The following is a 229,768-nucleotide window of genomic DNA, read 5'->3' on the forward strand; positions in this document are numbered from 1 at the left end:
ATGAGGCACCTCACTCACCCTCGATGACAACCCGTTGCCACCACAGTGCCACCGCCAGGCCCCAACACCCCAAAAATCATTCACGGATCACCAGGCCCGGCGAACGTTCGTGGACAACGCACTAGCGTGACTGCCATGGACATCACGATTCACTCGAGCTTCCTCCCGCACGTCGACCCGGAGGCGTCCCTGGCGTTCTACCGCGACGTCCTCGGCTTCGAGGTCCGCAACGACGTCGGGTACAACGGACTGCGCTGGATCACCGTCGGCCCCGCCGGCCAGCCCGGGGTGTCCATCGTCCTGCACCCGCCGGCCGCCGACCCGGGAAACACCGACGCCGAGCGCCGCACCGTCACCGAGATGATGGCCAAGGGCACCTACGCCATCGTCACCCTGGCCACGCCCGACCTCGACGCCACCTTCGAGCGGCTGCAGGCCGGCGCGGAGATCGTCCAGGAGCCGACCGACCAGCCGTACGGCATCCGGGACTGCGCCGTCCGCGATCCCGCGGGCAACCTGATCCGCATCAACGAGATCCGCTGAGCCGCCCCGCCGGCCGCTCCCGCTCCCGATGTCCGGCCGGTCCTCCGGCAACGTAACGTCACCGATGCCTCTGATGTTTCTGCTGTCTCCGATGGGGAGCCCGTCATGACCACTCCGCGGGACTTGTTGATCACCACCATGGACGTCACGTCCAGCCGCCCGGTCGAGCAGGGCGAGCTGTCGCTGGCCCTCGCGGGGGCCGAACTGATCGACCTCATCGCCGCCCGGGCCCTCTCCCTGGACGGCGAGCGCCTGCTGCCCGGACCGCAGCAGGGCCTGGGTGACCGCCTGTTGGACGAGGCGGCGGCGGCGCTCGTCCGCGAGGAGCCGTACGAGTCCGCCGAGGACTGGCTGTGGCGCCGGGGCCGCGACCTGTCCACGGCCTACCACGCCGCTCTGGAGGCGGACGGCGACATCGCACGACCGCGTCACCCGTGGATCCCGCTCAGAACCGGGCCGGCCGAGCTGACCGACTCGCCCGCCCGTCGCCACGCAGCCGAGCGCTGGACGTCGGGCGAGCCCGTCCTGGCGGGCCTCGCGGCCGCTGTGGGCCTCCACGACAAGCCGACCGAAGAGCTCGCGGACCTCGGCGACGACGCCGTCGTGACCGTCCTGGCCGCCGTCCACGAGGCGGTCACGGAGCTGGAAGGCGTGCGGCAGCGGCGGCGGATCGAGGAGGCGGCCTTCGACAACATCTGGCGCGGCCAGTAACGAGGGAACTACCCGGTCCCGCCCGCGCGCAGCGCACCGACGGCCGCCTCCACCTGCCGCAGCGGCTCGGGTCCCACCGCCCGCAGCACCACGGTGTCGGCCCCCGCCGCCCACAGCTCGCGCACCCGCGCGGCGGCCGCGTCGGCGGGGCCGGTCGCGGCGAACACCTGCTCGACCGGTCGGCCCAGCCACTCGCCGTGACCCGCCAGCGCGGGCCCGACCGTGGCCTCGAGCCGTGCCGGGTCGACCTCGACGCAGAGGAACGCGAACACGGTCAGGCTGTGCTCGGCGCCGGTCCGCCCGCCCTTCTCCATGTGCCCCCGTGCGGCCGCCAGATCGGCGGGACCGTGTCCCTCCGCGATGATCGCGCCGTCCGCGACCCGCCCCGCCAACTCCAGCGAACGGGGTCTGACCACCCCGGCCACCACCGGCGGAACGACCGTGGGCGGATGCACCAGCCGCACCCCGTCCAGCTGGACCTCCCGTCCGTCGATGCTCACCTGCTCGCCGCGCAGCAGACCACGCACCGCCGTCACCGTCTCCTCCAGCAGCGCCAGCGGACTGCGCGGCGCGACCCCGGCCTTCACCATCCACTCGCGCACCCCGTGGCCGACGCCCGCCGTCAGACGTCCGGGGAACATCCTCGCCAGCGCCGCCAGTTCCATCGCGAGCAGTGCCGGATTCCGCAGCGGTGCGGGCGCGATGCCGATCCCCACCCGCAGTTCCCGGGTCGCCGCCAGCGCGGTGGCGGCGGACGCGATGGATCCGGCCCACTCCAGGTCCTCCACCACCCAGAGGTCGTCGACGCCCAGCCCCTCCATCGCCCGCGCGAAGTCCGGCAGCCCCTCCGGGGCCCAGTCGCGGTCGTACATCACACCGACGCGCTTCCCAAGATCAGTCATGGCCCGAACGCTACGCAGCGCAGCGGCGGCCGCGCAACGGCCCCGACGAGGCGCCGTCGGCGCTGGTCCTCACCCGGATTCCGATCCGTCACCCGGACGGAGTCGCCCGCTGCGCGGGCGCGGGGGCCGCCGCGCAGACTGGACGGACGGCCCGGTGCCGGGCCCGGGAGGATTCGCCGCCGGCTCGGCGGAGGAGACGCCGGGGTGAGCGCATGGGGCGTGACGAAGGGGGCAACGGCGTGGAGCCGACCGCAGGCCACCACAGCAGCACCGGAGACGAGCGGGAGACCGCGACCCGCTCGCGGATCACCCTGCGCGTCAACGGAGTCGCGCACGCGCTGGAGCTCGACCACCGCACCACCGTGCTCGACGCGCTGCGCGAGCACCTGGACCTCACCGGTGCGAAGAAGGGCTGCGATCACGGGCAGTGCGGTGCGTGCACGGTGCTGGTCGACGGCGCGCGGGCCAACAGCTGCCTGCTGCTGGCGGTCGCCGCCGACGGTGTGCCCATCACCACCGTCGAAGGACTGTCCGACGGTGACCGGCTCCATCCGGTGCAGGAGTCGTTCCTCGCGCGGGACGCGTTGCAGTGCGGGTACTGCACGCCCGGCCAGGTCTGCTCGGCGGTGGGTGTCCTGGCCGAGGCGGCCGCGGGCCACCCCTCCCTCGTCACCGCGCCCGTTGCGGCACCCGAGGGGCCGGTGCACCTGACCGGCGAGGAGATCCGGGAGCGGATGAGCGGCAACCTGTGCCGCTGCGGCGCCTACCCCAACATCGTCGACGCGATCGAGGACATGAACCGGTGAAGCCCTTCGCGTACCACCGTCCCGCGGACGCCGACGGAGCCGTCGCCGCCTACGCCGCGAACCCCGGAGCCCGCTACCTCGCGGGCGGGACCAACCTCGTCGACCTGATGAAGCGCGGTGTCGAGAGCCCGGGCAGCCTCATCGACGTCGGCAGGCTGCCGCTGGACCGGATCGAAGAGGTGGCGGAAGGCGGCCTGCGGATCGGGGCGACCGTGCGCAACAGCGATCTCGCCGCGCACCCGGTGATCCGCAGCCGCTACCCGGTGCTGTCGCAGGCGATCCTCGCCGGTGCCTCCGGGCAGTTGCGCAACACGGCGACCACCGGCGGGAACCTGCTGCAGCGCACCCGGTGCACGTACTTCCAGGACACGTCCAAGCCCTGCAACAAGCGCACGCCGGGCACCGGGTGCCCAGCCCGCGAAGGCGTCCACCGCGACCTGGCCGTCCTCGGGCACTCGGAAGCCTGTGTGGCCACCAACCCGTCGGACATGGCGGTGGCGCTGAGCGCCCTGGACGCCGTCGTCCTGCTGCTCGGTCCGGACGGGGAGCGCGCCGTCCCGGTCACCGGCTTCCACCGGCTGCCCGGCGACCGGCCCGACAGCGACAGCGAGATCCGCCCGGGAGAGCTGATCACCGGGGTGGAACTCCCCCCGCCCCCCGCCGGGCACTCCGCGTACCGCAAGGTCCGCGACCGGGCCTCGTACGCCTTCGCGCTGGTCTCCATCGCCGCGGTGCTCGACGTACGGGACGGCACGATCACCGAGGCGGCCCTGGCCTTCGGCGGCCTGGCCCACAAACCGTGGCGCGCGCGAGCGGCCGAGGAGGCGCTGCGCGGGGCACCCGCCACCGAGGTGACCTTCGCCCGGGCCGCCGACGCCGAACTCGCCGCCGCCCGGCCGCTGCGCGACAACGGCTTCAAGGTGCCACTCGCCCGCAACCTCACGGTGAGTCTGCTGGCCGAGCTCGCCACCCGCTCATGAGCACCCGCCAGGACATGAGGAGCCGACCATGAGCCACTCGATCCCCCCGCTGGGCACGCCCGCGGCGCGCCGCGAGGGCCGCGACAAAGTCATGGGCGCCGCTCGGTACGCGGCCGAGCACACGCCGCCGGGCTGTGCCTACGCCTGGCCGGTTCCCGCCACGGTCCCGTGCGGCAGCGTCGTCGCCGTCCACACCGCTGAGGCGCTGGCGCTGCCCGGGGTCCTCGCCGTCCTCACCCACGAGAGCGCACCGCGCCTGGAGAAGCCCGACGACGCGACCCTGTCGGTCCTTCAGGACGCCCACGTCCCGCACCGCGGCTGGTACGTCGCGCTGGCCGTCGCGGAGACCATCGAGGAGGCCCGCGCGGCTGCAGGCGCGGTACGCGTCGAGTACGCCCCCACCGCGCACGACGTGGTGCTCACGGCGGACCATCGCGGCCTGTACACCCCGGACACGGCCAACGGCGGTGAACCGTCCACCACCGAACGGGGCGACTTCGACGCCTCGTTCGACGCGGCACCGGTGCGCGTCGACGCGACCTACACGATGAGCGCGCTGCACAACCACCCCATGGAACCGCACGCGTCCACCGCGCACTGGCACGACGGGCACCTGACGGTGCACGACGCGAGCCAGGGGTCCACGACCGTCCGGAACACCCTGGCGGCGATGTTCTCGCTCGATGCCGACCAGATTACCGTGTACTCCGAGCACGTGGGAGGGGGCTTCGGCTCCAAGGGCACACCACGCCCGCATGTGGTGCTGGCCACGATGGCGACCCTGCACACCGGACGGCCGGTCAAGCTCTCCCTGCCGCGCCACCACCTGCCGGCCGTGGTGGGCCACCGGGCCCCGACCATCCAACGGGTCCGGCTGGGAGCCGGCCAGGACGGAGTGATCGCCGCCCTCGCCCATGACGTGATCACCCAGACCTCCACCATCAAGGAGTTCGTGGAGCAGGCCGCCGTCCCCGCCCGCATCATGTACGCCTCCCCGAACAGCCGGACCACCCACCGGGTGACCGCCCTGGACGTGCCGACCCCGTCCTGGATGCGGGGGCCGGGCGAAACCCCGGGCATGTACGCCCTGGAGTCGGCGATGGACGAACTCGCCGTCGCCACGGGCGTGGACCCCGTCGAACTGCGCCTGCGCAACGAGCCGTCGATCGATCCCGACAGCGGACACCCCTTCAGCAGCCGTGGCCTCGTCGCCTGTCTGCGGGAGGGAGCGGTCCGCTTCGACTGGGCCCGCCGCGACCCGCGACCGGGCATCCGCCGCGAAGGGAACCTGCTCCTGGGCACGGGTGTCGCGTCCGCCACGTACCCGGTCCTCGTCTCGGCCAGCAGCAGCACCGCGCAGGCGGCACCCGACGGTTCCTACCTGATCCGCGTCAACGCCACCGACATCGGCACCGGTGCCCGCACCGTCCTGGCGCAGATCGCCGCCACCGCGCTGGAGGTCCCGCTCGAAGTGGTGACCATCGAGGTGGGCAGCAGCGACCTGCCCTCCGCCCCGCTGGCCGGCGGCTCGTCGGGCACCGCCTCCTGGGGGTGGGCGGTCCACAAGGCCTGCCGCACCCTCGTCGACCAACTGCGCGGCCTGAGCGGGGACCTCCCGGCGGCCGGGGTGACCGTCCGGGTGGACACCGAGCAGGAGACGGAGTCCGAGCCGCCGTACGCGCGGCACGCCTTCGGCGCGCACTTCGCCGAGGTCCAGGTCGACACCACGTCGGGTGAGGTGCGCGTGCGCCGCCTGCTGGGCGTCTACGCGGCCGGCCGGATCCTCAACCCGCGTACCGCGCGGTCCCAGTTCATCGGCGGGATGACCATGGGCCTGGGCATGGCCCTGATGGAGGGCAGCACCCTCGACCCGCTCTTCGGGGACTTCGCCGAGAACGACCTGGCCTCCTACCACGTACCGGCCTGCGCGGACGTCCCCGCCATCGAGGCGCACTGGATCGAGGAGGAGGACGCCCACCTCAACCCCATGGGCAGCAAGGGCATCGGCGAGATCGGCACCGTCGGCACGGCGGCCGCCATCGGAAACGCCCTGCACCACGCGACAGGGGCCCGGTTGCGGGAACTGCCCATGACGCCGGACCGCGTCCTCCCGCACCTGCCCGCTACCGGCTGAACGCCTTCGGCCGCTTTCGGTCGCCCTCGGCCCGCGAAGCCCTACCGGACCGCCGCGGACTGGCGGCCGACGCCGCCGAGGCGCTCGTCCATCCGCGTCAGCCGACGCAGGACGCGACGGTTCATCCACACCAGCCAGACGAAGAACACCACTCCGAAGACCGCGGCCACGGCACCGCTGGTAGTGCGTCCCCTCACGAACCAGAGCACCGCCGGTGCGCAGCAGAAGATCGCCATCAGCGGGAGCGCCCACTTCTGATTGCGCTGGATCTTCCCCAGCCGCCGCCGCACCAAACGGCCCATCGCCTCGCGCTCGGCGGGGTCGTCGGGCAGTTCCTCCTTCATGATGCGGCGGTCCAGCGACGGTACGGTGCCGGCCTCGGCGCCGATCGCGGTGGCGTCCCTCCGGCGGCGCCGGATCGCCCGCCAGGTCACCACCCCGCAGACCCCCACGCCGCCCGCGACGGCACTGGGCCAGCCGTCGAGCCCGTTCAGGGCCAGCCGCGCGCCGACCCACATGATCAGGACGAGGCCGGCCATCATCCACCAGCGGTCCCGGATCGCGGGCTTCGGTCTCTGCTGTGTCGTCACCGGACTCACCTTTCGACGTCGAGAGCGGATGCCGCACCCGCCTCCCCAGCGGATACCCCCGAACCCCGGACCGACGCGCGGCGGAAGACGCCGCACAGCTCGGTACGGGGCGCCATAGGCCCCTGACCACAGTGGAGTTGACCGCTTCCGGATCGCCGCCGGGTGACACTCCGGCCGCCCCGCCCGCGGACACTTCGGTGAGCACCCCGCGGTCGCCTTGTGCGGGACGGACAGTCCCCGGCCCGTCAACTGTGAGTTCGCGGACTACCCTCTCCACCCGCCACCTTCGTACCGTCACCGCGTTCGCTCCACGAGCCCGATGCATGCGAAGGGACCGCACCATGGCGAGAACGACCACGAGGCGCCTGGCCCTGTGCGCCACGACCGCAGTACTGAGCGCCGCCCTGTCACTGCCCGCTCTGCCCGCCGGGGCCGTCACCGCGGGAGCGGAGACGGCCGGGGGCACCCCGACCGCGACGACGTGCACCGCCGCCGACGGCGAGATCTACACGCCGCCGGAAGAGGCGCCTGCCACCCCGGGAACCGTCGTCGCGTGCCGCCGCGTCACGCTGACCCAGGTACCCGGCAACATCGCGATGACCGCCTGGAAAGTGCAGTACAGCTCCACCGACAACACCGGCGCGCCGGTGGCCGTCTCCGGCACCGTGGCCGTCCCGTCGAAGGCGTGGACGGGTCCCGGCGCCCGTCCGATCGTCGCCTTCAACCCCGGCACGCTGGGCCTGGGTCCGCAGTGCGCCTTCTCCAAGCAGCTCGCGGGCGCCTTCCAGGACGAGTACGAGGGCGACAACATAGCCGCGCTGCTCAAGGCCGGTTACGCGGTCGCCGCGACCGACGGCGCGGGCTACCTGGACGGGCAGGTGCACCCGTACGTGTCCGGAGCCGACGCCGGCCACGCCCTGCTGGACATCGCGCGGGCAGCCCCCTCCGTACCCGGCAGTGGTCTCTCGGCCCGGGCCGGCGTCGCGCTGTGGGGGTACTCCGAAGGGGGCGCCGCCAGTCTCTGGGCCGCCCAGCTCGCCCACGGCTACGCCCCGGAGCTGAAGGTCGTCGGCGTCGCCTCCGGCGGCGTGCCGGGCGACCTGAAGGTCGTCGCGCCGGCTCTCAACGGCGGCGCCTTCGCCGGCTTCCTCGCCGACGCGGCGATCGGGATGGCCACCAGCCACCCCCAACTGCCGTTCACCGAACTCCTCAACAGCACCGGCGAGGACGTCATCGCCCGCGCGGAGACGGTGTGCCTGGTCGGCACCGTCGCCGGGTTCGCCGGCGCGCGGATCGAGAGCTACACCACCAACGGCTACACGCTGGAACAGCTCTACACGCTGGCCGGGCCCGACGGCACGACCTGGGGCGAGGTGCTGGACGCGCAGAAGCTGGGTGTGGGCGTCGGGCCTTCCCGGTCCTCGGCCACCTACCCGATCGGGTTCCCGGTGCTGCAGTACAAGGGGCTGGTGGACGAGGTCATCCCCGGCGCCACCGAGGACGCCACCCGGGCCGCGTACTGCCGGTCCGGGATCACCACGACCTGGAAGACCTACCCGGGCGACCATCTCCTCGCCGACCAGCAGGCCGTCGGCGACGTGGTGGCATGGCTGGGCGACCGCTTCCAGGGCAAGTGGGACCTGGGCAACTGCCTGCTCCCCTGAACGGACCGCCGGTGTGCGCGTAGGCCCCCTGACGTGCGCGTCGGACCGCCGACCGGACCCCCGCGGAAGCACACGGGTGACCTGCGCAAGCTGCCCGTCGTCACTCAGGTGATGACGGGCAGCCGCGGCACACGAGCGCCCGCTCCTTCGGGACGCGGGTCGCCGTTCAGCTCTCCGCGAGCACGATCACCCAGTCCTCCGCCGTGAGACGCACCGCGTGCCGCTTGTCGGGGTTGATCCGCACCCCGTACGCCGGGCCTGTCGCGGCCTGTGCGCGCAGCCGGTACCCGAGGGCGCACTCGTGGCGCTGACGTGCTGAGGCGACGACGGTGGCGAACGTGACCTCCTCCCCCGCGCGCACGTAGTCGGCCGCGGGTTTGAGGTACAGCTCGCTCCCCCGCGGGGTGAACAGCTCGTCGAAGAGACCGGCCAGGTAGGGGCTCTCCGAGATCTGGGTCATCAGCAGGCTGATGAGCCGACCGCTGACGATGAAGTCGACTCCCGCACGCACCGGCGCGAGCAGCCGGTTGCGGTCGTCGGTCATCTCCGTGGTGAGGGGGATCTCCCGGCCCGCGGCTTCCTCGACCGCCCGCAGGTGCAGGAGCGTGACCAGCGTCCTGTCGTCCGCCTCCGCCGCCCGGGTGGTCGTGGAGGTGGCGGCGGGTGCGTGAGGGCCGGTGTCTCCGACGACGATGACGCTGTCGTACGCGAGGATGTTCAGCCCGTCCAGCACGCGCGGATCCGTGGTGTCCGCACGGTGGAACACCACGTCGAGGTGTCGGCCGGCGCCCGGTGCCGCCGGGGTGCCGGCCGGCGTCGGTCCGTCCCCGAGCGCCACGACGTCGAGGGTGGTGGGGGCGCTCCGGTGGAGGGCGAGTTGATCGAGGATGAGGGGGCCGCGGCGGTTCCAGCCGAGCATCAGGAGCCGTTGTGCGGTCGGGGGCCGGGCGGTGGCCGGGACGATCGCCCCGGTGTCGACGTCGCGGGTCGCGTCCGCCACGACGGCGTTGTCGTCGTCCGCTGCGATGACGATGATCCGGTCGCTCGCGTTGATGGTCGTGCCGGGGTTCGGGTTCAGTGCGATGCCGTCGGCCCGCAGCAGACCGACCACCGAGGCGTTGGAGAAGGCGAGAAGGGCCTCGCCGAAGGAGCGTCCGATGAGTACGGGGGTGGCCACCGTGTAGAACTCGTCCCCCGCGAAGTCGAGCAGTTCCTCGTAGACGAGCGAGAGTCCGGGCTGGCGGGCGGTCTGCACGACGAGGCGGGCGACGATGTCGTCGATGGCCAGGACCCGTCCGCGGGATCCGGCGGCCAGCGTGGCGGTGAGGTGGTTCTGAACGTCCTGGACGGCGGCGACCACGATCGCGTCGCCCGTCTCGGGTGTGAGCGCGTTGAGGGCGAGGAGGGTCTTCACCACGCGGGCATCGCCGTCGTCCCCGTCCGGAGGCAGCACCAGGATGGCCTTCGCGGTCTGCGGACTGACTCTGGCCAGAACGGCGGGATCGGTGGTGCATCCGGTACGGCAGACGATGGAGGTGGTGCCGGTGTCCCCCAGACGGGCGGCGATCTCCTCCTCCATCTCCACCTTGTCCCTGGCGGCCAGGACCGTGACGATGGACCGGCGCTGGTTGGTGTTGGCGGTGACCAGCTCCGCGAGCACGGAGAAGATGGCATCGGACCAGCCCAGTACGACGGTGTGCCGCGCTTCGAGCACCGCGGAGTGGCCCATGCGCAGCTCCAGGATGCGCTGGTTGATGCCCGTGGTGATCAGGCTGACCAGAGCCGAGACGAACAGCAGGGCGACCAGCGCGAGCAGGATGGATGCCAGCACGTACAGGGGTGAGCCGACCGCACCCCCGATCTTCAGCGTCTGCCCGACGCTGACCCAGACGGCCGCGAGCCGGCCGGAGAAGGTGGCCGGGGGCCGGCGATCGGTCCACACGAGCACCACGCTCACCGGGACGACGGCGCCCAGGCAGGCGAGGGTGAGCCAGCCGATGAGAGCGGGGGTGCTGCGCGACACGAGATTGTCGAAGCGATACTGCAGGCGCCGCCAGAGCGACGCGACGTGCTGCACCATGCACCCCCTGCATGAGGCGCCGCGGCCGTCCGCCGACGACCCGCCATCGTGCACGTCACGTTAGGGAAGTTCCGACGGCACGCGGCCCGAAGTCGATACCGCTCACCCGGAGGTATGAATCGGGGACGCGAACACGGCCCGACGTTTAAGTGGACCGAGCGGGGTACCCGGTCTACAGGGGGCAACGCGGCGGCCGGCAAGGTGCGGCCGCGGCCCGACATTCATCCTGGGGAAGAGGAAACTCGCATGTACATAGGTCTCGGTACCGTCGTCCTCATCGTGATCATCATCGCTGTCGTGATGTTCCTGCGGCGCGGCTGATCGCACCGCGCGGAACGTGCGCACTCGCCCGCGTGGCAGTGCTCCACCGGGATCGTGGTCACTCGCCCGCCGACGCGGCGGGCGGGTTCCACGGCGCCCCGCGGAACCCGGCGGGCCGCTCGACGCGACGGCTGCCAGAATCGACATGTTGGCCTTCGGTGCCGCCCTGTGCGGGTGACCGGAGGCTGTTTTCATGCCCTTCTTCCCCCGGAAGGGTGAGCGGCCCGGGGGACCGCCCGCCCTCCCCCGGGCTGCGGGGACGGCTGCGACGAGGAAAAATGGGAGGTCCCGCCGCCAGGAGACGTCATGGGACGCACCACCATCCGACGATCCGGCCTCCGTGCGCCCGCGCCGGAACACCTGTCCGGGCTCGTGTCCGCGCTCGTGTGCGTACCCGTGGCCGTGTGCGTACCCGTGGCCGTGTCGCGGCCGTGAGTTCCCCCCGCGGCGGCGTGGACGTCGTCACCGAGGCGCTGGCGGAGCTGCACGGCCGCTACGGAGCGCTGTCCGACGGCCGGGTCGCCGATTACATCCCGCAGCTGGCCTTCGCGGACCGTGACTGTTTCGGCCTGGCGCTGATGAGCCTGGACGGTCACGGCTACCGCGCCGGGCGGTGCGGAGTGTCCTTCACGCTCCAGTCCCTGACCAAGCCGTTCGTCCTGGCCCTCGTACTGGCGGAACTCGGCGCCGACGAGGTGGGGCGCAGTGTCGGAGCCGAGCCCAGTGGTGAGGCGTTCAACGCCATCAGCCTCGACGCGGCGACGGGCCGGCCCGCGAACCCGATGATCAACGCCGGCGCCATCGCGGTCACGGCCCTGGTCCCGGCCACCGGGCCCGCCGAGCGGTTCGCCCGGATCCTGGACTGCCTCGGGCGGTTCGCCGGCCGCACCCTGTACGTGGACGAGGACGTCTACCGTTCCGAGGTCGCGACGGGCGACCGCAACCGGGCTCTGGCGTATCTGATGCGCGGAACCGGCGTCCTGCGGAGCGATCCGGGCGAAGCGGTCGACATGTACTTCCGGCAGTGCGCCGTACGGGCCACGGTGACCGATCTGGCGGTGATGGGGGCCACGCTGGCCAACGGCGGGATCAACCCGGTGACGGGAGAACGCGTCGTTCCCGAACCGGTGGCGATGCGGGTGCTGTCGGTGATGGCCATGTGCGGGATGTACGACGCCGCCGGAAGCTGGATGCTGAACGTGGGGCTGCCGGCGAAGAGCGGCGTGTCCGGCGGCCTGGTCGCCGTCAGCCCGGCCCGCTTCGGGATCGCCGTCCACAGCCCGCCCCTGGACGCGGTCGGCAACCCCGTCCGGGGTGTCGCGGCCCTGCGGGAGCTGTCCGAGCGCTTCGGGCTGCACCTGATGCACAACGCCGCGCCGGGCGCGCCGACCGTGCCGCTGTCGACGACCACGAGCGGCGGACGGATCGCGCTCATCGTGGCCCAGGGCCGGCTCGACTTCACCGCGGCCGAGCGTGTGCTGTTCGCGCTGGAACAGCGGCGGGCGGGCGCGCCGGGCGGGCTCGTCCTCGACCTGGGCCGCGTGTCCGGCATGGAGCCCGCCGCCAAAGCGATGCTGGAGCGCGCGCTGACCCTGCTCATGGAGGGCGGCCACGACGTGACCGTGGTCGGGGACCTCCCCTTCCGGACCCACGGTGCGTGGCGGCGCTCGACGGACCGCGCCCAGGCGCTGGCAGCCGCCGAGCAGACCCTGACCACCGCCCGCGACCACCCCCCGGACACCGACCGGGACCGCTGACCGGCAGTGCTCCGCGGGCCGGCCCCGGCGCCCCGGCCCCGGCACCACCCTTACGGGGAACAACCTGCGCCGACCGGGCAGTCACCCTGCTGGGGCCGCTCAGACCGTCTCGAGGGTCCGCTCCGGCGTCGTGGGCCAGGACTGGGACGGGCAGTCGACGACCCGGTCCGGGCGGGTCACGGTGTGCCCCAGACGTGCCACCAGTTCGCCACCCGTCTCCGGCTCCGGCACGTCGTGCGGCACGAAGAGCACCGACACCTGCAGATGCGGCGGCTCGGCGAACCAGCGCCGTCGGCCCGCCCAGACGAAGGGCGACAGGAGGTGGTTGGTGGTGGCCAGACCGAGGCGGGCCGCGTTCTTGGCGCGGGGCACCACGCCGTGCAGGTCCTTCGGCGCTTCCAGGCCCACCCCGTGCGCGGTACCGCCCGCGACGACCACCAGGCAGCCGTCGGAGGGCGCCCTGCCCTGCCGGTTGCCGAACCGTTCCCCCTTCACGACGCGCCTGACCTCCAGGACCGTCGCGCGAAATTGAGTGGCCTCCAGGTCGCCCAGCCACAACCGGGTCTCTATGCGGGCGCGGAAGCGCGTGTGGGGAAACCGTTCCTGCACCGCGTCGAGTTCAGCCGCCTCCAGATGGCTGACGAACATCGTGTGCACGGGCAGATCCGCGGCACGCAGGCGCTCCACGCACGCGATGACCTCACCGACGGCGTCCAGGCCGCCGGCCCGGTTCAGCGGCAGGTGGATGGCGAACCCCTCCAGGCTGACGTCCTCGACACCGGAGCGCAGCAGGTGCAGATCGCGCTCGCCGACGCCCGGCGACCTCATGCTGCTCATCACCTCGACCACGACCCGGGCTCCTCGCAGGCCGCGCAGGCTCTCGACGCACGCCACCGACCGGATCACCCGCCCCGGCAGCGCCGGCGCTTCCTCGCCGCGCCAGTAGGGCGAGAGGACCAGCACCTTGCCGCTGTACACATCCTTCATCCGGGCTGCCTCGTAGGTCGTTCCGACCGCGATGACATCCGCCTCCAGGCGCCGGGACTCCTCGGCCAGAACCTCGTGGCCGAAGCCGAAGCCGTTGCCCCTCACCACCGGGACCATCCCGGGGAACTGCCGGGTCACCGAGTCCTGATGCGCTCTCCAGCGCACGGGGTCGACGTAGAGCGTGAGCGCCATGACCGGTGACCTCCTTCTCGCAACTGCGCGACGCGCAAGGGTGAAACTGTCGGCAAGTACGGGCACCGTCAAGCGTCCGTTCACTGCCGGCCGCAATGCAGCGCAGAGCCACATGACCTGCGCGATCCATGGGGCGAGCCGCGAAGGAACGCTCCGACGGAACTCCCGGCGACCCGCGACCGGCGGCCCTAAGGGGCGATCGGGCGGTCGGAGAGGTGGGCGAGTTCGGTGAAGAACGCGCGGTAGAGCGGCTCGTCGGCGGTGGGGATCTCGACGGTGGCGAGCAGATGTCGCGAACTCGCCGTACTGGCGTAGATCGGTGCGCCGAGCTCCTCGACGTTGCCGAAGTGCAGTCGGGTCACGCCGCCCTTGCGCGCCTCGGCGCGTACCTTCACCCAGTGCAGCGGGGTCCGGTACGACCCGATGATGCGGTTGCGCCGGAACAGCTCGAAGATTCCGTGGTCGACCCGCAGGTGCACGTCACCGTGCTCGAAGACCTTCGGTTCCACGTCAGGCCACCCGTCGGTCGGCGGTGACCAGGCCGCAGAGCCCGAACACCCCCCGGTCCACGCGCAGGTGTAAGTCCCCGTAATCGAACGTGAGCGGATCCATGCCGCAGAAGGTACCGCGATTTCGCGTTGGTGATCACGTGGATCCCGAGGAATCAGGGCGCTCGAAGCGGCCCGCGGCCCGCCGCCCGTCGGGGGACGCAAGGGGCCCGGATCGACCGAACCCGGGGCGGCGGGCCTGCTGTCGGTTCTGCTATCCGACGGGAAGGTGCTTGCGTACCGTGTGCGCCGCGGATCCGAGGTCGCCGACCGAGCGGGCCGCCGCGGCCTGGGCCTTGCGCCCGGCACGTCGCGCGCCGCGCCGGCCGCGGCCGGCGGCCTGCTGGGAGCGGTACGCCAGCGAGGGCTTTCCGTGGGTGTCGGCGGCGGCGATCGCCAGGCCGCCCAGCAGGGAGAGGTTCTTGTAGAAGTGGATCTTCTGCTGGGACCGCTCGTCCGGGTCGTCGACCGTCCAGTAGGCGTGCGCGGCCAGGGTCGTGGGCACCAGCGTCGCGGCGAGCGCGAGGGAGGCCAGCCGGGGGAAGCGCCCCAGTGCCAGCAGAACGCCGGCGCCGATCTGCACGCCCGCGTTGATCCGTACGAATTGTTCGGGGTCCTTCTCCAGCGACGGGACCTGCTCGGTGATGCGCCGGACGACCGGCTCGGCGGCCGGCGCCAGCGCCTCGGAGTTCCGCAGCGCGGAATAGCCGCCTGTGATGAAGGTCGAGGCCAGCAGGGGCCGGGCGCATTTCCTCAGAACTGTCATGGGATGCGGGTGCCCGGCCCGGCGACGTGCATTCCTGGGCCGGGGCAGCCGTTGGGCGCCACCGGATCTTCCTACCCGGGTGGCCCATGGCGGGGCCACCCGGCGCGCCGGATCACCCCCACCGCGGGCAGCGGGCCGCCGGAGCTGTGCGGGGCGCCGGCCCCGGCTCCCCGCACACCTCCGGCGGAAGCAGTCCGCCGCCGTCCGGCGTCATGCCGCACCGCTCAGTACTGCTCGGTCTCCTGGTACCCGGTGTTCCCGTCGTCCTCGGCGTTGAACGCCTCGACGGCGGTGGTCGGGTCGAACCCGGGCGGGCTGTCCCTGAGGGTCAGGCCCATGCCGGCCAGCTTCATCTTGACCTCGACGATCGACTTGCCGCCGAAGTTGCGGATGTCGAGGAGGTCCGCCTCGGACCGCGCCGTGAGTTCGCCCACCGAGTGGACGCCCTCGCGCTTGAGACAGTTGTACGAACGGACGGTGAGGTCCAGCTCCTCGATCGGCAGCGCCAGATCAGCGGCCAGCGCGGCCACCGTCGGGGACGGGCCCATGTCGATGCCCTCGGCGTCGATATTGAGCTCGCTGGCCAGGCCGAACAGCTCGACCAGGGTCTTGCCGGCCGACGCCAGGGCATCGCGCGGCAGCACCGCCTGCTTGGTCTCGATGTCGACAATCAGCTTGTCGAAGTCGGTGCGCTGCTCGACTCGGGTCGCTTCCACCGTGCAGGTGGCCTTGAGGACCGGGCTGTAGATCGAGTCGACCGGGATCCGGCCGATCTCCTGGCCCTGCTGCTTGTTCTGAACAGCGGAGACGTAGCCGCGGCCGCGCTCGACGGTCAGTTCCACCTCCAGCTTGCCCTGGCCGTTCAAGGTGGCCAGCACCAGGTCGGGGTTGTGCACGGTGACACCGGCCGGGGGCGTGATGTCGGCGGCGGTGACGACTCCCGGCCCCTGCTTGCGCAGGTACATCACCACCGGCTCGTCCTCCTCCGAGGACACCACGAGCTGCTTGATGTTCAGGACGATGTCGGTCACGTCCTCCTTGACGCCCGGCACGGTGGTGAACTCGTGCAGAACGCCGTCGATGCGAATGCTGGTGACGGCCGCACCAGGAATCGACGACAACAGCGCCCGACGCAGCGAGTTTCCCAGGGTGTAGCCGAATCCCGGCTCCAGCGGTTCGATCACGAACCGTGAACGCCACACCTCGACGACCTCTTCGGTCAACGACGGACGCTGAGCGATCAGCACAGGAAAAATCCTCCATACTCCGGCGCCCTGACGCGGCGCCACCACCCGTGACTTTACTGGCGTCGGACGTCCTCCGAGCCGCGCCGTGCTGGCGCGGACGGCTCCGACAGGTTTACGCCTCGCTTCCGAGAGTACGGCCGACCGGCGGATGCCCTGGACTGCATCGATCATTCGCACGAATTCGACGAGGGCGGCCACGCCGCCGGCCACGTCACCCGGATGGTGGAATCCCGCGTGCCGCCGCGCGGGGGACGCGTGGACCTGGCGGTGCCGGGCACCCGTCCCTGTGGTCTGGTGGAGTTCCGAGGATCCGGCAAGGAGTGACGCATGGCTGAGGCGTTCGATGCGGTGGTGATCGGTGCGGGTCCCAACGGGCTGGTGGCCGCGAATGTCCTGGCCGACGCGGGATGGCACGTTCTGGTCCTGGAGGAGCAGCCGGTTCCCGGCGGGGCGGTGCGCAGCGACCGGGAGGTGCATCCGGACTACATCAGCGACGTTTTCAGTTCCTTCCACCCTCTGGCTGCGGCCTCACCCGCTGTCACCGCGCTCGAGCTGGACCGCTGGGGCCTGGCCTGGAGTCACGCACCGCAGGTCCTGGCCCATCCGCTCGCGGACGGGCGCTGCGCGGTGCTGGACCGGGACCGTTACCGCACCGCGAAGAGCCTGGAGTCGTTCGGGGCGGGCGACGGCGACGCATATCTGCGTCTGGTGGAGGTGTGGGACCGGTTGGGTCCCGATCTCCTCCGGTCCCTGTTCGCACCGTTTCCTCCGGTCCGCTCCGGACTCGCCCTCGCGGCCAGGATGCGTGCCGCCGGCGGCCTGCGGCTGCTGCGCATGCTGGCTCTGCCGGTGCGGCGCCTGGGCGAGGAGGAGTTCTCCGGGCAGGGCGGTCCGCTGCTGTTGGCGGGTTGCGCGCTGCACGCCGACTTCTTCCCCGAGTCCGCTGTCAGCGCCGGCTTCGGCTGGCTGATGGCGATGCTGGGCCAGCAGTTCGGCTGGCCGGTGCCGGTCGGTGGGGCGGGAGCGCTGACGGACGCGCTGGTGCGGCGGCTGGCGGACAAGGGCGGCGAAGTGCGGTGTTCGGCGCGCGTCCGCACCGTCCAGGTGCGTGACGGCCGCGCGGCGGGCGTCGTGACCGCGGACGGACAGCAGATCGGCGCTCTGCGCGCGGTACTGGCCGACGTTCCGGCGCCGACGCTGTACGGGGACCTGGTGAGCTGGGACATCCTGCCGACACGCATGCGGGACGACATGCGGCGCTTCCAGTGGGACCACGCCACGTTCAAGGTCGACTGGGCCCTGTCCGGCCCGATCCCCTGGACCGCGCCCGAGGCGGTCGGCGCGGGCACGGTGCACCTGGCGGAGAGCCTGGACCACTTGACGCGCTTCAGCGCGCAGCTGGCCACCGGGCAGATCCCCGATCGGCCCTTCGCCCTCCTCGGGCAGATGACCACCTCCGATGCCACGCGTTCTCCGAAGGGCACCGAGTCCGCCTGGGCCTACACCCACGTGCCGCAGAAGGTCCGCGGGGACGCGGGAGAGTCCGGCCTCTCCGGCCGATGGGACGCGGGAGAGCGGGAGACGATGGCCGACCGCCTGGAGGGCGAGGTCGAGCTGCTGGCCCCCGGCTTCCGCGACCGGATCACGGCCCGCCGCGTCCTGGCCCCACCGGACCTGCAGGAGCTCAACGCCAGCCTCGTCAACGGCGCTCTGAACGGCGGCACGGCAGCGCTGCACCAGCAGGCCGTGTTCCGTCCGTCTCCCGGCACCGGCCGCCCGGAGACGCCCATCACCGGCCTCTATCTCGCGTCGGCGTCCGCCCACCCGGGAGGCGGGGTCCACGGTGCCTGCGGCGCCAACGCCGCCCGCGCCGCACCGGCAGAGCCAGCATGCGCAGCAGCCGCAGGCCGCCGGCGGCACGCATCCTGGCCGCGAGGGCGAGTCCGGAGCGGACCGGAGGAAACGGTGCGAACAGGGACAACGCCGCCCGCGCCGCGCTGCGCTCGCAGAGTGCCCTGACACGGCACGTCCTGGCCCCGGGCCTCGCGGGAATGCAGCGCGCCCTGGCCGCGCCCCGAAAACTCCGCGGCCGATGACCGGCCCCGCTCCGGCCCCCCACAACGGAAAGGCACTTCGATGGCTGTCCGCCACGTCTTGATCAAACGACCTCCGCACGCCGTATGGTCGGTCCTCAGCGACGGAAGCACCTACGCGGACTGGGTCGTGGGCACGAGCACCACCCACGAGGCCGACGCGAACTGGCCGGCCGTGGGGTCGGCCATCACCTACACCGTCAAGCTCGGTCCGCTCGACCTCCACAACAGGACCGTCGTCCGGGTGAACGAGCTCGAAAGCCGCCTGGAACTGGAGGCGTACGCGGGCGTCCTGGGCACGGCGCGCATCGCCATCGAGATCCGCCCCTGGGGCGACGACTCGCTGGTCGTCGTCGACGAGCACCCCCTCCGGGGGCCCGGCGCCCGGCTGCACAACACGGTCGTGGACGCCGCGATCATGCTGCGCCACCGCAGCATGCTGGACCGGTTCGCGGAAGCCGTGGAACGGCTCACTCCCCCCGCACCCGATTCCACCCCCGCCACCGAAACGGCGCAGCCCACCCCCTCACCCTGAGCCCGCCCCCGGCACCGCCGCACGGCCACCTATGCTCACCCCATGAGCCGGCCGTTGCTGTTCCTCGACGTTGACGGGCCTCTGAATCCGTACGCGGCGCAGCCCGAGAGGCGCCCCGAGGGCTACACCACCCTCCGAGTCCCGCGGGATGGCGGCGCCGATGACTCGGCAGGTCTGCGATCCCGTAGGCGGCCGCTGCGGGTCTGGCTCAACCCCGGTCACGGGCGGGCGCTGCTGGGTCTCGGTTACGAGATCTGCTGGGCGACCACGTGGATGGGCGAGGCGAACCGGTGGATCGGACCGGTGGTGGGACTGCCCGAGCTTCCGTTCGTGGACTTCGGAGGCGCGCTGCTGCGGGAGCGTCCCGACGGGGTCCATTGGAAGTCCGATCCGCTGGTGGAGTACGCGGGCGGACGGCCGTTCGCCTGGGTGGACGATGAGCAGGGCGGGGCGGATCACGCGCACGTGGCGGCCCGGCACCGTGCGCCCGTGCTGCTCCATCACGTCAATCCGCGGATCGGGCTGCGGAGCGAGGACTTCACCGTCCTCGCGGCCTTCGCGGCATCCATCGATATGTCGACAACCGGTTCCTGAGCGGTTCCTTGGGGCGTCGCGGGGCGGCCTCTAGGATGGCGGCATGGCGGATTCTCGGCCGACTTCGGCGTTTCATGTGACCAACATCGGCGTCACGCCCACGGAACGGCTGATCGGTGCGCTGGACGCGCAGGCCGACAGCGAGGGTGTCCGCAGGCTTCGGCAGTGGGCCCACGCGGCGGTGGGCGCACGGCCCGGGGAGCGGGCCGTCGATATCGGCGCGGGCACCGGGTCGGAGACCCAGGTCCTCGCCGCGGCCGTCGGGCCGGCCGGCGACGCGGTCGGGGTCGAACCGCACGACGGGCTGCGGGAGGCCGCGGAACGGCGTGCGGCCGCGGCCGGCAGCACCGCCCGGTTCGTCGCGGGTGACGCGGTGACGCTGCCGCTCGACGATGCCGGCACCGATGTGGTCTGGTGCGAGCGCGTCTTCCAGCATCTCACCGAGCCCGCGAAGGCGGTCGGTGAGATCGTGCGCGTGCTGCGACCGGGCGGGCGCGTCGTGCTGCTCGACACCGACTGGGCGACTTCGCTCCTGTACCCGGGCGACCCCGACATCGTCGCCGCGCTGATGCGCCGCGCGCTGACGGCTTCCGCGAACCCCCAAGCCGGACGGCAACTCGTCGGTCTCCTGGCCACGGCGGGCCTGGAGACCACGGATGTCGGCTCGCAGGCACTGATCCAGAGCAACACCGAAGTCAACTGGCAGCTCATCCGCATGCTCGGCGAGTCCGCGCTGCGCGAGGAGCTGATCTCCGAGCAGCAGCGGGACACCCTGTACGCCGACCTCACCTCCGCCGCCGCCGAGGGCGCCCTCCACATGTCCGTGACCATGTTCGGAGTGGCCGCGCGCCTCCCCTCCTCGTAGCCGACCCGCCTCGAAAATCCTTGTCAGGATGCGGTAGGACGAGGCGACTTGGGGCAGACGACGCACATCACCGATCGAGGAGGCCCACATGCCCATCACTTTTCGCAAGTCGTTCCGGATCTTCCCCGGCGTCCGACTCAATGTGAACCGCAAGTCCCTCTCGTTGACCGTCGGTTCGAAGGGCGGTCATCGCACCTGGTCGACGACCGGCAGAAGGACCACTTCCACCAACCTGCCGGGCCCCTTCGGCTACCGCCACACCGACACCCGCGACTGAACGGCCCGCCGCCCGGCGGTGGGTACACGACGACGTCCGACCACGGCGGCGGGTGCCGTGGTCGGACGTCGGACGGTGCGGGGCGTCAGCAGTTCTTCACGTACCGGACGAGGGCGAAGTTGTACGACGGGACGCCGTAGGGTCGCCGATTGGCCCGGGACCCCGGCGAGCGCCGAAAGGTGCTGGTGGGGTGGATCAGTAGGCGGAGTCGACGTTGTCGATCGAGCCGTACCGGTGGGCCGCGTAGTTGGCAGCGGCGGTGATGTTGGCGACCGGGTCCGTGAGGCTGTTGGCGGTGCCCTTGACGTGGTAGGTGTCGAAGGTCGGCTGGATGACCTGGAGCAGACCCTTGGACGGGATGCCGTTGATCGCGTTGATGTCCCAGTCGTTGACGGCGTTCGGGTTGCCGCTGGACTCGCGAATGATGTTGCGGTGCAGGCCCTCGTAGCTACCGGGGATGCCCTTGCTCTTCATGATGGCCAGCGAGTGCCGGATCCACCCGTCCAGGTTGTTCGCGTACTTCGGGGCCGAAACGGCCACGGGCTTTCGCACCGTCGAGCGGTCCGCGGCCGGCTTGGCCGCGTGCTTCGCGGCGGCGGCCGGCTTGGCAGCCGGCTTCGCCTTCACGGGCGCCTTGGTGAGGTCGCGCGCGGAGTCCTTCGCGGCCGTGGCGGGCTTGCCGACGTAGGCCGGGTAGGTCTTGGGGGCCACGCGCTCGGTGAGCCCCTGGACCTTGGTGCCGGACTTGCCGGCGGCGGAGACCTTCGCGACGCTGTCGGACGGCAGCGCGGAGGTGCTCTGGCCTGTGGTGCCTGCGAGGGCCAGGGCCGTGGTGGCACCGGCGGCGGCCAGCGCGACGGCGGAGACCTGGAGGCGCTTGGTGGGGCGGAAGGTGCGAAGGGCGGAGAGCTGAGTGCGTGCGGACATGCGGGATGTACCTCTTCCGGACGGGATCAGGGGGACGGCCGGCCTTGGCGGCGGCGTGCGGAGCAGGGGGCGGGCTCGTTCTCGCTGATGTGTCGAGAGGCCGTGGCGCTCCGGGTCGTGCTTACTCGAACCATGGTTAACGCGGGCCATCGACGATGGCAAAGACCTCGTCTACTACGCGTCTTAGTAAGAGAAGTCGAAGGGCACCGCATTACGCCGTGCATGGCCTGAGTAATCCAGGCAAAAGCGTCCACTAAGCACCTTCGGACGTGACGTAGGTCCTGTGCCGGGGCTCACGCGATTCGGTCTTTTCAGACATAAAAAGGGTTCGCCCACGAAAGGTATGGAACCGCACAACCAGCTCGTTCCGCTCCTTTTCGCCACGCTCGCACGACCCTGCGTGACGACTACGGGCACCGACGTGACCGTCGGCGCCCGCATGCTCACATCCCGTCCCTGCTCACCAGGGCAGGACGCCCTCCGCGTCGAAATATCCCCCGGTCGGGCCGTCGGAGCCCACCTGCGCCATACGCACGATGATCTCGGCACCCTGCTCGACGCTTTGAATTCCGGTGTTCGCATTCAGGTCGGTCTCCGTGAAACCGGGCTCCACGGCGTTGATCCGCATGTTCGGGAACGCCTTCGCGTACTGCACCGTGACCATGTTGACCGCGGCCTTCGACGCCGGATAGGCCACGCCCGGGTAGGCGTGCGTCGGCGTTCCCACGGCGGTGACCCGGGAAAGCGAGGCCAGACCACTGCTGACATTGACCACGACCGGGGCGGCGGAACGCCGCAGCAGCGGCAGAAACGCGTGGAGGACACGCACCGTGCCAAAAACGTTGGTCTCGAATGTCTTCCGCATCACGTCGGCGGTCAGTTCCGCGGCGTCGATCACGACGACGCCGTCGTCCCGCATCTCCGCCTGGATGCCGGCGTTGTTGATCAGTACGTCCAGCCCTCCGTCGGCCTCGACGGTCTTCACCGCGGCCCGCACGGACGCGTCGTCGGTGATGTCGAGCTGGATCCCGCGCGCGCCGAGCCGCTCGGCGGCCCGCTGTCCCCGGGCGGCGTCCCGGCTTCCGAGGTAGACGGTGTGTCCCGCGGCGATGAGCCGGCGGGCGGTCTCGTGACCGAGACCCTTGTTCGCTCCGGTGATCAGTGTTGTCGTCATGCCTCCACGCTGCGGCACCGTGGTCCGGGTCAGCCAGGGCCCGGATCTTCCTGGGACCGCCAGTACCAGGAAGATCCCGGCCGCCCGGTGCACAGTGGTGTCATGGCGACCACGGAGTTCGGGCACACGGTGCGGCGCTGGCGCGATCGGGTCCGCCCGGAGGCGGCGGGGCTGCCGGACGGTGGCCGTCGGCGCACGACCGGCCTGCGCCGCGAGGAGCTCGCCCTGCTGGCCGGGATCTCCGTCGACTACGTCACCCGCCTCGAACAGGGCCGGGCGACCAACCCCTCGGAACAGGTCGTCGAGGCGTTGGGCCGGGCGCTGCGCCTGTCCGCCGACGAGCGCGAGCACCTGTTCCACGCCGCCGGACTGGTGCCGCCGGGGCAGGGCACGGTGCCCGCCCACATCGCGCCGAGCGTCCAGCGGATGCTCGACCGCCTGAGCGGGACGCCGGTCGCGGTCTCCGACGCCGCCTGGACCCTGCTGCTGGCCAACCCGCTGTACGTGGCGCTGATGGGCGAGCACCACGGCAACGAGCGCAACGCTGTGTGGCGCACCTTCCTCGGCTCGCCCGGTAACGTCCGTCACACCCCGCAGTCCCAGCGCGCGCATGAGATCGCGCAGGTCACCGCGTTGCGTGCGACCGCGAGCAAGTATCCGGCGGACCTGCGGGTACAGCGGCTGATCAAGGAGCTGCGGGCGGGCAGCGAACGGTTCTCCGAACTGTGGGACGGCGGAGCCGTCGGTCGCGTCGAGGGCGGCCACAAGACGATCGACCACCCGCTGGTGGGCGTGGTGACGCTCGACTGCGACATCCTCAACGTCGCGGGCAGCGACTTGCGCATCATGGTCTACACCGCCGAGCCCGGCACCCCCGACGCCGAACGCCTCGCACTCCTCTCCGTACTCGGCACCCAGACACTCACCGGATAGCGGCGCCGCCGACCGGGGGCGGCGCGCGGTGTCAGAAGCGGATGTCCGGGGCCTGGAGCACGATGCGCAGGAGTTCGTCGGCGCGGTCGGCTTCGGTCTCGTGGCGGAGCCAGACGTTCTGCCGGGCGTCGGCGGCCGGATCCTCGCTGACCGTCACCCAGAGCAGCAGGCCCCACAGCACCTTCGGGGCGTGCCCGGCCATCTGGGCGCCGAGCCCGACCGGCACGGCGACGCCGATGCGGGGCGGCGGGACGCCGTCGAAGTCGGGCACGGCGAAATCCGAGGCGTCGTGGCCGGCGAGGACCAGAGGCGCTCCGATGACCTGGAGCCAGTGGACCTCGATGCCCTCGGCGACGCGGTCGAGCGCGACCGACAGCCAGGCCCGCACCGTGGCCTCCGGGTCGGGGAGCCAGCTGAGCGGGCCGTCGGGGTCGGTGGCGCGGCGCAGGTCGTTCTGCGGGGGCCCGAAATTCTCGTTCTCCACGGGCCCTTCGAGCTCGTTGCCGTCGCGATCCACCCGCCATCAGCGGCGGACCGACTCCGGCGGCGCCCAGGTCTCCGAGGAGTACTCCCCCGCGACCTCGTAGATCCATCGGCTCTCGTCGTCGTCACCGCCGGGCAGCGGACGGTCCTGCGGCCCGGCCTGCCGTCGCGTCGTGGTGGGCTGCGCGTCCGGCGACATCGACCGGGGACGCGCGTCCTGCGGCGTCCGCGGCGGCGGTGCGTCCGTCGGTGGTGCGTCCGTCGGTGGTGCGTCCATCGGCGGTGCGTCCGCAGGCCGTCTCCTGCGCCCGAAGATCCCCATGCCCCGTCCTCCCCCTCGCCCGGTGCGGCTGTGCCACATCCTTCCCCGAGTCGAGGGCGGTCAGCCGGGAAACCGGCGTTTCCGGCGACCTCGTTTGCAGGCTCCCCTTACCTGCCCGACGCGAGGTAGTCGTCGATCAGGGCGAGCGTGGCCGCGGACTGCTCGATCTGCGGCAGGTGGCCCGCCTCCGGGATGACCCGCAGTCGTCCGTTGCCCAGCGCCGCGGCGTACGCCGCGCCATAGGCGGGGGTGACGATGCGGTCGCTCTCTCCCCACAGCACGAGGGTGGGGACGTCGACGCGCCCCAGGCGGCGGAGGAGCTTGGGGTCGTGCATATAGGGGTCTCCCGCGAGTTCCCGCATCGCGGCCTGGTTGGCTTCCCGGAGGGCGAGCTGCTCAGTGGGTATGTCCGCGGGGTCGACGTAGAAGCGGGCCGAGTCGTGCCAGGCGTACTCGGCCAGGCCGGCGGCGTCGAGGGCGAAGAAGTCGGTGATCGGCTCGGTCTCGACGTGCACGCCGACCGCGTCGATCAGGACGAGTCCGGTGATGAGTCCCGCGGTGTCCCGTACCGCCATCTCGGCGGCCGCCCAGCCGCCGAGCGAGGAGCCGATGACGAGCACGTCGCGCAGTTCGAGGTCCTGGAGGCAGTGCAGGTAGGCGAGCGCGAGGTCGTCGATACCGGTCAGCCACGTGGGGCGGGGAGCGCCGTTCCAGCCGGGATGGGTCGGTGTGATCGTGTGCAGGGTCCGGGAGAGCTCTCCGGCGAGGCCGGCGACGGTGGCCGGGCCTCCGCCGCCGTGCAGGATCAGGCAGGGCCGGCCGGAGCCGGCTTCGGTCAGGGTGAGGGACAGGTCCGAGTACACGTCAACCGTGCGGTTCGTAGGCATGCCGAGACCTTAACTAAAGATGTTTATATAAACAAGCTTGGCCATGGACTAGGCTGGCTGCATGCCCGATGAACTGCAGGTCCTCGGCAGAGCGGTGAAGCAGGCCCAGTACAAGCAGCACCGGGCGCTCGAAAGCCGCCTCGCCTCCGCCGGAACCACCCTCGCCCAGTGGGACGCCCTGCGGGCCATCGACCGCACGCCCGGAGCGCCGGCCCGCGCACTGGCCGCGGCGACATTCCAGAGCGAGCAGGCGTTCGGGACGCTCGCCGGCCGGCTGGCCGCCCTCGGACTGATCGAGCGCCGGCCGGGCCACGGCCGACGCATCGAGCACTACCTCACCCCCGCCGGCGAGGAGACCCTGGCCGCGGGGCATCGGATCGCCGACGAAGTCCTCACCGCGTGCTTCGCCGCCCTGTCCCCCACCGACCGCTCCACCCTGCTCGAACTGCTCGGCCGCATCGACAACGACCCGGGCGCGTAACCGCGGCCGTCCACTGACGCGGTCACGGGGTACCGCGCATGTCGTCCGGCCCGCGGGAGGAGCCCATCCAGTCGATCAAGGCATGAGCCTTATTCGAAAAGTCGTTCCCTTACCCGGTCTGTCCGGGTTACTGTGCTTCTCTCACCATGATCGCCAGCGAGGGAGGGCGCGCGGAGCATGGACAGCCGCAAGACAGCAGGACGCCCCGGCCGACCGCCGGGTGCGCCGGGCAACTACGACGGGCTCACCAGCCGGCAGGCCGATATCGTCGCCACCATCCGGGACTTCATCGCCAGCACCGGCTACCCGCCGTCGATGCGGGAGATCGGCCTGGCCGTTGGCCTGTCCAGTACGTCCTCGGTCGCCCATCAGTTGATGGTGCTGGAGCGCAAGGGCGCCCTGCGCAGAGACCCCCACACACCGCGCGCCTATGTGCTGCCGGAGGACCCGGGCATCGCGCGGTCGGCCGGCCGCAAGGCGACCACGTCCGTGCCGCTCATCGGCAGGATCGCGGCCGGCATACCGATCACCGCCCAGGAGGACATCCAGGACGTGCTCGAACTGCCGCGGCTCCTGGTCGGCGAGGGGGAACTGTTCGCGCTGGAGGTCGTCGGCGACTCCATGATCGACGCGGCCATCGTCACCGGGGACTGGGTCACCGTCCGCCGGCAGAGCTCGGCCGCCCACGGCGACATCGTCGCCGCGATGATCGAAGGAGAAGCCACCGTCAAACGGTTCAAGCGCGACGCGACCGGACACGCGTGGCTCCACCCCCACAACGACGCCTACTCCCCCATCGCCGGGGACGACGCGACGATCCTCGGCCGTGTGGTGGCCGTGATGCGCCGCATGTAGCCCCCGCGGGGGCAGGGCCGGTCCCGCGTCGCCGGACGGCGCCCGGCGGGCCCTCGTCACGTGCCGTCGGCGCGGGCCTCATAGGCGGTGATCATGTCCTGAACGGCGGCCGGGCCAGGCGCGATACCGACCCAGGCACCGGCGTCGGTCCACATCTGGAGCGGATCGGCGCCGATGGTGTCGCTGGTACCGCTGACGATGACGTACGGCCCGTAGCGCTCGACCGTGTCGGGTTCGATCTCGCGTACCGGGGCCCGCGACAGCACCTCGATGGCTTCCACCCGCAGACGCAGCACACCGTCGGCAGTCCCCCCGGGCAGCATCAGCACGCCCTCGACCCGCAGCAGGTCGCCCTCCTCCAGCTCTTCCAGGGCCGTCCTGACGAGGGCGGGATCCGTCACCAGGCACGGGAGGAGCATCTCGTCCGCCGCGTGGTCGGTGGGCGAATGGATCAGACGGAACGCCGCCGTCACCCCGTCGGCGTCGCCGGGCGCCGGGACGGGGATCTCTTCGATGTAGCCGTCGAGCACCAGGGCGACGGGCTCCAGCGCGCCCATCAGCGGGCGGTGCCGTCGGCGGCGACCGGGGTCGGGGTCGTCATGGTGTCTCCGATGGATCAGTGGCCCGGTCTGGGTCGACGTCAGGCAGTGCGCGAGTACGAGGCCATCAGCCCCCAGTATCTCAGCGAAGCCGGCGTACCTCCGCCAGCCCTGCGCCGCGCAGCCGTTGGCGGCGGTCGTCGGCAGGGCGAACCGTCATACGTGTTCGGGAACGATGCGGTGCAGGCCCTTGCGGTCGTAGTAGCCGGTCATGGCGAAGCCGAAGGCCAGGGCGGCCAGCGTGCCGACCGCGATCATGACCCAGGCACGGGTGAGGCCGGCGTCCGCCTGGGCGCCGAAGTACATGATCGCCCGCACGCCGTCGGCGAGTTGCCGCATCGGTTCGAACTCGGACAGCACGCGGTAGAAGCCGGGCAGCGCCTGCAGCGGAATGGTCGCACCCGAGGACGGCAGGGCCAGCGCGATGAAGACGAACATGCTGATCAGCTGCCCGATTCCGCCGAAGGCCGCCAGCAGGGCCTGCACCCCGAGCCCCACCGCGGCGGTCGCGCAGAACGAGAAGACCCACAGCAACGGCAGATGCGACGCGTCCATCCCGAGGATCGCCACCGTCGCCAGCATGATCAGACTGGACGTCAGCGCGGAGAGCCCCAGCGACATGACGCAGGTGACGATGAACGTCCGGGTCCGGGTGATCGGCACGGTGGGCCGCTGGGTGCGCACGGGGCCCAGCTCGCTGGCCGCGTAACCGAGCGCGACGTCGACGCCGTTGCTGATCACGCTCGCCCCGAGGAAGCCGGACAGGACCAGCAGCAGGGTGTAGTAGAAGGCGGTCAGACCCAGGCCGCTGTGCGACCCGATCGCGTGCCCGACCGACACCTTGACCGCCACCGGGTCCTGCAGCAGCAGCCGTTCGGCGTTGGTCATCGCACCGCCCCCGGGGCGCGGACGCTGGACGAGTGACGCGCCGAGCTGCGCCGACGCACCGTGCGCCGCCTGCTGGGAGATGGAGCTCGCCAGCGACGAGGCCAGGCTGCCCGCCCCCGGATTGGTCAGCACGGACATCGTCGGGCGGGCCGGCTGCCGCCCGGTCGGGGCGCCCAGTGCGCCGACGGCCGCGGTGAAGCCGTCCGGTACCTCGAGGACGCCGTACAGCTTGCCGGAGGCGAGTCCGTGCCGGGCGGCCGCCGCGTCGAGCTGCCGCCAGGACGCCTGCTGCTGCGACGCGGCGCTCGCCGCGATGCCGTCGGTGACCTGCTCTCCCAGGTTCGTCCGCTGCCCCGCCACCACGGCGCCCTTGTCGGCGTTGACCAGGCCGATGGGCATGTGCCGCAGATTCCCGCCAGGGTTGAGGATGCCACCCATGTAGACCAGCGAGAGGAGCAGGGCGACCAGCCCGATGATGGTCGCGGGGAAGGCCCAGATCTTGGGGTTCCCCACCACCTGCCACACGGTCGCGCCGGTGGTGCGCTGGTTCGCTGGCATCGCTCTCCATCGGTAGCCCTGGTGCCGCCCGAGGGGAGAGTATCCGTTTTAGGGTGCTTTGCTGCGCTTTCGCGGTCCGGTGGCAAGGATTCCGTGGCGGCGAGCCGCGAAGGCCGTCCCAGCCGGGCGCGGTGGCGTGCCGTCACAGCCTGGTGGTCACCGCCTCGAGGCCGCCCTCCTGGAGCAGCTGCCACATGTGGCGGCGGCGCAGCTTGCCGCTGGTGGTGCGCTTGAGCAGGCCGCGGCGGCCGGCGACGAGGGTGAGGGCGGGCTCGGGACCGAGTTCGGCACGCAGCAGGTCCGTCACCTTCTCCGTCCAGGGTCCGGGGGCCGCTTCCACGAAGACGGCGACACCGGCCCGGCCGCGGTCGTTCAGGGCCACCACCGCCGCACGGTCCCGGTCCAGCCCGATCACGGCGGCGACCTTCGCGTCGAGGTCGTCGACGTAGACGCTCCGCCCGCGCAGCTTCAGGCTGTCGCCCATCCGGCCCAGGACGAAGAGCTGGCCGTCGTGCAGGAAACCGGCGTCCCCGGTGCGCAGTTCACCCCCGACGAAGCGGGTGGAATCGGGACCGCCCTCGCGGCCCGCGTGATAGCCCGCCGCCACCGAGTCGCCCGACACCGCGATCTCCCCCAGGTGGCAGGCCGGAACAGGGGCGCCGTCCTCGTCCAGGATGCGGACGGCGACCCCGTCCCCGGCCTGGGGGAAGCCATGGCCGACGAGCCAGCCGGAGCCCGCTTCGACGGGCCGGTCGCCCAACCGGGCGGTGTCCTCGACGGTCACCTCCCGGCCGATCCGCAGCGCGGCCCAGTCGGGGCGCAGGATCACCAGCGGCGCGGCGGCGCCCGACACCGCGAGGGTGTTCTCCGCCAGGCCGTAGGAGGGCACATACGCGTCCGGGGAGAACCCGGCCGGCGCGGCGAACCGGGCGAACGCGGAGAGCGCCGCGGGGTCGACCGCCTCCGCGCCGACGCAGACGCTGCGCCACCCGGACAGGTCCAGTTCGTCCAGCCGTCGCGGCCGCACCCGCCGGGCCGCGTAGGCGAACGCGAACGACGGAGCCGCCGAGTGCGCCGCGCGGCCGGGCGCGAAGCAGTCCAGCCAGCGCGCCGGGTCGCGGATGAACTGCTCCGGGCGCATCAGCCACAGGTCGCTCTGCGAGGCGACCGGGAAGAGGCAGCAGCCGATCAGGCCCATGTCGTGGTGGAGCGGCAGCCAGGACGCGAATCCGTCGCCGTCCCGCCACCCGATCAGGCGGCTCTGCAGAACCCGGTTCGCCGCGAGGTTCCGCCAGGAGACCTGGACCCCGCGGGGTCGGCCCGTGGAGCCCGAGGTGAACTGCAGCAGGGCGACGGCCTCCGGGGGCGGAGCCACCGGTCGGGCGCCGTCAGGCACCGACCCCTCGGGTTCGGAGGGCCCGTCCGTGATCTCCTGGGGCGTCCAGGGACGGCCGGGAAGCCCGGCCCGGGTCATCGCGCGGGCCGCCAGCGCGTCGAACTCCCCGCTCGCGACCAGCAGGGCGGGTGCGGCCTGCTCCAGGATGGCGGCGATGTGCTCGACGTACGCGTCATCGGTCTGGAACGCGGGCGGCGGCAGCGGGGAGATCGTCGCGCCGGCCGCCCAGGCCCCGAACAGCGCGGCCAGACAGGGCAGCCCGGTGGGCATCAGCAGGCAGACGACGTCGCCGGGGCGGACTCCGGCCGCCCGCATCGCGGCGCCGGCCCGGTGGGCGGCGGCCGCCAGCTCCGGATAGGGGACGTACGTCCAGCCGCCCGAGTCGTCGGCCAGGCGCACGCCCCGCCCGGGGTGGGGGTCGGTCAGCCAGGCGGTGAGCGGTGGAAGGTCCCGCACGGTCAGCTCCCGACCTTGCTGGTCTCCGCCGGCGCCGCCCGGCCGGGACGGGGTACGAAGCGTCCCGTCCTGTCGACGTACGCCCGGTACTCCGCTCCGAACTCCGATCCGCTCAACCGGCGTTCCTCCTGCGCGGCCGTGGTGTTGAGCGCGGCGAACCCGTAGCAGACCAGAGCCAGTGTGACCGGGTGCGGGAAGAGCGCCGCTCCGCTGAGGAACGCCAGGAGGAAGGCCGCGTAGAACGGGTGGCGGATCAGTCCGTAGGCACCGTGGGTGACGATGTGGCGCGGGTCGTCGTTCTCCTGGTGCCACAGCGCGACGGGGATCCGGTGCGTGCCCAGGGTCAGGAAGATCAGGGCGATGGAGACGGCGTTCAGTGCCACCGCCACCAGATTCAGCCCCGTGCGCCAGGAGTCGGGGACGATCGGCTCCCAGTCCAGGGCCGTGGCCACGGCGATGAACAGCGGACTGAGGCCGAAGGGCAGGGCCGTCAGCCACCACTTCGCGTTGAGGCGGCCGTCGGACCGGAAGAAGACTCTGGGGAGCGCTCCGATGACGGTGAAGTTCAGCAGGAGGAAGAGTGCGGGCTTGTCCACTGGATCAGGGTCCTTTCGCATACGGCACGGGGAGGGGCGTGGGGAGGCACGCGGCGGCGGAGGCGTCGGGCTCACCGCCGACGCGAGGACTCCGAGGGCTCGGAGCGTTCGGAGGCCCTGTCGGACGAGGGGGCCGGGCGGCGACCCGGCAGCCACCAGTTCCAGCGGCCCATCAGCCGCATGGCGGCCGGCACCACGATGAGCCGGATGACGGTGGCGTCCAGGACGATGGCCAGCGCGAGGCCGAGGCCGAGTTGCTGGATCGGCATGATGCCGGTCAGTGCGAAGGCGCCGAACACCGCGACCATCAGCAGCGCGGCTCCGGAGATCAACGGTGCGGTGCGGGCCATCCCGGCGGCCACGGCGGATGTGTTGTCCGCACCGGAGTCGTGCTCCTCGCGGATCCGGCGGAGCAGGAAGACCTCGTAGTCGGTGCTGAGGCTGAACAGGATCGCCAGCAGCAGGATCGGGACGAAGTTCTGCAGGTGGTCGGAGCGCTCGAAGCCGAAGAGGGCGGAGCCCAGGCCGCGTTGGAAGACCAGGACCAGCACTCCGTAGGTCGCGCCGAGCGACAGTAGGTTGATCGCGATGGCCTTCACCGGCAGCAGCAGGGAGCGGAAGGTGACGAGCAGCATCAGGTAGAGGACCGCCAGCATCACGGCGACCACCTCCGGCAGGGCGTCCCCGATCGCGGTGTTGGCGTCGGCGCCCTCGGCGGTCTCACCGCCCACCACCGCGTGCAGGCCAGGGGTGCTGATCCCGGCCGCGACCGTGCGGACGGAATCCAGCAGCGCCCGGGACCGGTCGGACGAGGCGTAGTCGTCCCCGATGACCTCCAGCACGATCGTGCGGCGGTCGGCGGAGACGTAGTGGTCGACGGTGCGGCGGGCGTCCGCGGGGAGCCGCGGGAACACGGCCGGATCCAGCCCCGCCAGCGGCCGGTCGGGACTGACGGCGCGCAGCACGTCCAGCGGGGAGCGGACCGCGGTGACGTGGGGCAGCCGGGCCAGCTGCTGCTGCAGGCCGGCGACCTCCCTGGCGCCGGGTGACACGGACAGCTCCGACCGCGAGGTGACGACGACCTGGTGGGGTGAGGCCGTGCCCGGCCCGAACTGCTCGCGCACGGTGTCGAACCCCTGGCGCACGGGGGACGAGGTGGGCGCGATGCGCGCGTCGGGGGTGAAGGTGTGCAGGTCGAGCGAGGGGGCGGCCAGGGCGAGCAGGGCGGCGCTCGCCAACGTCAGGAACAGCACGGGCCGGCGCATGATCTGCCGCGCCAGCCTCCCCCAGCGGTCTCCCCGCTCCGCCGCCGCCCGGCGTCGTCCGCCCGGCGCCCGGCGCCCGCCCGGCAGGCGTCCCCACAGGATGCGGTCACCGACCAGGTGGAGGACGACGGGCAGGACCACGACGCTCGCCAGGGTGGCGAAGGCGACCACGACGACGATGCCCAGCGCGATGGAGCGTATGACGTTGAGGTCCACGAGGAAGAGGCTGGACATGGCCAGGACGACGATCAGCCCGGAGAAGAGCACGGTTCTCCCGCTGGTGCGCAGGGCTGTCGCCAGCGCCGTGGTGCGATCGTGTCCCGCGGTCAACTCGTCGACGTAGCGGGAGATGATGAAGAGCGAGTAATCGACGCTGACCCCCAGCCCGATCATGGTCGCCGCGTTCTGGACGAAGATCGACAGCTCGATGTGCGCGGCCAGGACGGACATCACCCCGAAGGTGAGGACGATCGCGGTCACCGAGACCACGAACGACACCACGGCGGCGACCACTCCGCGGTAGAGCAGCAGCAGGATGAGCAGCACCAGCGGGAAAGTGATCAGCTCGGCCTTCTGCAGGCCTTCCGCGCTCAGCTTGTTGATCTCGCCCCAGAACGTGCCGGCGCTGACCATCGACACCCGTAACCCCTCGGGCGCGTAGCGGTCGTCGATCTCCCGCTGCACCTCGGGCAGGACGCGACGGGCCGTCCCGTCGTCCAGCGCCGACCCGACCGTGGTGACGGCCGTCCGGCGGTCCTTGCCCACGAACTCCTTCCGGGCGTCGCCGGACACGGTGATCCAGCCGTAACCGCCGGTCGCCTCCAGCCGCTTGTCGCCGGTGACCTCACCCATGACCCGGCTCATCCGCCGGTCGAACTCCGCGCTGCCGGCGAGGTTGCGCTCGTCCGTCACGACCAGCGTGAGGTTGCTGGCGCCCCGGTCGGCGAAGCCCGTCCGCATCGACTGCACCGCCCGCAGCGAGTCCGATCCGGGGACGTACCAGCCGCCGCCGCTCAGCCGGTCGGCCAGCGGCAGGGCCGCGACCGCGGCCGCGACGAGCGCCACCAGCCACACGGCCAGCAGGGGTCCGCGGAACCGGTGCAGGGCTTGGCTCAGACGCTGCGACATTGCGCGCTCCGATGGGTCGGGGACAGGGAGGGTTCGGACAGTGGGAAGGGCCGGCGGGGGCGGCGTGCGGGCCGGCCGGATGCTGGTGCGGTGCTCCGTGTCAGGGCCGCGCGCCCACCAGCCCGGCGAGTTGCCCCAGGGTGGTCACCTCCCGCAGGTCGGCCTGGGTGAACAGCGCGTCGAACTCCTCCTGCAGGTCGACGGCCATCTCGACGAGGAGGAAGCTGTCGGCGGCGAGGTCCCGCAGCTGCGTTTCGGGGGTCAGGGTGTCGACGGGAATCGAGAGCGTCGCGCTGATGCGGTGGGCGACGTCGTCGAAGGTGACGGAGGGCACGGTTGCGGTCCTTACGGGTGCGGTCGGTGAGCGGTGGGCGGAGGCGGCCACGGCCAGCCGGGCGTCGCCGAACCGGGCGGCGGCGTAGCGGAAGGCGGTGCCCTGCGGCGGGCGGCGCCGGGCGGTGCCGGAGTCGGCCGCCGGGTCGTCGGTGGTGTAGTCGCGAAGGACGGTGTGCCGGTTGTCGGGATCGGCCTTGTACAGCGCCTCCTTGACCGTCCACAGCCGTACGTGTTCTGCCGCGCGGGCGCTCTCGGGGACGGTGCCGAGCCAGGAGCGCTCCCGTTCGTCGAGGAAGAAGCGCGCGGTCTCCGCGCGCGCCCCGCGGACGGTTTCGAGATCGACACCGATGCCCGCCACGCTGTCGTCGGGGACCGCCAGGCCCGCGGCGACGGCCGCTCCCCCGACGTGGGAGAGCGACAGCCGGCGGTGCGGAAAGTCGTAGCCGGTCGTGTCGGTGGGCAGCCCCAGAACCCCCAGCAGCGTCCGCAGGGCATGGCGCGCGATCAGCCACTGCTCCCGCTGCACCCGGCTGGTGAGCGCCACGAAGCGCGCTCCCTCCCGCCGGGTCAGCGACGTGGGGTCCAGCGGTCGCCGGGTCCATACGGCGAGCACCGTCGTCCCGCCCCGGGCCGGGGGCGCCACCGGGCCGGTCATGGTGCGTCCCCGTCCCCGTCGCCGGGCGGCTGCCGCGGGGCCCGGATCTGGAGGGTCGGGTCCTCCAGGGACGGGTCGGGGCCGCCGAGGAACGTGATGCGCTCCCCGTACTCCGCGAGGGTCTTCGCGTAGACCTCCTCGTCGGCCGCGGTGAAGCGGGCCAGGGTGGCGTCGATGTACTCCTGGCCGTACCGGCCCGCCATCTCCTCCAGGGCCTCCTTGACGTACTTCACGTGCCAGCGCTCGTCCTCCATGATCGTCTCGATGGTCCGCCGGACCCGCGGATGGGTGTCCCCGGCCCGGAGGTGGCGGTGGTACTGGGCGATGACCCGCTTCTCGAAGACCTGGGTGACCGCCATGACCTCCATGAGGTTGGCGGGCAGCCCGACGGCCTCCAGGTACTGGTCCTGGTAGCCGCCGGACAGCTTCACCGCCTGCTGGCCGAGGTCCTCGATGCAACGGGTCCAGTACTTCGCGTGGTTGGCCTCGTCGGCGAAGTGATGGGTCACGTTCGCCTGCAGCGGGCTGCCGCGCAGGGTGCGGGCGACCCTGCCGAAGAACAGGGCGCCGTTGATCTCGGACGAGCGGTAGTAGCTCAGCAGCCACAGGTCGTTCTCGGACAGGGTCACGATGTCTCCTCGGGCCGGCGGCCCCACTTCGAGGCGACCAGCCGGGTGCAGACGGCTTCGGTCAGCGCGTGGGGATCAGGGGCCGCGTAGCCGGGCCAGGCCGCGCGCAGCGCTTCGTTGCGGAACGTCTTCGGCAGGTAGAGCTGAGCGGCGAAGGGCGACACGGACGCGAGCGACTGGTGCAGCGGCCCGGCGCTCAGCCCGGTGGCGGCCTGCAGCAGGTCGTCGAAGCTCTCCCGGTCGCAGGGGACCGGCCGGAGCAGGCCGCGCCGCCGGAATCCCGCGTCGCGGGCGAAGACGGTGAAGGCGGTGTCGACGAGTTCGCCGAGCGCCGGCGTCCGCTCCGGGCCGGGGCAGACGTGGTAGACGCCGTCGGCCACCGCGGGGTCGAGCAGGCGGGTGACCGCCGAGACGGTGAAGGCGGCCGTCGCGAGGGAGAGCGGCGTCCTCTCGTCCCCCGGGAGCAGCGACAGCAGCCCGTAGTGGAAGAGCTTGAGCGTGTTGTGGAAGACGTTGTACTGCGTCACCCGCCCGCTGTCGTCGTCGGCGATGATCGTGGGCAGCCTCAGGACGGAGACCGGCAACCGGTCCGCCGCGTCCAGGAGGTGTTCCTCGGCCGCCCACTTCGACCACTCGTAGTGGTTGACGAAGCCGGTGGGCACCGACGGCTCCTCCGCGATGTCGCCCTGCCGGCTGCCGGCGGCGTAGAGCGTGGACAGCAGCGCGAAGCGCCGCAGGTGAGCACAGCGGTCGGCGAAGTCCCGCAGCCGGACGGTGCCGGCCACGTTGACGGCGTCGGCGAGGTCGCGCTCGACGTTGAAGCGGGTGACGGCCGCCGCGTGGACGATGCGGGTCACCACACCCGGATCGACGTCGGCCAGCAGGTCGTCGTGGCGGACGTCGACCGCCACACACCGGGTCCGTCCCACGGCGTCCGGGCCCAGCTCCCGGGCCAGCCGCTGCTGCTTGTCGGCGAGTTCGGCCGCGGAGGCGGCGCGGACGGCCAGGATCAGTTCGTCGTCCCCGTCGTCGAGCAGGGCGGCGGCGAGCCGGCGGCCCAGGTAGCCGTCCGCGCCGGTGATGACGGTGGTTCCCCTCACTCCGTGCCTCCCCGCAGCTTCGCCAGGACCGTTGTCGCCGCGTCCTCCAGGCAGGGCCAGGAAGCCGGGTCGGGGCCGTGGCGGTCGGTGAGGGCGAACAGCCAGCGTTCGAGGCCGAAGGCCACGCAGCAGCTGTCGGCGGGCCGGCCCTCGCGGCTCAGGCCGAAGCCGGCCCCGAAGTGGTCGTGGTGCCGGTTGACCGAGGCGATGGCCAGGTCACCGCCGTACGTCGCCTCGTGCTTCACCGGCTGGAGCCGCTGCAGCAGGTGGCGCGGATTGGCCTCGGGCCGGAAGAAGGGGTCGGTCGCGGCGAGCCACTCCACGTCCAGGTCGATCTGCGCGAAGAACAGGTCGAGGGCCGAGCGGGCCCGGCCGAGGAAGTCGACCGTCTCGGCGGTGGTGCCGAGGCAGACGATCTCGCGCATCGTGAAACTGCTGAGCCGGCGCAGCGGCACATGGTGCGTCTCCTGGCGGAAGCAGGTGTTCCGGGTCGTCAGGAACAGCGCCCGGTCGAGAGCTTCACCCTGGTGGGCGCTGTAGAGGTGGTAGCAGGCCGCCGGGGTCAGGACCTCGGTGACCGGCGCGAGCCCGGTCAGTTCGACCCGCCCGTCCCCGTCCGTGACCGGACCGTCGAGGAAGGCGTCGATGTTCTGCTCCTCCGGGTTCAGCCGGGCCACGAACGTCGCCTGGTGCGGGAAGGAGCGCAGGTAGCCGACGTCCTCCAGCCGCTGGGCGGGCAGGGACGCGGGATGCCGCTCCTCCTCCGCGTCCCAGAGGGAGGCCAGCCGCGTGAAAGCGCGGTCGCAGTCCTCGAAGAGCCGCAGCAGCGGGCCGCGCAGGGCCGCCTGTCCGGACGGCTGCCAGGACAGACCGACGCCGCGCAGGGCGGCGAGCCGGTCGGTGGTGGGCCGGTCGCTGGCGGCTGTGCTCGTGGTCGCGCGGGTCACGGCTTCACCTCCGCCCCGCCGAACCGGTCCACCATCGTGCGGATGTCGCGGAAGTCCCCGGGCCGCAGGTCCTCCACGTCGATCGGTGAGGCGCGCAGCCGTTCCAGGAGCAGCAGCAGTTCCGGCAGGTGCACGGACCGGAGGTGCCGCTCCTCGAACAGGGGCGTCCGGTCCGTGAGGTCCGCGGCGGACAGATCGGGGGCCTTGGTGAGGACCCACGCCCGGATCCGGTCCCGGATCTCCTGGTCAGAAGGCATCGGCCGGCTCCTTGTCGAGAATCCCCGCCGCGATGAGGAAGGTCACGACCTTCGTCGACACGTCACGGCGGTGGGCGCGCTGCGCCGGTGCGGACCAGACCTGTTCGGCGACCTCCCAGGGGTCGTCGAGGCCCGCGTCGGCGTAGACGTCGGGGTTGTAGTACTCGCGCCAGCTGGCGACGAAGAACTGCTCCAGCTCGCGGCGCAGGTCCTCCACCGTCTCGGCTCCCCAGGACGGGACGCAGGCCTTCCACAGCGCGGTCACCAGTTGGCGGCCGAACACCAGGTGCCGCGACTCCTCGACGTGGTGGTTGTCGTTGATGAACCGCGCCACCGGATGCAGCCGGGCGTCCCGGGCCTGGATCCAGTTGTAGCGGTCGACGATCTCTTCGAAGATCATGGTCTTGGCGAAGAAGAGGAAGTCCTCGACGCTCTGCGAACGGGCCTCCGGCAGCGCGAACTGGCGGCTCCGGTACACCTTCGCGTACCGGGTGCAGAAGCCGCCGAAGTAGACGCTGTGCTTGTTCTCCTCGTCGAGGAAGTGGTGCAGGTACTCCGAGACGTCCAGCAGGTCCTTGCGGTACAGCCGCTGCGCCAGGCCCTGCATCAGGCCCTTCTCGCCGTGGATGTTGAGACTGTAGAAGTTGACGGCCTCATGGAAGGCCAGCTTCCGCCTGGCGGGCTCGTCCAGGGCCTCCCACAGCGGGGTGCCGTACAGGCTCACGTACTCGGGGGAGCTGAACCACTCCTCCTCGGGCAGGACCTCCGCCGGCCACTGCCGCAAGGTGACGTAGGGGTTCTGGTAGGAGCGCTTCGACAGGTGGCTGAGCCTGCTCACCGTGTCACCGAGCGAGGCGATCGCCTCGGCGAGCCGGGGCTTCGGGGTCTTCTCTGTACTGCTCAAACGATCCTCATCAGTTGTGCCTGGTCGTCGGGCGGGTGTGCCGGTGACCGGCCGTGCGGGCGGAACCGCCCGGTTCACCGTGCGAAGGAATCGGTGGCCTGGAGGATGACGCACTGCCAGTTCAGGCCGAAGCCGGCCATCACGAGGGCGACGTACTGACCGGACCGCACCTGACCGGAGGCGATCAGCTCCGCGAGGTTGATGATGTTGTCGGCGGAGATGACGTGGCCCACGTCCCGCATCGACGAGAAGAAGACCTTCCCGGCGTCCACCCCCAGCAGGCGGGCCAGGATCTGCCACGCCTTGTCATTGGTGTTCTGCGTGACGACCCAGTCGAGGTCCGCGGCCGCCAGGCCGGCCCGGGTCAGCGTCTCGCGCACCAGCCGGTGCGTGTAGGCGAAGTACATGCCGACCGTCTCGTCGTCATCCGCCTGCCCGAGGCCGCCGTTGGTGATCTGGTGCGCGGTCACCAGCCGGAACGCGGCGGGCTCGCGGCTGACGACACAGGCCGCCGCACCGTCGGAGATCAGGTTGTAGGCCTGTTCGTACCGTGCCCCGTCCGGGAAGCGGTCGGCGGTGACGCACAGCACGCGCTCCCAGCCCTCCTCGGCCTGGAGCATCGCCCCGGCCAGCCGCAGGGATCCCAGCATCGCCGTGCACGCCTGCTGGTTGAGTCCGATGACGACGGCCTTGTCCAGCCCGAAGTCGGCCTGCAGCCGGCCGGCGGGAAAGTCCATGAGGTGCTTGACGTCCCGGCTGCGTTCCCAGGCGGCGGGGTCCCCGGCGTTGCCGTTGCCGGGCAGGCACGTCGCGTAGACGATCGCGTCCACCTCGCCCAGCCGGCCGGAGTCGGCGAGCTGCGTGGTGACGTTCCTGGCCAGGTCGTAGGCGCCGGTGGTGGGCTCGCAGACGTGGTGCCAGCGGAACCCCGCCGACTCCAGGTCCCGCGCCGAGGACATCAGGCCCCCCGCGGCACCCGTCTCGCTGACATGTGCTTTGCGTTCGCCCAGTGCGTGGACGAACGAGTCGACGAATACGTCTGTCACAACATCTCTCCCAGCGGGAAGTCGGGGACCATGGCCGTGCCGCGGTCCGTACCGCCTGCCGCGTTGCAGACGGGACCGTCGGCCCGAGAGGGTCAACCGCTCTTCTGGAAGCCGGTCCATGAACCGGTGGTGAAGCCGGCCACGTGTGCGTGTTCCCCCACCTCCAGGGTTCCCCGCGGCGACGCCGGAGTCGATGGCCGCCTGCTGCGGATTGTCGCGACCCGACTGTGCGCCGCGCACAACACGGCAGGTCGGAGGGTTCCGCGCAGCGCAGGGCGCCGGGACGGGTCGGGAAGGTCAGGGGCAGCGCACGGCCACGAGGGCCATGCGGCAGGCCAGTTGGTGCCGGTCGTCGTCGAGCATGCTGCCGGTGAGGGACTCGACACGGCGCAACCGGTTGAGCACGGTGTTGCGGTGGCAGTGCAACTCGTCGGCGGCCCGGGCGGCCGAGCAGCCGCCACGGAACCAGGCGTCCAGGGTCGCGAGCAGCAGGTCCCGCTCCTCCCGGGGGCAGTCGAGCAGCCGCCCGAAGGTGTGGCGGGCCAGCCGTTGGGCGACGTGCGGGCTGGTCACCACGAGGGCTTCCAGCAGGTGGTCGTCGAAGGCCGCGACTCCTCGCGCGGCGGCGGGCAGCGTCTGCAGGGCGGTCTCGGCGCAGTGGTACGCGGTGGCGATGTCGGCGAGGCTGTCGACCTCGCACGAGATCCCCACCCGCCGGGCCATCCCGTCCGAGAGCGTTTCGACGAGCCGTCGCAGCGAGGTGGCGCCCAGTTCCAGCAGTCCGATGTGCCGGTCGGCGCGCCGACGCCAGAGGGCCGTCACCGCATGGGAGGGCAGGGCATGGCGCAGCGCCCGGGGCGTCCCGCTCCCCGGGCCGTCGTGCTCCCCGCTGCCCGTTGTCCCGTCGGCCATGGCGATCACGACGAACCGGCCGCGCGCCGGAAGACCGAGCGTCACCTGTGCCTCGGCCGCCACCAGCGGCTCGACGCCCCGCCCCTCGATCAGCGCGTCGATGACCGTCTCGCGGTGTTCGGTGCTGCGGCGCCGGTGGTCGACCTCCGCCAGGCGGTGCCCGTCGACGAATGCCTGCGAATAGCTGTCGAGCGCGTGCCACACGGGCCCGCTCTCGTCCAGGAGGCGTTGCAGCACCTCCGGGGAGAGCGCCCGGGCCGCGTCGAACAGCTTCTCCCAGAGGAGTTGGGTGGCCAGCCGGTGGACCTGCAGCAGGGATTCGACGGACACGCCCTCCTGTGCGCGGTAGCCTCCCCACGCCCTGGGCACGGCCAGCGGGTCGCTGCCGGTGGGCGGCCTGCCCGCGAGGATCCGCAGGAACCCGAGGACGTTCTCGTGCAGAGAACGGCGTATGTCGGACCCCGGTACGAACTCCAGGTATCCCACTTCCCTGCCCACGGTCAGATCCATGAGCTCGTCGACGAGGTACGGGAGCTGCCGCAGCAGACCCTCGGCGAGGCCGTGCACCACGGGGGTGCGGTCGGTGCCGCCCTCGTTCGGCGAAGGGGGCCGCCGGTGGCCGCCGGCCCCGGGAGCGCCCCGGCCGGGTGCGGGATCCGCGTCGACCGCGGGGTGGGCGCGTCCGGGTAACTCCCCCGGCCGGTCGTCACGTGCTCTGCCGGGGAGTCCTGCCAGGATGCGGGGCTGGGATGCGGCGGACGGCTCGGGCACGGGCGTGTCCGGTGACCCGGGACGTGTCCGGTTTCCCATCGACTGCTTCTCCATCGGCTGCCTCTTCACGGACGCGGTACCTCTGGTGGACATCGGCGATGGTCCTTCCGATCGTTCGGCTGACGGCGGCGACACCTTCGCGCACACGCCACGGACGACTGCCGGGCCCGGTCGGGTGGGGGCCGGACGCGCCCGCCGGGACCGAACCGCCATGTCCGCGGACGGCAACCGGGATCACCGGGCCGCTGACCGCCCCGCGGGCAACGCGACGGGGGAAACCTGCCCGTGCGGCATCCGGCCGGGCGGGTCCCGCCCACGGACGCCCGAGCAGTCTCGCAGCATGTTTATCACCCTCTGGAACAATCAAGTTACCGAACGGTACCGAATCAAGCCGTGCCGGAGCGGGGCCACCGGCCGTCGCGGATGCGGCGGACCATAAGAGTTCCTAAAGCCGACCTCATGTTCCTGTGAAGGTTCTGCCGACCCCGTACCGCCGCCACGCCCCCGACGCGGCGGACTATGAGGTCTATACCTCCAGTGCAATGTCACTGAAATACATGGGCACAGCGGACGCACAGCCTCCATGACCGGGCGTCAGGTCTCCCCCTGGGCGCGCATCGCGAACCTTTGCTCCGCCTGAGGGCGGCGAAACCCGTGTCGATGGACGGGCGTTCGATGTGGCATCGTCCCGCCGCAACGCAGTTCGGACGCGAGGATGGGATGACCTTGTTGCAGCGCAATGATCGAGGCGAGCACCGGCGGGGTTCGCGGGCCAAGAGACGAACCGTCCTCGCGATCGCGCTGGCGTCGGCCACGCTGGTCGCCGGCGGCGTCACCGCACTCGCCACCACGGGCGGCATCGGCACGAACACCCAGCAGGTGGACTCGGCGTCCCCGCAGGCGCTGGACGACGTTCCGCCGGACGAGCCGCGCAAGGGCATGGTCTACAAGGGCCTGGAAGCCGCCCCCGAGGACAGCGCGTGTGTCGGCGGCTTCGAGGTCGAGGGCGTCAAGCAGTGCACCCACGGTCCGGACTCACCGCCCAGGGGCGTGGACATCACCAAGGACACGCCCCCGGCCGTCAAGGCGACCGTCGTGACCTCCATACCCAAGGCCGGCGGCGGCAAGGCCCCCGGCGGCGCCGAGTTGCTCTCGGACGTGCCCGCGACGCTGGACGCCGCCCACCCCGGCAAGGCCGTCGCCTCGGCCCCGCCCGCCGCGACGGGCTCCACGGGCTCCGCCGCCAAGGCCGCCGCGGCCCAGGATACGGCGTCGGCCGTGATCTGTGACGGCGACGGATCGACCGGCAACCGCGTCCAGGTCGTCTACGCACACGGCCCCGGTGCGAACCGGTTCGCCGAGTACCTGCCCTCGTTCAAGAAGTGGGCGCACGACTCCGACGTCATCTACAACGCGAGCGCGACGGAGACCGGCGGTGTACGGCACATCCGCTACGTCACCGAGTCCGACTGCACCGTCGCGGTGCTCAACCTCGAAGTGCCGGCCGCCGCGATGCAGGACTTCAGCGCCACCAACAAGGCCCTGGCGGGCCAGGGGCTGAACCGCAAGGACCGCAAGTACATGATCTTCGCGGACTCCAACGTCTACTGCGGCATCGGCAGCTTCGCCGGCGACGAGCGTCCCGGCCCGGAGAACTCCAGCAACTTCGGTCCCTCCTACGGCCGGACGGACTCCGGCTGCTGGGGAGGTTCGACGCCCGCGCACGAACTCGGCCACAACCTCGGGGCGGTCAACAACAGCGCTCCGAACACCAGCCGTGGCGGCCACTGCGTGGACGAGTGGGACATCATGTGCTACTCGGACACGCCTTACTACCCGCAGATGCAGATCCACTGCCCGAACCGCGCCAGCGACGACCGGCTCGACTGCAACCACGACGACTACTTCAACACCAACCCGCAGCCGGGCAGTTACCTGACGACGCACTGGAACATCGCCAACAACCAGTTCCTGCTCAGCAACGGCGGCAGCAACCCCAACCCCACTCCCAACCCCACCCCCAGTCCGACAACTACTCCGACGCCCTCCCCCACCTCCACCAAGGGACCGACGCCGAACCCGACTCCGACCACGACCTCGACGCCGAACCCGACGACCGCTCCTGACGTCGCGGTGAGCCAGGTGACCCAGAACTCCGCGGTCCTCACGTGGAAGCCGGCCACCGGCGCCACCGGGTACGACCTGCTGCTGGACCAGAAGGCCATCGGCAACGTCAAGGCCACCACCGTGCGCGTGGTCAGCCTGCGGCCCGGCACGCAGTACAAGGTCGCCGTCGCCGTGCACGGCGCGGACGGCAAGGTCTCCGCACCCGGTCGCCAGGCGGCGTTCCGCACCCAGCCGGCCAGCGGAACGGCCGGCCCGGTCGAGCCCGGCAAGCGCTACCTGATGCTGAACAGCTTCACGGGCCAGGCCGCCGACATGTACGGCGCCTCCCGGGCCAACGGCTCGGTGCTCATCGGCTACCAGCGCCACGGTTACACCAACCAGCAGTGGTCGTTCGAGAGCGTCGGCGGCGGCTACGTCCGGGTCAGGTCCGCGGTGTCCGGAAAGTGCCTGCAGCTCGGCGGCAAGCCGGTCGCGGGCCAGTGGATCGCCCAGCAGCCGTGCGGCACCGCCGCATCACAGGCGTGGAAGATCACGGCCAACGCCACCGGCTACACGCTCGGCGCCAAGGGCTCCCCGCTCGTCCTCGGCGTGAGCAACCGCGACTACTACGGCGGGGCGCTGCTGGAGTTGCAGCAGCCCGGCAACCAGGCCTGGCAGCGCTGGACGTTCCAGCAGTCCACGTCCTGACCCGGCGGCCGACCACCGCTCCGGCGGGGTGAGGCCGACACCATGAACCGACGGGCCCGCCCCACCGGGCGGGCCCGTCAGCGCTCCCGCGGGCCGCCCCCACCGGCTCCGCCCCCCTTTCCCGACCCTCGTGAAAGCCGGTCCCAGATGCCCCGCCCTTCCCTCCGCCTGCCGCGGCCGGCCATGGCCGCGCCGCTGATCGCCCTCGTCACCCTGCTGTCCCTGCTGTCCGCGAGGCCGGCGTCCGCGCACGGGGACACCATCCACCTGGAGATCACCGGCAACGCGGAAGGCCGTCTGACGGTCGCGGCCACCTGGGACGAGGACCACCACCCCGTGGAGGAGAAGATCGCCGCGACCCTCCAGGCGACCGCGGCGGACGGCCGGCAGGTCGGCCCGTGGCCCCTCACCGCGCTGGACACGGCGCGGGGCACCTACACCGTCGCCGTGCCGCTGCCGCCCGGCACCTGGCAGATCTCCGCGGAATCCGCGTTCCCGGCCATGGGCGCGGGGAAGACCACCCTCAAGGTCACGGCCGTTCCGGGCCGCCCGGCCCCGACCACCGCCGTCACCACCACGCCCCCTCCCACCACCGCCCCGACCGCCGGCCCCTCCGCGGCGCAGCCGACCGCGGCCGCCGACCCCGGCAAGGACGGATCGTCGTCCACCCTGCTGATAACGGCCATCGCCGCAGCGGTCGTCTCGGCGGCCACCGCCGCCCTCCTGATCATCCGCCGCCGGCGATCGGGTCCGCAGCGGTAACACCGGGAACCTGTCGGGCGACACGAGGCATCCGACGGGTTGCGGCGAAGGCGTTGAAGCGCTTCGACTGAGCTCTGGACAGCAGCTTAGGCCGCGTCTAGTGTCGATACGCGGCAGCTGTCACGGGACAGGGTCGCGAGTGTTATCGAAGCGCTTCAATCGATAGGTTGTCCTCAGCAACCCCTTCGCCCTCGTCGGATGGAGACCCTCTATGGCCACGCTCGCCGAGGTCGCCCGGCACGCCGGTGTCTCCGCCAGCACGGTGTCGTACGTTCTCAGCGGCAAGCGCTCGATCTCGGAGGGGACCCGCGATCGCGTCGAGCGCAGCATCCAGGAGCTCGGCTACCACCCCAACGCCGGGGCCAGGGCGCTCGCCAGCAGCCGGTCGCACATCGTGGCGCTCATGGTGCCGCTGCGGACGGACATGTACGTGCCGGTGATGATGGAGATCGCCATCGCCGTGGCCACCACGGCGCGCCAGTACGGGCATGACGTGCTGCTGCTGACCGGCGAGGAGGGGCCCGCCGCCGTGCGGCGGGTGATCGGCAGCGGGCTGGCCGACGCCATGATCGTGATGGATGTCGAGCTGGAGGACGAACGCGTCCCGCTGCTGCGGGATTCGGTCCACCCGTCCGTCCTGATCGGACTGCCGGCCGATCCGTCCGGACTGACCTGCGTCGACCTGGACTTCACCGCCACCGGGGAACTCTGCGGGGACCACCTCGCCGATCTCGGGCATCGCGACATCGCGGTGATCGGCGAAGCTCCCGCGGTCTACCAGCGGCACACCGGATTCGCCGAACGCACCATGGAGGGGCTGCGCCGGCGCGCCCGCGAGCGGGACCTTCGGCTGATCCACCGCCCCTGCGACGGCAGTTACGAGTCCACCGCCGGGGTCCTGTCGCGCATCTTCGAGGAGCGGCCCCGCACCAGCGCCCTCGTGGTGCAGAACGAGTCGTCCGTCGGCCCCCTGCTCAGCCTGCTCCAGCAGCAGGGCCGGGCGGTCCCCGAGGACGTGTCGGTGATCGCGATCTGTCCCGACCAGGTGGCCGAGCAGGCTTCCGTACGGCTCACGTCGGTGGCCATCCCCGCCCAGGACATGGGGCGCCGGGCCGTCGAGCTGGTGATGGGCAAGCTGGAGGGCCGCGAGCCGCGACCGCTCACGCTGCTTCCGCCGCAGCTCACCGTGCGTGGCAGCACCGGGCCCGCGCCCGCCGTCTGAGACCTTCCGCCTTCCACCCTCCTCCCGGGTCCCGCAGCCCACGGCGCCGGACCGCGATGCCGCACGCCCTGAGATCCCTCGCGCTCTGAAGGAGACCCCACCGTGAGTCAGACTCCGCCCGCCGTGTCACTCGCCCAGTCCTCACCCACGGCCGGCACGTTCAGCGAACGCACGGGCGGCCTGGAGTGGACCGGCCGCCAGGAGACGCTCCGCATCGAAGCCTGGGGCCCGGACGCGATACGAGTACGGGCCCGGCTCGGCGGGCCGCTGCTCGACGATCTGCCCGGCGCCCTCCTGGACGACCCGCCGCCGGCCCCGTCCACGGCCGTCAAGATCGAGGACGGTCACGCGCTGCTGGTCAACGGCGCGATCACCGCGACCGTCGACGCCGAGGGCATGCTGCGCTTCCTGCGCACCGACAGCGGCGAGGAACTCCTCGCCGAGGAGCGGGCGCACTTCTGGTGGCCAGGACCGCGGCTGCGCACCGCGACCGGCAACGGCTACCACCGCATCGAGCAGCGCTTCCGCGCCTACGACGGTGAGCGGTTGTACGGGCTGGGCCAGCACCAGCACGGCCTGCTCGACCAGAAGGGCGCCGTCATCGACCTGGTGCAGCGCAATTCCGAGGTGACGATTCCCGTCCTCACCTCCAGCCGGGGGTACACCTTCCTGTGGAACAACCCGGCGATCGGCCGCGTCGAACTGGCCGCCACCGGCACCCGCTGGGTCGCCGACAGCGCACGGCAGACCGACTACTGGATCACGGCGGGAGATCCGGCCGCCGCGCAGCGCCGCTACACCGCGGTCACCGGACGCACCCCGATGCTCCCCGAGTGGGCCGCCGGATTCTGGCAGTGCAAACTGCGCTACCGCACCCAGGACGAACTGCTCGGCGTCGCCCGCGAATACCGGCGCCGCGGCCTGCCGCTCGCCGTGATCGTCTGCGACTTCTTCCACTGGACGCACCTTGGTGAGTGGAAGTTCGACCCCGCCGAGTGGCCGGACCCGGCCGCGATGACCCGCGAACTCGCCGAGATGGGCGTGCAACTCGCCGTTTCCGTCTGGCCGTCCGTCTCGCCGCTCAGCGAGACGCACCAGCCGATGGAGCAGGCCGGGCACTTCATCGGCACCGAGTACGGTCCGCTGGCGCACGCCGACTGGCCGGACAAGCAGGTCGCGGAACCGGTGCAGGTGGCCTTCTACGACGCCACCAATCCGCAGGCCCGCGCGTACGTCTGGCAGCGGATCAAGGACAACTACCTGACCCCTTACGGCATCAAGGCGTTCTGGCTGGACGCCTGCGAGCCCGAGCTCAAGCCCGGGTACCCCGCCAACCTCCGCTACCACGCCGGGCCCGGCCTGGAGGTCGGCAACCTGTACCCGCGCGAGAACTCCCGTACCTTCCACGAGGGCCTGCTCGCCGCCGGGGACGAGGAGGTGGTGACCCTCAACCGTTCCGCGTGGGCCGGCAGCCAGCGCTACGGCGCCGCCCTGTGGTCGGGCGACATCGGCACGGACTTCGCCACGTTGCGCGACCAGGTGACCGCGGGGCTGCACGTCGCGCTGTCCGGCATCCCCTGGTGGAACACCGACATCGGGGGCTTCCACGGCGGCGACCCGGACGACCCCGCCTACCAGGAGGTGCTGGTCCGCTGGTTCCAGTACGGCGCTTTCAGCCCGCTCTTCCGGCTGCATGGCTTCCGTGACCCCGGCACGCCGCTCGGACCCGACATGACCGGCGGCCCCAACGAGGTCTGGTCGTACGGCGAGGAGGCGTACGGGATCCTCACCGAGTACCTGCGGCTGCGTGAGCGCCTGAAGCCGTATCTGCTGGCGCAGATGCGTACCGCGCACGAGGAGGGCATCCCGCCGATGCGCCCGCTGTTCCTGGAGTTCCCGCAGGACGGGACGGCCTGGGGCGTCGGGGACGCCTTCCTCGTCGGTCCGGACCTGCTGGTCGCCCCCGTGCTGGAGGCGGGGGCCCGTGAGCGCACCGTGTACCTCCCGCGGGGCGCGCGGTGGGCCGATGCCTGGACGGGCGCCGCGTACGAGGGCGGGCAGTCGGTGACGGTGCCCGCACCGCTGGAGCGCATACCGCTCTTCCTGCGGGACGGGGCGGTGCTTCCGATCCGGGCGTAGTGCCCAGCGAGAACGCCCCCGGCCCACGGGCCGGGGGCGTTCTCGCGTCCGAAGGAACAGCAGGATCAGCCGGATCAGCCAAGGCGGCGGATCAGCGGATCAGCCGGAGAAGTCCAGGCGGTCCACGCGCACCGGCCCGCGCAGGGTCAGGTGCAGGTCGTGGACGCCTGCCGGAACGGTGTCGAGCGGCAGCCGCACCTCCGCGTAGGCGTACCGGCTGCCGGTCACCGGCACGTCGACGGCCGCCAGCGACGTGCCGTCGCCCAGGTGCAGCTCGATCGACGCCGTACTCGGACCGGCCTCCTCCAGGGCGGCCCGCACCACCACCGTGTCCGGTCCCTCCCTGCCGAAGTCGCAGCCGCGGAAGAGCAGCCGGCCCGGCTCCGTACCGCCCGGAGTGACCGCGTCGCCGCGCTCCTTCGACCGATCGACCAGCACCACGCCGCTCTGCTCGTCGAAGTCCGCTCCCGCGAGGCCGCGCCCGCGCACCTGGCGCGGGGCGGGCGGCTCGCCGCCGACCGTGAGGGTGCGCGTCAGGCGGATGTCGGCACTGGACGCGCCGGCCTGGATCTCGTACGCGCCCGGGCCGACGGTCCACAGCCCGTGGGCCACGTCCCAGAAGCCGAGCCGGTCGAGCGGCACGGTGAAGGCGACGGTGCCGGACTCACCGGGCGGCAGGGACAGCCGGCCGTGCCCGATGAGGGTGCGGGCGGGCCGCCGCACCCCGGTGTCGGGCACCCCGGCGTACAGCTGGACGGTCTCGGTACCGGCGGTGCGGCCGGTGTTGGTGACCGTGAGCGTGCCGGAGACCGTGTCGCCGTCGCGCGACAGGTCCAGGTCGCGGTAGTCGAAGGACGCGTACGACAGCCCGTGGCCGAAGGGGTAGAGGGGTGTTCCCCGGAAGTAGAGGTAGGTGGAGCCCGCGGTGATGATGTCGTAGTCGAGCAGGTTGGGCAGGTGCTCGTCGGCGGCGTACCAGGTCTGGGGCAGGCGTCCGGACGGGGAGACGTCGCCGAACAGCACGCGTGCGAGGGCGGTGCCGGCCGACTGGCCGCCGTGCGCGGTCCACAGCAGCGCGGGAAGCGCGGCGTCGGCCGCGGTGACCGCGTAGGGGTAGCTGGAGGTCAGGGCCAGCAGCGTGCGCGGGTTGGCGGCGTGGGCGGCGCGCCAGAGGGCTTCCTGCCGCTCCGGCAGGTCCAGCGTCCGCCGGTCCTCGGTCTCCCGGCCGTTGATGTGCGGGTCGTTTCCCGCCACGACGATCACGGTGTCGGCTGCGGCGGCGGCCTGCGCGGCCTCCTCCACGCCGTGCCGGGTGATCTCCACCGTGAACGCGGTGCCCTGGTCGGCAACCTTCAGCCCGTCGGCGGTGACTTGGATGTACCGGCCGGTCCCTGAGTGCCTGAGGAGGTGAGTGTCGCCGTGCTGCTCCAGCCTGAACGTCTCCTGCACGATCCAGCCGCCGGGCTGGTCGGCGGCGGCGCGCACATATCCGTCCCCGGCCACGGTCAGGTGGCGGCCGGAGGGTGCGCGCAGCGTCAGCAGGCCCTCGCCCCACTCCGTCAGGGTCAGTTCGGTGGGCTGCCCGCCGACGCGCACGGGGGGCAGGTCGGTGCGGCCGGAAAGATGTGCCGGATTGAGCGAGGCCTCGTCTGCGGGCGATGCGTCGTCCTCGGCGGGGTCGGTCACCTGCACCCAGCCGTCCTCGGTCCGCAGCCGGACCCGGTCCGCGCCGTCGGCGAAGATCACCCGGTCGGCGCCCAGGCGTTCGCGCAACGCGTCCACCAGCGAGGCGCGCCGGATCAGGCTGCCGCTGTACCAGTCCGTCTTCACCTCGTCGGCGAGCGGGCCGACGACCGCGACCGTCCGCGTACCGCTCTCGTCCAGCGGCAGCAGCCCGTCGTTCCTGAGGAGCACCACGGCGGCCTCCGCCGCCCGCAGCGCGAGCGCGCGATGCGCGGGGGTGTCGTAGGAGCCCAGGTCGGTGGCCCCGTACGGGCCCTGGTCCGGGTCGAACTCACCGAGCCGGACGCGCAGGGCCAGCAGCCGACGTACCGCGGTGTCGACGTCCTTCTGGTCGATCAGGCCGCGCCGCAGCGCGCCGTGCAGCCGGCCGGTGATCTTCGACGAGTCCTGGTCGTGGTCGGTGAAGCTGTCCACCCCGGCGCGCAGCGCGGCGGCCGTGGCCTCCTCGTGCGAGTCGAAGTAGTGCTCGGAGTCGACCAGGTTCGACGGGGCGCCGGCGTCCGAGCAGACGACGAGATCCTGGCCGGTCCACCGGCGCAGTTGCTCGTCGAGCAGCGGGGAGACGTGGTTCGGGCGGCCGTTGACCAGGTTGTACGCGGGCATCACCCCGGCGACGGTGCCCGCCTCGACCGGCCCGCGGAAGGCGGGCAGGTCGTACTCGTGCAGGACCCGGGGGCGCACGGAGGAGGAGGTGGTGTCGCGGGCGGTCTCGTTGTTGTGCGCCAGCCAGTGCTTGAGGACGGGCGCGGTGCGCCAGTGGTCCGGGTGGTCGCCCCGCAGCCCGGAGGTGTAGGCGGTGGCGAGATCGGAGGTGAGGCGCGGGTCCTCGGAGTACCCCTCCTCGTTACGGCCCCACCGCGGGTCCCGCAGCAGGTTGACGGTCGGCGCCCAGACGTTGAGCCCCACGCGGGAGTCGCGCGAGCGCATCGCCCGGACCTCGGTGCCGACGGCCTCGCCGACCGCGCGCACCAACTCCGCGTCCCAGCTCGCGCCGAGACCGACGGCCTGCGGGAACACGGTGGCCGGCCCGCTCCAGGCGACGCCGTGCAGCGCTTCCTGTCCGGTACGGAAGGCGTGCAGGCCCAGCCGCGGCACCGCGGGGGCGAACTGGTGCAGCATCGCGATCCGCTCGTCGGGCGTGAGCCGTCCGATCAGGTCCTCGACCCGGGCGGCCAGGGTGAGTCGCGGATCGCGGAACGGCAGGTCTTCGGTGGTCACACAGGCCCCTTCGAGCGGAACAGGCGAGGAACGACGGCGGGACTACGGGTTTCGAAGCGCTTCGATGCTGGTGCGAGGGGTGGGCGCTGTCAAGGCATGCGACGGCAACGGCCCAAAATTCCCGGCCCTTTGCGGATGCGGTCTGTGATTCGGTGCGCTGCGGACTCTTGCGCGCCCCGCCACGCACACTTAACCTCATCGCAACATCGAAGCGCTTCGACCAATGATGCCAAATCTTCTGCCAGACCCCATTGAGATGCCGGCCGGCGTGCTCCGCCACGTGTCCTGGCGCCGCCACGAAGGGTTGACGCAATGCCGAACTCCCAGGCCCCGGCTCCGGCCGAACCAGCCACTCCCAGCCGGAGAACCTTCCTCACCGGCGCGATAGCCGTAGCCGCGATCACCGCGGGCGGCCCGCTGCTCACCGCCTGCTCGTCGGCGAAGAGCACCAGCAACAAAGGGAGCGTCGCCACCGGTGACGCGCTCAAGAAGGTGCTGCCCACCTACGTGCCCTCGACGCTCGTCGCACCGGACGTTCCCGGCGTGAACGGCTCGAGCCCCGGCTTCATCAAACTCCCCGACCCGCTGGTCGTCTCGGTCAAGGCCAAACCCGGCAAGGGAAGCACCTTCAAGGCGATGACCCCCATCTGGGGAACCGTCCCGAAGAAGGACAACGCCTACTACAAGGCGGTCGACGAGGCGGTCGGCGCCACGATGGAGTTCGACCCGCTGGACGGCACCACCTACCAGGAGAAGATCGGCGCGGTGCTCGCGTCGAGCGGCATCCCCGACCTGGTCACCATCCCCGGCTGGAACATGCAGGGCCAGATCCGCAACGCCATCGAGAACAAGTTCGCCGACCTGGGCCCGTACCTGTCCGGTGACGCCGTCAAGAAGTACCCGAACCTCGCGGCCATCCCCACCGGCGCCTGGCAGATGGCGGTCTTCGGCGGCAAACTGCGCGGCCTGCCCAACTCCGGCGGCGTGCTGGGCAACGCGATCTTCTACCGCAAGGACCTCGTCGACGCGGCCGGCGTCGCGCTGCCGAAGACGGCGGACGAGATCGTCTCCTTCGGCAAGTCCGTCACCGACGCGAAGAACAAGCGGTGGGCCTTCGACGACCTGTGGGTGTGCATCCAGAAGCTCTACGGCGTCCTCCCGGACGCGCCGCACTACTGGCAGCTCAAGGACGGCAAGCTCGTCCACAAGATAGAGACCCAGGAGTACCGCGAAGCGCTCGCCTTCGCCCGCAAGCTCCACGACCAGAAGCTGGTCCACCCCGACGCCGACGCGGGCAAGGACGGCGACGCGAAGATCCGCTTCACCTCCGGCCAGACCGTCATGTACCAGGACGGCACCGGCGGCTGGTACGGCATGGTCTCGGAACAGTCCAAGCAGAACCCGAAGTTCGACATGCAGGCGCTGGACTACTTCGCGGCCGACGGCGGTGCCCCGCTGCTGTGGCAGGACGACCAGGCCGGGATCTTCAGCTTCATCAACAAGAACCTCCCCAAGGAGAAGGTCGAGGAACTGCTCGCGATCGCCGACTACGCGGCCGCCCCGTTCGGCTCGAAGGAGTTCCAGCTCGTCAACTACGGCGTCGAGGGCACGCATTACCACCTCAAGGACGGCGCCCCCGCCTTCACCGACCAGGGCGTCCAGGAGGCCCAGCCGGCCACGCTCTACTTCCTCGCCGCCCCGCCGCCCTCCATCGCGCACCCCGACCAGCCGCAGATGGTCAAGGACTACGCGGGCTGGATGGCCCGCCAGGCACCCCACCTGAAGAAGCCGATGTTCTACGGCATGCAGGTCGTCGAACCCACCCGCTACGCCTCCCTCTACACGGGCTTCGACGACCTGCAGAAGGACATCCGGCGCGGCCGCAAGCCCGTCAGCGCCGTCGAGGACGCCGTCAGCACCTGGAAGAAGAGCGGCGGCGAGCAGTTGCGCGCCTTCTACCAGGACATCCTCGACAAGAACGGCAGCGGGGCGTGAGGACGAGGGTCCGCGTCGCCGCGGCGCTGCCCCGGCAGCCCGGCACCGGCGGCGCGGCCCGGGAGGAGCACGCCGCCCCGGCGGCGGCTCCGTCGCCGAAACCACCCGCACCGGGCATCACCCGCCGGCAGCGCTTCCGGCGCGACCGCACCCTGCTGCTGATGACGGTGCCGGCCGTCGTCCTGCTGCTGATCTTCAACTACGTGCCGCTGCTCGGCAACGTGGTGGCGTTCCAGGAGTACGACGTCTACGGCGCCGGCATCACCGGCAGCCCCTTCGTCGGCTTCGACAACTTCCAGCGGCTCTTCGACGACTACCGCTTCTGGGAAGTGATCGGCAACACCCTCAGCATCACCTTCACCCAGCTGATCCTCTTCTTCCCGATCCCCATCGCGCTGGCCCTGCTGCTGAACAGCGTCTTCAACGACCGCGTCCGCGCCTGGGTGCAGGGGATCGTGTACCTGCCGCACTTCTTCTCCTGGGTGCTGGTCATCACCGTCTTCCAGCAGATGTTCGGCGGTGCGGGGCTCATCGCCCAGCACCTGCGCCAGCACGGCGTGGACGGCTTCGACCTGATGACCAACCCGGCGCTGTTCAAGTTCCTCGTGACCTGGCAGGCGGTCTGGAAGGACGCGGGCTGGGGCGTGATCGTCTTCCTCGCCGCACTGAGCGCCGTCAGCCCGGACCTGTACGAGGCCGCCGCCGTCGACGGCGCGAACCGCTGGCGCCGCATGTGGCACATCACGCTGCCCGCGCTGCGCCCCGTGATCGCCCTGCTGCTGGTGCTGCGCGTCGGCGACTCGCTCAACGCCGGCTTCGAACAGATCCTCCTCCAGCGCGACGCGGTCGGACCCGGCGCGTCGGAGATCCTCGACACCTACGTCTGGTGGACGGGCATCAAGACCGGCGACTTCGGCTACGCGGCCGCCGCCGGAATCTTCAAGGGCGTGTTCAGCGTGCTCCTCGTGCTGCTCGCCAACCGGGCCGCCCACTTGCTGGGCGAGCAGGGGGTGTACTCCAAGAAATGACCGCCATACTCACCGACCCGGACAGCCGGGGCGCCACGCCCCTGGAGAAGATCGACAGGACCGGCGGACGACCGGTGTGGGAGGAGGAACCGAGCGCGATCGGCCAGGGGATCAAGGGACTCTCCCTCGTCGTGGTCTGCCTGGCCATCCTGGCGCCGCTGTGGGTGGTGGTCGTCACGAGCCTGTCCGACAGCAGGACCATCACCGAGGCCGGCGGCCTGGTCATCTGGCCTCGGACGATCACCTTCCGGTCGTACACCGAGCTGCTGAGCGGCGGGATCGTCACCCGCGCCGCCCTGGTCAGCGTCGTGGTCACCCTGGTCGGCACGGTATTCAGCATGGCCGTCTCCGTCCTGTGCGCCTACGGACTGTCCCGCACCGGCTCCTTCGCCCACCGCCCGATCCTCATGACGCTGATGCTGACCATGTTCTTCGGCGCCGGCCTGATCCCCACCTACCTGCTGGTCACCGGCATCGGGCTGCAGGACAGCTACTGGTCGATGATCCTGCCCAGTGCGATCAGCGTCTTCAACATCCTGGTGCTCCGCTCCTTCTTCATGGGCGTGGCACCCGAACTCATCGACAGCGCCCGCATCGACGGGGCCGGCGAGTGGCGGATCCTGTTCCGGATCGTCATGCCGCTGTCCCGCGCCGTGATCGCCGTCGTCTCGCTCTTCTACGCGGTCGGCTACTGGAGCCAGTGGTTCAACGCCAGCATCTACATCAACGACAGCGAGAAGTACCCGTTGCAGATGATCCTGCGGCAGATCGTGCTCAAGCAGGAGGTCCCGCCCGGCGCCATGGGGCAGGCGGTCAGCAGCGGCGCGATCTCCAGCCTGTCGGTGCAGATGGCGGTGATGGTGCTGGCGCTGGTCCCGGTCGCCGTGCTCTCGCCGTTCGTCCAGAAGCACTTCCACAAGGGCATGCTCATCGGCGCCGTCAAGGGCTGACGCCCTGTCCGACCCTCCGCTCACTCCCCCGCACAGTGAGGTCTTCGCCATGCCCCTGCCCAGCCGACGCGGTGTGCTGCTCGGATCGGCCGCCGGTGCGGCCGCCGCCGCCCTGCCCGCGGCCCCGGCCCGCGCCGCCCAGCCCGACGCACCTCGGGCCCGGCCCCACCGCTGGCGCACCGTGGCCATCGGCGGCACCGGCTTCGTGACCGGTGTGCTGTTCCACCCGACCGTGCGCGGCCTCGCCTACGCCCGCACCGACATCGGAGGCGCCTACCGGTGGGAGGAGCGCACCGCGCGGTGGACCCCGCTGACCGACGCACTGGGCTGGGACGACTGGAACCTCCTCGGCGTCGAGGCCATCGCCGTCGACCCCTCCCACCCCGACCGCCTGTACCTCGCGGTCGGCACCTACGCGCAGTCGTGGGCCTCCCCCGGCGCCGTGCTGCGCTCCGACGACCGGGGCGCCAGCTGGTCGCGGACGGATCTCACGGTGCGGCTCGGCGCGAACGAGGACGGACGGGGAACGGGCGAACGCCTCCTCGTCGACCCGCGGGACAGCGGAGTGCTGTGGCTCGGCACCCGGCACGACGGACTGTGGAAGTCGTCCGACCGCGGCGCGAGCTGGGCCCGCGCCGAAGCCTTCCCCGGCGCGCCCTCCGCCACCGGGCAGGGCGTCACCTTCCTCGCCGCGGCCGGACGCGTCCTCTACGCGGGCTGGGGCGACGGGGGCAGCGCGCTGTACCGCACGACCGACGGCGTCACCTGGGAGGCCGTACCCGGACAGCCCACCGGGACGAGCGCGCGGATCCCGCAGCGCGCCGTCCACTCCTGCGGCACGCTGTACGTCACCTACGCCGACGCTCCCGGGCCCAACGGCATGGCCGACGGCTCGGTGTGGAAGCTCGACACCGCCGCGGGCACCTGGAGCGACGTCACTCCGGTGAAGCCCGCCGGGGGAGACCTGTTCGGCTACGCGGGGCTGGCCGCCGACGCCCGGCGCCCCGGCACTCTGATCGTTTCCACCAACAACCGCTGGGGCCCGGTCGACACCCTCTTTCGCACCACCGACGGCGGTCTGACCTGGACCTCGCTCAAGGACACCGCCGTCCTGGACGTGACCGGGACGCCGTACCTGCGATGGGGTGAGGCCGCGCCGAAGTTCGGCTGGTGGATCCAGACCGTCGGCATCGACCCGCACGACTCCCACCACGTCGTCTACGGCACCGGCGCCACCGTGTTCGCGACCCGCGACCTGGTCCACTGGGCCCCGCAGGTCCGCGGACTGGAGGAGACCGCCGTCACCAAACTCATCTCCCCTCCCACCGGGACCGCCCACCTGCTGTCCGCACTCGGCGACGTCGGCGGCTTCCTCCACGACTCCCTCGACTCCTCCCCCGCCGCCGGCATGTACACCGGCCCCGTCTTCGGCTCCACCACCGGCCTGGACCAGGCCGCGCTCAAGCCCTCGTACGTGGTCCGCACCGGCTGGTCCTCGACGCAGAACGGCGCCTACTCCCATGACGGCGGCCGCAGTTGGACGCCCTTCGCCGCCCAGCCCGAGCAGGCCGCGAACGCACCCGGCCCCGTCTGCGTCAGCGCCGACGGCCGGACGCTGCTGTGGTCGCTGATCCACTGGAGCGGCACCACCTACCCGACGCAGCGCTCCACCGACAACGGCGCCCACTGGACCGAGGTGGGCACCTTCCCGCAGGGCGCGACCCCCGTGGCCGACCCCGTCGACCCGGCCCGCTGCTACGCCTACGACACCGGCTCCGGGACGCTGTTCGTCTCCGCGGACGCCGGCGCGGTCTTCACCGCAGCCGCCACCGGGCTGCCCGCCGGCGACACCCAGTACCACATCGGCGCCGCGCCCGGACGCGGCGCCGATCTGTGGCTGTCGGCCAAGGACGGCGGTCTGCTGCGGTCCACCGACGGCGGCGCCACCTTCGCGCGGGTCCCGGGCGTGGAGGCCTCCTACACCCTCGGATTCGGCAGGTCCCGCACCCCGAGGGGATATCCGGCGCTCTTCCACGTCGCCCGGATCAACGGCGTCACGGGTGTCTTCCGCTCCGACGACGCGGGCGCCACCTGGCTGCGGATCAACGACGACGCCCACCAGTGGGGCTGGACCGGACAGACGATCACCGGCGACCCCCGCATCCACGGCCGGGTCTACCTCGGCACCAACGGCCGCGGCATCCAGTACGCGGACGCGCTCTGACACACCGGCGCAGCCCGACGAAGCTCCCGACGAAGCGAGTGTCCCCCATGCCCGATCTGAACGACGCCGCCCGCGGCCGGATCCTCTTCGGCGGCGACTACAACCCCGAGCAGTGGCCCGAGGACGTGTGGCAGGAGGACGTCCGCCTGATGCGCGAGGCGGGCGTCAACACCGCGACCGTCGGGGTCTTCTCCTGGGCACGGCTCGAACCCCGGCCCGGCGCGCGCGACTTCGGCTGGCTCGACCGCGTACTGGATCTGCTGGACACGAACGGCATCGGAGCGGTGCTGGCCACCCCCACCGCCTCACCGCCGCCCTGGATGGGTGCCCGCCACCCCGAGACGCTGCCCCGCTCCGAGGACGGCTCGGTGATCTGGTACGGGTCACGCAACCAGTTCTGCGCGAGCTCGCCGGTCTACCGCGACTACGCCCGCCGGATCACCGAGGACCTCGCCGAGCGCTATCGCGAGCACCCGGCCCTGCGGATGTGGCACATCAACAACGAGTACTGCACCAGCTGCTGGTGCGACGAGACCGCCCGCCACTTCCGCCGCTGGCTGAGCGCCCGCTACGGATCCCTGGACGCCCTCAACGAGGCCTGGGGCACCGCCTTCTGGAGCCAGCGCTACGACGCCTGGGAGGAGATCGTCCCGCCGCGCAAGGTCCAGTACATCGTCAACCCGACCCAGGGACTGGACTTCCGCCGCTTCACCTCCGACGCACTGCTGGAGTGCTTCACCGCCGAACGCGACATCGTCGCCCGGCACAGCCCCGGGATACCGGTCACCACCAACTTCATGCCGCTGTGGATCGGCCAGGACGGCTGGACCTGGGCGGGCCGGGAGGACGTCGTCTCCGTCGACATCTACCCCGACCCCAAGGACCCGCACGGCGGCGCGTACGGCGCGATGGTCCACGACCTGACCCGCTCGCAGGCCGGCGGCCCGTGGATGCTCATGGAACAGGCGGCGGGCCCGGTCAACTGGCGGGGCGTCAACCACCCCAAGCCGCCCGGCCTGATGCGGCTGTGGTCGCTGCAGGCCGTCGCGCGCGGCGCCGACGCCGTGTGCTTCTTCCAGTGGCGGCAGTCCCGCCAGGGCAGCGAGAAGTTCCACTCCGGGATGCTCACCCACACCGGCCAGGGCGGCCGCACCTTCCAGGAGGTCAAGGGCCTCGGTGCGGACCTGGTCCGGCTGGCGGCCGCCGTGGACGGCCGCGTCGAGTCCCAGGCCGCGATCCTGCACGACTGGAACGCCTGGTGGGCCGGACAGCAGCCCGGCCGCCCCTCGACCCTCCTCGACTACGAGCAGGTGCTGCGCGCCTGGCACCAGGCCCTGTGGGAGAGCGGCATCACCACCGACTTCGCGCACCCCGAGGCGGATCTGAGCCGCTACCCGCTCCTGCTCGTCCCCCACCTCTACCTGCTCACCGACGCCGCCCTGGACAACCTGGCCGGCTACGTCCGCGCGGGCGGCACCCTGGTCTGCGGCTTCTTCACCGGAGTCGCCGACGAGGACGACCGCATCCGCGCCGGCGGCGTGGACGTCCGGCTGCGCGAACTCCTCGGCCTGGCGGCGGTCCACGAATGGTGGCCGCTCGACGGCGGGGAGACGGTCACCGTCGAGGACACCGGCCTGGGCACCTTCTCCGGCACGCTCTGGTCCGAGGACCTCGAACCCGCCGGCGCGCACCCGGTGGCCGTCCACAAGGGCGGCGTCCTGGACGGCCGCCCCGCCGTGACCCGCCACCCCTACGGGGACGGCACCGCCTGGTACGTGTCGGTGCTCCCCGAACCCGCGGCACTGCGGGCCCTTCTCGCCCGCGCCGCCGACGAGACCGGTGTACGGCCCCCACTGCCCGGCCTCCCCGCAGCGGTGGAGGCCGTACACCGCGGCAGCCTGCTCTTCCTCCTCAACCACGGGCAGCACCCGGCCACGGTGCCCGTCCCCGGTGCCCACACCGACCTGCTCACCGGCCGCGACGTCACGGACGAAATCCACCTCGACCGTTACGGCGTCGCCGTCCTGCGGCAGGACGGAACGTGAACACGCCCCGCCGGCGCGGCAACTGGGACGCGGCCCCCGCCACCCGCTGGGAGGACGCCTTCCTCGCGGGCAACGGACGGCACGGCGCGATGGTGCACGGCGACCCGGCGGACTGGAGCGGCTGCGCGACGACATCCTGGCGGGACGCGCCGCCGAGGCCGTCCACCGCACCGTCGGCGACGGGCCCCTGCAGTGGGTCCGCCCCTTCCACCCCGCCTTCGCCGTCCGCGTCCGGCGCCCCCGCACACCGGTCACCGACTACCGCCGCACGATCGACTACCGCACCGGCACCGTCCGCACCACCTGGACCCAGGACGGCGGCCGGTGGGCCGGCGAATGCTTCGTCTCCCGCGCCGACGACGTGATCGTCCAGCGCCTCACCCCGCCCCCGTACGGCACCATCACCGCGGAGATCCACCACGACGTGCGGCTGCCGGGAGCCCCTGACGACCTCCGGGTGCTGAGCACCGCCGCCGACGTCGAGGATCAGCCGGCCGAGGCGCTGATCTCCACCTCCGTGCACTACCCGGACAGCGATCTCGGGTACTCCGGCTGGACCCGGGTCATCGCCCGCGCTGGCACGCTGCGCACATCGGGCGGCACGACGTCCGCCGAAGGCTGTACGGAGCTCACCCTCCTCACCCGCGTCGCCCCCTGGAGCGCCCCGGGCGCCCCCGCGCCGCGGCGCTCCTACGAGTCGCTGTTCGCCCGCCACCGCCCCCTGCACCAGGAACCGTACGACCGGGTGGAACTCGACCTCGACGCCCCGGCGGGCCATCGGGCACTCCCCGCCTCGACGCTGCTCGCCGACCCGGGAACCCACCGACTCGCCCTGCTGGAGCGGCTGTTCGACGCCGGCCGGCACCATCTGCTGTCCTCCTCGGGCCTGCTGCCGCCCCGCCTCACCGGGATCTGGACCGGTGACTGGGAAACGGCCTGGCAGGGCGCGTTCACCTGCGACGCCAACCTCAACCTGCAGCTGTCGTCGGCCGCGGTGGCAGCGCTGCCCGAGGTCTCCCTCTCCCTGGCCGCACTCGTCCGCGCCCAGCTCGACGACTGGCGCGACAACGCGGCCCGCCTCTTCGGCACGCGCGGCATCGTCGCCCCCGCCCACAGCGACGGCCTGTCCGGTCGCGCCTACCACTACTCCGACGACTACCCCCTGCATCTGTGGACCGCCGGAGCCGACTGGCTGCTGCACCCGCTCCTCGACCACGCCGCCGTCACCGGCGACCGCTCCTTCGCGCACGAGGTCCTCGCGCCGCTGCTCGCCGAGACCGCCGCGTTCTACGAGGACTTCCTGACCCGTACCGGCCCCGGCGGCACGCTCGTTCTCGTCCCCTCCTACTCCCCGGAGAACACCCCGGCCGGCGCCGGCAGCCCCGTCACGGCCAACGCCACCATGGACATCGCCGCCGCCCGGCACGCCCTGCGCGCCACCGGCGACCCCGGGCACGCCGCGCTCGCCGACCGGTTGCCGCCCTACCGGATCAACCGTGACGGCGCGCTGGCGGAATGGTCCTGGCCGGGCGATCCGGAGCGCGCCCCCGACGCCTACGACCACCGGCACATCAGTCACCTCTACCCCGTGTGGCCGCTCGACGAGATCAACCCGTGCGACACACCCGAACTGGCCCGCGCGGCCCGCCGCGCCCTCGAACTGCGCGGCGCCGAGAACGACTCCGCCCACGGCTTCCTGCACACGGCGCTCGTCGCGGCCCGGCTCGGTGACGCACAGCGCGTGTCGGGCGCCCTGCTCTCCGTACTCGACCAGGACTTCTTCCACTCCGGTCTGATGAGCTCGCACTATCCCACGCGGGAGGTGTACAACGCCGACGCGGCCCACACCCTGCCCGCCGTGCTCATCGAGGCGCTGCTGCACTCGACCCCCGACCGCATCGTGCTCCTTCCCGCGCTGCTGCCCTTCCTCCTCACCGGCACCCTGCGCGGCATCCGCACCCGCTGCGGCGTCACCGTCACCGAACTGTCCTGGTCGGTGCCCGCCCGGCGGCTGCGGGTCGTCCTGCGGTCAGCCACCGGACGCGCGGTGCGCCTGCAGACCGGAGCCGACGGCCGTCCGCGCACCCACCGTCTCCCCGCCGGCCGGGACCTGGTCCTGAACCTTCCCCTCGGCGGGGCTCCCCCCACCAACCCCCCACACAGCAAGGGAGTCCCCCCATGCGCAGAGCCGTACGCCCATTCCTGAGGACGACGCTATTGACGCCGGTCCTGGCGTTCCTCGCCGTCCTCGGCATGCTCGCCGCCCCCGCCCAGGCCGCCACCTGGTCGTCCTCCGACCAGTGGGGCACCTGGTCCAACGGCGGTTACACCCTCTACAACAACGTCTGGGGCAGTGGAGCCGGCACCCAGACCATCTGGGCCAACTCCTCCAGCAACTGGGGCGTGCACGCGAACCACCCCAACACCGGTGGCATCAAGTCCTACCCCAACGTCACCAAGTACGTCGGGAAGCCGCTGTCCTCGCTGGCGGGCGTGAAGAGCACCTTCAACGTCTCTGTGCCGGGCAGCGGTGCGTACGAGACGGCGTACGACGTGTGGGACTCCGCCAACGCCTACGAGATCATGCTGTGGATGAACAAGACCGGCGCGGTCGGCCCGCTGGGGACCTCCCAGGGCACGGTGACTCTCGGCGGCCACAGCTGGACCGTCTACAAGGGCAGTAACGGTGCCAACGCCGTCTTCTCCTTCGTCCGCGTCGGCAACACGAGTTCCGGCACGGTCGACATCCTCGCCATCCTCAACTGGATCAAGAACACCAAGCACTGGTTCTCCGACATCACCCTCGGCAACGTCCAGTTCGGCTACGAGATCACGTCTTCCGCCGGAGGCCTGGACTTCACCACCAACAGCTACGGGGTCACCACCTCCTGAAACCCGCCGCGCGGCGGAGCCCGGTCCGGCTCCGCCGCGTGGGGTGGGCACGCCGTCAGACCTCCAGGTCGGCTTCGATCTTCTTGAGCTGATGCCTGGCCATCGCGAGGTTGGCCCGGCCCTTGTCCAGGGCCAGATAGAGGAAGAGGCCGTTTTTTCCCCGCCCCTTGATCAGCCGGATGAGGTGGTACTGGCCGCCGAGGGTGATGAGGATGTCCTCGATGTCGTCCTTGAGGCCGAGCATCTCCATGGTGCGGACCTTGGCGCGCACCACGTCGGTGTTCCCCGCGGCCGCGACCGTCAGGTCGAGGTCCTTGCCACCGCCCAGCGTGCCCAGGGCCATGCCGCTGGTGTAGTCGACGAGCGCGACGCCCAGCGTGCCCTCGATCGATGTCGTCGCTTCCTTGAGGGAGGTCTCGATGTTCGTCATGAGCGGGTACTTCCTTCCGGTCTGATGCGAGATGGTGCGGTCGGTGATGCGTCGGAACGGTGGTGCGGTCAGGTGGCCTCGGGTCGGATCATTGCCCCGTCGGTCAGTTCGGCGATGCGGGCACTGCACCGGCGGGCCTCCAGGTGGAGCCGGCCCACGTTGGCGTCCGTCCCCGCCCACGCGGTCAGCACGACGGACACTCCCGCCGCGTAGGTCGCGACATAGCCCTGCTCGCCCCGGACCAGCAGTTCCCGGAACGCGCCCCGGTCGGTCCCGTCCGCCAGGCGAAGGGCGACCGAGAGCACGGCCGCGCTGAGCGCGGCGACGGTCTCGGACTCCGGGGTGGGAAAGTCCTGGGCCACCACCAGACCGTCGGTACTCGCCGCGAGAACGCCGGTCAGGTGCGGAACGCGGGCGCGTAACCTGCGGAGCTCTTCCAGGACATCGGCCTCCGTCGCCATCAGCTGTCTCCTTTCGGCGCGCTGTCTCAGTGCGCGTCTCATGACGGCGATGCCGGTGCCTCATGGGGGGTCCGGAAGATCACAGGGTTGCCTCCAATGCGTCACGCAGTCGGCGCAGCAGGGATATGTCGGGGTCGGCGGACAGGTCCGCGACCCAAGCGGGTATGGGGGAGGGCTCGGCCGCCGTCGATCGCCGGGGGGTGCGCAGATGCCCGGCGGCGGCCAGCCGGCGTACGTCGACGAGGGTGTGGAAGGCGGGCCGGCCCAGGAGCCGGGCCATCGTGAAGGGAGTGCGCACACCGTCCGCCAGATCCAGGACGGCGCGCTGGCGCCGGGTGACCGCGGGGTTGTCGTCCGTCTGGTGGCGTACGACGGGCGCGCTGTCGACCTCGGGGTGCGGCCAGAGCTGGTCCAGCAGTTCCTCCCGCCGCCGGGTCTCACGTTCGACGACCTCGGCGGGCAGGGGACGCACGGGCCCGAACCAGTGGGTGGCCCCGTAGCGGAAGCGGGTCGGGCCGGTCCTGGGCGCGAGCGCGAAGAACGCGGCGTCGAAGACCGCGCCGAGATGGCAGATCTCCAGCTCCCCGCTGGTGAGCAGGTTGCTCTCGACGAGACTGCGGCCGACCCGGCAGCGTGCGCCGGACCGGTCGATCGTCTCCTGCCACTCCGCCGCGGAGAGCCGGCGGCGGGCGAGGAGCAGGACGTCGACGCCGGGAGCGGCGGGGCTCTCGGCGTGGACGACCTTGCCGTCGAGCAGGTAGACCGTGCCGGTCTCCCGGAGCAGCGCTCCGGTGGCCCGGTCTCCGGCCATCCGGACCAGCATCGAGGGGTTCAGCGTCCTCATCCGAGCACCAGGCGCTCGGCCAGGTTCTGCAGCCGGAGCCGGGCGAGGGCGAGGTTCCCCTCGTCCCGGTCGAGCCAGAGATGGAAGAACACGCTGCTGTCGAAGGTGGTGTCGACGAAGCACAGCAGGTGGTAGCTGGTGGGGGTGGTGACGAGGACGTCCTCGACCAGGGGCCCTTTGGTGCCGCCGTCGTTGCCGGGCGGCGCGAAGGCGGTGTGTTCGGCGGCCATGCGGGCCAGTTCGGCCGTCTCGACCGCGGTGGTCTCGTGGTCGTTGGTGGGGGAGGCGCCGAGAGTGCCGAGCGCCAGTCCCGTGGTCCACTCGACGACGGAGGCGCCCCGTGCACCGGGCAGACCCATCGCTTCGAGTAAGCACTCATCGATTCCGGGCACGCCAATGACTCCTCGGTTCGCGGCAGTTGACGACCTCAACCGCACTGCGGTGACCGAGAGACTACGCACGGCGACGCACTGGATGCGGACGAAGTATGTTTTCCGGCGAAAACACGGAGCGTTGGGCTATGCTCCGTCCTTGCCAGACGCATAGTCGCCCGCATCCTGGCGTGTTGACGCCGTGCGGCCGGATCAGCGGTGGGCGAACCACTTCGTCGCGGGCAGAGCCTGACGACGGGCGGGTGGGGGCCCTGCCGCCTCAGCCGTCGAGCCGCACCACGCGGACCGCGCCCGCCGGGACGGCGAGGAGGCCCGCGGCACGCTCGCCGGTGAGGAGTTCGGCTCCGGCGGATTCCAGCGGGACCTTGGTCTCCGTGCCGGTGTGGTTGATCGCGAAGAGGTACGAGCCGTGCTCGCCGGTGCGCCGGACCACTTCGACGTCGCGCGGCAGCTCGCCGCGCGGGTCGGTCCCGGCGTCGGCCGACGCGGCGGCCAGCACCGCGTCCAGCGCGTCCGCTCCGAGCCGGGCGGAGACGTACCAGGCGGTGCCCGCGCCCAGCGCGTGCCGGGTGACGGCCGGGTGCCCGGCGGCCGGGCCGTCGACGTAGGTCCACACGGGCTCGGCGCCGCGCGGGACGACGAACTCCGTCCAGACGTCGGCCTCCAGCTCGGTGCCGTCGCCCGCCGCCATCCGCACCCGCTCCCCCGCGAGCAGCGGCGCGTGCTCCTCCACCGTCAGGCCCAGCACCTCGCGCAGCGCGCCCGGGTGGGCGCCGGGGTGCACGCTGTCGTGCTCGTCGACGATGCCGGAGAAGTACGACACGACGAGGGTGCCGCCGCCTTCGACGTAGGCGCGCAGGTTGTCCCCGGCGCGGTCGGTGGTGAGGTAGAGCGCGGGGACCACGACCAGGGGGTAGCCCGACAGGTCGGCCTCGGGGTGCGCGAAGTCGACGGTCAGGTGCCGGTCGTAGAGCGCCTCGTAGAAGGTGTCGGCGCGCTCCCGTGCGTCGTGGTCCTCAGTCGGGCGCCACTCCAGTTTCTGCGCCCACCAGGACTGCCAGTCCCAGACCATCGCGGCGTCCGGGACGGTGCGGGTGCCGGCGATCTCGGCGAGGGCGGCCAGGTCGGCGCCGAGGGCCACGACCTCACGCCAGATCCGGCTGTCGGTGCCGGCGTGCGGCAGCATCGCGGAGTGGAACTTCTCGGCACCGAAGCGGGACTGGCGCCACTGGAAGAACATCGCGCCCTCCGAGCCACGGGCGACATGGGCCAGGCTGTTGCGGGCCATCTCGCCGGGGCGCTTGGCGGGGTTGCGCGTCTGCCAGCTGACGCCGCTGGTGGAGTGCTCCATCAGCAGCCAGGGCGCGCCGCCCGCGACCGAGCGGGTGAGGTCGGCGGCCATGGCGAGGTTGACCTGGGTGCGGCGGCCGTCGGTCATCAGGTAGTGGTCGTTGCTGACCACGTCGGCCTCACGGCCCCACGCCCAGTAGTCCATGGAGTCGCACTGGCTGAGCGCGGTCATGAAGTTGGTCGTGACGGGGATGCCGGGGGCCAGCCGGTGCAGGAGGTCACGCTCGGCGGTGAAGTTGCCGCGGATCGTCTCGTCGGAGAAGCGCGCGTAGTCGAGCTGCTGCGCGGGGTTGGCGACGGTGGGGGTCAGCCGGGGGGCGTCGACATGCGTCCAGTCGCCGTAGCGCTGGCCCCAGAACGTCGTGCCCCACGCGGCGTTCAGGGCGTCCAGCGTGCCGTAGCGGGCGCGCAGCCAGACCCGGAAGTCCTCGACCGAGGTCTCGCAGTAGCAGGCGGAGACGGGGACACCGTACTCGTTGTGGACGTGCCACAGCGCGATCGCGGGGTGCTGCCCGTAGCGCAGGGCGAGCTGCTCGGTGATCCGGGCGGCGGCGCGGCGGTAGTGCGGCGAGCTGTGGCAGATCGCGCCGCGTGAGCCGAAGCCGTAGCGCACGCCGTCCCGTGAGACGGGCAGCGCTTCGGGGTGGGCGGCGTAGAACCAGGCGGGCGGCGCGACGGTCGGGGTGCCGAGGTCGGCGCGGATGCCGTTGGCGTGCAGCAGGTCCAGGAGCCGGTCGAGCCAGCCGAAGTCGTACTCGCCCGGCACGGGCTCGAGCAGTGCCCAGGAGAAGATCCCGACGCTGACCATGCTCACTCCGGCCTCGCGCATCAGCCGGACATCCTCCTGCCAGACCTCCTCGGGCCACTGTTCGGGGTTGTAGTCGCCGCCGTACAGCAAGCCACGGACACGAGGCAGCATGTGAACTCCTGGATCATTTCTGGGAACGTGCACAGTCGCTTGTTCAGCGACTCGGCCTAGATAACCGCATGGCAACAACCATTGACAAGTGTCCTAGAGGTTTCTCTACTGTGAACGCTCACAGTGCATGGTGGCAGCCGTACCGATGCGGCCGCCCTTGTCAGGGAAGCGAGCCCATGCGTACCTCTCTCATTGCCAAGGTCATGGCCGGCGCGGTCGGCGCGGCCCTCCTCGCGGGCTGCGGCGGCAGCTCGGACAGTGCCGGTCAGGCGCAGGACACCGGACCGGTCAGCCTCACCTACTGGGCTTGGGCGCCCGGCCTGGACAAGGTCGTCGACATCTGGAACCAGCAGCACCCGGAGATCAAGGTCACGGTGAAGAAGCAGGCGTCCGGCGACGACCTGGTCACCAAGATCATCACGGCCGCGAAGGCCCACAAGTCCCCCGACCTGGTGCAGGCCGAGTTCCAGGCGCTCCCCACCCTGGTCAGCAATGACGTGCTCGCCGACATCTCGAAGCAGGCCGGCGACACGAAGAAGGACTTCGCGGACGGCGTGTGGCAGCAGGCCACCCTCGGCTCGGACGCGCTGTACGCGATACCGCAGGACACCGGACCGCTGATGTTCTACTACCGCCAGGACCTGTTCCAGCAGTACGGACTGACCGTCCCGACGACCTGGGACGAGTTCGCGGCGACCGCCCGCGCGCTGAAGCAGAAGGACGCCAAGAAGTCCCTGACCACCTTCTCCAGCGGTGACCCCGGCCTGTTCGCGGGCCTGGCCCAGCAGGCCGGCGCCAAGTGGTGGACGACCAGTGGTGAGAAGTGGAGCGTCGGCATCGACGACACCGCCTCCCAGAAGGTCGCCGACTTCTGGGGCGGCCTGGTCAAGGAGGGGGCGATCGACAACCAGCCGATGTACACCCCGGCGTGGAACAAGGCCCTCAACACCGGCAGCCAGATCGCCTGGGTCAGCGCCGTATGGGCGCCGGGCGTTCTCACCTCCGCGGCCCCCGACACCAAGGGCAAGTGGGCGATGGCCCCGCTGCCGCAGTGGAAGAAGGGCGAGAGCACGACCGGCAGCTGGGGCGGCTCGACCACCGGCGTCACCAACGACTCGCAGCACAAGGACGCCGCCGCGAAGTTCGCCAAGTGGCTCAACACCGACCCCGCGGCGGTCGCCGCCCTGGTGAAGGAGGGCGGCATCTACCCCGCCGCCACCGCGGCCCAGACCGGCACCGCCCTGGCCAAGGCCCCTGACTTCTTCGCCAACCAGCCGGACTTCTACACCACCGCCGCCGGGATCGCGAAGAACACCGCCCCCGGCGCCTGGGGACCCAACGTCAACGTCGCCTACAGCGCCTTCAAGGACGCCTTCGGCAAGGCCGCCCAGAACAAGTCGGAGTTCGGCGGCGCCCTGGGCACCGTGCAGAAAACCACGGTCGCCGACATGACGAAGCAAGGTTTCAAGGTCTCCTGAACATGACCCCTCACCGACCGGCCACCACGAAGGCCACCCCCGCGCGCGCGGCACGTGTGCGCAGCGCGGGGCCCCGCATCGCGCCGTACGGGTTCCTCGTCCCCGCGGCCGTCCTGTTCGCGCTGATCTTCGCCCTCCCCATCGGCTACGCGGTCTTCCTCAGCCTGCACAAGGTGGAGGTCAGCGGCCTGGGCCTCGGCAGGAACGCCCGCCACGAGGTGTGGGCGGGCCTGTCGAACTACACCGGCGTGCTGCACGACGGAGAGCTGCTCGACGGCACCCTGCGCATCGCCGGCTACGGGGCGATCGTCGTCCCCACCATGCTGGGGCTCGCGCTGGTCTTCGCGCTGATGCTGGACGCCCAGCGGACCCGGCTGCGCGGCTTCACCCGGCTGGCGATCTTCCTGCCGTACGCGGTTCCCGGCGTCGTCGCGGCGCTGCTCTGGGGCTTCCTGTACCTGCCCACCGTCAGCCCCTTCCACTTCCTGCTCGGGAAGATGGGGCTGCCGGAGCCCGACCTGCTCTCCGGCGGCGCGATGTTCGGCTCGCTCGGCAACATCGCGGTCTGGGGCGGCACCGGCTTCAACATGATCGTGATCTACACGTCGCTGCGCGCGATCCCCCTGGAGATCTACGAGGCGGCCCGTATCGACGGCTGCTCGGAGCTGCAGATCGCGGTACGTATCAAGATCCCGACGGTGGCGCCCGCCCTCGTCCTGACCTTCTTCTTCTCCGTGATCGCCACCCTCCAGGTGTTCAGCGAACCGACCACCCTCAAGCCGCTGACCAACTCCATCTCCACCACCTGGAGCCCGCTGATGAAGGTCTACCAGGACGCGTTCGTCCGCGGGGACATCTACTCGGCGGCCGCGACCTCCGTGGTCATCGCCGTGGTGACCCTCGTCCTGTCCTTCGGCTTCCTCAAGGCCGCCAACTCCCGCACCACCCAGGGAGCGTCACGATGAGCACCACCACCGCCCCCGGCGGCCGCAGCACCGTCCCCGCCGCCGGGACCACCCCCGGCGCCGCGCAGGGCCCGCCGAAGAGCCGGCGCTCGCGCCGTCCCGGGCTGATCCCCACCGTCGTCCTGCTGGCCGGCGCCGGATACTGCCTGCTGCCGGTCGCCTGGGTGCTGATCGCCTCGACCAAGAGCAGCCGCGAGCTCTTCTCGACCTTCACCTTCCTGCCCGGCACCGGGTTCACCCGGAACGTCGCCGGTCTGTCGGCCTACCGCGACGGCGTGTACTGGCAGTGGATGCTCAACTCCCTCTTCTACGCGGGTGTGGGCGCGCTGCTGTCCACGGCGGTCTCTGCGCTCAGCGGCTACGCGCTGGCCAAGTACCGCTTCCGGGGCCGCGAGTCGATCTTCAACGTCCTGCTGACCGGAGTGCTGATGCCGCCGGTCATCCTCGCCATCCCGCAGTACCTGCTGATGGCCAAGGCCGGACTCGCCGACAGCTACACCTCGGTACTGCTGCCGAGCATCCTGTCGCCGTACGGCATCTACCTCGCACGGATCTACGCGGCGGCCGCCGTCCCGGACGACGTGATCGAGGCGGCCCGGATGGACGGGGCGCGCGAGTGGGGGATCTTCACCCGTATCGCACTGCCGGTGATGGTGCCGGGGCTGGTGACGGTCTTCCTGTTCCAGTTCGTCGCCGTGTGGAACAACTTCCTGCTGCCGTACATCATGCTCGGCGACGACGAGAAGTTCCCGGTGACCCTGGGCCTGTACACCCTGCTGCAGCAAGGTGCCTCCGCCCCCGCCCTGTACACCCTCGTGATCACCGGCGCGCTGCTGGCGATCGTCCCGCTGATCGCACTGTTCCTCGTCATTCAGCGGTTCTGGAGCCTGGATCTGCTCTCCGGCGCCGTAAAGTCCTGACCAGTACCGCACCTTCGCGAAGGACAAGTCCGCATGAGCCGTACAGACCGGCGCCGCCCCCCGACCATCCATGACGTGGCACACGAGGCGGGAGTCTCCCGCGGCACGGTCTCACGGGTGCTCAACGGCGGGATCAACGTCAGCCCGGCGGCACTCGAAGCGGTCAACGCGGCCATCCGCAAGACCGGATACGTCGTCAACCGGCACGCCCGCAGCCTGATCACGGGCCGCTCGGACTCGGTCGGGTTCCTGCTCACCGAGCCGCAGGAGAAGTTCTTCGAGGACCCGAACTTCAACGTGCTGCTGCGGGGCTGCACCCAGGCCCTCGCCGCGAACGACATCCCGCTGCTGCTGATGATCGCGGGCACCGAGTCCGAGCGGCGGCGGATAACGCGCTACATCACGGCGGGGCACGTCGACGGGGTCCTCCTCGTCTCCAGCCACTCCGGCAATCCGATGGCCGAGCGGCTGCAGCAGGCGGGCATACCGCTGGTGGCCTGCGGCAAGCCGCTCGGCAACGCGTCGAAGGTCAGCTACGTGGCCGCCGACGACCGGGACGGCGCCCAGGAGATGGTCCGCCACCTCCACCGTTCCGGCCGCCGCCGCATCGCGACGGTCACCGGACCGCTCGACACCCCGGGCGGCGTGGACCGGTTGGCCGGCTACCGCGAGGTGCTCGCCGAAGTCGGGCTCCCCGCGGACGAGCTGCTGATCGCCGAGGGCGACTACAGCCGCGCGAGCGGTGAGTCGGCGATGGACCAGCTGCTGGAGCGGGCGCCGGACCTCGACGCGGTCTTCGTCGCCTCCGACCTGATGGCGCAGGGCGCCATCAACGCCCTGGAGCGGGCCGGGCGCCGCGTACCGCAGGACGTCGCCGTCGGAGGGTTCGACGACTCCCCCGCCGCGCTGGGCACGCGTCCCCCGCTGACCACCGTCCGCCAGCCGTGGGACCGGATCAGCTCGGAGATGGTGCGAGTGCTCCTCTCCCGCATCGCCGGTGAGGAGCCCTCCACCGTCATCCTGCCGACGGAACTCGTCATCCGCTCGTCCGCCTGACCCGCGGGCGGGGAGAACCGCTGACCGCGCGCCTGCCGAGGCGGGCGGTCAGCGGCATTTCTGCCACGGGGCCCAGTCGCCGAACCAGTCCGCCGGGGTCTGCGCGGCCGCTTCACCGGCGGTGAGCTGCGGCCGGCTGGCGGGCACCGGGATCGCCGCACCCGGGCCGGAGTTGCGGTACTCGCGGAAGCGCTGGCTCTGCCAGGGGTACGAGGCCGACATGTTCGCGTACGGCTCGGACGCGTTGATGCCGGGGCCGAGCAGGCTGTCGCGGACGGTGAGCATGGGGACCGCGGTGGTGTCCGAACTGGGCACCCAGGGCCGGGCCAGCCGGTAGAAGCCGTCCGGGGCCGCGCTGGTGATGTGTGAACGGACGACGAGGTAGCCGTACGGGGTGGGGCCGGCGGTGCTGGGCGCGAAGACGAAGCCGTACGGGGCGGATGCCAGGTCGGTGCGGTTCAGCGTGCGGAAGTGGCAGGAGTCGAACACGGCGGTGGCGCGGCCGAAGACGAAGTCGACGTCGCCCTCGGCGTAGCACCGGTGGAAGTACTGCCGGGCGATGGTGGTCCTGGCCGGGGTGTCGGCGTACAGGGTGTCCTGGTGGCCGAGGAACCGGCAGTCGTGGAAGGCCGCGCGGTCGCCCATCGCCTTGAGGGCGACGGCCTGGGTGCCGGTGATCTCCGGGTGGTCCGCGCGCAGCCAGTCGTTGGCGAAGGTGAGGTCGCGGGCGGTGAAGCCGTCGGCCTGCACCGTGGTGGTGGCGGAGCCGGAGGTGCCGTAGGGGCCGGATCCGTCGGGCTTCGGCGTTCCGTTCGCGTGGTCGTACACGATGACGGTGTCCGCCGCGTCGCAGGTCGCGCCGAGCAGGGTGAGTCCGGTCTTGGCGGCGCCGACGGCGACGGTCTCACGGTAGACGGCCGCGGCCAGGACGAGCGTCCACCCCTCGGCGGGGTTGTCCGGCGTGGCCGCCACCGCGGCCTGCACGGTGGTGTGGTCGCCGCGGCCCTGCGGGTCGACGTAGAGGGTGCGGTCGTCGCGGCGCCCGGCGGGCGAACCGTAGCGGCCGAACGGCCGCGCGGGGTGTGCGGCGGGACGGGTGAAGCCGGTGACGGATCCGACGGCCGCTCCGGCGGCGCCCAGGACGGCGGCTCTGCGGGTGAGAGACATGGGGGCCACTCCTTCGCTGGTGGGGAGGGGGCCGGACGGGGCGGGGCGTCCCGGCCCGCCCGGCGGTGTGGTCCGTTCAGAGCCGCCCGGCGCCCGCGCCGCAGTCGACGATGTGCGGAACCGCGCTCGGACGGTCGACGCGGGTGCGCAGCGTGGGGATCCAGCCCGCGTCACCGGCGATGACCGTGGTGGGGTGGGCGGCGTTGAACGCGCCGAGGAGGTCGGTCTCCTTGCCGTTGACGACGTTGTGCTCCTCCGTCATCGCGGTGCCCTTCCAGTACGCGATGACCCGGTCCGCGCCGACCGTCGTGGGCAGGGTGAACGCGTTCGCCTCAGCGACGAGTTGCGACTTGTAGCCGACCCCGAGGCTGTAGACGTACTCCTGGCCCGCGGTCACGACGTAGTGGTTGTTGTACGTGTCGACCTGGCCGAAGCGGACCCGTGGCGCGCGCTCGGTGATGTTCTTGAACAGGTTGTGGTGCAGGGTCACGCGCAGCTTGCCCGTGTCGGTGGCGCCGGCGCCGTCACTGTTGCCGAAGAGCAGGGTCTTGTCGTGGTCGGTGAAGGCGTTCCAGGAGGCGGTGACGAGGTCGGCGCCCCTGACGATATCGAGCTCACCGTCGTGCTGCTGGTAGATCCGCCCGAAGTAGAACGGCTGGGCGGCGTCGGGGCGGCGGCCGTCGGTGAACGTGTTGTGGTCGATCCAGACGTGGGTGGCGCCGTAGACGACGAGGTTGTCGTACTCGGAGTTCCAGTTGCCGGTGGCGCCGTCGGTGGGGTCCCACTGCGGGAAGCAGTCGAAGGCGTCCTCGAAGGTGAGGTTGCGGACGATGACGTTGTCCGCGTTCTTGACCTGGAGGTCGAGGGCGAGCAGTTTCGGGTGCTTGCCGACGCCCACGATGGTGGTGTTGGAGCCGACCAGGAGCTGGACCCGCGCCCCCTGCCGGGCGGCGGACGCGGCGCGGGCGTCCTCCTGCGGGCCGGTGGGCACGGTGGCGGTGCCCCAGGTGGCCGGGTCGTACGCGGCGAGGTAGGCGTCCAGGGCGTAGCCGTCGGTGGCGTAGTCCGCGCAGCTCAGCGGCTGTCCGGCGTCGTCGCTGTTGCCGTCGATGGCGCCCTTGACCTGGATGATCTTGGGGGTGGCGTCGCCGCCGTTGAGGGCGGCGGCGAGCTGGGCGCGGGTACTGACGGTGAAGGTGTGGGCCGCGTCGGCGGCCTGACCGCCGGTGGTCCCGGTACCGGACGAGGCCCAGCCGTCCCCCGCGGGCAGTGCGGCGCGGGCGGGCGAGCGGTGGGCTGCCGGGGCAGCCGGCGAATGGGCCGCCTGGGCGGGCGCGGCCAGCGCCAGGGAAGTGCAGCCGATCAGCGCAGCAATTACATGGGCATGACATGTTCTTCTCATTGCGGCTCCCGCTGAAGCGAAGTGAACGGGTGGAGGGGTGAACGGACGGGTGGAGAGGCCGGGCCGCGGCGGGGCGCCGATGGGGACGGCGCCCCGCCTCCGGAATCAGCTCTTGTGCTGCTTGTAGTCCGCCTGCGCGGCGTTGAGCTTGCCCGCGAGCTTGTCGGCGAAGTCCTTGGCCGTGGTCTTGCCGAGCAGCAGCTTCTGGAAGTCCGGCTCGGAGTCGGCCTTGGTGATGCTGTTCCAGTCCGGCAGGTAGTACGGGAACTGCACGATCTTGGTCTTGGGGTCGTTGAGTGAGTCCATCGCGGCCTTCGTCGGCTTGGCGTCAGTGATCCACGGGTCCCACTCGGTGGCGGTGTTGGCGGGGATCGCGCCGGCCGACTTGTTCCAGAGGCTGTTCATCTCGGGCGAGGCTGCGAACTCGATGAACTTCCACGCGGCGGCCTTGTTGGAGCCGGACTTGAACAACCCGAGTCCGTCGACCGGGTTCGACACGATCGTGCGCACCCCGCCGTCGGTGGACGGCGGCAGGGGGATGCCCTCGATCTTCTCCTTCCCGAACGCCTTGACGTGGTCGTTGTACGAGCCGAGGTTGTGCTGCAGCATCCCGATGTTGCCCTGGTCGAACTCGGCGACCATCTTCACGAAGTCGTTGTTGAGGTCGGCCTCGGGCGTCGCCTTCTTGTACAGCCCGGCGTACTTCTCCAGCGCGGCGATGTTCCTGGGGTCGTTGACCGTGGTCTTCTCGCCGTTCCAGAAGGCGTCGATCCCCGACTGGGCGTACATCATCTCCAGCGCTTGGGCGATCGAGCCCTTTCCGCCGCGCAGGGTGAAGCCGAACCGGTTGTTCTTGACGTCCGTCAGCTTGTCGGCCGCCGCGTACAGGCCCGCCCAGGTGGTGGGCGGCTGCAGGCCCGCGGCGGTGAAGAGGTCCGCGCGGTACCACAGCGTGCCCTGGTTGGCCGAGGTCGGCACCTCGTAGAGCTGCTTGGCGTCACCGCCCGCCGCCAGGACGCTGGTGACCATGCCGGTGACGAGCTTGCCCTTGAGGGCGCTGTCGTTGATCCGGTCGGTCAGCGGCTCCAGGGCGTTCTGGGCGACCATGTTGGCCAGGTACGCCGTGCCGACGCCGCCCACGTCGGGCAGTCCGCCGCCGGCGATGGCGGTGTCGTACTTCTTCTGCACATCGGCGATCGGGATGCCGACGTACTCGACCTGGATGTCGGGGTTCTTCTTCTCGAACGCGGCGATGATCTGCTTCCAGACCGCGGTGCGCACCCCGCCGTTGTTGTCCCAGAAGACGATCTTCCCATGGCCCTTGCCCTCGTCACCGGACGAGTCGCCGGAGTCGCCACAGGCGGTGGCGGTGAGCGCGAGCGAGACGGTGAGCGCCGTGGCGGCGATCAGACGGGTTCTGCGGTGCGGCTTCTTCGGCTGTGACATGGCGGCTCTTTCGGTCGGGGGATCCAGTCGTGCGTTTCATCGGGCGGTGCGGTCGTGGGATGCGGTGGTGCGTTGCGGTGGTGCGCTTCAGGAGGTGATGCGGAAGGTGCCGAACGCGGCCGTTCCCGCCGGGCTCCGGCCCGGGGGCGCGGTGGCGAACAGGCCGATCTGGGCACCGAGCCAACGCCACGGACTCGCGGTGAACACCGGCCCGGAGGCCTGCGGTCCCTCGCCGGTGTCCGCGGAGAAGCGGCAGCGGGCGCCCGGTGCGATCTCGATGCGCAGCCGCGCACGGCCGGCGGGCACCGGGCGGGCGTACTCCGCGTCCCGTTCGGCCGGTGCCGTGGACTCGGCGAAGCGGTGCACGAGACGGATCCCGTCCGCGCCCCGCTCCAGGCCGATCCAGGAGTAGGCGTCCCCGATGACGGCCAGTCCCGCCCTGGCACCCGGGGTCTCGGACCGCAGGGCCAGGTCGACGGTGACCGTGCAGACCTCGGCCGGCAACCGTTGGACCAGGACGCCGGCCACCGTCCGCAGGTCGTCGACGTCGGCGGTGCGCGAGCAGGCCAGACGCAGGCCGTCGCCGCTGTGCGCGGTGGTCCGTCGGGGGCGCGGGTTCGCCGCCCACGACCACTGTCGGCCGAACCGGCCGCCGGGGAAGTCGTCGTCGGTGGCGGGGGCTTCGACCGGCTGCTCCTCGCCCTTCGGCTTGGCGTGGACGGCTACCGGCTGTCCGTCGGCGCCCATTACCGGCCAGCCGTCCGCCGCCCAGCGCATCGGCTGCAGATGCACCACCCGGCCGTAGGCGCCCCGCGCCTGGAAGTGCAGGAACCAGTCCTCGCCGGACGGGGTGTCCACCCAGGCGCCCTGGTGCGGCCCGTTGACCGCGGTGGCGCCCTGTTCGAGCACGACCCGCTCCTCGTACGGTCCGAAGAAGTCACGGGAGCGGAACGCGCCCTGCCAGCCGGTCTCCACCCCGCCCGCGGGGGCGAGGATCCAGAACCAGCCGTCACGCCGGTAGGCCTTGGGCCCTTCGAGGGTGAACCAGCCGGGCAGGGCGTCGGCATCGATGATCACCCGCCCCTCGTCGAGCAGTTCGGTGCCGTCGGAGCTCATCCGGTGGCCGGTGAGCCGGTTGTTCACCCCCGCCCGCGACCTGGCCCAGGCGTGGACGAGGTACGCGCTGCCGTCCGCGTCCCACAGCGGGCAGGGGTCGATCAGGCCGCGGCCCGCCTTGAGCAGGTGCGGGCGGGTCCACGGTCCGCGGACGTCCTCCGCGTTGACCTGGAAGACGCCGGTGTCGGGGTCGCCCCAGAAGATCCAGAAGCGGCCGTGGTGATGGCGGATCGACGGCGCCCACACCCCCCGGTCGTGCCGCGGCACGGCGAAGGCGGCGGCCGGCAGCAGCCGGTCCAGGGCGTGTCCGACGATCCGCCAGTTGACCAGATCGCGCGAGTGCAGGACCGGCAGGCCCGGCGCGCGGCCGAAGCTGGAGGCGGTCAGGTAGTAGTCGTCACCGACGCGGATCACGTCGGGGTCGGGCCAGTCGGCGTTCAGCACGGGATTGCGGTAGGTGCCGTCGCCGAGGTCGGCGGTCCACGCTCGCGTCATCCGGCCGGCCCTCCGCCCGTCGCCCGCGCCAGCGCCGCGGCTTCGTCGCGCCCGAGCCGCCCGTCGGCGATCCCGGTGACGATCCGCCGGGTGACGGTGGCCGCCGGCGGCACCGCCAACCGGTCCCGCGCCGCGAGCGAGGAGCCGACGCCGGGGTACTCGCCGGTGCGCACGAACCACGGGTCCGGTCCGCTGAACACCAGCGTCCAGCGGTCATCGGCGAGGGCGAGCCATGCGGCCGGACGGCCGTGTACCGCGTCCTCACCGTCGGCGTCCGCGGTGAAGACGTCCGGGGGGCTCGCGTGTTTGGGTGCCCGCCAGAAGAAGCCGCCGTATCCCGCGCCGGGCCGGCCGTTGGTGGCCGGGCTGCCGATGCTCAGCGGACGGCCGGTGGTGTTGGTGAGTGCGAAGGTGAAGTCGAGCGCCCAGGCGGTGTCGTCGATCCGCCGGACGTCGACGGTGCGCCGCTCGCGCAGCAGTTCGTGGTCGTCGGCGGTCCAGGACAGCTCCTCGGTGAAGCCGCCGGCCGTCCGCCGCAGCCAACCGCTGTGCCGCTGCACACCGTGGTTGTCCCGCTCGGTGGGCCCCTGGCCGCGCACGAAGGTCCGGCCGCCCCAGAAGTTGCGGCCCTCCACGTCCGGGACCGCGACGCTGACGCCCAGGTGGTGCCGGTGGTCCTCGGGCATCAGCTCGGTGACCGCCACACCGCCCAGGGTGCGGAGCGGGTGCAGCCAGGGGCGCGGCGACAGCTCGCCTGCCAGGTCGGAGGAGTGGACATAGCTGCCGACGACCCGGTCGTCGCAGCGCAGTTCGAGGGGTTCGGTCATCAGCAGCGCACCTCCCGCGCCGGCTGCCGTACGGCCCAGGGCGCGCCGAGTTCGGAGAAGAGCGCGAGCGTCTCCGCGGCGGAGTCGACCAGGCCGTCGACACCCGGCACCACCCGCCGCCGGGAGCGCTCCCCTGCGACGGCACGCCACAGCCGGCCAGGAACCGGCACCGGGTCGGCGGCGGTGCGCACCGCCTCGACGACCTTCATGAAGGCGCCGGTGGAGCGCGGCGGGACGAGCAGTTCCTCGCCGTGCGCGAGATGGGCGAGCAGGTTCTCCAGCAGGTCGGTCCGTGCGAAGACGCGCTCCTCGGGACCGTGGGAAGCACGCTGCAGCAGCACCCGGTCCTGCTTGTACCAGAAGGTGATGCGGCCTTTCGTGCCGTGCACGGCGACGTACGGTTCGGCCGCGGTCTCGGCGCACAGGGTGGCGGCGACGGTGACGCGGGTGCCGCGCGCGGTCCGGATCCGGACGCAGGAGGTGTCGTCGGACTCGATCTCGTTGGCGCGGAAGAGCTCGGTCTCGATGGCGGCCACGTCGGCGGCACGATCACTTCCGTCCAGGCGCAGGGCGGTGGCCACGGCATGCGCGAGGGGGTTGGTGAGCACGCCGTCGACCACGTCGACGCCCCGCAGGGCGCGCCGCCCGGACCAGGCGGCGCGGGTGAAGTACTTCTCGTCCCGTACCCAGTTGCCCGCCGCGCCGATGCCCCGAACCCGGCCGATCGCGTCGTCGGCGATCAGGTCGCGTACCGCGGTCACGGCCTGCGAGCCGAGCGACTGGAAGCCGATCTGGCAGGCGCTGCCGCTCGCCTCGAGACCCGTGACCAGCCGCTCGTACTCGGCGTACGACGGGGTCGGGGGCTTCTCCAGCAGCACGTGCGCGCCATGGGCGGCGGCGGTCAGTGCCAGGTCGGCATGGGTGTGGATCGGTGTGCAGACGATCGCGACGACGGCGCCCGTCCGGTCGATCAGCTCCCCCAGGTCGGTCCCCTGGGCCGGTGTGCCCAGTCCGGCGAGCTGTTCCTCCTCCAGCGGCCGCAGGTCGCACACCCCGGCCAGACGTACGGTTCCGGCGGCGGTGAGCCTGCGCAGGTTCTCCAGGTGCCAGTGCCCGTGGCCGTACGCGCCGGCCAGGACGACGGGTATCGCTCCCATGCCGCTCACCCCTTGACCGCCCCGGCGCTGAAGCCGGTGACCAGCCACTTCTGGATGAACGCGAAGACGATCACGACCGGCACCGCGGCCACGACCCCGCCGGCCGCCAGCGCCCCCAGGTCGACGCTGTCGGCGCCGATCAGGGTGTTGAGGCCGACCGGGATCGTCTGCTTGTCCTGCGAGCTGAGGAACATCAGCGCGAACAGGAAGTGGTTCCAGCTGTGCACGAACGCGAAGGAGCCGACCGCGATCAACCCGGGCCGCAGCATCGGCAGCACGATGGCGCGGAACGCCTGGAGGCGCGAGCAGCCGTCCACCCAGGCGGCCTCCTCCAGCGCCATGGGCACGTTCCTGATGAAGCCGCTGATCAGGATGATGGACAGCGGCAGTTGGAACACCGTCTCCGCGATGACCACGCTCCACAGCGAGTTGATCAGCTGCAGGTTCCTGAAGATCTCGAAGAGCGGGACGAGCATCAGCGCGCCGGGGATGAACTGCGAGCACAGCAGCCCCAGCATGAAGGCGTTCCTGCCCCGGAACGAGAAGCGGGCGAGGGCGTAGCCGCCGCACAGCGCCACCACGGTCGTGGTGATCAGGGTGGCGACGCCGACCAGCATGCTGTTCTGGAAGTACATGCCGAACGAGCGCTCGTTCCAGACCTTCTCGAAGTGCTCGGTCGTGGCGGGCCAGGGCACCAGTGACGTCGACCCCGCCGGGCGCACCGCGAACAGCAGCATCCAGTAGAACGGGACCAGCGTGAACAGCAGGTACAGCCCGAGCGGCAGATAGATCTGCCAGCGCGGCGTGCCGTCGTCCACCGCGCGGCGGCGGCGCCGGGAGGTGCGCGGCGGAGTGGTACCGGCGGGTGGTACCGCTCGGATGTCCTTCTCCGCGAGTGCGGCGGTCATGTGCGGTCGCCTCCGAACTTGCTCAGGCGCAGATAGAGGATCGAGCAGAACAGGAGGATCACGAAGGCGACGGTGGTCAGCGCCGACGCGTAGCCGAAGTCGTGTCCCTCGATCCCGGTGTTGGCGACGTACAGCGGCAGCGTCGTGGTCTGACCGGCGGGTCCCCCGCCGGTGAGGGTGTAGAGCAGGTCGACGTTGTTGAACTCCCACACCCCGCGCAGCAGCGTGGACAGCACGATTGCGTCCCGCAGGTGGGGCAGCGTGATGTGGAAGAGCTGCCGGTACCGGTTCGCGCCGTCGACGGAGGCCGCCTCGTACAGCTCCTTGGGGATGGACTGGAGGTCGGCGAGGATGAGGATCGCGAAGAAGGGCACTCCGCGCCAGAGTTCGGCCAGGACCGCCGCCCAGAACACCGTGCCGGTGTCGGAGAGCACCGAGGTGCCGTAGGTGCCGATGCCGGCGTCCGCGAGGTAGCGGCTGAACCCGGTGGACGGGTTGTACAGCAGCATCCAGATGGTGGTCGTCAGGACACCGGAGACCGCCCAGGGCGAGAAGACCAGCGCGCGGGCGATGCCCCGGCCGATGAAGGTCTGGTTGACCAGCAGCGCCAGCACGAGTCCGAGGGCGAGTTGCAGGCCGACCTCGACGACGACCCACCGGGCGCTGAAGCCCAGGCTCTGCCAGAACAGCGGGTCGTCGGTGAAGATCCTGGTGAAGTTGGAGAACCCGGCGTAGCCGTTCCGCCAGGGCTTGGTGACGTTGTAGTCCTGCAGGCTGTAGTAGAGAACGCTGACCATCGGGTACGCGATGAACCCGAGCATCAGCAGGCCTGCCGGGGCTATCAGCAGATACGGGAGGCGCCGGTCGCGCCGCCGGGATGGTTTCGCCACGGCGATGGCCATGACTGGGACTCCTTTACTACGGGGTAAGCGCTTGCTGAAGGGTGTGCGGCACCCCGGACGCCGAACGCCGGGGGCGGTTGAGGTGCGGAAGGGGACTGCGGCGGGCGCTCAGCCCGCGTAGGGCTCGGGCACTTCGCCGGGCCTGGCCAGGAAACGGAAGTCGCAGCCGGTGTCGGCCTGGGTGATCTGTTCCTGGTAGAGGGCGCCGTAGCCGCGTGAGTAGCGGGGCGGGGGCGGCTGCCACGCGGCGCGCCGGCGCTCCAACTCGGCGTCATCCACTTCGAGGTGCAGCCTCCGGCCCGCCACGTCGAGGGTGATCAGGTCACCGGTGCGGACGAGCGCGAGCGGACCACCGACGTGCGACTCGGGGGCGATGTGCAGGACACAGGCGCCGTAACTCGTGCCGCTCATCCGCGCGTCCGAGATCCGGACCATGTCGCGCACCCCCTGTTTCAGCAGACGGTCGGGGATCGGCAGCATCCCGTACTCGGGCATCCCGGGGCCGCCGAGCGGCCCCGAGCCGCGCAGGACCAGGACGCTGTCGGCCGTGATGCCCAGCTCCGGGTCGTTGATGGTGGCCTGCATCGCCCGGTAGTCGTCGAACACCACGGCCGGGCCGGTGTGCTGGAGCAGGTGCGGTTCGGCGGCGATGTGCTTGATGACGGCACCGTCCGGACACAGGTTGCCGCGCAGTACCGCGAGGCCGCCCTCGGCGGCCAGCGGGTTGCCGCGCGGGCGGATGACGTCCTCGTTGTGGACGAGTACGCCGTGGAGCTGCTCGCGCAGCGTGGTGTGCGCGACCGTCGGGCGGTCCAGGTGCAGGAGGTCCGTCAGCCGCGCGAGGAACCCGGGCAGGCCGCCGGCGAAGTGGAAGTCCTCCATCAGGTACCGGCCGCCCGGACGCAGGTTCGCCAGCACCGGGACCGTGCGGGCGATGCGGTCGAAGTCGTCCAGGGTCAGTTCGACGCCGGAGCGGCCGGCCATCGCGATCAGGTGGATCACCGCATTCGTGGAGCCGCCCAGGGCGAGGACGGTGGCGACCGCGTCCTGGTAGGCGTCAGGGGTCAGGATCCGTGACAGCCGCAGGTCCTGCCACACCAGTTCGACGATGCGCGCCCCCGAGGCGGCGGCCATCCGCTCGTGGGCGGAGTCGACCGCCGGGATCGAGGACGCCCCGGGCATGGTGACCCCCAGCGCCTCGGCGGCGGCGGTCAGCGTCGAGGCGGTGCCCATCGTCATGCAGTGGCCGGGGGAACGCGCGAGCCCGTTCTCCAGCTCGGCCAGCTCGGCGTCGCCGATCAGCCCGGCCCGCTTGTCGTCCCAGTACTTCCACATGTCCGTGCCGGAGCCCAGCACCTCGTTGCGCCAGTGGCCCGGCAGCATGGGCCCGGCCGGCACGAAGACGGCCGGCAGGTCCATGCTGGCCGCGCCCATCAGCAGCGCCGGAGTGGACTTGTCGCAGCCGCCCAGCAGGACGGCGCCGTCCACCGGGTACGACCGCAGCAGTTCCTCGGTCTCCATGGCGAGCAGGTTGCGGTAGAGCATCGGCGTCGGCTTCTGGAAGGTCTCCGAGAGCGTGGACACCGGGAACTCCAGCGGGAAGCCGCCCGCCTGCCACACCCCGCGCTTGACCGCCTGGGCACGTTCGCGCAGGTGGGAGTGGCAGGGGTTGATGTCGGACCAGGTGTTGAGGATCGCGATCACCGGCTTGCCGAGGTGCTCCTCGGGAAGATAGCCGAGCTGCCGCGTACGGGCCCGGTGGCTGAACGAGCGCAGCCCGTCGGTGCCGTACCAGTGGTGGCTGCGCAACTCCTCGGGCGACTTCCTCATAGCGCCCAGCCCTTGATGAGTTCCGCGACCTCGGCGCGCTGGTTGTCGGGCAGTTGGCGGCTCGGCGGCCGCACCTCGCGGCGGCACAGGCCGAGTGCGGCGAGTGCCTCCTTGACGACCGTCACGTTGTTCGCGGACTGCTGTGCGGCACGCAGGTCCTCGAAGGGGCGGATCTGCTCCCAGATCCGCATCGCCTCACGGTGGTCCCCGGTGCGCAACGCCGTCAGCATGCCCAGCGAGACGGACGGAGCGACGTTGACCAGGCCGGAGGTGAAGCCGGTGGCGCCGGACACCCAGTAGGCGGGCGCGTACAGTTCCGCCAGTCCCGCCACCCACACGAACCGGTCGAGGCCGGCGTCGCGTGCGAAGGCCGCGAAGCGGGCGGCGTCCGGCACCGCGTACTTGGCGCCGATCACGTTGGGGCACAGGTCGCCGAGGAGTGCCATGCGGTCGCCGCCGAGGAGCGGGTTGCGGATGTAGGGCACCACGCCCAGTTCGGGGACGGACTCGGCGATGGCCCGGTGGTAGTCGACCCATCCGTCGTGCGAGACGTAGGGGTGCACCGGCTGGTGCACCATCACCATCTGGGCGCCGTGGTCGCGGGCGTGCCGGGCCGCGGCGACGGCGGTGGGCACGTCGTGTCCGACGCCCACCAGGACGACGGCCGGTCGCCCCGCGGTCTCGGCGAGCGTGTCCTCGACGACCGTGAGCCGCTCCTCCGGGGTCAGGGCGTAGAACTCACCGGTGTTCCCGTTGGGCGTCAGCGTGCGGACACCGCCGTCCAGCAGCCTGCGCAGCAGGGAGCGGTACGCGGCGCGGTCGATCGCGCCGTCGGCGTCGAAGGGGGTCACCGGTATCGCGACGACGTCGGCGAGTGCGGCCCGCAGTTCGGCGGGGTGCGTCGGTTCGGGGCGGTCCATCAGGCTCCCGCCTCCTGCTGCTCCGGGTACGCGCGGCGCACGAAGTCGGAGATGTGGGAGTGCAGCAGCCGGGCCGCGCCGTCCGCGTCCCCGGCGAGCGCCGTGCGCAGGATCTCCTGGTGCTCGCGGGCCTCCTGCTCCCAGGAGGGGGAGGCGGCCCAGGCGACGGCCGACACCAGGGCCGCCTGGTCGCGCACCTCGTCGAGCATGCGCGTCAGCAGTGGATTGCCGCAGGGCAGGTACAGCGCCCGGTGGAAGTCACGGTTGGCGAGGCTCCGGTCGGCCCGGTCCTCCGCGCCCTCGGCGCGCACGAGCGCGTCCTGCGCGGCCGCCAGGGACTCCTTCCTGACGATGCTGCGGCGCAGCGCCTCCGGCTCCAGCAGCAGCCGCACGTCATAGATCTCACGCGCCATGGCCGCGTCCACGGCCCGCACCGTGACGCCCTTGTACTGGCTCATCACGACGAGTCCGGTGCCGGCCAGCGTCTTGAGCGCCTCGCGTACCGGAGTCTTCGAGACTCCGAACTGTGCCGCGAGGTCGGCTTCGACAAGTGGCTGTCCCGGTCTCAACTGCCCGGTGAGGATGCCGTGCTTGATCGCCTCCAGCACGAATTGCGTCCGGGAGGGGATCGGGGCGGGAGCAAAGGTCATGTGCGCTCTCAGATCTCACGTATCGCGTCTGATATATGACGTACGAAGTACGACGCGATGAAAGTTAGGGCCGTGCCGAAGGTTCGTCAATGCTTTCGACAGAACTGATCCACCACGGCTCCGGCCCGCTATGGGAGCGCTCCCATAGCGGGCCGGATCAGGGCTGGATCACCGTCGGTCAGGGCCGGCGATCAGCCGGCCTTGCCGGTGCCCGTGCGGACGCCGGCCGCCATGCCGCCTCTCACTTGTAGACGATGTCGGAGGCGGAGTAGAGGCAGTTGACGCCGTCGGGACCGCTGCCGATCTTCGTCGGCTCGCCACTGGTCACGCCCTTGTAGCGGTCACAGGGGCTGATCTTCTTCTGGCTGTCGTTCACGACGGTGATGCCGGAGAGCTTCGCGGTGTCCCCGTAGTTGGAGTTGATGCCGACGATGGACTTGCCGGGCGAGGTGACGGTGACGTTCTGGACGATGACGTGCCGCTCGTACTGCTTCTTGCAGTTGCCGCACGAGCGGTAGAGCTTCCCGAAGTCGTTCACCTGGAAGTTCTTGATGATCATCGTGCCGGGGCCGTTGTGCTGGAAGACCTTGTCCGAGGCCTTGCGGGCACCGCCGCCGTCGATGGTCATCGTCTGCGACGCGGACGTGCCCTTGAAGGTCGCGGCGTCCTCGCCGACGTCCTGCCACCAGACGTTCTTCAGCGTGCAGGTGCCCAGGCAGTGGATGCCGTCGGCCGCGGGGGTGCCGAGGATGACGTTCTGCAGGGTCGCGCCGTTCGCCAGCTCGAAGATCGGGTCCTGGCTCTCACCCTGGTCGTCGGTGCCCAGCGCGCCGCTGCCGATGTACCGGACCATGCCGCCGTCGCGGGTGCCCGTCACCTTGATCGTGCTCGTGACCAGCTTGTCGCTGGACGGTGTCGGCCAACTGGCCGCCGCGGCCGCGATCCCGGGCGCGGTGCCTCCCGCGGATGCGCTGCCCGGGACGGCGACCAGTCCGGTCACCGCCAGGGCGATGGCCGCCAACGGCGCGAGGACGGCGGGGGCGACCCGCCGGGACGATGTACGTGATGTCATGTCGGTCCTCCATGGGGGGATGGTGAAGGATGCGGCTGCTCACCGTCGTTCATGGTTGAAAGTCGAAGTTCACGTCCATGAACGATGGGGCCGGTGATGAAATTAGAGAGCAAGCGCGTACCTGTCAATGACCTGAGCATCCCTGTGTCCAGAGGGAGTTGGCGAGCAAGCGCTTGCCCTCAGCGCCTTCGGGCGCGCGAAGGCGACCGGCCACGCGAAGTGGTCGGCCGCCGCCGCGCGGGACGTGCTTCCGCTCAGCCGATGGTGAGTTGGGTCACCGAGTTGGCCGGGAAGGTGCGGGTGAAGGTGGCTCCCAGGCCGGTCACCGCGGTCGTGACCGGGACGACGTGGTGGGGGTCGGTGATCGTGTTGGTGTCGGAGGGACTGGCGGAGGTCAGGGTGACCGCGGTGCCGGTGGTCGGGACGGCCGCGCCGGCCCCCGTCAGACGAACGGTGATCGCCTGCGCGTTGCCGCCCGGGTTCACGACGGTGACGTAGTACTTCCCGGTGCTGGACGAGCGGCTGACCACGTGGTTGACGGTGCTGGTGCCGGCGTACGAGGCGGACAGGATCTGATCGCCGTGTGCGGCGGCCATCATCTGCTGCACGTAGGCGCTGGGCGAGTTGTAACTGGTCGAGGCGTCGAAGGCGATCAGGTTGGTGTTCCACTGGACGCTGTTGACGTTGGCCAGCAGCGGGGCGTACGCCTCCATCGCCACCACGTCGGAGTTGCGCTGCAGATTGGTGAGCCAGGAGGCGTCACCGATCGCGCCCGCCAGGTTCGGGGTCGGCCGGCCGATCTGGGAGGCCCACTCCCCCTCGAACACCTTCGGGCCGCTGCGCGAATAGGTGTCGTACGCGTGGGAGTTCGCGTTGAACCAGCCGGGCGAACGGTAGTTGTGCAGATCCACCACATCCGGAGTGCGCGCGGAGACGCCCGTCGTGGCGATCAGCTTGAGCGCGGGGTAGGCCGCCCGGATGGCATCGTGGAACTGCGCGTAGCGGCCGTTGCCGCCGTCGTAGCTGCCGGTGGTGTCGAACCAGTCCTCGTTGCCGATCTCGACGTACTTGAGGGGGAACGGCGCGGGGTGCCCGTCGGCGGCGCGCTTCGCCCCCCAGGGGGTCGTGACGGCGCCGGTGACGTACTGGATCTCGTCCAGGGCGTCCTGGACGTACGGTCCGAGCTGGTCCAGCGGGACGACGTCGTGCTGCAGGGAGTACCCGGCGTAGACCCCCAGGAGGGGCTGGGCGCCGAGGTCCTCGCACCACTCGAGGTATTCCAGCAGGCCGAGGCCGTCCGTGGACCAGTAGCCCCAGGGGTCCTGGTGGCCGGGCCGGCTCTCGGTCGCGCCGAGGGTCTTCTTCCAGTCGAAGCGTTCGGCGACCGTGTTGCCCTCGAGGTAGTTGCCGCCCGGCAGCCGGATGAAGGAGGGCTTGAGGGCCTTCATCTTCTCCATCAGATCGACCCGCAGGCCGTTGGGGCGGTTGTTGTAGGTGGGCGGGAAGAGCGAGACGTTGCTCAGCCACAAGGTGGCCCCCGTCGCGCTCTCCGAGGAGAGCACGAAGCGGTTGGTGGAGCTGGTGGGAGCGCCGGCCGCGGTCTTCAGAGTGACGGTGTACTTCTTCCAGCCGCTCGTCAGGGCGGGGATGGTGGCCGTCGCGTACGGCGTGCCCGCGGTGCTCTCCAGGGAGAGCTTGAGCGGACCGGTGAAGCCGGGGGCGGCCTTGGCGTACAGCGACGCGGTGTAGGTGGTGGACGGCTTGACGGGGATGCCCCAGAAGCCGCCGTTGGCGACCCCTGCCCGGTTGCCGGCCGTGGCCTTGGCCAGGGAGACCTTCAGCGAGCGGGTCAGCGCGGTGTTGAGCGGGTTCGCCGTGTCCAGCGCGATGCTCGCCGAGCCGCCGGTGGAGCCGACGGCGGACCACGGGTCCGGGTTGTTGCCGGCCATCAGGGAGCGGTTCTGCAGCAGTTCGCCGTAGAGGCCGCCCTCGCCCGAGTGGTTGATGTCCTCGGTCATCAGGCCGAAGAAGTCACCGGGCAGTGCGTGCGCGGCGGTGCCCGCGTCGACGGAGAGGGTGCCGTTGCCCTGGCCGAGGATCGTCTCCAGCTCGGGCGCGGTGACCGGATGGTCGTGGATCACCACGTCGTCGATGGTGGCGTCGGCGAAGTCGGCCGGGTTGCCGTTGTACTTGCCGCGGCCGACCGCTGTGCCCGCGGACGCCTTCCACGGGGTGGTGTAGGCGACCGTGGACTGCAGGATGCCGTTGACGTACAGCCTCAGCCGGCCGGACGCGTTGTCACTGACGCCGGCGAGGTGGTACCAGGTGCCGGCGACGGGCGCGGCCGTCGCGTCGGCGTGGCGCGCTTCGGCCGATGAGCTGTCGGACGCCAGCCGGGTGAAGGCGAACTTGCCGGTGTCCCCGCGCAGTTGCAGGTAGAAGCCGGAGACGGCGGTCCCGTCCAGGCTCGCGAAGGTCTGGTATCCGGTGAGGGTGTTGAGCTTGACCCAGGCCGAGACCGAGAACGGCTGCGAGGTGTCCGTGGCGGCGGTGGTGGAGGTCGCGGACGAGGCGGCCGTCGCGTTGGACCGCAGCGCGTGGCCGCCGGTCCTGCCGGTGGTCCAGGCTGCCGTCGCGCCCAGGGTGAGGGGGTGGCCGTGGCCGGAGCTGTCCACGGCGGAGGTTCCGCTGCCCGCGTCGAACGCCCACTGCGCGGGCCGGTCCAGTGCGGTCACCGCGGACGCGTCGAGCGCGCCGGTGTGGAACCGCACGTCGTCCACGCCTCCGCTGAGGAAGTCCACCGGATTCCCGGCGTACTTGCCGCGGCCGACCACCGCGTGCCCGGCGGCCTTCCACGGGGTGGTGTAGGGGACGGTCGTCTGCGGCTTGCCGTCGACGTAGAGCGCGAGCGTGCCGGCCGCGGCGTCCTGGACCCCGGTCAGGTGGTACCAGGTCCCGACGGTCGGAGCGTCGGGACCTGGTGGTACCAGGTCCCGACGGTCGGAGCGTCGGCGGCGGCCGCGACGGCCGCCGTCCCGGGGGTGTCGGAGGGCAGCCGGGCGAAGGCGAACGTCCCGGTGTCTCCGCGCAGTCCGAGGTAGAAGCCGCTGACCTGACCGCCGTCGACGCTGACGGCCGTCTGGTAGCCGTCGGTGGTGTTGAGCTTCACCCAGGCGGAGACGCTGAAGGACGCGGAGGTGTCGACGATCGGGGCACCGAGGTCGACGTTGCCGGTGCCGGTGCCGTTCGTCGCGACGCTGCCGGCTCCCACCTGCCCGGCCGCGTGCGTGGCTCCGGCCGCGAGGGTGCCGGGGTGGGCGCCGCCGGAGTCGTCGGCCGCGGTACTGCCGGTGGCCTCGTCCAGGGCCCAGTGCCCGGCGAGGGTGGCGGCCGCCGACGCGGGGGTGGCCGCGAGGGGGACGAAGGCGACGGTGAGCAGCGCCGCGCTCGTGGCGAGGGCGGCAGTGGTACGCAGCCGTCGCCGGTGCTGACGGCGTGGTCGAAGGGACCTGGCGAATTGCATGGGTCTCCCTTGAAAGGTGGGGAAGGGTGGATTCCATGGCGCGAGGGGGGTACGGGTGGTCCGGTGCCCGACGGGGTGGCGGGCGGTCGTTCGCCCCCGTGCCGCACGGCCGCGCGGTCAGGAGCGCGGCCGTGCGGCTGCTGGTCGTCCGGTCGGTCAGGCGTGCTGACGCGAGGTCAGGCCCGCCGGCGGGACGTCATCAGGCGCTGCAGCAGGACGAAGGCGAACAGCAGCGTGCCGACCGCGATCTTCGTCCACCAGGAGCTGAGCGTGCCTTCGAAGGTGATGATGGTCTTGATGACCCCGAGGACGAGGACGCCCAGCAGGGTGCCCAGGACATAGCCGGAGCCGCCGGACAGGATCGTCCCGCCGATCACGACGGCGGCGATCGCGTCGAGTTCCGTGCCGACGAGGTGCAGGCTGTAGCCGGACAGTGTGTAGAGCGTGAACAGCACTCCGCCCAGCGCCGAGCACAGGCCGCTGACCGTGTAGGCGCGGATCACGGTCCGGCCGACCGGGACACCCATCAGCAGTGCCGACTGCGCGTTGCCGCCGACCGCGTACACCGCGCGGCCGAAGCCCGTGTAGTGCAGCGTCAGGAACGCGATGGCGACGGCGGCGAGCGCGATCACCACCGACCAGGAGATGAACACACCGCCGGGGAAGGTGACATGGGACTGCGCCAGGGTGGTGAAGACCGGGTCGTCGATCGGGATCGAGTTGGTGCTGATCAGGTAGCACAGGCCGCGGGCGAAGAACATCCCGGCGAGGGTCGCGATGAAGGGCTGGACCTCGAAGTGGTGGATGGCGTAGCCCATGGCGCCACCGATCAGGGCGCCGACCGCCAGGACCAGCGGGATGACCAGGGCCGGCGGCCATCCGTGCTGCTGGACGAGGGTGGCGCACAGCATCGTGGAGAGCGCGGCGACGGCTCCGACGGAGAGGTCGATGCCGCCGGTGAGGATCACGAACGTCATCCCGACCGCGATGACCAGCAGGAACGCGTTGTCCACGAAGAGGTTGGCGATGGTCTGCCCGGCCAGGAAGTCCAGGTAGCGGTAGTTGCCCGCTTCCAGGGTCAGCGCGAACAGGACTGCGGTGGCCATGACCGGGACGTAGTCGCGGTGCTGGGCCAGGAAGGTGCGCACGCCGCGGCCGGCGGCTGCGCGGGGCTGGGTCGCGCTCATAGGGCGGTCGCCTCCTTCGGGCTCTGGGCGTCGTTGGCCGGTGCGTGGTCCCGGGGGGCGCCGGGGCGTTGCGCGGTGGCGTCCGCACGTGCGCCGCCGGCGGTGCCCGGTCGGCGGGGCGCCTTGCGCGACAGCACTTTGGCGCGGAACGCCGGGGACTGCAGGAGGCAGACCGCCATCACGACCAGCGCCTTGAACACCAGCGTCGTCTCGGGCGGCACTCCGACGGTGTAGACCGTGGTGGAGAGCGTCTGGATGACGAGGGCGCCGATGGCGGTGCCGCCGAGGTGGAAGCGGCCTCCGGTGAGTGACGTGCCGCCGATGACGACGGCGAGAATCGCGTCGAGTTCGATCCACAGGCCGGCGTTGTTCCCGTCGGCGGCGGCCACGTTGGAGCTGATCATCAGTCCGGCGCCCGCCGCGCACAGCGCGCAGAACGCGTAGACCGCGATGGTCAGGCCCCGGGCCCGGATGCCGACGAGCCGGCTGGCCTCCTTGTTGCCGCCGACCGACTCGAGCAGCAGCCCCAGTGCGGTGCGCCGCACGACCAGGCCGGTCAGCACGAGCACCGCCGCGGCGATCAGTACCGAGAGCGGGAGGCCGAGTTCGTAGCCGCCGCCGATCAGGTGGTAGGGCTCGCTGTTGACCGTGATGATCCGGCCGCTGGTGATCATCTGTGCGACGCCGCGCCCCGCGACCATCAGGATCAGGGTGGCGATGATCGGCTGCATGCCGATCCCGGCGACCAGCACACCGTTCCACACGCCCAGGGCGATGCAGACGCCCAGCGCGATCAGGACCGCGACGACGACTCCGCCGGCGCTGTGCTGGTCGGCGAGGTCACTGATGTTCAGGCAGGCGACGGCGCCGGAGATGGCGACGACCGCGCCGACCGACAGGTCGATCCCGCCGATGGCGATGACCAGGGTCATGCCGAGGGCTACCAGCAGCAGCGGGGAGCCGAGCCGCAGGATGTCGATCAGGCTGCCGAAGAGGTGGCCGTCGCGGATCTGGATCGAGAAGAAGTCGGGGGTGTAGACGACGTTGGTGACCAGCAGGGCGGCGAGCAGCGCGAGCGGCCAGAACAGCCGGTGGGCGGCCAGCCTGGTGACGAGGGGCGGCATCAGTGGGTCCCTCCGGTCGCGATGGTCTCCATCAGCCGGTCCAAGGTGAGTTCTTCGGTGTTGGCAAGCGTCGCCACGAGCTCGCGGTCGCGCAGCACCGCGACAGTGTCGGACAGGCTCAGCACCTCTTCGAGTTCGGCGGAGACATAGACCACCGCCATGCCGTCCGCGGCGAGCGAGGCCACCAGCCGCTGGATCTCGGCCTTGGCCCCGATGTCGATGCCGCGGGTCGGCTCGTCCAGGATCAGCAGTTTCGGTTCGGTGATCAGCCAGCGGGCGAGCAGCACCTTCTGCTGGTTGCCGCCGCTCAGGTTCCGGACGACCGCCTCGGGGTCGGCGGGGTGGATGTGCAGGGCGGAGATCCAGTGCGCGACCAGCTCCTCCGTCCGGCGGGCGGGCAGCGCCCTGACCCAGCCGCGGGCGGCCTGCAGGGCGAGGACGATGTTCTCCCGGACCGTCAGATCGGGGATGATCCCCTCGCTCCTGCGGTTCTCCGAACAGAAGGCGATACCGCGCCGGACGGCGGCGCGGGGGCTGCGCAGGGTCACGGACCGCCCGTCGACCGTGAGACTGCCGGAGTCGGCGCGGTCGGCGCCGGCCAGCAGCCGGGCGGTCTCCGAGCGACCCGCGCCGAGCAGCCCGGCCAGGCCCAGCACCTCCCCCGGGCGCACGGCGAGGTCGAACGGCGCGATGGCGCCCTTGCGCCCCAGGGCGTGCGCCTCGGCGAACGGGGTTCCGGCCGGACGCTCCCGGTCGCCCCGTCCCCGCTCGGTGAGCTCACCGAGCTCCTGTCCGAGCATCGCCGACACCAGCTCGATCTGCGGCAGTTGCGCGGTGCGGTACTCACCGACGAGACGGCCGTCGCGGAGCACGGTGATCCGGTCGGACACGTCGTAGACCTGGTCCAGGAAGTGCGTCACGAACAGGATCGCCACGCCCTCACCGCGCAGCCGGCGGATCACCTTGAACAGCTGCGTCACCTCCTCGCGGTCCAGGCTGGAGGTGGGCTCGTCGAGGATCAGCACCTTCGCCCGGATGTCCACGGCGCGGGCGATGGCGACCATCTGCTGCAGGGCGAGCGGAAGGGTGTCCAGCGGCGCGCGGACGTCGATCTGCAGATCGAGACCGGCCAGCAGGTCACGGGCGCGGCGGCGCAGTTCGGACCAGGCGATGCGGCCGAGCCTGCGGGGCTCGCGGCCGAGGAAGATGTTCTCCGCGACCGACAGGTTGGGGCAGAGGTTGACCTCCTGGTACACGGTGCTGACACCGGCCTGCTGCGCCTGCAGCGGGCCGGCGAAACGGACCGGGCGGCCGTCGAGCGTGACCGTCCCGGCCTCCGCCTCGTGCACCCCGGTCAGCACTTTGATCAGGGTGGACTTCCCGGCGCCGTTCTCGCCCATCAGGGCGTGCACCTCGCCGGGGTACAGCTCGAGACCGACGTCGGAGAGCGCCCGGACGCCGGCGAACTCCTTGGTGATGCCGGTCATCCGGAGGACGGGTTGAGCGGGGCTGGGCTGCGGCGTCGACATGGGAGCTCCTCTCCTCGGGCCGCTCAGGCTCCGGCCGGGGCCGGGGCGCCCCCTGGGGCGCACCCGTCCCGGATCACCGGAGCTGTACTGGCATCAGTACTGGCGGTTGGGGAGCTCTGCCGCTGCCTTGTCCTTGGTGAAGACGCTCTCCTTGGACTCCACCCGGGCCGGTACCTCGGCCTTGTCCTTGAGCTTGCGCACGAGGTCCATGACCTGCGGGCCGATCAGCGGGTTGCACTCGACCACGACCTCGATCTTGCCGTCGGCCATCGCCTGGAAGGCGTCCTTGACCCCGTCGATCGAGACGATGCGGATGTCCTTGCCCGGCTTGAGGCCCGCTTCCTCGATCGCCTGGATGGCACCCATCGCCATGTCGTCGTTGTGGGCGAAGAGCACGTCGATGTCCTTGTGCGCCTTCAGGAAGGCCGTCATGACCTCCTTGCCCTTGGCGCGGGTGAAGTCACCGGTCTGGTCCGCGACCAGCTTGAACTTGGGGTCCTTGAGGACCAGGTCCTCGAACCCCTTCTTGCGGTCGATGGCGGGGGCGGAGCCGGTGGTGCCCTCGAGTTCCGCGATGTTCACCGTGCCGGTGTTGCTCTTCTCCGCGTCGACCAGCCACTGGCCCGCGGAGGTCCCCTCCTTGACGAAGTCCGAGCCGATGAAGGTCTTGTAGAGGGACTTGTCCTGCGTGTCGATCGCCCGGTCGGTGAGGATCACCGGGATGCCGGCGGTCTTCGCTTCCTTCAGTACGGTGTCCCAGCCCGTCACAACCACCGGCGAGAAGCCGATGACGTCCACCTTCTGCTGGATGAAGGTGCGGATCGCGGCTATCTGGTTCTCCTGCTTCTGCTGCGCGTCGGAGAACTTGAGCTCGAAGCCGGCGGCCTTCGCCGCGTCCTGGATGGACTTGGTGTTGGCGGCGCGCCAGCCGCTCTCGGAGCCGACCTGGGAGAAGCCGAAGACCAGCTTCTTGGCACCGCTCGCGTCCGTGCCGCTGCCCGCGGCGGCCTTCTTGCCCGCCCCTCCGCAGGCGGCGAGCGACACGCACAGCGCCACGGCCAGAAGGGCCGCGGCGGTGCCGCGCGTACGGGGTCTTGCTGGGGTGGAAGCGGTGAGGGACATCGTGCACTCTCCTTTGAGCCGGGAAAAACCCTGCGATGTGTGACCTGGGTGGTACGACTGCGAATTCGGCCGAAGCCGCTCAGAAACCTCGCGCCAGGCGGTGGTACGCCTGGTTCCAGCGGATCTCCTTGGTGAACTGACGCATCGTGGTCTCCGCGTCGATGACCAGGAGTTCCGCTCCGGCCATCTCCGCGAAGTCCTCGAGCTCCTCCGTGCCGACGGCACTGGAGAGCACGGTGTGGTGCGGGCCGCCGGCCGTGAGCCACGCCTCGGTCGAGGTCCGCAGGTCGGGTCGCGGCTTCCACACCGCGTGCGCCACCGGCAGGTTCGGCAGCGGCTCGGCGGCGGCGACCACGTCGATCTCGTTGGCGACCAGCCGGAACCGGTCCCCCATGTCGGCGAGGCCCACGACCACCGCCGGGCCCGGGGTGGCTTCGAAGACCAGCCGGACGGGGTCCTCCCGGCCGCCGATGCCCAGGGGGTGGATCTCGCACGAGGGGACCTCGGCGGCGATCGACGGGCAGACCTCCAGCATGTGCGCGCCGAGGATGACCTCCTGCCCGGCCTCCAGGTGGTAGGTGTAGTCCTCCATGAACGAGGTCCCGCCGGGCAGACCGGCGGACATCGCCTTCAGCGTGCGCAGCAGCGCGGCGGTCTTCCAGTCCCCCTCGCCACCGAAGCCGTAGCCGTCCGCCATCAGGCGCTGCACGGCCAGACCGGGCAGCTGGCGCAGCCCTCCGAGGTCCTCGAAGTTGGTGGTGAACGCCTGGAAACCACCGTCGGTGAGGAACGCGCGCATGCCGAGTTCGATCCGCGCCGCGTACCGCAGCGCGTCGTGCCGCCCGGCCCCGAGGCGCAGTTCGGGCGTGAGCCGGTAGCTCTCCTGGTACTCCTTGGCCAGCTCGGTGACGTCGGCGTCGGCCACCGCGTCCACCACGGCGACCAGGTCGTTGACCCCGTAGGTGTTGACCGAGACGCCGAACCGCAGCTGCGCCTCGACCTTGTCGCCCTCGGTGACCGCGACATCGCGCATGTTGTCGCCGAAACGCGCCACCCGCAGGGTGCGCAGCGCCGCGTGTCCTGCGGCGGCGCGGGCCCAGGCAGCGATGCGCCGGGTCACCGACGGGTCGCTGACGTGTCCGGCGACCGTCTTGCGGGCCACTCCCAGCCGCGACTGGATGTACCCGAACTCGCGGTCGCCGTGGGCCGCCTGGTTCAGGTTCATGAAGTCCATGTCGATGGAGCCCCACGGCAGTGCCCGGTTGGCCTGGGTGTGCAGGTGCAGCATCGGCTTGCGCAGCGCGTCGAGGCCGGAGATCCACATCTTGGCCGGGGAGAACGTGTGCATCCAGGAGATCACGCCGACGCAGTCGTCCGCGGCGTTGGCGTCGAGACAGACCCGCCGGATCGCCTCCGCGTCGGTGAGGACGGGCAGCCACTTCACCCGGACCGCAACGTCCGCACTGTCGTTGAGCGTCTCGGCGATCTGCCGGGACTGCTCGGCGACCTGCTGGAGCGTGTCCGGTCCGTAGAGCCCCTGGCTTCCGGTGAGGAACCAGACTTCACGGCCTTCGAGCGATTTCATCACTGGGCTCCTTCGCGGCCGGCGGGCTGCTGGCCGTACACGTTCTGATAGCGGTCGTAGAGCGAGTCGATGTCCGGCGCGGCGATGCCGACCGGTTCCCCGAGCTGGCGGGAGATGTGGACGGTGCGGGCGACGTCCTCGCACATCACGGCGGCCTTGACGGCGGCCTTGGCGTCCTTGCCGATGGTGAACACGCCGTGGCTCTGCATCAGCACGGCGGGCGAGCGGTGGCCCTTGAGGGTGGCCACGATGCCCTGGCCGATCGAGTCGTCGCCGATCAGCGCGAACGGGCCGACGGGGATCTCCGCGCCGAACTCGTCCGCCATCGCGGTGACGACGCAGGGCACCGCCTCACCGCGGGCCGCCCAGCCGGTGGCGTAGGTGGAGTGGGTGTGCACCACACCGCCCACTTCGGGCATGTGGCGGTAGACGTAGGCGTGGGCGGCGGTGTCCGAGGAGGGGTTGTGGCTGCCTTCGAGGACCTGGCCGTCCAGGTCGCAGAGGATCATGTTCTCGGGCGTCAGGTCGTCGTAGGAGACGCCGCTGGGCTTGATGACCATCAGGTCGTGGCCCGGTACGCGGGCCGAGACGTTGCCGGCCGTCCACACCACGAGCTGGTAGCGGACGAGCTCCTGGTGCAGATCACTGACCTGCTGCCGGATCAGCTGGATCGCGGCGGCGGTCGCGGGGTCGATCGTGGGGTCGGTCATGAGGGCGGCCTTCCGTGCGGGTCAGTTGGCGACAGGGGTGCCGGTCTCGTTGCGCAGTTCGCGCAACCGGTGCAGCACGCCCTTGTGCTCGCCTCCGAGCAGGTCGTGCAGGGCGCGGTACTCGGCGAACAGCCGGTCGTACGCGTCGGCGCGGGCCGTGTCGGGCAGGTACTGGTCCTCGTGCACCCGGCCCATCACCTCGGCCGCGGCCAGGACGCTCCCATAGGCTCCGGCCGCCACCGCGGCGTGGATGGCCGAGCCCAGCGCCGGTGCCTGCTCGGAGGCCGCGACGCTCAGCGGGCGGCGCAGTACGTCCGCGTAGATCTGCATCAGCAGCGGGTTCTTGGTGAGGCCGCCGGCCGCGGTGAAGCGGGTGACCGGGACTCCGGCGTTCTCGAAGGCCTCGACGATGACCCGGGTGCCGAAGGCGGTCGACTCCAGCAGCGCCCGGTAGATCTCGGGCGGCCGGGTGGACAGCGTGGCACCGACCAGCACTCCGGAGAGCCGGTGGTCGACCAGGACCGAGCGGTTGCCGTTCCACCAGTCGAGCGCCACCAGGCCGTGTCCGCCGACCGGTTGGTCCGCGGCCAGCCGGGACAGCAGCTCGTGCACGCTGATGTCCTCGGCGGCGGCCTGCGCGTGGTAGACGGGCGGTACGCCGTGCTCGACGAACCAGCCGAAGATGTCGCCGACGCCGCTCTGGCCGGCTTCGTAGCCCCACAGCCCGTCGACCACTCCCCCGTCCACCACTCCGCACATGCCGGGGACCTCGGCGACCTTCTCGCCGTTGAGGATGTGGCAGGTGGAGGTGCCCATCACGGCGAGCAGTTCGCCGGCTCCGGCCGAGCGGGCCGCCGGGGCGGTGACGTGCGCGTCCACGTTGCCGACCGCGACGGCGATGCCCTCCGGGAGCCCCGTCCAGGCGGCGGCCGCGGCCGTCAGGCCGCCGGCCCGGCCGCCCAGCGGGGAGAGCGGGTGTTCCAGCCTGGTCTGCGCGAAGTCCGCGAAGCCGGGGTTGAGGGTGGCAAGGTACCCGGTCGCCGGGTAGCCGCCGTTCTGGTGGATCCCCTTGTAGCCGGCCGTACAGGTGTTACGGGTCTCGACCCCGGTGAGCTGCCAGACGATCCAGTCCGCCGCCTCGATCCAGCGGTCGGTGCGCCGGTAGGTGTCCGGGTCCTCCTCCAGCACCTGCAGGGCCTTGGCGTACTGCCACTCGGAGGAGATCAGACCGCCGTAGCGGGCGATCCAGTCCTCACCGCGCTCATGGGCCAGTGCGTTGATCCGGTCGGCCTGGCTCTGGGCCGCGTGGTGCTTCCACAGTTTGGGCCAGGCGTGCGGCCGGGAGGCGAGCTCCGGGAGGAGACAGAGCGGGGTGCCGTCGGCGCGGGCGGGAAGGCAGGTGGAGGCGGTGAAGTCGGTGCCGATGCCGATCACCGCCGCGGGGTCGATCCCGGCGGCGGCGACGGCCTCGGGGACGGCCCGGCGGATCACGTCCAGCCAGTCCCCGGGATGCTGCAGGGCCCAGTCCGGGGGCAGCGGGGCGCCGGTGCCGGGCAACCGGTCGTCGATCACCGCGTGTGTGTAGGCGTGAACGGCGCTGCCCATCTCGGCGCCGTCCGAGACGCGGACGACGACGGCGCGGCCGGAGAGCGTGCCGTAGTCGATGCCCAGGACGTAGCTGGGCCGAGAGGGATTGTTAGCGTTAACACTCATGGATCGCGCTTTCCGTTCAAGGTGATGAAGTCGTGGGGTGCAACGGGTGGGGCTGGTCTCCGACGCGCAGCCGACCACCCCGGAATGTTGCACCGAGGTTACCGACCCCCAGAGTGTGAGCGTTAACAAAGGGTGGCGTCAATGCTCCGCGCTGGTCACAAATCGACAACGTAGGCGGTTCCGCGACGGCTCCGGGTCGGCCATCGGGCGCCCGCGCCGAAGAAATCTCCTGATCGGCGGCAACCTTCCCGGCGGCCGCGGCAACTGAAGAACCGAACCCTCACTTCGCACCGAAGGAACGACATCACGTGTCTGCCCCCTCGCACCGCCGCTCGCCGTCCCGACGCCTGATGGCACTCATCGGCGTCGCCTCCCTGGCGGCCGCCGGCCTCGCCGTCGTGCCCCTGACCATGGGCGCCGGCGCCGCCGCCGTCGACCTCGCGCACGCGGCCCTGCCCGCCAACGACGGCTGGGCCGCAAGCGGCTCGGGCACCACCGGCGGCCAGGCCGCCGACACCGCCCACACCTTCACCGTCTCCACCAGGGCCCAGCTGGCCAAGGCCCTCAAGGCCGGCCCCACCGGCGCGCCGCGGATCATCCAGGTCAAGGGCGTCATCGACGCCAACACCGACGACTCGGGCAAGGCCCTCGGCTGCGCGGACTACGCCGCCGGCACCGGCTACTCGCTCAGCGCCTACCTCAAGGCCTACGACCCGGCGACCTGGGGCCGCGGCAAGCTGCCCACCGGGACGCAGGAGAAGGCGCGGGACGCCGCGCAGGACCGGCAGGCCGCACGCGTGGTCCTGACCGTTCCCTCCCGCACCACGATCGTCGGCGTGCCCGGCTCGGGCGCGGCGATCGTCGGCGGCAGCCTCCAGGTGAAGAACGCGGACAACGTCATCATCCGCAACCTCAGCCTCACCGACACCCGTGACTGTTTCCCCCAGTGGGACCCGACCGACGGCTCGACCGGGAACTGGAACTCCCAGTACGACGCGGTCACGGTCCGCGGCTCCACGCACGTGTGGGCCGACCACAACACCTTCGGCGACGGCCCGCACTACGACCGGGCGAACCCGTCCTACTTCGGGCGCGAGTACCAGGTCCACGACGGCGCCCTGGACATCACCAACGCCTCCGACCTGGTCACCGTCGAGTACAACCGGTTCGCCAACCATGACAAGACCATGCTCATCGGGAGCAGCGACAAGGACACCAAGCTGCGGGTGACGCTCCACCACAACGTCTTCCAGGGCATCGTCCAGCGCGCCCCGCTCGCCAGGGTCGGCCAGATACACCTGTACGACAACTACTACGACACGGCGACGCTCAACAACTACACCCACAGCTACAGCATCAACTCCCGGGCCAAGGCCCAGATCGTCGCCCAGAACAACTACTGGGCCCTGTCCGGCGGCCGGAAGGCCTCGCAACTGCTCAGCGGGGACGGCACCGGCTCGGTGGCGGGCAGCGGCAACCTGGTCAACGGCACCGTGACCGACCTCGTCGCGGCGTACAACGGCGAGCACTCCTCCAAGAAGATCAAGACGTCCGTGAACTGGACACCCAAGCTGACGGCGGGCCTGGAGCCCGCCGCCGGGCTGCCCGCCGCACTCGCCAAGAAGGCCGGCGCGGGCATCCTGACCTCATCGGGAGGCACCTCCTGACACCGGAACGGCTGCCCGGAACCACCCTCGGACCGGTTGCGGGCAGGGGGGTTGCTAAGCTGCCGCCTCCACATATGTGAACGCTCACATTTCCTGGAGAGGTCGCCTTGGACATGCTTCTCGAGGACGCATCCGCCGAGTTCCCCTCCGAGTTCCACGACTTCTTCGAGCGCCACTACGCCGAGCTCGGCCGCCTCGCCCATCTCCTGACGGGCGAGGCGGACGCGGCGGACGACCTCGCCGCGGACGCGCTGACCGCGATCTGGCACCGCTGGGACCGCGTGCGACGAGCCGACCACCCCCTCGCCTACGCCCGGGGCGTGGTGACGAACATGGCCCGCAACCGCATCCGCGGCGCGGTCCGTGAGCGCCGCCGCGTCGCGCTGTTCTGGACCCGGCACAGCGACCGGACGGACGACCCGGATGTCGCGGCCGTCGTGGACGTCCGCGTCGCGCTCGACCGGCTCCCCTTCCGCAAACGCGCGTGCGTCGTGCTGCGGCACGCCTTCGACCTCTCGGAGAAGGACACCGCGCTCGCCCTCGGAATATCGGTCGGTACGGTGAAGAGCCAGACGTCCAAAGCTCTCGCGGAACTCGAACGCACACTCAACGGACGGGCCACCGAAGAACTGGCGGGGAGGAGGAACTGATGGACGAAGTACGCAGTCAGCTGCGGCGGGCCGCCGCCGCCCATCAACCGGACCGGGCGCGCATGCTCGCCCGCGTCCAGCGCGGCATGTTCTCCTCCGCCGCCACCGACACCACTGCCCTCGATCCCGTCGGCTCCCGCACCGCCCGGCACCGCAACCGGATCGCCCTGTCCTGGCCGAAGGTCGCGCTCACCACACTCGCGACCGCCGCGACCCTGGCCGTGGGCGGCTTCGCCGTGGGTGCCGTGGTCCGGAGTCACGAACCGCGGCAGGGATCCGCCGTCGGCGGCCCCGAGACACCCCGGTCCCCCTCCCCCGCCGCCTCCTCGCCCCGCGCCGCCGGGCCCCGGCAGCCGGGCCCCAGCACGCCGCCGCCCACCGGGACCGGCCGACCCTCGGCACCGTCCACCGGCCCCGGATCCGGCCACCCGTCCGCAGCGCCGCCGAGCGGTCCGCGCACCGAGGACGGACCCCTGTGGGCGGACGGATCCGTCGACCCCCACAGCAACAGCTTCTGGGCCCAGAGCAACGTCACCCTCAAGACGCGCACGACCCTGACCGCGCTCAGCGTGGAACTCCGCATCGCCCAGACCGGCGGTGTCCACAACGCCGGTGCCTGGCGGACGCTGCCCGCCGACGACTTCGCCCTCTCCGTGCGGGCGGACGGCGACGTGCTCGTCTACCGCTGGACGCTGAAGGCGGGCAGAACCGTCCCCGCGGGACAGCACGTCTTCGCCGGCCAGTACGACCACACCGCGGGCGGCCGGGACGCCAGGGCCGACAGCTATCGGGTGAACGCCGTCACGGCGGACGGGAAACCCGCGGTCTGGGGTCACTTCGCCCGCAGTTCCTGAGCGACCGGGGCGGGCGGGGGACGGCGGGTCCGTGGGAGGCGCGGCAACCTATTCGCCCGCGGTGGTGACTGGTGGGTGCGACAACCAGTCACCACCCCCAGGCAGATGAGGTCATGGAAACCACTCAGCACAAGGCACGCCACCGCAGGCGCCGGCTCGGCCTGATGATCGGCCTCCCCGTCGCGCTGACCACCGCGGTCGGCGTGACGTACGGCGCGGCCTTCGGGGCGTTCGGCGCGGACGCACAGCAGAAAGCGGCCACCACCACCCCGGCATGGGCCCGCGCCACCGCGGACGGCTTCGCATCGGTCGACGCCCTGGGACAGAACGGCACGTACGGCGGCCGCGGCGGCGCGATCGTCACGGTGCGGACCCTCGCCGACCTGGAGAGGTACGCGACCTCGACGGAGCCGTACGTCATCGTCGTGGCGGGGACGATCGCCATGACGCCCAAGGGCAGGGAGATCAAGGTCGCCTCCCACAAGACGATCGTGGGCTCGGGAACCGCGGGCCAGATAGTCGGTGGAGGGTTCTTCCTCGGCCAGGGCGTGCACAACGTGATCATCAGAAGCCTCACGATCCGTGACGCGTACACCGGCACGTGGAACGACAAGGCGCACGACTGGGACGCCATCCAGATGGACGGTGCCCACCATGTGTGGATCGATCACAACGATCTGCGCAACATGGCCGACGGACTGATCGACAGCCGCAAGGACACCACGTATCTGACGGTGTCCTGGAACCGGTTGACGCACGACAACAAGGCCTTCGGTATCGGCTGGACCGACCACGCCACCGCCGACATCACGATCCACCACAACTGGTTCCACGAGACCCAGCAGCGCAATCCCTCCGTCGACAACGTCGCGCACGCGCACCTCTACAACAACTTCCTGCAGGACGACCCGGGCACGTCCATCACCGCGGCCTACGGCAACTACGCGCGCGGCAGGACGCGGATGGTGCTGGAGAACAGCTACTTCGAAGGCCTCGCCAACCCGGTCACCAAGGACCGCACGGCCGCCCTCGTGCAGCGCGGCAACCTCTTCGCGCACACCACCGGCCGCAACGAGAGCGGCGGGACGGCCTTCGACCCCAAGGCGTACTACCGCTACACCCTCGACCCGGCCGCCACCGTCCCCACGCGGGTGAAATCCGGCGCCGGCCCCCGCTCCACCATCGGCACCGCGCCGGCCACGCCTCCCCCGTCCCCGGCCACGACCGCCTTCACCGTCGCCAAGGACGGATCGGGCCGCTACCGCACGGTGCAGGCGGCCGTCGACGCCGCTCCGGCGAACAGCACCTCGCGCGTCGTCATCCTCATCAAACCCGGCACCTACCGGGAGACGGTCAAGGTCCCGGCGAACAAGCCGCACCTCACCCTCAAGGGCACCGGAAGCAGCCGCAAGGACACCGTCATCGTCCAGAACCACGCCTCCGGCACTCCTGAACCGGGCGGATCGGGCACCTACGGTACGGCCGGCAGCGCCACCGTCGCCGTCGAGGCGGACGACTTCGAGGCCCGCGACCTCACCATTTCCAACGACTTCGACGAGAAGGCGCACCCCGGCGTCAGCGCCCAGGCGGTGGCGCTGCGCACCGCCGCCGACCGGGTCCTGCTCGACTCCGTGAGCATCACGGGCGACCAGGACACCCTGTTGCTGGACGCCGCAGGCAGGAAGCCGGGCCGGGTCTACGTCACGGGATCCGACATCGTGGGCAATGTCGACTTCGTCTTCGGTGGGGCCACCGCCGTGATCGACCAATCGTCGCTCACTCTCAAGAAGCGGTGGGACGGCAGTTCGGGAGGCTGCGTCACGGCGCCCAGCACCGCCGCCGGCCGCAAAGGCTTCCTGATCACCCGCAGCACGGTCGACGGCGCTGTCACGCCCGGGGGCTTCTCCCTGGGCAGGCCCTGGCACGCGGGCGGCGACGCGTCCCTCGACCCGCAGACCACCGTGAGCCTCTCGACGCTCGGCCAGGCCGTCAGTACCTCCCCGTGGGCCGACATGGGCGGCTTCTCCTGGAGGAACGACCGCTTCGCGGAGTACCGGAACACCGGCCCCGGCGCTCGCCCCGCCGGCCGCAACCGCCCGCAGCTGACCGATGCACGGGCCGCCGGCCAGGAGGCCGACGACTGGCTGGGCGACTGGACGCCCGCCGCGTCCTGAAGCGGATCCGCGGGGGCGCCGTCCGCGTGGCGGTCGCCCCCGCGACGTCCTGCGATGCGAAACGGTGACCATCGGGCCCTTGACGCCCATTCTGTTAGCGTTAACACTCTTGTAACGCCAGGCCAGCGACATGGTCGGGCCGGGCACCGGCGGGCTTGCCAACAGCCACCGGGCCCCTGTCGGCCGAGCCCGATCCGTGCGCGACCCCTGCGCCTCATCGCACCCCGCCGGCCACGGGACTCGACCGATTCGAGGACACCGGGGTCGCGCGGAGACCGTATGCGGGTCTCGCCGGCCGCGGCAGATCACTGGAGGAAGTGTGCGGAAGATTTCGACGGGCGTCGCCCTGGTTGCGCTAACAATGGTGTTGGCCGCCTGCGGGCAGGCCGCCAACGGCGTTGGCCCCCATGCGAAACACCCTGATGACAAGGGCGGTCTGGTGGGCATCGCGATGCCCACCAAGTCCTCGGAGCGCTGGATCAACGACGGCGCCAACATGGTCAAGCAGTTCCAGGCCAAGGGGTACAAGACCGATCTCCAGTACGGCGACAACGTCGTGGAGAACCAGGTGTCCCAGATCGAGAACATGATCACCAAGGGCGCCCGGCTGCTGGTCATCGCCGCCGTCGACGGCTCGTCGCTCACCGATGTGCTGGAGAAGGCAGCCGACGCGGACATCCCGGTGATCTCCTACGACCGGCTCATCCTCGGTACCAAGAACGTCGACTACTACGCCACGTTCGACAACTACAAGGTCGGCGTCCTCCAGGGCACCTACATCGCCGACAAGCTCGGCCTCAAGGACGGCAAGGGCCCGTTCAACGTCGAGCTGTTCGGCGGCTCGCCGGACGACAACAACTCGCCGTACTTCTTCCAGGGCGCGATGAGCGTGCTCAAGCCGTACATCGCCGACAAGAAGCTCGTCGTCCGCAGCGGCCAGTCCAACTTCAACCAGGTCGCCACCCTGCGCTGGGACGGCGGACTCGCGCAGTCCCGGATGGACAACCTGCTCAGCAAGTCCTACACGACCGCCCGGGTCGACGCGGTGCTCTCCCCCTACGACGGCATCTCGATCGGCATCCTGTCGTCGCTCAAGGGCGTCGGCTACGGCGGTGCGGGCAAGGAACTGCCCATCGTCACCGGCCAGGACGCCGAACTGGCGTCGGTGAAGTCCATCCTCGCCGGCGAGCAGACCCAGACCGTCTCCAAGGACACCCGCGCCCTCGCCAAGGTGGCCGTGCAGATGGGCGACGCGCTGCTCAGTGGCGGCAAGCCCCAGGTCAACGACACCAAGCAGTACAACAACGGCAAGAAGGTCGTTCCGGCCTTCCTGCTGCAGCCGATCAGTGTCGACAAGGACAACTACCGCAAGGTGCTGGTCGACACCGGGCAGCTCTCCGCCGGTCAGCTCAAGTAGCCCACCGCGGGGCGCTGTTACCCGGCCTGTCCCGACCTGTCCCCGACCTGAGCGGCGGCCCATCGCCGGGCCCCGCAACCCCCTGGTGGGGGCGGCCCTCCACGACCAGGCCGACCGCCCCCACCACCCGACCCGAACGGATGCACATCATGGCCGGACCCGTCCTGGAGATGCGTTCGATCAGCAAGTCCTTCCCCGGCGTCAAAGCGCTGTCCGACGTCAACCTGAGTGTGGCGCCCGGCGAAGTCCACGCCGTCTGCGGCGAGAACGGCGCCGGCAAGTCCACCCTGATGAAGGTGCTCAGCGGGGTCTACCCGCACGGCACGTACGAGGGCGACATCCTCTTCGAGGGCGCGCCGTGCGCGTTCAAGGACATCCGGGCGAGCGAGCAGCACGGCATCGTGATCATCCACCAGGAGCTCGCCCTGGTGCCCTACCTCTCCATCGCCGAGAACATCTTCCTCGGCAACGAGCACGCCTCGCGCGGCATCATCAGCTGGCACCGCACCCTCACCCACGCGCAGAAGCTGCTCCAGCGGGTGGGCCTGCACGAGAACCCGCAGACCCGCGTCGCGGACATCGGGGTGGGCAAACAGCAGTTGGTGGAGATCGCCAAGGCGCTCGCCAAGGAGGTCAAACTCCTGATCCTGGACGAGCCGACGGCCGCGCTGAACGACGAGGACAGCCGCAAACTGCTCGACCTCATCCTCGAACTCAAGGCGCAGGGGATCTCCTGCATCATGATCTCGCACAAGCTCAACGAGATCGCCCGCGTCGCCGACTCCGTCACCATCCTCCGGGACGGCCGGACCATCGAGACCGTCGCCGTGGGCGCCGAGGGCATCTCCGAGGACCGCATCATCCGGGGCATGGTCGGCCGCGACCTCGACCACCGCTACCCCGAGCGCACGCCCGACATCGGCGATGTCGCCTTCGCCATCGAGGACTGGACGGTCCTCCATCCGATCGACCACCAGCGCAAGGTCGTCGACGACGTCTCGGTCCATGTGCGGAGCGGCGAGATCGTCGGCGTCGCCGGCCTGATGGGCGCCGGCCGCACCGAGCTCGCGATGAGCGTCTTCGGCCGCTCCTACGGCCGGTACACCGGCGGCCGGGTGCTGCTGAACGGTACGGAGATCAGGACCCGTACGGTTCCGGAGGCGATCGGGCACGGCCTCGCGTACGTCACCGAGGACCGCAAGCAGCTCGGGCTCAACCTGACCGAGGACATCAGCCGCAACATCTCGCTGAGCGCACTCGGGAAGGTCTCCCGGCGCGGCTGGGTCAACGAGCACGAGGAGACGCGGGTCGCGGAGAAGTTCCGCGCCTCGATGAACATCAAGGCGCCGTCCGTCTTCGCGGAGACCGGCAAGCTCAGCGGCGGCAACCAGCAGAAGGTCGTCCTCAGCAAGTGGATCTTCTCTGAGCCCGACGTGCTGATCCTCGACGAACCCACCCGCGGCATCGACGTCGGCGCCAAGGCCGAGATCTACTCGGTGATCGCCGATCTGGCCGCCCAGGGCAAGGCGGTACTGGTCATCTCCTCGGAACTGCCCGAGCTGCTCGGCCTGTGCGACCGCATCTACACCATGGCCGAGGGCCGGCTCACCGGCGAGGTGGACCGCACCGACGCCACCCAGGAATCACTCATGCGCCTCATGACCGTGAGCGCGGCAACCCAGAACGAGCAGGTGTGACGCATGGCCCAGACACAGACCTCCGGCATCGAGGCGAGCACACCCACCGACGGTAAGCCGAGCGGCCCCAGGGGCGCCGGCGGCGGGGTGGGACAGCAGCTGGTCCAGGCCCTGCGCGGCAACATCCGCCAGTACGGCATGCTGGTCGCGCTGGCGCTGATCATCGTGCTCTTCCAGATCTGGACCGACGGCACGCTCCTCAAGCCGCTCAACGTCACCAACCTGATCCAGCAGAACAGCTATATCCTGATCCTGGCCATCGGCATGATGATCGTCATCATCGCGGGCCACATCGACCTGTCGGTCGGCTCGCTCGCCGCCTTCGTCGGCGCGGCGGCCGCGGTGATGATGGTCAAACACGACGTGCCCTGGCCGGTGGCGCTCGTCGCCGCACTGCTGATCGGCGCGGTCGCCGGTGCCTGGCAGGGGTTCTGGATCGCCTACGTCGGCATCCCGTCCTTCATCGTCACGCTGGCCGGCATGCTGCTGTTCCGCGGCGGCACCCAGATCCTGCTCCAGGGCCAGTCGGTGGCCCCGTTCCCGCGCGGCTTCCAGAAGATCAGCAGCGGCTTCATGCCGGAGGTCGGCCCGTACACCGATTACCACAACCTGACCCTGCTGCTCGGCATCGGAGTCCTCGCGATCGCGGTGCTCCAGGAGTTCCGCGGCCGCCGCCAGGCCGCGAGCTTCGGGCTCGAACTGCTGCCGCTGGGCTTCTTCCTCGCCAAACTGGCGGCCATCGCCGCCGCGGTGACCGTGTTCACCCTGCTGCTCGCCAGCTACCACGGCTTCCCGATCGTGCTGCTCATCCTGGGCGCCCTGCTGGTCGGCTTCGGCTACCTGATGCGCAACTCGATCCTCGGCCGCCACACCTACGCGATCGGCGGGAACGAACCGGCCGCCCGGCTGTCCGGCGTGAAGAGCAAGCGCGTCGTCTTCCTCGCCTTCGTGAACATGGGCGTCCTGGCCGCGCTGGCCGGCATGGTCTTCGCGGCCCGGCTCAACGCCGGTACGCCGCAGGCCGGTATCAACTTCGAACTGGAGGCGATCGCGGCGGCCTTCATCGGCGGCGCCTCGGCCTCCGGCGGCGTCGGCACCGTCCTCGGCGCGATCATCGGTGGCCTGGTGCTCGGGGTGCTCAACAACGGCATGTCGCTGGTGGGCATCGGCACCGACTACCAGCAGGTCATCAAGGGCCTGGTGCTGCTGGCGGCCGTCGGCTTCGACGTCTACAACAAGCGCAAGGTCGGCTCCTGACCCGCCCCGCACCCAGCGATACGCCGCCGGCCCCCGAGCTCTGTTCCCGGGGGCCGGCGGCGTATCGGGGCTGTCCGGTGGCCGGCGGCGTGTCCGGGCTGTCCGGTGGCCGGCGGGTCAGACCACCGGGGTCGTCGTGCTGCCCCGCACGATGAGCTGGGGTTCGATCACGTGGTGCGGGACGACGGTCCGGTCGCCGCCCTCGATCCGGTCCAGGAGCAGCCGGATACTGGCCCGGCCGACGGCGGCGAAATCCTGCCGCACGGTGGTCAGCGGAGGCGCGAAGAACTCCGCCTCGGGGATGTCGTCGAAACCGGCGATCGCCACGTCCACGGGGATGCGCACGCCCGCCTCGCGGAAGGCGCGCATGATGCCCAGTGCCATCTGGTCGTTGGCGGCGAACACCGCCGTCAGATCGGACCCGCCGGCCCCCCGGCGGCCGACGCGGCCGGCGAGCTCCTGCCCGGCGCGGTAGCCGGAGAGCGGGCTCCAGTCCCCGATCAGCGGCGGGGGCACCTCGGCGCCGGCCGCCTTCAGGGCCGCCCGCCACCCCGCCAGACGGGCCGCCGCCTCCAGCCAGTCCTGCGGACCCGCGACGTGCCAGACGGTGCGGTGGCCGCACCCGAGCAGATGGTCGGTGACCAGCCGGGCACCCAGGTTCTGGTCCACCGACACGCTGGGGAGCTCCAGGTCGTGCCCGCCCTCGACGGTCACCACCGGGAAGGGGTGGCGCAGCTCGAAGAGCGCGGCGGCCGCCTCACGCTGCGGGGTGATCACCACAGCGCCCTCCACACCCCACTCACCGAGGTGCTGCAGCGCCTCGGTGAGGCCGAGCCGGCTGAGCGCCCGCCCGCTCACCGTCGAAACCATGTACCCCTCGGCCCGCGCCGACTCCGCCAGTCCCGCGACGGTGCTTGCGGGACCGAACAGCGTGGTGTCCGCCGCGACCACACCCAGCGTGCGGGTGCGCCGGGTGGCCAGGGCCCGCGCGGTGGAGTTGCGGCGGTATCCGAGCTCGTCGATCGCCTTCTGCACCCCCGCCCGTGTCACCTCGCGCACGTTCGGGTGGCCGCTGAGCACCCGGGACACGGTCTGGTGCGAAACCCCTGCCAGTTGGGCGACGTCCGCCATGGTGGGGAGACGGGTGTCTTCGGCAGGCCGTGGCACAGACCCTCCTGGAGCTGACACGATAAGAGCGGATGTAATTGTTAACGATAACAAAGTTGCCGGTCAGGAAGACAAGCGATGACGACAAGCACGCCGACCAACTGGGCCGGCAACGTGACGTTCCGGGCCCGACAGGTCCACACCCCGTCCTCGGTCGAGGAACTGCAGCACCTCGTGGCCTCCGCGGAGAACATCCGCGCGCTCGGGACCGGACACTCCTTCAACCTCGTCGCGGACACCGAGGGCGACCTCGTACGCCTGCACGGCCTGCCGCCCCGGATCGACATCGACCGCCGGGCGTCGACCGTGACCGTCGCCGCCGGACTGCGGTACGCGCAGGTCGCCCAGCGGCTGCACGAGCAGGGTTTCGCCCTGGCGAACATGGCGTCGCTGCCGCAGATCTCCATCGCGGGCGCCGTCGCCACCGGCACCCACGGCTCCGGCGAGGGCCTGCGTGGCCTGGCCTCGGCGGTCGCCGGGCTGCGCCTGGTCGGTGCCGGCGGCCGGCTGACCGAGCTGCGCCGGGAGGATCCGCAGGGCCAGCTGCCCGGTGCCGTGATCGGACTGGGCGCCCTCGGCATCGTCACCGACGTCACCCTGGACATCGAGCCGGCCTACGAGGTCGCGCAATGGGTCTACGACGGTCTCTCCCTCGACCGGCTGTCGGCCGGTTTCGACGAGATCTCCGGCGCCGGCTACAGCGTCAGTGTGTTCACCGACTGGCACGCGGACGCCGCTCAGGTCTGGCTCAAGACGCGGACGGACCAGCCGGGCGCCGGGCATCCCGGCGACTCGTGGCTGGGAGCCCGTCCGGCCGACGGCCCGCGCCACCCGATCCCGACCATGCCCGGCACCTGGTGCACCGTGCAGTCGGGCATCCCCGGGCCCTGGCACGAACGGCTCCCCCACTTCCGTCCCGACTTCACACCGAGCAGCGGCGCGGAACTGCAGTCCGAGCTGCTCCTCCCGCGCGCGGCGGCCCGCGAGGCCTTCGCGGCGCTGCGCGAGCTCGGCGACCGCATACGCCCCTGCCTGCAGATCTCGGAGGTCCGCACCGTCGCGGCGGACGATCTCTGGCTCAGTCCCGCCTACCGGCAGGACTCCGTCGCGCTGCACTTCACCTGGACCGAGGACACGGCGGCGGTCCTGCCGGTCCTCGGCGCCGTCGAGAACCGGCTCGTGCCGCTCGGGGCCCGGCCGCACTGGGGAAAGCTGACCACCATCGCACCGCAGGACGTCATCGGCCGCTACGAACGGGCCCCTGATTTCGAGCGGCTGATGGCCCTGCACGATCCCGCCGGGGTCTTCCGCAACGCCTTCGTGAACGGCCTGTTCCCGCGCCAGGCGTAGCCCGCTCCACCCCTCCCGCCGGGTGCGCCGTGTCGCTTCGGCGGGAGGGCCCCGCACTCAGCGGGACCGGACCGGGCCCGTGCTCCTGCGCAGCACCATTTCCGGGGGCACCAGGATGTGGTGGCGCGAGGGGCCGACGCCGGTCAGCTGCTCCACCAGGAGCTCCAGCGCGCGACGGCCCAGCTCGCCGAAGTCCTGGCGCACGGTGGTCAGGGGCGGGGAGAAGTAGGCGGCCTCGGAGATGTCGTCGAACCCGATGACGCTGATGTCACCGGGGATCGCCCGGCCCGACTCGTGCAGCGCCCGGAGCAGGCCGAGCGCCATGTGGTCGTTGGCGCAGAACACCGCTGTGACCTCGGGGTCCGCCGCGAGACCCAGTCCGGCCTCGTACCCGGAGCGGGCGCTCCAGTCCCCGCTCCGCACGGAGGGCACCGGCGCTCCCGCCTCCTCGAGCGCCCTGCGCCAGCCGTTCTGCCGGGCCGTGGTCTCCAACCAGCCGGGCGGGCCCGCGACATGGTGCACCGTCGGGTGTCCGAGGTCGAGCAGGTGCCGGGTGGCCGCCAGGGCGCCCGACTCGTTGTCGATCGCCACCACCGGCACGTGGGACTCGCTGCCGGAGCCGACCGCGACGACCGGCACCACGGTCGAGAGCTTGCCGATCGCGCTGACCGCCGACGTCTGCGGCGCGATCACCGCGATGCCCTCCACACCCTGGTCGCGAAGCCGGTCCACGGCTTCCTGCACCGATCGGCTGTCCAGCGACCGCAGACTCGCCACGCTGACGAAGTAGCCGGCGCTGCGCGCCGCCTGCTCGATCCCGTCCAGCATCGAGGCGGGCCCGTAGAGCACACTGCCGAAACTCACGACGCCGAGCGTCTGGGAGCGCCGGGTGACCAGGGCCCGCGCCGCCGAGTTGGGCCGGTAGTCCAACTGGCGGATCGCGGCGAGCACCCGGTCCCGGGTCTCCTCGCGCACATGCGAGGCCCCGTTGAGAACCCGCGACACCGTCTGGTGGGACACGCCCGCGACCCGGGCCACGTCCGCCATCACCGGCGGACGCGCTTCGGGATCCATCCGCCCGCTTCCCACGTCTCGGCACCCCTCTTCAGCGATTTCCGGGGGCTGCGCGCCCTGGTGCGACCTTCGCACGGCCACGGACCAAGAGTCTATTTGTTCACGATCACAGAACAAGGAAGGGACGCGGAGGAGGGAGTCCATGCGGTGGGGGCACCCTCCCATCCCGAGGGGGAGTGCCCAAATGCGGGCGGTCCGACCGTGGTTCGGTGGGTGTGCGAGCACGGCGCCGGTGCCATTACCATGATCATCTCGGCGGATCGGCCGAGTTCATTCCTTGGGGGAATCTTGCGTTTCCAGCACACCATCCTGGCCGGCGCCGCGGCGCTCGCCGCCCTGATCGTCCCGCTCGCCGCGACGCCCGCCGCGGCCGCCGTGCCGACCACGTCGGACACCGTGACGGAGAACTCCTTCTCCGGGCACATGGACATCGGATGGAGGATCTCGCCGTACCGGCTGGACCCCATCCACATCACCTTGAAGGACACGGCGGCAGATGGCTACGCCATCGGCACCCGACTGGTCACGTACGGTGAGAACGGCAAGATCGTCTGGAAGATGCGGACCATTCCGACGGGCCAGGACACCGCTGCCTGGACGACGTACGCCGCTCCGGGCGGTTACATCAACTATGCCTACTTCCAGGTTTGCAAGATCAAGGTGAGTACGGGCGTCATCTCGTACTGCCACGACTCGAACGTGATGAACGCACCATTCGACGACTCCTCGATGAGTCGCTTCCAGGGCTGAGCACCACCGCTGCCCTGACCTGCGGAGGGGGCGCCCGCTCGGTCGGGTGCCCCCTCCGCCGTCCGTACGGGCAGCGGGTCACGGTGAAGCTTTGGCCAGCGATCCGACGGCGCCCCGGAGACCGCCCGCCGGGCCCACCCGCAGCGCACGGCCCCCCGCTCGCCGGGATCGGCCGGAAGTGTGACAGTGGAGAGATGAGCTGGGCGTCATGGACAACCACAGGAGTCTTCGCCGGGCGCGGTGGGGTGCGCACCGACGAGGTGGGAATCCTGACGGGCGATCTCTCCGTGCACACCACATGGACCGGTGACGAGGCACGCATCGCCGTTCAGTACAGCGGCTCGTCGGACTGGTTCACCATGACGGGCAGCCCCATCCCCTGCCCGTCCGAGTCGGACAGCCGGAACCTCCACGACGAGGTTGTCGAGGCGGTACGCGCCGGCACCGCCGCCACCGTGCCGCCGCACTGACACCGGGCCGCCATCTCCCGCGCCGAGAGCACCTGCCCTGATCAGCCCCTGCCTCCGGCAGGGGCTGATCATGCTGCCCTGCGGGCCCGGCGTGTCGGGCACCCTGCGGCCTGAGCCCTCCAGCGGCCAGCACCGTGTTCGCGCGCGCGGCGAAACACCGTGAGCGCTTTCGGAGCGCGCTCGCCCGCAGGATTTGAAGGCCCGCACGGTTCGCAAGTCCCAACTCTTGTCCGGGTCCCGTACGGGTCGTGAGGGCGAGAGCAGTCGGGAGAGCGCTCTCTGAGTGGGGCGATGGTTTCCTTCGCGCTTCCGGGGTGTCAAGCGTTGTGACCGGACGGGCGCCACAGCGAAGCTCCGGACTCTTGCTTTGTCATGCTTTCTGGTAGTGCTGCGCTCCGGGCATCGATTTCCTGCTCCGCATCCGCCGCGAACTCTTGACAGCCACGGTCCTTCGGCAGGAATCTACGCCAGCGGGAGAGCGCTCTCCCGGCCGCTTCCACGCCGCTCTCCCTCCCCAGTCATCAAGGACCCACCATGCGCGAGACCCTCACCGGACGCACCACCCGGCTTGCCGCCCTCGGCGCCACGCTCGCGGGCGCGCTGCTCGTCACCGCCTGCGGCGGCGACGCCAAGCCCGCGGCAGACAACGCGGACTCCAAGATCACGCTCACCGTCAACCTCTTCTCCGACTTCGGCTACAAGGACCTCTACGCCCAGTACCACCAGCTGCACCCCAACATCACGATCAAGGAGAACCGCGCCGACATGGGTGCGCACCACCAGAACCTGCACGCGCACCTGATGGCCGGCAGCGGCACCGCCGACATCGAGGCTGTCGAGATCGGGCAGATCGCCGGCTTCCAGGGGCAGTCGGGCAAGTTCGTGAACTTCCTCGACCACGGTGTCGACAAGAACCAGTGGGTGCCGTCCAAGACCAAGCCCGCCAGCAGCAAGGACGGTTCGTCGCTGTACGGCCTCGGCACCGACATGGGCGGCATGGCGCTCTGCTACCGCAGCGACCTCTTCAAGAAGGCGGGCCTGCCCACCGACCGCGACCAGGTCTCAGCGCTGCTCACGGACTGGAACGCCTACTTCGCCGCCGGCAAGCAGTTCCTGGCCAAGAGCCCGGACAAGAAGGCCAAGTGGTTCGACGCGGGCAGCAACGTCTTCTCCGCGATGACCGCGCAGGCGCCGCAGGGCTTCTACGACGAGTCCGGCAAGGTGATCGCCGACTCCAACCCGGCGGTCAAGCAGGCCTTCGACCAGGTCGCCGGTGCCATCAAGGACGGCGAGTCCGCCGGGATCGCGGCGTTCACCCCCGCCTGGGACACCGGCTTCCAGAAGAGCCAGTTCGCCACCGTCACCTGCCCCGCGTGGATGAGCTACGAGTTCAAGGCCAATCCGCCCACCGACGGCGGCACGTGGGACATGGCCAGGATCCCCGGGGGCGGGGGCAACTGGGGCGGCTCCTACCTGACGGTGCCGACCCAGGGCAAGCACCAGGCTGCCGCCGTCGAACTGGCCAAGTGGCTCAGCGCACCCGCCCAGGAGGCGTGGCTGTTCAAGAACAAGGGGTACTTCCCGTCCGACCAGGCGCTGTGGAGCCAGCCGGACATCGCCTCGTTCACCGACCCGCTCTTCAACAACGCCCCCACCGGCAAGATCTTCTCCGAGTCGGCGAAGGCCCTCAACCCGCAGCCGCTGGGCGCGCACGGCGGTGACATCGGCAACGTCTTCGGCAACGGCCTGGTCTCCGTGGAGCAGGGCAAAGCCACCCCGGACAAGGCCTGGAAGAACTCGCTCGCCGAGATCACCAACATCGGCGGCTGAACCGCCCGGCCTCCCGAACCCCGTCCGCAAGGAGTACGCCGCCATGGCCGTGTCGACCGAATCACCACCTACCAGCAGAACGGCCACGGCCCCGGCCGCCCGCGGGCCCTCCCGGTTCGCCTGGCGCCGCCTGGAGCGCACCTCCTCGCCCTACCTCTACATCGCCCCGTTCTTCCTGGTCTTCGCCGTCTTCGGCCTCTTCCCCCTGCTGTACACCGCGTACGTCTCCCTGACCGGATGGCGGGCGGACACCGAAGGCAGCGAGCACACCTTCGTCGGACTGGACAACTACCGGGCACTGCTGCACGACCAGTTCTTCTGGAACGCGCTGAAGAACACCCTGGGCATCGGTGTCCTGTCGACCGTTCCGCAACTGCTGCTCGCGCTCGGCCTGGCCCACCTGCTCAACTACCGGCTGCGCGGCCGCACCTTCATCCGCATGGGAGTGCTGCTGCCGAACGTCACCTCGGTGGCCGCCGTCACCATCATCTTCGTCCAGCTCTTCGGGCGGGACTACGGGCTGGTGAACTGGGTGCTCGGCCTGTTCGGGGTCGGCCACACCGACTGGCAGGCCGGCACCCTGTCCTCCTGGGTCGGCATCTCCTGCATCGTCACCTGGCGCTGGACCGGCTACAACGCCCTGATCTACCTCGCCGCCATGCAGGCCGTGCCGTTCGAGCTCTACGAGGCCGCCGCCATCGACGGGGCGAGCCGGTGGCGGCAGTTCCGCAGCATCACCATCCCGATGCTGCGCCCGACGATCCTGTTCACCGTCATCACCTCCACCATCGGGGCGCTCCAGATGTTCGGCGAACCATTGCTGTTCAGCGCCAGCCAGACACCCATGGCAGGCGGTTCGCAACACCAGTTCCAGACGATGGCGCTCTACACGTACGACCAGTTCTGGGGGAAGTTCAAGTACGGCTACGGGGCCGCGATCTCCTGGGCGATGTTCCTGGTGATCGTCCTCATTGTCGCGCTGAACTTCGTCCTCGCGCGACGCATGAAGGGAGTCGACGCCGCATGAGCGCCCCCGTTCCCCTCACCGGCACCACCCGCCCCACGCATCAGGGCCCCGCCCCCCGGCAGCCGCGCCGGCCGACCCGCCGGCGGGCCCGCAACAGTCAGCTCACCGCCGGGCGGGGCATCTACGCCGTCCTGGCCGTGGTGGTCGCGCTCTCCCTCTTCCCGCTCTACTGGACGGTGGTGGCCGCGTCCCGCGACAACGCCTCGATCACCCGCATGCCACCCGTCCTGCTGCCCGGATCCCGGCTGTGGTCCAACATCGGCCGGGTCTTCAGCCAGTCCGACATGCAACTGGCCCTGCTCAACTCGGTGATCGTCGCCTCATTGGTGACGGTCTCGGTGATCGCCACCTCGACCCTGGCCGGTTTCGCCTTCGCGAAGCTGCGCTTCCGGGGCCGCAACGGCCTGCTCGGTGCCGTCGTGGCGACGATGATGGTGCCCACCCAGCTCGGCATCATCCCGCTCTACATCATGATGGCGAACTGGCTGCACTGGACCGACCATCTGCAGGCCCTGATTGTCCCGTCCATAGCCAATGCCTTCGGCGTCTTCTTCATGCGCCAGTACCTCGTCACCGCCGTCCCCGACGAACTGCTCGACGCCGGACGCATGGACGGCTGCACCACCCGCGGACTGGCCTGGCACGTCGTGGTGCCGGCCGCCCGCCCCGCGATGGCGGTGCTGGGAATGCTGACGTTCATGGCCACCTGGAACGACTTCTACTGGCCCAAGGTCGTCATGACGCAGCAGAACCCCACCGTCCAGCTGTCGCTGTCGGAACTGGCCAGCGGCTACTTCCGGGACAACTCACTCGTACTCGCCGGCACGCTGGTCTCCAGCCTGCCGATCATCGTGGTCTTCCTTCTGATGGGCCGCCAGATCCTCGACGGAATCATGCAGGGAGCGATGAAGGGATGACCGTGACCGCTCAGGACCCCACAGAACCGTCCGTCCCCACCGCCCCCCTACCCCAGGGCGCCGCACTACCGTCCGCCGAGGAGCTGGACCGGCTGATCGCCAAGCTCGACCTGCCCGCGAAGGTGCGGCTGCTCTCCGGCTCCGCGGTCTTCCGCACTCCGGCGGAGCCCGCCGTCGGGCTGCGGGCCATGACGTTCTCCGACGGCCCGGTCGGGGTGCGGGGCGAGCGCTGGGACGAACGCGACGCCGCTCTCACCCTGCCCTCCCCCACGGCGCTCGCCGCCTGCTGGGACGAGCAACTGGTCGAGGAGCTGGGCGGGCTGCTGGCGGGCGAGGCGCGCCGCAAACGGATCGACGTCCTGCTCGCGCCCACCCTCAACCTGCACCGCTCCCCGGTCGGCGGCCGGCACTTCGAGTGTTTCTCCGAGGACCCGCTGCTCACCGGCCGCACCGGCGCCGCATATGTACGCGGGGTGCAGGGCGGCGGGGTGGCGGCCACCGCCAAGCACTACGTGGCCAACGACTCCGAGACCGAACGCCTCACCCTGGACGCGCACATCGACGAGCGCACCCTGCGGGAGGTGTACCTGGCGCCCTTCGAGGCCGCCGTCCGGGCCGGTGCCTGGGTGGTGATGTCGGCGTACAACGCCGTCAACGGTACGGCGATGTCGGAGAGCCCGCTGCTCGACGAGCCGCTGAAGGGCGAGTGGGGCTTCGACGGCCTGGTGGTGTCGGACTGGGGCGCGGTGCGCTCCACCGCCGCCTCGGCCCGCGCGGCGCAGGACCTGTCGATGCCGGGGCCGAACGCCCTGTGGGGCGCGGCGCTGGTGCGGGCGGTCGAGGACGGCACCGTCCCCGAGGCGGCGATCGACGCCAAGATCCGCCGCATCCTGCGGCTCGCCGCCCGCGTCGGCGCGCTGGCCGGCCAACCGCCCCGCCCCGTGCCGCCGCCCGCGCCCTCCCCCGAGGCCGCCCGGACCCTGCTGCGCCGGGCCGTCGCCGCCGGGGCGGTGCTGCTCCGCAACGAGGACGCGCTGCTGCCGCTGGAGCGCGCGCGGCTGCGATCGGTCGCGGTCATCGGGCCGAACGCCGCCGCGGCCCGGATCCAGGGCGGGGGCAGCGCCGGTGTCTTCCCCGTCGCCGCGCTCTCCCCCATGGAGGGCATCCGCGGCGCGCTGGAGGGCATCGCCGAGGTCCGGCACTGCGCGGGCGTCTTCCTCACCGCCCGCCCGACGCCGCTGTCGGCCCGCAACGCCTACAACCCGCGCACCGGTGAGCCCGGAGTCCTGGTGCGCTACCTCAATGACGCGGACGTCGAGGTCCACGTCGAGCAGCGGCTCAGCGGCCGGATCCTGGAACCCACCGACGCCGGCGCCGACATCAGCGCGGCGACGACCGTCGAGGTCAGCGCCGTGCTGCGGCCGGACCGGTCCGGCGCGTGGCAGTTCGCGGTGGTGGGACTCGGCCAGGTGAGCCTGCGGGTCGACGGCCGGACGCTGATCGACGAGTACGTGACACCCGAGTCCCGGGACCCCACCTACCTCCACGTCGCGCCGTCCTTCCGGCAGGTCCCCTGCCAGGTCGAAGCCGGCCAGGACGTACGACTGGTCGCACGGCGCCGGATGGAGGCCGATTCCGGGTACCCGGTGGCGCTGGCCGCCGACCCGCCGCGGCGCGACGAGGACGCGGAGCTGGCCGCGGCCGTGGAGCTCGCGCGCTCCGCGGACCTGGCGATCGTGGTGGTCGGTACCACCGACGAGTTCGAGAGCGAGGGATTCGACCGCCCGGGGCTGGCCCTGCCGGGGCGTCAGGACGAGCTGGTGGCCGCCGTCGCCGCGGCCAATCCGCGGACCGTGGTGATCGTGAACTCCGGCGGACCGGTCGAGCTGCCGTGGCGGGAGGCGGTGCCGGCCATCCTCCTCGGCTGGTTCCCCGGCCAGGAGGCGGGCGACGGGCTGGCCGACGTGCTCTTCGGCGCCGCTGAGCCGGGCGGCCGGCTCCCCACCACCTGGGCGGCCCGCACCGAGGACGTCCCGGTGCTCGACACCGTGCCCGTCGACGGCGTCCTGCGGTACGCGGAAGGCCCCCGCATCGGCTACCAGGCCTGGCTGCACGCGACGAACGAGCCGGCCTTCTGGTTCGGGCACGGCCTCGGCTACACCCGGTGGAGCTACGAGGGCCTCTCGGCCCCCGCGGAGCTCGCGGCGGGGGCCGCCCTGACGGTCCACGTCCGGCTGCGCAACACCGGCGCGCGGGCGGGCCGCGAAGTGGTACAGGTCTACCTCTCCCGCCCGCCGGACGCCTCGTCTCGCGGCCCGGAGCGCCGGCTCGCGGGGTACGCCGCCGTCCGCGCCGAACCGGGCGAGACGGTGACAGCGGCCGTCCGCGTCGATCCGCGCGCCTTCCAGTACTGGTCGCCCGAGCATGCCGGCTGGCGCACCGAACCCGGCGACGTCGCCCTGTTCGCCGGATCCTCGTCGGCCGAACTGCCGCTGCGCGCCGGGCTCACGGTGACGGCGGAGCCAGAACCCCCGTCCTGAGACCGGTCCTCAATCCGCCGCCTGCCCGGCGCCGCCACTTTGAGGACCGGCCCGGGCCGGCACGTTCGTCCGCCCCCGCGCGGACCTTCAGCGGGTGTGCCCTCCGGTCCTGACCCCGGGGGGCACACCAGGCGCCGCACCACGGACCCGGCATCCGTGACTCCGCACGCGGCTCCCCGGACGATCGGTTTACGTGTCGCCTTCCGGCCCGCCCACCGGAACGCCCGCCGGATCGCGCGCCGCCCGCTCGTCCGACCCAGCATGCCCTGAGGTGTGTCCGAGCGAGGCGGAGTGCGACAGAAGATGCGTCGGGGACGGTCACCTGCGCTCGCTCCCGTGCTGAATTTGGTCGTACCTGTCGCCGCTCGGCGTTCGTCCGGGCCGCGCGCGCGGTAGCAAGGACGGGATCACCGGCGACCGCCCGCGCGGCATCCCGGCAGGTCGCGCGTCCGGTGTGCCAACCGTCCGCGCTCGACTTCCACCCAGGGGGCTTCATGACCTTCACCCGTTTACGCGCCTGCGCCACCACCGCGGCCACCCTCGCGGCACTCACCCTCGGCTCGGGCCAGGCGCTCGCCGACCATCCCAGCCCAGTGGCACTCCCGCACCCACCGCCCACGGCTTCGCGTACGACCTCCGCACCGGGGCATGGACCGACCTCGGCGACCGGATGTTCGCCCAGACCCGCGTGAGCGGCGACACCGCTGTCGGTTCGGACGGCCGCAGCGCCTGCACCGTCGATCTCACCACGGGCGTCCGGACGGCACTGGGCTCGAACCAGGGCCGCACCAGGATCGAAGGGATCAGCGGGAAGCTCGTCATCGGCGAGACCTACCCCACCCCCACTCTCGCCTTCGCGTACCGCACCGACACCCGCACGACCACGCTGCTGCCCGCGGCCGGCGGCCTCGTCTCCGTCGCGAACGGCGCCGACCGGAGGGGCTTCGTCACCGGGACCGCGGCGACCACCACCGACCCCGACACCGTCAACTCCACCTATCACGCCGTCCTGTGGACCCCGCACACCGGCTGACCGGCCGAGGCGGCTGAACCGGGCGTCCCCGCGCGTGCCGCTCCTCAGGATTCCTGATCGATGGCGGGCACCGGGTGCTCCGTTGCGGTGAGATGCCATTTATGTCCCGGCAAAGTCGGCGTGTTGGGGCGGTTTTCGAGGTGAATGTGTGGGCTTGATCCTCGGGTCTGTGCCGCAACCGGTGCGGTGCTCACTCGACAAGGAGATTTTGATGTCGCGTTTCGCCAAGGCCACCACGGTGGTCGCGGTCATGGGGTCCGCTCTGTTCGCCGGTGCGGGCATGGCCGCCGCCGACGCGGGTGCGCAGGCAGCAGCCATCGGTTCGCCCGGCGTCCTGTCCGGCAACGTGCTGCAGGTTCCCGTGCACATCCCGATCAACCTCTGCGGCAACTCCGTGAACGTGATCGGCCTGCTGAACCCGGCGTTCGGCAACACCTGCGTGAACGGCTCCGGTCACGACAAGTCCGGCGATGACGGGCGCAACAACGACCACGGTCGCCCGCACGGCTCGCACGGCCCGCAGGCCGGCCAGGAGACCCACGGCCAGCACAGCGAGCACGGCCAGCAGACCGGCCACCAGAGCCACAACCAGCACGGCGACAAGGACGACTGCGAGCACTGATTCGCGGCGTGTCCGACGGTGTGCCGGACCTTCCCGTACAAGGTCCGGCACGCCGCGCGGCACCCTTCGATCCGTGAACGTCGACGGGCCCGGCGGCACGCCCGCCGGGCCCGTCGGCCCTGGGGCCGGTCAGTCCAGCGCGGCCAGCAGTTCGCGCTCGCGTTCGCTGCTCAACCCCGCGCGGCGGGGCCGGTCCAGGCCCTGCTCCCGCTCCCAGCGCAGGATGTCCGCCAGCAGTTCGGCCCGGGGCCGGTGCCGCAGGCCGGCCGCGCCCGCCGCGTCGCCGTTGCGGTCGCTGAAGCCGATCCAGTCCGGGTCCGCCATCCACATCGCGAGCGACTCGGGGCCCATGAACTCGCCCACCTCCTGGGCGAGCAGCCACTCCCGGCCGGCCTCCACGAGCCGTCCGGTGTGGCCGCCGATCTCCCGCGACATCGCGAGCCACTGCCCGAAGGGCACGACCGGCCCGACCGCGTTGTAGGTCCCCGTCGTCCCGTTCTCCGCGCAGAGGACCAGCCACGCCGCGAGGTCCCGGGCATCGACCGCCTGGGTCGGCACGTCGAGGGAGTCGGGCACGAGCAGCGGCGCCAGCGGCTCGCGGGCCGACCGCGCGACCCAGTACCCGGTGCGGCCGGTGTGGTCGCCCGGGCCGCCGATCAGCCCCGCGCGGGCGATGAGCAGCCGGTCCGCCACCACGGCCGTCGAGGCCTGCTCGCACGCCACCTTGGCCTGCCCGTACTCCTCGCGCTCGACCTCGTCCCCCTCCGCCGCCGGGAGCAGTTCGGCGGACTCGTCCGCGTCCGGCTGCCCGTGCGTCGCGTACGCGCTGACCGACGACACGTACGTCCAGTGACCAGCGCGTTCGGCGAGTGCCGCCAGCGCCGCGCGGACGAAGCCGGGCTGCCACGACACCTCGAACACGGCGTCCCAGTCCTGGTCCGCCAGACTCTCGTAGGCCGACGCGTCGCGCCGGTCCGCGGTGACCAGGGTCGCGCCCTCGGCCACTTCGCCGCTCTCCCCGCGGGCCAGGCACGTCACCCGGTGCCCGCGCTCCAGTGCCTGTCGCGAGACCTCGCGACCCAGCCATGCCGTCCCGCCCAACACCAAGATTTTCATCGGGCCACTCAAACACCGGCCGCCGGCCCGCGCGACCGGACTTCGCCGACAGCGCAGAGGTTCACCGAGAGCGAAGCGCTCCGTCCGTCCCGTTGCGGCGTTCCGGTGAAGACCAAGGCCCCTGCGGGGTCGCGAGGGTGACACGCGCCGGAATCCCCGCACGACAACTACCCATAGGGGAGGCTTATCCCGTTCGTCCCCCGCCTGGGGGGTCGTGGCTGTCGGCTTCAGGCGGTACCGACCCGGTACCTGCCCGCTCCGGCAACCTGTCGAGAGGACCGCGGATGTCTGTGTTCAAGCGCCGGATCGCCGCCGGAGTCAGTGCCGTCGCCCTCATCGGGGGCGGGTTGCTCACGCTGGCTCCCGTCGCCGACGCGGCGGCCGGCGCACCGGTGGTGTGCGACACGGGCAGCGCCATGAGCAAGAAGACCGCGCACAACGGGAACATGATCATCGAGCTGCGTTACAACGCGGCCAGCCGGTGCGCCTGGGGCCGGATCAGCAGGGCGCAGGTGAAGAACCAGGTATGGGTGGACCGCTCGTCCAACGGCGGTTCGACGTGGACGGGTCCGATGGGGATGAAGCACCTGGAGTCCGGCACGGGCACGTACACGACCGCCTTCAACGACGCCGGCTACGTCATGCGGGCCTGCGGCTACAACGGCAGGACCGTCTGCACCGGCTGGTACTGACGGGCTCGCGTGCCGGTCCGCGCCCCCGCGTGGACCAGCACGTGTCAGCGACCCGCGGGGTGCTCCGCGGCCGCCCCGTCGAGGAGTTCCCGGTCCCGGCCGGCCCGGGAGCGGTCCTCGTCGGAGGCGTCGGTGATGTCGAGGAAGACATGGTCGGCGGTGGGCCACCTCTCCCGCATCTCGCCCTTGATCCGGCCGGAGATCTCCTCGACCTCCTCACTGTCCAGCCCGCCCACCAGGTCCACCCGTGCGGCGACCAGCGTGGAGTCCATCCCCAGCCGCATCGTCAGCAGCGAGGTGACGGCGTCGACCTCGGGCTGCTCGGCCAGGAAAGCCCGTATCCGCAGTTGCATCCCCGGATCGACGGCCTCGCCGATCAGCTGTCCGCGGGCGTCCTTGCCGAGCCGGTAGGCGACGTAGATGAGCAGGACGCCGATGGCCAGCGACGCGCCGGCCTCCCACTGCACCTGCCCGGTGACCATGTGCAGCGCCATGCCGGCGATGGCCAGCAGCACACCGATCACCGCTGTGCCGTCTTCGGCCAGCACGGTCCGCAGGGCCGGATCCTCGGCCAGCCGGATCTGCTGGAGCAGGCCGCGTCCCGCCTCGCGGGCCTGCCCGCGCAGCTGGAGCAGCGCCTTCGCCAGCGACGCCGCCTCGGCGAGCAGCGCGACGACCAGGACACCCAGCCCCACCAGATAGCCGGAATGGCTCTCCTCGCCGCTCGACCGCAGCGCTTCGACGCCCTGGAAGACCGAGAAGCAGCCGCCCATCGTGAAGATTCCCACCGCGGCGAGCAGCGACCAGAAGAACCGGTCCTTGCCGTAGCCGAAGGGGTGCTCGTTGTCCGGCGCACGCTTGCTGCGCTTGAGGGAGGCGAGCAGGAACACCTCGTTCAGGCTGTCCGCCACGGAGTGGGCGGCCTCGGACAGCAGGGCGGGGGATCCGGCGAAGAGTCCACCGACCGCCTTGGCGACGGCGATGACCAGATTGGCACCGAGCGCCATGAGAATCGTGACCCTGGTCTTGCCGTCCTCCCCGGACGAGCCACCCACGACCGCCTTGCCGGACTGCTCTGTCATCAGCGGACTGTCCTCCCGATCGCTCCTGTCGGCTTCGCCTACCCCTGCCGGACACCCGCACACCCGGCCCGGTGCCGCGCCGTCACGCCTCGGCGATCGGCCCGCGGGCGGCAGGTCAGCGCGGTCCGAGCCAGGTGCGCAGCGCCCACCACCAGTGGAGCGTGTCCAGGACGGCCGTCCGGCCCTGCGTGGTGAGCGCCTCCAGTGAGGTGCCGACGGTCTCCTCGAACCGCGTGAGCCGGTAGCGGATGGTGTTCGGGTGGACGTGCAGGGCCGTCGCGGTGCGGTCGAACCGCTGCCCGTGATCGAGGTAGGCGAGCACGGTGGCCGCGAGTTGCCGGTGGAAGGGATCAGCGGGGTCGAGCGCGCCGAGGAGCGTGCGGCTCAGCAGGTCCGCCATCGCGGGCCGGGTGGACAGTGCGCTCTGCCCGGCGAGGTCGGTGACGTGGTGCGGCCCGCGCAGCCCGAGCTCTTCGGCGGAGCCGAGAGCGTCCAGGCAGAGTGCGTACAGCGCACGGATCCGGTGCAGGGGGGCTGCGGGCGCGACCACCACCAGCGCCTGGACGTCGAGCGGTCCGGGCGGCGGGAGCCGGGTGGTGATCCCGGTCAACTTGCCGTCGACCAGGCCGAAGAGACCGGAGTTGCCGGCGAGCTGCCGCTCCAGGGCGCGGGCGCGTACGGGGTCGGTGACGTCCGACACGACGCAGTGGTACTGCCCCTGCGGTTGCAGCCCCGTGTCGGCCAGTTCGTCGGCGGACAGCGTGCGGGCGTCACCGAGCAGGAGTCGGCGCAACACCTGTGTGCGGACGTCGCGCGCCGTGCGCGCCAGCTCCAACTCGGCCTCGTGGTAGCCGGTGATGACGTGGATCTCCAGCGCGCCGGTGTAGCGGTCCGACTGCAGCAGGACCTCCAGCATGACCTCCGCGGGCACGCCCGCGGCCCGGGCCCGTTCCGTGGCGATCTGCACCGCACGGTTGCGGCCCGCCTGGACTCCGCGCAGCAGGGCGGTGATGGGCACGCCCTGCGCGGCCCGGTCGGCACCCAGCAGGACGGCCGCCTCGAAGTCCGGTTCGACGTCGGGCGCGGGTTCACCCGCTTCCCCGGGCCGGACGAACGCGGCCAGCCCGGCAGCGAGCATCACCTCGACGTGCCGCCGGTTCTCCGCGGGCGGCAGCCTGGCCACCTCGACGGAATCGGCACGCGCCGCCGCGACGACCTCGTCGACGACGGCCGGGTCGGCGGCCATGGCCCGGAACACCGCGGTGAGCGCGCTACGACCCGCTTCAGCCACCACGTTCTACCGCCTTCGCCCGGTGTCCAGGGCTGGTTGGGGCCGAGTCACAACCGAAGGGCACGTCCTTGGGGACCGGTGCCTATCGGTGGTGCGAGCGGCCTTGGTTTCCTGTGGACTACCGAAAAGTAACACCGGCGTGCCGTGCGGGAGACCCCCGTCGCCCGCACGGCGCCGCCCCGTATCCGTCCGAGCCGCGGTGCACTTCCGGTCGGCGGGCCCCCGTTCGACGCCATCGACTCCGGAGTCTCCATGAACGCATTCAAGCGCCCGAGGACCTCTCTCGTCCTGCTCGCCGCGACCCTGGCCCTCACCGCCGTGTGCACCGCCCCGGCCGGCGCCGAGCAGCCCCGGGCCGCCGACCCCCTCCGGGAGGTGCTGTTCGTCGGGAACAACTGGGACGGCACGGCCGACGTGGTCCGCTCCACCGGCACCTTCGCGAAGGTCGGGCACGTCAATGTGATCCCCGACAAGGCGCAGCGGCTCACCGAGATCTACCTCAACCCGATCCGGCTGGCCATCTACCTCGCCATCCAGCAGGGCCCCGGCGAGGGCCACGACCAGTACGTCGACGACATGTACACCACGCCGGACGGACGTTCCGTGGTCGTCTCCCGCCCGAGTTTCGGTGATGTGGTCTCGCTCGACCTCGCGACGGGCAAGGTCAACTGGCGCTATCCGGTGTCGGGTTACCGCTCCGACCACATGGCGCTGTCCCCCGACGGCCGGCGCGTCGTGGTCTCCGCCTCCCTGGCGAACGCGGCCTATGTGATCGACATCGAGACCGGCCGGCAGCTCGGCTCCTTCCCGACGGGCGCCAAGCCGCACGAGAACGTCTTCACCCATGACGGCAGATACCTGTGGAACATGTCGATCGGCGAGGTCCAGACGAACCTCGACGACCCGCTGTGGGACTGGACCAAGGGCGACCGGCACATCACCGTCGTCGACGGCGCCACCTACCAGCCGGTCCGGACCATCGACATGCGGGCCCGCCTCAACGCGTTCGGCCGCTCGGACCTCTCCAACGCCGTGCGGCCGGTGGCGTTCTCCCCGGACTGGTCGAAGCTGTACTTCCAGGTGTCGTTCTTCAACGGCTTCGTCGAGTACTCCGTCGCCACGGACAAGATCACCCGTGTCAAGACCCTGCCGGTGAACCCGGCCACGAATCCGGACCGGACCACCTGGCCCAACGACTCGCGCGACCACGGGCTGTCGATGAGTCCGGACGGTGCCAAACTGTGCGTCGCCGGCACCGTGGACGACTACGCCACGGTCGTCGACCGGGCCACCTTGCAGGAGGGTCCGCTCGTCCCGGCGTCGAAACCGTACTGGGCCACGCTGAGCGGGGACGGCAAGTCCTGCGTCATCTCCGAGAGCGGAGCGAACCAGATCACCGCGATCGACTTCGCCACCGGACAGAAGATCCTCTCCGTCCCCGTCGGCTACCACCCCCAGCGGGTCCGCCTCGGCCACGTGGCCGCCGACTGGACCGGACCGGCCGCCGGCTGACGATCCTCGCCCCGCGGCACTACCGCGGGGCGAGGTTGCCGACGAGGGTCAGGAACAGGTGCAGGTTCGCGATATCGCTGAGCGCGTCGTCGGACCACGGGCTGGACGCGCCGGCCCTCATGACGCGCACCCTGCCCGCGGCGACACGGCACTCCTGGAGGTCGGACCAGGGCAGCTCGCCCTTGCCGCGGGTGTGCAGGCCCGTGCTGGAGAGCGTGTGGGGGCCGAAGTTCACCGTCCGGCCCTCGATGACCGCCTCCAGGGACGTCTGGCCCTGGGCCCGCACCACCGCGTGCTGCATCCACGGTCCCCAAGTCTGGGGGTTGTCGTAGAACTCCGTGATCGTCGCGCTCGTGATGCCCGGGCCCACCACGGAGTAGCGATAGGTGGTGGGGCCGGGCACCCCGTTGACGAACGTCTGGGTGATGTCCTGGAAGAGGCGGACGGACTCCCAGCGCAGGACGGTGGCACCGGCGCCGAACTGCGGGTGCACGATCAGTCCGTGCTCGAACAGGAACAGGCGCTTCGCGGCCTGCTTCCGGCTGAAGTTCGGCAGTCGGCGCAGCCACCAGTAATACAGCAGGCCCGGCAGGACGAGCATCGCCAGAAGGTGGACGGTCAGGAAGATGTGCAGGGCCACGAGGACCCTGCCGATCGGCTTGGGGGCGAACTCGGCCTGCAGAGCGCCGAGCTGGTGCCGGGCCGCCAGTTCACCGGCCTCGGCCGGCAGCCGCTTCGGCGGTGTCACGGGCGCTGTCCTCGATCGGTCGGGGATCATCGCGGGACCCGCGCGATCAGTTCCGCCAGCAGCCGCGTACGGGGAACGATCCGATCGACCACGACGTGTTCGGAATCCGCGTGGGCTCCGCTGCCGACGCCGCCCAGGCCGTCCAGCGTGGGGCAGCCGACGCCCGCGGTGAAGTTGCCGTCCGAGGCACCGCCGACCGCGATCCCCCGCAGCGGCTCCTCACCGAGTTCCGCGGCGATGCCGGCGGCGAGCACGAACAGTTCGGCGGACGACTCCGGTTCCATGGGCGGTCGTCGGCTGCCGCCCAGCACCTCCAGCCGCGCCCCCGGCGTCCGGGCGGTCAACCCGCGCAGCAGAGCGTCCGTCCGGTCCTGCGCCGCCCGACTGGGCACCCGCACGTCCACCGATATCCGCGCGAGCGCGGGCACCGTGTTCACCGTGCTGCCTGCCACCAGGAGGGTGGGCGTGATGGTCACGGCTCCCATGGCGGATCCGGCGCTGTCCGGGTTCACGCCGTCCGCGGTGCCAACAGCTGCCGCGAGGCCGGCGACGGCCAGGACCTGATGAGCCGCCTCGACCGCGGCGTTGACCCCCTTCTCCGGCTCCAGCCCGGCATGCGCGGCCTTGCCGTGCACCACCACCTCGTAGCGCGACGTGCCCTTGCGGGCGGTCTTCAACGCGCCCTGTCCGTTCGCGGAGGCCTCCAGTACGAAGGCGGCCGCGCAACCGCGCGCGGAGTGCTCGATCAACGCCTGGGACGTCGGCGAGCCCACCTCCTCGTCCCCGTTGACCAGCACGCACACACCGTCCAGGGACGGCAGCGACGCCAACGCGTGGAACATCTGCACCAGCCCCGCCTTCATGTCCAGGACCCCCGGACCGCGGGCCACCCCGTCCGCCACCGACCACGGGTGGCTGCGCAGTGACCCCGTCGGCCACACCGTGTCGTGGTGCCCCACCAGCAGCACCCGCGGCGTGCCGAACACCCACCGCAGGTGCGTCACTTCCTCGATCACGATCCTCTCCGGCGCGGCGCCCAGCAGCCTGGCGCCCAGGTCGCCGACCACGTCGGCGCTGCGGGCCAGCGCCTCGTGATCGGCGGAGAAGGACTCGCAGAGCACGAGTTCCTCCAGGTCGGCCAGCATCGCCGCCAACTCGACGGGCGCTCCCGCGGTCACCGGCCCGGCTCCATCTCAACTCGCGGTACCACCAGCACGCTGCCTCCTCGAATGTGAACGCGGGGGCGGCGGTATCACCGCGCGCCGGTCCGACCGGCGCGACCGCGGCCCCGGATGTGACGCTAGGACCGGAGCAGGCATTCCACCAGCGACTAGAATGCATCGCAGCCATGACTGGGGGGAATGTGTTCGAGATCGACGCACTGCGTCTGCTCGTCGCCGTCGCCGACACGGGGTCGTTCACCCGGGCCGCGGCCCGGCTCGACTACACCCAGTCCGCCGTCTCCCGCCGGATCGCCTCCCTCGAACAGCGGTCAGGCGGCCCGCTGTTCGAACGACTCCCCCGCGGCGTACGCCTGAACCCGGCAGGCCATGCCCTGCACCATCACGCCGTGGAGGTGCTCGAGCGCCTGGCCCGGGCGGCCCAGGAGGTCGCCGCCATCCACGCGGGACAGGGCGGAACGCTGCGCGTCGGCGCGTTCGCGACTGCGAACATCTCGCTGGTGCCCGCCGCCCTGCGGGCGTTCCAGCGGTCGCGGCCGGACATCGACGTCATCGCCGTCGAGGGCCGCAGCAACACCCTGACGCAACGCCTCGCCGACGGCGCCCTGGACCTTGCGGTGATCAGTGACTACCCGTCCGGTCTCCCGACGGCCGAGGGCGTCACGACGACCGAACTGCTGCGGGACGAGCTGCGCGTCCTCCTGCCCCGCGAGCACCCGCTGGCCGCGGCCGCGACGGTCGACCTGCGCGACCTGCGCGACGAGGCATGGATCCAGGACTCCCCCGCGGGCCGCCCGGCCATCCTCGACGACGCCTGCGGCCGGGCGGGCTTCACTCCCAGGAAGCTCATCAGGATCGCGGAATGGACCGGGAAGTTCGGCTACGTCGCCGCCGGCCTGGGGGTCGCGCTGGTTCCCGCCCTGGCCGCCCGGGCCGTGCCGGCCGAACTCGTGCTGCGCCCGCTCGACAACCCCCTCCCCCACCGCACCCTGCACACCGCGCTGCCCACCGCACCCCTGCCCGCGGCCCTGATCCTGCGAGACCGGCTGCACGCGATCGCCGACGGCACCACCACCCGCTGACAGCCCCGGCGACCGGACGCCGCGGGCCCCGCGTCAGCGAGCGGCGCGCTGGGTGACCCGGCCCTGAGCGTCCGCGAGCAGGAAGGCGGACCGGTGCGCGTCCGACACGGTCACGCGGATGAGCGGGGCCTTGGTCCCCGGGTCGTGGCCGACGGCGATGCGCCAGGTGCCGGTGTCACCGATACCGGACGTGGCGCGCGCTTCACGCACCAGGCCGGGGAGCCGTTCGTACGGCAGGGTGCGCAGATCGATCGACGGGTTCGAGGCGCTCGCGTCCCGCGGGCCGATGCCGCGGGCCGACATCCGGTGCTCCTCGATGGTGAACTCGACGGCCGTCGGTGAGTGTGCCGCGATCATCGCGGCGGCGGTCCGGCGCATCTGCCCGTCCAGCAGCATCGACTCCGACGTCTCCGTGGTCGTCGCGCTCAGCGAGAAACTGCTCGTCGAGGGCGAGGAGGCTCCCGTGCCTCCGGCCCGCACCCCGCCCTCGTCGTCGAACAGTTCCGCGCGGAAGAGCAGAACGACGACCGCCGCGCCGACGAGCAGTCCCGCGACGCCGATCAGGCAGCACGAGCCCCACGTGTTCGGATCCGTCACCACAGCGGACTCCGGGGCGGAGTCCAGCCGCGCTTCGGCCGCCCTGGCGGCCCACTCCGGATCGGGCTCGGTGATGATCCTGGTGGCCCACGGCTCGTCGGCGGGATACTCGACCACCACGATGCCGCGGGGCCGGTAGTCGGGGACGTCGACCAGGTTGATCGGCTGGGAGAACTCCACCCGGTAGGCCGCACGGTCGTCGGGCGCCACCGTCAGGACGAATCTGATCGGAACGTCCGCCGACTCACCGCTGGTGGCCCGCCGGCTCTCGATCATGGCGAGGGCCCGATGCTTTTCCCGCCGTGGCGTCCGCGCGCGTTTCCGTCGCGCCGCGAGCGTCATCACCACGAGCGTGAGCGCGAAAAGGCCGCCGCCGGCGCACCACAGGGCTACGTCCCGGATCACGATTCCGACGACGACGCACGCCGCGGCGGCACCGGCCATTGCGGCGGCCAGGAATCCACGGGCCAGGACGGCCGGGCCCGCACGACGGGGACCGGGGGTTTCAGTGATGGTCACGGGGCGATTGTCCCGTTAACAGGCCTTCACCGAAAGATCTTTGAGTAAACCGCCGGTGGAACAGCCGGAGTCCTCACGAATGAGTTCGGCATTCATGTCCGGGACACCGGACCTTTCGTCCGGAGGACTTCTGCGGTCGGCATGACCCTCGTAGAGTGCCCCATTCCGGCAAGAAATCCGGGTGAGGATTCTCACCCCAAATGTATTGCTATGGAGTTGATGTGCGCAGCATGCTGTCGTCGACGATGAGCCCCGGGGAAGCGGCGGACCCCCGTCCGCCGCGCAGGGGCAGAATCCGCCGGTCCGCGATCGCGAGTGTCCTCAGCGCGGCGGCTCTCGTGATGGTGCTCCCGACCGACGCGAGCGCCTCCGTCCTCGCGCCGCTGCCCCAGAACGCCGACGGGCTCGAGCAGACCTTCTCCCCGGCCTTCGACTACGACGGGGACGGCTGCTACGCGACCGCCGCCATCGGCGCCGACGGCACCCTCAACCCCGGCCTGAAGCCCGGCGGGGACGTCAACGGGCACTGCCACGACTACCCGCAGCTGGCGAACGCCAACACGTACTCGCGCGAGAAGTGCAACAACGGCTGGTGCGCGGTGGTGTACGCGGGCTACTTCGAGAAGGACCAGGCCACCCTCGGGCCCGCGGCCATCGGGCACCGGCACGACTGGGAACACGTCGTGGTCTGGATCAACGACAACCAGGTCCAGTACGTCTCCACCTCGCAGCACAGCGGATGGAAGGCGTACCCCCGGTCGGCGGTGCGCTTCGACGGGTCCCACCCGAAGGTCGTCTACCACAAGGACGGCGCCTCGACGCACTTCTTCCGCCTCGCGAACTCCAACGACGAACCGCCGGAGAACGTCACCGGTAGCTGGTCCTATCCGCGCCTGGTCGGCTGGAACGGGTACCCGGCAGGTTTGCGCGACAAGCTCATGAACGCGGACTTCGGCTCGGCCACGATCAAGATTTCGGACAGCACCTTCAACGACGCCCTCAACAACTCCAAGCCCGCCGGGATCCCGTTCGACCCCTACGCCTGACATCAACTCAGCACCGTGGGGCCCCCGTTGCGCACGTTCTCGAATGCACACGCGAAGTGCGAGTGTTCGACTCAATACGGTTGATTCTCGGCCAGATTCCCCAGGCGCGGTAGCCGTGCGTAGATCGCTCGCGTACGTTCAGTTCTCGTTGCACATGGCCAGCAGCGACAGCGGAGGTTCGGCCGTCGTCCCGTGGGGGGAACGGCGGCCGGGCTTCCGGCTCGACCCCCGCACCCACCCCAGCCCCTCGCTTGCGGTGCCGGCGACCTCATGTTTTAGTAAATGAACGTGCATTTACTCGCTTCAGGGAGTCGTGGTGACAGGACGTCCTCGGGGAGTGCATGACTCGGCGATCCTGCGGACGACGGCGGAGGTGATCGGCCGCGTCGGTCCCTCGCGGCTGACCTTGGCGGTGGTGGCCCGCGAGGTGGGGATGGTTCCCGCCACCCTCGTGCAGCGGTTCGGATCCAAGCGCGGCCTGCTCCTGGCGCTGGCCGAGCAGTCGGCGAAGGACGCGGACGCGCTGTTCGGGCGCGCGCGACCGGCACACGAGTCGCCCCTGCAGGCGCTCGTGACGCTGACAGTGGAGTCGATGGCTCCCATGTCCTCCCCCGAGGCGTACGCCAACCACCTGGCCTTCCTGTGCGTCGATCTGACCGACCCGCCGTTCCACCAGCACGCCCTGGCCGTGCAGCAGGTCCAACGGCGAGCCGTGGAGAGCCTGCTGGCGGAAGCGGTGTCCACCGGCGCGCTCCGCGCCGGAACCGATGTCGCCGCGCTGACGCGGTCCGTGCAGGCGGCTGCCGCGGGCACAGGTCTGATGTGGGCCCTCGACCGCCAGGGCACCCTGGCGGAGCGGCTCGAGCAGGGGATCGAGACCGCGCTCTCCTCCCACCTCCCACCCCACGACCGGCCGGCCCAGGAGAAACCGTGAGCAACGAGGACACCCGGCCACTGACCGGAAGAGTGGCCCTGGTCGCCGGAGGCACCAGGGGCGGCGGACGGGGTACCGCCGTCGCCCTCGGCGCCGCGGGGGCAACGGTGTACGTCACCGGTCGCAGCACTGCCGCCGGACGCTCCGACCTGGACCGGTCCGAGACCATCGAGGCCACCGCGCAGGCGGTCACCGCCGCCGGAGGGCTGGGAATCCCCGTGCGCACCGACCACAGCCGCCCGGACGAGGTCCGCGCCCTGGTCGAACGCGTCGCCACGGAACAGGACGGCCGGCTGGACATCCTGGTCAACTCCGTGTGGGGCGGCGATCCGCTCACCGACTGGGAGCACCCGCTGTGGGAGCAGAACCTGGACACCGGGATCCGGCTGCTGCGGCAGGCGGTCGAGACCCATGTGATCACCAGCCGCTTCGCGCTTCCGCTGATGATCGCCCGTGAGCGCGGTCTGGTCGTCGAGGTGACCGACGGCAACACCGCCCGCTACCGCGGATCGTTCTTCTACGACCTCGCGAAGGCCTCCGTGATCCGCCTCGCCGTCGCGCAGGCGGCCGAACTGCGACCGCACGGCGTCGCCGCCGTCGCGATCACGCCGGGCTTCCTGCGGTCGGAGGCGCTGCTGGAGCACTTCGGCGTCACCGAGGACAACTGGCGGGACGGCGTGGCCAAGGACCCGAACTTCGCGCACTCCGAGACTCCGGCCTACCTGGGACGGGCGATCGCCGCGCTGGCGGCCGACCCCGACGTCATGGCCAAGAGCGGTCGGGCACTGGCCACCTGGGGCCTGTACGAGGAGTACGGATTCACCGACGCGGACGGCACACAGCCGGACTTCGCCGCCCACTGGGCCGCCTCCCTGGAGGAGGAGTACGGGCCGCTCGGAGAGCCGCTCTGACGTTTACTCAGCAGCGAATTGTTCATGGATATGAACAGAACGTAGTGACCTGAACCGGAGCGAAGAACTCCGCGCGCGGACAGGACCGTTGACGCTGCCATGGAGTCATGCTATTCAGATCTGGCGCACCGTTGGACTAGACCTAGTTCACATCCATGAACACCGCGCTGGAAGGCCCCCCACATGAAATCTCGTTCCAGAATCCTCGTCCTGGCTACCGCCGCCGGCATAGCCGGCACGATCGGCCTGCTGGGCACCACCGCCGAGGCGACGTCCCCCTCCGTCGCGCCCGGTGGCAACTTCAACCTGTCCGTATGGCAGTTGCAGGAGCCGGTCGGCTCCCCCGGCTCGCCCACCACGATCTCCTCGTCCCGGCTCCAGGGCGCGAACGGGTTCCAGGACTCGTACTTCTACACCGACACCCGCGACGGAGCGATGACCTTCTGGGCACCGGAGAAGGGCGTCACCACGCCCAACTCGAACTACGCCCGCTCGGAACTCCGCGAGATGAACTCCAACGGCAGTTCGGCGAACTGGTCACTCGGCGGAGCCCACAAGCTCAACGCGACCCTGCGGGTGGTGTCCGTGACGAAGAACGTCTGCGTCGGACAGATCCACCTCGGCACGGGCGGTTCCTCCACGAAGCCGCTGATCGAGCTCTACTACCGCGCGAACGGCGACATCGTCGCGGGCCTCGAGAACTCGCCCGCCGGCGGCCAGACGACGCACACCGTCGGCCACGTCGCGGTCGGCAAGACGTGGAGCTACACGATCGCCGTCTCAGGCGGTCACACGATCGACCTGACGGTCAACGGCAGCACGACGCACTACACGATCCCGTCGTCCTTCAACCCCTACAAGCAGTACTTCAAGGCCGGCTCGTACAACCAGTCGTCCTCCAGCAGCACGACCCAGGGCGCACGCGTCGCCTTCTACGGGCTGACCGTCTCCCACAGCTGAGCGGCTCCTCGGCCCGGCACGTGAAAGGCCCGGCGCACCGGTGCGCCGGGCCTTTCACGTGCTGCGGCGCGAAGTCCCGTCCGCGTGCGTCCCTCAGCCCAGGAACGCCGCGACGGTCGTCACGAACGCCCGCGGGTCGTCGAGCCACGGGAAGTGGCCCGATCCCGGCTGAACGACGAGTTCGGCGTCCGGGAACAGCGCGGCGACTTCGGTGCCCGCGGCACGTCCTCGCGGAGCCGCGCAGTCTCGCGCCGGGTCTCCCCGGTGATCGCGACGCCGACGGCAGCGGGGCGCCGTCGCCGAACACGTGGTAGGCGAGGTCGTTACCGTCCTGCGCGGAAAAACGGGGCAACATCCGCTCCAGGTCAATCGCGGGTGGGGTCGACAGGCCGTGCGGGCGGGGCGGTGAACGTCACGTCCGCGGCGTGCGCGATGACCTCGGCCCCGCTGCCGAGGGCCCACTCGGCGACCCGTGAGACCGTGGCGGCGGGAATCCCCTCGCTGATCCCGGGTGCCGCCGGGATGTCCTGCGTCGCGTGCGCGTCGTGCGGCAGGACCACCCGGTATCCCCGCGCCAGGGCGGTTCGGGCCGTCGCCTGGACACACATCTCGGACATCACCCCGCAGACGGCGAGGGCGCGCACCCCCGCGTCGGCCAGCAGGACGCCCAGCGACGTCCCGTCGAAGCCGTCGTCCTTCGGCTTGCGGATCACGACCTCCGCCGGGCCGGCCTCAATGGGGTGGTGCAGCTCCCAGCCGGGCGTGTGCGGCTCGTCCTCCGCTCCGTCCGCTCCGTCGTTCTGCAGATGGACGATGAGCGCACCGTCCTTGCGGGCCCGCGCGATCAGATCCGTCGTCCGCTCCACGAGACGTTCCGCCGCCGGCACCGCCCCTTCCCCGGAGACGAAGGCCGACTGGAGGTCCACGACGATCAGGCTCTCCACGGGCAGCACGCTATTGACCATGGCGCCCATCATGACCTGGGCCGTCACACACCTCCACCGAATTACGGCATCAGGGCTTCGCAACGGTCATCCCGCCAGCCTAGGGCTGGTGTCGGCACCAGCGGTGTCGTATGCGGCCAGCGGAAAACCCTGTGCGCACCACGTATCCGGTTGACAAGGTGGGATCATGACGTCTCAGCACGACCCCGGCCCCGGCTCCGCCACCCCGCCCCACGAACCGGAGTTGACCGGCCCGGAGTGGACCACCACGCCCGTCACGGCTGATCTGCTGCGCGGCGCGCTCGACCTGGAGCACACCGAGCGCGGGCTGCTGCCGCACCGGCTGCCCGCGTGGGCCCGCGCCCAGTGCGCCGACGAGCAGCTGGCCTCGGTGGAGGCCCAGCCGTCCGGAGTACGGCTGGTCTTCCGCACCCGGGCCACGGCGGTCGAGCTGGACACCCTCCGGACGAAGACGACGTATGAGGGCGCCCCGCCCCGTCCGGACGGCGTGTACGACCTGCTCGTCGACGGCCGGCTCACCGCGCAGGCCAGGGGGGCGGGCGGCGACACGGTGGTGGTGGACCTGACCACCGGATCGAAGGAGGAGCGGCCGGGGCCGGTCGGCACCGTCCGGTTCCCCGGTCTGCCCGACCGGATGAAGAACGTCGAGATCTGGCTGCCCCACAACGAGCAGACCCGACTGGTGGAGCTGCGCACCGACGCCCCCGTGGAGGCCGTGCCGGACGACGGCCGCAGGGTGTGGCTGCACCACGGCAGTTCGATCAGCCACGGCTCCGACGCCGCGAGCCCCACCACGATCTGGCCGGCAGTCGCCGCCTCCCTCGGCGGCGCGGAACTGATCAACCTCGGTCTGGGCGGCAGCGCGATGCTCGACCCGTCCACCGCGCGCGCGATGCGGGACACCCCTGCGGACCTCATCAGCGTCAAGATCGGCATCAACCTGGTCAACGGCGACGTGATGCGGCTGCGCGCCTTCACCCCGGCGGTGCACGGCTTCCTCGACACCATCCGCGAGGGACATCCCACCCTTCCGCTGCTCGTCGTCTCACCCATCCTGTGCCCCATGCACGAGGACACCCCGGGCCCCACCGCACCCGACCTCAGTGACCTCGGGGAAGGGAAGATCCGGTTCGTGGCCACGGGTGACCCGGCGGAACGGGCCCTCGGGAAGCTGACGCTCAACGTCGTCCGGGAGGAACTGGCCCGCATCGTCAAGCAGCGGGCGACCGACGATCCGAACCTGTACTACCTCGACGGCCGCGACCTCTACGGCGACGCGGACTTCGCCGAGCTGCCGCTGCCCGACCAACTGCACCCGGACGCGCCCGCCCACCGCCGCATCGGCGAACGCTTCGCGGCGCTGGCCTTCGGGACCGGCCGGCCGTTCGCGGACGGGCGGGCCTGAGTCACCCGCACAGCACCGCCACGCCCACGGGAGACCACCGGGCGACGCCGGTGGCCGTGCGAAGATCCCTGAACCGCTCACGACCGCCGAGGAGGACGAGAATGTTCGCGATATCGCTGGGTGACGGAGCCGAACTGCGGCCGCTGGAACCCTGGCATGCCGAGGAGTTCCTCGCCCACATGGACCGCGGCCGCGAATACGTCGGCCAGCACGTCGGGCTGCCCGACGCCACCGCCGACCTCGACTCGACGCGGAACTGGCTCCAGTCCTACGCCGACAAGACCGCCGCCGACGCCGGACGGTTGTACGGCATCTGGCTCGACGGGCTCCTCGTCGGCGGTGTCCTGTTCCGGGTCTTCGACGCGAAGGCCGAGACCTGCGAGGCGGGCTGCTGGCTGGAGCCGGCCGCCGCGGGGCGCGGTCTGGTCACCCGCGCGGCGCGCGTCATCATCGACTGGGCGATCGACGTACGCGGCATCCACCGCGTGGAGTGGCTGGTGTCCTCCAAGAACACCCCGAGCATCAACGTGGCCAAGCGGCTCGGCATGAGCCGCGACGGGGTCCTGCGGGAGAGCTCCCTCTACCGGGGCGTCCGGCAGGACATCGAGGTCTGGGCGGTACTCGCCCCCGAGTGGCGTTCCGCACGCGCCGCCGAGTCGCCCCGGACCGAGCCGTAGCCCGGTGGGGGCGGTCCACCCTCCGTGATCACCGGCCTCCACGACGGTGACGGTCCGCCCCCGCCCGGATGCCGAAGCGGGCCGGGCGGGTCAGGCTGGAGAGGCGGAAGCCGACCCGCGGCCGGCCGCTCCCGGGCAAGGAGGGGACGTGCGGAACGATGCGACCGACCACTTCGTCCAGGTCCGGGGCGCGAGCGAGCACAACCTGAAGAACATCGACGTCGACGTCCCCCGGGACGCGATGGTCGCCTTCACCGGAGTCTCCGGTTCCGGCAAGTCCTCCCTGGCCTTCGGGACGCTCTACGCCGAGGCCCAGCGCCGGTACTTCGAGTCCGTCGCGCCGTACGCCCGCCGCCTGCTCCAGCAGGTCGGCGCACCGCAGGTACGGGAGATCACCGGGCTGCCACCGGCCGTGGCCCTGCAGCAGCGTCGGGGAGCCCCCAGTTCGCGGTCGACGGTCGGCACCCTGACCACGCTCTCCAACCTGCTGCGGATGCTCTACTCGCGCGCCGGTACCTACCCGCCGGAAGCTCCCCGGCTGGAAGCCGAGTCCTTCTCGCCCAATACCGCGGCCGGCGCCTGCCCGCGGTGCCACGGGCTGGGCGAGGTGCACGACGTCGCCGAGGACCTGCTCGTCCCCGACCCGTCGCTGAGCATCCGGGACGGCGCGATAGCGGCCTGGCCCGGTGCCTGGCAGGGCGCCAACCTGCGCAGCATCGTGAGCGGTCTGGGGATCGACATCGACAGGCCCTGGCGCAGACTCACGAAGAAGACCCGCGACTGGCTGCTCTACACCGACGAACAGCCTTCGGTGTACATCGAGCCCGAGCCCGAGCGGATCGACTACGGCTACTTCGGGACGTTCTGGAGTGCCCGCGCACACGTCATGCACGTCCTCGCCGACTCCAAGAGCGAGCGGATGCGCGAGCGGGCGCTGCGCTTCGTCCGGAGCGTGCCCTGCCCCGTGTGCGAGAGCAGCGGGCTGCGGCCGGAGGCGCTCGCGGTGACCGTCGCCGAGCGCTCCATCGCCGAGGTCAACGCGCTGCCGCTCACCGAGGTCGTCGCGGTGCTGGGGCCCATCGCCGCGCTGACCGACGCGGGGGCCACCACGTCGACCGCCCTGTCCGGGGAGACCACCGAGGTCGCGGTCCGGATCTGCGCCGACGTGGTCGCCCGGGTGGAGGTGCTGCTCGACCTCGGCCTGGGCTACCTCAGCCTGGGGCGCAGCTCGACGACCCTGTCGCCGGGCGAGGCACAGCGGCTGCGGATCGCCACCCAGCTGCGTTCAGGGCTGTTCGGCGTGGTCTACGTGCTCGATGAGCCGTCCGCGGGTCTGCACCCGGCCGACGCCGAACCGCTCCTGGACGTGCTCGACCGCCTGAAGGCGTCGGGCAACTCGCTGTTCGTCGTGGAGCACGACATGGATGTCGTACGACGGGCGGACTGGGTGGTCGACATCGGCCCTGGCGCGGGCGAGGGCGGCGGACGGGTCCAGTACTCCGGCCCGGTACCTGGCCTGGAACAGGTCGAGGAGTCGGCCACCAGCCAGTACCTGTTCGGCCGGGCGCGGCGGCTGGAGCACCGCCTCCGCGAGCCGCAGGGCTGGCTGCACCTGCGCGGCGTCTCCCGCCACAACCTGCGCGATGTGTCCGTCGGGATACCGCTGTGCGTGCTGACAGCGGTGACGGGGGTATCCGGCTCCGGCAAGTCGACGCTGGTCACGCAGGTCCTCGCCGAGGTCGTGCGCAACCATCTCGGCGTGGCGCCCGAGGAGGACGAGGAGGCGGATGACGAGATCGACGTGCGGGACGCGACGGGACTCGAGTCGTTCGACCGGCTGGTCCGCGTCGACCAGCGGCCCATCGGCCGCACTCCCCGGTCCAATCTGGCAACGTACACGGGGATGTTCGACGCGGTCCGCAAGCTGTACGCGGCCACGGACGAGGCGAGGGCGCGCCGGTACACCCCCGGGCGCTTCTCCTTCAACGTCCCGGAGGGGCGCTGCGAGTCCTGCCAGGGTGAAGGGTTCGTCGCGGTCGAACTGCTCTTCCTTCCCGGGACGTACGCGGCGTGCCCGGCGTGCCATGGCGCGCGGTACAACGCCGAGACGCTCGAAGTGACCTATCGGGACAGGAACATCGCGGACGTGCTGGCGATGACCGTCGACGAGGCCGCCCCGTTCCTCGCCGACGTCCCGGCCGCCTCCCGGAGCCTGGAAACCCTCCGGGAGGTGGGACTGGGGTACCTCCGGCTGGGCCAGCCGGCGACGGAACTCAGCGGTGGCGAGGCCCAGCGCATCAAACTCGCCACCGAGCTGCAGCGAGCGCGCCGCGGCCACGCCCTCTACCTGCTCGACGAGCCGACCGCGGGACTCCACCCCGCGGACATCGCACTGCTGCTGCGGCAACTGCACCGGCTCGTCGACGCCGGCAACACGGTCGTCCTGGTCGAGCACGACCTGGATGCGATCGCCACCGCCGACTGGGTCATCGACCTGGGGCCCGGCGGCGGGGACGCCGGCGGCCGGGTGGTCACGACGGGCACTCCGGCGAAGGTCGCCACATCCAGGCGCAGCGCCACGGCGCCCTATCTCGCGCGCCGGCTGGTCCGCTCCTGAGTTCACTCCACGCCCTCCCGGGTGTGGAGGGCGTCCAGAACGGCCAGCTCGTCCGCGGACAGGCGCAGGGCGCCGGCGGCCACGTTCTCCACGACGTGCTCCGGGTCCCCGGTGCCGGGGATGGCCAGCACCTGCGGACCGCGGTGCAGCGTCCACGCGATGCGGACCTGCGCCGCGGTCGCCCCGTGGGCGCGCGCCACGGCGAGCACCTCGTCGCTGTCGGCGCCGCTCGCACCGGCCGCGCGTCCCGCGCCGGCGATCGCGTAGAACGGCACGAACGCGACCCCCTGCTCGCCGCAGAGCCGTACGAAGTCGTCCTGATCGGACCGGACGCCGAGGCCGTACAGGTTCTGCACGCACACCACCGGCGCGATGGCCTGGGCCTCGACGAGGTGTTCCGGGCGCACGTTGGACAGGCCGAGGTGGCGGATGAGACCGGCGTCCCGCAGCCGGGCCAGCGCGCCGAAGCGCTCGGCGATCGAGTCCGTTCCGACGATGCGCAGGTTCACCACGTCGAGGTGGTCACGGCCGAGTTGGCGCAGGTTCTCCTCGACCTGGCCGCGCAGTTGCCCGGGGGTGGCGTGGGGCTGCCACTCCCCCGACGTGTTCCGGCTCGGTCCGACCTTGGTGGCGATGACGAGATCGTCCGGGTAGGGGGCCAGCGCCCGGTTGATCAGCTCGTTGGCGGAGCGCAGCGACGAGAAGTAGAACGCGGCGGTGTCGATGTGGTTCACCCCGAGTCCGACCGCGCGGCGCAGGACGCGGATCGCGCGGCCCCGGTCGCTGGGGGTGGCATCGGCCTCGAACGCCGCACCGTGCTGCGTCAGGCGCATCGCGCCGAAGCCGATCCGGTTGACGGTCAGGTCGCCGAGGTTCCACGTGCCCGCGGCCGGGGCGCCGGCGGTGGTGATCGCTGGTGAGGTCATGCCGGAAGGATGGCCAGGCGGATAGGGTGACGACCACTGATTAAGGCATGCCTGAATCCTTGGGGGTCGCCATGCTGGCGGTGCTGGCGTTCTCCGCAAGCGATCTGGCACAGATGCGCTTCTGCGTCTCCCCGATGTGGGAGGCGGGAACGAGCTTCAAGCTGCTCAACTCCGGCTCCGCACATCCGGTGCACCGGCCCTGGATCGAGCAGGTCCGGCCCCGGGTGGCGGCCGCCGGCCTGGACCGGGGGTGGCTCGCCGAACTGATTCCGCCGACGGGCTACGTTCCCGACTTCCTCAACCCGGCACCCGTCGGACCGGCTCCCGCGCTTGCCGAGGAGCTGGCCGGAATCCTGGCCGCACCGGCCGACCGGGTACGCCGGGAGCTCGACCGGGTCGAGCAGGACCAGGGGTTCCTCGGCCCGCGCCTGCGGGCCCTGCACGCCGATCCGCAGGCCCGCATGGTCCGGGTGGCGGAGGAGATCACGACCTACTGGGAGCTGGCGCTCGCCCCGTACTGGGCGCGGATCCGGGCGGTACTCGACGCCGATGTCTTCCACCGGGCCCGGCAGGTGGCCGAACACGGCGTGGGCCGTCTCTTCAACGATCTGCACACGTCGGTGAGTTGGGACGAGAACGCGCTGCGGCTGGCCCGCCGGCAAGGGAGCCTGTCCCGGCAGAACGCCGGGGCGGGACTGCTGCTGATCCCGTCGGCCTTCACCGGGCAGCGCCCGCTCACCCGGGTGACGCCACCGGACCCGCCCCAACTCGCCTACCCTGCGCGCGGCATCGGCGCGCTGTGGGAAAGCCGGCCCGTCCCCCGCACCGATGCCCTGGCCGCCGTACTCGGCCGCTCACGGACGTTGCTGCTGACCGAACTGGCGACCCCCGCCTCCACCACCGAACTGGCCCGCCGCACGGGGCTCACCGCACCCGCGGTGTCCCAGCACCTCACCGCACTGCGCGACGCGGGCCTGCTCAGTGCCCACCGGGCCGGCCGCTCGGTGCTCTACGCCCGCACGTCCGCGGCCGAAGCCGTCCTGGCCGCCCCACGGTAGAGCCGCGACCTTCAGGCGGGCGCGCTCAGCCAGGCGCCGATGCCGGCCATCGCGCGGGGGCCGAGGCCGGAGCCGGCCCGCGGCGCGTCAGGACGGCGCCACGCCCCCGGTTCCGCTCAGGGCCTGTGCGTCCAGCCAGCGGCTGATCGCCTTGCCGATCGCGTCGGGCTGGTCCTCCGGAGCGTGGTGTCCGGCCGGGCCGCAGTGCTCGATGTCCAGGGACGCGATGTTCTCCCGGCTCCAGGCGATCATGTCCTCGCCGATCAGCAGGGTGGGCGAGGAGTCGAAGGTGAGCAGCAGCTTGGGGACGTCGGCACTGGCTGCCAGCCAGGCGTCGTAGGCCGTGATGCGGGCGACGACGTCGGCCGGTTCACCGTCGATCGGCATCATCCGCGGCCAGGCCAGCAGGGGACGGCGACTGCGCGGGGTCGGATAGGGATCGCGGTAGGGCTGGACGTCGGCCGCACCGAGCGGGTTCAGGACTCCCCCGGTGAAGGCGGTCTCGATGAAGATGTTCTCCTCCAGCACCAGCTGCTCGCCGACTCCGGGGGTGCGGAAGGCCTCGAACCGGGACCGGGCGGGAGCGGGCATCTCCGCGGAGGACAGCGGCTTGAGCATGGTCTCCAGCAGGGCGATCCCGCGGACCCGGCCGGGGTGGCGGGCGGCCCAGTCCAGCGCCAGGGCGCCGCCCCAGTCGTGGCCGACCAGGACGACCTCGCCCAGATCCAGCGCCTCGAACCAGGCGTCGAGGTAGCGGGCCTGGTCGGCGAAGCTGTAGTCGATGTCGGGCTTGCCGGAGGCGCCCATGCCTATCAGGTCGGGCGCCAGGGTGCGGGCCTGGCCGGCGACGTGCGGGGTGACGTTCCGCCACAGGTGCGAGGAGGTCGGGTTGCCGTGCAGGAACACCACGGGCAGGGCGCCCGTCCCGGTCTCGGCGTAGGCGATGTGGGAGTCGATGACGCTGACAGCGGCCATGGTCGTGAGGTCCTTTCGTGCGGAGTTCCGCATTCCGTTCATTCGATGAACGTTTATTGCACTAACGGTTGAACGAGGACGACGATATACCGTTAGTGTCACTAACGCAACGGGTAGGATCAGTGCCATGACGACTGAGGACGCCAAGGCCACCGCGGCGAAGAGCGCGCAACCCAGTGACGACGGCATGGACGACCGGGCGACACCGGACCGGCTGCGCACCCTGCCCAGCCGACTGCTGGTCCGGACCGCGTCACACGCCGATCGGCTGGTGAGCGAGGCCCTGGCGACCGAGAGCGCCCGCAAATGGCACTTCGTGGTGCTGGTCGCCCTCACCGAGTCGGGCCCGGCCAGCCAGTCGACCCTCAGCACCCGCACCGGGATCTTCCGCAGCGACATGGTCGCCGTCATCAACGACCTCGCCGACCGGGACCTGGTGGAACGCGCGCCCGACCCCGACGACCGCCGCCGCAATGTCATCACCGCGACCCCGCGGGGCCGCGCGTATCTGCGCCGTCTCGACGACATCATCGACGCGGCCCAGGACGACCTGCTCGCCCCGCTCGACGAGACCGAGCGCCGTCAGCTGACCGGCCTGCTCACCCGCCTGATGAACCACCACTCGAAGGCGGCACCGCACGCCGGCAGGTGAGCGGCCTCCGTCAGGACGCGAACTGGAACCAGTTGAGATTGACAACGTCACCGGAACCGCTGGTGGTGAACGTGACATGGACGGCATGCACCCCTGTCGCCGACCCGGTCAGGGCGGTCGTCCTGCTCGTCCAGTTCTGCCAGCCGCCCGTGGTGCCGACCGGCACGCTCGCGATCACCGGGCCCGTCGTGCTGTCGAGCCGGTACTGCACCGTGCCGGTGATGCCCGCGCCCGAGGCGAACCGTGTGGTGACCGAGGCCGCCCCGGTGGCGCCGAAGTCGAGACTGCCGTAGTTGATCCAGTCGCCGGCCGCGATGTACCCGACATCGGTGCCGCCGCCGGTGTCGGTACAGGCCTCGTTCTGCGTGCCCGACTGGGTTGCGTACGCTTCCGCCTGCGTCAACCGGTACGCACTGGGCACCGATGCCGGACCGTAGGTGAGACCGAAGCCGTACGGGAACAGCGCGGGCTTCCCGTCACCGTCGTTGATCGGCTGCTGGCTCGCGGACTGCATCCACGTGTCGGGCAGCTTGCCGGTGGGCGCGTAGTCGCCGAAGAGCACATCCGAGACACCGTTGCCCTCGGTCCCCGGCAGCCACGCCTCGACGAGCGCGTTCCAGTTCGGCAACTGGCCCGCGAGGTCCATCGGCCGGCCTGAAACGATGACGACCACGACCGGTACCCCCGCCGCCCGCAGTGTGCCGATCGTGTTCAGGTCTGCGGTGCTCAGGCCCATGCCTCCCGGGCGGTCACCCGCTCCCTCGGCATAGGGCGTCTCGCCGACGACGGCGACGGCGACCTTGTACGAGCTGTCGATCCCGGTGCCCGCCGCGTTGTACGTGACGGTGCTGCCGGCGCCCGCCTGGGCCCGGATACCCTGCAGGATCGTCGTGCCCGGCGTCGTGGCCCCGCTCGCTCCCTGCCAGGAGACCGTCCAACCACCGCTCTGGTTACCGATGTTGTCGGCGTTCGAGCCTGCCACGAAGATCTTGTTGTTCGTCTTCGCCAGGGGCAGCACGTTACCGGCGTTCTTCAGGAGCACCTGGGACTCGCGGACGGCCTGCCGGGCGATGGCCCGGTGCGCCGCGCTGCCGACGGTCGAGGTGTAGGCGCGATCGGTCAGCGGGTGCTCGAACAGACCCAGCTCGAACTTCTTCGTCAGGATGCGGCGGTTCGCGTCGTCGATGCGCGACATGGGCACGCGTCCGGCCTGTACCTCGCCGCGCAGCAGGCTGATGAACGACTTCCAGGCGGTGGGCACCATGACCATGTCGATCCCGGCGTTGACCGCCTGCGCGACCTCGGCCGCCGCGAAGCCCGCCTGGCCGTCTATCTGGTCGATGCCGTTCCAGTCCGACACGACGAACCCGGAGAAGCCCAGCTCACCCTTGAGCAAGGTGGTGATCAGGTACTGGTTGCCGTGGTCCTTGACCCCGTTCCAGCTGTTGTACGAGATCATGAACGAGCCGACGCCCTTCTGCACCGCCGCCTGGAACGGCGGCAGGTGGATCGCCCGCAGCTCGGCCTCGGTGATCTGGGCGTTGCCCTGGTCGGTCCCATTGACCGTGCCGCCGTCACCGATGAAGTGCTTCGCCGTCGCGAGCACCGAGGCCGCGCCGCCGAGCGTGCCGCCCTGCAGTCCGGTGACATAGGTGCTCATGGACGTGGCGAGCTCCGGCTTCTCACCGAACGATTCGTAGGTGCGGCCCCACCGGTCGTTGCGGGCCACGCAGAGGCAGGGCGAGAAGTCCCAGTCGATTCCGGTACCCGAGACCTCCTCGGCCGTCGCGCGGCCGATCTGCTGCACCAGCGCCGGGTCGCGGGTCGCACCGAGGCCGATGTTGTGCGGGAAGATCGTGGCGCCGACCACGTTGTTGTGGCCGTGCACCGCGTCCACTCCGTAGATCAGCGGAATGCCGAGGCGGCCGGCCAGCGACGCGTTCTGGAATCCGTCGTACATGGCGGCCCAGCTGGTGGCGTTGTTCGGCGACGGGGCCGAACCACCGCCGGACAGCAGCGAGCCGAGCGCGTAGTTGGTGATGTCGGCGTTGCTGACACTGGCCCGCTCGGCCTGGGTCATCTGGCCGATCTTCTCGTCCAGCGTCATCTTCGCCAGCACCTGACCGACGCGCGTCGCGACGGGCAGCGAGGGGTCCGGATAGGGCTCGTGCGCCGAGGCCCGTTGCGGAACGGCGAGGATGGTGGCCACCAGCGCGAACGTGACCGCGACCGGAACCCGGTGACGCAGCACCGACATCAACCCGGACCCGCGTAACCCGCCCCTTGCGTACGTCAATTCGGATCGTCCTCCAGTGATGACGTGCACCTGACGGATCGTGGCCGCCCGCCCGCCACAGAATCGCGTCTGCGGAGAGCGCGGTCAATGGTTCAGACCTTGAATACCGGTGCTGAATCCAGCCAAAGCACCGGGGGCGCCCTATGGGCCGAACCGGGGACCCGGCCGGACCCCCCGCGTCACGACGCGGCTGAACGGGTACGCCTCCCTACCGCATCACTCCCCGGGAAAAGCCATGGTCACAGGCCCGGGAGTCCACGTGGCGGAGGACAGGTGAGGGACGGACATGGCGAAGGCCTATCTGGTGGGCAGCGGAATCGCTTCGTTGTCGGCGGCGGCGTTCCTGATCCGCGAAGGGGGCTTTTCCGGGGCCGACATCGTGATCCTGGAAGAGCAGGACCGCGAGGGCGGCAGCCTGGACGCGGCCGGATCCCCCGAAACCGGCTACACGATGCGCGGCGGGCGCATGTTCGAAGTCCACTTCGAGTGCACCTACGACCTGCTCTCCTCGATCCCGTCCCTGGACGACCCGTCGAAGTCGGTCACCGAGGACACCTTCGCCTTCCACGAGGACTTCGCCTGGGACGACCACGCCCGGCTGGTGGATGCCGAGGGGAAGGTCATCGACGCGCACTCGATGACCTTCTCCGAGCGTGACCGGCTGGAACTGGTCAAGTGCGTGGCCACGCCCGAGAAGCTGCTGGACGGCAAGCGCATCTCGGACTGCTTCCACGAGGAGTTCTTCACCACCAACTTCTGGGCGATGTGGTGCACCACCTTCGCGTTCGAGCCCTGGCACAGCGCGATCGAGTTCCGCCGCTACCTCAACCGCTTCGTCCACCTGTTCAAGACCTTCGACACCATGTCCGGGATCTACCGCACCAAGTTCAACCAGTTCGACTCGATCGTGCGCCCGCTGCTGAAATGGCTCACCGACCAGGGGGTGACCGTGCAGTTGGACACCCGGGTCACCGACCTCGCCCTCGCACCGGGCAACGCCCTCACCGTCGAGACGATCACCTGGGTCCGGGGCGGGAAGACCGAGGTGACCACTTTGGACACCGGTGACCTGGCGGTGGTCACCAACGGTTCGATGACGGCGAACTCGACCCTCGGCACCACCGACGCGGCACCGGTCCTGGACACCACCACCACGGACGGATCGTGGCAGCTGTGGGAGACGCTGGCGGCCAAGCGTCCGGGGCTGGGCAACCCCTCGGTGTTCGACTCCAGCACCGAGGACTCCACCTGGGAGTCGTTCACCGTCACCACCAAGGACCCGGTCTTCTTCCAGCTCATGGAGAAGTTCAGCGGCAGCGAGGCCGGCAAGGGCGGCCTGATCACGTTCAAGGACTCCAGCTGGCTGCTGACCATCGTCCTCAACCACCAGCCCCACTTCCGCGAGCAGCCCGAGGACACCTTCGTGTGGTGGGGTTACGCGCTGTTCCCCGACAAGCAGGGTGACTTCGTCAGGAAGCCGATGTCCCGGTGCACCGGCCGGGAGATCCTGGACGAGGTGCTGCAGCACCTGCGCTTCGAGCAGCGCCCGCAGATCCTGGACGGCTCGGTCGTGCTCCCGGCGATGATGCCCTACATCACCAGCCAGTTCCTGGTCCGCCAGGCCGGAGACCGCCCCCAGGTCGTCCCCGCGGGATCGACCAACCTGGCCTTCATCGGCCAGTACGCCGAAGTCCCCGACGACGTCGTCTTCACCGTCGAGTACTCCGTCCGCACCGCCTGGACCGCCGTCGCCGGCCTTCTGGGTCTCGACAGGCGGCCGCCCCCCGTCTACAAGGGCCAACACGACCCCAAGGTGCTCGTCGAGGCGCTGCAGACCCTGCACCGGCGCTGACGGGCGTAGCGGTGGAAGCGGTTGCCAGTCGCGTTCGGCACGGCCGGCACCCGCGTGCCGAACCGGCTTCCTACACTGCGTCCACCCTCTTGCAGATCTCCCACGACACCGACGTGGCCACGGTCAGGATGAACGACAGGGACCCCAACGGCGAGACGCCCAGGGGACGGACGGCGCTCAGGCAGCCGGCGTCGAGCTGGTCCTCGTCCATCGGGTCGTCTCCATCACTCAGGATGGCGGCGCGGACTTCCTCCAGCCCTTTCAGGGCATAGCTGCCGATGGGGAGGTCGTCCTCCGTCTCACCGTCCGAGGGCGCGACCAGCCGGCTCGACGGGATCGACAGGATCGCGCGCAACCGGCCGACCGTGGGCTCCTGACAGAGCAGGTGAACCGCGTCCTCGCCAAGTGGCGGCTGCTCGCGGACCAGACGGTCCAGAACCGTGATGCCCAGCACCGCGTACGCACTGCTGTAGCGCCAGCCGATCGCTTCCACCTGGCGCTCGTACTCCAGCGTGGCGTCGCCGAGTTCGCTCAGGGCGCGCGGATGGTGCAGGAAACCGGTGGAGTCGACGTACTCCTCGATGGCGTCGGACGAGTCCGACAGGTGCAGTGCGGTGGACAAAGCCTGACCCCGTGCCTCGTCCACGTCGGCACACGCGTTGTGCAACGAACGCAGCCCCTCCGCCTCGGCCTCGCTCAGCCGTGACGAGTCCGACCCGGTTAATCGCATGAACGAGTAACTCATGGTGCCCCCCTGCTCCTGCGGTCCCGACGACACCACGCTACCCGCGGCCCGGGCAGCGCGGCATCGACGGCCAGATCTTGGGGGGTGGGTATCAACCGGTGGAAATCACCTGGCGGTGATCAGCCGGTGGATGTCAGGCCGCCGGAGTCCACTGGGGGTCACGGCCGGTGAACGCGAGCAGCTTCTGCGCGGCACTCGCCCCCTCGGCGGCCGGCAGGGCGGGACCGAACTTGTGGAAGTTGTCACGGATGAAGTCGACGATCAGGTCGGCGATCACCTGCAGCCCCTCGGCCAGGTCGTCCGTGAGCGGCAGCTCCTGACCCGTGGCCTTGGCGATGTCCCAGGCGTGAACAGCCGCGTCCAGTGCGGCTGTTGCGGTTCCCTGCCAGGCGGGGACCGGACCGAAGGGCGTCGGTACGTTCTCCGCGTCCGGACCGACGGAGTCCCAGGCGGCGGTCGCCGCGGCCAGCACCTCGTCGAGCTGCCCGATCGGATCGGCGTCGAGGGCGTCCGCGGGCTCGAAGGGATCCCCCGGCGGACCCACTTCGGTGATCTGCATGGTGAGTGCCTGCTGGTCGAGCCGCGCGTGATTGAGCACCTGCCGCACCGTCCACTCCGCACACGGAGTCGGATTGGACCAGGCGTCCTGCGGCACGCCCAGCACGGCTGTGCGCAGGTAGCCGTGCGCCTCGGCGAGCAACTTGAATCCGTCGACGGCAGTCATGTCGGGCCCCTTCGCATCAACCAGGATCTGGAAATCGCACCTTAGTCCGCGCCGGATCGACCTGTCAGGGAACTGCGCGGTTGCCGCCTTTGTCCGTTCGGTGATGGACTGGACCGATGGATCACGTGGCGGTGCTCGCCCCGACCGCTCTCAGGGCAAGCCGCACGCGTTCGATCAGAAGGGAACTGATGGTGCGTAGGACCGGGATCATCGGATACGCCGTCGCGTCCGTGGCGGCACTGGTCTTCGGCGGGCTCGCCCCCGTGGCTTCCGCCACGGACGAGGCGACACGGTCGAACCCGTCCGCCGTCCGGCTGGACGCGTACTGGACTCCTGCCCGGATGGCGGACGCGCTGCCCGGCGGGCCGGGTGGCGGGGCCGAGGCCGCGTCATGGGTTCGTGGCGGCTCCCCCGCCGTGGACGGGCCCCGGCCCGGGGAGAGCATTCCGCCCAGCCGCAGCTTCGACGGCATTCCGCAGGCCGGCACCTTCTTCTGGACCGACGCGACCGGCTCCGGGCGGACCTGCAGCGGGTCCGTGGTGCTCGCCCCCGGCCGCGACCTGGTGCTCAGCGCCGGGCACTGCCTGGCGGGCTACTCCGGCACCACCCCCCGGCGCGACCTGGCCTTCGTGCCGCAGTACCACGACGGGCTCAAGCCCTTCGGCATCTTCCCCGTCAGGAACAACGGCGTCTACGTCTCGCAGCAGTACTACGACCTGGGCGAGCACGCGGGAGCCGCGTACGACTTCGCCTTCGCGGTCACCGGCCCCAACCAGGACGGGACACGCCTGCAGGACGCGGTCGGTGGCGTGTGGCTGCTCACCGGGACCGGGTACGACCATGCCCCGGTACGGATGATCGGATATCCGGCGGGTGCGGCGAAACCGCTCGAGTGCTGGAGCCGGACCACCCGATGGGTCAGTGACGATCCGGCCGACCCGGGTACGTTCTCGCGCATCGCCTGCGACGCGTTCGTGGGCGGGACCAGCGGTGGGCCGATGCTGGTGCCGTGGCCGGGCGGCTGGGCGGTGGTCGGGGTCATCGGCGGCTATCACACCGGCGGCAACACCCCCAAGGTCTCCTACAGCGCCTCCTTCGGCGCTGCCGTCCAGAGCCTCTACCGCGCCGCCACCACCGGCGGTCCGCCCGCCGGCCCCGCCTCCTGAGCCCGTCGGACCGGTCGCCGCAAGCGGGCCCCGTACGGGCCGGAGAGGCCGGGGACGAGCCGGGCCGCACCGCCGTCCGGCAGCCGCCTCACGCGCCGCCCGTCGCGGTGGTCAGTGCGGCCGCCGCCCGGGCGAGCGTCTGCGGGTGGCCGTAGAGGCCGGGCAGACCGCCCGAGTGCAGAAAGACCGTGCGCTGTCCGGGAACGATGCCGCCGTCCTCGACCGCCGCGATCAGACCGGCCATCGCCCGTCCCGTGTAGATGGGATCGAGCACCATGCCCTCGGTTCCGGCGGCCAGCAGCAGCGCGGCCATGACCGGTTCGGTCAGGGTGCCGTAGCCCTCACCGACCTGGTCGAGGCGGACCCGCAGGGTCCCCGGCCCGCCGGGTTCCCCGCTCAGTTCCGCGACGAGCCCGGACACGGTGCGGGACGGATCCTCGACGGCGCCGACGTGGATGCCGAGCACGCGCGCGGAGCCCAGGGAGTCGACGAGGCCGGCCATCGTGCCGCCGGAGCCGAGTGCGACGACGACGGTCGACAGGTCGGGGGCCTGCGCGAGGAGTTCACGCCCGCATTCGACGTAGCCGAGCGCTCCCACCGCGCTGGAACCCCCGAAGGGGATGAGCGCCGGGACGGCGCCGCGCTCCCGCAGTTCCCCGGCCACCCGCCCGGCCACGGCCTTGAGTTCCGCCGCACCGACCTCACCGGCCCAGACGACGGTGGCGCCGAACAGCGCGTCGAGTGTGAGGTTGCCGGATCCCGACGCACCGGGCGTGCCACGGAGCACGAGGACGGCGTCGAGCCCCAGCCGGGCGGCGGCGGCCGCGGTCAGCCGCGCGTGGTTGCTCTGCGGAGCCCCGGTGGTCACCAGAACCGTCGCGCCGACGTCGCGGGCGGCGCCGCAGAGCCACTCCAGCTTGCGCACCTTGTTCCCGCCGCCACCCAGACCGATGAGGTCGTCCCGTTTGACCCACAGGTCGTCCGGGCCCAGGCCCAGGGCGCGGGCCAGGCGCGGCATGGGTTCCAGCGGGGTGGGCCACGTCGCCAGCAGGGCTCGCGACGCGTTGCGGCTGTCCGACGTCGTCATCCGGTCCCCCGTTCGCGGCGCCGTCCTGCGCCCGTTGCCGGACATCCTGCCACGTCAGTGATCACGGGCGCCGGGGTGCCGGGCCGGGTGGAGGAGCACGCCGTACGAGGGTCCGGAGAACGCGCCGCGTCAGGGCCCGACGAGTACCGCGACCAGGCGCTCCACCTGCGCACGCGCGTCCGGCGCGTCGACCGGGGTGGTCATCAGGAGGTGGTGGACGGTCCCGACCAGGGCCAGCGCGACTGCCGGCGTGTCGGTGCCGTCCACGAGGCGCCCGAGGCGCTGTTCGGCGTCCAGGTACTCGGCGATCGAGCCCTGGATCGTGGCGAAGCCCGGGGCGCCGGCCTCCAGCGCCTGACGGATCCGCAGGGAGGCGGCGGGGCGGGTGACGGCGAGGCTCGCGACGGTGGGGCCGGCGGAGGTCAGCAGTGCCAGGGCGACGGTGACCAGGTTCCCGGCCACCGTGTCCCGTCCGGCGAGCCGGGGCAGTTCCCGGGCCTGCCGCGCGGTGCGCGCGAACCGGTCCAGGACGAGTTCGGCGACGAACTCGTCCAGGCCGGCGAAGTGGGCGTGCAGCATCCCCTTGGCGCAGTTCGCCTCGCCGGTGATCGCCCGGCTGGTCAGCGCGGCCGGCCCCTCGCGCGCCAGGACCTGCTCGGCGGCGGCGAACAGCCGCCGGCGGACATCCGGTACAGCCACTCCACGCGGTGACATCAGGCTCCTCCTCCGACGCCGCAACTCCCCCTCGTCTATTGGGGGTTGCCAGTATGGGCAAGCGCCCATACTGTTTGGGCGCTTGCCCATACTAGCCCTGGCAAGCCCCGACCCGCCGGAGGTACGCAATGCCGCACGTCGTCAACACCGAGCAGGAGCAGGCATGGAACGGATACGAGGGCGCGCATTGGGCCCGGAACCAAGAGCGTTGGGACGCCGTGAACGAGGGATTCAACGAGCCCCTGCTCACCGCCGCCGCGATCGGCGAGCGGCACCACGTGCTGGACATCGGCTGCGGAGCCGGGTGCACGACGCGGCTGGCGGCCCGCCGGGCGGTCAACGGCCGCGCCCTGGGCCTGGACCTGTCGGCACCGATGCTGGAACGCGCCCGGGAGTCGGCCCGGCACGAGGGTCTGCCCAACGTCGCCTTCGAGCAGGGCGACGCCCAGGTCCATCCCTTCGAGCCGGCCACGTTCGATGCCGTGATCAGCCGCTTCGGGGTGATGTTCTTCGCCGATCCCCACGCCGCCTTCGCCAACATCGCCACGGCCCTGCGGCCGGGCGGCCGCCTGGCGTTCGTCTGCGGCGCGGACGCCGAGCGCAACGAGTGGCTGCAGGCCGTCATGGAACTGCGGGCCTTCCTGCCCCTCGGAACGTTCGGTGCGCCGGAGCGGTCCGGGGCACCGACGGGTCCGGGCATGTTCTCCCTCGCGGACCCGGACGCCACCCGCGCGATGCTCTCCGCCGCCGGCTTCGAGCACATCACCGCGACCCATGTGGAGGCGTACGGAAGCTGGGGGAAGGACGCGGACGAAGCGGCCGGCTTCCTGCTGGGTTCCGGTCCCGGACGGCATCTGACGGAGCAGGTCGGGGCCGAGGAGCGGGACGCCGCCCGCCGGGCCCTCACGGACACCCTGCGCACCCATGAGGAGAACGGCGCGGTACGGCTGCGCGGCACCGGCTGGCTGGTCACCGCCGACCGCCCGCGGTAGCGACGGCCTTCCGGCGCACGTCGCCAACGTCTCCTACGCGTCCGGCAGACGGCGGACGGCATGCCCATCCCATGAAATAGTGGGCGTTTCGGACCCGCCGGCGCGGTCCCGTATCGTGTCGGCCCGAGCGGCGCAGGACGGCACCGGTGGGATGAGGAGGGTGAACGGATGAGCGCGCGTTTCGAGGAGATCGACTGGCAGCCGACGCCGATGGGCGACATCAGTCTGCGACGGCGACGCGACCCCGTGTCCGGCGACGAGGTCTACGAGGTGAAGCTCGGGGACGAGTTCCTGATGTCCAGCCTCTTCACCGCGGGCGAGATCGCACTCACCCGGCTCGGCCTCGCGCAGCTGCCGGACACCGCCCACCTGGATGTCGTCGTGGGCGGACTCGGCCTCGGGTACACCGCGCGAACGGCGTTGGACGACCCGCGAGTGCGCTCGCTGATCGTGGTCGACACGCTGGGCGAGGTGATCGACTGGCACCGGCGCGGCCTGGTCCCCCTGGGTGCCGGACTGGCCTCCGACCCCCGCTGCCGTCTGGTGCAGGGTGACTTCTTCACGATGGTCGGCGACGCCACCGGCCTCGATCCGCAGACACCCGACCGCCGCTTCCACGCCATCCTGCTGGACGTCGACCACTCGCCGCGCCACGTGCTGCACCCGCGCCACGCGGCGCTCTACCAGCCCGCGGGGCTGCGCGCGCTCGCCGACCGCCTGCACCCCGAAGGTGTCTTCGCGCTGTGGTCGAACGACCCGCCGGACGAGGAGTTCTCCTCCGTCCTCGCGGAGGTCTTCGCCCAATCCCAGGCCCACGTCGTCGACTTCGACAATCCCCTGCAGGAGGGGACCGCGACCAACACCGTCTACGTGGCGAGAACAGCGCGGCAGTAGTCCCCGGAGGGCCGGGCGGACGGCGGCCCTCCGGTCGGAAGTGCGTGCGAGGACACTCTTTACAGTCCAGCTCCTTACTGACACGGTCTCTTGGTTACCGCCGGGTTCAATTGGGGGGCGCGGCGGTCACTGACGTGTCTGGGGGGACCGTTGTGCCGTTTCTGTCGTCGCGTTTGCCGTGGCTGCTCCGTCCGCGCTCACGCTGGCTCATAGTGACCTCGCTCGGCGCGGTCGTCGCCGCGTTCGTGCCGTTCCTGGCGGCGGGCGGGCCCGCCGTCGCGGACGGCCGGCCGGCCGTCCCCGTCGTGGGCGGTACGGCCCCACCACCCGCTCCGCACCACGGTGTCGCACCGGCGTCCGCCATGCAGCCGATCGCGCCGGTCCTGTCCAGGGCCGGCTGGACGGCGGCGGCCGGCGACGAGGAGACGGTCGGCGAGAACGGCCGGGCGGCCAACGTCCTGGACGGGAACCCCGCCACGCTGTGGCACAGCAAGTGGACGGCGCCCGCCACCGCGCTGCCGCACAGCCTCACCATCGACATGCACCGCACGGCGGTGGTGTCCGCCTTCGTCTACCGGCCGCGCAGCAACGGACCCAACGGCCGGGTCGGCGTCTACGCCATAGCGCTCAGCGCGGACGGGCTGACGTGGACACCGCCGGTGGCCACCGGCACGCTGCCGGACGACAGCACCGTCAAGACGTTGAACTTCGCGGCCCAGGGCACCAGGTTCGTGCGGCTGACCGCCTCGACGGAGGCCGGAAACCGCGGCCCGTGGACGTCGGCGGCCGAGATCGACCTGCTGGGTGATCCCGGCCTGCCCGCCTCCGTCGTCGAACTCCCCGTCACCGGCTGGACCGCCACCGCCGGCGATGAGGAGACGTCCGCGGAGAACAACCGGGCCGGCAATGTCCTGGACGGTGACGCCACCACCCTGTGGCACAGCAAGTGGTCCGGCACACCCACCGCCCTGCCGCACGCCATCACGCTGGACATGCATACCGACCAGCTCGTATCCGCGCTCAGTTACACCCCCCGCGTCTCGGGGGCCAACGGCCGGATCGGCGCCTACTCCGTGGCCACCAGCCTCGACGGAGTCACCTTCGGGGCCCCGCTGGCCGCCGGGACGTGGAAGGACGACGACACGGTCAAGAGCGCCACGTTCACCGCGCCGACCACGGCCCGGTTCGTGCGCCTGACCGCCACCAGCGAGGCCGGCGGCCGCGGACCGTGGTCCTCCGCGGCCGAGATCCGCCTCAGCGGGCCCGCCGACCCGGCCGTCGCCGGGTCGTGGAGCCCGGTCACCGGCTTCCCGCTCGTACCGGTGGCGACCGCGCTGCTGCCGAACAACAAACTGCTCGCCTGGTCGGCGTACGCCATCGACCGCTTCGGCGGCAGCAACGGCTACACCCAGACCGCCATCATGGATCTCACCACCGGCCAGGTCACCCAGCGGCGCGTCGACAACACCGGTCACGACATGTTCTGCCCCGGCATCGCGATGCTCGCCGACGGCCGTGTGCTGGTCACCGGCGGCAGCAACGCCGCCCGTGCCAGCATCTACGATCCCCGCACCGATGCCTGGTCCGCGGCCGTGGACATGAACATCCCGCGCGGCTACCAGGCCATGACGCTGCTCTCCAACGGCGACGCCTTCGTCCTCGGCGGCTCCTGGAGCGGCGGCCAGGGAGGCAAGGACGGCGAGGTGTGGTCCGCCGCGACCAGCACCTGGCGCAAGCTGCCCGGCGTACCGGCCACCACCACGATGACCGCGGATCCCGCCGGCCCCTACCGGGCCGACAACCACCAGTGGCTCTACGGCACGTCCAACGGCCGGGTACTCCAGTTGGGACCCAGCAAGCAGCTCAACTGGATCGACACCACCGGCGACGGCAGCATCACCCCGGCCGGGGTCCGCGCCGACAGCCCGGACGCGATGAACGGGAACGCCATCGCCTACGACATCGGGAAACTCCTCACGCTCGGCGGCGCCACCGCGTACCAGGACGTCAACGCCACCAACCGCGCATACACCGTCGATCTCACGGCCGGCCCGCAGCCCGTCAGCACCCGCACCGGCGACATGGCCTTCGCCCGCGCCTTCAGCAACAGCGTCGTCATGCCGGACGGCAAGGTCGCCGTCTTCGGCGGCCAGTCCAGGCCCGTCCCCTTCTCCGATGCCACCTCCGCCATGACCCCGGAGATCTGGGATCCGGCCACCGGCGCCTTCACCCGCATGGCCACCATGGCCGTACCCCGCAACTACCACAGTGTCGCCAACCTGCTCCCCGACGGCCGAATATTCTCCGGCGGGGGCGGGCTGTGCGGCGACTGCGCCACCAACCACTTCGACGGAGCGATATTCACCCCGCCGTACCTGCTCAACCCCGACGGCACGCAGCGACCGCGACCCGTCATCACCAGCACACCGCCCGCGACGGCTGGTTACGGCAGCACGCTGACCGTCACGACCGGCACGCCGGTCACCGCCTTCTCCCTCGTCCGCACCGGAGCGGCCACCCACTCCACGGACAACGACCAGCGCCGCGTGCCGCTCGCCTCGCGCCAGGTGTCGGCCGGGGTCCACGAACTGACCATTCCCACCGACCCCGGCACGGCGCTGCCGGGCACCTACCTGCTGTTCGCCCTCAACGCCGCCGGAGTGCCCAGCATCGCGAAGACCATCACCCTCGGATAGGACGGCCTCGCGGTCCCGCTGGTCGCAGCGATCACAACCAGCCGCGTTTGGCCGCCTGCAGGCCGGCCTGGAAGCGGGTCTTCGCGTCCAGCGCCTCCAGCAGGTGGGCCACGCGGCGGGTCATGGTCCGCTGGGTGATGCCGAGCGCGCGCGTGATCGTGGCGTCCTTCATCCCGGCCGCCAGCATGGAGAGCAACTCCTGGTCGGCGGGGGCCAGCGCGCCGGCCGCGCCCTTCTTGTCGACGGCCAGCGGGGTCGCCCGTTCCCACAGCAGGTCGAAGCAGGTGACCAGAGCCGTCAGCAGCGGAGAGGGATGGACGAACAGGGCGGCCATCGACTCGGTCGCCTCGAAGTTCAACGGGATCATCGCGGCCCGCCGGTCCGCGATGAGCATCTTCATCCGCACCGCCGGCAGGCTCCTGGCCTGCTCGCCGGCGTCGATGCAGTCCTGGACGAAGGGCATGCGCCCCTCGAGCGACACCGAGTCGTAGATCACCCGGCAGCTGATCCCGCGGCGCAGCAGCTCGAACTCGATCGGGTTGAACGTCGGACTGCTGAAGTACGGCGGGCAGTCGATGACCTGCATCTCCTCCTCCGAGCCGAGCTGCATCTGCTCGACCCGGTTCAGCTGCGCCTCACGGCCCTCCACCAGCTCGACCAGCTCGCTGGGGTGGCCGGCGCCCTCGCCCTGCAGGCGCAGCGCGAGCGAGCGCACGTGTGCGCGGAGCTCGTCCAGTTCCCGCTCCCGGCGGGAGGCGAGTGAGCCGACGGCCGCTTCGGGAGGCGAGGCGACGTAGCGCACGGGCGAGCCCGTCAGCCGCGTGATGAGGCCGGCGTCCGCCAGGCGGCCCAATGCCGGTCGGAGGCGGGCCGCGGTCGAGCCGTCCCGGACGGCCAACTGGGCCGCGGTGCTGCGCGGTGCGGAGAGAAGATGCAGGTAGAGGGCGCTTTCCACCTCACCGAGCCCCACGGGCGCCAGGAAACCGTCAGACACCGGACCCCCAAATGGGTGCGTCTACTTATGGTCAATGTCTACTATCCGGCATTCCCCTCAGGAAGGGGCCGGTTTACGGTGGGTTTCGGCCAATCCGTTCGAAGTCTCTGGATCGGCCTCCCCCAGCGGCAACACCCCGAAGCGGCCCGCTCGGCCTACGGACACGTTCGACCCGGGTTCGATGCCGCTCCACCGGAAGGATCCGCGCTGTGCCGGTCTCCATCCAGTCCCAGCTCCGCCAACGCATCTTCACGGTGCCCACGGTCGCGATCTCGGTGCCGACCGCCCGGCGCCGCGCGCGAGCGCATCTCGCCGCGTGGGATCTGGACGTGGAGCACCCCGTGGTGGAGACGGCCCTGGTCATCCTGACCGAGTTCCTGACCAACAGTGTCCAGCACACCGCGCACCGCTCTCCGACCGCCGACATCATTCTGGCGCTCGGCCCGCGCTGTCTCATCGTCGCCGTGCACGACCGCCACCCCCACTGCCCCCGCCCGACCCCCGCACCGCATGCGGACGGGAGCGGCGGCTGGGGGCTGCGCCTGGTGGCGGATCTCGCCGCGGAGGCCCGCGGGAGCATCCATACGCACACCGACGCCGACGAGCAGGGGAAGACGCTCCTGGTCCGGCTGCCCCGCCCCGACCGGACTCCGCCGTGCGCGCGGGACGCCTTCCTCTAGCGTTTCCTCCCGCCGGGCGTTCGTCGGCTCATCTCACGCGGCGGAGCGGCGGAACGAGGACCGGTAGGCGTACGGGGTCACTCCGACGACTCGTTTGAAGCGCTCACGGAACGCGGTCGGCGACCCGAAACCCGCCTGCGCCGCGATCCGCTCGATCGCGTGGTCGGTAGTCTCCAGCAGGAACTGCGCTCTCCGTACGCGCGCCCGCAGCAGCCACTGCAGCGGTGTGGTGCCGGTCTGCTCCCGGAACCGCCGGCTGAACGTCCGCTCGCTCATCCCACCGCGCGCGGCCATGGCATCCAGCGTGATGTCCTGGCCGAGGTGGTCCTCGATCCACGACAGCACCGGTTCCAGCAGCGACCCCCGGGCCACCGGCGGTTGCGCGTGGACGATGAACTGCGCCTGGCCACCCTCGCGTTCCAGCGGCACGACCGCCATCCGGGCGGCGTCGGCCGCCACGGCCGAACCCAGGTCACGGCGGATCATGTACAGGCACAGATCCAGGCCGGCCGCCGCACCGGCGGAGGTGAGGAGCTGGCCGTTGTCGACGTACAGGACGTCGGGCTCTACCTCGACCAGGGGGAACCGCGCGGCGAACTGCTCCGCCGCCACCCAGTGGGTCGTCGCCCGCAGCCCGTCCAGCAGGCCCGTCGCCGCCAGGATGAACGCGCCGGTGCAGATCGAGGCGATGCGCGTGCCCGAGGCGGCCGCGGCGCGCAGCGCGTCGAGCACCTCGGGTGCCGGCGGCGGGGCGTCTTCCGCGCACCCCGGAACGATGATCGTGTCCGCCTCCGCCAGCGCCTCGAGACCCCAGGGAACGCGCAGGGCGAACGCCTCACCGGCGACCTCCGGCGCGGCGCCGCACACCCGCACGCGGTAGGGCCGGCGCCCGTCGGGAAGGCGGGTGCGCCCGAACGCGTCGATGGGCGTCGCCATGTCGAAGGGCACCACGTGATCCAGGACGAGGACTGCGACCGTATGCACGCGGTACACGATAGGCGGGTTTCCGCCGCAGGAGGATATGCCTGTTCACCGGGCTGTCGCCTCGGACAGATGCAGGTCGGACATATGGCGGGAACCCGTTGGCATTTGGCGTTCCGGCCCATGGGAGACCTGCGGCGCTCCGCTTAGCGTGTGGTGCGGCCACACCGGCCACCGGTCGATCCGTCCCAACCGAAAGCGCATCCGCAACGTGACGAAATTCCTCCTCGCCGTCCACGTCCTGGCCGCCATCGTCGCGATCGGCCCCGTGACGGTCGCCGCCAGCATGCTGCCGGTCGCAGCCCGCCGCGCCCAGGCGGCGAGTCCGGACGCCTCGTCCCTCGCCACGGTCCGCCTGCTGCACCGCATCTGCCGCGTGTACGCCGTGATCGCCCTGACGGTCCCGGTCTTCGGGTTCGCCACCGCGAGCAGCCTCGGTGTCCTCGGTGACACCTGGCTCATCGTCTCCATCGTGCTCACCGCTGTCGCCGCGGCGGTCCTGGCGCTGCTGGTGCTGCCCCGCCAGGACGCCCTGCTGGCCCAGCTCGACGCCGGATCACCCCCCGTCGAGCGCAGCACGACCGTACGGCTGGCGATGCTCACCGGGGTCTTCAACCTGCTGTGGGCAGCGGTGACCGTCCTGATGATCATTCGGCCCGGATCCACCACAGGAGCCTGACGATGAACCGCACCCGGCAGCCGCTGCGCGTCTCCGCCGCCGTCGAACTGGCCTCCCTCGTGGTCCTGTTGGCCAACGTGTGCACGGTGCACCTGCCCGCGATCTCCTCGCTGGCCGGCCCCGTCCACGGCTGCGCCTACCTGTTCACCGTCATCGCCGGTGCGCGCGATCCGGGCAGGACCCGGCGCACCACCGCCCTGACGCTGATCCCCGGCGTCGGCGGCCTTCTCGCCCTGCGCCGGCTGACAGCGCGGGAAGCGGACGGCGTCACGCCGTGAGAGCGCGCCGGGGTCCTACTCCTCGGCGGCGGCCGCCTGCGCCTTCGTTCGCTTCGTGACCACGGCGGCGGCTGCCAGCGCGCTGCCCACGAAAGCCGCCGCGACCATCCACGGCCGGTCGAACCGGTGGCCGGTGGCGTGGTCCAGGGCGTAGCGTCCCGCGCCCGCGAGACCCACCGTGGCCGCGGCGAAGCCGAGGAACGCGGGGTATTCGAAGCCGCCGCCCTGCGCGAAGAATCCGGCCGGCGCGTGCACCGCCACGGCGCCCGCCATCGCGCCCGCCGCTGCCGCGCCGGCCGCGGGGGTGCCCAGGCCCAGTGCCAGCAGTGCTCCGCCGCCCGCCTCACCGAGACCGGCGGCGAGCGCGCTCTGTCGGCCGGGCGTGAACCCCATGTGCTCCATCGCGTCCGCGGTCCCCTCCAGGCCCCCGCCACCGAACCAGCCGAACAGCTTCTGCGTCCCGTGGGCCATCAGCACCGCGCCGGTGCCGACTCGAAGGGTCAGCAGACCGAGGTCCCGTCGGTTGATGCACGTCATCGCTGTCTCCAGGTGGGTGGCTGCGCACGAACGGCTTCGGGCAGATCTCTCCACTCTCCGTGTCACGAGCCGCGTCCGCGCCCCGGCCGTGGGCCATCCGGGCGTCACGCGCGAGGCTTGGCGCGCACGTGCATGCGCTCCCCCTGCCTGCCGAAGAGGCTGAGGACCTCGACCGGCCGCCCGTCCGCGCTGCCGAACCAGTGCGGCAGCCGGGTGTCCCACTCGGCCACCTCGCCGGCGCCGAGGATCAGGTCGTGTTCGGCGAGGACGAGCCGCAACCGCCCGTCCAGCACGTACAGCCACTCGTAGCCCTCGTGCGTACGGAGATCCGGCTCGGAGCCCCGGTCGGGGATGACCATCTTGTACGCCTGCAGTCGGCCCGGAGTGCGGGACAGCGCTATGGACGTACCGCCGTTCATCATCGGGCGCGGGGTCAGCCGCACCCGTGGATCGCCCACTTCGGGAGCGCCGACCAGTTCGTCGAGGGCGACGTGGTAGGCGGCGGCGAGCGGCAGCAGCAGTTCCAGGCTGGGGCGGCGCTGCCCGGACTCCAGCCGGGACAGGGTGCTCCTGGAGATGCCGGTCGCCTCGGAGAGCGAGGCCAGGGTGAGGCCGTGCTCGGCGCGCAGCCGCCGGAGCCGGGGAGCGACCTCGTCGAGGACCGCTTGGTGGGGCGCTGGGTTGTCCATGCGGGCATTCCACCCTGTCGTCCCGGGATCGGCAACAAGAGTTGCCGCCTCGCCGCACCGGGTCCACGCTCCCCGGCATGAGCACCACGACGACCAGGGAACGGCGCGTCCGTCATGGGCGCCGTGTTCGCCCTCGCGTCGGCGACGAACGACATCACCACGGCGCGCCCCGAGGCCGTGTCGACCGGCATGAGGATCACGTTCGCGGTGGCGGCGGCCCTGATCGTCGTCGCGCTCGTCATCGCGGCGGCCGGGGTCCGCGCACGGGGCGGGGTCAGGTGATCGCCGCGCCGCGGCCCACGAGCAGGGCCACGTCCAGCGCCGCCACCACGACCGCGGCCGCGAAGGCCGCCCGCTGCCGGCGGCGGCCCGCCACCGACCCGGCGACGGCGACGGCGACGGCGGCGAGCAGCGCCACCGCGCTGCGGGTGCCGGGCGGTCCGGCCGGTCCGAGCACCAGGACCGCGGTCGCGGCCACCAGCGGCAGGGGGAGCAGCAGACGGGTTCCGAAGGTGCCGAGTCGCTGCGGCCAGCCCCGCACACCGGCCGCGAGGTCACCGCGGATGTCCGGCAGCACATCGCCCAGGTGGGCGCCGACGCCCAGCAGCGCCCCCGCGCAGACGATCCACCAGGCCGGCCACGGGTGCCCCGGCAGGCTGAGGGCGACGAAGGCCGGCAGGCTCGCGAAGCCCGCCGCGTAGGGCAGCCACGACCAGGCCGTCGCCTTGAGGCGCAGGTCGTACGCCCATGCCGCGGCGACCCCCGCCAGGTGGACGCTCCCCGCGAGCGGACCGCAGGCCAGCGACAGCGGGACGCACAGGGCCAGGGCGCACCCCGCGGCAATCCACACGGTCCCGGTCCGGACGGCGCCCGCGGCGATCGGCTTGTCCCGGCGGCCGGCGGCGAGGTCGCGGCGCGCGTCGAACGCGTCGTTGCACCAGCCCACCGACAACTGGCCGGTCAGTACCGCCGCGGCGATCAGCGCGGTGAGCGCGGCGGTGTGGCCCGCGGCCCCGGCCAGAACGGCGATCAGCACGGTGACGGCCGCCGTCGGGCCGGGGTGGCAGGAGCGCGCCAGAGCCCACGACGAAGCCCACGTCGGGGCACCTGCGGTCCGCTCGGGGATGGCCACGGGCCGATCCTAGGCACATCCGGTCGTGTCGCAGCGTGTCCGGCCGGTCACCAGGTGTTGAATTGCCCGTCCCGGGTGAAGTTCCCGAGCAGGGAGCGCCCCCACGTCGGGAGTCCCATGACCCGTATCGCAGCCGTTCACGGCGCCCTGGCGCCGCACCGTCACGCGCAGGCCGAGATCACGGACATAGTGGCGCGCACGTGTCTGCCCCCGAGCGCCGACCGCCGCCTGTTGGACCGGCTCCACCAGGGATCGCGGGTCCGGTCGCGCCATATGACGCTGCCGCTCGACCAGTACGCGGAGCTCGACGGGTTCGGCGCGGCCAACGACGCCTTCATCACCGGGGCCACCGCCCTCGGCTCACAGGTGATCCGCGGGGCGCTGCGTACCGCGGGGCTGCTCCCCTCCGACGTCGATCTCCTGATGTTCACCTCCGTCACCGGGATCGCCACCCCCTCGATCGACGCGCGGCTCATCGGACGGCTCGGACTGCGTGAGGACGTCAAACGCATGCCGCTGTTCGGCCTCGGCTGCGTGGGGGGAGCCGCCGGACTGGCCCGCGTGCACGACTACCTGCTCGGGCGGCCGGATCACGTGGCGGTGCTGCTGTCGGTCGAGCTGTGCTCACTCACCTTCCAGCGCGACGACGACTCCATGGCCAACCTGGTGGCCTCGGCCCTGTTCGGTGACGGCGCCGCCGCCGTCGTGGTCCACGGCGCGGCGCGCGCCACCGAGCCGTCCGCCGGGGTGCCCGCGCCCTCGGGGCCGGTGATCGTGGCGACGCGCAGCCGGCTCTACCCCGACACCGAACAGGTCATGGGCTGGAACATCACCGACTCCGGTTTCCGGGTCGTCCTGGATCCGGCCGTCCCCGACGTGGTGCGCCGCTACCTCGCCGACGACGTCAAGGACTTCCTGGGCGAGCACGGACTGAAACCGAAGGACGTGGCCTCCTGGGTCTGCCACCCGGGCGGCCCCCGGGTCCTGGAGGCGGTCGCGGAGAGCCTCGAACTGCGCGAGGGCGCCCTGGATGTGACCTGGCGGCACCTGGCCGACGTCGGGAACCTCTCCTCGTCCTCCGTACTGCACGTGCTGCGCGACACCTGGGCGGAGCGCCGCCCACCGGCGGGCGCCCCGGGCCTGCTGTTGGCGATGGGACCCGGATTCTGCTGCGAACTGGTGCTGCTGCGCTGGTAGGTCGGAGGACTTCATGACCTGGTACGCCCTGCTGGTGGCGGCGGTCGCCGCCGAGCGCGTCGCCGAACTCGTCGTCGCCCGGCGCAACGAGCGGTGGAGCCTGTCCCGGGGCGCGGTCGTCGCCGGCCGGCGGCACTATCCGGCCATGGTCGCCCTGCACACCGCACTCCTCGCGGGGTGCCTGCTCGAGGCCGGGCTCGCCGGCCGCGCCTTCGTACCCGCCCTGGGGTGGCCCATGCTGGCCGTCGTGGTGGCGGCGCAAGGCCTCCGATGGTGGTGCATCAGCACCCTGGGGCCGCGCTGGAACACCCGCGTGATCGTCATTCCCGGGATGCCGTTGATCACCGGCGGCCCCTACCGATGGCTCGGCCACCCCAACTACGCCGCCGTCGTCGCCGAAGGCCTGGCACTGCCCCTGGTGCACACCGCCTGGGTCACCGCCACCGTCTTCACCGTCCTGAACGCCGTGCTGCTCACCGTGCGCGTCCGCTGCGAGAACGAGGCCCTGGCCGGCGCCGTCCCCCGGGCCGCACCTGCCGACGCGCCCGGAGCCGCCGTTCCGGACCCGACGACGTGATCGACGTCCTGGTGGCCGGCGGGGGCCCCGCCGGGCTGGCCGCCGCCCTGCACGCCGCCCTCGCCGGGATGCGCGCCGTCGTCGTGGAACCCCGGACCGCTCCCGTGGACAAGGCGTGCGGGGAGGGGGTCATGCCGGGCGGTGTCGCCGCGCTGCGGGCGCTGGGCATCGACCCCGAGGGACGCGAACTGCGCGGCATCCGCTACCTCGACGCCACCCGCAGCGCCGAGGCCCGCTTCCGTGCCGGCCCCGGTCTGGGGGTCCGCCGCACCACCCTCCACGCGGCACTGCACCAGCGCGCCCGGGATCTCGGTGTGGAGATGGTGACCGGCAAGGTGTCCGACGTACGCCAGTCGGCGGACCGGGTGACGGCCGCGGGACTGACGGCACGCTGGCTGATCGCCGCCGACGGACTGCACTCCCCCGTCCGCCGCGGCCTGGGGCTGGCGCTCCCGGACCGCGCGGAAGGGCGGTACGGGCTGCGCCGGCACTACCGGGTGGAGCCGTGGACGGACCTCGTCGAGGTGCACTGGTCCGCCCACGGCGAGGCCTATGTGACGCCGGTCGCCGACGACCTGGTGGGGGTGGCCGTACTGAGCCGTGTCCGGCGCGGGTACGACGACCACCTCGCCGCCTTTCCGGCGCTCGCCGCGCGGCTGGGCGACGCGACGGCGAGCGCGGTGCGCGGCGCCGGGCCGCTGCGCCAGCGGGTACGCCGCCGGGTCGCCGGCCGGATCCTGCTGGTCGGCGACGCCGCGGGATACACCGACGCCCTCACCGGGGAGGGCGTCGCCCACGGCCTGCGCAGCGCCGAGGCCGCGGTGGGGTGTCTGCTCGGCGGATGCCCGGAGCGGTACGAGGCCGAGTGGACGCGGCTGACCCGGCGCCACCGCCTGCTGACCGGAGCGCTGCTGACGGCCGCCCGGCACCCGCACTCCGCCCGGCTCGTCGTCCCGGCCGCGTCACGGCTGCCCGCAGTCTTCACCGCCGCGGTGCACGCGCTGCGCTGACCGGTGGAGGGCCGGGGCGCCGCGCCGTGTGAGAGACGGCACCCTTGGCCGGATGCCCGCTCGGACCGGGTCCTGGATGTCTAGGGTGTGGATCATGAGTACACACTTTGATGTCGTGGTCCTCGGCGCGGGTCCTGGCGGATACACCGCCGCGGTCCGCGCGACCCAGCTCGGTCTGCGAGCGGCGGTCATCGAGGAGAAGTACTGGGGCGGGGTGTGCCTGAACGTCGGCTGCATCCCGTCGAAGGCGCTGCTGCGCAACGCCGAACTGGCCCACATCTTCACCCAGGAGGCGAAGACCTTCGGGATCCGGGTCGAGGGCAAGGTCAGCTTCGACTACCGCGAGGCGTACCTGCGCAGCCGGAAGGTCGCCGACGGCCGCGTCGCCGGCGTGCACTACCTGATGAAGAAGAACAAGATCACCGAGTACGACGGCCGGGGCACCTTCACCGACGACCACACGCTGCGGGTGGCGTTGCGGGACGGTGGGACGGAGACGGTGACGTTCGATCACTGCGTCGTCGCGACCGGGGCCACGACGCGACTGCTGCCGGGCACCTCGCTGAGCGAGCGGGTCGTGACCTACGAGGAGCAGATCCTCACCGACACGCTTCCGGAGAGCATCGTCATCGCCGGGGCCGGCGCGATCGGCGTCGAGTTCGCGTACGTGCTGCACAACTACGGGGTGAAGGTCACGATCGTCGAGTTCCTCGACCGGGTCGTCCCGCTGGAGGACGTCGAGATCTCCGCCGAACTCGCCAAGCGCTACCGGCGGCTGGGCATCGAGATCCTGACCTCCACCCGGGTGGAGTCCATCGACGACAGCGACCCGGCGGGCAAGGTGCGGGTCACCGTCACCCGCGACGGGCAGCAGCGGATCCTGGAGGCCGACAAGGTCCTGCAGGCGATCGGCTTCGCGCCGCGCGTCACCGGCTACGGTCTGGAGGCCACCGGTGTGCGGCTGACCGAGCGCGGCGCGATCGACGTGGACGCCCGCGGGCGTACGAACGTGCCGCACATCTTCGCGATCGGCGACGTCACCGCGAAGCTGATGCTGGCGCACGCGGCGGAGTCGATGGCGGTGATCGCGGTGGAGACCATCGCCGACGCCGAGACCATGGAACTCGACTTCACCATGATTCCGCGCGCCACGTACTGCCAGCCGCAGATCGCCAGCTTCGGCTGGACCGAGGCCCAGGCCCGTGAGAAGGGCTTCGACGTCAACGTGGTGAAGTTCCCCTTCACCGCGAACGGCAAGGCCCACGGCCTCGGCGACCCGGCCGGCTTCGTGAAGGTCATCAGCGACCGGACCCACGGTGAGCTGCTCGGCGCGCACCTGATCGGCCCGGAGGTCACCGAGCTGCTGCCGGAGCTGACCCTGGCCCAGCAGTGGGATCTGACGGTGCACGAGGTGGCGCGCAACGTGCACGCCCACCCGACGCTGGGCGAGGCGGTCAAGGAGGCCGTCCACGGCCTGGCCGGGCACATGATCAACTTCTGACCGCGCTGGTCGCGGAGGGTCCCGGTCCGCGGTACGGGCCCCTTCGCGGCGCGCCGCCCCACTCCGCGCGCTTCGCCGCCGGGTGCCGCACGATGAGATCGTGATGACGGTACTGCTCATGGAGCACGACAGCGACACGTCCAGTGACCTGCGTTCGGCGATCCACGCCAACCGGCACTTCCGCGTCATCGCGCACGGGACCGACGACGCCACCGTGCTGGCGCTGGCCCGGACCCTGTTGACCGACGTCGTGATCATCGACGCCCGGCTCGACGGCATCGACGCGCTCGCCCTCTGCGAGCAGCTCCGTACCCTGACCCCGCCTCCGGCGGTCGTAATCATCGCCGCCCACCTCGCCGGCGCCGACTCCGCCCACCGCCTCGCCGCCCGGGGTTCGGTCCACCTGCTGCGCGGCTCCGAGCCGCGTGACGTCGTGAACGCCCTGCGGGCGATCGGAGTGCGCCGCAGCAGCTCCGATCCCGACGCCCTGTGAAGCGTCCTCCCACTGGCACGAGCAGGGAAAACCCTCGTTCTCCCCCCGGTGCCTCCCCCTGCGGTCCCCGTCCTTGACGCGCGCCGGCCGCGGACCGAGACTGACGCCGCCGCGCACGCATTCCGACCCGTCGAAGAGACCGGCGCGGGGGCCGGGGGCACGGGGGCACGGGGCCGGGAGGAAGGACTGCGGAACATGACGCACCACGGTCCGGTGGGTCTCGGCCCGGTCCTGGCTCAGGTGGGGGCCGGACTGGCAGCGGGGAGTCCCGCCGTCCTGTGGGGCGTCCGGGGATCAGGACGTACGACGTTCCTGGACGCGCTCGCGGACGCCGCCGCCGAACGCGGTGACAGGCCTCTGAGACTGCGCCTGCGGGAGGACGGCGCACCCATCCGGTACGGCGCGCTCACCGACCTCCTGGCCGCGCTGGACCCACTCGACCTCCTCCTCCCCGCCGGGCCGCTCCAATCGGCGGTCGACGTCCTGCTGCGCCGCCGCGCCCTCCCACGGGAGGGCATGGACCCGGTGGCGGTCCGCCTCGCCCTCGGGCGCGTGCTGGCCCGGGCGTCCGGAACGCTCCTGCTGATCGACGACGTCCAGTGGATGGATCACGACAGCGTCCGGGCCCTGGCCCATGTCCTGCACTCGCTGCCGCGCGGGACGGTGCGGGTGGCCGTGACCCGGCGCTGCGCGACACCGCCCGGGACGTCGGAGGTGTGCGGACCGGGGGCCGTCCCGTACGAGCTCGCGCCGCTGGATGTCGACCAGGTGGCGCTCCTTCTCGAACGCCGCGCGCTGCCCGGCCGCTGGGCCGCCCGGGTGCACGCGATGTCCGGCGGAAACCCCGCCCTGACGGTGGCGGTCGCCCGGGAACTGCGGGACGCGCGGCCGGGTCCGGCGCCCGTCGGTGCGTCCTGCCCGTCGCACGCGGCCGCCTCCTGGCCGGCCGCCCTGCCGGCACCGGTCACCGCCACGTTGCTGCTGGCGGCGCTGGCCGTCGATCCCTCGTCCGCGGTCCTGCGCCGGGCCGGGTGCGAGCGGGTGGACGCGGATCTGGCGCTGGCGGCCGAGGCCGGAATCGTGAGCCTGGGGCCGGACGGCTCCATCGCTTTCCGCGGCACCGTGCTGCGTGACGCCGTGCTGGCACAGGCGTGGGACGGCCGGCGATCGGCCGCCCACCGGGCGCTGGCGACGGCGGTCGAGGACCCGGTGGAGGCGGTGTGGCACCGCGCTCTGGCGGCGGACGGCTTCGACGCCGGTCTGGCCGCCGAGATCGAGTCCGCGGCCACCGACGCCCGCCGCGCGGGCCAGCGGTCCTGGGCGGGTGAGCTGGAACTGCTGGCCGCCCGGCGGACCCCGCCGTCCGACCGGGCCCACCGCCTGGCGCGGCTGGCCGCGGCGACGACCGATGCCGCGGCCGCCGGGCGCAGCGATCTGGCCGGGAGAGTGGCCGCGGCGGTCCGGGTGAACCGTGGCAGCCCGGCCGAGTTGATCGCGACGCTGCTGGCGGTGGTGGACTCCGCCGGCCAGGCCATGGAGGAGATGGACCAGGTGCTGACCCAGGCCGCGGGCACCGCGGAAGGGCATCCGTCCCTGATGGCCGCCGTCGAGATGCGCGTCGCGGTGAAGGCGAATGTGTGCGAAGGACGCCCGGACAAGGCCCGCGCCGCCGCCGCGCGCGCCGCGGCACTGGGCCGCCAGGGCCGGGACGCGGCTTCCGAGGCCGCCGCACTGACCATGCGGGCCCGGATGGAGCGCATCCTCGACGATCCGGCCGCCGAGCGCACTTTGCGCGACGCGCTGGCGCTGGACGTGTCCGTCGACCTCCTGGGCGTGCGCTCCAGCCCGCAGTACCTGGCGGCCCGTCATGCGGTCTTCGACGACCGGCTGCCGGAGGCGAGGGCGCAACTGCTGGAACTGCTCGGCGTCGCCGAGCGGCAGGGGGTGGCTGCCGATCTGGAGGAGGTGCTGCGCAGCCTGGCCGAGGTCGACGCCCGGGCCGGTTCCTGCGCGCAGGCGCTGCGGTGGAGCGACCGGGCGAGCGCGGTGTGCGTGGCCTCAGGGCTGTCCCCGGGCCCGGTCTGGTACACCGCCGCCCTCGCGGAGACCGCCGGGGGCAGCTTCACCCGGGCCACCGAGTTCGCGGCCCGCGCGGCACGGACCTCGCACGAGGAACACGACATGATCTTCGCGTCCCGCAGCCTCCTCGCGCTCGGCACGGTTCAGCTGATCACTGGCAGTGCCGTCGAGGCGTCCCGCACTCTGGAGCGGGTGGCCGCGCTGGAGCGGCAGCAGCAGGTGGCCGACCCCCGGATCCTGCGCTGGCGGCCGGAGCTGGTCGAGGCACTGGCGGTCGGCAACCGGCTCGACGAGGCCGAGGAGCAGGCGGCCGAGGCCGCCCGGATCACCGCCGGGTACCCGGACAGCGGGGTCTTCGCGGCCCTGCAGCGCGCCAGGGCCCACTGCGCCGCCCGCCGCGGCGAGTGCGACACCGCGGCGGCGATGCTGCACGAGGCCGCGGAACGGTTCGGGTGCCTGCGACTGCCGATCGAGGAGGGACGGACCCGCGTGGCACTGGGCGTGCTGGAACGCGCTCGGCGTCGGCCGGCTGCGGCGCGCACCGCCTGGAAGGACGCGACGGGACTGTTCCGACAGGCTCAGGCACGCCCCTGGACCACGTTGACCCAGAACCTGCTGGACCGTCTGGAGGGCACCCGCACCGCGCCGGGGGTGGCTTCCCCGCGGCTGACGGAGGCCGAGCACCGGCTCGCTCTCCTCGTCGTCCAGGGGCTGACCAATCACGACGCCGCGGCGACCCTCTTCCTCTCCGTCAAGACCGTCGAGTCGACGCTCAGCCGCGTCTACCGCAAACTCGGCATCCGCTCCCGCACCCAACTGGCCGCGGCCCTGCGCGGCTGACCGGCCGCGTCCGCCGCAGGGTCGGCCCGCCCCCGTCCTCAGCCCGCCCAGCAATGGTGTACGACGCCGTCCCGGACCTCGAGGTTGAGCCTTCCGGACTGCCGCTCCATCGTCACGCTCGCTCCGGCGGGGAGGAGCCGGACGACCGCCCAGCCACGGTCCCGGGCCCGGCGCTCCGCCGTCGCGGCCGGCAGGCCCGCGTACGTGTCGGGAGCGTCCGCCGGTTCGGGCGGCGGGATCGTGCCGGAGTCCTCAGAAGACGGACCAGCCGGCGGCATCGGCGACCTCCTCCACCACGGCCATGCCGGCGACGGAGTTGCCCGCCTCGTCCAGACCCGGCGACCACGCGCACACGGTGCCGTGCCCGGGGAACACCGCCAGGACGCCACCGCCGATGCCGCTCTTGACGGGAGCCCCCACCTGGCAGGCCACGTCCCCCGCCGCCTCGTACGTCCCACACGTCAGCACCACGGCGTTGAGCCGGCTCGCCTCGCGCGCCGACAGCAGGAGCCGGCCGGAGCCGAGCCGGCCACCGCGTGCGAGGAACAGGCCCGCCTGCGCCAGATCGACGCAGGACGCGGCGATGGCGCACTGATCGATGTACTGGTCGAGCACCTCGGCCACCTCGTGCTCCAGCCGGCCGTGCGAGGCCATCAACAGCGCCGCCGCGGCATTGCGATGGCTGGCACCGCGTTCCGATGCGGCGAGCCGCGGATCGATGCGGATCGCGGGGTTGCCGGACTCCGTACGCAGCAGTTCCAGCACGACTGCGGCCGATTCCGTCCGGTGGGCCGCCATCAACCGGTCGACGACGACGAGGGCTCCGGCGTTGACGAACGGGTTGCGGGGCACCCCGTGATCCACGTCGAGTTGCGTCAGCGCGTCGTAACGGAGGCTGGAGGGCTGCCGGCGGACCCGTTTCCACAGGCTCTCACCGTCCTGGGCCAGCGCCAGGGCCAGCGAGAACACCTTGGAAAGGCTCTGCACGGAGAACGGCTCCCGGCAGTCACCGGCGCCGATCACCTCGCCGTCCACCGTGGCCAGCGCGACCCCCAGCCGGTTCAGCGGCACCTCGCCCAGCAGGGGAACACTTCGTGCCTGCCGTCCCGTTCCGACCAGCCGGACACCGGCGTCATGTGCGTCGTCCACCATCTCCCGCAGATCCATCCGCCCCCCTCCGCCCGATCGCCCGCGACCGCGGCGACACCACTCAGCCTGCCGCTCCGGCTCCCGCCGCGCAGCAGTGGAATCCCTCGTCAGGACGCACGACCGGGCCGCGGCCCGACGAGGGATTCCCCCGATGGTCCTGCCCGCACGGAGCCAGCAGCATGGCCGGACCACCCCCACGCGAGAGGCCAACCTCAGTGAAACTCCGTCAACACACCCTGGGCGCAGCAACTTTGGCCGGCGCCCTGCTGGCCGGATCCCTCGTCCTGATCGCCGCCCCCACCGTCTCCGCGGCGCCCGTCGGCCCCCCGGCGCCGCAGCGGTCCGATCAGGTCGCCACTGCCAAGGGCGCACTGGACGCGCTGCCCGCCGTGCCCAACACCTCGTGGGGCATCGACCGTTCGGCCGGGCGGGTCGTCCTCACCGTCAGCGACGCCGCGACCGGCCCCCGGCTGTCGCGACTGCTCGACACGGCGGCCGCCCTCGGCGACCTCGTGCGCGTGGAGCACACGACCGGTCGCATGGTGCAGCAGAGCACCGCGACCGGGGACAAGCTCCAGGTCGTCGGCAACTCCGGAAGCTGGTGCTCCATAGGCTTCAACGTCACCGACGGCGCCGCGAACTTCGTCCTCACCGCGGGGCACTGCAAGGCGGCCAACGGCTGGCAGACCCCCGACGGCCGGTTCATCGGCACCACGTCGAAGGTCGGCCCCAGCGGTACCGATGCCGGCCTGGTGGCCAACGCGCTGACGCCGGAACCCGGCGCCTTCACCAGTGTCGGCACCGCCAGGGTGGGCGAGCAGGTCTGCAAGAAGGGAGCCACCTCCGGCGTCACCTGCGGCACGGTCAAGGCGGTCGACCAGACCGTCACGTACGACAACGGCGTCGTCGTCAACCACCTCATCCAGACCGGGAACCTCACTCAGGCCGGGGACAGCGGCGGCGGCCTGTACGACGGCTCGGCGGCACTGGGACTCGTCAGCGGCGGCAGCGACACCGTCAGCAGTTTCTACCCGGTGTCCCATGCCCTCAGCGACCTCGGAGTCCGCCTCATCGGCGCGAGCGACCCGGGGCACACCGTCACGGTGACCAACCCCGGCAACCAGTCGAGCTGGGCCGGCTTCTGGATCTTCCCGGTCCCGGTCCGGGCCCAGGCGAGTGACGGTCATCCGCTCGCCTTCACCGCGACGGGTCTGCCGACGGGTCTGACGATCGAGGCCGCCACTGGAAGGATCACCGGCACGCCCACCACCGCGGGCACCTACCGCTCCACCGTCACCGCGAGCGAGGCGGGCGGCCCCAGCGGCAGCGCCACCTTCACCTGGACCGTCACCGGCTGGTGATCCCAGCGGCTCGGCCGGCAGCACGCCGGGGCGTCGTCACCCACCCGGTGGCGGCGCCATCGGCGGCTGTCGCACCGGACCACTGAGCCCGTACGGCGATGACGCGGCGACGGCGACGCCCTCCGGTTGTGCGCTGGACGCGCGCCGGCGGCTGTGCGCCACAGGCGGCTGATCGGGCAGAAGTTACCCATAAGTATGTCGTGACTTCACAAGCTGTTAACAGTAGAACTTGTTCCCATTCCGCCGAGAGTGAGGAACGTCACATGAGCGACTCTACCATGAACGGTAACGGTTCTGAGGGTGTTTCACGCCGTCGGTTCATTGCAGGAACAGGTTCTATTCTGGGCGCCGTGGCACTCTCCGCGCAGGTAACCCCGGCCCGCGCGGCCGCCGCCCCGGCGGCCGCCACGATCGACAACGGCGCCCGCGTTCCGGTTCTGGTCATCGGAACCGGGTACGGCGGCTCCGTAGCCGCCCTACGCCTCGCGCAGGCGGGCGTCAGCGTGCAGATGGTCGAGATGGGCATGGCCTGGGACACCCCCGGCTCCGACGGCAAGATCTTCTGCAACACGACAGCACCGGACAACCGGTCCTACTGGCTGCGCACCAAGACCAAGCAGCCCCTCAGCAACTTCTTCGGCATCCCGATCGACAAGAGCATCCCGCGCTACACCGGGATCCTGGACGCCGAGGACTTCAGCGGCATCACCGTCTACCAGGGCCGCGGCGTCGGCGGCGGTTCGCTGGTCAACGGCGGTATGGCCGTCACCCCCAAGCGTGAGAACTTCGGCGCCATCCTCCCGTCGGTCAACGCCGACGAGATGTACAACACCTACTACCCGCGCGCCAACGCGGGGCTCGGCGTCGGCACCATCGACCCGGCCTGGTTCGACACCACGGACTGCTACCAGTACGCCCGGGTCGGCCGCAAGCAGGCCCAGCGATCCGGGTTCCCGTTCGTCTTCGTGCCGGACGTATACGACTGGGACTACATGAAGCAGGAGGCGGCCGGCACCGCCACCAAGTCGGCACTGGCCGGCGAGATCCTCTACGGCAACAACTACGGCAAGAAATCGCTCCAGAAGACCTACATCGCCCAGATCAAGGCGACGGGCAGGGTCACCATCTCACCGCAGCACAAGGTCACTTCGGTCACCCCGGCCTCCGGCGGCGGCTACACGGTCGTCATCGACCAGATCAACACCAGCGGGGACACCACCGCCACCAAGACCGTCACCGCGGACAAGGTGTTCTTCGCGGCCGGCAGCGTCGGCACCAGCAAGCTGCTGACCAAGCTGAAGGCCACCGGCGCGCTGCCCAACCTCAACAGCGAGATCGGCAAGGGCTGGGGCGACAACGGCAACGTCATGTGCGGCCGGGCCAACCACATCTGGGACCCGACCGGCGCGCTCCAGGCGACCATCCCCTGCGGGGGCATCGACAACTGGGCCGCCGGTGGCGCGTTCGCCGAGGTCGCGCCGCTGCCGACCGGGATCGAGACGTTCGCCTCGTTCTACCTGTCGATCACCAAGAACCCGAACCGCGCCACGTTCACCTGGAACGCCGCCGCCGGCCGGGTCGACCTGAACTGGCAGACCGCCTGGAAGCAGCCGTCCATCGACATGGCCAAGACGATCTTCGACAAGATCAACGCGAAGGAGGGGACGATCTACCGGACCGACCTGTTCGGCGTCTACAAGGTCTGGAACGACACCCTCACGTACCACCCGCTCGGCGGCGCGGTGCTGAACAAGGCGACCGACAACTACGGCCGCCTGCACGGCTACTCCGGCCTGTACGTCATCGACGGCGCGCTGATCCCCGGCAACACCAGCGTCAACCCGTTCGTCACCATCACAGCGCTCGCCGAACGGAACATCGAAAAGATCATCGCCACCGACCTGTAGCTCCGGTGGCGCTCGTCCGAGAACAGCAAATCCCCGTGGGAGACGGTAAGTGCCTCCTGCGGGGTGGGCCCCGGGGCCGGCCGGCTGCACCGCACGGCCCCGGAGCGGCTCAGCCGGTGGGCAGCACGCACACCGCGTCGAGGCCCAGCACGTGGTTGAGCCGGCCGAACGCCAGCCAGGAGCCGATGCTCATGCTCAGTTCCACGATCTCGACCTGGCTGTAGTGGGCGGTCATCCGGTCCCAGAACTCGTCGTCGAGGCCGTGGTGGTCCAGTGCGTAGCGCTCGGCGTACTCGGCGGCGAGGCGCGTGCGGTCGTCGAACGCGTCGGTGGTGCGCCACTCGGTCACCGCGTCGGGGAACTCCTCCTCGACCTTCTCCCCCTCCCGGTCGGTACGCCAGTCGAGGCAGAACAGGCACCCGTTGATCTGCGCGATCCGCAGCCTGGCGGCCTCGAACTCGCGCAGGCCCAGGGTGGTGTGGGCGTACACCGACAGCGAGAAGTTCGCGGCGGCCATCCCGATGCCGGGGACCATGTCGCCCCACACGTACCCGATCGGCTCCTGGCCCTCGGGAATGTCGATGTTCATCGTTGCTTCCTTCCGAGCTTGCCGACTGCGGGACGCAGCGGGACGTCTAGTGCGTCGTAGAGACCGGGCGCCGCTTCCACCAGCCAGTCGATGGCGCCCACCAGCCGGCCGACCGCGGTGGCGTTCCCGCCCGCGGACCGGTTCTCGCCCTCGTCGGCCGCCTCGACCGTGACCTCGATGCGCGGCCGGCCCTCGATGATCACCCGGTGGGCGCCGGTGCCGTCGGGCGGCTGCGGCCAGTCCGGTGCGCAGGACGGATGGATCCGGGTGACGTGCTCGATGACGATGCGGGCTTCGCCCTCGACGATGCCCTGCACCTCGAACCGCACCGCACCCTGGGTGCCGGCCTCGAACTCGCCCATCGTCCTGGTGCTCACGGTGGTCTCGAGCGGCCGCCGGTCCATCGTCTCGCGGATCTCGTCGAGCTCGACGCCCAGCGCTCGGGCCATCAGCCGTATCTGGCCGCCCCACACCATGGTGGGGATCGTCTCCATCAGCATCAGCGGCTCGTACTCCATCGGCTGGCCCATCCCGACGAGGTACCGGACCGAGTCGGGCTGCTCGTAGGTGGAGTAGTCGAAGATCTCCTGACAGCGGATCACGTCGATGGTGGTGGCGAGTCCGCTGATCAGCAGGGGCAGCACATCGTTGCCCCAGCCCGGGTCGACGCCGGAGACGAACAGCGACCCGCCGCCCTCCGCGATCGCGGCCAGGACCGGCTCCCGGAACTCCGGCGGGGCGTTGCGCTGGTCGTAGAGCGGGTACAGCGCCGGAGTGACGACGACGGCCCCGGCGCGGAGCGCCCTGACGATGTCCGCGAGGGCGTCGTCGGGACGGATGTCACCGGAGGCCGCATACACCACGGCCTGGGGGCCGGCGGCCAGCACCGCGTCGATGTCGTCGGTGGCCGCGACGCCCAACGGGTAGTCGAGTCCGCCGAGTTCGCCCGCGTCGCGGCCGACCTTCCCGGGGTTGTGGACGAGCACGTTCACGAGTTTCAGCGCCGGGTGGGCCTCGACGGCACGAACCGCCGCACGCCCGACATTCCCGGTGCCCCAGACAACCGTGGAAATCATGCGGCGGAGGGTAGCAAGGGCCGTCAACAGTTCATAGGGTCACGCAATGCCCGTCCCGATCAGTATTCCTCCGCAGGCGGCCGGCGGTGCGCGCCCTCCGGCGTGAAGGTGAAGGTGCCCGCGAACGGGCCCGCGCCGCCGTCGGCGCAGCGCACCGCCATCACGACCGGCTGGCCGTACATCGGCGGACCCGACGGGGGGTTCCCCGGCCGGGTGCCGTTCCAGAGGTGGAAGAAGACCATCGGGTCCTCGGGGCGTGCGGTGGCGTAGCCCAGCGTCTTCGAGAACTGCGGGTTGGTGCCGCCGATGAGCAGCGAGGGCTCCCCGAACGACTCGACTACATCGGTGAACCACTTGTTCTCCGAGCACCAGACGGGCACGTCGTCGCGAAGCGCGCGGTACTCCTCGGGCGTCAGCGCCCGGTCCAGTTCCAGCCAGCCGTTGCGATGGGCGAACTCGGCGTAGACGGACGCGGCGGCCTTCTGGTCGCGGTGGTCCGGCAGCAGCCGGGCGAATCCGCCGATGACACCGGTCGCCTGGAACGCGCCGCTGGCCCGCAGCGCCTGGTTCTCGTCCGCCCAGGCCTGCTCGCGGTGGTCCGCGAAGGCCAGCGGGTCGATCAGCGTCCGCAGGGCGATCTCCCCGCCGAACATCTCCGGCCGGGGCAGAGCGGCGTTCAGCCGCCCGACCAGGTACTCGCGGATCTCGTCCGCGGAGCGCGTGGCCTCGGTCACGGCATCGGTGGGGTTCATACCCGAAGCTTCGCAGATGAACGGGGTGCATGATCACGGCGACGGGGCGCGCCGGCGGGGCCGGAGGCCACCGTTCACGGGCGTGTGGTCCAGTGCGCGGAGCGGCTGCTGGACTGGCGGGAGGCCGATCCGTCAGCGTATTGGTCTAGTCCTATCTTGGTCCAGACCATTGACATGCCTCCTGCTCAGGGAGTCCTATGACTCTCAAAACCGCCCTGCAGCAAGGGACTTGGCGGTCACCCCCTCACAGCTTGGACAAGCATGAGAAGCATGCGCTCCCTCCGCGCGGTCCTCACCGCGACCGTCACCGCTGTGGCGGCCATGGGCCTGGCCACACTCAGCGGTGGCACCGCCCAGGCGGCCACCCCCCTGCCGGCCCACGTCTTCGCCCCCTACTTCGAAGCATGGACCGGCGAGAGCCCGGCCGCGCTGGCCGCCCAGTCCGGTGCGAAGCACCTGACGATGGCGTTCATCCAGACGGCGGCCAAGGGTTCCTGCACGGTGTACTGGAACGGCGACAGCGGCCTGCCGATCGCCGCGTCCTCCTTCGGCAGCGACATCAAGACCATCCAGTCGAGGGGCGGGGACGTCATCCCCTCGTTCGGCGGCTACACCGCGGACACCACCGGCACCGAGATCGCCGACAGCTGCACCGACGTCAACCAGATCGCCGCCGCGTACGAGAAGGTCATCACGACCTACGACATCTCGCGGCTCGACATGGACATCGAGGTCGACTCGCTGGACAACACCGCCGGCATCGACCGGCGGAACAAGGCCATCAAGATCGTCCAGGACTGGGCGGCGGCCAGCGGCCGCAAGGTCGAGATCTCCTACACGCTGCCGACGACCACCCACGGCCTCGCCCCCAGCGGTCTCGCCGTCCTGCAGAACGCGGTCGCCAACGGCGCGCGGGTCGACGTCGCGAACCTCATGACGTTCGACTACTACGACAACGCCGCCCACAACATGGCGAACGACACCCAGACCGCGGCGCAGGGCCTGTACAACCAGCTCGCGCAGCTCTACCCGGGCAAGACCGCCGCCCAGCTCTGGGGCATGATCGGCGTCACCGAGATGGTGGGGGTCGACGACTTCGGTCCGGCCGAGACGTTCACCCTGGCCAACGCCACCCAGGTCTACAACTGGGCGGTCTCCAAGGGCATCAACACCCTCTCGTTCTGGGCGCTGCAGCGTGACAACGGCGGCTGCCCGGGCGGCGCCGCCGCCGACAACTGCTCCGGTATCCAGCAGAACACCTGGGACTTCACCCACATCTTCGCGCCCTTCACCAGCGGCACCACGACCCCGACCAACGACTTCTCGGTGACCGCCACCCCGGCCTCCGGGTCCGTGGTCGCGGGCAGCTCCGCCGGCAGCACGGTGAAGACCGCGGTGACGGCGGGCCAGGCCCAGACGGTCAACCTCACCGTCAGCGGAGCCCCCGCGGGGGTCACCGCCTCACTCAGCCCCACCTCCGTGACGGCCGGCGGCTCCTCGACGCTCACCGTCGCCACGACCGCGGCGACGGTGTCGGGCACCTACACCCTCAGCGTCACCGGCTCGGGCACCTCGGGCAGCCACACGGCGACCTACACCCTCACCGTCACCGGCGGCACGGGCCACCAGTGCACCGCGGCCCCGTGGGCCGGCAGCACCATCTACACCGGTGGGCAGCAGGTCTCCCACAAGGGCCACAACTGGAAGGCCAAGTGGTGGACCACGGGCGAAGAGCCCGGCACCACCGGCCAGTGGGGCGTCTGGCAGGACCTCGGCGCCTGCTGACCCCGTCCCACCCCCACGTGGTGCTGCCCCGGGCGGCGCGCGCCCGCCGGGCCTACAACAGAGACATGAGGACAGACGAGCTACCCGACGGATACGGCAGGGTGAGCATCGAGGCGGCCGACGAAGCCACGGTCGCCGTGATCGAGGAACTGCTGCGCCTGCACTTCCCCGCGGGTCCCGCGGTGCGCTACAGCGAACACCACGCCGTCACGGAGCCGCACCGCACGCTCCACCACCTCACCCTGACCCTGGACATCCGGCCCTCCCCACAGCCCTGACCAGGGGTTCGACGACCAAGGGGGCCCGCACGCCACTCAGCGCCGGAGCCGCCTTCCGGGCGCGGGGCGGCATCGGGCGGGACGGCCGTCCGGACTCCGGGGAGGCTCCGCCAGGATCGGCTGGACGCCGTGTGCGGGTTATGCGGCACATGAGCGCACACTGGGGCTATGTCCCTACCCGCAACGCACCAATGCCGTACGTGTTCCACCGACGCCACCGACGGAACGACGCTGCACGAGGACCTTGTCGTGGGAGCGCCGCTGTCCATGGAAGCACTCGACGAGGCGCAGCGCCTGGATCGGTTCGCCCGCAAGTACGCCCACGACGGCTGCCGGGTGACCGAGGTTCGGCAGGTCCCTTCCAGCAGCACCAGCGGTTACGCGTGGTCCGTCCGCTTTGTCGACCACGCCTGAGAAAAGCTCCGGGTCGGCACCCTGGCACGACCGGCCCCCGCATGGCTTCTTCGACGTCATGCCGGCTGTCGGTCGTGCTGGACGCGGGCGCGCGGGCACCTGTCGTGCCGGCCGCGCGTCCGCCCGCCACCGTCACGGCCAACCGGCCCCCGGCACCTCCACCTCGATGCTGAGCACCTGACCGCTGCCGGGAGCCACCAGCTCGGACATGCCCCGCCACTCCGCCGTCACCACGAACAGCGTCGTGCCGTCCTGCCCGCCGAGCGCGCACGCGAATCCGCCCCGGTCCAGCTCGACGACCCGTGACACCTCGCCGCCTTCGGCGACGCGTACGCATCGCCGGTTGGGCACGTCGGCGTACCAGACGGCGCCCTGGGCGTCGGTGCAGATGCCGTCGGGGGCTCCCTCGCCGAGGCCGGCCCAGACCCGCCGCCCGGACAGCCCCCCGTCCGCGCCGATGTCGAAGGCCACCAGGCTGTGACGGTAGGAGTCCGCGACGATCAGGGTGGAGTTGTCGGGCGTCACCGCCATCCCGTTGGGGAACGTGATGTCGTCGGCCACTTGGCGTACCGACCCGTCCGCCGTCACCAGGAACACGAATCCGGGCCTGACCTCCTCACCGGCCATCGGGTCGAAGCCGGCCCGGTTGACGTAGGCGTTGCCGCGGCCGTCCACCACGATGTCGTTCCATCCCGGCATGCCCAGCTCCGCGTGGACCACCAGGGACCGATCCGGCTCCCGGCGCAGCAACAGCCCGTCGGGGGACGAGACGATCAGCAGCCTCCCGTCCGGGAGCAGGGCGGTGCACAGCGGCAGGGACTTCACCCGCGCGATGACCTCGGTGCCACCCCGGGCGTCCAGAGCGACGACCTCGCCCGCGGTCCAGTCGGAGAAGTACAAGCGGTCACCGTTCCAGCGCGGCGACTCGAGCAGCCCCCGCCCGGTGAGCAGCGTTCGAACCTCGTTCATCCGTCCCACAGCCCTTCTTCCGCGCCGACCATGCCGTCGGCTCCCACCTTGTCCCACCTTCCATACGAACGGGCCCCGGCCATATCGACGCTCCCGGACAAAGTCCGATGCGCTGCCCGCGTCACAGCCCGTAGCGTCGTGGCATGAGCGGTTTCGCGACGCACCGGCGGCGGGTCCTCGACGAGGGCCTGCCCGCGCGCGTCCGGCACACGAACCTGCGCTCGTGCCTGGAGCACTTCGCGCCCTACGGTTTCCGGGCCACCTACCACCACCTGAGCTGGAGCGCGCGGCTGCCGAAGGATCCGGGGCGGGATCCGGGGTCGCTCGTGCGGGCCGTCGAGGAACTGCACCTGGCCCGGCAGCTCTGGCTCGCCGACGAGGCCGCCTACGCTTCCCGGCGGCGGCGCGAGAAGGCGCGGGGCATGCGGCAGCCGGTCGACGACGGCGGCTGGCGGGGTGGCCGGCCCGGGCCGGGGGTCCTCGTCCGGTGCCCCGACCCGACGCGTCATCCCACCGCGCCGCTCCCCGTCGTGGTCGAACGCGTCCTGCGCTCCTCGGTGCCGTCCGACGACGCCCGTGTCCCGGCGTGCCGGGTGTGCGGAGCGGGGAGCGACACCGTCGAGTGGCACGACGGGGGCTACTGGGTGCATCAGCTCTGCGCCGGCTGCGGGGCCGGTCTGGCGGTGGGACGCGCCTCGTAGACCGGCTACGGAGGGTTATCCGAGGTCGGCCGGAGATCGGCCCCGCAGGGCCCTCGCCGGGCCGACCCCCGCCCGCCCGGGTACCTTCGAGATGTGTTCAGCTCCCCTGCAGGACGACACGCGGATGTGTGGCGCCATCCAGCGGGGACGCCATGAGCTGGGACCTCCTGGCGGTCGACCCGACGAGCGGGGCCTCACTGCTCGCGGCCTTCGGCGCGCTGGCCGTCCTGGTGGTGGTCTTCGCCGAATCGGGCCTGCTGGTCGTCGGTTTCTTCCTGCCCGGGGACACCCTCCTCTTCCCCGCCGGAGTGCTCTGCGCCGGCGGCGGCGACTCGGGACCGCACCTGTCCCTGTGGCAGGTGCTCCTCTGCGCCGCCGTCGGGTCGGTCGCCGGCGCGCAGGTCGGCTTTCTCCTGGGGCGGCACGGTGGCCGTGCGGCGCTGGCGCGCAGCCGGAGCGAACGGCTGAAGTCGGCGGTGTCCCGCTCGGACGAGCTGCTGCGCCGCTACGGATACCGCAAGGTGATCGTGATCGGCCGCTTCATCCCCCTGGTCCGGACGGTGCTGAGCCCTCTGGCGGGCGCACTGAAGGTACCGGTGCGCACCTTCACCCTCTGGCAGATCGTCGGGGGCCTGGTCTGGTCGCAGAGCCTCGTGCTGGCCGGGTACTGGCTGGGGAACGCGGTGCCGGGCATCGAGCGCTATCTGCTGCTCATCGTCGCGCTGATCGTCGCCGTCTCGCTCCTCCCCCTGCTGTTCGAGGCCCGAGGACGACGTTCCCGGTCCCGGTAGCGCCGAGGCGCCGAGGGGCGCACGCGGGGTCTGTCCCATCTGTTGACAGTGTTCGGACATTGGAAGAAACTCCCTGCGGGAGAGCGCTCTCCAGCACCTTTGGCGTCACTATCCGAACGCACGAAGCAAGCCGCGCATCACACCCCACCTCACGGAGATGTGCATGAGCCTCCTGTCTCTCCTCCTCCACCACCTCGCCCGGCGCCGACGGCTGATCGCGGTGGTCCTCGCGGCGGTCCTCGCGACCGGCGGCGCACTCGGCGCCATGAACGTCACCGCGAACGCGGCCACCATCCTGCTGTCGCAGGGCAAGCCCGCGACCGCGTCCTCGACGGAGAACGCGGGGAACCCGGCCTCGGCGGCGGTCGACGGCGACGCCGGAACCCGCTGGTCGAGCGCCGCCGCCGACCCGCAGTGGCTCCAGGTCGACCTCGGCTCCCCGCAGGACATCACCCAGGTCTCCCTCACCTGGGAAGCCGCCTACGCCACGGCGTTCACCATCCAGGTCTCCGCCAACGGCACCGCCTGGACCAACGCCTACTCCACCACCACGGGCACCGGCGGCCGTCAGGCGCTCGACGTGACCGCCTCCGGGCGCTACGTCCGGGTGTACGGGACGGCCAGGGCCACCGGCTACGGCTACTCCCTGTGGGAGTTCCAGGTCTACGGGGCCGGCGGTACCCAGCCCCCCGGCACCTGCGGCACCGGCAACGCCGCCCTGAACCGTCCGGTGACCGCCTCCTCGGCCGAGAACGGCGGCACCCCGGCCTCCGCGGCGGTCGACGGAAGCACCGCGACCCGCTGGTCGAGCGCCGCCGCCGACCCGCAGTGGCTCCAGGTCGACCTCGGCTCCGCGCAGGACATCTGCCAGGTCTCCCTGAGCTGGGAGACGGCGTACGCCACCGCCTTCCAGATCCAGGTCTCGCCCACCGGCACCGGCAACTGGACCACCGTCCACACCACCACGGCCGGCGCGGGCGGAACGCAGAACCTCACCGTCAGCGGCAACGGCCGCTACGTCCGGGTGTACGGCACCGCGCGCGCCACCGCGTACGGCTACTCCCTGTGGGAGTTCGCGGTCCACACCGGCGGACCCGGCGACCCCGGCGACCCGGGCGGCGGCGCCGTCATCTCCGCGTACCAGCAGGTCTCGGCCTCCTCATGGGAAGGCGCGAACGCTCCCGCGGCAGCGCTGGACGGGCGCACCAACACCCGCTGGTCGAGCCTGTCCACCGACAACCAGTGGCTGCAGGTGGACCTCGGCGGCCGGGCCACGATCAGCGGCCTGGCGCTGAACTGGGAGTCCGCCTACGCCACGGGCTACCACGTCGACGTGTCCGACGACGCCTCCACCTGGACGCCCCTCCACAGCACCGCCGGCGGCAGGGGCGGCGTCGAGAACCTCACCGTCACCGGCAAGGGCCGCTACGTCCGGCTGACCGGAACCGCCCGCGCCACCGGCTACGGCTACTCGCTGTGGGAGTTCCAGGTCCTCGGTACCCTCGACACGTCCACCGCCACCCCGCCCATGCTCTCCGGACCCACCAGGGCTCCCGCCACGCTGAACCAGTTCGCCCTGGCGGCGCCCGCGGACCGGGCCATGATCACGAACACCCGCCGGCCGGCGCTGTCCTGGGCCGGCGTCGCGGGGACCGCCCGCTACGAGGTCTGGCTCAACATCAGCCGCACCGACTACGACTTCGCGGCCTCCGGCAACCTGCTCGACCTCTACACCAAGGTCGCCGAACCCACCGGCACGGCCTACACCCCGACGTGGGACATCCGCGACCGGTGGACCTACCGGTGGTTCGTCGTCGCGGTGAACGGATCCGGCGCACGCACCACCTCCGACATCCGCACCTTCAGCGTCTACCTGCCCGACATCGAGACGGTGAACGACGGCGTCGCCGTCGTCAACGGCGCCCGGGACCTCAACAAGAACGGCACCATCGAGCCGTACGAGGACTGGCGGCGGCCGATCGAGACCAGGACCGCCGACCTCCTGGGCCGGATGACCCTGGAGGAGAAGGCTTTCCAGATGTTCTACAACGTCCAGTCCTACCCGATGTCGGGCTGGCACTTCGGCCCGGCCCAACCCGCCGACCTGCACAACGTGCTGCTCTCCACGGCGGCCACCCGGCTGGGCATCCCGCCGGTGTCCGCGGGCGACACCACCGCCGGCTACCAGACCACGTACCCGCTGCAGAGCGCGATGGCCGCGAACAGGGACTACCCGCTCGACTACAAGCTGGGCGACATGCAGCGCAAGGAGGAGCTGGAGGTCGGCGCCCGCGGCACCCTCTCACCGCTCGCCGAGGTCGGCACCAAGGTGCTCTACCCGCGCATCCAGGAGGGCGGCGGCGAGAACGCCGACGTCGCGGCGGCGCAACTCCGGGCACAGGTCGCCGGGCTCCAGGGCGGCCCCGAACTCAACCCCGGCTCCGTCCTCGCCACCGTCAAGCACTGGCCCGGCGAAGGCGCCGGCGGCGAGGCCGGCATCGTCTACGACGCGGTGACCATCAAGTACCACATGATCCCGTTCCGGGCCGCGATCGAAGCCGGAGCCGTCAACATCATGCCGGGGTACGCGGGCAGCTCCTACCTCGACCCGGGCGGTCCCGGCGCCGGTGACAGCGCGAAGATCCTCGACTACCTGCGGCAGAACATCGGTTACACCGGTCTGATCACCACGGACTGGCTGCCGTCCGGCGCCTGGGTGAACGCGGCCAACGCCGGTTCCGACGTGATGGGCGGCGCCGACCCGGGCGCCCCCGGGTTCACGATGGCAGGCTTCGAGTCGCAGGTGCCGCTCGCCCGCATCGACGACGCGGTCACCCGCGTCCTGCGGCTGAAGTTCCAACTCGGCATCTTCGACCACCCCTACGGCGACCCGGTCAACGGCCCCTACCGGTTCCACCAGCCCGCCTACACCGCTCTCGCCAACCAGGCGGCGCGCGAATCCAACACCCTGCTCAAGAACAACGGCGTACTCCCGGTCAAGCTCAACGCGGGGGACAACATCGTCGTCGCCGGTGCCCGCGCCACCGACGGCGCGGCGTGCTGCATCTGGTCGAGCTACTTCCACCCGGACTACGGCTCGCTCACTCCGCTGCAAGCCGTCAAGGCCCGCGCCGCCAAGGCAGGAGTCAACGTCTACCAGGACACCGGCCCCTCCCCCAAGCTCGCCGTCGTGGCCGTGGGAGAGCCGTCCTACACCCACGCCACCTCCTGGGTGAACACCCAGCCCTACCTGCCGCCGGACCAACTCGCCATCATCCAGAACTTCAAGAACCAGGGGATTCCGGTGGTGGTCGTCCTGACCCTGCCCCGGCCGATCGTGATCAGCGACTGGAACGGTCTGGCGGACGCCATCGTGGTGACCTACCGCGGTGGTGAGGAGACCGGACCCGCGACGGCCAGTCTGCTCTTCGGGGACTACACCCCCCGGGGCAAGCTGCCGTGGCAACTTCCCCGGAGCCTGGACCAGGTGCTCAAGCCCGGCGGCACCGACACGGTCGCGGACGCGAACGAGAAATGGGACCTGCCCTACGACCTCGGCGCCACGGATGCCCAACGCGCCGAGATCCGCGCGAAGATCGACGCCGGGCAACCGGTACCGACCACGTACGGCAACCCGCTCTACCCCTACGGCGCCGGCCTGACCGGCTGGAACTGACCCGCACGGACCGGTGACGGCCGCACCGCGGCAAGCGGTGCGGCCGTCACCGCCCTACTCCTCGATGGCACCGCCGGTCCGCCGCAGGTGCTGACGGAAGGTGAGTGAGGGATCGGCGGCGCGGCGTGCCAGGTAGTCGTCGAAGGACGTCTGCCGGCGGAGCGTCTCGCCCGCCCGGATCCGGCGGGCTTGCTCCCGTTCGGTCTGCCGGATGGCGTGCGCCGTCGCCAGCACCTCCTCGGCACGGTCGGCGGCGACGAACAGCACGCCGTCGGCGTCGCCGAACACGAGGTCGGCGTCACTGACCACATGCGGCCCGAACCGGGCGGTGGTCAGCGCCTCCGGCTCCCGCTCGTCCAACCGCACCGGTCCGGGCGGGTAGTTGCCGTAGCTGAACACCGGCAGCCCGATCTCGACCAGCTCCGGGGTGTCGCGGTGCAGTCCCCACACCACCAGCCCCGCCAGCCCCGCCGCCCCGGCCTCCAGCACCGCGAGGTCACCGACACACGCCTCGTCCGACCGCCCGCCGTTGTCGATGACCAGCACGTCACCCTCCTCGGCCCGGCCGAACGCCTCCAGGAAGACATCCACACTGCCGTAGTGCCGCACCGGCAGGGCCCGTCCCGCGACCCGGTGACCCGGGACGACGGACCCGATCCCCGGGGGCGCGACACGCAGGGGCACACCGGCCCGGACGCAGGCATCGGCCATCAACGGCGTGGACAGGTCGGCGAAAGCCAGGTTCGCGGTCATACGCCGGACCTTACTGCGGCGCGCTGATGCGGAACAACAACGGTGCGGCGGCGGAACCCGGGTAGGTGCGTGGTGCACCGGATGTCTAAAGTGGAACGTTCGGTGAACGAAGCAGGAGGTAGATCGCGTGCGCGCCACACCACCCAGTGGGCCTCGAAGCACGAGCCGAGGACCCGCCCCCTCCCGGCCCGCGGGCCGGCCCTCTCCGGGACGGCAGCGATGACGGCCGACCGGCGGCGGCTGCGCTCGGGCACGGTGGTGCTGGGCAGCATGGGTCTGCTGGCGGTGAGCCTCGTCTCGTGCTCGTCCTCGTCGGATCCCGACAAGCGGTGTGTGAACCCGACGACGTACAGGACGCTGGACGACAAGGACTGCCGCGACGGCGGTTCGGGCAGGTACTACTACGGCGGCTCCGTCCACAACGGCACCGTCTCCGGGGGCGGCTTCGACAAGTCGTCGGTCAAGCGGGGCGGTATCGGTCATGGCGGCTCCGACTCCGGCGGCGGCTGAGCCGGTGCGCGGCACCATCGCGGGCCGTCGATGAGACGCCACACCGTCGCCCCGCGTCCCGGCTGGCAGGCCATCGTCGAACAGCAGGGTGTCGTCTACCCCCTGACCCGGTACCCGGACGGTTCGCTGCGTCCGTACTGGGACGAGAGCGCCTACTACTCCTTCACGCTGCCCGAGGTCGAAGCGCTCGAGGACGTCGTGGAGGAGCTGCACCGGCTCTGCCTCGACGCGGCGGCATACATCGTCGATCACGACCGCTTCGCCGATCTCGGCATCACCGACCGCCGGCTGTCCGGGCTGATCGCCGAGTCCTGGCGCCGCCGCGCGGAACTGCCCTCTCTGTACGGGCGGTTCGACCTGCGGTACGGCGGGGTGGACGGCGGTCCCGCCAAGCTGCTGGAGTACAACGCCGACACTCCCACCTCGCTGGTCGAGGCGGCGAGCGCCCAGTGGTTCTGGATGGAGGACCGGTTTCCGGCCGCCGACCAGTGGAACTCACTGCACGAACGGCTGATCGCCGCCTGGAAGCGGCAGGCACCGCTCCTCGCGCCCGGCCCGGTGCACTTCGTCCACTCGGAGGCCGACGAGCTGGGCGAGGACCTGATGACGGTCGCCTATCTGCGCGAGACCGCCGAGCAGGCGGGCCTCGCGACCGAGGCGCTGTCCGTCGAGCGGATCGGGTGGGACGAGTTGACGGGACGGTTCGTGGACGAGCGGCTGGGGTTCATCCGCAGCTGCTTCAAGCTCTATCCGTGGGAGTGGCTGGTGGCCGACGACTTCGGCCCGCACGTCCTGGACACGCTGGACAACGGCGGCGGGACCGGCACGACCTGCTGGATCGAACCGGCCTGGAAGATGCTGCTGTCGAACAAGGCGCTGCTGGCGATCCTGTGGGAGCTGAACCCCGGCCATCCGAACCTGCTGCCCGCGTACCTGGACGGGCCACGCGAGCTCGCCGCCGGCCCGGGGTACGTGGTGAAGCCGCTGCTGGGCCGCGAGGGCGCGGGGGTCACGCTGCATGAGCCCGGCGCCCCGCCGGCCGTACCCGTCGAGGCGTCCTGCTACCAGGAGCTGGCGCCGCTGCCCGACTTCGACGGCAACCGCGTCGTGCTGGGCGCGTGGGTGGTGGAGGACGAGGCCGCCGGTCTCGGCATCCGTGAGTCGGCGGGGCCCGTCACGGACGAGTACGCACGCTTCGTACCGCACGTCATCGAGTGAGGGCCGGTACGGCCGCCGCCTCGTTCCAGGGGGTGCGGTCGGGGGTCGGCTCGTAGCGGCGCAGGGGCTGGGTGGCGCGCAGCAGGGAGCGGATGGCCGGGAGGCCGCCGCCGATCACCTTCGCGGCGCGTGCCTGCACCAGGATGTTGCCCAGTGCCGCCGCCTCGGCGGGGCCGGCCACGACCGGCAGGCCGCAGGCGTCCGCGGTCAGTTGGCAGAGCAGTTCGTTGCGGGCGCCGCCGCCGACGATGTGGACGACGTCGACGTGCCGTCCCGACAGGCGTTGGGCGTCCTCGATCGCCGCGCGGTGCGCCAGCGCGAGGGAGTCCAGGACGCAGCGCACCGTCTCCGCGGGTTCGCGCGGGGCGGGGGCGCCGGCCCGGCGGCAGGCTTCGGCGATGCGCGCCGGCATGTCGTGCGGGGCGAGGAAGGCCGGGTCGGCGGCGTCCACGACGGAGCGCAGCGGCGGTGCCTGCGCCGCTCCGGCCAGCAGGCGGCCCAGGTCGTGCTCGAGGCCGGCGGCCTTCCAGGAGCGGAGGCATTCCTGCAGCAGCCACAGGCCCATGATGTTGCGCAGGTAGCGGACGGTGCCGTCCACGCCCAGTTCGTTGGTGAAGTTCGCGGCGCGCGAGTCCTCGGTCAGGACGGGCGCGTCCAGTTCCACGCCGGCCAGGGACCAGGTGCCGCAGGAGATGTACGCGAAGCGATCGGTGTCCGCGGGCACGGCGGCGACCGCCGACGCGGTGTCGTGCGAGCCGACCGTCACCACCGGGACGGGCCCGCGCAGTCCGGTCGCCTCCAGGACCTCCGGCAGCAGCTCCCCCGCCGGGTCCCCGGGCCTGCGCAGGGGCGGGAAGAGCGACAGGTCGATGCCCAGCCGCCCGGCCGGCGCGTGGGCCCAGTCGCCGGTGCGCGGGTCCAGGAGCTGGGTGGTGGAGGCGTTGGTCAGCTCCGTGCCCGCCGTGCCGGTGAGCCAGTACGACATCAGGTCGGGCATCAGCAGCAGTCGGGCGGCGGCGTCCAGTTGGGGTGTCCCCCGGGCCGCCGCCAGCTGGTAGATGGTGTTGAACGGCGCGTGCTGCACACCGGTGGCGGCGTAGAGCTCGGCCGGGGACACGGTCCGCCGGACGCGCTCGGGAACGCCTTCGGTCCGGGCGTCGCGGTAGTGGACGGGGTTTCCGAGCAGCGAACCGTCGGCAGCCAGCAGCCCGTAGTCCACGGCCCAGGTGTCGATGCCGACGGACGTCACCTGACCGGCCGTCCGCAGCCCCTCCAGGATCCCGCGGTACAGCGCCAGCACGTCCCAGTGCAGGGTGCCGCCGACGCGTACCGGGTCGTTGGGGAAGCGGTGCACCTCGTCCAGGCCGACCGACCGCGCGGTCACCCGGCCGACGATGACGCGCCCGCTGGAGGCGCCGAGGTCGACGGCGGCGAAGGCACGGGGGTCGCTCGGTGACATGGAGGGCCTCCCAGGAAGTGGATCGGAACGGGGTCGCTATCGCAGGAACGCGGCCGCCACTCCGGCGTCGACGGGGATGTGCAGTCCGGTCGTGTGGCTGAGGTCCCCGCCGGTCAGGGCGAAGACGGCGTTGGCCACGTGTTCCGGGAGCACCTCGCGCTTGAGGAGGGTGCGCTGGGCGTAGAACGCCCCGAGGTTCTCCTCGCTCACCCCGTACACCGCGGCGCGCTGGGCACCCCAGCCGGCTGCGAAGATCCCCGAGCCCTGGACCACCCCGTCGGGGTTGATGCCGTTGACGCGGATGCCGTGCTCCCCCAGCTCGGCGGCGAGCAGCCGTACCTGGTGGGCCTGGTCGGCCTTGGTGGCACCGTAGGCGATGTTGTTGGGGCCGGCGAAGACGCCGTTCTTGCTGGAGATGTAGACGATGTCACCGCCCAGTCCCTGCTGGATCATGATCCGGGCGGCCTCCCGCGAGGTGAGGAAGGATCCGCGCGCCATGATCGCGTGCTGCAGGTCCCAGTCCGCGGCGGTGGTCTCCAGCAGCGGCTTGGAGATGGAGATGCCGGCGTTGTTGACGACCAGGTCCACTCCGCCGAAGGCGAGGACGGCCGCGTCGAACGCCGCCCGGATCTGCTCCTCGGAGGTGACGTCCGCCGTCACCGCCACCGCGCGGTCCGCCCCGCCGATCTCCTCGACGACCGCGGCGGCGCTCGTCGCGTTGATGTCGGCCACCACCACGCACGCGCCCTCGGACGCGAGCCGGTGGGCGATCGCCCGGCCGATACCGGAGCCTGCGCCGGTCACCAGCGCGACGCGGGTCGCCAGGGGCTGCGCCGGGGGCATCCGGCGCAACTTCGCCTCCTCCAGGTCCCAGTACTCGATGCGGAACTTCTCGGATTCCTCGATCGGCAGGTACGACGAGACCGCCTCGGCGCCGCGCATCACGTTGATCGCGTTGCGGTAGAACTCCCCCGCGACGCGTGCGGTCTGCTTGTCCTTGCCGTAGGAGAACATCCCCACGCCGGGAACCAGGATGATCGCCGGGTCGGCGCCGCGCATCGCGGGCGAGTCGGCCGTGGCATGCCGCGCGTAGTAGGCGGCGTACTGCTCGCGGTACGCGGCGTGCAGCTGCCGCAGCCGCTCCACCGCTTCTTCGAGCGGGGTGTCGCCGGGCAGGTCCAGGACCAGCGGGCGCACCTTGGTGCGCAGGAAGTGGTCCGGACAGGAGGTACCGAGCGCGGCCAGCCGAGGGTGTTCGGCAGAGGCGAGGAAGTCCAGTACCGCCTCGGAGTCGTCGAAGTGGCCGATCTGCGGGCGGTCGGCGGAGGCGAGGGAGCGCAGTACCGGCGCCAGTGCGGCCGCTCTGGCCCCGCGCTCCGCCGGGGGCAGCGGCGCGAAGCCGGGCAGCGGCGGCCCGAACGGTTCGCCGCTGCCGCGCCGGTCGAGGAACGCGGCGGCGGTGCGGATGATGTCGAGCGAGTTCTGCTCGCACTCCTGGGAGGTCGCACCCCAGGCGGTGATGCCGTGGCCGCCGAGTACGCAGCCGATGGCCTGCGGGTTCGCGTCCTTGACGGCGGCAATGTCCAGGCCCAGTTGGAACCCCGGGCGCCGCCACGGCACCCACGCCACCCGGTCGCCGAAGCACTCCTTGGTCAGTGCCTCGCCGTCGGCCGAGCAGGCGAGCGCGATGCCGGAGTCCGGGTGCAGATGATCGACGTGCGCGGCGCCGACCAGGGCGTGCATCGCGGTGTCGATGGACGGCGCCGCCCCGCCCTTGCCGTGCAGGCAGTAGTCGAAGGCGGCCACCATCTCGTCCTCGCGGTCGACGCCCGGGTAGACGTCCACGAGGGCGCGCAGCCGGTCGAGCCGCAGCGCCGCGAGCCCGGACGCCTGCAACGTCCCCAGGTCGCCTCCCGAACCCTTGACCCACAGCAGCTCGGTGTCGTGCCCGCTCACCGGGTCGGTGGCGGTGCCCTTGGCCGACGTGTTGCCGCCGGCGTAGTTGGTGTTGCGGGGGTCGGCGCCCAGTCGGTGGCTGCGGGCCAGCAGCTCCGCCGCCTGCGGGTGCAGTTCTGCGGTCATCGTGGAATCCCTTGCGCATGCGAGTGGGGAGCGGAATTACCTGGGGCCGGGATCAGGGGGGTCGGGTTCCGGGACGGGGTCAGGTTCCGGGACCGGGGTCGGGGCGGGTCACGCGCCCCAGCCCGCCTGTGTCCCGCCGACCCGTTCGGCGACGATGCGGTCGGCCCAGCCGGACCGCTTGTAGGCGGCGATCGGGTCCGGGTCGATGCCCTGCTCCTCGCGGACCTCGCGCAGCAGCGGCCGGACGTCGGTGTTGTACGCGTCCATCAGGACGGCGTTCGCCTCCAGTACCTCTCCGGCCTGCTGGGCGGCGCGCAGCGCGACGGGGTCGACCAACAGCGCCTTGGCGGTGGCTTCCTGCACGTTCATCACCGACCGGATGATCGCCGGGATCTTCGCCTCGATGTTGTGGCACTGGTCGAGCATGAAAGCCACTCCGGTCTCGGCCGCGAGCCCCCGGCCGCGCACCACTTCGTACATGATCCGGAAGAGCTGGAACGGGTCGGCCGCTCCGGCCATCAGGTCGTCGTCGGCGTAGAAACGCGAGTTGAAGTCGAAGCCGCCGAGCTTTCCCTCCCGCAGCAGCGTCGCCACGATGAACTCGATGTTGGTGCCGGGGGCGTGGTGGCCGGTGTCGACGACGACCTGCGCCTTGGGGCCGAGTTTGAGGCAGTGGGCGTACGCAGTGCCCCAGTCCGGCACGTCGGTGGCGTAGAAGGCGGGCTCGAAGAGCTTGTACTCCAGCAGCATCCGCTGGTCGTCGGCGAGTCGCTCGTAGACCTCGGTCAGCGCGTCGCCCAGCCGTCCCTGACGATCGGCGATATCGTCCTGTCCGGGGTAGTTCGTCCCGTCGGAGAACCACAGTTTCAGATCGCGCGAGCCGGTGGCGTCCATGATGTCGACGCATTCCAGCAGATGGTCGGTGGCCTTGCGCCGGATCTTGGGATCGGGGTGGGTGACTGAACCCAGCTTGTAGTCGTCGTCCTGGAAGACATTGGAGTTGATCACCCCGAGGCGCACCCCGCGCCCGGCCGCATGGGCCGCCAGCGCCGGGTAGTCGTCGGTCCTGTCCCATGGGATGTGCAGCGCCACCGAGGGCGCGGCCGCGGTGAACTCGTGGACGCGCGCCGCGTCGTCGATCTTCTCCTGCGGGGTGCGGGGCACGCCCGCTTGCGCGAACACCTTGAAGCGCGTGCCGGAGTTGCCGTACGCCCAGGACGGCGTCTCGATGGACTGGGCCTTCAGCGCGGCCTTCACCGTGGACAGGTCGGTCATGTTCATCGCTCCCGCCATGAATCGTTTCACTGAGGGGAAGCTAAGTGCCCGAAGAGAGAGTGTCAACCTCCTGGTGAGGGGAGTTCACCCCATGAAGGACACCGGACCGGAAATCTTGAAACGAAACCATTGACGCGTCCTGTCGCACTGCCCTAACGTCCGTGCAACTCAGTTGAAACCTTTCATGTGAGGCCTCACCATGGACCAGTCGAAGCCCGCGGAACGGCCCGTGCTCTCGCTCGAGGACGCCAGCAAGTCCTTCGGCGCGGTCCGGGCGCTGCAGGGTGTGTCCCTGGCCCTGTTCGCCGGGGAGGCGCACGCGCTCGCCGGGGAGAACGGGGCCGGGAAGTCGACCCTGATCAAAGTGCTCGCGGGAGTGCACCGGCCCGACGCCGGGCGGGTGCTGGTGGACGGCGAGCCCGTCACCTTCCACGGGCCCTCCGACGCCCGGGACGCCGGCATCGCGGTCATCTACCAGGAACCGACGCTCTTTCCCGATCTCACCGTCGCCGAGAACATCTTCATGGGCCGTCAGCCGCGCCGCTCCCTGGGCCGGGTCGACCACCGGTCGGTACGGGACGCGACCCAGGCCCTCATCGAGCGGCTGGGGGTCGATCTCGACCCCGGGCAGCTCTGCCGCGGCCTGTCCATCGCCGACCAGCAACTCGTCGAGATCGCCAAGGCGCTCTCCTTCGACGCCCGCGTCCTGATCATGGACGAGCCCACCGCGGCCCTGACGGGAGCCGAAGTGGCCCGGCTGTTCGGCGTGGTGCGAACCCTGCGCGAACAGGGCGCGGCCGTGCTGTTCATCTCGCACCGGCTGGAGGAGATCTTCGCCCTCTGCCGGCGCGTCACGACCCTGCGGGACGGAAAGCTGATCTCCAGCGACACGGTGGACGGCCTGACCGAGGACGACCTGGTGCGCCGGATGGTCGGCCGGGACCTCGACGAGCTCTACCCCAAACAGCCCGCCCGGATCGGTGAGACGGCCCTGGCCGTGCGCCGGCTCACCCGGGAGGGCGTCTTCACCGACGTCTCCTTCGACGTCCGCCGGGGAGAGATCGTCGCGCTGGCCGGGCTGGTGGGCGCCGGCCGCAGCGAGGTCGTGCGCGCCGTCTTCGGCGTCGACCGCGCCGACGCCGGCGACGTGCACGTGGCCGGGAACCGGCTCCCGGCCGGATCGCCGACGGCCGCGATGGCCGCCGGTGTCGCCCTGGTCCCCGAGGACCGGCGCCAACAGGGCCTGGTGATGGAGCTGTCCATCGAACGGAACATCGGCCTGACCGGACTCGACCGGCTCGGCCGCGGCGGCCTGGTCCGGAGAACGCTGGAACGCGGCCGGGCCACGGACTGGGCGGTACGGCTGCAGTTGAAGTACAACCGGCTCTCCGATCCTGTCGGCGTGCTCTCCGGCGGCAACCAGCAGAAGGTGGTCCTGGCCAAGTGGCTGGCCACCGAACCCGGTGTGCTGATCGTCGACGAACCGACCCGGGGCATCGACATCGGCACCAAGGCCGAGGTCCACCGACTGCTGTCGTCGCTCGCCGCCGAAGGCCTCGCCGTCCTCATGGTCTCCTCCGACCTGCCGGAGGTCCTGGCCATGGCCGACCGGGTGCTGGTCATGCACGAAGGACGTATCACCGCGGAACTCCCGCGCGCCCTGGCCACCGAGGAATCGGTCATGGCCGCGGCCACGGGCCGCACCGCCGGCGGAGGGAAAGCAGCCTGATGACAGCGACCGTGGAACAACCCGCCGCGCCGCCCGGCGCCCGCCGGACGACGGCCCGCTCACTCACCGAGACCGTCTTCCGGGCCCGCGAGATCAGCATCGCCGGGTGCCTGCTGCTGCTCGTCCTCGGCACCTGGGCGGCCAACCACCGCTTCCTGTCGGAGCAGGGCGTCAAGGACCTGCTCCTCAACGCGTCGATCCTGATCCTGCTGGCCGTCGGCCAGTCGGTGGTGGTCCTCACCCGCAACATCGACCTGTCGGTCGGCTCGGTGGTGGGGCTGTCCGCCTTCGCCTGCGGGAAGTTCGTCTCCGGCACCGACCACAACGCCGCCCTCGCCCTCCTGCTCGGCATCGGCGTCGGCGCGCTCTGCGGCCTCGTCAGCGGAGCGCTGGTCAGCTTCGGGCGGGTGCCGGCGCTCGTGGTCACGCTCGGGATGCTCTACATCATCCAGGGCACCGACTACTGGTGGGCGCACGGCCAGCAGATCAACGCCGCCGACGTCCCCGCCTCCGTCCTCGACCTGGGCAGCGGAAGCGTCCTCGGCGTCCCGTACCTGACGCTCATCGCCGTCGCCGTACTCACCGCCGCCGCCTACTACCTGCGCTCCTACCGCAGCGGCCGGGAGCTGTACGCGATCGGCTCCAGCCCCGAGGCAGCCCGGCTGGCGGGCATCCCCATCCGCCGCAGGATCCTGGCCGCGTACGTCTTCTCCGGCGCCGTCGCGGGATTCGCCGGTGCCCTGTGGCTGGCCCGCTTCGGCACCGTCGTCGCGGACAACGCCCACGGCTGGGAACTGACGGTGGTCAGCGCGGTGGTCGTCGGCGGTGTCGCCATCACCGGCGGCACCGGCAGCGTCTGGGGCGCGGCGCTCGGCGCGCTGCTGCTCACCACCGTCGGAAGCGTCCTGGTCGTCCTGAAGGTCGACTCCTTCTGGCAGAGCGCCATCACCGGGGCGCTGCTGCTCGCGGCCATCAGCGTCGACCGCATCGTGACCCTGCGCATGACCAGCGCCCTGAGGAAGAGGAACGCGCGCCATGTCCACCAAATCTGACCTCAGCCGGTTCCTGCGCTGGGACATCGCGGTCGGCATCCTGCTCGTGGCCGTCTTCGCCACCGGAGCCGGCACCACCGAGGGGTTCGCCACCACCGGCAATCTGTCCTTCGCCCTCAACGACATCGTCGAGGTCGCGATCATCGCGCTGCCGATGACCCTGCTCGTGGTGGCGGGCGAGATCGACCTGTCGGTCGCCTCCATGCTGGGACTGGCCAGCGCGGTCAGCGGCAAGCTGTGGGAAGCGGGCTGGTCGTTCGAGAGCATCGTCCCGGTGGTCCTGGCCATCGGCGTGCTGGGCGGCCTGCTCAACGGCTGGCTGGTCACCCGGGTCGGACTGCCCTCGCTGGCCGTCACCATCGGCACGCTGACGCTCTACCGGGGACTGGCGTCGGTGGCGCTGGGCAGCAACGCGGTCACCGACTTCCCCGAGACGTACGCCCGGTGGACCTCGGACACCCACACCGTGCTGGGGTTCCTGCCCTACCCCTTCGCCCTGTTCATCGTCCTGGCGGCCGTCACCGGCGTCGTGCTGCACGCCACGGGCTTCGGCCGCTCCCTGTTCGCCACCGGCGCCCAGGAGGAGGCCGCCTACTTCTCCGGTATCCGGGTCAAGCGGCTCAAGCTGCTGCTGTTCGTCCTCACCGGTCTGCTGTCGGCCTTCGCTGGAATCGTCTTCACCCTGCGCTACGGCAGCGCCCGGGCCGACAACGGCCAGGGCTTCGAGATGCTCGTCATCGCCTCCGTGCTGCTGGGCGGCGTCGACTTCGACGGCGGCAAGGGCACGCTCGGCGGCGCCATCGCCGGAGTGCTGCTGATCGGACTGCTCAAGAACCTGCTCATCCTCAACGACGTCGCCAACGAGGTCCAGGTCATCGTCACCGGACTGCTGCTGGTGGCCTCGGTACTGACCCCGCGGGTGATCGCCGCGGTACTCGAACGGCGGCACCGGCGCGCAGCCGCGGCTGCCTGACGGCGTGCACCACCGCACCACCGCCACCTCAAGGAAATCCCGACGAAGGGCTTCGCCATGTCCCTCCCTACCCCCGTCACGGTGCGCGCGCTCACCGCGGTGACCGCCGTCTGCGCTCTCGCGCTGACCGCGACCGCCTGCGGTGGCACGACGAAGAAGTCCAGCTCCGACCAGGGTCCCGGCACCGCCTCGACGGCCTCCGCCGACCCGGGCGCCGCGCTCAAGAAGGGGCTGAAGCTCGCGTTCCTGCCCAAGCAGATCAACAACCCGTACGAGACCATCGTCGACAACTCCGGCATCGCGACGGCGAAGGAGATCGGCAGCACCGCCAAGGAGGTCGGGCCCTCCGACGCCAGCGCGTCCTCGCAGGTCTCCTACATCAACACGCTCATCCAGCAGCAGCAGGACGCGATCCTGCTGGCGGCCAACGACCCCAACGCGGTCTGCGGCCCGCTCAAGCAGGCGATGGCCAAGGGCATCAAGGTCGTGGCGTACGACTCCGACACCGCCAAGGACTGCCGCCAGCTGTTCATCAACCAGGCGAGCTCCGAGCAGATCGGCCGCAGCCTGGTGCAGAACCTCGGCAAGCAGCTCAACTACCAGGGCAAGATCGCAGTGCTGTCCGCCACCCAGAACGCCACGAACCAGAACACCTGGATCGAGTTCATGAAGAAGGAGCTGGCGCTGCCGGCGTACAAGGGGATGGAACTGGTCAAGGTCGCCTACGGGGACGACGACGACCAGAAGTCCTTCCAGCAGACCCAGGGCCTGCTGCAGGCCTACCCGGACCTGAAGGGCATCATCGCCCCGACCACCGTCGGCATCGCGGCGTCCGCGCGCTACATCAGCTCCTCGTCCTACAAGGGCAAGGTCGTGGTCAACGGGCTGGGCACCCCCAACCAGATGCGCAAGTACGTCAAGGACGGCACCGTCGCGCAGTTCTCCCTGTGGGACCCCAAGAAGCTCGGCCGGCTCGCCGCGTACGCCGCGTCCGCGCTCTGCTCCGGCCAGATCACCGGCGCGGAGGGGCAGACGTTCAAGGCCGGTGACCTGGGAACCTTCACCGTCGGCAAGGACGGCGAGGTCATCCTGGGCAAGCCGACCGTCTTCGACGCATCCAACATCGATGCCTTCGACTTCTGAGCGAGCCCCGCACCCCGGCCGCGCCGCCTCCGCGCGGCGCGGCCGGCCCCACGAACGGAGACATCCGCCATGACCCGCACCCCCGCCACCGCGCGCAGGCCGAGGATCGGCCTCGTGGCGGGCGGACTGGGCGCCTACTGGCCCCAGTTCCCCGACCTGCTGCCCCAACTGCGCCGCTCCGCCGCCCGCGTCACCGAGCGCATGCGGGACTTCGACGCGGACGTCGTCGACGTCGGCTTCATCTCGGACGCCCAGGAGGGCGCGGCCGCCGCGGAGAAACTGCGCGCCGCCGGATGCGACCTCATCGTCGGATTCCTCACCACCTACATGACCGCCACCATGCTGGCGCCGGTGGCCCAGCGCTCGGGCGCTCCGGTCCTGCTGATCAATCTGCAGCCCACCGAGGCGATGGACCACGCCACGTTCGGCACCGGCCAGTGGCTCGCCTACTGCGGCGCCTGCCCGCTTCCCGAGATGGCCAACTCCTTCGAACGCGCCGGAGTGCCGTTCCGCTCCGTCTCCGGCCACCTCGAGGACGAACGGGCCTGGGCCCGCATCGGGCGGTGGATCCGGGCCGCCGGAGTGCGATCGGTGCTCCGCAACGGCCGGCACGGCCTGATGGGCCACCTCTACCCGGGCATGTACGACGTCTCGACCGACCTGGCCATGGTCTCCGGCAACCTGGGCGGCCATGTGGAGGTGCTGGAGTTCGACGACCTGCGGGTGCGGGTGGAGGCCGTCACCGACGCCGAGGTCACCGGGAAACTCGCCGAGGCCCGTGCGACCTTCGCGTTCGACGACTCCGTCGTCGCGGACGACGTGGAGTGGGCGGCCCGGGTATCGGTCGGCCTGGACCGGCTGGTGGCCGACTTCGACCTCGACAGCCTCGCCTACTACCACCGGGGTCTGGACGGCGAGGTCCACGAGCGGCTGGGCGCCGGCATGATCCTCGGCGCGTCCCTGCTCACCGCCCGGGGCGTACCGATGGCCGGCGAGTACGAGCTGCGTACGTCGCTGGCGATGCTGATCGCCGACCGGCTCGGCGCCGGCGGTTCCTTCACCGAGCTGCAAGCGCTCAACTTCCGGGACGGCGTGGTGGAGATGGGTCACGACGGGCCCGCCCACCTCGGCATCAGCCAGGACCGGCCGCTCCTGCGCGGCCTCGGCGTCTTCCACGGCAAACGCGGTTGGGGCGTCTCCGTCGAGTTCGACGTGCGGCACGGGCCGGTCACCCTGGTGGGTCTCGGCCAGACCCGCGACGGTCGCTACCAGCTGGTCGCCTCGCAGGGCGAGGTGGTCGGCGGGCCCCTGCTGAGGATCGGCAACACCACGTCCCGGGTGGACTTCGGCACCGACCCCGGCGAGTGGACCGACGCCTGGAGTGCCTCGGGCGTCGCCCACCACTGGGCACTGGCCACCGGTCACATCGTGCCCGACCTGCGGGCGGTGGCCGATCTCACGGGCCTGGAACTGGTCGAGGTCTCTTGAGCGGGGACCGGTCGCCCTCCCGCGGCGCGGACGGCACCGGCGGACCCGACCGGTTTCCCGGCGGCACGCCGGGAAACCGCGTGAAGCGCAGCACGGTCGGCATCAAGGACGTCGCCGAGCAGGCGGGCGTCTCGCTCGGCACGGTCTCGAACGTCCTCAACCGCCCCGCCACGGTGGCGGAGCCCACCAGGCGACGGGTGCTCGCGGTCATCGAGCGGCTCGGGTACGTCCGCAGTGAGACGGCCCGCCAGTTGCGGGCCGGCCGCAGCAGGATGCTCGCCCTGCTGGTCCTGGATCTGGCCAACCCCTTCTTCGCGGAGCTGGCCCGGGGAGCCCAGCAGGCCGCCCGCGAGGCGGGGCTGGCCGTCATGGTGTGCACCAGTGCGGGCGACCCCTCGCAGGAGGCCGCGTACCTGGGCATGTTCGCCGAGCAGCGGGTGCGCGGTGTGCTGATCACTCCGACCGACGCCACCCGCGACCATCTGCGGGCGCTGCGGAGCCGGGGCATATCCTTCGTCGTCGCCGACCGGGCCTGGTCCGGCGCCGAGGCCTGCTCGGTCTCCGTCGACGACGTGGCCGGCGGCAGGCTCGCCGTGCGGCACCTGCTCGCCTCGGGCCACCGGCGCATCGCGTACGTCAGCGGTTCCCCGCACCTGGCCCAGTCCCGTGACCGGCACCAAGGCGCACTGGATGCCTTCGACGAGGCGCGGGTCGCCCGGCACTCCCTCACGGTCCTCGAGTCGCGGCGGTTCGACGTCGCCTCCGGGCGGGAGGCAGGGGCCCGTCTGCTGGCCGCCGCAGACCGCCCGACCGCTGTGTTCTGCGCGAACGACCTGCTGGCCCTGGGCGTGCTGCAGACGCTGTTCGCGGCCGGAATCCGGGTTCCGGACGACATCGCGCTCGTCGGATACGACGACATCGAGTTCGCGGCGGGCGCCGCCGTCCCGCTCACCTCGGTGCGCCAGCCCTCGTTCCGCATCGGCCGCACCGCCGCGGAACTGCTGATCGAGGAGACGGCCGGGCGCCCCGGCGCACACGAGCACCGGGAGATCGTGTTCCAGCCGGAGCTGGTCGTCAGAACGTCCTCACTGGGCGCTCGCGCCGGAGGCTGATGTGCGTAGCATGAGACCGCGGCCGCTGAGAGCCGCGGGAGACGGTGGTTCGGAGCACGTGGCGCGCATGATGGGCATCAAGGACGTCGCACGGCAGGCCGGGGTCTCCGTGGGCACCGTGTCGAACGTGATCAACCGGCCGGACATGGTCTCCGAGCAGACCCGCGTCCGGGTGCTCGAGGTCATAGACCAACTCGGTTACGTGCGCAGCGAGTCGGCCCGTCAGCTGCGTGCCGGCCACAGCCGGATCATCGCCCTGCTCGTGCTGGACATGGCCAACCCCTTCTTCGTCGACGTCGCGTCGGGCGCCGAGCGCGCCGCCCGTGAGGCGGGACTGGGAGTGATGCTCTGCAACAGCGCCGGCAGTGCGACCGAGGAGGCCGAGTACCTGGGTCTGTTCGCCGAGCACCGGGTGCGCGGCGTGCTCGTCACGCCCGCTGACACCACAGGGCGCAACCTCGACTCGTTCCGTCGCCATGACATCCCCTTCGTCTTCGTCGACCGGGTGGTGCCCAGCGCGTCGGCGTGCTCGGTGTCGGTCGACGACATCGCCGGCGGGCGGCTGGCCGCGGGCCACCTCCTGGACCAGGGGCACCGGCGGCTGGTCTACGTCAGCGGCCCCATGCACCTGACCCAGTGCCGGGACCGGCGGACCGGGGCGCTCGAGGCGCTGGCCGCGGCGGGGCTGCCCCCGGAGGCGCTGTCCCACATCGAGACGGACCGGCTGGACGTGGGCGCGGGGCGGGACGCGGGCGCCCGGTTGCTGGGCATGGCCGGCCGGCCCACCGCAGTGTTCTGCGCGAACGACCTGCTCGCGCTGGGCGTCCTGCAGGCGCTGTACGCGGCGGGGGTCGCCGTGCCGCAGGAGCTCGCGCTGGTCGGCTATGACGACATCGAGTTCGCGGCGGCGGCCGCGGTCCCGCTGACCTCGGTGCGCCAGCCCGCCCACCGCATGGGCCGGACCGCCGCCGAGCTGCTCATCGCGGAGACCGGCGACCACGCCGACGAGCACCGCCACCAGCAGATCGTGCTGCAGCCGGAACTGGTCGTCCGGGGCTCCACGCTCGGCAGGCAGCGCCCCGCCGCCGGCGCCGCCGATGCGGCTTCCGCGTAGCCACACCCGTGGGAGGGGGGTCTGACAGACCTACCCTGGGGTGCCCGAAAGCGCTCCGACCGCGTCAATACTTGAGTCATGGGCCTGGACCACAATGTCGAACTGGGTGAGTTCCTCCGCTCCCGCAGGGCCCGGCTGGGCCCCGGGGACGCGGGGGTCGCCGTCAATGGATCCGCGCGCCGTGTACCCGGCCTGCGCCGGGAGGAGCTGGCCCGGCTGGCCGGAGTCAGCACCGACTACTACGCGCGACTGGAGCAGGGACGGCACCGCAACGTCTCCGCGAGCGTCCTGGACTCCGTCTCCCGCGCCCTGCGGCTCAACGAGGTGGAGCACCTCTACCTGATACAGCTCGCCCGGCCGCAGCCGCGCGCCGCACGGCGTCCGGCGGCCCGCCCCCAGCGGGTGCGGCCGGGGCTGCACCGGATGCTGGAGACGCTGGACGGAATGACGCCGGCCTTCATCGTCGGTCGCGGCATGCAGGTGCTGGCCAGCAACCGGCTGGCCCGCTCGCTGATCACCGATTTCGAGGCGTTGCCGCACCGGGAGCGGAATCTGGCCCGGTTCATCTTCCTCGACGAGTCCGCCCGGCAGCTGTACCCGGACTGGGCGCAGATCGCCGCGGAGACCGCCGCGGTGCTGCGGCTCGACGCGGGGCGCAACTGCGAGGACCGGACCTTCTGCGAACTGATCGGGGAGCTGGCGGTCAAGAGCGAGGAGTTCCGGACGGCGTGGGCGGCGCACGACGTGAGCCGCCGCTCCCACGGGACCAAGCGCTACCGCCACCCCCAGGTCGGGGAGATCACCGTCGCGTACGAGGCCCTCTCCCCGCCGGGCGACGCGGATCAGACCCTCTTCGTCTACACCACCGAGTCGGGGTCGCCCTCCGAGACCGCGCTGCAGTTGCTGGCCAACCTCACCGCGCCCCTGACCTCACCGAATCCGGCCGCGCCACGGCCGACACTTGCCGATCCCGACGATTTTCTGGAGATCCACGCACGATGACGACCACCGTTACCGCATACGCCGCCCCTTCCGCCAAGGCTCCGCTGGAGCGCACCACCATCCCCCGGCGCGCTGTGCGTGAGCACGACGTGCTGATCGACATCAAGTTCGCCGGCATCTGCCACTCCGACATCCACCAGGTCCGCGACGAGTGGGGCGGCGCGCAGTTCCCGATGGTGCCGGGCCACGAGATCGCCGGCATCGTCACCGAGGTCGGCCCCGGTGTCACCAAGTACGCCGTCGGCGACCGGGTCGGCGTGGGCTGCTTCGTCGACTCCTGCCGCGAGTGTGAGAACTGCCTGGCCGGTGACGAGCAGTACTGCCTGAAGGGCGGCACCGGCACCTACAACGCCACCGGACGCGACGGCGAGCCCACCTATGGCGGCTACAGCACCCACGTCGTCGTGGACGAGCACTTCGTCCTGGGCATCCCGGAGGGCCTCGGGCTCGACGTCGCGGCGCCGCTGCTGTGCGCCGGGATCACCCTGTACTCGCCGCTGAAGCACTGGAACGCCGGCCCCGGCAAGAAGGTCGCGATCGTCGGTATGGGCGGCCTCGGCCACATGGGCGTCAAGATCGCGGCTGCCCTGGGCGCCGAGGTCACCGTGCTCAGCCAGAGCCTGCGCAAGCAGGACGACGCCAAGCGGTTCGGCGCCGACCACTACTACGCCACCAGCGACGAGGCCACGTTCCAGCAGCTGGCCGGGCACTTCGACCTGATCGTGAACACCGTCTCGGCCAACCTGGACCTGGACTCCTACCTCTCGCTGCTGCGGGTGGACGGCACCCTGGTCAACGTGGGCGCACCCGAGCACCCCGTCTCGCTGAACGTGTTCTCGCTGATCGGGGGCCGGCGCAGCCTGGCCGGCTCGATGATCGGCGGCATTCGCGAGACCCAGGAGATGCTGGACTTCTGCGCCGAGCACAACCTGGGCGCCGAGATCGAGCTGATCTCCGCCGACCAGATCAACGAGGCGTACGACCGCGTCGTCACCAGTGACGTCCGGTACCGCTTCGTCATCGACACGGCCACCATCTGACGGCAGCCCCCCAGCCGTCCAAAGGCCCTGCCCTCCCGCGGAAGCGGGGGGCAGGGCCTTCGTCGTCGGTCCTTCGGTGTCGTCCCCGGTCAGCGCCGCGCGTACTCCCGCTCCTGGACGGGGGCCTTCCGCAGCGCGGGGCCTCCGCCGCTCACCACGATCGACTGCTGCGGCGTCGCCCGGCGCGGTACGGCCAATCCGAGCAGCGCGACCGCCCCGAGGGCCATCACGGCGATGCCGTACTCCCGCGTCGTCGGCAGCAGTCCCCCGCCGTGCACGACCAGGTAGCCGCCGATCACCGCGGGCAGGCCCATGGCCAGGTAGGACAGGACGTAGATGGTGGACAGCAGCCCGGAGCGCTCGTGCGGTGCGGCCAGCGGGACGATGGTGCGGATCGCGCCCTGGAAGCCGCCGCCGAAGCCGACGCCCGCGATGACCGTTCCGGTGAAGAAGGCGGCCGCCGAGTTGTGGTCGACCGCGACCAGGGTGACGCCGACGCCCACGATGAGGGCGACGGTGCCGAGCAGCATCACCCGGCCCGGGGCGGCGTTGCGGAGCAGCAGCACGGACACCGCACCGCCGCCGGCGAGGGTGAACAGCGCCAGGCCGCCGAGCAGCAGGGAGTCGGAGCCGACCACGCCGCGGACGACCGCCGGGATGACGGAGCCGTAGAGGCCGGCCAGCGCCCAGACCGCGACCAGCACGGGGGCGGCCACCAGCAGCGGTCCGCGGGCCGCCTTCGGGACGCCGAAGCGGGGGCGCAGCGAGGCGAGCGCGCCCGGCTTGGGTGCGGAGGTCTCCCGCATCAGGGCGACGCCGGCGCCCTGCAGGACGAACACGGCGAGCAGGGCCAGGTAGACGAGGTGGGTGGGTTCGGGCAGGAACTGGACCAGCAGACCGGAGGCCAGGGCCCCGGTGGCGGTGCCGGTCATGGGGGCGATCGCGTTGGCGAGGGTGCCCTTGGCCTTGTCGAGGTCGAGCATGCCCGCGCCGACGGCGCCGACGGCCGCGCCGGTCGACAGGCCCTGGACGACCCGGGCGATCATGAGCTCGGGGACCCCGCCCGCGGTGGTGAGTACGACCATCGCGACGCCCTGCAGCGCGAGTGCCACGAGCAGGACCGGGCGGCGTCCGATGTGGTCCGAGAGCGACCCGACGGTGAGCAGTGCGGCGAGCACGGCGAGGGCGTAGATGCCGAAGACCATGGTCGTGGTGATCGGCGAGAAGCCCCATTCCCCCTGGTAGACGGTGTAGAGGGGGGTCGGGGCGCTGGAGGCGGCGAGGAAGGCCACCACGATCGACGCCTGGAGGTAGAACGCGGCGCGGGGGCCGAGCCGCCGGCCTCGGCGGACGGCGGGGCCGGTCACGGGGAACGTCGGCGGCAGGGACATCGAGGACTTCTTTCGCCTAGCGGGCGCCAGTCCGATCAGACCGGTCTGTCTAGTTGCCGTTACGGTAGACAGACCGGTCTGGTACTGTCAAGTCATGGCCACCAGAGCGATCGCAGACCCGCCCGCCGCCGCGGGGCGCCCCACCGCACGCGAGCGCCTGCTGGCCGCCGCCAACGAGCTCTTCTACGAGGAGGGCATCCATGTCGTCGGCATCGACCGGGTGATCGAACGCGCGGGCGTCGCCAAAGCGACTCTCTACAGCGCGTACGGAAGCAAGGACGGGCTGATCAGCGCCTACCTGGCCGGCCGGCACGAGATCCGCCGCGCCCGGGTGACCGCGGCCGTGGACCGCCACGACGCGCCCCGCGAGAAACTGCTCGCCGTCTTCGACGCGCTCGGCGAGGCGTTCGCCGACCCGAAGTACCGCGGCTGCGCCTTCCTCAACGCCAGCGCAGAGGTCGGCCCCGACAGCCCCGTCATGCAGGCGACCGACACCTACCGCGGCTGGGTGCGCTCCCTGTTCACCGACCTCTCCCGCGCCGCCGGCGCACCCGACCCGGAACAGCTCGCGGGCCGGCTGGTACTGCTGTACGACGGCGCGGGCGTGGCCGCCAGGATGGACCGCGATCCGGGCGCCGCGACCATGGCGAAGACGGTCGCGGCACTGCTCATCGACGCGGCAGCGACCGACTGAGGGGCGGACCCCCGTAGGAGGTCCGCCCCTCAGTCACCCGCGAAAATCACCCGCGAAAGTCACTCGCGCACGGGGATCAGCCGATCTGCGCGCCGTACTCGGTGAGCGCGGCCGTCACCGGCTGGAAGAACGTCTCCCCGCCGTTGGTGCAGTCGCCGCTGCCGCCCGAGGTCAGGCCCACCGCGGTGTCGCCCGAGAAGAGCGCGCCGCCGCTGTCGCCGGGCTCCGCGCAGACGTTGGTCTGGATCAGTCCGGTGACCGATCCCTCCTGGTAGTTGACGGTGGCGTCGAGTCCGGTCACGGCTCCGTCGTGCAGCTGGGTGGTGCTGCCGCTGCGCTGCACCGTCTGACCGACCGTCGGGTCGCCGGCCTTGGTGATCGCCTGCGTGCTGCCGTTGTAGAGGTCGACGGAGCTCGGGTGGGCCACGTTCGTGTCGGTGTACTTGACCAGCGCGAAGTCGTGGCCGGGGAAGGTGGCGGCCTCGACGTTGCCGATCTCCTGGCCGCCGGACTTGTCCGACCAGCTCTTGAACGCCACACCGCAGTGGCCGGCGGTCAGGAAGTAGGGCTGACCGTCCTTGACCACGTTGAAGCCCAGCGAGCAGCGGGCGCCGTTGGCGAAGATCGCGTCCCCGCCCGCGATGAACGGGGTGAAGCGACCCGCCGAGCGCTGCAGTTGCGCGGTGCCGCCGAGCGCCTTGACGCTTTTGGTGAGACTGTCGAGCTGCGCACCCTTCACGGTGCTGTCGGCGGTGACCACCACCTGGTTGGTGCGGGGGTTGATGGACCACGCGGTGCCCGGGATGCGGGGCTGGGCGCGCAGACTCTGCGCCGAACGGCGCAGTTCGGCCATGGTGTGCGTGACGGTCCTGGGGACCGCGCCCGCTTCCTGCACCTTCTGGTCGGCGGTGGCGTCCAGAACGTTGACGACGAGCTGCTTCGTCTTCGCGTCGTAGTACGAGCCCGCGGTGCGCTCCCCCAGACGGGAGGTGAGGTCGCTCGCGAGCTGGGCCGCGGCGGCGGGGGCGAGCGCGCGGGGGGAGGGTGCGGTCGGCTGGGCGGCGTTGGCGTGGGGAAGGAGAACGCCCGCGGCGACTACGGCGGCGGCGCTCGACCCGGCGATCGCGATACGGCGCCTTGATATCCGACGGTGCTTCAACTCAGTGCCTCCTGTGGGGGGTGGGCCCGGCAACCGGCGCCGGGCCCGCAGGATGTGCGGTCACGAACGGGCGGAACAGCAAGGATTGCTCGTCCGAGCCCGTTGGTGCGGCCGAGTATCCCGACACGGGCCGGATTCCTGCAAGGTCATGATCAAGCCCCGTCTCCACATCTGTGAACAGGGCGAAGATACCTCGCAACCCGCCCATCGGCAGTGCGGATCCGGGACCGCCGGAGCACGGTGCGACGGCCTGTTCGCCCCGGGTGAGGTCTAAACCTGTCCGAGAAGCGATGCTCCGATTCCGTTTGTGAAGCCCGATATATTCCGATACGTCAGGTAGCCCGAACGGGGTCTTCGGGACCCGCGAGGGCGCGTCAAGTCCGCTCGAGGCACCACTCGTTCGACCGGTCTCCGCCGGGTGGAGGGCCGTGCGCCCGCGGCCCCGGGGCACCGACGGCGACGACACAATTCGTGCGCCCCGCGCACACCAGGCCCCCGAAGCTATGTTCTTTCCCACGGATCACTTCAGCGGGCTGTCCCGTCGCGGATTTTTCAGGGCCGGAGTGGGCGGTCCGGGTGTAGCCGCGAGCGCTGCTGCTCGCAGCACGCGTTCCACCCCTGGATCGGGCGGGCGTCAGCCCCGCAGAAGGCAGAACGGGTGGCCCGCGGGATCCGCGTAGACGCGCCAGCCGCGGGAGTCGGCCTGCAGCGGCGTGGCACCGAGGTCGAGCACCCGCTTCTCCGCCGCGTCGAGGTCGGGGACGTCGAAGTCCAGGTGGAACTGCTGCGGGTGCGCGGCGTCCGGCCACTGCGGGGGCCGGTGGTCCGCCACCCGCTGGAAGGCCAGGACGAGTCCGGATTCGAGATGGAGCGTGCAGAAGTCGTCGCCGACGGCCCATCGGGGATCGGGCCGGTTGACCGCACCGCCCAGGAGCGTTCCGTAGAACCGCGCGAGGGCACGGGCGTCCGGACAGTCCAGCACCACGCACTGCAGCTTGGCGATCATGGGGAAGTCCTTCCAGCGGTAGGGCTCGCGCCCCGGTGAGCATCGTCCTGGCGTGCGGGTAGCCCGCAGCTCAGGCCTACCCTGGCACCCCTCCCCTCCCGGTCACAGCCCGCGCCGGAACGGCCATGGTCCATGATGTCGGCCATGACCAGCCCACGAAGAAGAGCAGAGATGTTCGTCGGCGCCGAGCACGACCCCCGGTTCCGGGCTCCGGCCACCGGTGACGAGCGGAGCATGCTCGTCGACTTCCTCGGGTCGCAGCGGACGACGCTGGAACTGAAGTGCTCGGGACTCGACGCCGAGTTGTCCCGGCGGGCCGTGGAACCCTCCACGCTCTCGCTGCTCGGACTCGTCCGCCATCTCGCCGATGTGGAACGCCGCTGGTTCCGGGTCGTCCTGGCCGGCCAGGACGTGCCGCTCCGCTTCTCCTCGCAGGACGACCCCGACCAGGACTTCGCCGGCGCGGTGCCCGTCCCCGCGGTCGCCGCCGCGGCCTGGGAGGCCTGGCACGCCGAGGTGGCGTTCGCCGACGCCTTCGTGGCGGCCGCACCCGACCTCGACATCGAGGGCCACGACGCGTGGCGCGGGACGGTCTCCCTGCGCTGGGTCCTCATCCACATGGTCGAGGAGTATGCCCGCCACAACGGCCACGCCGACCTGCTCCGGGAGCGGATCGACGGAGCACGGGGCATCTGAGACCTCCCCGTGCGGCGCGTCGGTACGCGGCTCCCAGCGACCGAACCAGGGGCGGTGGAACGCGTGATCAGGACCGGCGCCATCGGCACGGCACGTCTGGAACTGCTGCCGCTCGCCGTGGAGCACGCCGGGGAGATGGCCACCGTGCTGTCCGACCCGGCCCTGCACATGTTCATCGGAGGCACCCCGGACACCCCGGAGGCCCTGCGAGCCCGCTACGAACGCATGGTCGCGGGCTCACCGGACCCCGCCGTCTCCTGGTGCAACTGGGTGATCCGGCTGCGTGCGGACGCCTGCCTGGCGGGCACGGTGCAGGCGACGATCACCGCCTCCGAAGACGCCCTCACCGCCGAGATCGCCTGGGTCGTCGGCACGCCGTGGCAGGGGCGCGGCATCGCCACGGAGGCGGCGACGAGCATGGCCGGCCGGCTGGAGCAGCAATCGGTGGACACCCTCGTCGCCCATGTCCATCCGGACCACCGGGCGTCGGCCGCCGTCGCGGCGGCCTGCGGGCTGACGTCCACCGGCCGTTGGCACGACGGCGAGATCCGATGGCAGCGGAACCTGCGCTGACGCCCTTCGCGTCCTCCGCGCGCCATCCCCGTTGCCGCGCCCGCGCGTCTGCGCCCCCTGTCACGCTCGGCCGCCGCCGTGCTCCGTGTGTGCTTCCATCCATCGGTTCGGCGCGCGGTGACGCGGGTCGGAGATGGGCAGGTCTAGATGCTTCCGGGCCTTTTCGTCGCCCGGCCACCGCATCAGCACGTGCCGCGCACCGTCCGAACCGTCGAGGGATGCCGCCATGACCCGCCGCTCACCCATCTGCAGTACGACGCCGCCGCCGCGCAGCCATCCGGCAAACGCCTGGGCGGTGCGCCCATGAGGAAGTGGTTCCGGCGTCCACGGCCCGCCGAGACGACTGTGACCGACAGCGAGCGGCTGCTGTTCGGCGGGGCACTGCGCTACGACTACGGCTGGGCCCGGCACGATTACACGATGCTGGAGCATTCGGCGCTGTCCATGGCCCGGTCGGCACCGCGGCTGGTGGGCAGAACCGTACGGCTGGCCTGGCGGGCCGATCGGGCCGCCATGCTGACGATGGTCCTGGCCGAGGTCTACCAGGGCATGGCCCACGCCGTCGGACTGCTGATCACCAACGAGGTGCTGCAGTCGCTGTTCGGGAGCGGGGACACCGTCGCGCGGGTGCGCGCGGCGGTGCCGGCGCTGATCGTCGGCATGGTCATCGCCATGACGAGCGCGGTGGCGGCGTCCCTCTCCACGGCCAGCACCGGACGGCTGGAGCCGAAGGTCGAGAGGCTGGCCACGCAGGAGTATCTGCGGCACGCCGAGCGGGTGGAACTGGAGGCCGTCGAGGACGGCGCGTTCCGCAAGCTGCTCGACTCCGCGCAGTTCGGCGCCCAGGCCTCCCGCCAGATGATCGGCGCCATGGTGGCGACGTTGAACGGCACGTTCTCCCTGATCGCCGCGGCCGGTGTGCTCACCGTGCTGCACCCGGTGCTCCTGCTCCTGCTGATGCTGATCGCGGCGCCGCGCGGATGGGGCGCGGTGCATGTGGCGCAGCGCCGCTACGCGTCGACCATGGCCTGGATCGAGCACGAGCGCGCCGCCCGCGTCATCAGCGAGTCGATCACCGGGCAGACCGCCGCGCAGGAGACCCGCGTGCACGGCGTCGGGGCTTTCCTGCTGCGCCACTTCGGGCAGATGGCCGGCACGGCCGAGGCGGAGCAGACCCGGCTGGCCAAGGAGAAGGCGGCCACCGAGCTCCTGGCCGCCTCGTTGTCGGGCGCCGCGTCGCTGCTCGCGTACGCCACGCTGGCGTGGTTGCTGCTGTCGGGGCGCATGAGCATGGCGGTCGCCGGCACCGCGGTCATGGCGGTGCGGACGGGTTCGGCGAACCTCGGCACGCTCGTCGGATCGGTCAACCGGCTCCACGAGGAGTCCCTGTACGCCGGCGACCTGGACCGGTACATCATCGAGGCCACCGCCCGCGCCATTCCCGTCGGCGGCGTACCGGTGCCCGGACACCCGGACGAGATCCGCTTCGAGCACGTCACCTACCGTTATCCGGACCGGGAGCGGCCCGCCCTGGACGACATCTCGCTCACCATCTCCGCCGGCAGCGTGGTGGCGCTGGTGGGAACGAACGGATCGGGCAAGAGCACGCTGGTGAAGCTGCTCGCCGGCCTCCACAGAGCCCAGGCCGGCCGCGTCGTGTGGGACAAGGTCGATCTCGCGGAGGCCGACCGTGACCAGGTCTTCTCGCACATCGCGCTGCTCGACCAGTCCTTCGCGAGATGGCCGTTCACCGCGGAGACCAACCTGGCGATCGGCAGGCCGGCGCGGGCCCCGGAGCCCGCGCAGCTGGCCGCGGCGGCCGCGTTCTCCGGCGCGGACGCCGTCATCAGCACCCTGCCCCACGGCCTGAAGACCCTCCTGGCGCTGCAGTTCCGCGGCGGGTCGGAGCTGTCCGGCGGCCAGTGGCAGACCATCGGACTCAGCCGCACCTGGTACCGCGACGCCTCACTGATCATCGTGGACGAGCCGACCTCCGCACTGGATCCCGAGGCGGAGATCGCCTGCTTCGAGAAGATCCGCGCGCTGCGCTCACCGACCACCACGGTCGTCCTGGTGACGCACCGCATGGCGGCCGTCCAGCACGCCGACCTGATCTACGTCCTGCACGAGGGCGTTCTGGTGGAGCAGGGCACCCACCAGGAACTCCTGGCCGTCGAGGATGGCCGCTACCACCGCATGTTCCGGTCCCAGGCGGACCAGTACATCCCGGCGGAGACCGGGGCGGTCCCCGCCCAGCAGACCCGCCCGCCTGCCCGATGACCCTCCGGAGCCGCGGAGAGGTGTGCCGCATCGCCGTGGGAAGATCCAGGGGGTCGGCAGCGAGCCGGCCCGGCGAAAAGGGGCACCGGCACATGGCAGCAGGATTCTCGGACTGGAAAGTCAAGAAGCAGTACACGACGAATGACCGCGTGTCGTATTTGGGAAAGGAGTACCGCTGCTTGGCCTCGCACACCTCGAATTCGGCATGGAATCCCAAAGCGGCCGTCACGAAGTGGCAGGAATACAAGCCGTAGCCTCCTGCGGTCGCGTGCCGCGCGGGGCGGTCGTAGCGTCGGAGTATGCCTTCGCACCGCCTGCGGACCGTGGGCCGCTCGGTGACGCTGTGCGACGGCCGACCTACCCCGTCCTGCGGGATGCGGACTGTTGGGAGCACGCCATGTCCGAGCGCGCCGGCTTCGAGCTCATCTTCACCAATGCTCTCCCGGCGGAGGGCACGCCCGCCAAGCACGTCGTCGAGGTCTTCCCGACGACCGCGGTCGGGTCGGGCGGATATCCGATCTACGTGGACGCGACCAAGATCATCCGTGCGGAGATCAGCGACACGGGCCAGGTCCGCATGATCGCCAGCGGAGGCGGCCAACGCCCGCAGTCCCCCACCGAGGTCCATCGCCTGCCCCCGACCGGCGACCGCTGACCGCTGAGCGGTGAGGCGGGTGGCCGCTCGGGCCTGTCGTCGAACCGGCGTCCGCCCGGATGGCAGGCGCCGGTTCGAGGACGGCCCGACGGCCGGATCTCCCGCCGAAGACCCGACCCGGGCGAATCCGCCGGGCGAACCGTTACGGGTTGAGGCGGATCGAGTTGATCGGCGACAGGTTCTTGTCCAGCCACCAGCCGGGGGCCCCGTAGCCCTCGCAGTTGGTGCCGGTGGAGGTCCTGGTCGACGGGGCAGCTGACCCGCAGGACCAGTGACTCCCACTGTGCCATCGGGCGCAGACTGTTGAGCAGCCCTTCCGTTCCGCCACCCATCAACGCCCGGGCACGCAGCGCGATGTCCGCGCTCACCGTGGCGGACAGCCGTTCCCAGACGGGGGCGATGAGTGCCTTCTCGTAGGTGACCAGAGCCCATTTCAGGGCGGCGAGCGCACCGGTGCCGGCATGTGCGAGATCCGCCGGGAAGGGCGACGTCGTCGGCGTGGCCGCGTCGAGAATCCGCAGTTCGGCGGTTATACGGCGTTGCGGCGTCGAGAGCACCCGGTCGACCGAGGACGCCAGATCGGGTGACGAGGTGGCCGGGGTCAGGAAGACAGTACGTCCCACCGGGCCGCATCAGTCCGCATACACGGTGAAACGGCTCGAATCCTCCCCTGGACGCAATGAGTCGGCCATCCCCGCGGACCGCCGGAGCCGCCGGGGTCCCCACCGGCGTCCCTCCGCCGGAACGCACAGCAATGCGGTCGGACAATCACCCGAATTCGCGACGGCCCATTTCGACACCACGAATCAAAGCCCTTTACAGAAGTCCTTTCAGGGCACCCGCGTGGAATACTCCAGGCCAGCCGTGGATCACTGATGGGTCGTCACTCCGGCCGGCCCCTGCCGCACTGCGGGCGCGAGCGCCCACCACCTGCGGGTGGTTCCGCGGCGCCGCCGCGGCCGTCGCTCCCTCGCGCTTCGAAAGGCCGACCGATGACTCCACTCAGCCGCCGTACCTTTCTGTCCGCCACCGCCGCGGGCGCGGCCACCATGGTCGGTCTCTCGGCCGCCCAGGAAGCGGCCGCCGCCCGCACCGGCACCGCGGCCGACGTGAAGCACGTGGTCATCCTCATGCAGGAGAACCGCTCCTTCGACCACTACTTCGGAACCCTGAACGGCGTCCGCGGTTTCGCCGACAAGCAGGCGCTGCAGTTCCCCGGCGGCGGTAATGTCTTCCGCCAGCCCGACCCCGCCCGCACCGACGGCGGCGCCATGCTCCCGTACCGGATGGACACATCGAAGTACAACGCCCAGAACGCCGCCGGCCTCCCGCACGACTGGAACACCGGCCACCAGGCGGTCAACAACGGCGCGATGAACGCCTGGATCGCCGCCAAGGGCGAGCGCACCATGGGCTACTTCACCCGCGCCGACATCCCGTACCAGTACGCGCTGGCCGACGCGTTCACCGTGTGCGACGCGTATTTCTGCTCGCTGGCCGGCCCGACGATCCCGAACCGGCTCTACCTGTGGAGCGGCACCTCGGGGCCCGGCCGCGACGGCACCACCGGCCCGTGGACCGACAACACGGCGAGCCCGGAGAACCCCGTCGCCGACTGGACGACCTACGCGGACCGGCTGGAGGCCGCCGGGGTCAGCTGGCGGGTCTACCACAATCCGACCGAGGACGATCTGACCGGCGACTACGGCGACAACGCGCTCTCCTACTTCAAGCAGTTCCACACCTATCCCAGCAACGACCCGCGGCACGTCAACGCGATGACCAAGTTCGACCTCACCGTCTTCGACCGGCACTGCAAGGACGGCTCACTGCCCACCGTCTCCTGGCTGGTCGCGCCCTACGTGTACTGCGAGCACCCCACGGCCAGTCCGGACTACGGCGCCTGGTGGGTCGACTCCGCCCTGCAGTCGCTGATGTCGAACCCGCAGGTGTGGCAGGAGACCGTGTTCCTGGTGATGTACGACGAGAACGACGGCTACTTCGACCACATGATCCCGCCCACCCCCGAGCCCGGCACCCCCGAGGAGTTCGCCAAGGGCCGGGCCGTAGGGCTGGGCAGCCGGGTACCGCTGTGGGTGGCCTCCCCCTGGTCGCGGGGCGGTTACGTCAATTCCCAGGTCTCGGACCACACCTCGGTACTGCGCTTCCTGGAGAAGGTGACGGGCGTCCAGGAGCCGAACATCAGCGCCTGGCGCCGGACCGTGTGCGGCGACCTCACCAGTTGCTTCGACTTCACCGCCCCGGACTACTCCATCCCCCCGCTGCCCGACACCGTCGAACTGATGGCCAGGGCCGACGCGGGAGCGAAGCTCCCCGCCGTCGCCCTGCCCGCCGCCGGCACGCAGTACGTGCCCGCGCAGGAGACCGCGGCGCGACCGCATCGCAAACTGCCCTACGCTCCGCAGGCCGAGGTCGCGGTCGACCGCTCGACCGGCGTCCTCACCTGCACCATGACCAACACCGGCAAGTCCGGCTTCCACTACACCGTGTACCCGAACATCAACAAGCCGTTCGCCGGCACCCCGTTCACGGTCGCCCCGGGCGACTCGAAGACCTACACCTGGGCCACGTCGTCGACCGACGCACGCTACGACTTCACCGTGCACGGTCCCGACGGATTCGTCCGCCACTTCGCCGGGTCCGTCATCCCCGCCGGCCAGGACACTGCCGCGGTGCCCTCGGTGACGGCCACCGTCGGCACGTCCTGCACCCTGCACCTGGCCAACAACGGCCTGGCCGGCGTCACTTTCGCCGTCACCCCGAACGACTACGCCGGCACCGCACAGACCGTCACCGTGGCCCCCCTCTCCCGCGCCACCCTCACGTGGCCGCTGGACGAGGGCCGCTACGACGTCATCATCACGGCCGGCACCGGCTACGTCCGGCGCTACGCCGGAACCGTGCACTGACGCACCGCCGGGCCGCACCGCGGACCTCGCCGGAGAAACCCACCCGGACGGGACCGTGCAAGCCGTCAGGACGGCCCCCCACGCGCGCGTGGGGGGCCGGACACGCGACGTGCCGGGTGTCGGGGCGCCGACACCGCGCGGGGGCTCGCCAACAGCCTCTCAGCGATTCGCCACACCCCCTCTGAACTGGTACGACGTCGCTTCCGCAGATAGAATTCCCCTCGGCGAAAGGGGGTCCGGATGGACCGGAACATCCGCACGGTCGACGACGTCCTGAAGCTTCTGGACGGCCTGTTCGCGCCGGGAGCCGACCGCTGGACGGCCGACGCGGCCGACTGGTGGGACGGCTTCTACGCGGACCGCTCCAAGCCGGTGCCGTTCTTCGTGGCGAGGCCGGACGAGAACCTGGCCTCCTATGCCGAACGGGGCCTGATCACTCCCGGCCGCGCCCTCGATCTGGGCTGCGGTCCCGGCCGCAACGCCCTGTACCTCGCCTCCCTGGGCTTCGAGGTGGACGCCGTCGACCTCTCCCCCGCGGCCATCGTCTGGGCCGGGGACCGCGCCCTCGAGGCCGGGGCCGACATCCGGTTCCACTGCGCCGACGCCTTCGCCCTCACGGCGGCCGAACTCAGCGGCCCGTACGACCTCATCCACGACTCGGGCTGCTTCCACCACCTGCCGCCCCACCGCCGCGTCAGCTACCTCGCCCTCCTCGACCGCGCCCTCGCCCCCGGCGGGCACCTCGCCCTCACCTGCTTCGCGGCAGGCGACACGGGCATGGGCTCCGAACTCCCCGACGCGGACTTCTACCGCGAGTCCGGCCTCCAGGGCGGACTCGCCTACACCCCGCAGTCCCTGCGCTGGATCTTCTCCGACCTGACCGAGATCGAACTGCGCCGGATGCACGACGAACCGCCCGAGTCCCCCAACTTCGGTGAGCCCTTCCTGTGGACGGCCCTGTTCCGCCGCGACGCCCGGACCCGGCAGCCCGGGCGCGCCCCTGACTAAGCTCAACGGCATGACGACCCCGGACTGCTACGCCTGCGACAAGGAAGCCCGGTTCGACACCCTCCCCCCACGCGAGCGCATCGCCACCGACACCCACTGGCGCGTGGTCCACGCCCTCGACACCGCGCTGCCCGGCTGGCTGGTGCTGCTGCCCCGCCGTCACGTCACCGCTGTGCACGAACTCACCGACGCGGAGGCCGCGGCCCTGGGAACGTGGCAGGTCGGGCTCTCCCGGGCCCTGCACCGGGTCACGGGGTGCGCGAAGACCTACGTCATACAGTTCGCCGAGGCCGAAGGGTTCTCCCACGTGCACTTCCACATCGTGCCCCGGATGGACGATCTGCCCCGGGAGCTGCGCGGCCCCCGCGTCTTCGGCCTGCTCCAACGCCCGGAGCAGGAACGTGTGCGGCCCGATCAGGCCGACGAGATCGCCCGCACCCTCCGCCGCGAACTCACCTCATGAACCCCCGCGTACCGCGTCGCCAGTGATCCGCCCGTCCGGCGGATCGTGTCAGGTGACGACGGCGACCACGCGTACCGGAAGGTCCGTGTCGTCCTGGGTCGCGCCCAGCAGGAGGACCCGCCGGCCGCCGGCCCAGGCCCGGTGGGCGATGTAGTCCAGACCACCGGTCGCCTCCTCGTCCGCGACCCCGCCCTCCTCGACGGCGGTGAATCCGGCGGCGGCGAGCGGGCCCCGCGCCTCGGCCACCAGGGCGGCCAGCGCCGCCTCGGCGGCCTCGTACGCCTCGTCCAAGGCGACCGTGTCGTCGTCCGGATCCCAGTCGTCGTCATCGCCGTCGTCATCAGTGTCGACGGACCGCAGCCACAGGCTGAACTCGACGCGCGTGTGCGGGCCGTCCCCCTGGATCCCGGCCAGCAACTCGCCCTGTTCCCAGTGCCGGGCGAAGTCCTCCCCCGGGAACTGCCGTTTCACAGCCCACCCGGCTGCCCGGAGCGCGTCGGCGGCGGTCTCGCCGGAGAGGTCGCCGGCGTCGCTGAGCCGGTCGAGGACTGCGAGAACCTCGTTCATCTGTTCATTCCAATCGCGGGAACATGGAAGATCTTCAGTCTGCCATCAGCGAAGTGCTCGGGGAACTTCTGCCCGAGGAGCTCCGCGAAGTGCGCGGCGCCCTGCGGGCTGGAGATGGCGTAGCGCAGGCCGCTGCCGCCGAGCGCGTCGTTCAGGTCGAGCAGTTTCTCCGCCTGACTGGTGATCTTGCTTTCGTCGTAGTGCTGGTGCGCGGGGTTGTACTGCGAGGACGCCCACTGGTTCTCGTTGCCGGTCCACTTGCTCTCGACCATGAACCCGTTGGCGTCCGGCCCCCCGTCCACATGGATCTTCTTGTCGCCGAGCTTCCACACCTGCTCGTAGTCGGTGTGCGTCACGAACCGCTGGTACTGGAACGACACCCGCTTGAGCATCTTGTCCGTCATCCACTGGATACCCAGGAACTGCGGGCAGCTCTGCAGCCCCTGGGGGTCCGCCCAGGAATGCGGGTTGCGGACGAACGCGTAGTGGTCGGGAGCGGCGTTCAGCCCGAGCGGATCGGGGGTCAGATACGTGACGCCCCGCGGGTCGTAGTAGCGGTGCAGGTTGTAGTGGAGCCCGGTCTCCTCGTCGTGGAACTGCCCGGCGAAGCGCAGCAGGCAGCCGACCCGCCCGGGGCCCGCCTCGGCCGCGCCCGGCTCCCAGCCCCACAGCGTGGACCGCAGGCTCCACTCGACGCGCCCGTCCGGTGTGACGAGCTCGGTGGCGCCGCCCATCAGGTCGGTGACGATCGCGTGGAACCGGCGGTCGATCTCCTCCTGCGGGGCCGCCCGCAGGGCCGCCCGCTGTGTCTGGGCGACCGGCCGGAACGAACCGGGCGTGTAGTCCCAGGTGGTGGTCGCGCCGTCGGCTGCGGTGTACTCCGCCACCCGGTCGCCGTCCCAGGTGAAACCGGCCCGCTCGGCGACCCGGCCGTCCGCGTCCAGCCGCTCCTTCGCGAACCGCCGGCCCATCGGGTCGTACGCGTACCGCCACGAGACCTCGTCCGGGGTCGTCACGCCGATGAGCCGGTCGTCCGCGTCCCACCGGTACAGCCACGTCCGACGGCGCCCGGAGAGCGTGCGGCGCACCGCGCGGACGACGCGGCCCTGGCCGTCGTACTCGTAGGAGACCCTGGGCGACACGATCCGCCGGTTCCCGGAGTACGTCTGCTCGGCTAGCGCCTGGGCCGGCTCGTCACCGGGGAGGGACATGGAGGCGAGGTTGCCGGCGTCGTCGTACGCGTACCGCTCGGTCCAGTCCGCGCCCCGGACCTCGGTGACGCGGCCGCCGCGGTCGAGTTCGAAGCTCCGCGGTCCCGTCAGCGAGTCCTCGAGGTGGGTGAGTTCACCGTCCGCCGCGTACCCGTAGCCACGGCGCAGGACCGTGCGGGTCCCGGCCGGGGCCGCCCCCGGCGCGGGGTCGGCCACGTCGAGCGTGAGGGAGCGCAGCCGCCCCCGGTCGTCCCATTGGTTCGACAGCCGCAGGCGCCGGTCCACGGTCCGCGATATCTCCCGTCCGGCGGAGTCGTGGACGAAGTCGATGGACGTGTCACCGCTGAGCAATCTGCTGGGCAGACCCACGGGGGTGTACTCCCACCGGCTGCGGGCGCCCGACGGTGTGGTGCGCGCGGTCCTGCGGCCGAGGGCGTCGTAGCGGTACCGGGTGGCGAGGTCGTTGACCGTCTCCACCGCGACCCGTCCGAGGGGGTCGTAGCCGAGTTCGAGCACGCAGTCGGGCGACACGGCCCGCACCAACTGCCCGTTGGCGTCGTAAGCGAACGTGGTGGCCGCCCGCCCGTCGTTCTTCTCCGCGATCCGGCCGACGGCGTCCAACCGGTAGGTGACGGTCTGGCCCGCTCCGTTGGTGCGGCTGGTGAGATCGCCGGCGGCGTTGAAGGTGTACTGGGAGACACGGCCGTTGTAGTCCGTCTCCGAGATGATCCGACCGACAGGATCGAGGGTGTAGGTCCAGGTCAAGCCGGTCGCGTTGGTGACCGCGACGAGTCGGAGCTCGGTGTCGTAGCGGAACTCCCGACGGCTGCCGTCGGGCTCGGTGCGGGCCGCCAGCCGGTCGAAGGTCGTGTACTCGAAGGTCGTGACACCGCCCGTGGCCCCGGTGTGGGTCAGCAGATTCCCTTCCGCGTCCCACGTCCACGACTCGGCGCTTCCGTCGGGGAAGGTCCGGCGAGCCGGTTTGCCGTCGCTGGTCCAGGTGACGGTCGTCGTGGCGCCGAGCGGGTCGGTGACGGCCACCACGCGTCCGAGTGCGTCCCGCACGTGCCGGGTGGTGCCGCCCTGCGGATCGGTCGCGCGGCTCAGCAGACCGTAAGCGTCGGCGTCGGTCGTCGTGAGACCGCCGAGCGGGTCCGTGATGGTCGCCAGAGCACCACTGCGGTGATACGTCAGCACATTGCTGCCGCCGAGCGGGTCGACGACCTCGATGCGGTTGCCGCGCTCGTCATAACGGTAGGCCCACTGGTTGCCCTCGGCGTCAGCGGTGAGCACGGGCAGGCCGAGTTCGTTGTACTCGGCGACCGCCGTGGTGCCGTCCGGCGAGGTGATGGCGACCGGGTTCCCGCGGGCGTCGTACTCGTAGCGGGTGGTACGGCCCTCGGCATCGGTCCGCGCCAGCAGGCGGTTGTCACGGCCCGACTCCATGCGCAGGGAGTGGCCCAGCGCGTCGGTGATCGCGGTGACCTGGGACGCCTCGTCGTGGTGGTAGGTCGTGGTGTGGCCGAGGGAGTTCGTGTACGCCGTGGTGCGGGCGGCGGCGTCGTAGGCGATGGTGCAGTCGAGATACCCGTCGTCGCCGATGCCCTCCACGCAGCGGTCCTGGTCGTCGTACCGGAAGCGGTACCAGTGGTGGTTGCGGTCCATCCACTGCTCGATCCGTCCGAACACGTCGTACTCGAGGTGCTGGGCCGCGCCGGAGCCGTTGATGACCTGTGCCAGGTCCCCGGCCCGGTTGTAGACGTAGCGGCGCAGCGGGGTGCCGCCGAGATCATCCTGCGCGGTGCCGCTCTCCGCCGCGGTGCCGCTGTCTGCCCCCGCGACGAGCGCGCGCAGCGCGGTGATCCGGCCGTCGGTGGTTTCCACCGCGACGTGGTAGCCCCCGCTGTGCCGGACGGAGACGGGAGTGCCGTCCGGGGCCCGCTCCATGGTGACGCGGTGGCCGTTGCGATCGGACAGCGCCCGCAGCGGCAGCACCGGTGACAGCCGGCCGTCCGTCGCCAGAGGGGTGAAGTGCCTGCTGTGGCCGGTGGCGGGATCGGTGATCCGCAGCTCGCCCCCGGCCTCGCCGTCCCAGACCAGCGGCCATCCCGGCCCCTCCACCGGCAGTACCTCGCTGTTGGGCGCGGGAACGGGGTACAGGAGCAGCGTCCCGTCGGCGGCGGCGAAGACCGCGCCGCTGTCGTCGATCTCCAACCGCTCGTCGAGGGTGGACATCCAGGCCGGTCCGAACCACCGGCCGACGCGCAGTCCGGACACGTGGTGGCGTTCGATGGTCAGCGGTAGGAGCCCCGGCAGCCGGACATCGGTCGCTGACATCAGCATCTCGCCGGTGACCAGGTCGATGGGGTCGCCGCCCTTGCACTTCCCGGCCATGGTCTTGGCCTTCTCCAGGGCGTTGTCGACACTGCCGCGCAGGCCCTTGAGTCCGTCCAGCCCTCGTTGGCCGAGGCCGCGCAGCCCCTTCAACAGGCCCGCCATGTCCCCGAGGTGACTGCCCATGGCGCGCAGCATCTTCGGGCCGTTCTTGAGCAGCTTGAGCAGGCCGCCGGCAGTGGTGAGGCCCTTCATCCCCGGTATGCAGTCGAGGGCGGCGAAGAACACGTCCCAGAGACTCGCTTTGCCTTGCGCGTATTTCATGAGCGTGTCGGCGAGGACGACCAGCGCGGCGGCCAGCACCAGCCAGGCGAGCGGCCCGCCGATGATCATCACGATGATGCCGAGGACGGCGACGATGACCTTGCAGACCGCGACGATCTCGTCCCAGTGGTCCGCGACCCAGTCGACCGCCTTCTCCCACCAGTGCTTGTTCTTGATGCCCGCGTCCGACGCCTCGTGCAGCGCGTGTTCGGCCGTCGACGCGGCCGTGTCCCGCAGATGCGCCGCCTGCGCGGCCAGCTCCTTGGCCGCGTCCAGCCGCTGCTGCGCCTCGTGGACCGCGGAGTTCGCGGACTTCTGCGCGTTCGACGCGTCCAGCGCGTTACGCGTCGCGGTACGGACCTCCTCCGCCGACGGCGGCTCCACACCCGGCTTCGGATCGGCCTGGTACTCCTTGGACTTGTCGCCCGCCCGCTTCACCCAGTCGTCCGCGTTGCCCTGGGTGGTCTTCGCGGCGTCCAGGTCCTGACGCGCGGTACGGCCCTGCGCGAGCGCCCGGTCGGCATCCGCCTGCGCCGTCTCCAACTTCGGCCAGTACGTCTCCAGCGCCCCCGACGCCAACCGGTAGGACTTCTCCAACTTGCCCAGCTCGTTCGGCAGATCGCCGAACTGCTCCCGGTACGCGTCACCCGACAGGCCCGCCCAGTCCTGGACGGCGGTGTCGCCGCTCAGACCCCGGACGGATCGCAGTGCCGACGAGACGTCGTCGGCGAAGTCGCCCAGCTTGCGGGCGAGTTCCTTCACCTCGAACGGATCACCCGGCACCGGATCCCGGTCCAGATCCAGCACATGCCAATCCGTCGGACGATTCGTCACCGTCTAACCCCCGTCTACGGACACCGTCAGCCCGATTATCCCACCACCCAAGCCTAGCGATGTCGACTTCGTTCACACGACTGATGCCCCGTCACTCCCGCTCCCGCCCGCCCGCGGACCCACCGACCACACCGCGCTCACATCCGTTTGCCAGGGCCTCCGGCGGCCGCAGGGTTGGCCTCCTCCGCGGCCGGGTAACTCAGTCGGGCGTCCGCTTCCCCGAGCGTGGGTGGCCGCCGGCCGCCGTGCACCGGCCGCTGACCACATCCGGCCGGCAAGGAGTCAGCGTGACCGCGAAGCCCCTCCTCCTCATCGACGTCGACGGTCCTCTCAATCCGTTCGCGGCGCGGCCGCACCGGCGGCCGGACGGCTACACGACGCACCGCACGCGCCCGTCCGGCTGGGACCTGCCCTGGCAGAAGCCGCTGCGAGTGTGGCTCAACCCCGCCCATGGACCGCTGCTGCTGGCGCTGCCGTTCGAACTGGTGTGGGCGACGACCTGGGGTGCGCAGGCCAACCGCTGGATCGCGCCGCACCTCGGCCTGCCGGAACTCCCCGCCATCGACTGGCCGGAGCTGCACGCCCGGCGCGACGACGGAACCTACTTCAAGACCCACGACGTCGTCCGCTACGCCGCCGGTCGGCCCTTCGCGTGGATCGACGACGAGATCCGGCTCCCGGACCGCGAGTACGTCGCCGCGCACCACTCCGGCCCCTCCCTGCTCCTGCGGATCGAGCCGAGCCTCGGACTGCTCCCCGCGGACTTCGGCCGACTGGCCGACTGGGCCCGCGAACTGGCCGCAGGCGGCCCGGACGGCGCGAAGTGACCGCGCCGGACCGCCTCTGACCTCGGCGTCAGCGGAACGGAGGATGACAGGACTGTCACGGAATCCTGTCCTCACCATGAATATCCGCGCGACCGTCCCGGTCCGTGGATCATCCCGTCAATGGTCTATACCTTTGGCGGTAGAGTGCGCAGTGGATCGTCAATCACGCGCCCGTGGGGGGACACTTGACCGTCGACCATTTGCCGCAACCACCGTCGGATCACGAGCTCTACTGGTACTTCGGGCCACAGCGCCGGTGGGTGCTGATCTGCACCTCGCTCGCCTTCGTGTTCACGGCGGCGACCATGTTCACCTTCGCACTGCGGACACCGGCCCTGTGGGCCTTCCTCGCGGTACTACTGCTCAACCTCGTCGCGCTGGCCCTCTCCTCCGTCAACAGCCTGCGCCAGCGGCGGTTGACCCGGCACTCGCACGAAGTACTGACCAAGGCCTGGCACCCGGCCGAACTGCCGGACGTCGACCTCTACCTGCCGACCTGCGGCGAGCCGCTCGCCGTCCTGGAGAACGCCTACCGGGCCGTCGCCGCCGTCGACTGGGCCGGGACGCTGACCGTCTGGGTACTCGACGACGCCGACCGCGCCGAGGTGGCAGCCCTGGCAGCCGCGCACGGCTACCGGTACGTCGTCCGCCCGGACCGCGGCCACCTGAAGAAGGCCGGCAACCTCAACCACGCGCTCACCGTGAGCTCCGGGCGGTACATCGCCATCCTGGACGCGGACTTCGCGCCCCGCCCGGACTTCCTGCACCACCTGGTCCCGTACTTCGCCGACCCGGGGATCGGCATCGTCCAGAGCCCGCAGTGCTTCGACACCGACGAGTCGATGGACTGGATCCAGCGCGCCGCCGGCTCGGCCCAGGAATGGTTCTTCCGGTGGATCCAGCCGTCGCGGGACGCCAGCGACGCGGCCATCTGCTGCGGCAGCAACGCGGTCTACCGGCGCACCGCGATCGACGCGGCCGGCGGCTTCGCCAAGCTCGACCACAGCGAGGACCTGTACACCGGACTCGCCCTCTACGAGCAGGGGTTCCGCACCCTCTACGTCCCGGTGCTGGTCGCCAAGGGCACCTCGCCGGACAACCTCTCGTCCTTCGTCAACCAGCAGTACCGCTGGGCGATGGGCAATCTGCACCTGATCAAGAACTCCGACCTCAAGCGCATGGGCGCGCCCTGGCGGATGCGGCTGTGCTTCTACGAGGGCATCGTCGGTTACCTGACCGCGGCGGTGAACACGTTCGCCGCTCCGCTGCCGCCGCTGGTGATGATGTTCCGGTACCCGGACCAGATACGCCCCTGGCACGTCCTGCCGCTGCTCGCGCCCCTGTGGCTCTGGCATGTGCTGCTGCCCCGGATCAGCCACACCCGGTGGCGCGTCGAGGTCATCCGCGCCAACGTCCTGACGAGCGTCGCCGCCGCCGCCGCGTTCCTGCACACACTGCGCGGCCACAGTGCCGCCTGGGTTCCCACCGGCGTCGGCCGGGTGAAACCCAGCGGCATGGCCAGGAAAGTGGTGCTGGTCTCGCTCGCCTGGCTCATCGGATCCATCGGCGCAGCCGCGGCCGGACTCGCCCTGTCCGTCAGCCGCAACGGCTGGATGCCCAACTGGGGATTGGGCCTGTACCTCCTGGTGCAGTGCCAGATCGGCCTCCCGCTGGTCCGTGACCTGATCATCGAACTGCGGCCGGCCAAGGCCGCTTCCGCGACCGTACGGGCCGCCCGCCCGGCCCGGCTCGGCATGCTGCCCAGGCGCTGGCCCGAAGCACTGGCCGCCACCTCACTTCTCCTGCTCACCGCCCTGCTCGCCTCCGGATGGGTCAGTCCCATGCTTCCCTGGCTGAGCTGAAAGGTCCTCGCACCCAATGTCTTCCACCACGGTTCCGGGCCGACATCCGGAGACCGCCGACCGTTCCGGCCGCCCGACCCACGGGTCGGACCCCACGAGAAGCCGGAGAGTGGCGTCCTCCGCCCCCGGCTTCCGCCCCGACATCGAGGGTCTGCGCGCCGCGGCCGTACTCGCCGTGCTCGCCTTCCACGCCGAACTGCCCGGCCTGAGCGGCGGGTTCGTCGGCGTCGACATCTTCTTCGTCATCTCCGGCTACCTGATCACCGGACTGCTGATCCGGGAAGCGGCCACGACCGGCCGCATCCGCCTCGGCGAGTTCTTCTCCCGCAGAGCCCGCAGACTGCTGCCCTCGGCGGCCGTGGTCCTGGGCGCGACCGCGCTGGCGGCGGCCTGGCTCACCGTCCCGCTGCGCCGTACCGACCTCGAGTACGACGTCCTCGCCGCCGCCCTGTCCACCGCCAACTGGCGCTTCGTCTCCCAGCAGACCGACTACCTGGCCGCCGGACGCGACCCGAGCCCGCTGCTGCACTTCTGGTCACTCGCCGTGGAGGAGCAGTTCTACCTGTTCTGGGGCCCGCTGCTCGCCCTGATCGTCTTCGTGGTGCTCAGGACGTCCCGCCGTGGCCGGGCCGTGCGGTCGGCCGTGTTCGCGGTCACCGCCCTGCTGACGTTCGGCTCGTTCCTCCTGGCGCTGCACTGGACGCACTCCTCCGTCTCCCTGGCCTACCTCGGAACACCGTCCCGCGCCTGGCAGTTCGGGGTCGGAGCGCTGCTGGCACTGACCCCGTGGCACCGGGTGCGCGGACTGCCGCTGATCCGCCCGGTGTGCGGGTGGGCCGGGGCGGCCGCCATCGTGTGGTGCGTGACGCGGTACGACGCCGCCACGCCGTACCCGGGTTACGCCGCGCTCCTGCCGACGCTCGCCGCCGCCGCGATCATCCTGGCGGGCACCGGCGACGCGGACACGACGGACCGCGCCACCGCGTACGGCGTCGACCGGATCCTGCGCGGCCGGGTGCCCCGGGCGGTCGGACGTCTCTCCTACACCCTCTACCTGTGGCACTGGCCGGTACTCGTCCTCGCCGAGGCCCGGCTGGGAACGCTCGGCTGGCCCGCCAGAGCGGCGCTGACCGCGGCCTGCGCACTGCCCGCCCTGGCGACGACGCGCTGGATCGAACAGCCGCTGCGCCGCAGCAGGACCGTCTCCGAATACCCGCGGCGCGGCCTCGCGCTGGGCATCGCTTCGGTCGTCCTGCCGGTGGTCCTGGCACTGGTGGTCGGCACCGGGACGATGAACCTGCTCGCGTCGGCTCCGTCCTTCGACCCGAAGGGCCTGCCGCCGGGCGCGGCCGACGGCAGGTCGCTGCTGTCGCGGACCGGCACCCCGCTCGAGGACGGCCCGCCGGTGCCGGGCGCCGTCCAGGCCCGCAAGGACTTCCCACCGGACGGCGCGTGCGAGGTGGCGCCCACCGCGACCACCAGCCCGCCCTGCCTGTTCGGCGCGACCACCAGCAAGGACCGGATCGTCCTGCTCGGCGACTCGCACGCCGGCCAGTGGTTCTCCCCCTTGCTGGGCATCGCCGCCGAACGCGGCTGGGCGCTGCAGGAACTGGTGAAGCAGGGCTGCCCGCTACCGCACCTGACCGTCAAGAACCCGCAACTGGGCCGCACGTACACCGAGTGCGACACCTGGCGCGCGAACAGCCTGTCCCGGCTGCGCCAGGGACCAAAACCCAGGCTCGTCGTCGTCGCGTCGCTCAACCGCTACACCGACGACCGGAAGCTCCTCACCGCGGGCTGGGAGAAGACCCTGACGCCGCTGCGCGCCCTCGGCGTGCCCATCGTCTACGTCCAGGACACACCCATTCCCGGGACGGACGTCCCGGCCTGCGTCTCCGGACACACCCAGGACCCGGACGCGTGTGCGTTCGACCGTGCCGCCGCGCAATGGCCCGACCCGCTCGCGGCATCGATCGCGGCCGGCCGGCTGCCGGGCGTGCGGGCCGTCGAGGTGAACTCCGTGCTGTGCCCGGGAGCGGGCCCAACCTGCCCGGCGGTGCTGGAACGGATCCTGCTGTACCGGGACGACGCGCACCTGACCAACGTCGCCGCCACCGTACTGGCGCCCCGGCTCAAGCGGCTGCTGACGGACGCCGGCGCCCTTCCCGGTCCGGGCACGCTGCCTCCGGACCGGTGGACGCAGCTGCTCAGGGACGACTTCGACGGACCGGCCGGCAGCCGCCCGTCGGCTGCGAAATGGCAGTACGACCTCGGCACCTGCTACCCCGGCTGCCCGGCCGCCCAGTGGGGAACCGGGGAGATCGAGACCATGACCGACTCGACGGACAACGTCCGGCTGGACGGGAAGGGCGCGCTGGAGATCGTGCCCCGACTGCGGAACGGGCAGTGGACCTCGGGCCGCATCGAGTCCAGACGCTCCGACTTCGCCCCGCCGCCCGGCGGAGTGCTGCGGATCGAGGCCTCGATCGCGCTGCCCGATGTCACCGGGCCCGCGGCGGCCGGCTACTGGCCGGCCTTCTGGACCCTGGGCTCCGGACTGCGCAACGGCTACACCGGCTGGCCCGCCATCGGTGAACTCGACGTCATGGAGAACGTCAACGGCCGCGACTCCGTCTTCGGGACCATGCACTGCGGCACCCTCGAAAGCGGCCCGTGCAAGGAACCCCAGGGGCTGGGCTCGGGAGACCGCTCCTGCCCCGACTGCCGGACGGCGTTCCACACCTACGCCCTGGAGGTCGACCTCACCGCCGGTGCGGAACAGGTCCGCTGGTACCTCGACGGACACGCGTTCCACCAGGTGACCGCGGCCCAGATGGACCCCAGGACCTGGGACGACGCCGTGCACCACGGTCTGTTCCTGATCCTGAACGTCGCCGTCGGAGGCAACCTCCCCGCCGCGTTCGGTGCCACCGCGGGGCCCGCCACCGCACCGGGCCACCCGATGCGCGTGGGGTACGTCGCCGTCTCGGCGCGAGGAGGCGCCCACTCCTGACAGCGGCGCGGGGCAGCGCGCCCGCCGGCCCGCACGGGCTCCACCGTGCGGGCCGAAGGCGCGTGGGCCGGGCTCTGCCGTCCCCTGACAGCGGTCAGCTGGGGAACATGCCCGCGGTGGCGTTGACCCAGGTCCCGGTGATGGAGACACCGGCATCGGAGGCGAGGAACGTCGCCAGCGCGGCGATGTCGGCGATCCGCGGCGAGCGCTTCGTCATCCGCATGCTGTCCAGGTGGCCCACCAGGCCCTGCACCGCGGCCTCGTCCATGCCGGTGGCGCCGGCGGCGGCCAGCTTCTCCGGTGTCAGGCTGTCGGCGACACCGGCCGTCCAGATCCCGCAGACACGGACTCCGGCCGGACCGATCTCCTGGGCGAACTGGCGGATCAGCGCGTCCAGAGCGCCGTCGGCCGCGGCGGTGCCGCCCATCATCGGGCTGCCGTTGGCGGACCCGCTGTTCAGCGACAGGATCACGCCCGAGCCCTGCGGCACCATCCGGCGGGCGGCCGCCCGCGCGGTGATGAACTGGCAGGCGATGCCCTGGACGACCGGCCGGGTGTAGTCCTCGAGCGACATCTCCATGAGCGGCACGCCCTGGAAGTCGCCCCTGGGCACGAGGTTGACGGAGACGTCCAGCCGGCCGGCCCGCTCGACGACCGAGGCCGCGTGGGCCTCGACGGCCTGTTCGTCCCGGGCGTCGAGCACGTCGTACTCGGCACCGACCTCGGTGGCGGTCCTCTTCAGTGTGGCCTCCGTACGGCCGACGAGGAACACCCGCGCGCCGGCCTCGGTGTAGGCCTTCGCGACGCCCGCACCCAGCGAACCGGCTCCGCCGTAGACGACCGCGACCTTGTTCTGCAGCATCATGCTCATTCCCTCGATCAAGGGCGCCGTGCACGCCCGTCACCCTGTACGACGTACCCGGCGCGCGAACTCATCGGTCGCCGCCGCCCGGTCACCACATCATCGGTAGCCCGAACGCGGCGAACTCCCCCGGCGCTCTTCCCCGTACCCGATAGACGGTGCCCCGACAGATGGTGCCTCGATCGGATCCGCCCCGGGCACCATCCGAACAGGTTCGCCCTCTAGGGTGCTGGGATGACCTCGCAGGGATATCTCTCCGACCTGTTCTCGCTGGACGGCCGCGTCGCCGTGGTGACCGGTGGCAGCTCCGGCATTGGCCGGGCCATCACCGGAGCGCTGGCCCGCGCCGGGGCGAGTGTCGTGGTCGTGGCCCGCAGAGAGGCGGAGCTGGCCGACACGGTCGACGAGTTGTCGGCCGACGGCTGCCGGGCGGCCTGGGTGAGTGCCGACCTGGCCACCGGCGACGGGGTCCGCACCGGGGCGGAGGAGGCAGCCGCGGCGTTCGGAGAACCCGACATCCTCGTCAACTGTGCCGGGATCAACCTGCGGCCGCCGATGGCCGAGTTGGACGACACGGTGTGGGACGCCACGATGGCGGTGAACCTGAAGGCGCCCTTCCTGCTGGGACAGCGGTTCGGTCCCGGCATGGCCGAGCGGGGCTTCGGGCGCATCATCCACATCACCTCGCAGCAGGCCCACCGGGCGTTCGTCCAGAGCGGCGTCTACGGCGTCTCCAAGGGGGCGCTGGAGTCGCTGGCCCGGTCGCAGGCCGAGGCGTGGTCGCCGCACGGCGTCACGTGCAACACCCTCGTGCCGGGGTTCGTGATGACGCCGCTGAACGTGCGGCTGTCGTCGGACCCCGACAGGGTCGCGGCGCTGGCCGCGCGCACGATGGTGGGGCGCAACGGCCTGGCCGAGGACTTCGCGGGCGCCGCGGTGTTCCTGGCGAGCCGCGCCTCCGCCTATGTGACGGGTCAGGCGATCTTCGTCGACGGCGGGATGTCCGTGCACTGAGACCGGAGCCGGGGCGGGACGCGGTGGTGAACGGATCGCGTCCCGTCCCGTCCCCGAGCGCTCAGATCCAGCCGTCGAGCGAGGCCATGAAGCCGGCGAAGTCGTCACGGTGGACGCAGTGCCCGGCGCCCTTGACCGTGCGGATCTCGAAGCCGTTGGCCAGCAGTTCCTCGGCGGTCTCCGGGCTGATGCACAAGCTCGGATCGGCCAGCTGCACCAGGGACGGCACGACGGCGCCCGACGGCAGGTACCCGAGGGCGGTGCCCTTCTCGGTGACGGCGAAGAACTCCTTGTCGAACAGGGCGAAGCCGGCCAGTTCGGCCGCGACATCGGCGTCCGACCAGCGCGGATTCATGGTGCGTATGCTGTCGCCGGACGCGTTCTCCAGCAGGGCCAGCATGTACGCCGTCGCTTCCGGCGGCAGGTTCTCCAGCCGGAACCCGGGGTCCGAGTAGACCGCGCGGGCCGGTCGCAACCGGTCGGCGGCGAGGGCGAGGGACAGCCCGCCGAGCGAGTGGCCGATGGCGACGTCCGCACCGGTCGGCAGGTTCTCCACCAGGTCGTCGGCGAGCAGTTCCGCCCGGTACTCACCGCGCGGGCTGAGGCCGTGCCCGCGCAGGTCGGGGGCGATGACGCGGTAGCCGCGGACGATCAGGTCGTCCTCCACGGCGTGCCAGGTGCGGTGGTCCGACAGGCCGCCGTGGATGAGCAGCGCGACCTTGTCGCCGTTGCCCCGTTCATGGACGTTGAGCTTCATGCTTCTCCTGCCCCGGGTCGGCCCGCGACCCCTTAGTTACACGTGTCACTGTCACGCTACACCCGAGCCGCCCTCCCGCATACGCCACGGCCCGACGCGACGGGCAGCCTTCCGCCGGCCGGCGGGAGAACGGGGCGCACCACAACCCGCCCCGGGGGGCAACAGTCGTCATCGCAAAGCAAGGCCGCGAAGTTAAGAGGCCGACAGTCCTGTCAACGGTGTGGGTTGTGCTGGCTGCTGGTGATCGTTGTGCATCCAGGCGGGCGCGAGGATGTAGGTCGCGCGGGCGACCTTCTGCAGGAGGCC

General features: G+C 71.3%; 195 protein-coding genes. 105 read left to right on the forward strand and 90 right to left on the reverse strand.

Annotated features, from left to right (window positions below; translation table 11 throughout):
* The first annotated feature begins 135 nt into the window (after window positions 1–135).
* Entirely contained in the window at window positions 136–543 is a 408-nt protein-coding gene (locus tag O3X23_RS09390) for a VOC family protein (RefSeq protein ID WP_269270788.1), read from the forward strand.
* A 105-nt stretch (window positions 544–648) separates the two neighbouring features.
* The gene (locus O3X23_RS09395; RefSeq protein ID WP_269270789.1) at window positions 649–1,254 is read left to right on the forward strand and encodes a GOLPH3/VPS74 family protein; all 606 of its coding nucleotides are present in this window, start codon (window positions 649–651) and stop codon (window positions 1,252–1,254) included.
* A gap of 8 nt (window positions 1,255–1,262) precedes the next feature.
* On the opposite strand, the gene O3X23_RS09400 is transcribed toward O3X23_RS09395, so the two are convergent.
* Window positions 1,263–2,156 (reverse strand): LLM class flavin-dependent oxidoreductase, encoded by an 894-nt coding sequence (locus tag O3X23_RS09400; protein WP_269270790.1) that lies wholly within the window; start codon window positions 2,154–2,156, stop codon window positions 1,263–1,265.
* Between the two features lie 212 nt (window positions 2,157–2,368).
* Between O3X23_RS09400 and O3X23_RS09405 the strand changes: the two genes are divergently transcribed.
* From O3X23_RS09405 to O3X23_RS09415, 3 genes are read left to right on the forward strand one after another with little or no spacing between them, the layout of a single operon-like run.
* Window positions 2,369–2,962, forward strand: coding sequence for a 2Fe-2S iron-sulfur cluster-binding protein (locus O3X23_RS09405; protein ID WP_269270791.1), 594 nt, complete (start codon window positions 2,369–2,371; stop codon window positions 2,960–2,962).
* Complete coding sequence (locus O3X23_RS09410) at window positions 2,959–3,942, forward strand: FAD binding domain-containing protein (RefSeq protein ID WP_269270792.1); 984 nt, start codon at window positions 2,959–2,961, stop codon at window positions 3,940–3,942. The genes O3X23_RS09405 and O3X23_RS09410 overlap by 4 nt, the downstream gene beginning before the upstream one ends.
* Window positions 3,943–3,970: 28 nt before the next feature.
* Window positions 3,971–6,076 carry a xanthine dehydrogenase family protein molybdopterin-binding subunit gene (locus O3X23_RS09415; RefSeq protein WP_269270793.1) on the forward strand — a complete coding sequence of 702 codons (2,106 nt, stop codon included), beginning with the start codon at window positions 3,971–3,973 and terminating at the stop codon, window positions 6,074–6,076.
* 41 nt (window positions 6,077–6,117) lie between these two features.
* On the opposite strand, the gene O3X23_RS09420 is transcribed toward O3X23_RS09415, so the two are convergent.
* Window positions 6,118–6,666 carry a hypothetical protein gene (locus tag O3X23_RS09420; RefSeq protein WP_269270794.1) on the reverse strand — a complete coding sequence of 183 codons (549 nt, stop codon included), beginning with the start codon at window positions 6,664–6,666 and terminating at the stop codon, window positions 6,118–6,120.
* Window positions 6,667–7,007: 341 nt separating this feature from the next.
* Between O3X23_RS09420 and O3X23_RS09425 the strand changes: the two genes are divergently transcribed.
* Window positions 7,008–8,330, forward strand: coding sequence for a lipase family protein (locus O3X23_RS09425; RefSeq protein WP_269270795.1), 1,323 nt, complete (start codon window positions 7,008–7,010; stop codon window positions 8,328–8,330).
* Between the two features lie 166 nt (window positions 8,331–8,496).
* On the opposite strand, the gene O3X23_RS09430 is transcribed toward O3X23_RS09425, so the two are convergent.
* Window positions 8,497–10,410, reverse strand: a complete 1,914-nt coding sequence (locus O3X23_RS09430) for a CASTOR/POLLUX-related putative ion channel (protein WP_269270796.1) — start codon at window positions 10,408–10,410, stop codon at window positions 8,497–8,499.
* Window positions 10,411–11,162: 752 nt separating this feature from the next.
* On the opposite strand from O3X23_RS09430, the gene glsA (O3X23_RS09435) reads away from it, so the two are divergent.
* The gene (glsA, locus tag O3X23_RS09435; protein ID WP_269270797.1) at window positions 11,163–12,488 is read left to right on the forward strand and encodes a glutaminase A; all 1,326 of its coding nucleotides are present in this window, start codon (window positions 11,163–11,165) and stop codon (window positions 12,486–12,488) included.
* 99 nt (window positions 12,489–12,587) lie between these two features.
* Here the strand turns inward: glsA (O3X23_RS09435) and O3X23_RS09440 are convergent, their stop codons facing one another.
* The 4 genes from O3X23_RS09440 to O3X23_RS09455 all read right to left on the reverse strand — a co-directional run bounded on the left by O3X23_RS09440 (window position 12,588) and on the right by O3X23_RS09455 (window position 16,228).
* Window positions 12,588–13,667 carry an alanine racemase gene (locus O3X23_RS09440; RefSeq protein ID WP_269270798.1) on the reverse strand — a complete coding sequence of 360 codons (1,080 nt, stop codon included), beginning with the start codon at window positions 13,665–13,667 and terminating at the stop codon, window positions 12,588–12,590.
* Window positions 13,668–13,855: 188 nt separating this feature from the next.
* Window positions 13,856–14,176: a hypothetical protein gene (locus O3X23_RS09445; RefSeq protein ID WP_269270799.1), complete on the reverse strand. Its 321-nt coding sequence runs from the start codon at window positions 14,174–14,176 to the stop codon at window positions 13,856–13,858.
* Window positions 14,177–14,429: 253 nt separating this feature from the next.
* Window positions 14,430–14,981: a DoxX family protein gene (locus O3X23_RS09450; protein ID WP_269270800.1), complete on the reverse strand. Its 552-nt coding sequence runs from the start codon at window positions 14,979–14,981 to the stop codon at window positions 14,430–14,432.
* A gap of 224 nt (window positions 14,982–15,205) precedes the next feature.
* A complete protein-coding gene (locus O3X23_RS09455; RefSeq protein WP_269270801.1) occupies window positions 15,206–16,228 on the reverse strand; it encodes a DNA-directed RNA polymerase subunit alpha in 1,023 nt (340 codons plus the stop codon).
* A 327-nt stretch (window positions 16,229–16,555) separates the two neighbouring features.
* Here O3X23_RS09455 and O3X23_RS09460 point away from each other — a divergent pair, with 327 nt between their 5' ends.
* From O3X23_RS09460 to O3X23_RS09480, 5 genes are all read left to right on the forward strand, one after another.
* Window positions 16,556–18,247: a phytoene desaturase family protein gene (locus tag O3X23_RS09460; RefSeq protein ID WP_269270802.1), complete on the forward strand. Its 1,692-nt coding sequence runs from the start codon at window positions 16,556–16,558 to the stop codon at window positions 18,245–18,247.
* Window positions 18,248–18,364: 117 nt separating this feature from the next.
* Complete coding sequence (locus tag O3X23_RS09465; protein WP_269270803.1) at window positions 18,365–18,856, forward strand: SRPBCC family protein; 492 nt, start codon at window positions 18,365–18,367, stop codon at window positions 18,854–18,856.
* Between the two features lie 42 nt (window positions 18,857–18,898).
* On the forward strand, window positions 18,899–19,450 hold the full coding sequence (locus tag O3X23_RS09470; protein ID WP_269270804.1) for a hypothetical protein: 552 nt from the start codon (window positions 18,899–18,901) through the stop codon (window positions 19,448–19,450).
* 43 nt (window positions 19,451–19,493) lie between these two features.
* On the forward strand, window positions 19,494–20,315 hold the full coding sequence (locus tag O3X23_RS09475; RefSeq protein ID WP_269270805.1) for a methyltransferase domain-containing protein: 822 nt from the start codon (window positions 19,494–19,496) through the stop codon (window positions 20,313–20,315).
* Between the two features lie 88 nt (window positions 20,316–20,403).
* Complete coding sequence (locus O3X23_RS09480; protein ID WP_269270806.1) at window positions 20,404–20,592, forward strand: DUF4236 domain-containing protein; 189 nt, start codon at window positions 20,404–20,406, stop codon at window positions 20,590–20,592.
* A 195-nt stretch (window positions 20,593–20,787) separates the two neighbouring features.
* Here O3X23_RS09480 and O3X23_RS09485 read toward each other — a convergent pair whose 3' ends face one another.
* Together O3X23_RS09485 and O3X23_RS09490 are read right to left on the reverse strand one after the other, a co-directional pair.
* Window positions 20,788–21,519: a transglycosylase SLT domain-containing protein gene (locus O3X23_RS09485; RefSeq protein ID WP_269270807.1), complete on the reverse strand. Its 732-nt coding sequence runs from the start codon at window positions 21,517–21,519 to the stop codon at window positions 20,788–20,790.
* Between the two features lie 460 nt (window positions 21,520–21,979).
* On the reverse strand, window positions 21,980–22,693 hold the full coding sequence (locus tag O3X23_RS09490; RefSeq protein ID WP_269270808.1) for an SDR family NAD(P)-dependent oxidoreductase: 714 nt from the start codon (window positions 22,691–22,693) through the stop codon (window positions 21,980–21,982).
* Window positions 22,694–22,795: 102 nt separating this feature from the next.
* On the opposite strand from O3X23_RS09490, the gene O3X23_RS09495 reads away from it, so the two are divergent.
* Window positions 22,796–23,626 (forward strand): helix-turn-helix transcriptional regulator, encoded by an 831-nt coding sequence (locus tag O3X23_RS09495; RefSeq protein ID WP_269270809.1) that lies wholly within the window; start codon window positions 22,796–22,798, stop codon window positions 23,624–23,626.
* A gap of 31 nt (window positions 23,627–23,657) precedes the next feature.
* Here the strand turns inward: O3X23_RS09495 and O3X23_RS09500 are convergent, their stop codons facing one another.
* From O3X23_RS09500 to O3X23_RS09510, 3 genes are all read right to left on the reverse strand, one after another.
* A complete protein-coding gene (locus O3X23_RS09500) occupies window positions 23,658–24,110 on the reverse strand; it encodes a hypothetical protein (protein ID WP_269270810.1) in 453 nt (150 codons plus the stop codon).
* 39 nt (window positions 24,111–24,149) lie between these two features.
* Entirely contained in the window at window positions 24,150–24,386 is a 237-nt protein-coding gene (locus O3X23_RS09505; RefSeq protein WP_269270811.1) for a hypothetical protein, read from the reverse strand.
* A gap of 152 nt (window positions 24,387–24,538) precedes the next feature.
* The gene (locus tag O3X23_RS09510; protein ID WP_269270812.1) at window positions 24,539–25,318 is read right to left on the reverse strand and encodes an alpha/beta fold hydrolase; all 780 of its coding nucleotides are present in this window, start codon (window positions 25,316–25,318) and stop codon (window positions 24,539–24,541) included.
* A 61-nt stretch (window positions 25,319–25,379) separates the two neighbouring features.
* Here O3X23_RS09510 and O3X23_RS09515 point away from each other — a divergent pair, with 61 nt between their 5' ends.
* Together O3X23_RS09515 and lexA are read left to right on the forward strand one after the other, a co-directional pair.
* Entirely contained in the window at window positions 25,380–25,799 is a 420-nt protein-coding gene (locus O3X23_RS09515) for a MarR family winged helix-turn-helix transcriptional regulator (protein WP_269270813.1), read from the forward strand.
* 177 nt (window positions 25,800–25,976) lie between these two features.
* Entirely contained in the window at window positions 25,977–26,654 is a 678-nt protein-coding gene (gene lexA / locus O3X23_RS09520; protein ID WP_269270814.1) for a transcriptional repressor LexA, read from the forward strand.
* A 56-nt stretch (window positions 26,655–26,710) separates the two neighbouring features.
* On the opposite strand, the gene O3X23_RS09525 is transcribed toward lexA, so the two are convergent.
* The 13 genes from O3X23_RS09525 to O3X23_RS09585 all read right to left on the reverse strand — a co-directional run bounded on the left by O3X23_RS09525 (window position 26,711) and on the right by O3X23_RS09585 (window position 41,190).
* Entirely contained in the window at window positions 26,711–27,211 is a 501-nt protein-coding gene (locus O3X23_RS09525; protein ID WP_269270815.1) for a hypothetical protein, read from the reverse strand.
* 198 nt (window positions 27,212–27,409) lie between these two features.
* Entirely contained in the window at window positions 27,410–28,699 is a 1,290-nt protein-coding gene (locus O3X23_RS09530) for a YhgE/Pip domain-containing protein (protein WP_269270816.1), read from the reverse strand.
* Window positions 28,700–28,841: 142 nt separating this feature from the next.
* Complete coding sequence (locus O3X23_RS09535; RefSeq protein WP_269270817.1) at window positions 28,842–30,551, reverse strand: AMP-binding protein; 1,710 nt, start codon at window positions 30,549–30,551, stop codon at window positions 28,842–28,844.
* Window positions 30,552–30,553: 2 nt separating this feature from the next.
* The gene (locus tag O3X23_RS09540; RefSeq protein ID WP_269270818.1) at window positions 30,554–31,147 is read right to left on the reverse strand and encodes a methyltransferase family protein; all 594 of its coding nucleotides are present in this window, start codon (window positions 31,145–31,147) and stop codon (window positions 30,554–30,556) included.
* A 71-nt stretch (window positions 31,148–31,218) separates the two neighbouring features.
* Complete coding sequence (locus tag O3X23_RS09545) at window positions 31,219–33,540, reverse strand: MMPL family transporter (RefSeq protein ID WP_269270819.1); 2,322 nt, start codon at window positions 33,538–33,540, stop codon at window positions 31,219–31,221.
* Window positions 33,541–33,640: 100 nt separating this feature from the next.
* Window positions 33,641–34,531, reverse strand: a complete 891-nt coding sequence (locus tag O3X23_RS09550; RefSeq protein ID WP_269270820.1) for a 4'-phosphopantetheinyl transferase superfamily protein — start codon at window positions 34,529–34,531, stop codon at window positions 33,641–33,643.
* Complete coding sequence (locus O3X23_RS09555; RefSeq protein WP_269270821.1) at window positions 34,528–35,160, reverse strand: ferritin-like domain-containing protein; 633 nt, start codon at window positions 35,158–35,160, stop codon at window positions 34,528–34,530. Before O3X23_RS09555 ends, O3X23_RS09550 begins: the two co-directional genes overlap by 4 nt.
* Window positions 35,157–36,260: an SDR family oxidoreductase gene (locus O3X23_RS09560; protein ID WP_269270822.1), complete on the reverse strand. Its 1,104-nt coding sequence runs from the start codon at window positions 36,258–36,260 to the stop codon at window positions 35,157–35,159. Before O3X23_RS09560 ends, O3X23_RS09555 begins: the two co-directional genes overlap by 4 nt.
* A complete protein-coding gene (locus O3X23_RS09565; protein WP_269270823.1) occupies window positions 36,257–37,207 on the reverse strand; it encodes a hypothetical protein in 951 nt (316 codons plus the stop codon). The genes O3X23_RS09560 and O3X23_RS09565 overlap by 4 nt, the downstream gene beginning before the upstream one ends.
* The gene (locus O3X23_RS09570) at window positions 37,204–37,464 is read right to left on the reverse strand and encodes a hypothetical protein (RefSeq protein WP_269270824.1); all 261 of its coding nucleotides are present in this window, start codon (window positions 37,462–37,464) and stop codon (window positions 37,204–37,206) included. Before O3X23_RS09570 ends, O3X23_RS09565 begins: the two co-directional genes overlap by 4 nt.
* Window positions 37,454–38,368: a diiron oxygenase gene (locus tag O3X23_RS09575; protein WP_269270825.1), complete on the reverse strand. Its 915-nt coding sequence runs from the start codon at window positions 38,366–38,368 to the stop codon at window positions 37,454–37,456. Before O3X23_RS09575 ends, O3X23_RS09570 begins: the two co-directional genes overlap by 11 nt.
* Before the next feature lie 74 nt (window positions 38,369–38,442).
* Window positions 38,443–39,414 carry a 3-oxoacyl-[acyl-carrier-protein] synthase III C-terminal domain-containing protein gene (locus O3X23_RS09580; RefSeq protein ID WP_269270826.1) on the reverse strand — a complete coding sequence of 324 codons (972 nt, stop codon included), beginning with the start codon at window positions 39,412–39,414 and terminating at the stop codon, window positions 38,443–38,445.
* Between the two features lie 297 nt (window positions 39,415–39,711).
* A complete protein-coding gene (locus O3X23_RS09585; RefSeq protein ID WP_269270827.1) occupies window positions 39,712–41,190 on the reverse strand; it encodes a PucR family transcriptional regulator in 1,479 nt (492 codons plus the stop codon).
* A gap of 627 nt (window positions 41,191–41,817) precedes the next feature.
* Here O3X23_RS09585 and O3X23_RS09590 point away from each other — a divergent pair.
* The 4 genes from O3X23_RS09590 (at window position 41,818) to O3X23_RS09605 (ending at window position 48,034) form a co-directional block, all read left to right on the forward strand.
* Window positions 41,818–43,911 (forward strand): RICIN domain-containing protein, encoded by a 2,094-nt coding sequence (locus O3X23_RS09590; protein ID WP_269270828.1) that lies wholly within the window; start codon window positions 41,818–41,820, stop codon window positions 43,909–43,911.
* 147 nt (window positions 43,912–44,058) lie between these two features.
* Window positions 44,059–44,673, forward strand: coding sequence for a hypothetical protein (locus O3X23_RS09595; RefSeq protein WP_269270829.1), 615 nt, complete (start codon window positions 44,059–44,061; stop codon window positions 44,671–44,673).
* A 211-nt stretch (window positions 44,674–44,884) separates the two neighbouring features.
* Window positions 44,885–45,895 (forward strand): LacI family DNA-binding transcriptional regulator, encoded by a 1,011-nt coding sequence (locus O3X23_RS09600; RefSeq protein ID WP_269270830.1) that lies wholly within the window; start codon window positions 44,885–44,887, stop codon window positions 45,893–45,895.
* Window positions 45,896–45,997: 102 nt separating this feature from the next.
* Entirely contained in the window at window positions 45,998–48,034 is a 2,037-nt protein-coding gene (locus tag O3X23_RS09605; RefSeq protein ID WP_269270831.1) for a glycoside hydrolase family 31 protein, read from the forward strand.
* Between the two features lie 99 nt (window positions 48,035–48,133).
* On the opposite strand, the gene O3X23_RS09610 is transcribed toward O3X23_RS09605, so the two are convergent.
* On the reverse strand, window positions 48,134–50,995 hold the full coding sequence (locus tag O3X23_RS09610; RefSeq protein WP_269270832.1) for a glycoside hydrolase family 3 C-terminal domain-containing protein: 2,862 nt from the start codon (window positions 50,993–50,995) through the stop codon (window positions 48,134–48,136).
* Between the two features lie 312 nt (window positions 50,996–51,307).
* Here O3X23_RS09610 and O3X23_RS09615 point away from each other — a divergent pair, with 312 nt between their 5' ends.
* Genes O3X23_RS09615 through O3X23_RS09645 form a run of 7 tightly spaced genes read left to right on the forward strand, consistent with a single transcriptional unit; the run spans window position 51,308 to window position 62,129 of the window.
* A complete protein-coding gene (locus O3X23_RS09615) occupies window positions 51,308–52,990 on the forward strand; it encodes a Tat pathway signal sequence domain protein (RefSeq protein WP_443047805.1) in 1,683 nt (560 codons plus the stop codon).
* The gene (locus tag O3X23_RS09620; protein WP_269270833.1) at window positions 52,987–54,018 is read left to right on the forward strand and encodes an ABC transporter permease; all 1,032 of its coding nucleotides are present in this window, start codon (window positions 52,987–52,989) and stop codon (window positions 54,016–54,018) included. The genes O3X23_RS09615 and O3X23_RS09620 overlap by 4 nt, the downstream gene beginning before the upstream one ends.
* Entirely contained in the window at window positions 54,015–54,968 is a 954-nt protein-coding gene (locus O3X23_RS09625) for a carbohydrate ABC transporter permease (RefSeq protein WP_269270834.1), read from the forward strand. Before O3X23_RS09620 ends, O3X23_RS09625 begins: the two co-directional genes overlap by 4 nt.
* A gap of 49 nt (window positions 54,969–55,017) precedes the next feature.
* Window positions 55,018–57,192: a 1,4-beta-glucanase gene (locus O3X23_RS09630; protein WP_269270835.1), complete on the forward strand. Its 2,175-nt coding sequence runs from the start codon at window positions 55,018–55,020 to the stop codon at window positions 57,190–57,192.
* A gap of 47 nt (window positions 57,193–57,239) precedes the next feature.
* Window positions 57,240–59,237, forward strand: coding sequence for a beta-galactosidase (locus O3X23_RS09635; protein WP_269270836.1), 1,998 nt, complete (start codon window positions 57,240–57,242; stop codon window positions 59,235–59,237).
* Window positions 59,143–61,443: a glycosyl hydrolase family 95 catalytic domain-containing protein gene (locus O3X23_RS09640; protein WP_331283896.1), complete on the forward strand. Its 2,301-nt coding sequence runs from the start codon at window positions 59,143–59,145 to the stop codon at window positions 61,441–61,443. Before O3X23_RS09635 ends, O3X23_RS09640 begins: the two co-directional genes overlap by 95 nt.
* Window positions 61,416–62,129: a glycoside hydrolase family 12 protein gene (locus O3X23_RS09645; protein ID WP_269270837.1), complete on the forward strand. Its 714-nt coding sequence runs from the start codon at window positions 61,416–61,418 to the stop codon at window positions 62,127–62,129. The genes O3X23_RS09640 and O3X23_RS09645 overlap by 28 nt, the downstream gene beginning before the upstream one ends.
* Window positions 62,130–62,184: 55 nt before the next feature.
* Here O3X23_RS09645 and O3X23_RS09650 read toward each other — a convergent pair whose 3' ends face one another.
* The 5 genes from O3X23_RS09650 to O3X23_RS09670 form a co-directional block, all read right to left on the reverse strand.
* The gene (locus O3X23_RS09650; protein WP_269270838.1) at window positions 62,185–62,559 is read right to left on the reverse strand and encodes a hypothetical protein; all 375 of its coding nucleotides are present in this window, start codon (window positions 62,557–62,559) and stop codon (window positions 62,185–62,187) included.
* A 68-nt stretch (window positions 62,560–62,627) separates the two neighbouring features.
* Window positions 62,628–63,062: a roadblock/LC7 domain-containing protein gene (locus O3X23_RS09655; RefSeq protein WP_269270839.1), complete on the reverse strand. Its 435-nt coding sequence runs from the start codon at window positions 63,060–63,062 to the stop codon at window positions 62,628–62,630.
* Window positions 63,063–63,099: 37 nt separating this feature from the next.
* Window positions 63,100–63,864: a transcriptional regulator gene (locus O3X23_RS09660; protein WP_269270840.1), complete on the reverse strand. Its 765-nt coding sequence runs from the start codon at window positions 63,862–63,864 to the stop codon at window positions 63,100–63,102.
* Entirely contained in the window at window positions 63,861–64,256 is a 396-nt protein-coding gene (locus O3X23_RS09665; RefSeq protein ID WP_269270841.1) for a hypothetical protein, read from the reverse strand. Before O3X23_RS09665 ends, O3X23_RS09660 begins: the two co-directional genes overlap by 4 nt.
* 259 nt (window positions 64,257–64,515) lie before the next feature.
* The gene (locus tag O3X23_RS09670) at window positions 64,516–66,525 is read right to left on the reverse strand and encodes a beta-galactosidase (protein WP_269270842.1); all 2,010 of its coding nucleotides are present in this window, start codon (window positions 66,523–66,525) and stop codon (window positions 64,516–64,518) included.
* Window positions 66,526–66,701: 176 nt separating this feature from the next.
* Here O3X23_RS09670 and O3X23_RS09675 point away from each other — a divergent pair, with 176 nt between their 5' ends.
* Genes O3X23_RS09675 through O3X23_RS09690 form a run of 4 tightly spaced genes read left to right on the forward strand, consistent with a single transcriptional unit; the run spans window position 66,702 to window position 70,944 of the window.
* Window positions 66,702–68,003 carry an ABC transporter substrate-binding protein gene (locus tag O3X23_RS09675; RefSeq protein ID WP_269270843.1) on the forward strand — a complete coding sequence of 434 codons (1,302 nt, stop codon included), beginning with the start codon at window positions 66,702–66,704 and terminating at the stop codon, window positions 68,001–68,003.
* Window positions 68,004–68,005: 2 nt separating this feature from the next.
* Window positions 68,006–68,968, forward strand: coding sequence for a carbohydrate ABC transporter permease (locus O3X23_RS09680; protein ID WP_269270844.1), 963 nt, complete (start codon window positions 68,006–68,008; stop codon window positions 68,966–68,968).
* Complete coding sequence (locus O3X23_RS09685; protein WP_269270845.1) at window positions 68,965–69,888, forward strand: carbohydrate ABC transporter permease; 924 nt, start codon at window positions 68,965–68,967, stop codon at window positions 69,886–69,888. Before O3X23_RS09680 ends, O3X23_RS09685 begins: the two co-directional genes overlap by 4 nt.
* A 33-nt stretch (window positions 69,889–69,921) precedes the next feature.
* Window positions 69,922–70,944, forward strand: coding sequence for a LacI family DNA-binding transcriptional regulator (locus tag O3X23_RS09690; RefSeq protein WP_269270846.1), 1,023 nt, complete (start codon window positions 69,922–69,924; stop codon window positions 70,942–70,944).
* A gap of 48 nt (window positions 70,945–70,992) precedes the next feature.
* On the opposite strand, the gene O3X23_RS09695 is transcribed toward O3X23_RS09690, so the two are convergent.
* The 21 genes from O3X23_RS09695 to araB form a co-directional block, all read right to left on the reverse strand.
* Window positions 70,993–72,111: a pectinesterase family protein gene (locus O3X23_RS09695; protein ID WP_443047806.1), complete on the reverse strand. Its 1,119-nt coding sequence runs from the start codon at window positions 72,109–72,111 to the stop codon at window positions 70,993–70,995.
* Between the two features lie 76 nt (window positions 72,112–72,187).
* The gene (locus O3X23_RS09700; protein WP_269270848.1) at window positions 72,188–73,513 is read right to left on the reverse strand and encodes a pectate lyase family protein; all 1,326 of its coding nucleotides are present in this window, start codon (window positions 73,511–73,513) and stop codon (window positions 72,188–72,190) included.
* Window positions 73,514–73,618: 105 nt separating this feature from the next.
* The gene (locus O3X23_RS09705; RefSeq protein WP_269270849.1) at window positions 73,619–74,959 is read right to left on the reverse strand and encodes an ABC transporter substrate-binding protein; all 1,341 of its coding nucleotides are present in this window, start codon (window positions 74,957–74,959) and stop codon (window positions 73,619–73,621) included.
* Window positions 74,960–75,046: 87 nt separating this feature from the next.
* Window positions 75,047–76,570: a glycoside hydrolase family 43 protein gene (locus tag O3X23_RS09710; protein ID WP_269270850.1), complete on the reverse strand. Its 1,524-nt coding sequence runs from the start codon at window positions 76,568–76,570 to the stop codon at window positions 75,047–75,049.
* The gene (locus tag O3X23_RS09715; RefSeq protein ID WP_269270851.1) at window positions 76,567–77,397 is read right to left on the reverse strand and encodes a PmoA family protein; all 831 of its coding nucleotides are present in this window, start codon (window positions 77,395–77,397) and stop codon (window positions 76,567–76,569) included. Before O3X23_RS09715 ends, O3X23_RS09710 begins: the two co-directional genes overlap by 4 nt.
* Window positions 77,397–78,554 carry a Gfo/Idh/MocA family protein gene (locus O3X23_RS09720; RefSeq protein ID WP_269270852.1) on the reverse strand — a complete coding sequence of 386 codons (1,158 nt, stop codon included), beginning with the start codon at window positions 78,552–78,554 and terminating at the stop codon, window positions 77,397–77,399. The genes O3X23_RS09715 and O3X23_RS09720 overlap by 1 nt, the downstream gene beginning before the upstream one ends.
* A 5-nt stretch (window positions 78,555–78,559) precedes the next feature.
* Complete coding sequence (locus tag O3X23_RS09725) at window positions 78,560–79,462, reverse strand: carbohydrate ABC transporter permease (RefSeq protein WP_269270853.1); 903 nt, start codon at window positions 79,460–79,462, stop codon at window positions 78,560–78,562.
* Window positions 79,459–80,364 (reverse strand): carbohydrate ABC transporter permease, encoded by a 906-nt coding sequence (locus O3X23_RS09730; protein ID WP_269270854.1) that lies wholly within the window; start codon window positions 80,362–80,364, stop codon window positions 79,459–79,461. Before O3X23_RS09730 ends, O3X23_RS09725 begins: the two co-directional genes overlap by 4 nt.
* Before the next feature lie 108 nt (window positions 80,365–80,472).
* A complete protein-coding gene (gene araD / locus O3X23_RS09735; RefSeq protein ID WP_269270855.1) occupies window positions 80,473–82,194 on the reverse strand; it encodes an L-arabinonate dehydratase in 1,722 nt (573 codons plus the stop codon).
* Window positions 82,191–83,114 carry a dihydrodipicolinate synthase family protein gene (locus O3X23_RS09740; protein ID WP_269270856.1) on the reverse strand — a complete coding sequence of 308 codons (924 nt, stop codon included), beginning with the start codon at window positions 83,112–83,114 and terminating at the stop codon, window positions 82,191–82,193. The genes araD and O3X23_RS09740 overlap by 4 nt, the downstream gene beginning before the upstream one ends.
* Window positions 83,114–83,764 (reverse strand): GntR family transcriptional regulator, encoded by a 651-nt coding sequence (locus O3X23_RS09745; RefSeq protein ID WP_269270857.1) that lies wholly within the window; start codon window positions 83,762–83,764, stop codon window positions 83,114–83,116. Before O3X23_RS09745 ends, O3X23_RS09740 begins: the two co-directional genes overlap by 1 nt.
* Window positions 83,765–84,005: 241 nt before the next feature.
* Window positions 84,006–84,836: a pectate lyase gene (locus O3X23_RS09750; protein ID WP_269270858.1), complete on the reverse strand. Its 831-nt coding sequence runs from the start codon at window positions 84,834–84,836 to the stop codon at window positions 84,006–84,008.
* Window positions 84,837–85,090: 254 nt separating this feature from the next.
* Window positions 85,091–87,826 (reverse strand): LamG-like jellyroll fold domain-containing protein, encoded by a 2,736-nt coding sequence (locus tag O3X23_RS09755; RefSeq protein WP_269270964.1) that lies wholly within the window; start codon window positions 87,824–87,826, stop codon window positions 85,091–85,093.
* Window positions 87,775–88,359 (reverse strand): LamG-like jellyroll fold domain-containing protein, encoded by a 585-nt coding sequence (locus tag O3X23_RS09760; RefSeq protein ID WP_269270965.1) that lies wholly within the window; start codon window positions 88,357–88,359, stop codon window positions 87,775–87,777. Before O3X23_RS09760 ends, O3X23_RS09755 begins: the two co-directional genes overlap by 52 nt.
* Before the next feature lie 176 nt (window positions 88,360–88,535).
* Window positions 88,536–89,546: a galactofuranose ABC transporter, permease protein YjfF gene (gene yjfF, locus O3X23_RS09765; protein WP_269270859.1), complete on the reverse strand. Its 1,011-nt coding sequence runs from the start codon at window positions 89,544–89,546 to the stop codon at window positions 88,536–88,538.
* Window positions 89,543–90,670 (reverse strand): ABC transporter permease, encoded by a 1,128-nt coding sequence (locus O3X23_RS09770; protein ID WP_269270860.1) that lies wholly within the window; start codon window positions 90,668–90,670, stop codon window positions 89,543–89,545. Before O3X23_RS09770 ends, yjfF begins: the two co-directional genes overlap by 4 nt.
* The gene (locus tag O3X23_RS09775) at window positions 90,670–92,199 is read right to left on the reverse strand and encodes a sugar ABC transporter ATP-binding protein (protein WP_269270861.1); all 1,530 of its coding nucleotides are present in this window, start codon (window positions 92,197–92,199) and stop codon (window positions 90,670–90,672) included. The genes O3X23_RS09770 and O3X23_RS09775 overlap by 1 nt, the downstream gene beginning before the upstream one ends.
* Window positions 92,200–92,292: 93 nt before the next feature.
* Window positions 92,293–93,321: an ABC transporter substrate-binding protein gene (locus O3X23_RS09780; RefSeq protein WP_269270862.1), complete on the reverse strand. Its 1,029-nt coding sequence runs from the start codon at window positions 93,319–93,321 to the stop codon at window positions 92,293–92,295.
* A gap of 79 nt (window positions 93,322–93,400) precedes the next feature.
* Window positions 93,401–94,906 (reverse strand): L-arabinose isomerase, encoded by a 1,506-nt coding sequence (araA, locus tag O3X23_RS09785; RefSeq protein ID WP_269270863.1) that lies wholly within the window; start codon window positions 94,904–94,906, stop codon window positions 93,401–93,403.
* On the reverse strand, window positions 94,906–95,616 hold the full coding sequence (locus O3X23_RS09790; protein ID WP_269270864.1) for an L-ribulose-5-phosphate 4-epimerase: 711 nt from the start codon (window positions 95,614–95,616) through the stop codon (window positions 94,906–94,908). Before O3X23_RS09790 ends, araA begins: the two co-directional genes overlap by 1 nt.
* A 21-nt stretch (window positions 95,617–95,637) precedes the next feature.
* Window positions 95,638–97,329 (reverse strand): ribulokinase, encoded by a 1,692-nt coding sequence (gene araB, locus O3X23_RS09795; protein WP_269270865.1) that lies wholly within the window; start codon window positions 97,327–97,329, stop codon window positions 95,638–95,640.
* A 308-nt stretch (window positions 97,330–97,637) separates the two neighbouring features.
* Here araB and O3X23_RS09800 point away from each other — a divergent pair, with 308 nt between their 5' ends.
* The 7 genes from O3X23_RS09800 (at window position 97,638) to mmsB (ending at window position 107,045) form a co-directional block, all read left to right on the forward strand.
* Window positions 97,638–98,996: a pectate lyase family protein gene (locus tag O3X23_RS09800; protein ID WP_269270866.1), complete on the forward strand. Its 1,359-nt coding sequence runs from the start codon at window positions 97,638–97,640 to the stop codon at window positions 98,994–98,996.
* 113 nt (window positions 98,997–99,109) lie between these two features.
* Window positions 99,110–99,646 (forward strand): SigE family RNA polymerase sigma factor, encoded by a 537-nt coding sequence (locus O3X23_RS09805; RefSeq protein WP_269270966.1) that lies wholly within the window; start codon window positions 99,110–99,112, stop codon window positions 99,644–99,646.
* Window positions 99,646–100,500 carry a hypothetical protein gene (locus tag O3X23_RS09810; protein WP_269270867.1) on the forward strand — a complete coding sequence of 285 codons (855 nt, stop codon included), beginning with the start codon at window positions 99,646–99,648 and terminating at the stop codon, window positions 100,498–100,500. The genes O3X23_RS09805 and O3X23_RS09810 overlap by 1 nt, the downstream gene beginning before the upstream one ends.
* Before the next feature lie 113 nt (window positions 100,501–100,613).
* Entirely contained in the window at window positions 100,614–102,674 is a 2,061-nt protein-coding gene (locus O3X23_RS09815; protein WP_269270868.1) for a pectinesterase family protein, read from the forward strand.
* Between the two features lie 361 nt (window positions 102,675–103,035).
* Window positions 103,036–104,091: a multiple monosaccharide ABC transporter substrate-binding protein gene (chvE, locus tag O3X23_RS09820; protein WP_269270967.1), complete on the forward strand. Its 1,056-nt coding sequence runs from the start codon at window positions 103,036–103,038 to the stop codon at window positions 104,089–104,091.
* A 149-nt stretch (window positions 104,092–104,240) separates the two neighbouring features.
* On the forward strand, window positions 104,241–105,788 hold the full coding sequence (gene mmsA, locus O3X23_RS09825) for a multiple monosaccharide ABC transporter ATP-binding protein (RefSeq protein WP_269270869.1): 1,548 nt from the start codon (window positions 104,241–104,243) through the stop codon (window positions 105,786–105,788).
* Between the two features lie 3 nt (window positions 105,789–105,791).
* Window positions 105,792–107,045, forward strand: coding sequence for a multiple monosaccharide ABC transporter permease (gene mmsB, locus O3X23_RS09830; protein WP_269270870.1), 1,254 nt, complete (start codon window positions 105,792–105,794; stop codon window positions 107,043–107,045).
* 117 nt (window positions 107,046–107,162) lie between these two features.
* Here the strand turns inward: mmsB and O3X23_RS09835 are convergent, their stop codons facing one another.
* Entirely contained in the window at window positions 107,163–108,212 is a 1,050-nt protein-coding gene (locus O3X23_RS09835) for a LacI family DNA-binding transcriptional regulator (protein ID WP_269270871.1), read from the reverse strand.
* 78 nt (window positions 108,213–108,290) lie between these two features.
* Here O3X23_RS09835 and O3X23_RS09840 point away from each other — a divergent pair, with 78 nt between their 5' ends.
* Entirely contained in the window at window positions 108,291–109,562 is a 1,272-nt protein-coding gene (locus O3X23_RS09840) for an FAD-binding protein (RefSeq protein WP_269270872.1), read from the forward strand.
* A gap of 57 nt (window positions 109,563–109,619) precedes the next feature.
* Here O3X23_RS09840 and O3X23_RS09845 read toward each other — a convergent pair whose 3' ends face one another.
* Window positions 109,620–110,636 (reverse strand): LacI family DNA-binding transcriptional regulator, encoded by a 1,017-nt coding sequence (locus O3X23_RS09845; protein ID WP_269270873.1) that lies wholly within the window; start codon window positions 110,634–110,636, stop codon window positions 109,620–109,622.
* A gap of 288 nt (window positions 110,637–110,924) precedes the next feature.
* Between O3X23_RS09845 and O3X23_RS09850 the strand changes: the two genes are divergently transcribed.
* The 8 genes from O3X23_RS09850 to O3X23_RS44115 all read left to right on the forward strand — a co-directional run bounded on the left by O3X23_RS09850 (window position 110,925) and on the right by O3X23_RS44115 (window position 119,825).
* On the forward strand, window positions 110,925–111,386 hold the full coding sequence (locus O3X23_RS09850; protein ID WP_269270874.1) for a hypothetical protein: 462 nt from the start codon (window positions 110,925–110,927) through the stop codon (window positions 111,384–111,386).
* A 194-nt stretch (window positions 111,387–111,580) separates the two neighbouring features.
* The gene (locus O3X23_RS09855; protein WP_269270875.1) at window positions 111,581–111,856 is read left to right on the forward strand and encodes a hypothetical protein; all 276 of its coding nucleotides are present in this window, start codon (window positions 111,581–111,583) and stop codon (window positions 111,854–111,856) included.
* A gap of 534 nt (window positions 111,857–112,390) precedes the next feature.
* Complete coding sequence (locus O3X23_RS09860; protein WP_269270876.1) at window positions 112,391–113,686, forward strand: ABC transporter substrate-binding protein; 1,296 nt, start codon at window positions 112,391–112,393, stop codon at window positions 113,684–113,686.
* A 43-nt stretch (window positions 113,687–113,729) separates the two neighbouring features.
* A complete protein-coding gene (locus O3X23_RS09865; RefSeq protein ID WP_269270877.1) occupies window positions 113,730–114,713 on the forward strand; it encodes a carbohydrate ABC transporter permease in 984 nt (327 codons plus the stop codon).
* Window positions 114,710–115,630 (forward strand): carbohydrate ABC transporter permease, encoded by a 921-nt coding sequence (locus tag O3X23_RS09870; RefSeq protein ID WP_269270878.1) that lies wholly within the window; start codon window positions 114,710–114,712, stop codon window positions 115,628–115,630. The genes O3X23_RS09865 and O3X23_RS09870 overlap by 4 nt, the downstream gene beginning before the upstream one ends.
* Complete coding sequence (locus tag O3X23_RS09875; RefSeq protein ID WP_269270879.1) at window positions 115,627–118,170, forward strand: glycoside hydrolase family 3 C-terminal domain-containing protein; 2,544 nt, start codon at window positions 115,627–115,629, stop codon at window positions 118,168–118,170. Before O3X23_RS09870 ends, O3X23_RS09875 begins: the two co-directional genes overlap by 4 nt.
* A gap of 670 nt (window positions 118,171–118,840) precedes the next feature.
* The gene (locus tag O3X23_RS09880; RefSeq protein ID WP_269270880.1) at window positions 118,841–119,203 is read left to right on the forward strand and encodes a hypothetical protein; all 363 of its coding nucleotides are present in this window, start codon (window positions 118,841–118,843) and stop codon (window positions 119,201–119,203) included.
* Window positions 119,204–119,414: 211 nt separating this feature from the next.
* Window positions 119,415–119,825 carry a chaplin gene (locus tag O3X23_RS44115; protein WP_443047807.1) on the forward strand — a complete coding sequence of 137 codons (411 nt, stop codon included), beginning with the start codon at window positions 119,415–119,417 and terminating at the stop codon, window positions 119,823–119,825.
* 129 nt (window positions 119,826–119,954) lie between these two features.
* On the opposite strand, the gene O3X23_RS09890 is transcribed toward O3X23_RS44115, so the two are convergent.
* Complete coding sequence (locus tag O3X23_RS09890; RefSeq protein WP_269270881.1) at window positions 119,955–120,941, reverse strand: NAD-dependent epimerase/dehydratase family protein; 987 nt, start codon at window positions 120,939–120,941, stop codon at window positions 119,955–119,957.
* A 284-nt stretch (window positions 120,942–121,225) separates the two neighbouring features.
* On the opposite strand from O3X23_RS09890, the gene O3X23_RS09895 reads away from it, so the two are divergent.
* A complete protein-coding gene (locus O3X23_RS09895) occupies window positions 121,226–121,633 on the forward strand; it encodes a DUF2690 domain-containing protein (RefSeq protein WP_269270882.1) in 408 nt (135 codons plus the stop codon).
* 44 nt (window positions 121,634–121,677) lie between these two features.
* Here O3X23_RS09895 and O3X23_RS09900 read toward each other — a convergent pair whose 3' ends face one another.
* The gene (locus O3X23_RS09900; protein WP_269270883.1) at window positions 121,678–122,715 is read right to left on the reverse strand and encodes a cation diffusion facilitator family transporter; all 1,038 of its coding nucleotides are present in this window, start codon (window positions 122,713–122,715) and stop codon (window positions 121,678–121,680) included.
* 115 nt (window positions 122,716–122,830) lie between these two features.
* The gene (locus O3X23_RS09905) at window positions 122,831–124,009 is read right to left on the reverse strand and encodes a helix-turn-helix domain-containing protein (RefSeq protein WP_269270884.1); all 1,179 of its coding nucleotides are present in this window, start codon (window positions 124,007–124,009) and stop codon (window positions 122,831–122,833) included.
* A gap of 249 nt (window positions 124,010–124,258) precedes the next feature.
* Between O3X23_RS09905 and O3X23_RS09910 the strand changes: the two genes are divergently transcribed.
* Window positions 124,259–125,518 (forward strand): YncE family protein, encoded by a 1,260-nt coding sequence (locus tag O3X23_RS09910; protein WP_269270885.1) that lies wholly within the window; start codon window positions 124,259–124,261, stop codon window positions 125,516–125,518.
* Window positions 125,519–125,537: 19 nt separating this feature from the next.
* Here the strand turns inward: O3X23_RS09910 and O3X23_RS09915 are convergent, their stop codons facing one another.
* Together O3X23_RS09915 and O3X23_RS09920 are read right to left on the reverse strand one after the other, a co-directional pair.
* Window positions 125,538–126,266, reverse strand: a complete 729-nt coding sequence (locus O3X23_RS09915; protein WP_269270886.1) for a DUF6585 family protein — start codon at window positions 126,264–126,266, stop codon at window positions 125,538–125,540.
* Between the two features lie 26 nt (window positions 126,267–126,292).
* A complete protein-coding gene (locus O3X23_RS09920; RefSeq protein ID WP_269270968.1) occupies window positions 126,293–127,411 on the reverse strand; it encodes a M20 family metallopeptidase in 1,119 nt (372 codons plus the stop codon).
* Window positions 127,412–127,629: 218 nt separating this feature from the next.
* Here O3X23_RS09920 and O3X23_RS09925 point away from each other — a divergent pair, with 218 nt between their 5' ends.
* Window positions 127,630–128,529, forward strand: a complete 900-nt coding sequence (locus O3X23_RS09925) for a LysR family transcriptional regulator (protein WP_269270969.1) — start codon at window positions 127,630–127,632, stop codon at window positions 128,527–128,529.
* 33 nt (window positions 128,530–128,562) lie between these two features.
* Here the strand turns inward: O3X23_RS09925 and O3X23_RS09930 are convergent, their stop codons facing one another.
* Window positions 128,563–129,645, reverse strand: a complete 1,083-nt coding sequence (locus tag O3X23_RS09930; protein ID WP_269270887.1) for a hypothetical protein — start codon at window positions 129,643–129,645, stop codon at window positions 128,563–128,565.
* Window positions 129,646–129,986: 341 nt separating this feature from the next.
* Here O3X23_RS09930 and O3X23_RS09935 point away from each other — a divergent pair, with 341 nt between their 5' ends.
* The 4 genes from O3X23_RS09935 to O3X23_RS09950 all read left to right on the forward strand — a co-directional run bounded on the left by O3X23_RS09935 (window position 129,987) and on the right by O3X23_RS09950 (window position 133,496).
* Entirely contained in the window at window positions 129,987–130,691 is a 705-nt protein-coding gene (locus O3X23_RS09935; RefSeq protein WP_269270970.1) for an NPP1 family protein, read from the forward strand.
* A 316-nt stretch (window positions 130,692–131,007) separates the two neighbouring features.
* Window positions 131,008–131,625, forward strand: coding sequence for a TetR/AcrR family transcriptional regulator (locus O3X23_RS09940; protein ID WP_269270888.1), 618 nt, complete (start codon window positions 131,008–131,010; stop codon window positions 131,623–131,625).
* Window positions 131,622–132,536: an SDR family oxidoreductase gene (locus tag O3X23_RS09945; RefSeq protein ID WP_269270889.1), complete on the forward strand. Its 915-nt coding sequence runs from the start codon at window positions 131,622–131,624 to the stop codon at window positions 132,534–132,536. The genes O3X23_RS09940 and O3X23_RS09945 overlap by 4 nt, the downstream gene beginning before the upstream one ends.
* Before the next feature lie 183 nt (window positions 132,537–132,719).
* The gene (locus O3X23_RS09950; protein WP_269270890.1) at window positions 132,720–133,496 is read left to right on the forward strand and encodes a polysaccharide lyase family 7 protein; all 777 of its coding nucleotides are present in this window, start codon (window positions 132,720–132,722) and stop codon (window positions 133,494–133,496) included.
* Window positions 133,497–133,861: 365 nt separating this feature from the next.
* Here O3X23_RS09950 and O3X23_RS09960 read toward each other — a convergent pair whose 3' ends face one another.
* Window positions 133,862–134,461 (reverse strand): isochorismatase family protein, encoded by a 600-nt coding sequence (locus O3X23_RS09960; protein ID WP_269270971.1) that lies wholly within the window; start codon window positions 134,459–134,461, stop codon window positions 133,862–133,864.
* A 166-nt stretch (window positions 134,462–134,627) separates the two neighbouring features.
* On the opposite strand from O3X23_RS09960, the gene O3X23_RS09965 reads away from it, so the two are divergent.
* The 3 genes from O3X23_RS09965 to uvrA all read left to right on the forward strand — a co-directional run bounded on the left by O3X23_RS09965 (window position 134,628) and on the right by uvrA (window position 139,160).
* The gene (locus tag O3X23_RS09965; RefSeq protein ID WP_269270891.1) at window positions 134,628–135,866 is read left to right on the forward strand and encodes a GDSL-type esterase/lipase family protein; all 1,239 of its coding nucleotides are present in this window, start codon (window positions 134,628–134,630) and stop codon (window positions 135,864–135,866) included.
* 101 nt (window positions 135,867–135,967) lie between these two features.
* On the forward strand, window positions 135,968–136,543 hold the full coding sequence (locus O3X23_RS09970) for a GNAT family N-acetyltransferase (protein ID WP_269270892.1): 576 nt from the start codon (window positions 135,968–135,970) through the stop codon (window positions 136,541–136,543).
* Between the two features lie 148 nt (window positions 136,544–136,691).
* Window positions 136,692–139,160, forward strand: coding sequence for an excinuclease ABC subunit UvrA (uvrA, locus tag O3X23_RS09975; RefSeq protein WP_269270893.1), 2,469 nt, complete (start codon window positions 136,692–136,694; stop codon window positions 139,158–139,160).
* Window positions 139,161–139,162: 2 nt separating this feature from the next.
* Here uvrA and O3X23_RS09980 read toward each other — a convergent pair whose 3' ends face one another.
* The gene (locus tag O3X23_RS09980) at window positions 139,163–140,086 is read right to left on the reverse strand and encodes an aldo/keto reductase (RefSeq protein WP_269270894.1); all 924 of its coding nucleotides are present in this window, start codon (window positions 140,084–140,086) and stop codon (window positions 139,163–139,165) included.
* 47 nt (window positions 140,087–140,133) lie between these two features.
* Here O3X23_RS09980 and O3X23_RS09985 point away from each other — a divergent pair, with 47 nt between their 5' ends.
* Window positions 140,134–141,144, forward strand: a complete 1,011-nt coding sequence (locus tag O3X23_RS09985) for an ArsR/SmtB family transcription factor (protein WP_269270895.1) — start codon at window positions 140,134–140,136, stop codon at window positions 141,142–141,144.
* An 87-nt stretch (window positions 141,145–141,231) separates the two neighbouring features.
* Here O3X23_RS09985 and O3X23_RS09990 read toward each other — a convergent pair whose 3' ends face one another.
* Window positions 141,232–142,152: a haloalkane dehalogenase gene (locus O3X23_RS09990; RefSeq protein WP_269270972.1), complete on the reverse strand. Its 921-nt coding sequence runs from the start codon at window positions 142,150–142,152 to the stop codon at window positions 141,232–141,234.
* Between the two features lie 94 nt (window positions 142,153–142,246).
* Here O3X23_RS09990 and O3X23_RS09995 point away from each other — a divergent pair, with 94 nt between their 5' ends.
* A complete protein-coding gene (locus O3X23_RS09995; protein ID WP_443047808.1) occupies window positions 142,247–142,771 on the forward strand; it encodes a MarR family winged helix-turn-helix transcriptional regulator in 525 nt (174 codons plus the stop codon).
* A 10-nt stretch (window positions 142,772–142,781) separates the two neighbouring features.
* On the opposite strand, the gene O3X23_RS10000 is transcribed toward O3X23_RS09995, so the two are convergent.
* Window positions 142,782–145,028, reverse strand: coding sequence for a glycoside hydrolase family 3 N-terminal domain-containing protein (locus O3X23_RS10000; protein ID WP_269270896.1), 2,247 nt, complete (start codon window positions 145,026–145,028; stop codon window positions 142,782–142,784).
* A 325-nt stretch (window positions 145,029–145,353) separates the two neighbouring features.
* Here O3X23_RS10000 and O3X23_RS10005 point away from each other — a divergent pair, with 325 nt between their 5' ends.
* Window positions 145,354–146,919 (forward strand): oleate hydratase, encoded by a 1,566-nt coding sequence (locus tag O3X23_RS10005; protein WP_269270897.1) that lies wholly within the window; start codon window positions 145,354–145,356, stop codon window positions 146,917–146,919.
* Between the two features lie 70 nt (window positions 146,920–146,989).
* On the opposite strand, the gene O3X23_RS10010 is transcribed toward O3X23_RS10005, so the two are convergent.
* On the reverse strand, window positions 146,990–147,664 hold the full coding sequence (locus O3X23_RS10010; RefSeq protein WP_269270898.1) for a hypothetical protein: 675 nt from the start codon (window positions 147,662–147,664) through the stop codon (window positions 146,990–146,992).
* A 133-nt stretch (window positions 147,665–147,797) separates the two neighbouring features.
* On the reverse strand, window positions 147,798–148,388 hold the full coding sequence (locus O3X23_RS10015; protein WP_269270899.1) for a TIGR03086 family metal-binding protein: 591 nt from the start codon (window positions 148,386–148,388) through the stop codon (window positions 147,798–147,800).
* A 188-nt stretch (window positions 148,389–148,576) separates the two neighbouring features.
* Between O3X23_RS10015 and O3X23_RS10020 the strand changes: the two genes are divergently transcribed.
* On the forward strand, window positions 148,577–149,554 hold the full coding sequence (locus O3X23_RS10020; RefSeq protein WP_269270900.1) for a trypsin-like serine peptidase: 978 nt from the start codon (window positions 148,577–148,579) through the stop codon (window positions 149,552–149,554).
* An 88-nt stretch (window positions 149,555–149,642) separates the two neighbouring features.
* On the opposite strand, the gene O3X23_RS10025 is transcribed toward O3X23_RS10020, so the two are convergent.
* Both O3X23_RS10025 and O3X23_RS10030 read right to left on the reverse strand, forming a co-directional pair.
* Window positions 149,643–150,641 (reverse strand): pyridoxal-phosphate dependent enzyme, encoded by a 999-nt coding sequence (locus tag O3X23_RS10025; RefSeq protein WP_269270901.1) that lies wholly within the window; start codon window positions 150,639–150,641, stop codon window positions 149,643–149,645.
* A gap of 129 nt (window positions 150,642–150,770) precedes the next feature.
* Complete coding sequence (locus tag O3X23_RS10030) at window positions 150,771–151,355, reverse strand: TetR/AcrR family transcriptional regulator (protein WP_269270902.1); 585 nt, start codon at window positions 151,353–151,355, stop codon at window positions 150,771–150,773.
* A gap of 128 nt (window positions 151,356–151,483) precedes the next feature.
* Here O3X23_RS10030 and O3X23_RS10035 point away from each other — a divergent pair, with 128 nt between their 5' ends.
* The 3 genes from O3X23_RS10035 to O3X23_RS10045 all read left to right on the forward strand — a co-directional run bounded on the left by O3X23_RS10035 (window position 151,484) and on the right by O3X23_RS10045 (window position 155,937).
* Window positions 151,484–152,347, forward strand: a complete 864-nt coding sequence (locus O3X23_RS10035; protein WP_269270903.1) for a class I SAM-dependent methyltransferase — start codon at window positions 151,484–151,486, stop codon at window positions 152,345–152,347.
* Window positions 152,348–152,515: 168 nt separating this feature from the next.
* Window positions 152,516–153,241: a spermidine synthase gene (locus tag O3X23_RS10040; RefSeq protein WP_269270904.1), complete on the forward strand. Its 726-nt coding sequence runs from the start codon at window positions 152,516–152,518 to the stop codon at window positions 153,239–153,241.
* A gap of 212 nt (window positions 153,242–153,453) precedes the next feature.
* Window positions 153,454–155,937: a discoidin domain-containing protein gene (locus O3X23_RS10045; RefSeq protein ID WP_269270905.1), complete on the forward strand. Its 2,484-nt coding sequence runs from the start codon at window positions 153,454–153,456 to the stop codon at window positions 155,935–155,937.
* 31 nt (window positions 155,938–155,968) lie between these two features.
* Here O3X23_RS10045 and O3X23_RS10050 read toward each other — a convergent pair whose 3' ends face one another.
* Window positions 155,969–156,931, reverse strand: a complete 963-nt coding sequence (locus O3X23_RS10050) for a helix-turn-helix domain-containing protein (RefSeq protein WP_269270906.1) — start codon at window positions 156,929–156,931, stop codon at window positions 155,969–155,971.
* A gap of 209 nt (window positions 156,932–157,140) precedes the next feature.
* On the opposite strand from O3X23_RS10050, the gene O3X23_RS10055 reads away from it, so the two are divergent.
* Window positions 157,141–157,611 (forward strand): ATP-binding protein, encoded by a 471-nt coding sequence (locus tag O3X23_RS10055; protein WP_269270907.1) that lies wholly within the window; start codon window positions 157,141–157,143, stop codon window positions 157,609–157,611.
* 33 nt (window positions 157,612–157,644) lie between these two features.
* Here the strand turns inward: O3X23_RS10055 and O3X23_RS10060 are convergent, their stop codons facing one another.
* The gene (locus O3X23_RS10060) at window positions 157,645–158,595 is read right to left on the reverse strand and encodes a GlxA family transcriptional regulator (RefSeq protein WP_443047809.1); all 951 of its coding nucleotides are present in this window, start codon (window positions 158,593–158,595) and stop codon (window positions 157,645–157,647) included.
* 208 nt (window positions 158,596–158,803) lie between these two features.
* Between O3X23_RS10060 and O3X23_RS10065 the strand changes: the two genes are divergently transcribed.
* Both O3X23_RS10065 and O3X23_RS10070 read left to right on the forward strand, forming a co-directional pair.
* A complete protein-coding gene (locus O3X23_RS10065; RefSeq protein ID WP_269270909.1) occupies window positions 158,804–159,271 on the forward strand; it encodes a DUF2269 family protein in 468 nt (155 codons plus the stop codon).
* Between the two features lie 2 nt (window positions 159,272–159,273).
* Complete coding sequence (locus O3X23_RS10070; RefSeq protein WP_269270910.1) at window positions 159,274–159,549, forward strand: DUF3817 domain-containing protein; 276 nt, start codon at window positions 159,274–159,276, stop codon at window positions 159,547–159,549.
* Between the two features lie 15 nt (window positions 159,550–159,564).
* Here O3X23_RS10070 and O3X23_RS10075 read toward each other — a convergent pair whose 3' ends face one another.
* Together O3X23_RS10075 and O3X23_RS10080 are read right to left on the reverse strand one after the other, a co-directional pair.
* Window positions 159,565–160,086 (reverse strand): DoxX family protein, encoded by a 522-nt coding sequence (locus tag O3X23_RS10075; protein ID WP_269270911.1) that lies wholly within the window; start codon window positions 160,084–160,086, stop codon window positions 159,565–159,567.
* Between the two features lie 104 nt (window positions 160,087–160,190).
* Complete coding sequence (locus O3X23_RS10080; protein ID WP_269270912.1) at window positions 160,191–160,775, reverse strand: helix-turn-helix domain-containing protein; 585 nt, start codon at window positions 160,773–160,775, stop codon at window positions 160,191–160,193.
* Between the two features lie 114 nt (window positions 160,776–160,889).
* Here O3X23_RS10080 and O3X23_RS10085 point away from each other — a divergent pair, with 114 nt between their 5' ends.
* Window positions 160,890–161,057, forward strand: coding sequence for a hypothetical protein (locus O3X23_RS10085; protein ID WP_269270913.1), 168 nt, complete (start codon window positions 160,890–160,892; stop codon window positions 161,055–161,057).
* Here O3X23_RS10085 and O3X23_RS10090 read toward each other — a convergent pair.
* The gene (locus tag O3X23_RS10090) at window positions 161,050–161,907 is read right to left on the reverse strand and encodes a UbiA family prenyltransferase (RefSeq protein ID WP_269270914.1); all 858 of its coding nucleotides are present in this window, start codon (window positions 161,905–161,907) and stop codon (window positions 161,050–161,052) included. The genes O3X23_RS10085 and O3X23_RS10090 overlap by 8 nt on opposite strands.
* 117 nt (window positions 161,908–162,024) lie before the next feature.
* On the opposite strand from O3X23_RS10090, the gene O3X23_RS10095 reads away from it, so the two are divergent.
* The 6 genes from O3X23_RS10095 to O3X23_RS10120 all read left to right on the forward strand — a co-directional run bounded on the left by O3X23_RS10095 (window position 162,025) and on the right by O3X23_RS10120 (window position 169,604).
* Complete coding sequence (locus tag O3X23_RS10095) at window positions 162,025–163,104, forward strand: type III polyketide synthase (RefSeq protein ID WP_269270915.1); 1,080 nt, start codon at window positions 162,025–162,027, stop codon at window positions 163,102–163,104.
* Window positions 163,105–163,117: 13 nt separating this feature from the next.
* Window positions 163,118–163,681, forward strand: coding sequence for an isoprenylcysteine carboxyl methyltransferase family protein (locus tag O3X23_RS10100; protein WP_269270916.1), 564 nt, complete (start codon window positions 163,118–163,120; stop codon window positions 163,679–163,681).
* Window positions 163,678–164,691, forward strand: a complete 1,014-nt coding sequence (locus tag O3X23_RS10105; protein WP_269270917.1) for an NAD(P)/FAD-dependent oxidoreductase — start codon at window positions 163,678–163,680, stop codon at window positions 164,689–164,691. Before O3X23_RS10100 ends, O3X23_RS10105 begins: the two co-directional genes overlap by 4 nt.
* 94 nt (window positions 164,692–164,785) lie before the next feature.
* The gene (gene lpdA, locus O3X23_RS10110; RefSeq protein WP_269270918.1) at window positions 164,786–166,192 is read left to right on the forward strand and encodes a dihydrolipoyl dehydrogenase; all 1,407 of its coding nucleotides are present in this window, start codon (window positions 164,786–164,788) and stop codon (window positions 166,190–166,192) included.
* 103 nt (window positions 166,193–166,295) lie between these two features.
* Window positions 166,296–166,685 (forward strand): response regulator, encoded by a 390-nt coding sequence (locus O3X23_RS10115; protein WP_269270919.1) that lies wholly within the window; start codon window positions 166,296–166,298, stop codon window positions 166,683–166,685.
* Window positions 166,686–166,880: 195 nt separating this feature from the next.
* Entirely contained in the window at window positions 166,881–169,604 is a 2,724-nt protein-coding gene (locus O3X23_RS10120) for a helix-turn-helix transcriptional regulator (protein WP_269270920.1), read from the forward strand.
* 38 nt (window positions 169,605–169,642) lie between these two features.
* Here the strand turns inward: O3X23_RS10120 and O3X23_RS10125 are convergent, their stop codons facing one another.
* Together O3X23_RS10125 and glsA (O3X23_RS10130) are read right to left on the reverse strand one after the other, a co-directional pair.
* Window positions 169,643–169,882: a proteinase inhibitor I78 gene (locus O3X23_RS10125; RefSeq protein WP_269270921.1), complete on the reverse strand. Its 240-nt coding sequence runs from the start codon at window positions 169,880–169,882 to the stop codon at window positions 169,643–169,645.
* Complete coding sequence (gene glsA / locus O3X23_RS10130; RefSeq protein WP_269270922.1) at window positions 169,857–170,771, reverse strand: glutaminase A; 915 nt, start codon at window positions 170,769–170,771, stop codon at window positions 169,857–169,859. Before glsA (O3X23_RS10130) ends, O3X23_RS10125 begins: the two co-directional genes overlap by 26 nt.
* Window positions 170,772–170,968: 197 nt before the next feature.
* Between glsA (O3X23_RS10130) and O3X23_RS10135 the strand changes: the two genes are divergently transcribed.
* Both O3X23_RS10135 and O3X23_RS10140 read left to right on the forward strand, forming a co-directional pair.
* Window positions 170,969–172,114, forward strand: coding sequence for a putative Ig domain-containing protein (locus O3X23_RS10135; RefSeq protein WP_269270923.1), 1,146 nt, complete (start codon window positions 170,969–170,971; stop codon window positions 172,112–172,114).
* Window positions 172,115–172,392: 278 nt separating this feature from the next.
* Window positions 172,393–174,021 carry a GMC oxidoreductase gene (locus O3X23_RS10140; RefSeq protein WP_443047814.1) on the forward strand — a complete coding sequence of 543 codons (1,629 nt, stop codon included), beginning with the start codon at window positions 172,393–172,395 and terminating at the stop codon, window positions 174,019–174,021.
* A gap of 109 nt (window positions 174,022–174,130) precedes the next feature.
* Here the strand turns inward: O3X23_RS10140 and O3X23_RS10145 are convergent, their stop codons facing one another.
* Genes O3X23_RS10145 through O3X23_RS10155 form a run of 3 tightly spaced genes read right to left on the reverse strand, consistent with a single transcriptional unit; the run spans window position 174,131 to window position 176,438 of the window.
* On the reverse strand, window positions 174,131–174,610 hold the full coding sequence (locus tag O3X23_RS10145; protein WP_269270925.1) for a carboxymuconolactone decarboxylase family protein: 480 nt from the start codon (window positions 174,608–174,610) through the stop codon (window positions 174,131–174,133).
* Window positions 174,607–175,686, reverse strand: a complete 1,080-nt coding sequence (locus O3X23_RS10150) for an NAD(P)H-dependent amine dehydrogenase family protein (protein WP_269270926.1) — start codon at window positions 175,684–175,686, stop codon at window positions 174,607–174,609. Before O3X23_RS10150 ends, O3X23_RS10145 begins: the two co-directional genes overlap by 4 nt.
* Before the next feature lie 59 nt (window positions 175,687–175,745).
* A complete protein-coding gene (locus tag O3X23_RS10155) occupies window positions 175,746–176,438 on the reverse strand; it encodes a hypothetical protein (protein WP_269270927.1) in 693 nt (230 codons plus the stop codon).
* Between the two features lie 261 nt (window positions 176,439–176,699).
* On the opposite strand from O3X23_RS10155, the gene O3X23_RS10160 reads away from it, so the two are divergent.
* The 3 genes from O3X23_RS10160 (at window position 176,700) to O3X23_RS10170 (ending at window position 178,915) form a co-directional block, all read left to right on the forward strand.
* Window positions 176,700–178,223, forward strand: coding sequence for a chitinase (locus O3X23_RS10160; protein ID WP_269270928.1), 1,524 nt, complete (start codon window positions 176,700–176,702; stop codon window positions 178,221–178,223).
* Between the two features lie 65 nt (window positions 178,224–178,288).
* Complete coding sequence (locus tag O3X23_RS10165) at window positions 178,289–178,501, forward strand: hypothetical protein (RefSeq protein ID WP_269270929.1); 213 nt, start codon at window positions 178,289–178,291, stop codon at window positions 178,499–178,501.
* Between the two features lie 168 nt (window positions 178,502–178,669).
* A complete protein-coding gene (locus tag O3X23_RS10170; RefSeq protein WP_269270930.1) occupies window positions 178,670–178,915 on the forward strand; it encodes a hypothetical protein in 246 nt (81 codons plus the stop codon).
* Between the two features lie 132 nt (window positions 178,916–179,047).
* On the opposite strand, the gene O3X23_RS10175 is transcribed toward O3X23_RS10170, so the two are convergent.
* Window positions 179,048–179,884: an SMP-30/gluconolactonase/LRE family protein gene (locus O3X23_RS10175; protein ID WP_269270931.1), complete on the reverse strand. Its 837-nt coding sequence runs from the start codon at window positions 179,882–179,884 to the stop codon at window positions 179,048–179,050.
* A 143-nt stretch (window positions 179,885–180,027) separates the two neighbouring features.
* Between O3X23_RS10175 and O3X23_RS10180 the strand changes: the two genes are divergently transcribed.
* The 3 genes from O3X23_RS10180 (at window position 180,028) to O3X23_RS43940 (ending at window position 185,052) form a co-directional block, all read left to right on the forward strand.
* Window positions 180,028–180,585, forward strand: coding sequence for a hypothetical protein (locus O3X23_RS10180; protein WP_269270932.1), 558 nt, complete (start codon window positions 180,028–180,030; stop codon window positions 180,583–180,585).
* A 152-nt stretch (window positions 180,586–180,737) separates the two neighbouring features.
* Entirely contained in the window at window positions 180,738–181,376 is a 639-nt protein-coding gene (locus O3X23_RS10185) for a DedA family protein (RefSeq protein ID WP_269270933.1), read from the forward strand.
* Between the two features lie 163 nt (window positions 181,377–181,539).
* Complete coding sequence (locus O3X23_RS43940) at window positions 181,540–185,052, forward strand: discoidin domain-containing protein (protein ID WP_443047810.1); 3,513 nt, start codon at window positions 181,540–181,542, stop codon at window positions 185,050–185,052.
* 54 nt (window positions 185,053–185,106) lie between these two features.
* Here O3X23_RS43940 and O3X23_RS10200 read toward each other — a convergent pair whose 3' ends face one another.
* Window positions 185,107–185,805 (reverse strand): RraA family protein, encoded by a 699-nt coding sequence (locus tag O3X23_RS10200; RefSeq protein WP_269270934.1) that lies wholly within the window; start codon window positions 185,803–185,805, stop codon window positions 185,107–185,109.
* 219 nt (window positions 185,806–186,024) lie between these two features.
* Between O3X23_RS10200 and O3X23_RS10205 the strand changes: the two genes are divergently transcribed.
* Window positions 186,025–186,315, forward strand: coding sequence for a hypothetical protein (locus O3X23_RS10205; protein ID WP_269270935.1), 291 nt, complete (start codon window positions 186,025–186,027; stop codon window positions 186,313–186,315).
* Between the two features lie 30 nt (window positions 186,316–186,345).
* The gene (locus O3X23_RS10210; RefSeq protein WP_269270936.1) at window positions 186,346–187,533 is read left to right on the forward strand and encodes a glutathionylspermidine synthase family protein; all 1,188 of its coding nucleotides are present in this window, start codon (window positions 186,346–186,348) and stop codon (window positions 187,531–187,533) included.
* On the opposite strand, the gene O3X23_RS10215 is transcribed toward O3X23_RS10210, so the two are convergent.
* From O3X23_RS10215 to rhaI, 3 genes are all read right to left on the reverse strand, one after another.
* A complete protein-coding gene (locus tag O3X23_RS10215) occupies window positions 187,523–188,992 on the reverse strand; it encodes a rhamnulokinase (RefSeq protein ID WP_269270937.1) in 1,470 nt (489 codons plus the stop codon). The genes O3X23_RS10210 and O3X23_RS10215 overlap by 11 nt on opposite strands.
* Window positions 188,993–189,028: 36 nt before the next feature.
* Window positions 189,029–191,074, reverse strand: a complete 2,046-nt coding sequence (locus tag O3X23_RS10220) for a bifunctional aldolase/short-chain dehydrogenase (protein ID WP_269270938.1) — start codon at window positions 191,072–191,074, stop codon at window positions 189,029–189,031.
* A gap of 108 nt (window positions 191,075–191,182) precedes the next feature.
* Complete coding sequence (gene rhaI, locus O3X23_RS10225; RefSeq protein WP_269270975.1) at window positions 191,183–192,349, reverse strand: L-rhamnose isomerase; 1,167 nt, start codon at window positions 192,347–192,349, stop codon at window positions 191,183–191,185.
* A 199-nt stretch (window positions 192,350–192,548) separates the two neighbouring features.
* Between rhaI and O3X23_RS10230 the strand changes: the two genes are divergently transcribed.
* The 9 genes from O3X23_RS10230 to O3X23_RS10270 all read left to right on the forward strand — a co-directional run bounded on the left by O3X23_RS10230 (window position 192,549) and on the right by O3X23_RS10270 (window position 203,002).
* Window positions 192,549–194,078, forward strand: coding sequence for a sugar ABC transporter ATP-binding protein (locus O3X23_RS10230; RefSeq protein ID WP_269270939.1), 1,530 nt, complete (start codon window positions 192,549–192,551; stop codon window positions 194,076–194,078).
* Window positions 194,078–195,130: an ABC transporter permease gene (locus O3X23_RS10235; protein ID WP_269270940.1), complete on the forward strand. Its 1,053-nt coding sequence runs from the start codon at window positions 194,078–194,080 to the stop codon at window positions 195,128–195,130. The genes O3X23_RS10230 and O3X23_RS10235 overlap by 1 nt, the downstream gene beginning before the upstream one ends.
* Window positions 195,114–196,103, forward strand: a complete 990-nt coding sequence (locus O3X23_RS10240; RefSeq protein ID WP_269270941.1) for an ABC transporter permease — start codon at window positions 195,114–195,116, stop codon at window positions 196,101–196,103. The genes O3X23_RS10235 and O3X23_RS10240 overlap by 17 nt, the downstream gene beginning before the upstream one ends.
* Before the next feature lie 57 nt (window positions 196,104–196,160).
* Window positions 196,161–197,246, forward strand: coding sequence for a rhamnose ABC transporter substrate-binding protein (gene rhaS / locus O3X23_RS10245; RefSeq protein ID WP_269270942.1), 1,086 nt, complete (start codon window positions 196,161–196,163; stop codon window positions 197,244–197,246).
* 69 nt (window positions 197,247–197,315) lie between these two features.
* Entirely contained in the window at window positions 197,316–198,734 is a 1,419-nt protein-coding gene (locus tag O3X23_RS10250) for an L-fucose/L-arabinose isomerase family protein (protein ID WP_269270943.1), read from the forward strand.
* Window positions 198,735–198,814: 80 nt separating this feature from the next.
* Window positions 198,815–199,846, forward strand: coding sequence for a LacI family DNA-binding transcriptional regulator (locus tag O3X23_RS10255; RefSeq protein ID WP_269270944.1), 1,032 nt, complete (start codon window positions 198,815–198,817; stop codon window positions 199,844–199,846).
* Window positions 199,847–199,913: 67 nt separating this feature from the next.
* Window positions 199,914–200,960 (forward strand): LacI family DNA-binding transcriptional regulator, encoded by a 1,047-nt coding sequence (locus O3X23_RS10260; protein WP_269270976.1) that lies wholly within the window; start codon window positions 199,914–199,916, stop codon window positions 200,958–200,960.
* A gap of 78 nt (window positions 200,961–201,038) precedes the next feature.
* Window positions 201,039–201,962: a helix-turn-helix domain-containing protein gene (locus O3X23_RS10265; protein WP_269270945.1), complete on the forward strand. Its 924-nt coding sequence runs from the start codon at window positions 201,039–201,041 to the stop codon at window positions 201,960–201,962.
* Window positions 201,959–203,002: an NAD(P)-dependent alcohol dehydrogenase gene (locus O3X23_RS10270; protein WP_269270946.1), complete on the forward strand. Its 1,044-nt coding sequence runs from the start codon at window positions 201,959–201,961 to the stop codon at window positions 203,000–203,002. The genes O3X23_RS10265 and O3X23_RS10270 overlap by 4 nt, the downstream gene beginning before the upstream one ends.
* Before the next feature lie 89 nt (window positions 203,003–203,091).
* On the opposite strand, the gene O3X23_RS10275 is transcribed toward O3X23_RS10270, so the two are convergent.
* Window positions 203,092–204,393: an MFS transporter gene (locus tag O3X23_RS10275; protein WP_269270947.1), complete on the reverse strand. Its 1,302-nt coding sequence runs from the start codon at window positions 204,391–204,393 to the stop codon at window positions 203,092–203,094.
* Between the two features lie 94 nt (window positions 204,394–204,487).
* Between O3X23_RS10275 and O3X23_RS10280 the strand changes: the two genes are divergently transcribed.
* Window positions 204,488–205,087, forward strand: coding sequence for a TetR/AcrR family transcriptional regulator (locus tag O3X23_RS10280; protein ID WP_269270948.1), 600 nt, complete (start codon window positions 204,488–204,490; stop codon window positions 205,085–205,087).
* 76 nt (window positions 205,088–205,163) lie between these two features.
* Here O3X23_RS10280 and O3X23_RS10285 read toward each other — a convergent pair whose 3' ends face one another.
* Both O3X23_RS10285 and O3X23_RS10290 read right to left on the reverse strand, forming a co-directional pair.
* The gene (locus O3X23_RS10285; protein WP_269270949.1) at window positions 205,164–206,246 is read right to left on the reverse strand and encodes a S1 family peptidase; all 1,083 of its coding nucleotides are present in this window, start codon (window positions 206,244–206,246) and stop codon (window positions 205,164–205,166) included.
* A 634-nt stretch (window positions 206,247–206,880) separates the two neighbouring features.
* The gene (locus tag O3X23_RS10290) at window positions 206,881–207,252 is read right to left on the reverse strand and encodes a VOC family protein (protein ID WP_269270950.1); all 372 of its coding nucleotides are present in this window, start codon (window positions 207,250–207,252) and stop codon (window positions 206,881–206,883) included.
* A 144-nt stretch (window positions 207,253–207,396) separates the two neighbouring features.
* Between O3X23_RS10290 and O3X23_RS10295 the strand changes: the two genes are divergently transcribed.
* The 8 genes from O3X23_RS10295 (at window position 207,397) to O3X23_RS10325 (ending at window position 215,857) form a co-directional block, all read left to right on the forward strand.
* Window positions 207,397–207,948, forward strand: coding sequence for a DinB family protein (locus O3X23_RS10295; RefSeq protein ID WP_443047811.1), 552 nt, complete (start codon window positions 207,397–207,399; stop codon window positions 207,946–207,948).
* Window positions 207,949–208,014: 66 nt separating this feature from the next.
* Entirely contained in the window at window positions 208,015–208,521 is a 507-nt protein-coding gene (locus tag O3X23_RS10300) for a GNAT family N-acetyltransferase (RefSeq protein WP_269270978.1), read from the forward strand.
* A 189-nt stretch (window positions 208,522–208,710) separates the two neighbouring features.
* A complete protein-coding gene (locus tag O3X23_RS10305) occupies window positions 208,711–210,801 on the forward strand; it encodes an ABC transporter ATP-binding protein (RefSeq protein WP_331283897.1) in 2,091 nt (696 codons plus the stop codon).
* A 92-nt stretch (window positions 210,802–210,893) separates the two neighbouring features.
* On the forward strand, window positions 210,894–211,055 hold the full coding sequence (locus tag O3X23_RS44120; RefSeq protein WP_443047812.1) for a carbohydrate-binding protein: 162 nt from the start codon (window positions 210,894–210,896) through the stop codon (window positions 211,053–211,055).
* 143 nt (window positions 211,056–211,198) lie between these two features.
* Window positions 211,199–211,456: a DUF6296 family protein gene (locus tag O3X23_RS10310; protein ID WP_269270951.1), complete on the forward strand. Its 258-nt coding sequence runs from the start codon at window positions 211,199–211,201 to the stop codon at window positions 211,454–211,456.
* A gap of 992 nt (window positions 211,457–212,448) precedes the next feature.
* Window positions 212,449–214,386 carry a phosphocholine-specific phospholipase C gene (locus O3X23_RS10315; protein ID WP_269270952.1) on the forward strand — a complete coding sequence of 646 codons (1,938 nt, stop codon included), beginning with the start codon at window positions 212,449–212,451 and terminating at the stop codon, window positions 214,384–214,386.
* A 240-nt stretch (window positions 214,387–214,626) separates the two neighbouring features.
* A complete protein-coding gene (locus tag O3X23_RS10320; RefSeq protein ID WP_269270953.1) occupies window positions 214,627–215,394 on the forward strand; it encodes a class I SAM-dependent methyltransferase in 768 nt (255 codons plus the stop codon).
* A gap of 10 nt (window positions 215,395–215,404) precedes the next feature.
* Window positions 215,405–215,857 (forward strand): HIT family protein, encoded by a 453-nt coding sequence (locus tag O3X23_RS10325; protein WP_269270954.1) that lies wholly within the window; start codon window positions 215,405–215,407, stop codon window positions 215,855–215,857.
* A 48-nt stretch (window positions 215,858–215,905) separates the two neighbouring features.
* Here O3X23_RS10325 and O3X23_RS10330 read toward each other — a convergent pair whose 3' ends face one another.
* A complete protein-coding gene (locus tag O3X23_RS10330) occupies window positions 215,906–216,424 on the reverse strand; it encodes a hypothetical protein (protein ID WP_269270955.1) in 519 nt (172 codons plus the stop codon).
* Complete coding sequence (locus O3X23_RS10335) at window positions 216,421–221,100, reverse strand: DUF6531 domain-containing protein (RefSeq protein WP_269270956.1); 4,680 nt, start codon at window positions 221,098–221,100, stop codon at window positions 216,421–216,423. The genes O3X23_RS10330 and O3X23_RS10335 overlap by 4 nt, the downstream gene beginning before the upstream one ends.
* A gap of 314 nt (window positions 221,101–221,414) precedes the next feature.
* On the opposite strand from O3X23_RS10335, the gene O3X23_RS10340 reads away from it, so the two are divergent.
* The 3 genes from O3X23_RS10340 (at window position 221,415) to O3X23_RS10350 (ending at window position 226,829) form a co-directional block, all read left to right on the forward strand.
* Window positions 221,415–221,954 (forward strand): hypothetical protein, encoded by a 540-nt coding sequence (locus tag O3X23_RS10340; RefSeq protein WP_269270957.1) that lies wholly within the window; start codon window positions 221,415–221,417, stop codon window positions 221,952–221,954.
* A gap of 185 nt (window positions 221,955–222,139) precedes the next feature.
* The gene (locus O3X23_RS10345) at window positions 222,140–223,816 is read left to right on the forward strand and encodes a glycosyltransferase family 2 protein (RefSeq protein WP_269270958.1); all 1,677 of its coding nucleotides are present in this window, start codon (window positions 222,140–222,142) and stop codon (window positions 223,814–223,816) included.
* Window positions 223,817–223,832: 16 nt separating this feature from the next.
* Complete coding sequence (locus tag O3X23_RS10350; RefSeq protein ID WP_443047813.1) at window positions 223,833–226,829, forward strand: acyltransferase family protein; 2,997 nt, start codon at window positions 223,833–223,835, stop codon at window positions 226,827–226,829.
* A gap of 94 nt (window positions 226,830–226,923) precedes the next feature.
* Here O3X23_RS10350 and O3X23_RS10355 read toward each other — a convergent pair whose 3' ends face one another.
* Complete coding sequence (locus tag O3X23_RS10355) at window positions 226,924–227,694, reverse strand: SDR family NAD(P)-dependent oxidoreductase (RefSeq protein WP_269270960.1); 771 nt, start codon at window positions 227,692–227,694, stop codon at window positions 226,924–226,926.
* Window positions 227,695–227,925: 231 nt separating this feature from the next.
* Between O3X23_RS10355 and O3X23_RS10360 the strand changes: the two genes are divergently transcribed.
* Entirely contained in the window at window positions 227,926–228,705 is a 780-nt protein-coding gene (locus tag O3X23_RS10360; RefSeq protein WP_269270961.1) for an SDR family NAD(P)-dependent oxidoreductase, read from the forward strand.
* Window positions 228,706–228,766: 61 nt separating this feature from the next.
* On the opposite strand, the gene O3X23_RS10365 is transcribed toward O3X23_RS10360, so the two are convergent.
* Window positions 228,767–229,462 (reverse strand): alpha/beta fold hydrolase, encoded by a 696-nt coding sequence (locus tag O3X23_RS10365; RefSeq protein ID WP_269270962.1) that lies wholly within the window; start codon window positions 229,460–229,462, stop codon window positions 228,767–228,769.
* Window positions 229,463–229,768 lie beyond the last annotated feature (306 nt).

The organism is Streptomyces sp. H39-S7 (genome assembly GCF_027158205.1).
GTDB lineage: Bacteria > Actinomycetota > Actinomycetes > Streptomycetales > Streptomycetaceae > Actinacidiphila.

What these genes read in the sequence shown, in the direction of transcription:
- mmsB (WP_269270870.1), top strand. Translation starts at nt 105,792, where the DNA reads ATGGCCCAGACACAGACCTCCGGCATCGAGGCGAGCACACCCACCGAC.
- O3X23_RS09590 (WP_269270828.1), top strand. Translation starts at nt 41,818, where the DNA reads ATGACCTTGTTGCAGCGCAATGATCGAGGCGAGCACCGGCGGGGTTCG.
- O3X23_RS09515 (WP_269270813.1), top strand. Translation starts at nt 25,380, where the DNA reads ATGCCCGATGAACTGCAGGTCCTCGGCAGAGCGGTGAAGCAGGCCCAG.
- O3X23_RS09750 (WP_269270858.1), bottom strand. Translation starts at nt 84,836, where the DNA reads ATGACATCACGTACATCGTCCCGGCGGGTCGCCCCCGCCGTCCTCGCG.
- O3X23_RS10280 (WP_269270948.1), top strand. Translation starts at nt 204,488, where the DNA reads ATGGCCACCAGAGCGATCGCAGACCCGCCCGCCGCCGCGGGGCGCCCC.
- O3X23_RS09685 (WP_269270845.1), top strand. Translation starts at nt 68,965, where the DNA reads ATGAGCACCACCACCGCCCCCGGCGGCCGCAGCACCGTCCCCGCCGCC.
- O3X23_RS09495 (WP_269270809.1), top strand. Translation starts at nt 22,796, where the DNA reads ATGGCGACCACGGAGTTCGGGCACACGGTGCGGCGCTGGCGCGATCGG.
- O3X23_RS09675 (WP_269270843.1), top strand. Translation starts at nt 66,702, where the DNA reads ATGCGTACCTCTCTCATTGCCAAGGTCATGGCCGGCGCGGTCGGCGCG.
- O3X23_RS10150 (WP_269270926.1), bottom strand. Translation starts at nt 175,686, where the DNA reads ATGATTTCCACGGTTGTCTGGGGCACCGGGAATGTCGGGCGTGCGGCG.
- O3X23_RS09910 (WP_269270885.1), top strand. Translation starts at nt 124,259, where the DNA reads ATGAACGCATTCAAGCGCCCGAGGACCTCTCTCGTCCTGCTCGCCGCG.
- O3X23_RS10210 (WP_269270936.1), top strand. Translation starts at nt 186,346, where the DNA reads ATGAGACGCCACACCGTCGCCCCGCGTCCCGGCTGGCAGGCCATCGTC.
- araA (WP_269270863.1), bottom strand. Translation starts at nt 94,906, where the DNA reads ATGAAATCGCTCGAAGGCCGTGAAGTCTGGTTCCTCACCGGAAGCCAG.
- O3X23_RS09780 (WP_269270862.1), bottom strand. Translation starts at nt 93,321, where the DNA reads ATGTCCCTCACCGCTTCCACCCCAGCAAGACCCCGTACGCGCGGCACC.
- O3X23_RS44120 (WP_443047812.1), top strand. Translation starts at nt 210,894, where the DNA reads ATGGCAGCAGGATTCTCGGACTGGAAAGTCAAGAAGCAGTACACGACG.
- O3X23_RS10235 (WP_269270940.1), top strand. Translation starts at nt 194,078, where the DNA reads ATGACAGCGACCGTGGAACAACCCGCCGCGCCGCCCGGCGCCCGCCGG.
- O3X23_RS10080 (WP_269270912.1), bottom strand. Translation starts at nt 160,775, where the DNA reads ATGGACAACCCAGCGCCCCACCAAGCGGTCCTCGACGAGGTCGCTCCC.
- O3X23_RS09840 (WP_269270872.1), top strand. Translation starts at nt 108,291, where the DNA reads ATGACGACAAGCACGCCGACCAACTGGGCCGGCAACGTGACGTTCCGG.
- O3X23_RS09480 (WP_269270806.1), top strand. Translation starts at nt 20,404, where the DNA reads ATGCCCATCACTTTTCGCAAGTCGTTCCGGATCTTCCCCGGCGTCCGA.
- O3X23_RS09730 (WP_269270854.1), bottom strand. Translation starts at nt 80,364, where the DNA reads ATGGCCATCGCCGTGGCGAAACCATCCCGGCGGCGCGACCGGCGCCTC.
- yjfF (WP_269270859.1), bottom strand. Translation starts at nt 89,546, where the DNA reads ATGAGCGCGACCCAGCCCCGCGCAGCCGCCGGCCGCGGCGTGCGCACC.
- O3X23_RS09725 (WP_269270853.1), bottom strand. Translation starts at nt 79,462, where the DNA reads ATGACCGCCGCACTCGCGGAGAAGGACATCCGAGCGGTACCACCCGCC.
- O3X23_RS10200 (WP_269270934.1), bottom strand. Translation starts at nt 185,805, where the DNA reads ATGACCGCGAACCTGGCTTTCGCCGACCTGTCCACGCCGTTGATGGCC.
- O3X23_RS09700 (WP_269270848.1), bottom strand. Translation starts at nt 73,513, where the DNA reads ATGAGAAGAACATGTCATGCCCATGTAATTGCTGCGCTGATCGGCTGC.
- O3X23_RS09600 (WP_269270830.1), top strand. Translation starts at nt 44,885, where the DNA reads ATGGCCACGCTCGCCGAGGTCGCCCGGCACGCCGGTGTCTCCGCCAGC.
- O3X23_RS09395 (WP_269270789.1), top strand. Translation starts at nt 649, where the DNA reads ATGACCACTCCGCGGGACTTGTTGATCACCACCATGGACGTCACGTCC.
- O3X23_RS10025 (WP_269270901.1), bottom strand. Translation starts at nt 150,641, where the DNA reads ATGACGACGTCGGACAGCCGCAACGCGTCGCGAGCCCTGCTGGCGACG.
- O3X23_RS10250 (WP_269270943.1), top strand. Translation starts at nt 197,316, where the DNA reads ATGACCCGCACCCCCGCCACCGCGCGCAGGCCGAGGATCGGCCTCGTG.
- O3X23_RS10115 (WP_269270919.1), top strand. Translation starts at nt 166,296, where the DNA reads ATGACGGTACTGCTCATGGAGCACGACAGCGACACGTCCAGTGACCTG.
- O3X23_RS10100 (WP_269270916.1), top strand. Translation starts at nt 163,118, where the DNA reads ATGACCTGGTACGCCCTGCTGGTGGCGGCGGTCGCCGCCGAGCGCGTC.
- O3X23_RS10265 (WP_269270945.1), top strand. Translation starts at nt 201,039, where the DNA reads ATGGGCCTGGACCACAATGTCGAACTGGGTGAGTTCCTCCGCTCCCGC.
- O3X23_RS10315 (WP_269270952.1), top strand. Translation starts at nt 212,449, where the DNA reads ATGACTCCACTCAGCCGCCGTACCTTTCTGTCCGCCACCGCCGCGGGC.
- O3X23_RS09865 (WP_269270877.1), top strand. Translation starts at nt 113,730, where the DNA reads ATGGCCGTGTCGACCGAATCACCACCTACCAGCAGAACGGCCACGGCC.
- O3X23_RS09690 (WP_269270846.1), top strand. Translation starts at nt 69,922, where the DNA reads ATGAGCCGTACAGACCGGCGCCGCCCCCCGACCATCCATGACGTGGCA.
- O3X23_RS10220 (WP_269270938.1), bottom strand. Translation starts at nt 191,074, where the DNA reads ATGACCGCAGAACTGCACCCGCAGGCGGCGGAGCTGCTGGCCCGCAGC.
- O3X23_RS09960 (WP_269270971.1), bottom strand. Translation starts at nt 134,461, where the DNA reads ATGGTCAATAGCGTGCTGCCCGTGGAGAGCCTGATCGTCGTGGACCTC.
- O3X23_RS10270 (WP_269270946.1), top strand. Translation starts at nt 201,959, where the DNA reads ATGACGACCACCGTTACCGCATACGCCGCCCCTTCCGCCAAGGCTCCG.
- O3X23_RS09745 (WP_269270857.1), bottom strand. Translation starts at nt 83,764, where the DNA reads ATGACCTTTGCTCCCGCCCCGATCCCCTCCCGGACGCAATTCGTGCTG.
- O3X23_RS09990 (WP_269270972.1), bottom strand. Translation starts at nt 142,152, where the DNA reads ATGCGGAACTCCGCACGAAAGGACCTCACGACCATGGCCGCTGTCAGC.
- O3X23_RS10035 (WP_269270903.1), top strand. Translation starts at nt 151,484, where the DNA reads ATGCCGCACGTCGTCAACACCGAGCAGGAGCAGGCATGGAACGGATAC.
- O3X23_RS10030 (WP_269270902.1), bottom strand. Translation starts at nt 151,355, where the DNA reads ATGTCACCGCGTGGAGTGGCTGTACCGGATGTCCGCCGGCGGCTGTTC.
- O3X23_RS09805 (WP_269270966.1), top strand. Translation starts at nt 99,110, where the DNA reads ATGCTTCTCGAGGACGCATCCGCCGAGTTCCCCTCCGAGTTCCACGAC.
- O3X23_RS09815 (WP_269270868.1), top strand. Translation starts at nt 100,614, where the DNA reads ATGGAAACCACTCAGCACAAGGCACGCCACCGCAGGCGCCGGCTCGGC.
- O3X23_RS09875 (WP_269270879.1), top strand. Translation starts at nt 115,627, where the DNA reads ATGACCGTGACCGCTCAGGACCCCACAGAACCGTCCGTCCCCACCGCC.
- O3X23_RS09740 (WP_269270856.1), bottom strand. Translation starts at nt 83,114, where the DNA reads ATGGACCGCCCCGAACCGACGCACCCCGCCGAACTGCGGGCCGCACTC.
- O3X23_RS09695 (WP_443047806.1), bottom strand. Translation starts at nt 72,111, where the DNA reads ATGTCTCTCACCCGCAGAGCCGCCGTCCTGGGCGCCGCCGGAGCGGCC.
- O3X23_RS09585 (WP_269270827.1), bottom strand. Translation starts at nt 41,190, where the DNA reads ATGTCCACCAGAGGTACCGCGTCCGTGAAGAGGCAGCCGATGGAGAAG.
- O3X23_RS09415 (WP_269270793.1), top strand. Translation starts at nt 3,971, where the DNA reads ATGAGCCACTCGATCCCCCCGCTGGGCACGCCCGCGGCGCGCCGCGAG.
- O3X23_RS09525 (WP_269270815.1), bottom strand. Translation starts at nt 27,211, where the DNA reads ATGGGCGCGCTGGAGCCCGTCGCCCTGGTGCTCGACGGCTACATCGAA.
- O3X23_RS10085 (WP_269270913.1), top strand. Translation starts at nt 160,890, where the DNA reads ATGGGCGCCGTGTTCGCCCTCGCGTCGGCGACGAACGACATCACCACG.
- O3X23_RS09880 (WP_269270880.1), top strand. Translation starts at nt 118,841, where the DNA reads ATGTTCGCCCAGACCCGCGTGAGCGGCGACACCGCTGTCGGTTCGGAC.
- O3X23_RS10015 (WP_269270899.1), bottom strand. Translation starts at nt 148,388, where the DNA reads ATGACTGCCGTCGACGGATTCAAGTTGCTCGCCGAGGCGCACGGCTAC.
- O3X23_RS10120 (WP_269270920.1), top strand. Translation starts at nt 166,881, where the DNA reads ATGACGCACCACGGTCCGGTGGGTCTCGGCCCGGTCCTGGCTCAGGTG.
- O3X23_RS10365 (WP_269270962.1), bottom strand. Translation starts at nt 229,462, where the DNA reads ATGAAGCTCAACGTCCATGAACGGGGCAACGGCGACAAGGTCGCGCTG.
- O3X23_RS09770 (WP_269270860.1), bottom strand. Translation starts at nt 90,670, where the DNA reads ATGCCGCCCCTCGTCACCAGGCTGGCCGCCCACCGGCTGTTCTGGCCG.
- lpdA (WP_269270918.1), top strand. Translation starts at nt 164,786, where the DNA reads ATGAGTACACACTTTGATGTCGTGGTCCTCGGCGCGGGTCCTGGCGGA.
- O3X23_RS10350 (WP_443047813.1), top strand. Translation starts at nt 223,833, where the DNA reads ATGTCTTCCACCACGGTTCCGGGCCGACATCCGGAGACCGCCGACCGT.
- O3X23_RS09715 (WP_269270851.1), bottom strand. Translation starts at nt 77,397, where the DNA reads ATGACCGAACCCCTCGAACTGCGCTGCGACGACCGGGTCGTCGGCAGC.
- O3X23_RS09440 (WP_269270798.1), bottom strand. Translation starts at nt 13,667, where the DNA reads ATGGCGCTCACGCTCTACGTCGACCCCGTGCGCTGGAGAGCGCATCAG.
- O3X23_RS09405 (WP_269270791.1), top strand. Translation starts at nt 2,369, where the DNA reads ATGGGGCGTGACGAAGGGGGCAACGGCGTGGAGCCGACCGCAGGCCAC.
- O3X23_RS10005 (WP_269270897.1), top strand. Translation starts at nt 145,354, where the DNA reads ATGGCGAAGGCCTATCTGGTGGGCAGCGGAATCGCTTCGTTGTCGGCG.
- O3X23_RS09570 (WP_269270824.1), bottom strand. Translation starts at nt 37,464, where the DNA reads ATGCCTTCTGACCAGGAGATCCGGGACCGGATCCGGGCGTGGGTCCTC.
- O3X23_RS09655 (WP_269270839.1), bottom strand. Translation starts at nt 63,062, where the DNA reads ATGAGACGCGCACTGAGACAGCGCGCCGAAAGGAGACAGCTGATGGCG.
- O3X23_RS10170 (WP_269270930.1), top strand. Translation starts at nt 178,670, where the DNA reads ATGTCCCTACCCGCAACGCACCAATGCCGTACGTGTTCCACCGACGCC.
- O3X23_RS09460 (WP_269270802.1), top strand. Translation starts at nt 16,556, where the DNA reads ATGGCTGAGGCGTTCGATGCGGTGGTGATCGGTGCGGGTCCCAACGGG.
- araB (WP_269270865.1), bottom strand. Translation starts at nt 97,329, where the DNA reads ATGAGTGTTAACGCTAACAATCCCTCTCGGCCCAGCTACGTCCTGGGC.
- O3X23_RS10145 (WP_269270925.1), bottom strand. Translation starts at nt 174,610, where the DNA reads ATGAACATCGACATTCCCGAGGGCCAGGAGCCGATCGGGTACGTGTGG.
- O3X23_RS09950 (WP_269270890.1), top strand. Translation starts at nt 132,720, where the DNA reads ATGAAATCTCGTTCCAGAATCCTCGTCCTGGCTACCGCCGCCGGCATA.
- O3X23_RS10330 (WP_269270955.1), bottom strand. Translation starts at nt 216,424, where the DNA reads ATGAACGAGGTTCTCGCAGTCCTCGACCGGCTCAGCGACGCCGGCGAC.
- O3X23_RS09390 (WP_269270788.1), top strand. Translation starts at nt 136, where the DNA reads ATGGACATCACGATTCACTCGAGCTTCCTCCCGCACGTCGACCCGGAG.
- O3X23_RS10075 (WP_269270911.1), bottom strand. Translation starts at nt 160,086, where the DNA reads ATGACGTGCATCAACCGACGGGACCTCGGTCTGCTGACCCTTCGAGTC.
- O3X23_RS09510 (WP_269270812.1), bottom strand. Translation starts at nt 25,318, where the DNA reads ATGCCTACGAACCGCACGGTTGACGTGTACTCGGACCTGTCCCTCACC.
- O3X23_RS09545 (WP_269270819.1), bottom strand. Translation starts at nt 33,540, where the DNA reads ATGTCGCAGCGTCTGAGCCAAGCCCTGCACCGGTTCCGCGGACCCCTG.
- O3X23_RS09870 (WP_269270878.1), top strand. Translation starts at nt 114,710, where the DNA reads ATGAGCGCCCCCGTTCCCCTCACCGGCACCACCCGCCCCACGCATCAG.
- O3X23_RS10295 (WP_443047811.1), top strand. Translation starts at nt 207,397, where the DNA reads ATGACCAGCCCACGAAGAAGAGCAGAGATGTTCGTCGGCGCCGAGCAC.
- O3X23_RS10160 (WP_269270928.1), top strand. Translation starts at nt 176,700, where the DNA reads ATGAGAAGCATGCGCTCCCTCCGCGCGGTCCTCACCGCGACCGTCACC.
- chvE (WP_269270967.1), top strand. Translation starts at nt 103,036, where the DNA reads ATGGTGTTGGCCGCCTGCGGGCAGGCCGCCAACGGCGTTGGCCCCCAT.
- O3X23_RS09430 (WP_269270796.1), bottom strand. Translation starts at nt 10,410, where the DNA reads ATGGTGCAGCACGTCGCGTCGCTCTGGCGGCGCCTGCAGTATCGCTTC.
- O3X23_RS10215 (WP_269270937.1), bottom strand. Translation starts at nt 188,992, where the DNA reads ATGTCACCGAGCGACCCCCGTGCCTTCGCCGCCGTCGACCTCGGCGCC.
- O3X23_RS10155 (WP_269270927.1), bottom strand. Translation starts at nt 176,438, where the DNA reads ATGAACCCCACCGATGCCGTGACCGAGGCCACGCGCTCCGCGGACGAG.
- O3X23_RS09670 (WP_269270842.1), bottom strand. Translation starts at nt 66,525, where the DNA reads ATGCTGCCTCGTGTCCGTGGCTTGCTGTACGGCGGCGACTACAACCCC.
- O3X23_RS09490 (WP_269270808.1), bottom strand. Translation starts at nt 22,693, where the DNA reads ATGACGACAACACTGATCACCGGAGCGAACAAGGGTCTCGGTCACGAG.
- O3X23_RS09995 (WP_443047808.1), top strand. Translation starts at nt 142,247, where the DNA reads ATGACGACTGAGGACGCCAAGGCCACCGCGGCGAAGAGCGCGCAACCC.
- O3X23_RS09970 (WP_269270892.1), top strand. Translation starts at nt 135,968, where the DNA reads ATGTTCGCGATATCGCTGGGTGACGGAGCCGAACTGCGGCCGCTGGAA.
- O3X23_RS10165 (WP_269270929.1), top strand. Translation starts at nt 178,289, where the DNA reads ATGAGGACAGACGAGCTACCCGACGGATACGGCAGGGTGAGCATCGAG.
- O3X23_RS10070 (WP_269270910.1), top strand. Translation starts at nt 159,274, where the DNA reads ATGAACCGCACCCGGCAGCCGCTGCGCGTCTCCGCCGCCGTCGAACTG.
- O3X23_RS10310 (WP_269270951.1), top strand. Translation starts at nt 211,199, where the DNA reads ATGTCCGAGCGCGCCGGCTTCGAGCTCATCTTCACCAATGCTCTCCCG.
- O3X23_RS10355 (WP_269270960.1), bottom strand. Translation starts at nt 227,694, where the DNA reads ATGATGCTGCAGAACAAGGTCGCGGTCGTCTACGGCGGAGCCGGTTCG.
- O3X23_RS09760 (WP_269270965.1), bottom strand. Translation starts at nt 88,359, where the DNA reads ATGCAATTCGCCAGGTCCCTTCGACCACGCCGTCAGCACCGGCGACGG.
- O3X23_RS09615 (WP_443047805.1), top strand. Translation starts at nt 51,308, where the DNA reads ATGCCGAACTCCCAGGCCCCGGCTCCGGCCGAACCAGCCACTCCCAGC.
- O3X23_RS09660 (WP_269270840.1), bottom strand. Translation starts at nt 63,864, where the DNA reads ATGAGGACGCTGAACCCCTCGATGCTGGTCCGGATGGCCGGAGACCGG.
- O3X23_RS09965 (WP_269270891.1), top strand. Translation starts at nt 134,628, where the DNA reads ATGACGTCTCAGCACGACCCCGGCCCCGGCTCCGCCACCCCGCCCCAC.
- O3X23_RS10360 (WP_269270961.1), top strand. Translation starts at nt 227,926, where the DNA reads ATGACCTCGCAGGGATATCTCTCCGACCTGTTCTCGCTGGACGGCCGC.
- lexA (WP_269270814.1), top strand. Translation starts at nt 25,977, where the DNA reads ATGGACAGCCGCAAGACAGCAGGACGCCCCGGCCGACCGCCGGGTGCG.
- O3X23_RS09790 (WP_269270864.1), bottom strand. Translation starts at nt 95,616, where the DNA reads ATGACCGACCCCACGATCGACCCCGCGACCGCCGCCGCGATCCAGCTG.
- O3X23_RS10040 (WP_269270904.1), top strand. Translation starts at nt 152,516, where the DNA reads ATGAGCGCGCGTTTCGAGGAGATCGACTGGCAGCCGACGCCGATGGGC.
- O3X23_RS09450 (WP_269270800.1), bottom strand. Translation starts at nt 14,981, where the DNA reads ATGACAGTTCTGAGGAAATGCGCCCGGCCCCTGCTGGCCTCGACCTTC.
- O3X23_RS09650 (WP_269270838.1), bottom strand. Translation starts at nt 62,559, where the DNA reads ATGACGAACATCGAGACCTCCCTCAAGGAAGCGACGACATCGATCGAG.
- O3X23_RS09810 (WP_269270867.1), top strand. Translation starts at nt 99,646, where the DNA reads ATGGACGAAGTACGCAGTCAGCTGCGGCGGGCCGCCGCCGCCCATCAA.
- O3X23_RS09920 (WP_269270968.1), bottom strand. Translation starts at nt 127,411, where the DNA reads ATGCTGGCCGACCTGGAGGAACTCGTGCTCTGCGAGTCCTTCTCCGCC.
- O3X23_RS09595 (WP_269270829.1), top strand. Translation starts at nt 44,059, where the DNA reads ATGCCCCGCCCTTCCCTCCGCCTGCCGCGGCCGGCCATGGCCGCGCCG.
- O3X23_RS10275 (WP_269270947.1), bottom strand. Translation starts at nt 204,393, where the DNA reads ATGTCCCTGCCGCCGACGTTCCCCGTGACCGGCCCCGCCGTCCGCCGA.
- O3X23_RS09680 (WP_269270844.1), top strand. Translation starts at nt 68,006, where the DNA reads ATGACCCCTCACCGACCGGCCACCACGAAGGCCACCCCCGCGCGCGCG.
- araD (WP_269270855.1), bottom strand. Translation starts at nt 82,194, where the DNA reads ATGAGGAAGTCGCCCGAGGAGTTGCGCAGCCACCACTGGTACGGCACC.
- O3X23_RS10140 (WP_443047814.1), top strand. Translation starts at nt 172,393, where the DNA reads ATGAACGGTAACGGTTCTGAGGGTGTTTCACGCCGTCGGTTCATTGCA.
- O3X23_RS09935 (WP_269270970.1), top strand. Translation starts at nt 129,987, where the DNA reads ATGGTGCTCCCGACCGACGCGAGCGCCTCCGTCCTCGCGCCGCTGCCC.
- O3X23_RS10010 (WP_269270898.1), bottom strand. Translation starts at nt 147,664, where the DNA reads ATGAGTTACTCGTTCATGCGATTAACCGGGTCGGACTCGTCACGGCTG.
- O3X23_RS09630 (WP_269270835.1), top strand. Translation starts at nt 55,018, where the DNA reads ATGCCCCTGCCCAGCCGACGCGGTGTGCTGCTCGGATCGGCCGCCGGT.
- O3X23_RS10175 (WP_269270931.1), bottom strand. Translation starts at nt 179,884, where the DNA reads ATGAACGAGGTTCGAACGCTGCTCACCGGGCGGGGGCTGCTCGAGTCG.
- O3X23_RS10180 (WP_269270932.1), top strand. Translation starts at nt 180,028, where the DNA reads ATGAGCGGTTTCGCGACGCACCGGCGGCGGGTCCTCGACGAGGGCCTG.
- O3X23_RS10205 (WP_269270935.1), top strand. Translation starts at nt 186,025, where the DNA reads ATGACGGCCGACCGGCGGCGGCTGCGCTCGGGCACGGTGGTGCTGGGC.
- O3X23_RS09890 (WP_269270881.1), bottom strand. Translation starts at nt 120,941, where the DNA reads ATGAAAATCTTGGTGTTGGGCGGGACGGCATGGCTGGGTCGCGAGGTC.
- O3X23_RS09985 (WP_269270895.1), top strand. Translation starts at nt 140,134, where the DNA reads ATGCCTGAATCCTTGGGGGTCGCCATGCTGGCGGTGCTGGCGTTCTCC.
- O3X23_RS09895 (WP_269270882.1), top strand. Translation starts at nt 121,226, where the DNA reads ATGTCTGTGTTCAAGCGCCGGATCGCCGCCGGAGTCAGTGCCGTCGCC.
- O3X23_RS09465 (WP_269270803.1), top strand. Translation starts at nt 18,365, where the DNA reads ATGGCTGTCCGCCACGTCTTGATCAAACGACCTCCGCACGCCGTATGG.
- O3X23_RS44115 (WP_443047807.1), top strand. Translation starts at nt 119,415, where the DNA reads ATGTCGCGTTTCGCCAAGGCCACCACGGTGGTCGCGGTCATGGGGTCC.
- O3X23_RS10325 (WP_269270954.1), top strand. Translation starts at nt 215,405, where the DNA reads ATGACGACCCCGGACTGCTACGCCTGCGACAAGGAAGCCCGGTTCGAC.
- O3X23_RS09400 (WP_269270790.1), bottom strand. Translation starts at nt 2,156, where the DNA reads ATGACTGATCTTGGGAAGCGCGTCGGTGTGATGTACGACCGCGACTGG.
- O3X23_RS09980 (WP_269270894.1), bottom strand. Translation starts at nt 140,086, where the DNA reads ATGACCTCACCAGCGATCACCACCGCCGGCGCCCCGGCCGCGGGCACG.
- O3X23_RS09845 (WP_269270873.1), bottom strand. Translation starts at nt 110,636, where the DNA reads ATGGATCCCGAAGCGCGTCCGCCGGTGATGGCGGACGTGGCCCGGGTC.
- O3X23_RS09720 (WP_269270852.1), bottom strand. Translation starts at nt 78,554, where the DNA reads ATGGGAGCGATACCCGTCGTCCTGGCCGGCGCGTACGGCCACGGGCAC.
- O3X23_RS09505 (WP_269270811.1), bottom strand. Translation starts at nt 24,386, where the DNA reads ATGGACGCACCACCGACGGACGCACCACCGACGGACGCACCGCCGCCG.
- O3X23_RS09900 (WP_269270883.1), bottom strand. Translation starts at nt 122,715, where the DNA reads ATGACAGAGCAGTCCGGCAAGGCGGTCGTGGGTGGCTCGTCCGGGGAG.
- O3X23_RS09645 (WP_269270837.1), top strand. Translation starts at nt 61,416, where the DNA reads ATGCGCAGAGCCGTACGCCCATTCCTGAGGACGACGCTATTGACGCCG.
- O3X23_RS09705 (WP_269270849.1), bottom strand. Translation starts at nt 74,959, where the DNA reads ATGTCACAGCCGAAGAAGCCGCACCGCAGAACCCGTCTGATCGCCGCC.
- mmsA (WP_269270869.1), top strand. Translation starts at nt 104,241, where the DNA reads ATGGCCGGACCCGTCCTGGAGATGCGTTCGATCAGCAAGTCCTTCCCC.
- O3X23_RS09775 (WP_269270861.1), bottom strand. Translation starts at nt 92,199, where the DNA reads ATGTCGACGCCGCAGCCCAGCCCCGCTCAACCCGTCCTCCGGATGACC.
- O3X23_RS10320 (WP_269270953.1), top strand. Translation starts at nt 214,627, where the DNA reads ATGGACCGGAACATCCGCACGGTCGACGACGTCCTGAAGCTTCTGGAC.
- O3X23_RS10240 (WP_269270941.1), top strand. Translation starts at nt 195,114, where the DNA reads ATGTCCACCAAATCTGACCTCAGCCGGTTCCTGCGCTGGGACATCGCG.
- O3X23_RS09425 (WP_269270795.1), top strand. Translation starts at nt 7,008, where the DNA reads ATGGCGAGAACGACCACGAGGCGCCTGGCCCTGTGCGCCACGACCGCA.
- O3X23_RS10125 (WP_269270921.1), bottom strand. Translation starts at nt 169,882, where the DNA reads ATGCCGCCGGCTGGTCCGTCTTCTGAGGACTCCGGCACGATCCCGCCG.
- O3X23_RS09860 (WP_269270876.1), top strand. Translation starts at nt 112,391, where the DNA reads ATGCGCGAGACCCTCACCGGACGCACCACCCGGCTTGCCGCCCTCGGC.
- O3X23_RS43940 (WP_443047810.1), top strand. Translation starts at nt 181,540, where the DNA reads ATGAGCCTCCTGTCTCTCCTCCTCCACCACCTCGCCCGGCGCCGACGG.
- O3X23_RS10095 (WP_269270915.1), top strand. Translation starts at nt 162,025, where the DNA reads ATGACCCGTATCGCAGCCGTTCACGGCGCCCTGGCGCCGCACCGTCAC.
- O3X23_RS10000 (WP_269270896.1), bottom strand. Translation starts at nt 145,028, where the DNA reads ATGTCGGTGCTGCGTCACCGGGTTCCGGTCGCGGTCACGTTCGCGCTG.
- O3X23_RS10020 (WP_269270900.1), top strand. Translation starts at nt 148,577, where the DNA reads ATGGTGCGTAGGACCGGGATCATCGGATACGCCGTCGCGTCCGTGGCG.
- rhaS (WP_269270942.1), top strand. Translation starts at nt 196,161, where the DNA reads ATGTCCCTCCCTACCCCCGTCACGGTGCGCGCGCTCACCGCGGTGACC.
- O3X23_RS09485 (WP_269270807.1), bottom strand. Translation starts at nt 21,519, where the DNA reads ATGTCCGCACGCACTCAGCTCTCCGCCCTTCGCACCTTCCGCCCCACC.
- O3X23_RS09855 (WP_269270875.1), top strand. Translation starts at nt 111,581, where the DNA reads ATGAGCTGGGCGTCATGGACAACCACAGGAGTCTTCGCCGGGCGCGGT.
- O3X23_RS09625 (WP_269270834.1), top strand. Translation starts at nt 54,015, where the DNA reads ATGACCGCCATACTCACCGACCCGGACAGCCGGGGCGCCACGCCCCTG.
- O3X23_RS10185 (WP_269270933.1), top strand. Translation starts at nt 180,738, where the DNA reads ATGAGCTGGGACCTCCTGGCGGTCGACCCGACGAGCGGGGCCTCACTG.
- O3X23_RS10260 (WP_269270976.1), top strand. Translation starts at nt 199,914, where the DNA reads ATGATGGGCATCAAGGACGTCGCACGGCAGGCCGGGGTCTCCGTGGGC.
- O3X23_RS10230 (WP_269270939.1), top strand. Translation starts at nt 192,549, where the DNA reads ATGGACCAGTCGAAGCCCGCGGAACGGCCCGTGCTCTCGCTCGAGGAC.
- O3X23_RS09635 (WP_269270836.1), top strand. Translation starts at nt 57,240, where the DNA reads ATGCCCGATCTGAACGACGCCGCCCGCGGCCGGATCCTCTTCGGCGGC.
- O3X23_RS09710 (WP_269270850.1), bottom strand. Translation starts at nt 76,570, where the DNA reads ATGACGCGAGCGTGGACCGCCGACCTCGGCGACGGCACCTACCGCAAT.
- glsA (WP_269270922.1), bottom strand. Translation starts at nt 170,771, where the DNA reads ATGGATCTGCGGGAGATGGTGGACGACGCACATGACGCCGGTGTCCGG.
- O3X23_RS09550 (WP_269270820.1), bottom strand. Translation starts at nt 34,531, where the DNA reads ATGACCGGCCCGGTGGCGCCCCCGGCCCGGGGCGGGACGACGGTGCTC.
- O3X23_RS09475 (WP_269270805.1), top strand. Translation starts at nt 19,494, where the DNA reads ATGGCGGATTCTCGGCCGACTTCGGCGTTTCATGTGACCAACATCGGC.
- O3X23_RS09470 (WP_269270804.1), top strand. Translation starts at nt 18,899, where the DNA reads ATGAGCCGGCCGTTGCTGTTCCTCGACGTTGACGGGCCTCTGAATCCG.
- O3X23_RS09530 (WP_269270816.1), bottom strand. Translation starts at nt 28,699, where the DNA reads ATGCCAGCGAACCAGCGCACCACCGGCGCGACCGTGTGGCAGGTGGTG.
- rhaI (WP_269270975.1), bottom strand. Translation starts at nt 192,349, where the DNA reads ATGACCGACCTGTCCACGGTGAAGGCCGCGCTGAAGGCCCAGTCCATC.
- O3X23_RS10290 (WP_269270950.1), bottom strand. Translation starts at nt 207,252, where the DNA reads ATGATCGCCAAGCTGCAGTGCGTGGTGCTGGACTGTCCGGACGCCCGT.